Here is a 230,686-nt window from a genome sequence, read left to right as displayed (position 1 = left end):
GGCTTGGCCGTGTCCGGTTCTGTCATCCCGGAATGACCCGATTGACCGCCGTTTCCCCCGCCATCATTGGTCACCCCGCCTTCCTCGGTGCCGGGGTTATTAGTGCTGCCGCTGCTGCCACTGCAGCCTGCAGTTACCGCCGTTAATGCGATCAGGGCGACAATAAGCAAATGAATGCTCCTGCTTTTTTTCCTGCTGTATGATTTCGTGTCCATAGTTAGGAACACCTCCTGCTATCTTCTAACGTATGTATACCCTGCCAGGTTTCCATTCAATCGCCTGAGGAATGCAGCGCCTGAACGAGTGAAAGTCGTCGATGCGTTGACCACCAACAATATAGCGAGAGCCGCCTATCCGGCGGCTCATTATTTATTAAGCAGATGTTTATAAGGGGTATAGTCGATGCCCTGCTTCTCCAGAAAGGAAACCAGGCTGCGGTAATCCCGCTTGGGTGTTGCCCGAATATATCCTTCGATGCAGTGGCTTCGCGAAACTTCGGTCGAGCCGCTTTCAACGGCAACCTGTGCGATTTTTGCGGCAATGGAATGCTTGGCGATATCGCGAAAAGCCCCGGGCACCGGCGAAACGAGCTGATCGAGGAACGTTTTGGAGTCTTCCGGCCACATACCGCGGCTTCGGTCGACCCAATAGTTTTGCCAGTCCAGCTTGGATTTCCCGTCACGCATCGGCAGCACTTTAAGAAATTTACGAAACATGAAGTAGCCGCCTATCGACATAAATCCGAGCATGACAAACGCCCAGAATACAATAAAGAACATAAACCAATTCGGAGTGCCGCCCATATCCGTCATTCACCTCTTACTACGAATTATAACCTATTCTTTATGCACATGACCATGGCAGAGGAATGTTCACCATTTCGGCAACAAAATTGCTTTTATTATAATCTAAGCCGGCTGCGGCCCGCAAGAACGAGCGTGACCCGGGCCTTTCTTGAATCTAGATTTATTTACGCATTCCCTGTAAAATAAACAGGACAAGCTTTTTCCGGAAATACCTTTTAATAAATGTTCACAGGCTGATCAATGAAGGGAGCGAAACTATTTTATGATTAAAATCGGATCCCATGTTTCATTTTCCGATAAGGGGCTTTTGAATGCCGCCAATGAAGCCGTTTCTTACGGCTCGAGCTCTTTTATGATTTATACCGGTGCTCCGCAGAACACCCGGCGGAAGCCGATTGAGGATTTATACATCGAAGAAGGCAAGGCGGTAATGAAAGAGGCGGGTATCGATGAGATTGTCGTACATGCGCCGTACATCATAAATCTGGGTTCTTATAAAGAAGATACCTTCGAGCTTGCGGTACGTTTTCTTCAGGAGGAAATTCGCCGGACCAGCCAAATCGGCGTTGGGAATATCGTGCTTCATCCAGGGGCATATACGGACAAGGATGCGGACTACGGTATCGAGCGTATCGCGGAAGGGCTGAATGAGGTGCTGGAAGGCACCAAAGAATCGAACGTCAATATTGCGCTGGAAACAATGGCGGGCAAAGGGACGGAAATCGGACGCAGCTTTGAGGAAATCGCGCGTATCATCGATAAGGTCCGCGACAATGAAAGGCTGACTGTTTGCATGGACACCTGCCATATGCATGATGCAGGCTATGATCTGATCGACGATCTTGACGGCGTGCTTGCCGATTTCGATCGTATTGTAGGACTGGACCGCGTTGCAGTGGTCCATATCAATGACAGCAAGAACCCGCGCGGCGCGGGTAAGGACCGCCATGCGCCGGTAGGAGCGGGCTGGCTTGGTTACGAGGCGATACGCAGCATCGTTCATCATGAAGGACTCAAAGGCCGTCCTTTTATACTTGAAACGCCTTGGATCGGGCAGGAAGATAAAACGCAGCGCCCAATGTATGAAGCGGAAATCGCTTTGTTGCGCGGCGATGCGGCGAACCGGTTCGGCAGCCAATTCCTGGACGATGTCGAACGGCTGCATCATTTCTTCACAAAGCAGGATATTGACCACCGCGCATTTGTCCTGGCCACCTGGGATGTGCTCAAGAACGACGCCAAAGCGAAAAAAGCCGACCCTCGCGAACCGATGGACCGTCTTTACGATCTTGTCGCCGAAAACCGTATTCTATCGGAGCTTTCGGAAGAAGCGGTCAATCAGCGTATCACCGGCTGGTTTGCGGGGAAATCGCTGCTTGTGAACGCATAGCTTGAGGAAATAACGACAGCATGACCAATCGTTGATGGAAGGAAGTTTGTAAGCTTATGCCTAACACGTATCAACCCCGGCAGCTTTCGCAGCTGCCTGATAAGCGGAATCGCGCAAGAATGCTGATATCCTGTCCGGACCGTCCGGGCATTGTCGCGGCCGTATCGCAATTTCTTTATGAACATGGAGCGAACATCGTACAATCGGATCAGTATTCAATGGATCCGGGCGGCGGCATGTTTTTTATCCGCTTTGAATTTGATTTGAACGATATGGAGCGCGAGCTCCCTGTACTGCAGGAGGATTTTGCCCGAGTGGCCGACCGCTTCGAGATGAAGTGGCATACGTTCCGTGCTAGCCGCAAGAAGCGCCTTGCCGTGTTTGTCTCCAAAGAGGATCACTGCTTATTGGAGCTGCTCTGGCAGTGGCAGGCAGGGGACCTTGAAGCCGATATCGCAATGGTTATCAGCAATCACCCTGACATGGGTCAGCTGGTGGAATCATTTGGGATACCGTATCATTACATTCCGGTAACTGCCGATACGAAAGCGGAAGCGGAGAAACGGCAGATGGAAGCTGTAAAAGGTAAAGCGGACCTGATCGTGCTGGCGAGGTACATGCAGATTATTTCGCCCAAGTTCATTGAGCAGTTTCCGAACCGTATTATTAACATTCATCATTCGTTCCTTCCTGCTTTCGTTGGTGGAAAACCGTATACCCAGGCTTATCAGCGCGGCGTCAAAATCATCGGCGCTACCGCGCATTATGTAACAGAGGAGCTTGACGGCGGTCCTATAATCGAACAGGATGTCCAGCGTGTCAGCCATCGTGACGATGTCGACAACTTGAAGCGGATTGGCCGGACCATTGAGCGTGTTGTTCTTGCCAGAGCGGTGAAGTGGCACATCGAGGACCGGATTTTGGTGCATCAGAACAAGACGGTTGCTTTCAATTAATCTCCAATAATAGCGCAAAATAACGTGCAGATGGCTCAACGGCCGGCCTGCACGTTATTTTTATTGCTCGTCTCCACTCTTATGTTATTGAGTTTTAAAACTCGGTTGCTCCACAGAGACAATGTCATTCTGTTATTTTTTCGGTACTGATCACATGAAATTATCACATTGACAACAAAACGATAACGTTATACTGTTAAAGTGACAATTTATTATCGAAACGATAAGTATAAGGACCGATTCAATCCATATTCAGGGAGGTGAACAGCATTTCACATCTGAATTCAATGAGAACGGAACTCTTTGTTCAAAAATAGCTTTGGATGATTTGGTATATAAGTGTGGACAAGACAGGCGGGGGTGCCGATAACTTTTGACCGCTTTACCTCATTAAGGATGGAAATGGCTGAAATGTAATGGTACAATATTTCAAAGCCAGTGCGCATTAAACTGCGCAATAGACAGAAAGAATTCTAAAATCGGTAAATAGGAAATGGGAGGAATTTACGCAATGACAGTCACTCAAAAGTCCATTGACCAGCTTTCTATCGACACGATCCGCACGCTCTCGATCGATGCCGTTGAGAAAGCGAATTCCGGTCACCCGGGTATGCCAATGGGTGCGGCTCCGATGGGTTACCAATTGTTTGCAAAGAACATGAAACATAATCCGTCCAATCCGAGCTGGATTAACCGCGATCGCTTTGTTCTATCGGCGGGCCACGGCTCGATGCTGCTGTACAGTCTGTTACATTTGTCGGGCTACGACCTGCCGCTTGAAGAACTTAAAAGCTTCCGCCAATGGGGCTCCAAAACTCCGGGTCATCCGGAATTCGGCCACACGGCGGGTGTTGACGCGACAACCGGACCGCTTGGTCAAGGCGTCGCAATGGCAGTCGGTATGGCGATGGCCGAAGCCCATCTCGGTGCAACATATAATAAAGAAGGCTTTAACGTAATCGATCACTACACGTATGCGATTTGCGGCGATGGCGATCTGATGGAAGGCGTAGCAAGCGAAGCGGCTTCGCTCGCAGCCCATCTGAAGCTTGGCAAATTGGTCGTTCTTTATGATTCGAACGATATTTCCCTTGACGGCGAACTGAATCTGTCGTTCTCAGAAAACGTCCAAGGGCGCTTCGAAGCATACGGCTGGCAGGTGCTGCGCGTCGAAGACGGCAACGACCTGGATGCGCTGGCGAAAGCAGTCGCGTCCGCCCAAGCGGAAAGCGGCAGACCGACGCTGATCGAAGTGAAGACGGTAATCGGCTTCGGCAGTCCGAACAAGGGCGGCAAAGGCGGTCATGCCGGCCCGCACGGTTCCCCGCTCGGCGCGGAGGAAACTAAGCTTACGAAAGAAGTCTACGGCTGGGAGAATGAACCGTTCTTCGTACCGGATCAAGTACGTTCGCACTTTGCGGAAGTAAAAGCAAACGGCGAGAAAGCAAACGCGGAGTGGAATGCTCTGTTCGCTTCCTACAAGGAGGCCCATGCCGATCTGGCTGCGCAATTCGAAACTGCGACCAGCGGTAAGCTGCCTTCAGGCTGGGATAAGGATTTGCCGGTCTATTCCACTGCGGACAAGCCGGTATCGACTCGTGTCGCTTCCGGAAACGCATTAAACGGATTAGCAAAGAACGTACCTAATCTCGCAGGCGGATCCGCTGACCTTGAAAGCTCGACCATGACTCATCTCAAAGGCTTGCCTGTATTTAAACCGGGCAGCTACGACGGCCGCAACATCTACTACGGCGTTCGTGAATTCGCAATGGCCGGCGCTATGAACGGGATTTCCCTCCATGGCGGGTTGAAAATATATGGCGGAACTTTCTTCGTATTTACCGACTACCTCCGTCCGGCAGTACGTCTGGCGGCGATCATGAAGCTGCCTGTGGTGTACGTATTGACTCATGACAGCATCGCGGTTGGTGAAGACGGCCCGACGCATGAGCCGATCGAGCAGCTTGCCTCGCTGCGCATCATTCCCGATCTCACTGTTATCCGTCCTGCAGACGCGAATGAGACTTCGGCGGCGTGGGCTTATGCGCTGGAGAACAACAGCAGTCCGGTCGCGCTCGTATTGACGCGCCAGAACCTGCCTATCCTTGAAGGCACGAATACGAATGCCCGCGAAGGCATTGCGAAAGGTGCTTATGTCGTATCCGATGCGGCTGACGGAAATCCGAAAGCGCAAATTATTGCCACCGGCTCCGAAGTTCAGCTAGCCGTTGCCGCGCAGCAGGCGCTTGCCGCTGAAGGTATTCAGGTCCGCGTTATCAGCATGCCGAGCTGGAATCTGTTCGAGCAGCAGCCGCAAGCTTACAAAGACTCCGTATTGCTTCCGGACGTCAAAGCGCGTCTGGCTGTCGAAATGGCATCACCGTTCGGCTGGGAGCGTTATGTGGGCGACAAAGGCGCAATTCTCGGGATTAACACATTCGGCGCATCGGCACCGGGCAACCGCGTGATCGAAGAATACGGCTTTACGGTTGCGAATGTCGTCAGTAAAGTAAAAGCGCTTCTGTAGTCCTGGCGCGTTTACCGCACATCTACATTGCGGGGCTGGACGCTTGCACAGCGGTTCAAGCCCCGTTTTATTATACTTAAAGGAGAACTGCGCAACCTATGTCCCAATTTGAGAATGTCACGATCGTAAAAAAAGCAAACATCTATTTCGATGGTAAAGTAACGAGCCGCACCGTGCTGTTTCCGGACGGCACGAAGAAGACATTAGGTATCATGATGCCGGGCGAGTACGAATTTGGTACGGAAGAGAAAGAAATCATGGAGATTCTTGGAGGGGACCTGAAGGTTCTTCTACCCGGAGATGCGGAGTGGATCTCGATTTCCGGCGAAGGCGAGTTTACCGTTCCGGCGAATTCCAAATTCAAGCTGCAGGTGGCATCGGCTGCCGATTATTGCTGCTCTTATATTAAAGAATAACGAAGTGTGAAACGTCCTAAGGCTCCGCACGAACCATTTTGCGCAGGTGCCTTTCTCGCTTGGTTAAGTACTTCAAAGCGTAATGGCGTAATATTGAAAAAAAGCTGCACCCTTTCCGTTTGTTGAACGGGAGGAACAGCTTTTTTTATAGAACATTGCCGTATGCCCTGAGCTCCGACGCGCGGATTCAAGCCGATTATGGCCTGTTATTACCGGAATCGGTAACTTGTCTATCGGCTTCGGAAGCGGCTGCAAGTTCGCGCTCTGTTTGATCGGCCGGTCCATTACCGGTGATTGGCTTGTTGATCCACTGCTCGTAGCAGTTAACAAGCACAGAGAGATCCAAATCGCCGAGACCCATGGAATCCCCGATCTGGAACAGACCCTTAACCGTCTCGAGAACCGGAGTCGGCGTTTTCAACTGATCCGAGAGCACCGAGGAGAGACGGAGATCCTTCAGCATGAGAGCGAGTGAGAATTGAACGCTGAAATCGCGGTCCAGCAGCTTCGGTCCTTTCAATTCAGCTATTTTGCTCGCGGCTCCGCCGGATTGAACCAGCTCAAGAAAAGAGGAAGCGTCGATACCGCCGCTTGCGGCTATAGCCATTCCTTCAACCAATGCGGCAGCGTTTATGCCGACGATCGTATTGTGCGCCAGCTTCGCCGTAGCGCCGCTGCCGCTTGGTCCCATAGGTATTACTTTGCGGCCCATGGCAAGCAGCACGTCCGAAGCCCGTTCCAGTATGTCTGATTCGCCGCCGACCATAAATACAAGCGAGCCGCCTTCGGCCGCCGGCTTGCTGCCCGTAACCGGAGCATCGAGGAAATCGGCCGACTTCGCCGCCGCATCCGCGGCCAGCTGCCGAGCCAAGGAAGGGGAAATGGTGCTGCTGTCTACTACGATCGTGTCAGGCATGAGTCCGCTTAGCAGCCCGTCTTGTCCGTAATAAACTTCCTGAATCGCGTCGTCATTGCTGATCATCGTGATGACCAGCTCCGATGCGCGGGCGACTGCCGCCGGGGTCTGAGCTTCGGCCGCGCCTAGCTCCAGGAGCTTGTCCGCTTTGCCCGGCGTACGGTTGTAAACTGTCACATTGTACCCTTTGCGAAGCAAATTTGCCGCCATTGGTGCACCCATTACACCCAATCCGATAAACCCGATTTTCTGCATTTCTACCATCTCCCTGTAGCCGATTTTATGATTTACCCATTTTATCACAAATCGGGACGGAGAAGAATCTGGCCCTTGATTACCTTGTGTTTGCATATAAAATCCATTATTCTTATGCTAGCGCAAGAGGGACAGGCACGAGCATATCGGGAAGCATCGCAAAAAACTAAGTGTATGCTTCCGAAGCGAGTTTTTTGCTCGACGAGTAGAATACTCAGGAAGCATCGCAAAAAACTAAGCGTAAGCTTCCGAAGCGAGTTTTTTGCTCGACGAGTAGAATACTCGGGAAGCATCGCAAAAAACTAAGTGTATGCTTCCGAAGCGAGTTTTTTGCTCGACGAGTAGAATACTCAGGAAGCATCGCAAAAAACTAAGTGTATGCTTCCGAAGCGAGTTTTTTGCTCGGCCGAGTAGAATACTCGGGAAGCATCGCAAAAAACTAAGTGTATGCTTCCGAAGCGGGTTTTTTGCTCGGCCGAGTAGAATACTCGGGAAGCATCGCAAAAAACTTTTAGGAGGTTTCATATTCCATGAGTAAAGCCGTAAAATTTGACTACAGCAAAGCGTTGACCTTTATCGGTCAGCACGAAATCGACAATTTATCCGAGCAGGTACGGGCTGCCCACGAACAGCTGCATAAGGGAACCGGCGCGGGAGCGGATTATCTCGGTTGGATCGATCTTCCGAACAATTATGACAAAGAAGAGTTTTCGCGAATACAGAAGGCCGCAGCAAAAATCAAATCCGACTCCGAGGTGTTGATTGTTATCGGCATCGGCGGCTCTTATCTCGGGGCTCGTGCAGCGATTGAAATGCTGTCGCACTCTTTCTATAATCTGCTGCCGCAGGAGCAGCGCAAGACGCCGCAGGTGCTTTTCGCGGGCAACAATATCAGCTCTACATATGTAACTCATTTGCTGCAACTGCTCGAAGGCCGTGACTGGTCGATCAACGTCATCTCCAAATCGGGTACGACTACCGAACCGGCGATCGCGTTCCGCGTCTTCCGCGAAGCGCTCGAGTCCAAATACGGCAAAGCCGAAGCTCGCAAGCGTATCTATGCAACGACAGACCGCGCCAAAGGAGCATTGAAGAAGCTTGCTTCCGAAGAAGGCTATGAGTCGTTCGTTATTCCCGACGACGTAGGCGGACGCTATTCCGTACTGACGGCTGTCGGCTTGCTTCCGATCGCAGCAGCCGGCATCGACATCGAAGCGATGATGAAGGGCGCGGCCGATGCCTCGCAGGAATACGGCAACCCAAGCCTTGCCGAGAACGAGGCTTATCAATATGCGGCAGCGCGCAACGCTTTGTACCGCAAAGGCAAAACGACGGAAATTCTTGTGAACTACGAGCCGGCGCTGCATTTTGTTTCGGAATGGTGGAAACAGCTGTACGGTGAGAGCGAAGGTAAGGATTATAAAGGCATCTATCCGGCTTCCGTCGATTTCTCCACCGATCTTCACTCCATGGGGCAGTTCATCCAGGAGGGCAGCCGGAATATCTTTGAAACCGTTATTCAGGTTGAGAACGTACAGGAGCATATCTCGATCGGACATGACGCGGACGATCTGGACGGGCTTAATTTCTTAACCGGCAAAACGATGGATTTCGTCAACAAGAAAGCGTTCGAAGGAACTCTTCTTGCCCATACGGACGGACAAGTGCCAAACTTTATCGTTAATATTGCAGATATGTCACCATATACGTTTGGCTACCTGGTCTACTTCTTCGAGAAAGCATGCGGCATCAGCGGCTACCTGCTCGGAGTGAATCCGTTCGACCAACCAGGCGTGGAAGCATACAAGAAGAACATGTTCGCCCTGCTCGGCAAACCCGGCTACGAGAAAGAGAAAGCCGAGCTTGAAGCGCGATTGTAGAACCATAAGCCATGGAGCATGCGGCTGACATGCTAAGCAGCTACAAGACCCTTCGGCAGCAGGCCAGTAAGGAAATTGTGATCAGGAAGTCGCGCTTCATCGGATACGGTAAACCGGTGCACAACGAAGCGGAAGCCGCCGCTTTCATTGAGGAGATTAAGAAACTCCACTGGAATGCCACACACAACTGCTCCGCTTATGTAATAGGCGAACGGGATGAATGCCAGAAGCAGTCCGATGACGGGGAGCCGAGCGGGACAGCAGGGAAACCGATTCTCGAGGTGATTAAGCATCAGGCTCTGAAAAATGTCGTAATTGTCGTGACGCGCTACTTTGGCGGTATTATGCTCGGAGCGGGCGGATTGATTCGTGCTTATACGGACGGAGCGGTAGCGGCAATTGAAGCGGCCGGGCCGATCGTCAAGGTGCTGCATCAGGAAATATTCGTCGATGTCGATTACACGTGGTACGGCAAGCTGGAGAATGAGCTTCATGCCGGCGGCTGGAAGGTTGGCGGGACCGAATTTACAGACAGGGTAGTCATCACCTGCCTGCCCGAAGCACAGGACGCCGGGCGCTTTACCGCCTGGATGACGGATGTGACGCAAGGACAAGCGATTATCACGAGTGGTGAAACCAGATATTATGTCGAAGGAGACTGATCTCCTTGTACTTACTAAACTCCCCGGGGAACCGAACGGGGAGTTTAGTTTTTTTCATGGAGTTGATCATTTTTTCTTATATTCAGGATTGACTGGACAAGCTGCTGTCTGCTACATTATTAATACCGAGTAAATTAATAGGAATTAGCGCGATTCTATAAGGAAAGCGCCGGGGGGTAAGTCAGCTTGAATTTCATGATGCGCAGCCGCTGGTGGAGTTTTGGGTTTCGCAGCACCATCATGCTCTATTTTGTCGTTCTTATTGTTTTGCCGATTTTAGGGATTTATTCGCAAGCGTTCACGCTGGGCTGGGAGCCCTTCTGGGAAAGCATCACCGACCCGTTGGCCTGGAAAGCGGTTCTTCTGACGCTCAAGCTTTCGGTCATCGCTACGGTCATCAACGTTTTTCTAGGCACGATGATCGGTTGGGTGCTCATCCGCTACCGGTTTCCGGGACGTCGATTATTGAACAGTCTTGTCGATTTGCCCTTTGCGCTGCCAACAGCAGTCGGAGGCCTGATGATATTGCTGCTGCTCGGACCAAACAGCTTTGTCGGCGGATTGGCTGGCAAGCTGGGATTCGATATTGTGTTCCATGAGCCGGCTATCATTATAGCGATGATTTTCGTCACTTTTCCTTTTGTCATCCGGGCGGTTCAGCCGCTGCTGGAAGAACTGGACAAAACGGAGGAGGAAGCGTCCTATACGCTGGGCGCATCGAGAGCGAGAACGTTTTTTCAAGTGGTATTCCCTTCGATGCTGCCCGGTATCTTAAGCGGCGCAATGCTTGCGTTCTCCAGAGCCTTGGCGGAATTCGGAGCGGTAGTGCTTGTGGCGGGCAATATCCCGGGCAAGACGCTGATTGCTGCGGTTTATATTTTCGGCGAAATCGAGAGCGATAATACAATGGGCGCTGCCGCGGCCTCAGTGCTGCTGCTTACGCTGTCGTTCATTATTCTATGGGCCGTCAACCTCGTCCAATCGAGGAGGCTCGGCAAATGAAAAAGCTGTGGATCTCCTTAACATATGCCGTATTTCTCATTCTGCTGATTGCCCCGATCGTGAAAATTTTTACGGGGTCATGGGCGGAAGGCTGGAGCGGCTTCGCAGAAGCGCTCACGCGGAAGCAATCTCTTCACGCACTTATGATGACAGGAATTATCGTCGCAGTCGTGACAGTCATTAATACGATTTTCGGCATTATGCTGGCGCTTTATCTCGTCCGGGCCACCTGGCTGGGGCAGCGGCTAAAACAGCTTCTTAACAGCATAGTCGACCTGCCGTTTGCAGTATCGCCGGTTATCGGCGGACTGATGATTGTACTTATTCTGGGTCCGCATTCAGTTATTGGGGCATTCTTTGAAGATATCGGGTTTAAGGTGGTATACGCCCTGCCGGGCATGATACTTGCCACGCTGTTCGTCACCTTCCCGCTGATGGTGCGCGAGGTTATGCCGGTGCTGCAGGAAATCGGAGTGCAGCAGGAAGAAGCGGCTTCAACGCTCGGTTCCTACTCGTGGTACACGTTCTGGCATGTTACCTGGCCTTCGATCCGCTGGGGCGTCATCTATGGCGTGGTGCTGACCGTGGCACGCTCGCTGGGCGAATTCGGAGCGGTACTTGTAGTCTCGGGCAACATCATGAACAAGACACAGACGGCGACAACATTGGTGTATCAGGATGTCGAGAATTTCAATGTAACGGCAGCGAGCAGCTTGGCACTGGTGCTGGCCGCCTTCTCGGTCGGTTTACTGCTGCTTATGGAATGGGCCAAAAAGCGAAAGGAAGTGCATTAGGCGATGCATATCGAGGTGCGCGGATTAAATAAGGAGTTCGGTGATTTTAAAGCCGTTCGAGACGTCAGCTTTGAAATTGAAAAAGGCCATCTCATTGGCCTGCTCGGACCGAGCGGCGGCGGCAAAACGTCGATTTTACGCATGCTGGCGGGACTTGAGATGCCTTCGTCGGGGGATATCATTTTCCACGGTAAACGGGTGAACGACCTGCCGCCGCAGGAACGCGGCATTGGATTTGTATTTCAAAACTATGCTCTCTTCAAGCATATGACCGTCTATGATAACATTGCATTCGGACTTAAGGTGAAGAGGCAGTCGAAGGATGCGATTCGCGAACGCGTCATGTCCTTGGTGGAGTTAACCGGTCTTAAAGGTTTCGAGCACCGCTATCCGCATCAGCTCTCGGGAGGGCAGCGCCAACGCGTCGCTTTCGCGCGTGCTCTTGCGCCGGAGCCGCAGCTGCTCCTGCTCGACGAGCCTTTCGCGGCGATCGATGCGAAAATCCGCACCGAGCTTCGTACATGGCTGAAGGACATGATCGAGCGTGTCGGTATCACCTCGATTTTCGTTACCCATGACCAAGATGAGGCCATAGAGGTTGCCGATGAGATTATGATCATCAATAAAGGCCGGCTCGAGCAGAAAGGGTCGCCGTGGGATATTTACAAAAATCCGCAAACTCAATTCGTCGCCAGCTTCATCGGCGAATCGACGATCGTAGAGCAAGTGGAGAGACTTAAAGGCTTTGAAGATGCCTCCAGCTGGCCGGGTACGCAAGCTCTCATCCGTCCTGAATATATTGAAATCGGAAAACGCAGTGAGTTCCGCATCCCATCCGCTACTGCACTCGGCACAGTAAAGCATTTGCACTTCCGCGGCAGCGAGTGGATGGTTGAGGTAGAGGTGGGCGATATCAAGCTGATTACTTACCGCTCCCTGGAGAAGGATGTGCTGAAGCCGGGCGATGAAGTGAGCGTACTTATTCACCGCGCTTATTTGTTCAATGACAGCGATACCTGGATCATGGAAAACAAGCTGAAGGAAGACCCAATGCCGGTTCATATTTAACTACTTTTCTTTATAGAAAGCGTTGTGTACACGATGAGACCTGCCCTTACAAAAGGATGGCGGATAGCTGCCGCGGCATTCGCAGCGCTCTCCCTGCTGCTTGCTGCAGCATGCGGCGGAAACGAGCAGAATCCGGACGGCAGCACGGTAGAAACTTCAGGTAAGAAGGGCGATGTGACGCTGGTCATCGGCGCCTATTCCGTTGCGAAGGATGCATTTGAGGTATTGCTGCCGAAATTTCAAGCCGAGTGGAAAGCCAAGACCGGCCAGAATGTCGTATTCCAGGAATCATACGAAGCGTCGGGAACGCAGGCAAGAGCGATAGCCGGCGGATTCGAGGCGGATGTGGCCGTGCTCGCCATGGAAGGCGATATTGATAAAATCAAGAAAGCCGGATTGATCACGCACGATTGGAAGAAATCCGAGCCGCACGATGGGATGATTACGCGCTCAATCGCTGTAATGGGAACCAGAAAGGGCAATCCAAAAGGAATTCATGACTGGGAGGATTTGACCAAGGACGGCGTCAAGGTTCTGTATCCGAACCCGCAGACGTCCGGAGGCGCCCAGTGGGACATTAATGCGATGTACGGCGCGGGGCTGAAGAAGTCCGAAGAGGAAACCGGCAAGAAGGATCCGGCTTACGCAAAGGCGTTTCTGGAGCGGATCCACAGGAATGTGGAATCGCTCGACAAGAGCGGCCGCGCTTCCATGGCCGCGTTCGAATATGGCGTAGGCGATGTGATTGTAACCTACGAGAACGAGCTGCTTGCACGAATCAAGCAGGGAGTCCCGTATGAGGTCATCGTACCAAAGTCCACGATTCTGATTGAAAATCCAGCCGCCCTCGTCGATGTTAATGTCGATAAACACGGTACGCGGAAGGTGGCGGAAGCGTTTCTCGATTATCTGTACAGCGATGAAGCGCAGCGGATATTTGCCGATTTCGGCTTCCGTCCGGTAGACGATAAAGTCATGTCCGAGGTGGCAAGCCAGTTTAAGAATCCGCCCGATTTGTTCGATATCAGTTATTTGGGCGGATGGGATTACGTACGCAAAACGCTGTATTCACCGAAAGGCGTCTGGTATCAGGTGCTGGCTGGAATATAATGTTTCCATAGGCAGATCCGCACGCACCCTGTCCGAAGAATACCTTCGGACAGGGTGTTTTTCATTGCTGACTGAGCTAAGGAGCGTTCACTATTTCTTTATTAATAATTTAAGGGAAAATTAGGTTTTGGTAGGATGTGGTATGTTACAATAAGAAGAATTTGGAAGTTAATTTACTTATTTGGAAATGGAGTGGATGAATTGAAGAGCTTTAGCTACAAACGCATCGGTCTGATTACTGTCCTAAGTATGTCAGCAGTCCTCTCAGGCTGTAATCTGATCGGAGGCGGCGCGCAGAAGAGCGAGGAAAAATCGGCGCTAAAGGTGATGTATTACGATGAAAGATCCTTTTACAGTCAGCTTGGTATGGTATATTCCGCACTTCACCCTGAAGTGGATATCACTGTCGTTACCAATCAACAATCGGGTCCCTACGATCCACAGAAAGATATGAAAGCCGAATTTGATAAATTTATCGATGAGAAGCAGCCGGATGTGCTCATGCTCACTCCGGAGCAGCTTACCGAATACGCCGAGGATGGCAAGCTCCTTGAGTTGGATACGATGACGGAAGAAAAAACTTATAATAAAGAAACGCTCATTCCGGGTCTCCTGGATTATATGAAGGAGCTGGGCGGAGGGAAAATCTACGGCCTCTCCAGCAGTTTTTACAGCCAGGCTATTTTCTATAATAAAGATCTGTTCAATAAATATGGTATCCCTTTGCCGGAAGATCGGATGAGCTGGGACAAGCTGTTTGAGCTGGCGCAGCGGTTCCCGACAGACGGTGCGAAGGACAAGCGGGTCTACGGACTCAGTCTTGGTTATAACGGCGAGCTTTATCAATTAGGCAGTATGATCGGTGCCTCGCAGAATCTGAGCATGGTGAATGCCGCGAGCAAGCAGGTGACTATTAATTCTCCTGCCTGGAAGAATGTATTTCAGACGGCGATGAACGGACTGAAATCCGGCGCTCTATATACCGAAGACCCGAATGGTATGAACACCTCTTCCCAAACTTATGAGGATTACCTCCTGCGTGACCCATTCATTGCGGGGAAGGTGGCGATGAAGCTCGAAGGCGCATATTTTATTGGCCAGATTAAGGAGTCGCAGACTAGAGTAAAGGATAAAGCGATCAAAAGCTGGGACATAGTTACTGTACCTGTCGATCCGCAAAGTCCGGATTCGAGCCCGAATATGTCATTCAATCAAATTTTCGCGGTTAACGCAAAGTCCGTCAATACAGAAGCAGCCAAAGAATTCATACGCTATGTGACAAGCGACGAATATGCGAGGGTCACTTCAAAGCTTCAAGACGGCAGTTTCCCGGTTCGAACCAATTATATAAAGGACGACGACAATCACAATATGAAGGCATTCTACAGCTTGAAGCCGGCGAAATCATCCATTTATAAAGATTACGACAAGCTGCCGCAAAATTTCTTTATGCAGTTTATGAATATCGCTCAGGAAGAGCTGAAGAGCGCATTCGCCGGTAAGAAGTCGCTTGACGATGCGCTTGCAACGGCGCAAACCAAGGGCCAGCAAATAATGGTTCAAGAACAGGCCAAACAGAAGGATAAACCGGCCGAGGCGGCAGTAACGGAGAAGACGGCGAGTGGTACAAATTAAATAAGGACAAAACCGGCTGTATGACCGAATGAATTGACGCCTATCATATTGTATATTAAGCAAAAGTCCTTGTCCGTCTGCATCAAGCGAAGGACAAGGACCTTTGTCGGCAATGATAGCGGAGGGCACCTGAAACCGCGGGATTAGAACCACGGATCTGTAACCGAACGGCCCTCGATCGCGCCGTCTTCACCCAAAAAGTAATGCCGGAGCGGCTTCAAATCGTCGGTTAATTCGTAGACGAGCGGCGTTCCCGTCGGTATATTGAGCCTGGCAATACCGTCTCCCGGTATGTCATCAAGATATTTCACAAGAGCCCTTATCGTATTTCCATGCGCAGCTATGAGGATCCTCCGGCCGGAGCTGAGTGCCGGTTCGATAGCTTCGCGCCAATAAAGCAATGCCCTTGCTTCGGTATCGGCCAAACTTTCCGTTAAAGGGACCTTATCTTCTATCCCGCGGTATTTTGGCTCGGAGGCTTCGTACCGCGGGTCTGTTTTCTCAAGGGCAGGGGGCCTCACATCAACCGATCTTCGCCATATATGCACCTGATCGTCTCCGTATTTCAAGGCGGTGTCCGCTTTGTTCAACCCCTGAAGCGCGCCGTAGTGCCTCTCATTTAAATGCCACGATTTATTGACCGGAATCCACATGAGATTCATCTCATCGAGAATAATCCATAGCGTTCTAATGGCTCTCTTCAGCACGGAGGTGTGAGCGGCGTCAAAGAGGTATCCGTGCTTTCGCAAAATATGTCCCGCTCTTCTGGCTTCCTCAAGGCCGGTGGCGGAGAGATCGACATCCGTCCAACCCGTAAACCGGTTTTCCAAATTCCATACGCTTTGACCGTGACGAATGAATACGAGTTTAATCATCCCTTTTTCTCTTTTTTCTGAAGAAATTCACATAATTTTATTATATAAGCAACCTGTGGAAATCCACTAATTTCAGCGGGAAGCCTCTTTAATAAATAACCGCAGCTTAGTAACCACTGGTTTACTGCTGCTCATGCCGCTTATCACGGATACTCACTGAGTAAGATAGAGATGATTTGTATCGTCCTAGAAGTGGTACAAACATTTTTTTGTCTTGAGGATACCCCCACAAAATACCATCCCATGACGAATCCTCTTGGTAATGAAGTATTTACCAAATGTCCAATTAGAGGAGTGGTCGGGTCATGAAGAAGTGGTTGTCGTTAATCGTCGTATGTTCAATGTTTCTTTTCAGCAGCAGTGTATTGGCTCACGGCAGCACAAGTAATCATAAGAACGGCAAGGGACCGGAGAAGAATGTCAAGGAATGCGGTCAGATTCCGCCGGGCTTGCTTAATGCGCTCAAGAAAGTAAAGAATAAACAAGCAATAGAGGCAATAAAGGAAAACATCGAAAAGCAGCGGGAGAAATGCGAAAAGGATAAGGGTGACGGCAGCCAAGCTTTAACCGATGCTGCGCGTGTTTCTGCGGATAAGGCAGCTCTGCAAATCCGCTTCGGCAGCGGCGACCGTACAGATTGGGTAACGACTGCGGTCGGACTGCCGGCAAGAGGGAATAAAGGCTCAGCCATTACTTGGAGCTCCAATAAACCGAATGTTGTTTCCAGTGACGGACGGACCGTTAAGCGGCCGCTGTCTGCGGATGAAACCGTCGTAATGACTGCTACCCTTCGCTACAATCAGGCAACGGCAACCAAAACTTTCACTTTGATCGTGAAAGCGGCCCCTGTATCTCTGACGGATGCGCAAAAGGTGTCGGCCGACTTGGCCGCGCTGCAAATTGCATTCAACGGCACGGATAACGCGGACAGCGTCACCCAGCCGTTAAAGATGCTTCCGGCCACAGGCAAGAACGGCTCGACAATAACCTGGTACTCCGGTTCTCCGACGGTAATTTCCAATGATGGAAAGACGGTCAATCGACCGGTTTCGGGCAGTGGCGACACAGTCGTCGTAATGACTGCTATTATCGTTAACAACACGGCCTCCGAGGCGAAGACGTTTCGTTTGACCGTTAAACAGCAGTTAACGGATGCAGAAAAGGTCGCGGCTGACAAAGCTGCCCTTGATATTGATTACGGCGGTTCGGATACAATTAGCCGGGTTACCCGGCCATTGGACCTTCTGCCTGCGGCAGGGCTGAACGGCTCGGTCATAACTTGGACCTCCAGCGCGCCTAATATATTATCCGCCGACGGGAAAACAATCCAACGTCCCGCTCTTGGATCCGGTGATATGCCCGTGGCACTTACCGCAGTTCTGACAAGCAATGGCTTCACGGATGTGAAAGTGTTCTTCCTGACGGTGAAACAGGAATTTACGAACGCCGAGAAGGTTGCTGCCGATAAAGCGGACCTGAATATTACTTTCGCAGACCAGGATTCCGCGGTTTCCGTCACGAAACCGATCGGACTTCCGGTGAGCGGCTACTACGGCAGCACGATCATCTGGTATTCCACGAACCCCTCCGTCATTTCCGATAACGGAACGGTTGTAAACCGGCCTGCCAAGGGAAGCGGAGATATCAACGTAACGATGATGGGATACATCAGCAATAATGGAGTCGGCGATGTTAAGATGTTCAAGCTTACCGTGAAGCAGCTTCCATAACAAGTCGAAAGGCCTGCCCTTCCGCCGCTGAGGCGGCGAGGAGCAGGCCTTTTTTTGGAGCAAACAGCCCCGTTCCGCAAACATGCAGGGTTGCAGAGAAGAAGGACTGAGCCTGAAGCGATAATTCACTTCGGACTCAGTCCTTCTTAATTATTGTGCTACGCTTTATTAAGAATAAACTTCTCAATGACGTGGCGAACGCCTTCTTCGTTATTGGATTTGGTCACGAATTGAGCGATTTCCTTAAGCTTCGGAAGGGCATTCTCCATGGCGACACCCAGGCCCGCAGCTTCGATCATCTCGTGATCGTTCCAGGAATCTCCGATGGCGATTACTTCATCCATCGTACAACCGATATGCTCGGCCATAAATGCAATCGCGTGGCCTTTGGTGCCTTCCTTATGCGTAAATTCAAGGTAATGAGGTTTGGATTTGGTAATGTGTACACGATCGCCGATTAGAGGCGCGAGCTGCTCTGCAATCTCATCCAGGTAAGCGGGCTCGTCTATAATAAGCATTTTCGTGGAAGGCTTGTCGGTCAGCTTGTTGAAGTCGGGCTCGACAACGAATGGAATTTTCGATAACGCTGCGTAACCCCGTGCTTTCTCCGTGTCCTGCTGTACATAAAGAACATCGTTTACGTACATTTGAACATGAAGCCCGCGTTCTTTGCAAAAATCAAACAACTGCTTTGCCGCATCCTTCGGAACGCTCCGTTCATACAGCACCTGCTCGTCCAGCAGAGTCTTTACAAGCGAGCCTTGGTACGTAATGATCGGCACATTCAATTCAACCTGCTTGGCGATCTTCTTGGCGGATGGAAACATCCGTCCAGTCGCAAGCGTAACGAATACACCCTGTGCAATCGCTTCGGCAAGCGCCTCTTTCGTACCTGGTGTTACTGTAAGTTCGTCGGTCAATAAAGTGTCGTCAATGTCGATGGCAATCAATTTGTACATATCGGTTTCTCCCGCTCCTTCTATCTCTTATGTTTGCATTGATTGTAGCGGAAATCGGAAGAGCGGACAAGCGTTATTTGCCATGCATTCCGGTCCGGCAGCGAAAGGCATGTAATTACGTACCTCCCGGTCATGAGCGGTTTGCTGCGAGTGAACCGTTGATGATCGGACAAGAATTAAGGCCGCCTGCGCAGGCTTGCGGCATATGCCGGAATAAGATAAAGTGAGTAAAAGATTCATTGCGGCAGAGAACGGAGAGATGGACATGAGTATGTATGGCCAAAATGCGGTAAAACAGCGGCGTAGAGTTACCTTTGTCGTAGTAGTGGTCGCGGTGTGCGTAATCGGATTTGTCGGGGGCAGGGTATCGATGATTTTGCAATATCCGATTATGAAAGAGCCTGCGTTCGGTAATTTATCATACGCTTATAATGAAATTATGGATAACTATTTGAACGGAGCTGAGTCGAAGTCGCTTGTTAACGGAGCGACTGAAGGAATGGTCGCATCGCTTGACGATCCTTACTCGGTCTACTTATCCGGCGCTGCCGGCGAGCAGTACGTACAATCGTACGACGATCATTTTGTCGGAATTGGTGTTAATATTCGCGAGCAGGACGGGGAATTTATCATTGAGAGCACGATTAAAGGCGCTCCCGCGGAAAAAGCGGGCCTGCGGTCCGGAGATGTTTTTATGGCGGTTGACGGGAAATCGGCAAAGGGCATAACGTTAACCGAGCTGAAGCAGCTGGTGCAGGGTAAGACGGGGACGATCGTTAAGCTGTCCATCCGCCGCCAAGGGTCGGGCGAGCCGCTCGAAATTCCCGTCACCCGCGGAGATGTGCCGATTACGACGGTCACTTTCGGTATGAAGGAAGGGAAGGTCGGCGAAATTGTCGTTACGCGCTTTGCGGACAAAACGGCGGAGGAATTTAACCGCGCCGTCGATACGCTGCTGGGGGAGGGCATGAAGGCGCTGCTGATTGATCTGCGCGGCAATCCGGGCGGGCTGCTCGAGCCGACCATCGAAATCGCAAACCGGTTTGTACCTAAAGGGGATACCATCGTTCAAGTCGTCTACAAAGGCGAGAGCAAAGTGATTACGAACAAATCGGAGCAGAAGACGCCTTGGAAGCTGCCGATCGCCATCCTCGTGGATGATCATACGGCCAGCTCTGCCGAAGTGCTTACCGCTGCGCTCAAGACGACTGCCAAAGCGGTTGTCGTGGGACAGAAGACGTTCGGCAAAGGGATCGTACAGAACTTCAGGCAGATGAACGACGGTTCAGTGCTCAAGCTGACGGAAGCGCAGTGGCGCTCTCCCGACGGTCAATGGATCCACAAGAAAGGCATTAAGCCGACAGTGCCTGTCGCTACCCCGGCATATGCGCTGCTGCCAAGGCTTCCGGCTGGCCTGCAGCTGAAGACGGGCGATTATGGCGACAAGGTTCAGACCGCGCAGCAAATGCTGCAGGCGCTCGGTTACAGCATCCGCGATGAAGCAGGCATCTACGATGAGCAAACGACGGACGCCGTCAAAGCATTCCAGCGCGGCGAAGCGCTTCCGGTTACCGGTATAATGAACGATAAGACGGCTTACCGGATTACGCTGCGATTGAGCGAGAAGTTTGGCAAGGAAGACCCGCAGCGGAATAAAGCGCTGGAGCTGCTTGAAGCGGCAGAGGCGGGCAGTAAGTAAGACGAATCGGTAGTTCCGGCAGCAAGAAGACGAACCAATAGTTGACCGGTCGTAAAACCGACCAAGTGACCGTCAGCGAGTAAAAACGAAGCCGGTGACCGTCAGCAAGTAAAAATGCAGCCAGTGACCTTCAGTAAGAAAAATGAAGCGAATAGTGAACGAAAGCAGGGCTGTCCTTAAGTCATTCAATGTGACTTGGGGGCAGCTCTTTCTATTAATGCGCGGGCTGCCGGTGCTGCAGCCTGCACGGAAATGGATTTAAGGGTCGGTAAGCGGGAACACGACGACAATATTTGCACATAATAAATAGCGATGAAGAAGGTACACGGTAAGTGGCGGGAGCGAGAGGCTGGATCCGGGGAGACGGAGGCAGGGACCAGTAATGAACATTCAAACAACCGTTTGACTGTTTTTGAGTAAATGCATATAATATATTCAAATGGATATTTGAATGATATCGTTCTATATAGGGTGGAGATGATAAGGATGACGCGGCTGAAGGAATTGGCGGAGACGGATACGTCCTGTGAAATCGTTTGTATTGACGAGGAGAAGGTTGGGCGTGCCAGATTGGCTGTCGACAGCCGGGAGCTGTCCGCTGCGGCAGCTATTTTCAAGGCGCTGTCTGATGAGACGAGGCTCAAGATCGCATATTCTCTATGCGTCGAGGATCAGTTGTGCGTTTGTGACGCTGCAGCGATTATCGGCTCAAGCACCGCGACGGCTTCGCATCATTTAAGGCTGCTCAAGCAGCTTGGCCTGGCCAAATCACGAAAGGAAGGCAAGCTTGTTTTCTACTCGCTCGACGATGACCACGTGAAGCAGCTTATTATGACGGCGCTTATTCACAGCGAGGAGGCCTGGGACCATGACCAATGAGACCGTCAGGAATGTGTACCGTGTGCAGGGGATGACATGCGCGGGGTGCGCCGGTTCATTCGAGAAGAAGGTGAAGGAGCTGCCCGGCGTTCTCGATGCAAAGGTTAATTTTGGCGCGGCCAAAATAACGGTATACGGGGAAACTGCATTTGCAGAACTGGAAAAAGCGGGCGAGTTCGATGGGCTGCGGCTGATTCCCGAGAATGCCGAGCTTCCCTCCGGAGGGAAAGAAAAGGGGGATTCCCTCCTCTCATCAATAAGCCGGGAGACGCTGCTGGCGGTTGCATCGGCACTGCTGATCGCGGCAGGCGTCGCGCTTGGGTTTACAGCGCCCGGACAGCCGCTTGCGGCAAATGCGGTTTATGCGGCTGCCGCCCTTGTCGGCGGATACCCGCTGTTCCGCAAAGGGCTGGCCAATTTGATTGTATTGCGCTTTGAGATGAACACGCTGATGACAATCGCCATTATCGGCGCTGCCGTGATCGGCCAATGGGGGGAGGCGGCGACGGTCGTGCTTCTCTTCGCGATAAGCGAAGCGCTTGAATCGCATGCGATGGAGCGGGCGCGCAAATCGATTTCATCCCTGATGGATCTCAAGCCCAAGACGGCTGTAGTCCGGGGGGCGGATGGAAGAACATTTACGGCTGCCGTCGCGGATCTTGCGCCGGGCGATACGGTTATTGTAAAGCCGGGGCAGAGCGTACCGATCGACGGAGTTGTGCTTGCAGGGGTGTCGGGGGTCGTGCAGGCCGCTATTACCGGGGAATCGATGCCGGTAGAGAAAAGTCCCGGGAGCGATGTTTTCGCCGGAACGCTGAACGGGGAGGGACTGCTGGAGGTTCGCACCACAAGGAAAGCGAATGATACGACGCTGGCGCGTATTATTCATCTGGTTGAAGATGCACAGGAGGAGCGCGCGCCCTCGCAGCAGCTTGTCGACCGTTTCGCGCGGTGGTACACGCCGGGAATTATGGTGTTTGCTTTCGGCCTAGCGGTAATTCCGCCGCTTTTCCTCGGGGCGGAATGGCTGGCTTCAGTTTACAGCGCGCTTGCGGTGCTGGTAGTGGGTTGTCCGTGCGCCTTGGTCATTTCAACGCCGGTTGCGATTGTGACGGCGATCGGAAAAGCCGCAAGAAATGGCGTCTTGATCAAAGGAGGCGCGTATGTGGAAGCGGCTGCCAAGCTGTCCGTAATTGCCTTCGACAAGACCGGAACGCTGACCGAAGGCAAGCCGTGCGTCACGGATATCTTGACGCTCGGGGACCGCGGCGAAGCGGAAAGTCTGACCATTGCTGCGGCAATGGAATCAGGCTCTGCACACCCGCTTGGTCACGCGCTGGTGCAGGCAGCTTCAGCGCGGGAGCTGGCTTTGCCGGAGACTGCCGGCATTGTCTCGGCGACGGGATATGGTCTGCAGGCGACAGTCAACGGTGCCGGATACCGGATAGGCAAGCCTGCTTGGGCAATGGAGAAGCTGCCGGACCATAAGGCGAAGCCTGTGCTTGAAGCGGCCGAGCGGCTTCAGCGCGAAGGCAAGACCGTGGTCGCGCTCGCCAGCGATACCGCCGCCGTGGCATTGTTCGGCATCTCCGACACGGTGCGTGCGAGCAGCGCGGAAACTGTGCGGCAGCTGGCCGGGCTCGGTATCTTGCATACAGCGATGCTGACCGGCGACCACGCCGCAACGGCGCAGGTGATCGCCGCTCAGGCGGGCATCTCCGACGTGCGCGCCGCGCTGCTGCCGGAGCAGAAGCTGGCCGCCGTGCGGAGCTGGCGGCAGGAAGGACACTCCGTCGCTATGATCGGCGACGGCGTCAACGATGCGCCGGCCTTGGCTGCAGCCGATATCGGCATCGCCATCGGGGGCGCAGGCTCGGATGCGGCAATGGAGACAGCCGACATCGTGCTGATGGGCGGCAGTCTGACGAAGCTGCCGTTCCTGATCCGGCTCAGCCGGCGCACGCTGCGCGTAATCCGCGAAAATATCGGCATCGCATTCGGACTCAAAGCGGCGGCGCTGCTGCTCGCCGTCCCCGGCTGGCTCACGCTCTGGATGGCGATTTTCGCCGATATGGGGGCAACGCTTATCGTAACGTTGAATGCGCTGCGTCTGCTCGGAAGAAAAGACGGCTGAGACGGCCTAACCAAATTAAACGACAGAGAACGCGCCACCGCCAAGGCGCGTTCTCTGTCGTGCAGGGTAAATTATCGCCAATCGCGAAGAGCCTGCCGCTAATGGTTAGTGAGCAGGGCAGCCTTGCTCCGCCGCCCGCCGTATCGACCGGTTACGCAAGAGTCTCCCATTTCTCCCACATCTTCCGCGGGTTCCGCTCATAGACATCGTTCTCCCTATATAGATAAGCGTGCATAATAAATTCGCGCCGAATCGTAGCGAAATCGGGGTGGTATTGCTTGATGAACTCGTTCAGCTCTTTTTCCGTGTACTTCCTGCCTTCCTCCAATTTTTCAGCGATGCTTTCAAGCACGATCCGCTTCTTCTTAAGCTGCGCCGGAATGTGTTTCAATTTGCCTTCCGCGGTGAAGAAGTTTCGAATCACCGACTGACTTAGCTGCTCGTTTTTTCCTTCCTTCGTAGAATCCTCCCCGGGTTCGGCTTCCGGCCGCGAAATCAATTCCTGCAGCGCGGATGCATATTGCTTCATAAAATAACGGTCCAGCGAGAAATAAATAGCGTTCTTGTCCCGCCTCTCATTGATCAGGCTGACCGCCCTTAGCTTGGCAGTATGATGCGTAATCGTGGCCGCCGACAGGCACAGCTTCTCCGCCAGTGTTTGGCCGGTCATCTCTCCTTCGGCAAGCAAAATAACGATCCGGACACGCGTTGGATCCGCCAGCGCTTTGTGATAATTTACAATTTTGTCAAGCTGCATCAAAGCAATCACACCTCTGTGAAAATTGAATTAGATATTATTCTAATTAGATAATAATCTTAAATAATCCAAAGATCAATTGAAATTATTTTTTCGCAAAGGACTTTCGATTGATTTGATATTTTATAAAAATAGGTTAAACTTGAAAATGGTAGAGAAAACCTTAGGAGGGAAACCGATGAAATTCTTTTTGGATACGGCAAATGTAGAGGAAATTAAACGCATCGTCAAGCTGGGTCTGGTCGACGGTGTAACGACGAACCCGTCGCTGATCGCGAAGGAAGGCCGCGACTTCAAACAGGTCGTGCAAGAGATTTGTACGATTGTCAGCGGCCCGGTTAGCGCCGAGGTTATCGGCACCAAGGCCGAGGATATGCTGAGGGAAGCGGAAGATATCGCAACGTGGGCGCCAAATGTAGTTATCAAGCTGCCGATGACCGAAGACGGCTTGTATGCAACGCATGCCTTATCGCAAAGAGGAATCAAAACCAACGTTACGCTCATATTCTCGGTTGCGCAGGGGTTAATGGCGGCTAAGGCCGGAGCGACATTCATCAGTCCATTCGTAGGCCGCCTGGATGATATCGGGACCGACGGAATGGAGCTTATCCGTGAACTTCGTACCGTCATTACGAATTACAATTTCCCGACTGAGATCATCGTGGCCAGCGTACGCAATATCGGCCATGTCGAACAGGCTGCCATTGCCGGAGGCCATATCGCCACAATACCGGGATCGCTCCTTCCATCGCTATGGAAGCACCCTTTGACCGATATCGGCATTGAGAAATTTCTAAGCGATTGGAATAAGATGCAAGCTTAGACCGATCTTCGTTTCCTACGGAACAGGCTGTCGCCCGGAGCATGCGGGTCGGCCTGTTCTTATTCGTTAGAGGCTTGAATTTATACCTGCAAATCTTTAGACACGTAAATAGAGATTCCGCTTGTCTGTGACAACCAGAATCTCTATCCTTTCAGTTTACTCGTATTCAATTGTTGCCTGCACACTCCATTCTAACAACTTCCGTTGCAGATTGATAAAGATTTAATGCTTATTTTCATCGTAAGATGGAAATCTACAACCGGTTTCCCCACATGTCCCGAAAGCAAGTATTCCGCCTGCTTACTCCTTTCCATGATTAATCATGGGGACATGCTTCGCTTACCTTCTCCATTGGACTATCCCCTTTCGGAGCGATTGATATCATTCATTCATTTATCGTATGAATGATATGGCTTTATTGTACAAGCAGAATGTTAATTTTGTAAATATTCAGAATAATCAAAATAAACCGATATAATAAGTGTTCCAGCCCAAAATCTCCCTCATGCTCTTCGTTATTTACAATTTCGCCATATTTCATAAATGCCTGAAAAGTCGAGGGTGTTATAGACTCTTTGATGCCTGCCAGACCATTACCCCGAATACCTCAAAGCGGGGTGCTTAACGCGTCCCCTCATAATTTTTACAAATTATGCAAGAGAGACGTATTGACATCCAACTTACGGCCTGCTATATTATTACCAACGGTTAGTAACCAATGGTTATTAAATAGAACGGAGATGGAATTGTGAAAATTGAGCGTATATCAGAGCATATTTGGAGCTTGAAAAAATGGTTCATTATCCCAATCCATGTATGGATTGTAGTTGAAAAAGACGGTGTAGTTCTTGTGGATGCCGGAATCGGGGGGATGGCGAAGGGGATCATGTCCTTTATCGACAAGCTTGGAGCAGGGCCGTTGAAGGCCATCGTACTGACACACGGGCATTCCGATCATGTAGGCGCGGTCAAGCAAATCGTGGAACAGCGGCCAGTACCGGTTTACGCTCACCGTATCGAACTGCCTTATATGGAAGGCAAGCTGCCGTATCCGCGCCGTAAGAAAGCGGCTCAGACGATTGCGGCGGGTATAGCCAAGGAGCTGGAAGAGCATGACGGAGGAGAACTGCCAGTGTTTGGAGGCTTGAAGCCGTATTTGACGCCCGGCCATTCGCCTGGACACGTTGTATATTATCACGAGCAGGACCAAGTGCTGCTGGCGGGGGACCTGTTTACATCGAAAAAAGGCCGGCTGCGCCAGCCGATGGCGATGTTCACAGCCAACATGCAGGAGGCAATTGAAAGCAGCGCGATTGTACGGAAGCTGAAGCCAAAGCCAAAGCGGTTGGAAGTGTGCCACGGCACACCGGTCATGCAGCCTGCCGAACAAATGGATGGATATTTGACTAAATATTCGGCCGCCGGCGGTAAAGCTTTCACCAACTAGAACCGCTAACCACCCTGTAAGATCCGGCAAGCCTGGTTAGACCCGATCAGCATTCAGTGCCCAAATAACGCGGGTCAGGTTGTTCTCAATCAGATAAAGGAAAACACCGCCCATAATAATGAGCGGTGTTTGGTATACCTGTATGATGCCGATTAAAATTTGTTCAATGTTTCCGTTAATACAGGCACGATTTGCGATTTGCGGGAAACGACGCCCTTCAGTACCGCTTTGTTGTCGACAAGCGTCACGTTATAGGCTTGCTCAACGGCTTTCGTAACGCGTCCAAGCGTCAGAGCGATGGAATCGTTGTTAAGGATGTCGGTTACGACGAATACAAACAGATCGAGACCTTTTTCGGAAATAATGCCCGAAAGCGCGTCTTCCAGCTCAGCTTGGCGGGCAAGAACATCGTTCGTATCCACCGCATTAACCTGTGCGATTTCAACCTTGTAGCTGCCCATTTGAAATTCCTTGGCATCAAGTGAAATCAGCTGCGCGATCGTTTTATCGCTCAAATCGGCGCCGGCTTTCAGCATTTCGAGACCGTAGCTTTGCGCATCCACTTCGGCGATAGCTGCCAGCTCGCGAGCTGCGGCCACATCTTCCTCCGTGCATGTCGGCGATTTGAACAGCAGCGAATCGGAGATAATCGCGGACAGCATGAGGCCGGCGATTTCCTTGCGGACGGCGACTCCGTTTTCTTTGTACATTTTATTAAGAATCGTTGCTGTGCAGCCTACCGGCTCGGCGCGGTAATATAACGGATGGCTTGTCTCGAAATTAGCGATGCGATGGTGATCGATAACTTCAACGACACGAACCTGATCGATGTCGCCCGCACTTTGTTGGCGCTCATTATGGTCGACCAGGATGACGTTCTTCGCTTCGCCGGCTACTGTATCAACCTGGCGCGGAGCTTGTACCTTAAAGTAGTCTAATGCATATTGAGTTTCCCCATTAACGCTGCCAAGACGGACAGGCTCGACCTGAACACCGAGCTCGGTTTTCAAAGCGGCGTAAGCGATAGCTGAACAAATAGAATCCGTGTCCGGGTTTTTGTGCCCGAAAATAAGTGTTTTTTCCATTCTTCTACTCCTTATTTGTTATTTTGGCGGGGTTAACGCCTGCAGTTAATAATTCTCAATCCACATTATAACGTTTAATTCCCCTTTTTCCTATTCCATTATTGACAATTTTCCTGCAGACGCTGGCCTGGCTGCGATTATTTCGGAGCGCTTTCCTTGAAGGGGTTCAGAAACGCCTTTGGGATGTCCGTTTCGAACCGCAGGAGGTCGCCCGTTGCAGGATGCGTAAATGAGAGGACGCGCGCATGAAGTCCGAGGCGGTTTAGCGCTTTGGATTTAGAACCGTATTTCTTATCGCTGACGACGGGATGCCCGATATCCTGCATATGGACGCGGATTTGATTTTTCCGCCCCGTTTCAAGCTCTACCTCCAGCAGGGAGAAGCTCTTATTGGACTCAAGAACCTTATAATGGGTGACGGCATATTGACCGTCGTTCGGATAAGGACTCGAATACATTTTGAGCGTCTTGCTCTCCTTCAGCCACGATTTGATCGTGCCTTCCTCTTTCTTGACCTTGCCTTCCACCAGCGCAACATAGGTGCGCTCCTTCACGATATCCTGCCAAGAATCCTGTAAGGCCTGTTGAATCTTCTCGCTCTTCGCGAACATCATCACACCCGAGGTGTCACGGTCCAGCCGGTGCACCACGAATATCCGGCCGCCCGGATTGTCCGAACGGACATGCGCCGTTAGCTGCCGGTAAGCCGTCAGCTCCGTCTCCTGCGGCGAGGCGATCGACAGCAGCCCGGCATCCTTGCGGATGACGACGATATCATCATCCTCGTGCAGAATCGCAAGCCCGATCAGCGGAGGCTTCTCCACAATCCGTTCCTTGCGGATGGACACCTGATCCCCCTGCTGAAGGGGGTGATTATAGGCGGTGACGGAACGCTCATTTACCCATACTTGCCCGCGGCTGAGCAGTGATTTTATCGAATTCCGGCCTTGATTCGTTATTGTTTGAAGTAAGAAGGACAGCAGCTCGGCCGGCTCCTTTACGGTATAGGGTCTGCTTTCCGCCGCGGCTCCTTTGGCGCTGCCTCCAGTCCGGCTTTCGCCTGCGGGTTTTCCCGCGGCTCTGCCTGCGGGCCTGGTGCTGCCAGGGGCCTTTTTATGTAAGATATTTCGCCTTGAGTCTGGTTTTCGTTTATCCATTTGAATCGCTCACACCGATCTGTTTAAGTTACCCCCAATATATCACGAACAGCCTTCCTAACGCTATTAAGGCCACTCCTTCATGGCTCGGTACACGATGCTATTAATATTGGAAGTTAATTCCTTTGCCTTAAAATACCGGATATAATAAACCCAGCGATCTACGTTGGAGACAGAGTTATCCGTATACGGTAAGGAGGACAAATTGATGAAGGTGCAGACAGAAACGAAGGACAATATTCGAAGCAATCCCGCAAGCATTATTGAAGTTGCGGGACTTGTAAAGCGATACGGTGCGTTCACGGCCGTAAACGGCATTCATTTTGAGGTGAGGAGAGGGGAGATATTCGGCCTGCTTGGTCCGAATGGTGCCGGTAAGACAACGACTTTGGAAATGATTGAGGGACTGCGCCGGCCCGACGAGGGAATAGCCCGGGTCGCCGGATTCGATACGCGGACTCAGCTTCATAAGGTGAAGGAAGTCATCGGCGTACAACTGCAATCCACTTCGTTATTCGATCTGCTGAACGTAGAAGAAATTACGCGAATGTACGCGAGCTTCTACAATGTTCCGACCGTTCCGGTCGTTCCGCTTCTGGAGAGCGTTCTTCTGGCCGATAAGCTGAACGACCGGGTCAAGAATCTCTCCGGGGGACAGAAGCAGAGACTTGCCATTGCGCTCGCTCTTGTCAACGACCCGCAGGTCGTCTTTCTGGACGAGCCGACAACCGGTCTTGATCCGCAAGCGCGGCGCACTCTATGGGACATCATTTTGCGCCTGCGGGACGAAGGCAAAACGATTGTCATCAGTACGCATTATATGGATGAGGCGCAGCTGCTCAGCGACCGTATCTGTCTCATGGACCGCGGTCAAGTGGTGGCTCTGGACACGCCGCGCAATCTGATCCGCAGCCTTGAATCCGAGAGTGCCATCGAGTTTCGAGTTCCGGAGCTCGAGGAGATGAAGGAAGAACGTAAAACAACGCTGCTCGAGAGCATGCAGTCGATTGAAGGCGTAAGGCATGCACAGAGTACCGCAAGGATAGCTATGTGCTGCATACAGACCATCTGCAGTCCGCATTGACCGGACTGGTTGGACTGACCGATAGACTCGGTCTGCAGTTTACCGACCTTCTCACGAGAACCGCGACGCTTGAGGACGTGTTCATTCAAATGACGGGAAGGAGCCTTAGAGAATAATGAAAGCTTATATGGAATTGACGCTGGCGCAGCTCCGGCTGTTCGCGCGCAATCGGCAGGTTCTGTTCTGGACGCTGGCGTTTCCGGTCTTCTTTATGCTTATGCTCGGCTCCCTCGCAGGAGGAGGCGGGAGCGGGGCCGCCGACGGATATTATTATGATGAAGACGGCACCGCAGCATCGAGCGCGATGATCACAGCGCTTCAAGAGCAGAAGGATGTTCTGCATCTGGATGCGGCAGCTGACCGGGACCAAGCAATGACAAGCCTCAAGGAAGGCGAGAAGCAGGTACTAATTGTCATCCCTAAGGGATACGGAAACGTACTGTCGGAATCGTCCTCTGCGGCCGGAGAGCAGGCAAAGCTTGCGGTTTACTTCGATCAGACGCAAGTTGTCAAGTCGCAAACTGCACTTAATGCAATAACACAAGCGGCGGATGGCGTAAGCAAGTCGCTCGTTCATTATAAACCGCTTGTAATAATGGAACCGATCGGAGTTCAGTCGCTGCAGCTGGGTTACACCGACTTCCTCGTTCCCGGTATCGTCGCCATGATGATCATGTCGAATAATTTGAACGGAGTGGCCGGACAAATCGCTTCCTGGCGAGAGCGCGGCGTACTGCGCCGGATGCAGAGCACGCCGCTTCGGCCGTCTTCGTTCATCGCCGCACAAATAACGGCGCGTCTGCTGCTGGGCGGCATACAGGCGGTTATCGTGCTGCTCATCGCATCGCTCGTATTCGGCACGCAGGTGAACGGCTCGTGGATGCTGCTGCTCGGCTTTGTAATCCTCGGCACGCTTACGTTCATGTCGCTTGGATTCATCATCGCGGGACTTGCCAAAACGCCCGAAAGCGCTGGGCCAATAGCCGGGTTCATTTCGTTCCCGATGATGTTTCTTGGGGGCGTATTCTTCCCGATCAGCAGTATGCCGTCCTACATGTAGCCGGTCGTGAAGCTGCTGCCGATCTCGCATCTGAGCACGGCATTGCGGCAAATCATGAATGTTGGCGCGGGGCTGACAACATTGTGGAGCGAAGCGCTGCTTCTGGGCTGCTGGCTTATCGCCGCATTCGCAGTGGCAAGCTTCACGTTCAAGTGGGAATAGAGCAGCCTGGAAAGCGGGGCCGGGAACAGCGGGAACGGCGGGCCCGGGCTTCTTTTCGTCCCCTTCCGGCTATGACTCTAGCATGTTGATTTTGATAGACAAAAGAGACGGCGGGGTGATACGATAGCGACGTTGGGAAATAGGGAGATTATTGGAGGAACGCCTGCGTGAAATCGAAGTTCAAGCTGAAGCAACAATTGCTCTTATCCGTATTAACTGCCGGGCTCTTATTCGCTCCGCTGTCAGGGCTTGAAGGCGATACCGTCTCAGCTGCGGCAGCTGTAAAAACAAAAACGAAGGTCACAACGACCATGGCCCAATCGTCCGTCTTATCGGTATTCGTAGACGGCAAGAAGCTCGTGTTATCCCCGTTGCCGGTTGTGCTCAAAGGGACGACCATTGTGCCGATGCGTACGATTTTCAATGCGCTTAAAGCCAGTGTCACATGGGAGCCGACGACCAAGACGATTATAGCGGTGAAAGACCGTACCACCATAACGCTGCAGCTCGGTTCAAAGAATGCCGTTAAGAACGGGAAAAGCGTACCGCTTGCAGTGCCGCCGCAGCAAATAAAAGGCGCCACTATGGTGCCACTTCGCTTCATAGCCGAAGCGCTTGGCGCGGATGTCCGGGTGGACGCCGCAACTCGCGCTATCCGGATCTCATCCTATGAAGAGCAGATGAGGAAGAAGGAAGAACAAGCGGCGGAAGAAGATCAACTGGAACAAGATGCACCGACGCTGACAACGGAGCAGATCGTTGAGCAGAACGATGATAAAGTCGTTATGATTACGACCGATGTCGCCCAGGGAAGCGGCGTAGTGATCGGCGAGAACCGGATACTAACCAATCTGCATGTTATCCAGGATGCGACAAAAGCGAATGTTACGCTGCTTGACGGCTCAACGTTCGAGGTCGAAGGCGTTGTTGGCTATGACGAGGATGCCGACCTCGCGGTCATTCAGACAAAGAAGCCGCTCGGCGTAGAGCCTGTTAGTGTAGGGTACCACATCCGTAAAGGAGATCATGTCGTTGCCATCGGCAGCCCGCTCGGCCTGCAAAATACGGTTTCCGATGGTATTGTAAGCAATATTCAATATGATGGCGGCACCCAGATCTATCAGATCAGCGTCCCGATCGATCATGGCAGCTCAGGCGGCGGGTTGTTCGATGATTACGGTGATTTGGTCGGCATAACATCATCGGGCGTCGACGCTACGCATGCGGATTTGAATTTTGCCGTTTCCTCGATGAACGTTATTCAGCTAATGGGGGATATCGAGTCGCAGGGTCCAGAAGCGAAAATCACATTCCTGCCGAAGACCCTCCCGAGTTCGCTCGCAGGGGCATCGACTGATGAGATACGCGAGCTCATGGATAAGCAGTTCGCCAATATCCAGACCTCGCAAGGGACTACTGAGTTGAAGCGCTTTGAAGTGACGCGCGATGCCCAGGGCTGGCTTGTTATTACCGCTGTGATCGACCCGGCCTTCTATATGCAGTATGGACATATGGCGAGCGACGATTTGCGTTTCTGGGCGATCGATACGGGCTACAAGCTGCATCAGATGCTGCCTCAAGACACAATTCAGCTTGCCGTATACTATGAGCAGGTATTCAGCTTCGAGCCGCGCGGATTTGCGCCCGGCGAAGTGACGGCGGTGGGCGACGGCACATGGCGCGTTCGTTTTCCGGTCGTGCAAATGCAGGGCAAAGAGAAAATGATCGTTCAGGTCCGCTCATAATCTCGGATCTTGGCGCGGGGGCGGCCCCTGCGTGCGGCATCAAGCTGCACGTGGGGGCCGCCCTTCTTTTTTTGCTTCAAATTCGGTACAATAGAGGTTGCTTCCAAAGCCGTAAATAAAATGAGGGAACCTGAAAATATGACCCAAGTCGTACTGGCGACGCTGAATGCCAAATATATACACACCTCGCTCGCGCTTCGCTGTCTGAAAGCCTACAGCGGGCATGAGTTTGACATCGATATAGCTGAATATACAATTAAAGATCCGGCGATGAATATCGTAGCGGACCTTTTCGCGCGCAATCCGGACGTAGTCGGCTTCTCGTGTTATATATGGAACATCGAAGAGACGATAACGGTCATTGATATGCTGCGCAAGATCAAACCGTCGCTGCGGATTGTACTTGGCGGTCCGGAAGTGAGCTACGACACCGAATTCTGGATGCAGCGTCTGCCGCAGGTGGATTTCATCGTAGTCGGCGAAGGCGAAGAAACGTTCCACCATATGCTGACCGAGCTGCGGGATACGCAGAAATTCCATATGGTGTTCGGGCTTGCCTACCGCAAGCGGCGGCCTGACGGCACCGTGGAGGTTGTCGTCAATCCCCCGCGGCCGAAGCTCGATCTGGCGACGCTTCCTTCCCCGCATCGATTTGCCGAAGATGTGCCGCGCCTGGCAAGCCGCGTCGTTTATTTCGAGACGAGCCGGGGTTGCCCGTTCAGCTGTCAGTTCTGTCTGTCCAGCATCGAGGTAGGCGTTCGTTACTTTGACATGGAGCGTACAAAGTCGGATATAACGTATTTGATCGATTCCGGGGCGAAGCTGATTAAATTCGTGGACCGGACGTTCAATATAAAGCGCGACTATGCGCTGGAAATTTTTCATTTTCTGATCGAAAATCACCGGGGCTGCGTATTCCAGTTCGAGATAACGGCAGACATCATGCGCCCTGAGGTTCTGGATTATTTGGCGGAGCACGCACCGCCCGGGATATTCCGGTTCGAGATCGGCGTTCAGTCGACGAACGATCCGACTAATGAAGAGGTGCAGCGCCGCCAGAATTTCGCCAAGCTGACAAGAACCGTGACAAAGGTAAAGGAAAGCGGCAAAATCGATCAGCATCTGGATCTGATCGCCGGCCTGCCGCTTGAGAATTATGACACGTTCCGCAAAACCTTCAACGACGTATTTGAGCTGCGTCCCGAGGAGCTGCAGCTGGGGTTCTTGAAGATGCTGCGCGGCACCGGAATGAGGCGCGATGCCGATAAGCACGGCTACATCTATATGGACCGAGCGCCTTATGAAATTCTCGGCAACGATATACTGCCGTTCTCGGATATTGTGAGAATCAAACGGGTCGAGGATGTGCTGGAGAAGTACTGGAATGCGCACCGGATGGATCATGCGCTGCTTTATTTGGTGGAGAAAGCGTTTCCGTCCGCATTTGATTTCTTCCAGCAGTTCGGCGACTTTTGGGAAAGCCGCGGCTGGCAGAAGATCGGCCACCAGCTGGAGGATTTATTCTCGCGTCTGTGGGCGTTTCTCTCTGAGGTACACACGGTCCGGGCGGCGGAAGCGGGTCTGGGCTGGGAGCCCGATCTGGCGCTTGGCCTGATGAAGCTGGATTATTTCCTTGGCCACAACTACAAGCCGCGCAAAGTATGGTGGGACTTCACGATGGACAAGCAGGCCTGGAACGGCTGGATGCAGCGGCTCGCGGAGCGTCCGGACGAGGTCTCGGATGTGTTCGCCGCGCTCGGACTCAGCGAGAAGGAGCTGCACAAGCACGCGGTCATCGAACGGCTGCCTTTCGACCTGAAGGGGTACTTGAAGAACGGGGTCCTGTCACGCGAATCGGAAACGCTGCTTATTGTCGTCTACGGGGGCGGCAGAGATGAAGGCGCATCGGCGAAGCCGTTTATGCTCAAGTTGACTCCGGTAGATGCGGGGCTGCCCTCCTAAACAGCCGCCCGGGCGGCCTTACAGAACTTTCCTTGAGTGCCGCGCGGCGGTGATGTAAGATGGGAGTGGCATTTATTCTTTCTAAACCAGGACGAAGAAGGAGCGATAACGTGGTATATTCGGCGAATAACGAGCGGTATGGGTCGATGACGTACAACCGTACCGGACGGTCCGGCCTTAAGCTGCCGGCCATTTCACTCGGTCTTTGGCACAACTTCGGAGGCGTTGACACCTTTGAGAACGGACGCGCCATGCTCCGCAGAGCGTTCGATCTGGGAATAACCCATTTTGACCTGGCAAACAACTACGGACCGCCTGCCGGATCCGCGGAAGAAATGTTCGGCCGCATAATGGCCGGCGATTTCAAGCCGTACCGCGATGAGATGATTATTTCTTCCAAAGCGGGTTACTACATGTGGCCGGGACCTTACGGCGAATGGGGTTCGCGCAAATATCTGATCGCGTCGCTGGATCAAAGCTTGAAGCGCATGGGGCTTGATTATGTCGATATTTTCTACTCTCACCGTCCGGATCCGGAAACGCCGCTTGAAGAAACGATGGGCGCCCTTGATTCTATCGTCCGTTCCGGCAAAGCGCTTTATGTAGGCATTTCCAGCTACAGCGCCGAACAATCGGCCGAGGCGATCGCCATTATGAAGCGGCTCGGTACGCCGCTCGTCATTCATCAGCCAAGTTATAACATGTTTGACCGCTGGATTGAGAACGGACTGCAGGACGTGCTTGAGGAGAACGGAGTCGGAAGCATTGCCTTCTGCCCGCTCGCACAAGGACTCCTGACCAACAAATATTTGGGCGGCATTCCTGCCGACTCGCGCGCGGCAAGCCGGACCGGTTTCCTGCAGGAAAGTGCGGTAACGCCGGAGCGCGTAGCCAAGCTGCAGAAGCTGAATGAAATCGCGGCCGAACGCGGCCAATCGCTTGCTCAGATGTCCCTGGCCTGGGTTCTGCGCGGCGGTCGCGTCACCTCTGCGCTGATCGGCGCAAGCCGGGTCAGCCAGATCGAGGACAACGTGGCGGCGCTTAACAATTTAGCCTTCTCGAGCGAAGAACTGCAGCGGATTGAAGCTATTTTGCGCTAACGCCATTGGTCCGCGAGGTAAATCGGCAGGTTCGTTCGACTGCAATACTGTTTTTGATTTCGGAGCCTTCGAAACGATGAAATTATCATCGGCTCGAAGGTTTTTTATATATGGAAAGCCGAACGTTTGTTTGTTACAATGGAAGCGAATGGAAAGCTAAAATAAGAGTCTAAGGAGGATTACAATGACGAGTCCTGTTAAAAACAAAATTGGAAGCGTTTTTATCCCTGTAAAGGATATTGAGAAAGCCCGAAGCTGGTACTGCAGACTGCTGGGGCTTCCGCCGGATTGTGAGATTATGAACGGTCACTTATGTCCCCTGCCGATGGAAGGCGCCGGGGTTATATTGGACACGATGCCGGGGTGGGGAGGCAAAGAACCGGGCGGAGCGCCGCCGATTACAACCCCGGCGTTCATGTTTCTGACCGGCGATCTCCAGGCGTCGTTTGATTTTGCCAAGGATATCGGAGTGGAGCTGGTTACGGAGATTGAGTCCAACCACTGGTTTGTCGTCAAAGATCCTGACGGTAATCTGATCATGATTTGTCGAGAATAACGATTATATGTTAGGTAAAGTAACATATTCACTTATAATTTCATTGTAGGTGATATATATGTTATGTTTGTTGACATTTAAACAATCTCTGTAGTACGATAAAACAAATCATTTTCAAAGTAGAGGACTATGTTCGTGATGGAGATTTGGAATCACGTAACGCAGTATTTAACGGATAGCGATATACAATATCTTCAGCGGTTTGCGCAGTATTTGCCTTACATCGCCGACATCTGTCAGGCGGATGTATTTATTGATTGCGCCGCATCAGCCGATCTGGAGACAGCCTTGGTCGTCGCAGAAGCTTTTCCGTCGACCGCACGCTCATTATACCGGAAATCTGTGGTCGGCGAACTGGCTTATGCAGTGAACGAGCCGGGGGTAATAGCATGTTTGAAGGCGGGACATCCCGTCTTGGGTTCAAGAGGAATTTCTCAAGAGTTTGTCGAGATGGAGCAGAATGTAACCCCGATCAAAAACCAATCGGGAAGTACGATCGGCGCCCTTATTGTTGAAAGGGACATATCGGCAAATGTCAGGCAGGAGAAACACGTAGAACTGCTGAGGGAGACCACGGAGCAACTGGGCTCCGCATTGATGCAGTCCGCTCTTTCCGAGGCGCAGCTCCCATCCTTGATACAGGAAGGGATGCTTCTGTTCGATGCCGGCGGAACTATCAGTTATGCCAATGAATTGGCCGCTCGGATGCTCGAGGGGAGCGGTATAAACGGCAGCATTGTAGGCTTGCCCGCGAATGAGTTTTATTTTGCAGCGTTAATGTCGGAAGTGCTGGGGCATGGGGGCATACGGACTGAAAAGTGGGACTCGGGGCAAATTTGCATCCAGCTCAAGGCTGTAGCTCTCATGAAGGAAGGAAGAACGGCAGGCGGGATGCTGCTCATGAGGGATATCTCTGAGCTGAAGCAGAAGGAGAAGAAGCTGCTTCTTCAGTCGGCCGTCATTAAAGAGATTCATCACCGGGTTAAAAATAATTTGCAAATGATATCCAGCCTGTTGAACCTCCAATCGAGAAGACTCGAGCAGCCTGAAATGAAAGCAGTGTTCCGCGAAAGCATCAGCCGCATCGGCAGTATATCTTTGGTGCATGAAATGTTGGCCCGGGAAGGTCTGGATGAGATGGACGCAGCGGAGATGCTGGAACGGATGGCGTCGCTATTCATCTCAAGCATGTCCAGACCCGGGCAAAACATAGCCGTTTCCGTGCGCGCCGATTCGCTGACGCTTAAATCCGACCAAGCTACGCACCTTTCGCTAATTGTCAACGAGCTGATTCAGAACAGCTTCAATCATGCCTTTGCCCATTGCAGCGAGGGTGCTGTTGAAATCAGTCTGAGAGCCAGCCGCAATGAGGCCGTACTATTGTTCAGGGATACCGGCCGCGGTTTACATACCGAGGATGTTAACCGGAATAACGGACAATTGGGAATGCAAATTTTGCGTACGCTCGTGGAAGAAGGGCTGCAGGGCATTGTCCGTTTCTCGGACGAAGAGAATAAAGGCTTTCAAACGAGAATCGTTTTTCCGCTTGGGTCGGGAGGAGAGGCGGATGCATCCCTGTAAAGTTGTCATTGTGGACGATGAGCCGATTACCCGTTTAGATGTGAAGGAGATGCTGCTTCACGAAGGCTTCCAAGTGGTTGGCGAAGGCAGGAACGGAGAAGAAGCCATTCAACTGGTTCATATGTGGCAGCCCGACCTTGTCGTCATGGATATCAAGATGCCGCATATGGATGGGATTAAGGCGGCGCGCATATTGCGCAATTATGCCTCATGCGCGGTGCTGCTTCTCACGGCATTCAGCCAGAAAGATCTGGTCGATCAAGCGATTGACGCCGGCGTGATCGCTTATCTGGTTAAGCCCGTTACGGAAGAAAACTTTATACCCGCCGTTCGCGTGGCCCTTCAGCAGCACCGCAGGTACCGCTCGCTGCAATCGGATCTGACAGCCGAAACAAGGAAATTGGAAGACAGAAAGGTGATCGAAACCGCCAAAGGCAACGTTATGGAGCGATTGAACTGCAGCGAGCGCGAAGCGTATAAATGGCTGCAGCGCCAAAGCATGGCTCAAGGAATACCGATTGCGGAGTTAGCCAAACAATACTTGCCTAATACAAGTAAATAGCATTTTTCGCACAGCAATGACGCTTGCATCGAACCGTCCGACGTAATCAGACGGGTCGTTTGCGGCGTTTTTTTATTAGAGCACCGCTGTCGCTTCTTCTTTGAAAGGTGGATGTAAATGAACACTGAGTGGATAACCAGCGCGGGAATTGATGTTGGAACAAGCACCACAAAAGTCATATTAAGCAGGCTGAAAGTAAGTGAACAAGGCAATTCTTTTTCGGTATCGCACTTTGAAATCGTTGAGAGGGAGCTGATTTATGAAAGCCCCGTTTATTTCACTCCGCTGCTAAGTGAGAATATGATCGATCACCCGGCCCTCGCTGCGCTGCTGGAGAAGTCTCTGTTCGAGGCCGGGGTTGACCGCGAAGAGATTAGAAGCGGCGCCGTCATTATTACAGGTGAGACCGCCAATAAATCAAATGCCGAACAGATTGTTCATATGCTGGCTGAACAAGCGGGGGATTTCGTAGTAGCTGCCGCCGGGGCGGCTTTGGAAGGTATATTGGCCGGTAAAGGCGCCGGGGCGGACCGGAGATCGAAAGAGGCTGCACATACGGTGGCCAATATCGATATCGGAGGAGGAACGGCGAATGCCGCTTTGTTTCAGGGCGGCGCACCTGTGGCTACAGTGACCTTTCACGTCGGAGGCAGGCTCATTCGGCTGAGCCCGGACGGTACCGTCCTCTATGTATCACCGGCGCTGCAGCGATGGTTGGTCAAGAAAGACTGGAAGCTCGAAGAGGGAATGACCGCCGATTATTCTCTCCTTGAAGCTGTAACGGCAGGAATGTCGAGGGCGATGATTCGTTATCTGGCCGGAACAGATAACGGTGAAGCGGAATGGCTCAGTCTTGGTCCGCTCCCTTCTAAGCTGCCTATAATCGGTGAAATCACGGTATCGGGCGGAGTGGCGGCATTGATGAAAGAGCGGCGGCCGCTCACGTTGGGGGAGACGGCGACTTACGGCGATGTCGGACCCCTGCTGGCCCATGCGGTGTCTGACGAATGCCGGGCGTACCCGTGGATCGTGGCCGATGCCGAGCAAACGGTCAGGGCAACGGTCATCGGTGCGGGTATGCAGAGCACGGAACTTAGCGGTTCGACGATCCATGCCGATGACGAAACTCTGCCGGTGAGAAATGTGCCGATGCTTAAGCTGCATCTTCAGGCGGAGGAGGAGTGGGATGCGAACCTGGATGATTTGTTTGAACGGGGGCGCGGATTATACAGCCTGGAAGAACGTGCCCCGTTCGGGCTTGCTTTTACGACGGAAGCTTCGTTCACCTATAAGCAGCTGCGCCGGCTGGCGGATTCCGTCGAGAAGCGGATAGGGACTGTTTTCTCTCACCGGCACGTTGCGGTAATTGCATGCGACCGGGACATGGCGAAGGCGCTGGGTCAGCTTCTTTCTTTGAAATGCCGCGGCAAGCCGCGCGTTGTATGTATCGACGATGTCCGTCTCGATTACGGGGACTATATTGATATCGGAGAAATGATCGCCGGGCGCGCGGTGCCGGTGATGGTCAAAACGCTGCTCTTCTCCGGCAGCCAAACGGGGGTGGAATCATGAAGCTGAAGACGGCAATGACGGGCGTAACGTATCAATTTAAAGATTTGGCCGAGGTGTTGGGCAAAGCCAGCGAGGAGCGTTCGGGCGATCAATTGGCCGGGGTCGCCGCGAAGGACCTGAAGGAAAGAATTGCGGCCAAGATGGTGCTCTCCGATCTGCTGCTCTCCGATATTCGGGACTCGCCTATCCTTCCTGCCGAACAAGATGAGGTATCCAGAATGATCGAAGAAGGCGTCGAGGAATCGGTGTACGGAGGCGTGAAGAATTGGTCTGTAGCGGAGCTGAGGGAATATATCCTCCGGACGGAGACGAAGGGCGCCGATATTCTGCATGTTTCCCGGGGGCTTACGAGTGAAATGATCGCTGCGGCCGCCAAATTGATGAGCAATCTGGACCTGATTCAAGCGGCGGGCAAAATCGAGGTGCTCAGCCGGTGCAATACGGAAATCGGCCACAAGGGGACGCTTGCGAGCCGCGCGCAGCCTAACCATCCGACAGACTCGCCCGAAGGGATGAAAGCATCGCTCTATGAAGCATTAAGCTATGGAATCGGCGACGCGGTAATCGGCATTAATCCGGTGACCGACAACCCGCATAATACGAAAGAACTCCTTGAGGCGACGAAGGAAGTCATGGAGGAGTGGAGCATTCCGACGCAAAATTGCGTGCTTGCCCATATTACCACACAAATGCAGGCGATCAGGCAGGGAGCGCCGGCTGACCTTATTTTTCAAAGCATAGCAGGTACGGAACGGGGAAACCGGGCGTTCGGCATCAGCAAGTCGATGCTGGACGAAGCGGACGCCCTGGTTGCCGGACAGGGAAGCGCCCTGGGTCCGAATCGCTGGTATTTCGAAACCGGCCAAGGCTCCGAGCTTTCTTCTGAAGCGCACCATGGAATCGACCAGTTGACCTTGGAAGCGAGATGCTACGGTCTGGCGCGGCTTTACAAGCCATTTCTGGTGAACACGGTCGTGGGCTTCATCGGCCCGGAGTACTTGTACGACAGTAAGCAGGTCATCAGGGCGGGCCTCGAGGATCATTTTATGGGGAAAATGCACGGCCTTCCGATGGGCGTTGATGTCTGCTACACGAATCATATGCAGGCGGACCAGAACGATATGGATAATTTGTCCGTGCTGCTTGCGTCGGCCGGCGTGAATTTTGTCATCGGGGTGCCGATGGCTGATGACTGCATGTTGAATTATCAATCCCTGAGCTACCACGATATTGCAACGTTAAGGGAGATACTGCGGCTCTCTCCGGCTCCCGAATTTGCCCGTTGGATGGAGCGATTGGGCATTGCCGAGGGAGGAACGCTCGGCAAGCTTGCCGGAGATCCGACACTGTTCGCAAGGGGGAGATCGAAGCATGAATCTGCTTAACAAGCTGCAAAGCTCTACACCTGCACGCATCGGCGTTTCCAGGTGCGGCACCCGCCCTCTGACGGGCGAGATGCTGAAGCTTCGCCTGGACCATGCGAGTGCCGTCGATTCGGTGTATGGGGAAGTGAGCGGGGAGACGCTTGATGAAATGGGCTGGTTTAGCGTGGATACATGCGCCGAACACAAAGACATGTATCTGAAGCGGCCGGACTTAGGCCGGAGACTAAGGCCCGAGAGCGAAAAGGAGCTGCTTGCGCGCTGCCGGCGGTCGCCTCAAGTGCAAATCGTCGTGTCCGACGGCTTGAGCGCAAACAGCATCGAGGCCAATATCCGCGATATTTATCCTGCGCTGCTCGATTCGCTTCGCCTGCGCAATATCGAATGGGGCACGACATTTTTCCTGCGCGGAGGAAGAGTGGGCTGTATGGACCATATCGGTGAGCTGCTTGAGCCGGAATGTCTGGTCATGCTGATCGGAGAGCGGCCGGGCTTGGTGACCGACCAATCGTTAAGCGCCTATATGTGCTATAAGCCGATGAAGGGCAAAACCGACTCCGACAGGATGGTCGTCTCCAATATTCATAAAGGAGGCACCCCTCCGATGGAGGCGGGAGCACATATTGGAGCGATGATTCAAAGCATGCTGAGGCAGCGGTCCAGCGGCATTCATTTCGTGATGTAGAGAATAGACATTTGGGGAGGCTTGTCTTATGTGGATAGGAGTAACGCTGCTGGTTGTCGTTTGTGCGGTGATGATAGGTTTAGGAGTGAAGGCGAATGGAGGTGTCGCGGCTTACCGCCGGCTAGGCACCAAAGGAGATGATCTCGCCGCTTTCGGCTATAAGCAGGAGCTGCTGCGCGATATGGGGGGATTCTCCAACTTTGCCGTTTCATTCTCGATTATATCCATTCTTACGGGAGCGGCCACACTGTTCGGCTTCGGGTTCAATCAGGGAGGACCGGCTGTGATGGGAATCGGATGGCCGCTTGTAACGCTGTTCGTACTGTTTGTAGCGGCAGGAATGGCTGAGCTGACCTCGGCGATTCCGACATCAGGCGCCATTTATCACTGGTCATCCATTCTTGGAGGAAAGGGCTGGGGATGGTTTTCCGCTTGGCTCAATATGGTCGGACAGGTTACCGTAGTAGCCGGCATCGACTACGGCTGCGCGGGATTCGCCTCATCCTTATTGTTTGGCGAACCGACCAAAGGCCAACTATTGACGGTGTATGGGGTTATTTTGTTAAGTCATGCTCTGCTCAATCACGTCGGTATTAAAATCGTAGCCAAATTGAACGATATCTCCGCAGTGTACCACATGCTCGGAGTCGGAATTATTATCGGCGCGCTGGCCTATTTCGGACCTTCGCATGACGTCAGCTACCTGTTCGATACCGGCTTTTCCGGAGTGGCAAATGCGAATACCTCCTATTGGTTCGCTTTTCTCGTCGGCCTTCTCCAAGCACAGTGGACGTACACCGGGTACGATGCATCCGCCCATACAAGCGAAGAAACCGTCGATGCCAAAGTGCGCTCCCCTTGGGGTGTGTACTTATCCGTTGCGTTATCCGGCGTATTCGGCTTTCTGATGCTTGCCATGGTCACTTTGTCGATTAAAGACCCGGCCGCGGTTGCTGGAGCGGGAGGCAGCGGATTTATCGTTGCGATCGAACAGGCGATGGGCGGTGTGTTCGGCAAAGCGATTCTATGGATGGTCACCGCTGCGATGTGGTTCTGCGGACTCTCGTCGGTCACCTCGATCTCCCGTATGATCTACGCATTCTCCCGCGATAAAGGTCTGCCCTTCTCGGGAGTGTGGAGTAAAGTGTCCGCGAAATTTCGGACGCCGGCCAACGCGATCTGGGTCAGCTGCTGCATCGCCTTTCTGTGCGGAATCATGGATAATGTCTATGCTGTCGTTACCTCGTTAAGCGTCATAAGCATATACTGCTCGTACGGAATACCTATTTTCCTGAAAGCTGCCGCACAAGCCAGAGGGCTCTGGCGGACTGAGGATAACGGACCCTGGTCGCTTGGCAAATGGAGCTTCCCGGTCAATATGGTGGCACTGCTGTGGATCTTTTTTGTCACCATATTATTCGTCGTCGCGCCGAGCGATGTCAGCATTACGGCGAATATGACGCTTCATTATGCAACAGGCAAGGTGTTCGGAGCGGTGCTTGTCCTGCTCGTCATCTTATATATCGTTTACGTCCGGAAGCATTTTAACGGGCCTCATTTGGGGGCGTATTCGGAGCTGAGAAGCCGGGTTTCCAGTCCGGCAGCTCCCTCCGCTTCGCTGAAGAAGGAAACGGTATAAGACGGGAGAAGAAGCCGGAATAGTGGAATAAGGAAGGACCTCCTGTCACCGGTGTTCAGGCGGGAGGTTCTTTCCGCTGTTATTATAATGGTATCCATGCTGCAGCCGAAGCATGATACACCAGGAGTTCATGCTTAGGTTGAGCGTTTCTGCGGCTAGGCGCAATCACGCTTCTACACGATCCGCCTGAACAATAGGCAGGACCGCTCTTTTTCGCCTCGAACGATTTGTCCCGATTACCCCCGCCACAATCATGGCCGAGCCCACCAGATGGTACACCGTAACTTCCTCCCCGAGAACCAATGCCCCGGCTGCGATGGAGACAACGGTTGACAGATTGGTGAATGCAGACATTTTCGAAGCCTCTATCTTCGATAGGACATAGTTGGCGGTAAGTGCCGTCACGAGTGACGACAGGATACCAAGAAAGAGGACCGACAGGATAAAGGTGCTGCTGGCGAGCGGTGCGAGAAAGAGCCCGAGCGTCCCGGCGGCCGCATGATTCGTGACCGATACCGTTAGAAAAGAAGCGCATCCGGCGGCGAGCATGAAAAAACTGATTTCCGCCGGGCGGAAATGCTTGGAAAGCGAACGGGCCAACACCGCGTAACCGGCAAAAGCGACGCTTGAGAGCAGCAGCAGGGAAATTCCGGTGATATGCGCGAAATCGAAGGCTTGCCCGTTCATGAGAAAGATGAACACGACGCCGAACGTCGAAAGAAATATCGACTGCTTCTGCAGGAGAGTTGTCGATTCCTTCAGAAACAGCGAAGCGAGCGTGGTCGTGACGACCGGTGTGAACGCGCACAATATCCCGCCTTCCGCAGAGGAGGCATACTGCAAGCCGAACGCTTGAAGCGTAAAAAAACCAAGCGGATACATGGCTGCCAGCAGCAGCACTTTAAAGAGAGGCTTGCGCCGGTAATCAAACTTCAGCCAGCCGAATGCGACCGGTATCAACATGACCGCAAACGAAATTGCAAACCGGTAGGTGAGTGTGTCGAGCGGCGGGGCATAGTCGAGCGCGATCTTGGCAAATAGAAACGAAAAACCGATGATCACAGCATTTAGTACCGCTAGCAGATAAGCAAGCTTTAGACCTGTTTGGCGCATCATTAAGCACGTTCCTCTCCTGGTCAGCCGGGATTTATCTTCGCTAAGGTCTCTCCGGTAAGTCAAAGGTATGACAAAATGTGGATTCCGACAATATCCTTTTATGCTATCTGTATCGGTACAGATGGCTCGCGGCTGTGAATAATGCCGCAAAGAAGAAGGTGTGTCCGCAAGATTGCCCGCAGCTATCGCGGAACTGAAAGCAAGGTTAGCGGAGGGAGGGAATAAGCAGGGGAGGAGTACGGTCTATGGAGTAAAAAAAGAGCAGAACAGCTGCCAAAAGGCAGCCATTCTGCTCTGTATTGCACAAATGCGGGTGGCGTTCAACTGCTATGCCGAAGGTAAAGAAGTAAGCCGCGCGTTCTATTCCGCTTTGAGCCGGCGGCTTACTCCCGCGGCTGTCGGCGTGCCACGCCGCTTTCAAGAGCGGCCTGCACCACGCGGCGGCGAACTTCTTCAACGACGCGCTGATTGAACACGCTCGGAATAATATACAGCGGGCTGAGCTCGTCGGAGCTGATTACCGATGCGATCGCCTCCGCAGCAGCCAGCTTCATCTGCTCATTGATGGAGCTGGCCCGGCAATCCAAGGCGCCGCGGAAGATACCGGGGAAGCAGAGGACATTGTTGATCTGATTCGGGTAATCCGAGCGTCCCGTAGCGAATACGGCGACGATATCTTCCGCTTGCTCGGGCCGTATTTCCGGTTCCGGATTGGCCATCGCGAATACGATCGGGTCTTTGGCCATTGTTTCCACCATTTCCCTCTTCAAAATGCCTCCGGCCGACAATCCGATAAACACGTCCGCGCCCTTCAGCGCTTCGGGGAGTCCGCCGCTCATGCGATCGTCGTTCGTGTGCTCCGCATACCATTGCCACATCCCGTTCGGGTAATGCCGGTCACGGGTAAGTATTCCTTCCCGGTCAACGCCGACAACATGGCGCGCCCCTCCTGCCAGCAGCATTTTCGTGCAGGCCGTTCCGGCGGCTCCGATCCCGCAAACGACAATGCGGGCTGTTTCGATGCTGCGTCCGGTCAGCTTGAGCGCATTGAGCAGACCGGCATACAGGACGACTGCCGTTCCGTGCTGGTCATCGTGAAAAACGGGAATATCGAGCTCCTCACGAAGCCGCTGTTCGATCTCGAAGCAGCGCGGCGAGGAGATATCCTCCAAATTAATGCCGCCAAAGCCTGGCGCGATTGCTTTTACGGCAGCAATAATGGCTTCCGTGTCCAGGGTATCCAAGCAGATCGGAAAGGCGTCTACATCCGCGAACTGCTTAAACAGCATCGCTTTGCCTTCCATGACCGGCATCGCGGCATAAGGGCCGATATTGCCAAGGCCCAGCACGGCGCTGCCGTCGGAAACGACGGCGACGGTGTTGCGCTTGATGGTCAGCGTAAACGCTTTGTTAACATCCTCATGGATTGCTGTGCAGACGCGGGCTACTTCCGGCGTATAGACACGTGAGAGGTCATCCCGGTTCTGTATCGGCGTCTTGGGATGTACCGAGATTTTACCTCCGAGATGAAGCAGGAACGTCCGGTCCGAGATGTTCACGAGACGAATGCCGGGCAGCGCTTCAAGCGCCTTGGAGATTCGCTCGGTAGTAGCAGTTTCGCCGACCTTAACGGTTAAATCCCGAACCGTCCGGTCCCGTCCCGTCTGGATGACGTCGATGGCGATAATGTCGCCGCCGGCGCCTTCGATTGCTGTCGCGGCTCCGCCAAAGTAAGTTTGCTTCGTGTCGAGCTCGATCCGAATAATGATCGTTTTGCCATCCAGCGGTTGGTTTCTCATAGTATAAAGCCCTCCTTGGCGAATATGGAATAATACCGTAAGTCTGCATATCGTTTGTTTACCCCTGTAATAGACCGGATATTCAGCAACCGGCGCACTTTGGTTCGATTTTGACTGCCGGGGGGACACCGGGAAGAAAAAACCGTCACTGCATTAACTGCAGGACGGCGCGGGAACATTGCATCGGGTTATATTGTTGATTGCGCTTCGACAGTAGATTCCGTCTGTATTGGACCGATGCGTAAGGCTCCTGGATCAGCTCGAACCAACGGTCGATCGTTTCGGTGGAAACCAGCATTTCTCCAAAGCCGCTTTCAACGAAATATTCACAGTTCACTTCTTCCTGGCCTGGAATCGGCTCATAGAACAGCATTGGAATTCCCTTGCTGAGTCCTTCGGTGCAGGTCATGCCGCCCGGTTTCGTAATCAGCAGATCGGAGAGGTCCATCAGCTTGTTAATATCGCGGGTAAAGCCGAGAACCTTAATGTTCGGGTGCTGGAAATGAGGATCGGCAAGCATTTTCTCACGCGATTTGTCGTTGCTGCCGACGCAATAAATGAGCTGGACCCGGTCCCGCCAGCGGGTCATGTACTCGAGCAGATTATCGCTGTACATAATGCCCCAGCCGCCGCCCATAATAAGCACTGTCGGCATCGGCTTCAAATCGAATTGCGTCTGAAGCTCGATTTTGTCGTGTGTCTGCCAGAAATTGGGGTGCACAGGAATTCCGGTAACCTCAATACGGCTGGAAGGAATGCCCCGGTCCATGAGCTTTTTCCTCACCGATGCTGTTGAAACCAGATATTTATTGACCTCGGAGCTGGTCCACGTTCCATGTGCGTCATAATCGGTAATAAGCGTGTATAAGGGTACATTGAGTCCAAGCCGCTTCAGACGCGAGACGACCGCGTTCGGAACGGGATGCGTACAAACGATCAAGTCCGGCTTCAATTGTGAAATCACTTGTGATGTGTGCGTATAAAAGATACGGTGAAGCGCAAGCTGAGCGAACCGGTTTAACGATTTCTTATATTGTCTGCGATATACGATGCCGACGAGCTTCGGCTGTTTGCTGACTGTTTTGCGGTATGCGGATACGATCAAAGGTCCAATCACGGGGTTCAAAAACTTACCAAGCTCGATTACACGAGTCGATATGCCTGGATTAAGCGCGCGAAGCCCGACTGCGAGCGCATATGCGGCTTGGGTATGTCCGGAACCGAACCCCTCAGAGAGCAGAAGCACTCTTTTCTTACGCATCTTCTCACCCTTTTCTGACCACATGGACAATCTATACCGGGCTGTCTTCCGGGAGGCTGCAAAACAACCTGCGCCGAGCCCTGAGTCTTTATAAAAATTCTCTCTTTACCATATTACGACGCAACCCCGATCAAAACAAGATTGCAATTCGGACTTGCGGTCATTGCCTCCTTAATTTATGCTAAAAAATAGGTAAAAGACAATTCGGGTCAGCAGGCTTATACATCTCGCGATATGGATAAATTGGAGCGTGAAAATGATGCAGGTTCGTGAAACTTTTGTACCGGAAACAGGTACTCTCGTAGCCATGCGCTACAAAACCGGCGAGTATGTAGGCGAAGTAATGGAAGCCTCGGGTCCTCGCGCACTGGTGAAGGTATTATCCGTTCTCAAGCACCCCGAGCAAGGAGATTTGCACAACCCGTATAACCCCGATGTGCCTATGTTTCATGAACGAAGGGCGCTGAGCTACACTGAGAAAGCCAATATTCCGCTCGGCGATATGGAGCCTTACCGGGGTGAAGTGAAACCGTACAAAGAGTCTCTCCAGGAGGCGTTGGCCGCCGAGATGGAAGCACTGGACCGTTTGAAAAGATGGGCCGAGCGAGGGTTGTCGCAGCTGGAGCAGCTGGAGCGCGAATATAAGTAAACCACGGCATGTTGAGAGGGAGGCGGCGGATTATGGAACGTGAAATATTGGCAAAGGAAATTTATGCGGTTTCACATATGACAGGTACGTTTACGCTGCGTTCCGGACAAGTGTCACATGAATATTTCGATAAATACAGGTTTGAATCGGACCCCCGGCTGCTGGGCGCGATCGCATGGGAGCTTTCCACTCGCATACCGGTTGGCACGGAGGTGCTTGCCGGCCTTGAAATGGGCGCCATTCCGCTCGCCGCTGCATTATCCATGGAGACGAACATTCCTTCGGCGTTCGTGCGCAAGAAAGCGAAGGAATACGGTACTTGCAAGCTGGCGGAAGGAGCCGACATCGCGGGGAAGCGGGTATGCGTGATCGAGGATGTAGTCACGTCCGGAGGTCAAATCATTATGAGCGTCAGTGAATTGCGCGAGGCGGGAGCGATAGTGGAAGACGTGATCTGCGTTATCCTTAGAAGCCCGGAAGGACGCAAGCGATTGGAGGAAATCGGTCTGCGGCTGCATGCTTTGTATACGATGGAGGAGCTTACCGAGCTGGGGCGGCAGTCCTAGCCGCCAATCTCTTCCTGTCCGATGCGGAAAGAAACCTGCAGCGCAGTAGCTGGCGCGGCAGGTTTCTTTTTTTTCGAAATATGATAAGCAAGTATAAGTTTTCACTGCATAGATCCAAGCACGAAGTGCGCGATAAGCCTAAGAGTTGATAAAGACGGTCTGAATCGGTTTCCGGTAAACCACTTGATAGCCGAGCCCTTTGGACAAGGCCGCAAGCGGCAAATAGGTCACGGAGGAACCGCCGGATTTCTCCAGGTACGCCGGCGTATCCAGGGGAACGTCCTCGCCGTTCACTTTCATTGATTTGGCTCCGATGGTGAAGGAGACTTGCTTGCCGTTCGCCCGGATTGTTGCGGTTTGCGTCTTTCCGTCCCATGAAAGTCCGGCGTTCAAGGCATTAGCGATATCGCGCATCGGCAAATAGGTCGTGTTGTTTTTGAGCACGGGCTTGTTCGTGCCGCTCACTTGTTTGCCGTTTACAATGACGCGGAGCGGAACGCCTTGCGAAAGCGCCGCCGGCTCACGGTGCTCGCCCCAGATGCCAAGGGCGAACGCCTTGCCGATCTGCTCGTAGCCCGCCTGCTTCGGGTGAATATCTCCCTGCAGGATGGTGGTATAGGCAAGCTCCTTGCCCGCGAATGGCTCCGATACATCGACCGCTTTAACGGTAAACCCTTGTCCGCGGAACTCGGCAGCGACCGATTCATTCAAATCGCGAAGCTGTTTTATCGCCGCCTGAAGCACTGCATACTGTTCTTCCGTCACCGCTTTATTCAGCTTCGAAGGCTTTGGAACCGGAAGGTATTGGTCGGCAAATACGATTTGAGTCTTCGAATTTATAGCCGCTATAGCGCGTACCGAAGCTTCCAACGAAGATTTGTACGTAACCATCATCGAATCGATCCATGTCTTGATCTCGCCCGGCGACATTGAACGGCCCTTCAACTCATCGAATAAGGTCAAAAAATCGTTCCCGCCTATTGTCATCACGACGAGACCCGCCTGCTCCAGAGCCGTGCGCAGATCGGCTGATTTGGCAATCGTATCCTCGGCAAGCGGGTATTTCGATAGATTGGGCTGCACCCCATCGGCAGTCACGCTAGTCCCTCTCTCCGCCGCATCCAGCCAATTCTGAAGTCCGCCCGATTTCAAGCCGAGCACCCCGTAGTTCTCCATCTCCGCGCGCCCGTGGTAAAGCGCCTGCTCATATACGCGTTCAGCGTACCCGTACGGGACCGATTGCGCGCTCATTCCGTTCTCATAGCCAACTGTGAGTGAATCGCCGACCGCAACGATATGCAGTGTTTTGCTTGTGTCCTCAGCCTGCGTCGAATAAGCCGGGAGAACCGGCTGAAGCAGATTATATGCGGATGGACCGGTCATTTTCGTTCCGCCGTGGGCATCCGAGGCAGCCGCTGCGGAATTCATGCTCCCGCCAAGCAGGGCCGCAGCCAGTATACCGGCCGCAAATCGCGATTTCCTTATGTTGCTATACAACGCTTTCACATCCTTTTGATAAACTGTAGGAAAGTACCCGTCTGCCGTTAAAGATCTCTTATCGCGATCATAAAAATATTAAATTGATATCATTATGGGGTGATGTTAAAATAATATAATAACGAAAATCGGTATTCTTGGCTGTTTTACCGAATGATGCTGAAGATTCCGGCATGAGACCAGCCGTTTCCAGTGTCTTTTCTCTTGTTCATTTTTCGCCGGTTTGTTATGCTGTATTCTTACGCATTATTTACCATTCTAAGCGATAACAGGGGAAAAATGAAGTCGAACTTCTTAACGTAAGCTACTCACAAATTTCTCATAGAAAGGTTGCACGAAATGAAAGAGAATCGTTTTGGGTTGCCGCCGAAGCAAGGCCTGTATGACCCGCAGTTCGAGAAGGATGCCTGCGGCATGGGCTTTGTGGCTAACATCAAGGGGAGAAAATCGCATACCATTATTCAACAGGCGCTTAAGGTGCTTGAGAATATGGAACACCGCGGCGGCCAAGGCAGCGAGCCTAACACGGGTGACGGAGCGGGAATTATGCTGCAGCTTCCGCACGCCTTTTTCGCCCGTGAGCTTAAGGGGCTCGGAATTGAACTGCCGGCAAGCGGAGAGTATGCGGTAGGCATGCTGTTCTTGTCGCAGGATGAAACGGTTCGCGGCAGGCATGAGTCCGAGCTGGAAGCCGTCATTCGCGAGGAAGGCCAGACGTTGATCGGCTGGCGCACGGTTCCGACCAATGATGAGAAGCTTGGCGATTCCGCCAAATCGGTGAAGCCGTTCGTGCGTCAAGTGTTTATCGGCAAGAATGCCGGACTTAAGGACGAACTGGCCTTCGAACGCAAGCTGTATGTAATCCGCAAACGTGCGGAGCATGCGATACGCTACTCCGGACTGGAAGGTGCGGACAGCTTTTATTTCTCCAGCATGTCCAGCAAGAAGATCGTATACAAAGGAATGCTGACGACGGAACAGGTCCGTTCGTTCTATCTCGATCTGAGCGATGAGGCGGTCGATACCGCGATTGCGCTCGTACACTCGCGTTTTTCGACGAACACGTTCCCGAGCTGGGAGCGCGCGCACCCTTACCGTTATTTGATCCATAACGGCGAGATCAATACGCTGCGCGGCAACGTCAACTGGATGCATGCGCGGCAAACGCTGTGCGAGAGCGAATTATTCGGCGAAGATATGGAGAAAATTAAACCAATCATCAATCCGGACGGTTCCGATACGGCGATGTTCGACAATACGCTTGAATTCCTGTTCCTCTCCGGCCGCTCGCTGCCTCATGCGGCCATGATGATGGTTCCGGAGCCGTGGTCCAACCACGAAGGAATGAGTGACGAGAAGAAAGCGTTCTACGAATACCACAGTACATTAATGGAGCCGTGGGACGGACCTGCCGCAATGGCGTTCACCGATGGGACGCAGATCGGCGCAATCCTTGACCGGAACGGACTTCGACCGGCACGTTATTATGTAACGAAGGACGATGTGATCATTCTCGGCTCGGAAGCCGGTACGGTTCCTGTCGAGCCTGAAAATATTTTATACAAAGACCGTCTCCGTCCTGGCCGGATGCTGCTTGTCGACACCAAAGAAGGCCGCATCATATCGGACGAAGAAGTGAAAGCGCAAATCGCTGCAGAGCATCCGTACCGCGAATGGCTCGATGAGCATCTTGTCGGTCTTGACGATTTGCCGGACGCGCCGGAATTGCCTGAACCGGATCATGCAACGGTTCAACAGCGTCAGCAAGCTTTCGGCTATACATTCGAGGACTTGCGCAAAGTGCTTGAGCCGATGGCGGGCAGCGGCGTAGAGCCGATCGCTTCGATGGGCTACGACGCTCCGCTCGCGGTTCTGTCCGAACGTCCGCAGCGTCTGTACAGCTACTTTAAGCAGATGTTCGCTCAAGTTACGAACCCGCCGATCGACGCGATTCGCGAGGAAATTATCACGGCGACCGGCACGACGCTCGGACCTGAGCGCAATTTGCTCAATCCGGAGCCGGAGAGCTGCCGACACATCAAGCTGGCATCGCCGGTACTGTCGAACGAAGAATTCGCGAAGCTGCGGCATGTGCGCCGTCCCGGCTTCAAAGCCATTACGCTGCCGATCTTGTTCCACGCGGCCGAAGGCGAAGCGGGAATGCGTGCGGCGATTAACCAAATGTGTGAAGCGGCCGACCGCGTTATCGCCAAAGGCCATAATATATTAATCCTGTCCGACCGGGGAATCGATCGCGAGAATGCTGCGATTCCGGCGCTGCTGGCAATTTCAGCCCTGCATCACCATCTGATACGCGAAGGCTCACGCACTAAGGTAAGCCTGCTTCTGGAATCCGGCGAACCGCGCGAAGTGCATCATTTTGCACTGCTGCTCGGTTATGGCGTGAGTGCGGTGAACCCGTATCTGGCATTCGAAACGCTGGACGATATGATCCGCCAAGGCATGCTGAGAGGCATTACACATGAGAAAGCGGTTAAAAACTTCATTAAAGCTGCAACTAAAGGCATCGTCAAAATTCTATCCAAAATGGGTATTTCAACGATTCAATCATACCGGGGCGCACAAATTTTCGAAGCGGTCGGTCTCAAGGAAGAGCTCGTGGACGAGTACTTCACGTGGACGCCGTCCCGTATCGGCGGCATCGGCCTTGATGTTATTGCGCAGGAGAATCTTGCACATCATAACCGGGCATTTGCGGAGCAGGAAGGCGCCGAGAAGGAGCTTGACTCCGGCGGTGAATATCAATGGCGTAAAGACGGAGAAGACCATTTATTCAGCCCTCAGACGATTCATACGCTGCAAATGGCTTCTCGTTCGAACGATTACAAGCTTTACAAGAAGTTTTCCGAACTGGTCCAGGGTGAGGATAAGAAGCATCTGACGCTTCGATCGCTCCTTGACTTCAAATTCAGCGCCGAACCGGTGCCTCTTGAAGAAGTCGAGTCGGTGGAATCTATCGTCAAACGGTTCAAAACCGGCGCGATGTCCTTCGGTTCGATCAGCAAAGAAGCACATGAATCGCTCGCTATCGCGATGAACCGCATTGGCGGCAAATCGAATACCGGCGAAGGCGGAGAAGATCCGGCGCGCTTCATCCCGGACAGCAACGGCGATTCCCGCCGCAGCGCCATCAAACAGGTCGCTTCCGGACGTTTCGGCGTTACGAGCAACTACCTTGTTAACGCGGATGAAATTCAAATCAAAATGGCGCAGGGCGCAAAGCCCGGCGAAGGCGGACAGCTGCCGGGACGCAAAGTGTATCCTTGGGTCGCCGAGGTACGCGGCTCAACGCCTGGTGTCGGTCTCATCTCGCCGCCGCCGCACCATGATATATACTCGATCGAGGACTTGGCGGAGCTTATCCATGATCTGAAGAACGCGAATCCTCGCGCGCGGATTAATGTGAAGCTGGTTTCCGAAGTGGGTGTCGGAACGATTGCCGCAGGCGTGGCCAAAGGCCGTGCCGATGTAATCCTTATAAGCGGCTACGACGGCGGAACCGGGGCCTCGCCGCTGGCATCCATCCGTCACGCGGGTATGCCGTGGGAGCTGGGCCTTGCGGAAACGCATCAAACACTTATGCTCAACAATCTTCGCGACCGTGTCGTTGTTGAAACGGACGGCAAAATAATGAACGGACGCGACCTTGCAATCGCCGCTTTGCTGGGCGCTGAAGAATTCGGATTTTCGACGGCTCCGCTTGTTGTTCTCGGATGCGTCATGATGCGTGTCTGCCAGCTCGACACATGTCCGGTGGGAGTGGCGACGCAAAATCCCGACCTGCGCAAGAAGTTCATGGGCGATCCGGGCCATGTGGTGAATTACATGCTGTTCGTGGCACAAGAGCTGCGTGAAATTATGGCTCAGCTCGGTTTCCGTACCATTACGGAAATGGTCGGGCGAGTCGATCGTCTTCACACGAAGACGCTGGTCGAGCATTACAAGCTCAAAGGGATCGACCTTACCGGACTGCTTCACCAAGCGGAGCTTCCTCAGGACGCTGTCCGGTACTGCGTTCAGGAGCAGGATCACAAGCTCGAGGAATCGCTTGATATGCAGAAGCTGCTTCCGCTTGCCAGACCGGCGCTTGAGAGCGGAGAGCAGGTACGGGCGACACTTCCAATCCACAATATCAACCGCGTAGTCGGTACGATTGTGGGTAGTGAAGTGACCCGCTGTTATGGGGCAAAAGGTCTACCGGAGGATACGATTTCCTTCCACTTTGTCGGCTCGGCGGGGCAAAGCTTCGGCGCGTTCGTGCCAAAGGGGATTACCCTATCGCTCGAAGGCGACTCGAACGACTATGTAGGCAAGGGACTATCCGGCGGTAAAATCATTGTGGCTCCTTCGCCGAAATCAACCTTCAAAGCCGAAGAGAACGTTATTATCGGCAACACGGCGTTCTACGGGGCAACAAACGGCGAAGCATACATTCGCGGTATTGCCGGCGAACGTTTCGCCGTACGGAATTCCGGCGTGAAAGTCGTAGTCGAAGGTGTCGGCGATCATGGCTGCGAGTACATGACAGGCGGTCGCGTCGTCATTCTCGGCTCTACAGGGCGTAACTTCGCAGCGGGAATGTCGGGTGGTGTCGCATACGTACTCGATGAGTCGGGCGACTTCTACAAGCACTGTAATCTCGAAATGGTACTGCTGGAACGTGTGGAGACTGCGGGCGAAACGGCCGAATTGCGCGGTATGATCGAGCGCCACGTACAAAATACGGGAAGTGCGGTCGGAGACAGGGTATTATCCGATTGGGAATCGTCCCTCTCCAAATTCGTGAAGGTTATTCCGAAGGACTATAAACGGATGCTCGAGCAAATTGAGAAAATGGAGCAGTCCGGTCTTGCCGGAGATGATGCGCTGCTTGCAGCGTTTGAAGCGAATATGAAGGAGCTGGCCCGTGTAGGCGGGAACTAAAATAAAAACACATCGAAAGCCCGAAAGTCCATACAGGATTTTCGGGTTATTTTTTTAAATAAAATAGTTCTACGGATATAAATATGCAAAAGTCTGCAATTTTCAAAAACCGACAAAAAAACAAAAAGATTGTGTCCTCCGGCCCGCAACCTTCGACATACTTTGCGGTTTGAATTCGCTATAATAGCAACAGTTGCCCAGAGAGATAAAAATTAGGGAGTGGAGCCAATGAAGGAAGCATCCGAGAAGATCATTATGAATTTGACACGATCAAAGCCAAAAGAAATTGACGTTAAATTATTATTGGAACAAATGGGGATCGATCAATCGAAATGGCAGTACGAGGAAATGCCTTCTGTGAAGAGAATGAATCTTGTTTTGAGTTATTCTTAAGAATAGACTTATAAACTGCAAATAGCTGGTTTCCTCTCCTTTTCTTTTACTCATTTATTCCCTTAATAAGTCTAATTAGGAAATTAATACATAAAATAAGCGGCCGGCTCCACTTGGTGATACGGACACGGATAGAAACTTTGCAGAGATTTCTTTCCGTCCATGGCCATAATCGGGGGGGGGGGGCTACGAATCATATAAATAAGGTGTGCTAAGTTGTAGGTCGTCATGTTTCCGGCAAATCGGTCGAGGAATGTTTTTCGCGGGTAGCGGTTTTATACCGTCTTGGAAAAAACAAGAGAGATTAGGAGTCGGAGAATATGAAAACAAATGAGCAGCATTCGGAAGAAGAGCTGGAAGAGCGCAAGTCGCAGGAGCTTGATATATTTACGATACTGGAACAACTTGGTATTAATCGTTCAAGGTGGCCTTACGATTTATTCCCTCCAAGCAAATCATAAATAGCCCCAAAATTAGACAAAACCATAGCCGGCAATTTGCCGCACTATGGTTTTGTTTCGGAGTGTAGCACTAATTCATCATTCTCTCCGCACGTACGAAAGCAATGAAACGTCGCGCTTCGTCTGCGGATAATTTCCGGCCATCTATTGTTAAATCGAATTTTTTTAACAATTCCTCGTCGGCTAGCTCCAATTGATCGACAAATTCCCTAATCGGTTCATCCAAGGTTACCTGAGGAGAATTGGTTCGACCGACCAGGTAGTCGACAGAGACATGGAACAGGTCGGCAAACTTCGAAAGTGTATCCGTGTCCGGTTCTCTACGGTTTTTCTCATAATGGGATAGGGCAGCGCGAGAAATTCCGAGTGATGCTGCTGTCTGTTCTTGAGTCCACCCCCGATCCTCCCTCAATTTTGCAATGCGGCTACCAATGTTCATAATACGCCTCCTAAACTAACCATAACAACATATTAATACGAAACGCTTACAATTGCATGCTATGCAACAAAACGTCGCAATCTTGTAAAAACTATGAAAAAGGCCTTGACATGTTACGTTCTGTATCGTAAAGTAAAAACTGAAATTGATACATATCGTATCATACACATTATTCATCTTAACCACAAATTGTACTATATATTCATGCTTGTCTACAGTGCTTGACAAAATGTTGGATTAAGGTGACAGCGATGATTGAAATTCATTGTCATATTCTCCCACTAGTCGATGATGGTGCAAGAACTAAGGCTGAGGCGTTGGAGATGGCTCGCATCGCCGTCATGCAGGGTATCGACACAATCATAGCTACGCCGCATCATGCTAACGGCGCATATGAAAACCCGTCAAACTCAATACGACAAGCCGTTCTAGCCTTCAACGACAGTTTGATTGAGGAGGGAATACCCCTTACGGTTCACACGGGGCAGGAGATTCGAGTTTACCAAGAACTGATCGAAGAATGGGAACGAGGAAACTTATGCACACTTGCCGGCAGCCGCTATATTTTGCTAGAGCTTCCGTCGTCACATATCCCCCGGTACCTGGGTGACATTATACACGAATTTATTATTCGCGGATTGGTGCCGGTTATCGCTCATCCCGAGCGGAATGCTGAAATCATTACATCCCCGCACTTGCTCATTCCATACATTCATCAAGGGGCGCTCTGTCAGCTTACTGCTCAGTCAGTAGCAGGATTGTTTGGAAGGCAAATCAGAAAACAGTCCTTGAAGCTTTGCCGCAGCAAGATGATACATTTCATTGCTTCTGATGCCCATAATTGTTTCCGCAGGACGTTTTTCTTACAAGAGGCCTATCAAAACATAAGCGCAGCATTAGGAGAAGAATACGTGCAGATGTATCAAAGCAACGCCGGTCACATACTTAGGAACAATGAGATTATCTGTTACGAGCCGATTCCACCTAGAAAAAAATTGTTATTTTGGTAATCCAAATAGACATAAATGGAGGCAAACCAAGTGGAACTGAAACAATATTTAAAAATCATTCGAAAAAGGTTTTTGTTAATTGCTGCAATTGTCATTATCGCCTGTGTTCTTACCGGTATAAAGAGCTTTATGTTCACGAGTCCGGTGTATAGCGCCTCCGCGAAGCTGATCGTAAATAAATCTATACAAGTTGATGGAAAGCAGCAGATGGATCTTGGCAGTGTGGAAACCAATATAATGCTCATAAATTCTTATATAGAGATTATTAATTCGTCGGCTATATTGGATAAGGTTTCTGCCAAATACCCGGATATCAAGGCTTCCCCGGAACGTATCGGCAGCATGCTGTCTGTAAGCTCCGCCAAAGGGTCCCAGGTGATGGATATATCGGCTACGGATACTTCATACGACAGGGCTGCTGAGGTTGTAAATGCAGTAGCAACTGTTTTCAAGAATGAAATTCCAAGCATAATGAATGTCAATAACGTCACGATTCTATCGGAAGCGAAGCTCAATGCTGAACCCGGCCCTATAAACGGAAATCCTATCATTAATATACTGCTCAGCTTTATCGTATCTTTGATGCTGGCGATCGGGCTTGTATTCCTGCTGGATTATCTCGATGACTCGATCAAGACGGAGCAAGACGTTGAACAGATGCTTGAGCTTCCAGTGCTGGCCCAAATCGCGAAACTGAATAAAACAGAGCTGCAACCAGGCAGATCGCGTGTATCCGATAAACAGGTAGGTGAGGGCACATATGTCTCGGCAAAATAAAACGAACAATTTGATTACGATTGTTAATCCCAAGTCACCGGTTTCAGAGGCTTATCGATCGCTTCGAACAAATATTCAGTTTTCCTGCCTTGATGAGCAAATGAAAGTATTAATGGTAGCATCCGCTTGTTCGGGCGAAGGGAAAACGACAACGGTCTCGAACTTGGCCGTTGCTTATGCGCAAGAAGGAAAAGCGGTCCTGCTAATAGATGCGGATCTTCGTAATCCTTCTTTACACTACGCTTTCCAGCAGTCGAATCGGGTTGGACTTACAAGCGTGCTGCTCAATCAGCATCATATATCGGAAGTCATTCGCGATGTAAGTGTGAATAATCTGTCTATTATGACATCCGGTCCAATACCGCCTAACCCGTCAGAAATACTTGGATCAAATAAGATGCAACAAATAATGGAAGAATTGAAAAGTATGTATGACATTATCTTGTTTGACACACCGCCGATCCTGCCTGTAACCGACGGCCTTGTCGTGTCCTCGATGTGTGACGGCGTCATTCTGGTCGTTCACGCGGGAAAAGTGAAGAAGGACCTGGTTAAGAAAGCAAAAGCAAGCTTGGAACATGTGAAAGCTAGAGTTCTGGGTGTTGTTCTGAACAACAAGGTGAACTCCAAGGCTGAAGGTAAGCATTATATTTACAGCAGTAATGAATAAACCACAGCCACCGGCTGTAGGTGATGTCTACTGAACCTTTATCACATGTAGGCACTCGGTCACGCTGTGGGCTATTATTAGCCTTAGACGTTAATCGTCAAGGGTGTGATGTGAGGAGGGGTTTGATGCCCTATCATTTTAAAAAAACGAGCTATGCTTTTTAGTTGAATGAAAAGCATAGCTCGTTTTTTTACACAGCGATTAAGACAGATGTAGAGAATAAACAGGATAGGGTGTGTGAGTGATGAAGAAAGTAAGAAAAGCGATTATCCCGGCGGCTGGATTAGGAACAAGATTTCTCCCCGCAACAAAAGCAATGCCCAAGGAAATGCTGCCCATCGTAGACAAGCCGACTATTCAATACATCGTGGAAGAAGCGATTGAATCAGGCATCGAAGATATCATTATCGTAACCGGTAAAGGGAAGAGAGCCATCGAGGATCACTTTGATATCGCATTTGAACTTGAACACAGCTTGCTCGAAAAAGGAAAGATGGAGCTGCTCGGCGAGGTGCAAAAGTCATCAAATGTGGATATTCATTATATCAGGCAGAAGGAACCAAAGGGACTTGGCCACGCCGTCTGGTGTGCCCGCAAATTTATTGGAGATGAACCGTTCGCAGTGCTTCTCGGGGACGATATTGTTGTTGCCGAAGTACCGTGTACGAGACAGCTGATGGAGCAATATGAGCAGGTTCAGCGCTCAGTGATAGGCGTCCAAGCCGTGTCGATTGAGCAAACCGAGCGTTACGGTATTGTCGATCCGGTAGAATCGATCGGAAAGCTGTATCAGGTCAGACAATTTATTGAGAAGCCGAAACTAGGAAGCTCCCCTTCAAATTTGGCGATTATGGGAAGATATGTGCTGACCCCGGAGATTTTTGAGTTTTTAGAGATGCAGGAAGAAGGAGCCGGCGGGGAGATCCAGCTCACGGATGCCATTCAAAGATTAAATGAACAGCAGGGCGTTTACGCATACGATTTCGACGGTAAACGTTACGATGTCGGGGAAAAGCTGGGCTTCATCACAACAATGCTTGATTTTGCGCTGCTGAACAATGAATTGAGGATGCCTTTACTAACGGCATTAGAGGAAATTCTGGAAAATGAGCAGTTGAAGAAATACCATTCTTAATTTTGACGATAGGGGTGAGTGAGATGAGTTTGTCTCCGCAAAGGAACGAAGGCGAGTTATTGCTGGATGGAAACTTTATATCTTCAACCTACGACATGAAGAAACCCAAAAGGTTCGTATTGTACTTGATGGCGAAACGGGCGACCGATATTATCGGTGCCGCTGCGGGAATCGCGCTTCTGCTTCCGCTCTTTATTCTTATTGCAATTCTGATAAAAATCGAAGATCCGAAGGGACCGATCTTCTTTTATCAGAAGAGAGTAGGGAAGAATGAGAAAGAATTCAAAATGTATAAATTTCGTTCTATGGTAACAAATGCCGAGGAGCTGCTCAAAGAGCTCTTGGACAAGAACGAAATAAGCGGTGCTATGTTTAAGATGAAAGAGGATCCGAGAATAACCCGAATCGGCAGGTTTATCCGGAAAACAAGCATTGACGAGCTACCTCAGCTGTGGAACGTGCTTAAGGGCGATATGAGCCTGGTCGGTCCGAGACCGCCGCTTCCACGCGAGGTTGAGGAATATACGAAATATGATAAGAAGCGTTTGTTGGTTAAACCAGGCTGCACGGGCTTATGGCAAGTAAGCGGACGTAACAACCTCAGCTTCAAGCAAATGGTTGAACTCGACATCAGGTACATACAGGAACGAAGCTTTGTATTTGATATGAAGATTATACTGAAGACGGTAAAGGTATTGTTCGGCACGAACGATGCATTCTAGATAACTGGCTTTGAAAAGGAGAACGAAGTATGAGGTTAGGGGTAGACGTACATGTACTCGCAGGGAAATTTCAGGGGAGCCGTACGTACTTATTAAATCTTTACCGTGAATTGGTCGCCCGGAAAAGTAACGAAAAGTATTATTTCTTTGGACATTGGGCTTCCGATTATCCATATGGCGAAGATGTTGAGTACGTTAATTTCAAATCGGCTTCGAAATGGAAAAGACTGACTTATGAGACGAACCCTTTGCTTAAAGAGTTCCAGATTGACTTGTACCATACTACTTATATTACTCCCCTGAAAGTCTCATGCGACACGATTGTAACCATCCATGATGTTTTATTCGAAACCCATCCGGAGTATTTCACACGGCAAGAAGTGATACGAAACAAAATATTGGTAAGACGCTCGGCTCATCAAGCAAAGCAAATACACACGGTGTCGAAGTATTCCAAAGACCAATTGGTCAGGTTGTATGGGGTGCCGGAAGAGAAAATACGAATTGTGCCCAACGGAGTGGATTTAAGTAAATTCACGATCGATGATAAAGACTATTCCAGGCATTTAATTCAGGATAAGTACGGAATCAAGGACTTCATATTAACCGTTGGAAGAATTGAACCGCGGAAAAATCATATTCAATTATTGAAAGCTTATAAGCGCCTAAAGGAAAGGATGAATGATGTCGGCACTCTCGTAATTATCGGGAAACCGGATTTCGGGTTCAAGGAATTTTTTAATAAGATCAACGAGCTGGGGCTTCAAAATTGCGTCAAAATCATCGATTCTATCGATGATGAATATTTACCTCACGTTTATCGTGCGGCGAGGCTGTTTGTATATCCGACATTTGCCGAAGGATTCGGCATTCCGCCGCTTGAGGCGATGGCGACCGGTGTACCCGTCATTACTTCTAACACCACAGCAATACCGGAAATTGTCGGCAATGCCGGCCTGTTGATCAGCCCGGACAGTGAAGAGCAAATTGCGGATCAAATGGAAAACGTCTTAAATAACCCGGAGCTGGAATTAAAAATGCAGCAGCTTGGTCTTTTACAATCTAAAAAATGGTCTTGGAGCCGTGCAGCCGACTCGTATATCGAGGCAATTGAAGATATTAAAGTAAAAGAGGGTTCTTTATGAATGATCATGTAAAGTCTGTTGCATTCTGCGGGACTCGGGGTCTTCCAGCCAATTACGGCGGTTTTGAAACGGCAGTGGATCAAATAACGAAAGAGCTCGTTGACAACAATATCGATTGTCATGTCTTTTGCAGAGACAACAATAAAAACGAAGCGAACCCGCAGACTCACGAAGGAAGAAAACTTGTATATATACAAGGAAGCAGCTCAAGAAAGCTGGATACATTCGTTTCGTCCTACAATACCGGCATTCATCTACTTCGGAATCGGAAAAAGTATGATTTCGTGTTCTGGTTTAACAATGCAAACCTTCCCGGCATACTGCTGACACTAATCGCGGGAATTCCGATGGCGGTGAATACCGACGGGCTTGAGTGGAGAAGAGGCAAATGGTCCTGGCCGTTTAAGCTGTACTACTTCCTCTCTTCCCTGATCATCAGCTTATTCTGCAGGACGCTTGTTTCGGATTCGATTTCGATTCAGCAATATTATAAAAAGGTCTTCATGAAGAAAACGCATTTTATTCCGTACGGGGCTCCGGAGCCAAGAAATATACCGCCGGAGAAGAAAGACCGCATATTGCAGCAATTTGGAGTCGAGCCGAATAAATATTTCCTGCAAATCACGCGCTTTGAACCTGATAATTTGCCCTATGAGATTGCGGTGTCTTTCGGGCAATCGGAGCTGTGGAAGAAAGGCTACAAATTGGTCATCATCGGGTTTAAGGATGAGACTCCTTATGCGATGCAAATCAAATCGTTATCGGGCTCCAGCGGGGTAGAAATTTTTCCGGCAAATTACGATCAGGATGTTCTGGCTGCACTTAGGGAAGGCGCCTACTGTTACATGCACGGAAATTCCGTCGGAGGGACTAACCCGGCGCTGCTGGAAGCGATGCAGACGTGCAAACGGATCTTTGCGATTGAAGGACCGTTCAGCAGCGAGGTGTTGGGCGATTACGGGAAACAATTTACCATTGATAAGCTTGCCGCGCAATTTCATGAAAGCATAAGTTTGGAAAATCAGAGTGACGGCATGAAACAACGGTTAAAGGCCAGGTATAACTGGGATGCTGTAGCGGCCTCCTATTATAATCTGGTCTACAGCAGGCCCGCCGATTATCGCGGCACAATAGAGGGTGAAGCTGAAGCGAAGGCTAACGCAGAGCCGCTGGTCGGGGTTATTCTTGTGAATTTTAACGGCGCCGACGATACGATCGAATGCATTACTTCATTGATGAAGATGAACTACTTTAACATGAACCTGTATGTCGTTGATAACTGCTCTTACAATGATTCCGGACTGCAGCTGAAGCAGTTCATCGACAAACAGGATTCTTCTTCCATCAAGTTCATCCAGCTGGAGCGCAATGTCGGGTTCTCCGGCGGGAATAACGTGGCGATCAGGCAGGCTATGGCGGATGGCGCGGAGCTGTTATGGCTAATCAACAATGATACTATAGTGGACCGTGACGCACTGAGCTATTTGGTCGAAACGATGAAAGAAAACCCGGGCACCGGCATTGTCGGCTCGAAAATTTATTTCTACGGCACGAAGAGAATCTGGTTCGCCGGAGGCGCCATTAACAAGCTGGGGATGTCCTCGCACAGCGGCTATAACAAGGAAGATCTTCAAGGCGAGCTGTACTCGGAGGTTAAAGAAGTCGGTTATATTACCGGATGCAGCCTGCTTGCCAACAAGAAAATGATTGAACAGATCGGAGTGCTGGACGAAGACTTCTTCCTCTACTATGAAGATACGGAATTCTGCCGAAGAGCGATAAGATACGGCTGGAAGGTATTCTACGAACCGAGATCGATCGTATGGCATAAGGTCAGTGCTTCGACGAAAAGCTCGTTTAACGATCACTCGCCCGCACTCGACTACTACGATATCCGGAACAGTATCTTCTTCATCAGAAAATGCTATTCGCCGGTAAACAGACTCATCCCTTATGTGGGGGTCTGCATCAAATTTCTCAAGAAGCATGTGAGACTGGTTGTCAGGCCTGAAAGCAAAAAGCTGGAGAAGCTCAAAATCATCTATCGAGGGCTGAATGATGCGATCGTTAACAAGCATGGTTCTCTTTAATTGTTAGCCAAAAGAAGGGAATAATGTTATGAAGAATAATCTGTATATTATTCATGAGAACGGGGCGCCAAGACATTTCGAAGCATTATATTACTTGAATGACAAAGAGGAGCTTTACGAAGATATCGTCTCCGTCGAGTTCACTTTTGTCAGGCAATTTGTCAAGGGCATCGTCAGGAGAGACTTCTCTGTTGTTAAACGGTCCCTGCGCAACCTGTTCTTGCTGATCTATCTCTTATTCACTAAAAATAAACGTATCATAATAGGCGCAGCGCCTTATGATATGTTTATTTTTCTTCTGTATCTGCTCAGAACCAGGCACAATACGGTGTATTATTCCTCCTGGCCGTACTGGGATTTCTCCAAATATCCGAAGAAGCTGCGGATGAATCTGCAGCGGAGGCTGTGGGAGAAGTTCTTGACGAATATCCAGGTGGTCGGGGTAACGAAGCCGGTTGTTCAAGGATTGTCGCGCTACTCGGAAAGAGCAACCGTCATTCCTCATTGTATTAATGAGGATATATTCTTCTCCCAGCCGAAGAAATCGGATGAAAAATTCGTTATTGTTTACGTTGGCCGGTTGATCCCTGAGAAGGGAATCAGCTTGATAACGGATTTAATCGCCGATCTGCATGGTGAGAACAATATCGAATGGCGGTTTGTAGGAGACGGCCCGCTTAAAGAAGAGATTAAGAATCTCGCTTCTCTCAGCGATAATGTCAAGTACTACGGCCAAATCAAAAACCCTAAAGAACTGGCAGCCATATATAATGAGTCCAATCTGCTGCTTCTCCCTTCCTTTAAGAATCACAACTGGGAAGAGCTGTTCGGGATCGTTCTTATCGAGGCGATGGCATGCGGCGCCGTACCGGTAACGACTGAATCGATCGGCCCCAAAACGATCATATCCCATGAGCAGGACGGCTTCCTACTGAATGAAGAGGGTATATTTGAAGAAATCAAAAGCATTATATTGAAGCTGAAGAAGGATAAGCTGTTGTTCGAGCAGATGTCAAGGAATGCAATCGATAACGCGACCGCGCATTATACGGTCAAGAGAACTTCTTCATTATGGAGAAGTGTACTGGTCAAAGAAAGAGAATTGCTCCCAAGCTTCGCAACATCAATGAATGGTTTGGCAAGCTCAAGCGAGAACGATTTGATCAGTTGAATTGCGAATTTGTTTCAGTGGAGATGGTTATGAGGTGAGCGAATATAAGGTATATATGCTGCCGAAGTATATGAATGGAAACAAGTACATTGAGCTGCTGGTTGACTCATTGGAGGCTAAAGGCGTTCAAGTTGAGCATTTCAGCAAGAAGAAGATCGGTACGATTAAAAAAGGCGACGTATTGCATTTTCATTGGCCAAGTTTTCATTATAGAGGCAGCAATATATTTAAAACCGGTATAAAGACGGCAGCGTTTCTGCTCTCTTTATTTTTTTTGAGGATGAAGGGTATTAAAGTCGTTTGGACCGTTCATAATTTGTGGCCGCATTCAACGGGCAAGAACAAGTTCGATAAAATAGTGCGGACGCTGCTTTCATCTTTATGCACGAAGCAAATCGTAATGGGGAATGCGGTAAAATCGGAATTAGTTAATCTGTTTAACGCAAATGAACAAAAGGTAGTGCTTATTCCCCACGGCCATTATAAGGATGTGTATAAGAGCAAAGGTATCAATGTCAGAGAAAAGTTCGGCATTCCCGAGGATGCGTATATTTATGCTTTCTTCGGTCAGATTTCGCCGTACAAAGGAATCGACAGACTGCTGAAAAGCTTCGCGGAGGTGAGTGACAAACAATCGCATCTGCTAATTGCCGGCAGGAATTCGGCTGACTTTGACGTCTCTGTTTTTGATCACCTGACTGATAATGTGCATGTGTCCTTAGGTTATATCGAGGACAATGAACTGGTCGATTATATCAATATCGTCGATTCGATCATTCTTCCTTATAAGGACATCACGACCTCGGGGACCGCAATACTCGCGCTTTCGTATTCAAAGCCGGTCGTGGCCCCCGATATAGGGCTGTTAAGAGAATATTTGGGTCCGGGCTGCGCTGTTTTATACGATGCCGGGGATGAGGACGGCCTGCGGAAAGCGATGCTTGAGGTCAGAGAAAAACGGGAAAAATTCCGTGACAGCAATGCGTTTAACGAGAAGCTAAAGGAACTCGACTGGTCGAGAATTTCCGATTTGACACTTCGTGCATATAAAAGCGCCTACTAGGGTCTGGGCTAAAAGGTGGTCAGTATGGAGCCTAATGTTTATATCGTGCTTGTTAATTACAACGGTGCCAATGACACAAAAGAATGTGTAGACTCACTATTAAAGCTGAACTACCGCAATTTCAAAATACTGGTGGTCGATAATGGGTCTACCGAAGCTTCCGACCTGAATCATCAAATCAATCATCCTCTCGTTACTCTGATCAAGAGTAAAGAGAATCTGGGGTTTGCAGGCGCCAACAATCTGGGAATAAGGATCGCGCTGGGTGCCGGAGCCGATGCGGTCTGGATGCTTAATAACGACACGATTGTTACGGATGATTGCTTGAAGGAAATGGTGGAAGTGCTGTACAGGGAACCGGATACCGGAATTGTCTGCCCGAAGATTCTCTATTACAGCCAGCCGGACACGATCTGGTTCGCCGGAGGAAAGCTGAACTGGCTGAAAGGCAATACGCATCATATAGGCCAGCACAGAAATAAAGACATGAAGCAGGAAACGGAAATGGATGTGAACTTTGCGACAGGCTGCAGTCTGCTCATAAAACGCGAAGTGTTTCATTCCGTCGGCGTTCTTCGGGAGGATTATTTTCTCTACTATGAAGATACCGAGTTCTGCTGCAGAGTAACCAAAAGAAGTTATGCTATCAAGTACAGGAGCGACATTATTATTTACCATAAAGTGTCCGCTTCGACTTCCGCTAACGGCCTGAAGATTTATTACATGACAAGGAACAACCTCATGTTTATGTGGAGAAATGTAAACAAGCTTGTGTTTTTGCTGTTTATGCTCTTCTTTGTGAAAAAAAATCTGACGTACATTAAAGGATTGTTCATGAAGGTACCCGAGCCCCACAAGAACAACTCCAGGATGTTTCTTCTCGGATGCAAGCATTTTATACAGGGTAAAAAAGGGAAATATAAAGCGCCAATAGAGAGTCCCAAAGAAACGGGACAAAAAAGTGGAGAAAAGGCTGCGTTATGAAAAAAAACCTCTTTTCAATGGCTTCGGCCGAGCTGGCCGCAAGAATTTTGGCGTTTGTGCTGACGATCGTCATCGCAAGGAACTTCGGTGCGAGTGCCTTCGGTGAACTTTCTGTAGCACAAATTATCGGTACGTATATTTCGATCCTGGTCGTCTTTGGTCTGAATACGATCGGGATCCGGGAGCTGGCGAAGAATGAATTCGCGGAATCAATCGTTACCAATATTCACAAGATTAAATTAGCCTTCTTCCTGGTAACAAATGTGATTTCCGTCGTTATTTATCTAATGGCCAGTTATGATCCGCACACCAAGCTGCTTGTACTGCTTTATATCTTTTCCTCTTCGCTGCTGGCGGTTATGGATTTAAGCTGGGTGTTTAACGGATTCTCGATGATGAAATATACATCGCTCGTAAGGATATTCCAGCAGTTTCTGTTTGTGCTATTAGCTGCGGCACTGCTCTACTTTACACCGCTGGGAGTACTCGCTCTGCCGATTTCACTGGCAATCAGCGCATTGGTGACGGGCGTTTACGCGATCTACCTGCTTAAGCGATCCAAGCTAATCAGCAGCATGAACTTTAAAGAGATGTTTAATTTCACCCGTTTTTCACTGGATGAGATAAAGCTGTTTACAAACAGCGGAAAAATATTTCTCTCGGCAATTCTTGTTCAGGTGTATACAAGCTCCGGCGCATTAATCGTCAGTCACTATCACAGCGCTGCAGTGGTCGGACTATACAATGCCAACTTGAAAATAACCATCCTTTTAGTCGCGATTCCAAGTATTATCGTCACGGTTCTATTCCCCCTCCTGTCGGGAGCAAACGACGGGAGAAGGAAGGAATTGTTTAATTCCTCGTTGAAGACGATGTGCGTCATCGCTCTTCCGATCTCGATCGGGGGAGTCATAACGTCCTATCATCTCATCGGCTTGCTCTACGGGGCGGAGTACCTGGGTGCTAGTGCCAGCTTTAAAATATTGATAATAGGGATATTCTTCAGCTTCATCAACTATGTGCTGGGTTATCTGTTAATCTCCCATAACTCGGAGAAAATGTTTCTCCGAATGGTCATCATCTCATCTGTGGTTAACATGTCGCTTAACTTTCTGCTCATACCGCGTTTTGGGATTATTGCTGCATCTGCAACATCGGTCCTTGCGGAGCTAATCATCACGATTGGTTATTCGTATAAGATTCACCGGCTGCAGTTTTTTAGTATAGAGATCGGATGGGTCGGCCGAATGGCTTTCGTCAGCTTACTGTTTGCTGCGCTTGTCATGACGTTCAATTATTTCACGCCGATTATCGTTACATTAGCGATGAGCTGCATCTCGTATGCCCTTCTCGTGTACTTCTTCAGATTAATGCCCTTTATCGCCAGACCTAAAAAGGTGCTCCAAGCTAATGCTTTATAATAAAATTCAAAAAATTAGGAGTGAAGAGAGATGAAAGGAATTATTCTTGCAGGCGGAACAGGTTCGAGGTTATATCCATTAACGAAGGTGACCAACAAGCATTTGCTGCCGGTTGGCAAATATCCGATGATCTATCATTCTATACACAAATTGATCGCTGCCGGTATTGACGACATCCTGATTGTCACAGGACGAGACCATATGGGCGACGTCGTTAACCTGCTCGGAAGCGGTCATGAATTCGGCGCGAGTTTCTCCTACAAAGTGCAGGACCAGGCCGGCGGTATCGCGCAGGCTCTTGGTTTGGCGCAAAGCTTTGTGAAGGATGAGCCAATGCTTGTTATTCTCGGCGACAACGTATTCTCGGATGATCTCACACCATACGTCGAGAACTTCAAACGGCAGGGTACGGGAGCAAAAATCTTGCTCCAAGAGGTGCACGATCCCGAGCGTTACGGAGTTGCGGAGCTTCAGGGCAACCTTATCGTCGGCATTGAAGAGAAGCCGAAAGAGCCGAAAAGCGCTTATGCGGTAACGGGTATTTACATGTACGACGCCAATGTTTTCAATTTTATCAAGACATTGAAGCCGTCCGGTCGCGGCGAGCTTGAAATAACTGATGTTAATAATGCATATATTCAATCGGGAAATCTGACCTACGATATTCTCTCAGGCTGGTGGACGGATGCCGGAACACACGAATCTTGGGCGCATGCTAACGAGCTGGTGCGCAACCAGCACTTCGACCTGTCGTTCGGCAAACAGCCTGCGGCTGTGAAATAAGATCAGATAAGGAGCCATAACGTGAAGATTATTCGAACCAAGCTGGATGGCGTTCTCATTATAGAAACAGACGTATTCGGAGACCATCGGGGCTTCTTTACGGAAAGCTATAATAAATCCCGGTTTCATGAAGCAGGCATAACGCACGATTTTATTCAAGATAACCATTCTTACTCGGCGGAGGCCGGTACGCTGCGCGGCTTGCATTATCAGCTGAGTCCCAAGGCTCAAACGAAAATGGTTCGAGCCATTGCCGGTGCAATTTATGATGTTGTCGTCGACATCCGCAGAGATTCGCCGACATTTGGAGAATGGGTGGGTGTAATTATAAGCGAGAGCAACAAACGGCAGATTCTGGTGCCCAAAGGTTTCGCGCACGGTTTCTGTACTTTAGTCCCTCATACGCAGGTGCTTTATAAAGTAGATGAGCTGTATTCGAAGGATCATGACCGCGGAATTCTGTGGTCGGACCCTGATTTGGCAATCGATTGGCCGATGGGTAACGTCGTGTTGTCCGAGAAAGATAAAGTGCATCCGCTGCTGAGGGATGCCGAAAACAACTATACGGTATAGGAGCAAACTAATATGAATATATTGGTAACTGGTGGAGCGGGCTTTATTGGAAGTAATTTTATTCAATATATGTTGAACAAATATCCCAATTATCAAATTGTTAACTTCGACAAGCTAACTTACGCGGGTAATTTGGAAAATTTGACTTCTGTAGAACGCAATGGCAATTACCATTTTATAAAGGGAGATATTTGCAACAAGCAGCTGGTGGACGATACGGTCAAGCAGTTTAATGTTGACATCATCGTCAATTTTGCCGCAGAGTCTCATGTTGACCGGAGCATAACAGAGCCGGATATCTTCATAAAAACAAACGTACTTGGTACGCAGGTGCTGCTCGATGCGGCGAAGGATAACCAGCTTAAGAAGTATGTGCAGATCTCGACCGATGAAGTTTACGGTTCCCTTGGCGAAACGGGGTACTTCACGGAAGACACGCCGCTTGCGCCGAACAGCCCATATTCCGCAAGCAAAGCGGGAGGCGATCTTCTCGCAAGAGCGTATTTCGAGACGTTCGGGATGAACGTTAATATTACGCGGTGCTCGAATAACTACGGACCGTTTCATTTTCCGGAGAAATTGATTCCTCTGATGGTGACGAACGCGCTTGAGGGCAAGCAGCTGCCGGTTTATGGGGACGGCCTTAATGTCAGGGATTGGCTTCATGTGATGGACCACGCTTCCGCTATCGATCTTGTGATTCATGACGGGAAGCCTGGAGAAGTCTACAACATCGGCGGACATAACGAACGCCGCAACATTGATATCGTAAAGCTCATACTTGGACTGCTTGGCAAATCCGAGGATCTGATCCGTTATGTCGAGGACCGCAAAGGTCATGACCGCCGTTATGCGATTGATCCGACGAAGCTGACAAACGAGCTGGGCTGGCAGCCGAAATATACGTTTGAAACGGGCATTAAGGAAACCGTTCAGTGGTATCTCGATAACGAGGACTGGTGGACACGAATCAAGAACGGCGCATATACCAACTATTATGAGCGGCAGTACGGTGAGAAGCTCTATGGCTAAACTAAGGGCGGTCGTCACCGGCGCACATGGGCAGCTCGGCAGAGACATGGTCGACTGCCTGGCTTCCCAAGGGTATGAAGTGAAAGGGTATGGCAGAACGGAGCTGGATATTACCCGGCTCGATCAGACCAAAGAGCTGTTAACGGCTTTTAGTCCTGATGTTATCGTACATGCAGCTGCTTATACAAAGGTGGACTTGGCGGAGACCGAGCCCGACGATGCGTATGTGGTTAACGGCTACGGCTCCAGGAATCTGGCTGTTGTAGCCGATTCTCTGGGTGCCAAGCTCGTTTACGTGAGCACGGACTATGTATTCAATGGCCAGGGCACAGAGCCGTATGATGAGTTTCAGCCGACAATGCCCATTAACGTGTACGGAAAATCGAAGCTGGCCGGTGAACAGTTCGTCGAACGGTTTCATTCCCGGTATTTTATTGTTCGCACCTCGTGGGTGTATGGAAAGCACGGTAATAACTTTGTGAAGACCATGCTGAAGCTTGCGGAAGAACGCGACTCACTATCGGTTGTGAGTGATCAGGTCGGCTGCCCGACATATACGAAGGATCTGGCGGAATGTATCGCCGAGCTGATCAAGACCGAGCAATACGGCACTTATCATGTATCGAATTCGGGCAGCTGCTCATGGTTCGAGTTCGCACAAGCGATCTTCGAATTATCGGGCCGCAGCGTTGAAGTGAAGCCTGTATCAACGGACCAGTTTCCTCGTCCTGCCAGCCGGCCGTCGTATTCGGTATTTCTGCATAAAGCGCTTGAGCTTGGCGGCTTTAGTCCGATGAGACCCTGGAAGGACGCACTCGCGGATTTTATTGAAGAGATTTCTTATGTAAATAAAACTTAAAGTTAAACATAGAAATACAAGGAGTGATGAGAGTGAAACTAGTACTTCTTTCCGGCGGTTCCGGGAAAAGGTTATGGCCGTTATCGAATGACTCCAGATCCAAACAATTCCTTAAGGTGCTGGAGGCTCCGGACGGAAATCCGGAATCGATGGTTCAGCGCGTGTGGCGGCAAATCCAAAGCACCGGTATGGATCACGATACTTATATTGCCACCAGCAAGCCTCAAGTGGAAATTCTGCAAAGTCAATTAGGCCACCATATTCCCGTTATTGTCGAGCCTGAACGAAGAGACACGTTTCCGGCAATCGCCCTTGCAGCCACTTATTTATATTCCGTGCAGGGTGTCGGCCTGAATGAGGCCATAGCCGTCCTGCCGGTTGACCCGTTCGTGGAAGAGTCGTTCTTCCACAAAGTGAAACAGCTTGAAGCTGTGCTCGAGAATTCAGAAGCGGATTTGGCGTTAATCGGCGTCAAGCCGACCTATCCGTCGGAAAAGTACGGATACATCATTCCAACGGAAACATCATCGATCGACTATGAATCGACTGTTTTCTTAAACGTCAGCCGATTCCAGGAGAAACCCCGTGAGGAAGAAGCGGCAGCAATGATCCGTGAAGCTGCCCTTTGGAACTGCGGGGTTTTCGGATTTAAGCTCGATTATTTGATTAATCTGCTTATCTCGATGGAGCTTCCGATCCAATACGATGAGATGCTCAAACAATATAACAAGCTGCCGAAGATCAGCTTCGACTACAAAGTGGTCGAGAAGGCCAACCATATCGTTGCCGCACCTTATGACGGCGAGTGGCGGGACCTTGGGACATGGAACACACTGACTGAAGAGATGGATCAAAAGGTGCTGGGAAGAGGCATTGTTTCCGAAGATTCATTAAATACCCACCTCATCAACGAACTGGATATTCCGGTCACTGTACTTGGCTTATCCAACGTTGTTGTGGCGACAAGCCCGGACGGCATTCTTGTCAGTGATAAGTCCGCAAGTCCGAGAATCAAGGAGATATTAAACGGCATCGATAACCGGCCAATGTTCGAGGAACGGCGCTGGGGGCATTACCGGGTTGTGGATTATATCAAGTACGCAGAAGGTAATGAAGTGCTCACCAAACGAATCTGCATCAAGGAAGGCCGGAACCTAAGCTACCAGTTCCACGAGAAGCGGGATGAAGTGTGGACAATCATTGCAGGTGAAGGTGAGCTTATCCTCAATGAGAAGATGAGCCAGCTTGCAGCCGGCGACGTTGTGAAGATTCCCCAAGGAAGCCGGCACAGCGTCAAAGCGATTTCGGATTTGGAAATCATTGAGGTTCAAAGCGGCTCCGAGCTTATCGAAGAAGATATCATTCGGCTTAATATGGCTTGGACCGAGATTCTAGAGAAATGTGTCTAGACGGGAGCGGAGAGAAATGAAAATTGCTGTTATTGGTACAGGGTATGTCGGGTTAGTTTCGGGGGTATGTTTCTCGGAACTCGGAAACCAGGTCATTTGTGTCGATAAAATGGAACATAAAATCGAAATGCTTCGTAACGGCGAAGTGCCTATATATGAGCCGGGACTGCAGGACCTTCTGGTCAAGAACGCATCAGAAGGACGGCTCTCCTTCACAACGGACTTGCTTGATGCCGTACAGCAATCGGACATTATCATCATTGCGGTGGGAACACCGTCGCTTCCGAACGGGGAAGCTAATCTGAGCTTTATCGAGCAGGTTGCTCATGATATCGCTCAATCGATGAACGGGTATAAAATTGTCGTCACGAAAAGCACGGTGCCTGTCGGAACGAATCATCGGATCAAGCAGCTGATTTCCAAGCTGACGAATCATCCGTTCGATATTGTCTCAGTCCCGGAATTCCTGCGGGAAGGTTCGGCAATTAAGGATACGTTCAACCCGGACCGGGTCGTGATCGGTACGGAATGTGAAGCGGCAGCGGAGCGAATTGCCGAACTTCATAGGCCGCTGTCCGATAAGATCGTTGTAACGGATATTCGCAGCGCGGAAATGATCAAATATGCTTCGAATGCTTTCCTCGCCACCAAAATATCATTTATTAATGAAATAGCGAACATTTGTGAGAAAGTAGGCGCAGATGTGACGAATGTGGCGGAAGGCATGGGCTTCGACCATCGAATCGGACATTCGTTTCTTAAGGCGGGTATCGGATACGGCGGGTCATGTTTCCCGAAAGACACGCAGGCGCTTATCCAAATCGCCGGTAATGTTGATTACGAGTTCAAGCTGTTGAAGTCGGTTGTGGATGTTAACCGCGATCAGCGCTTCAGCATTATCAGCAAGCTGGAAACGATATTTGGTTCCTTCTCAAATCGGACGATTGCAATCTGGGGGCTTGCCTTCAAACCGAACACGGATGATGTCCGGGATGCTCCAGCGATTGAAATTATTCATGAGCTCGTGCAGCGAGGCGCTAAAATTCGCGCGTATGACCCGATTGCAACGGCGAATTTCCGGCAGTGGGTCGATCACGCCTCCATTACATGGTGTGAAGATGCCCTTCAAGCGGCATCCGGCGCCGATGCGCTTTGCCTCTTAACGGAGTGGCCGGAGTTTGAACAGGTGGAGTTGTCTTTACTCCAGAGCATCATGAATCAGCCGGTTCTGATCGATGGCAGAAATGTGTTTACCGAGGAGAAGCTGGCATCTACAGACTTCATTTACAGCTCGATCGGTCGGCCGAATATGAACCGCGGGGAAATTCTTCGCACGGCGCTGCCCCTTTAGGTTTATATAGCAGGCACTAGGACCAAGGCACTTCTTTTGAAAAAAGTAGTAAAAAAGTAGCTTTTTTTCTGAAAAAATAGTTACAAACTGTATACTTAATGATATAATTGATACAGATAGTAGCAGTTGAGTGAAATCGGATCAGAACATCATTGATCGCCGTGGAGGAAAAAATGAGTGCTATAGCCGGTATCATTCAATTTGACGGAGAACCCGTACCCATCGAAGACGGCCAATATATTATGGACGCCTTAATGAAATATCCAGCCGACTGCACAGACACGTGGCAGGAGAGGAACGCTTTCCTTGGATGCCATGCAGGATGGATTACACCTGAGTCGGTTCATGAGCGGTTGCCTTATTACGATGAGGAAACAATGCTGGCGATAACGGCAGATGCGATCATCGATAACCGAAATGAGCTGTTCGATCGGCTGGAGGTAGAGGTTAACCGAAGAAAACAGATGACGGATAGTGCGCTTATACTGCTTGCTTATCGGAAATGGGGGCAAGATGCTCCAAAGTATTTAATCGGTGACTTTGCGTTCATGATTTGGGATGCGGGTAAACAGCTGCTCTTCGGAGCGCGAGACCTGCTGGGAAGCCGGAGCTTATATTATCATTATGACAGACATAGATTTGTATTTTGTTCAGCAATCTCGCCTATGTTCGATTTGCCGGACGTAAGCAAGGAGCTTCATGAAGCGTGGTTTTCAGAATTCCTGGCTATCCCTCATATGATTGAGACAACTGATGTTTTCTCAACCGCGTATCGCAACATCATGCAAGTTCCTCCGGCTCATTCCGTGTTAGTGGCGGGCGGAAGGGTATCAGTTTCCCAGTATGGGACATTGGTGCACACCGATAAGCTTCAGTTGAAGTCAAGCGGAGAGTATCTCGAGGCTTTTCGCGAAGTGTTCAAGGAGGCGGTAGCATCACGGCTTCGATCGCATCGGCAGGTTGGCGCTACACTAAGCGGCGGACTTGATTCAAGTGCAGTCGTTAGTATCGCGGCGAAGGAACTGCTGAAGGATGGGAAAACATTACATACATATAGTTCGATTCCCGTGCATGATTTTGTAGATTGGACAGATCGAGGTTCGATAGCTGACGAGAGGCCGTTCATTCAAGCAACTGTCGAGCATGTGGGGAACATTAAGGACAATTACCTCGATCTTGCAGGCAGGAGCCCGCTTTCGGAAATCGACGATTTACTCGATCTTCTGGAGGCTCCTTATAAAAACTTTGAAAATTCGTTTTGGATAAAGGGTATTTATGAGGAAGCGGCGCGGCATCAAGTGAAGGTGCTGCTGACGGGAGCGAGAGGCAATTACACGGTTTCATGGGGCTCGGCGATTGATTATTACGCTATATTATTCAAAAAACTGCGCTGGATTCAGTTCTACCGTGAGCTCAAGCTCTTCAGCAGACAGACGGGAATCGGGAGGTCGCGCTTGCTGCCTATCATCGGCAAATATGCTTTTCCCTTTATTCAAGCTCCCGTTACTAACGAACCCGATGTCCAGCCGTTAATTCATCCTGATTTCGCAAGGAGAACGGGCGTATTTGAAAAGCTGCAGAACCAAGATGTAGGACTCACTCCTTCTTCGGTTAATGTGCTCGAGGAGAGGCAAAATTACTTTCGGAACCTGGCAGCCTTGAATCTGCAGGGGACTGCGGGAGCGAAAATGTCGCTGCGCTATGGATTGACGGAGCGGGATCCGACGTGTGATCCGAGATTGGTCCGATTCTGTTTATCCGTTCCCTTTGAACAATATACGCACAATGGCATCGGCCGGTCGCTGGTCCGCAGATCGACCGAGAATGATTTGCCTGACAAAGTAAGGCTGAATCAACGCACACGGGGGATTCAAGGGGCAGACTGGCTGCATCGATTGCAGCCTGCCTGGCGCATGTTCACGGACGAGATAAAACAGCTTTGTAATGATCCTGCTGCATCCGGGATGTTGAATGTAAGCCGGATAAGGACTTCCCTCGCCAGTGTCGGGGAATCGCCAAGGCCGGATCAGGCTTTCGACCCGGATACAAGGTTTCTGATGCGCAGTTTAATCGCATTCCGGTTTATTAAGAAGCTGCAATAACCAAACCTATTGAAGGGAGGTGAGAACTATGGAAAACAAAAAAGTATGGGAAACACCTGAGTTGGAAGTACTTAACGTAAGCGAAACAATGGCTGGCTGGGGCTTGACAAAGGTTGACTACACGTACGTAAACGGTAAGCTTGCTGACGCTGATATCTACTCGTAAGTTGACTTATTGGTTATTTAGCAGGATGAAGAGCCCTTATACAATACGTTTTTGTATAAGGGCTCCTCTAATTAAAGGGAAATGATTCTATTAATATAAGGGTGAGAGAGATTATACCTACTGTGAAGAAAACGATTTATACTGCCTTCGGCTTGCGGCTCACAAGCGATATCCCGCTTCCGGAATTGTCTATCGCGAGAGATGATGATATTCACGCGGATATCGAAATTATGATCGCGGATTTACCGAAATTCTGGAATGATGAAGTGTCAGAGGCGAATCATTTAAGCTATGCAGTACGGGATCATCAAATTTTCTTTCATATCCCCAAGGCGGCAGCCTTCTGTATCCAGGAAGGGAAAAGGATAATCGTTTCACCTATGATGGGCTCGGACATGAACAAGGTGCGTCTATTTTTACTTGGAAGCTGTATGGGAGCGTTATTGATGCAGCGGAGAATACTGCCTTTGCACGGCAGCGCAGTCGTTATCGACGGGAAGGCTTACGCATTCGTAGGTGAATCGGGAGCCGGAAAATCAACGCTCGCGGCAGCATTTCTTAGCAAGGGTTTTCCACTGTTAAGCGACGACGTCATTCCCATATCTTTATCCGCTGACGGGGCATCCCCGGTTGTATCGCCGGCTTATCCGCAGCAGAAGCTGTGGCAGGAAAGTCTGGTGAACCTGGATATGGACACCAATCTTTACAGCCCGTTGACACACGAAGTCGAGAAATTCGCGGTACCGGTGTCTTCCCAATTTTATGCCGAATCCGTACCGCTCGCCGGCGTTTTTGAAGTCTTAAAGCTGGAAAACGGAGAAACGGAAATTCGCCGTATTCAGAAGCTTGAGCGGTTTCGTATTTTCAATTGCCATACTTACCGTAATTTCCTCATTCCGCTGCTTGAACTGGAAGAATGGCACTTTACATTTTGTTTGAATCTTATCAATCATGCTGCTGTGTATCAATTACGGCGGCTGGATTCCGGATTTACCGCACATGATTTGGCAGCTCAAATCTTAGACACAATTTCGGAAGGAGCATAAAGCTGATGCAAACACAAACATTTTCCCCCGAACAGGTCGTTTTACAGGCTAAAGGCAATCTTGTCAGCAATATGGATGGCGAAAAAGTGATGATGAGCATTAACAATGGAAAGTATTATAATCTTGGTCAAGTAGGAGGAAGAATCTGGGAGATTATTGAATCGCCGGTCTCGGTTGAACAGATAACTTCCGTGCTTCTCTCTGAATACGATATCGACCGGGAAGCATGCTCCGAGCAGGTTGTAAACTTCCTGCAGCTACTGCACAAAGAAGGATTAATACAAACCGAGTCGCGGGAAGAGGGCTAAAAGACATTGTGGCGGAGAGCGAAGAAGTTTCTATCGATGCGCAGGGCCATGAGGATGTTAATTCTGGAGGCCTTCCTGTACCTCGGTTGGGCACGTATTCTTAAAGCACTGCCTTTCTCAAAGGTAGCACCGTCACTCGGAATTCTGATGGAAGAGACGCCTTTAACGCATAATCAATCGGATGAAGTGACATTGCAGAATGTTTCGCGTGTAATTCGTACGATTAGCCGCCATACCTGGTGGGAGAGCATGTGCCTGGTTAAAGCGATCGCGGCAATGAAGATGCTTGAAAGACGGCGGATTGAGAGCACGCTGTATCTTGGTACGGCAAGAGATTCTTCCGGTAAGATGATTGCGCATGCCTGGCTCAGAAGCGGCCCGTTCTATATAACGGGAGCGGAAGAGATGGATGCGTTTACTGTAGTCAGCAAATTCGGGAAAGTATTAAGGCTCGAGGAGAAGCAAAGGAGCATAATGAATGGATAACAGATTCTGTCTTGATTTAAGTTCATTCTCGAAAGAATTGAAGCTGCTGGTTTCTTTGATCGGGATGAAGGATGCTCCGGAGGTACCGGATCATATCAAGAATTATCTTACTGAAGAAGACATGGACTGGAATCAATTCGTCCAACTGGCCAGACATCATCGTGTCTATCCGACGGTCTATTCAAAGCTGAGCAAATTCGGCAATGATCTTATTCCTGCCGAGGTGGTCCGTGCCCTATACATGGATTACAACAAGAATACCTTTCAAATGATGCATATAACGGCTGAAATGGATAAAATATGCAAACAATTCGATGAACATAATATTCGTTCGCTGATGCTGAAAGGCCCCGTCCTCGCACAAGCTCTTTATGGAGACATCTCTCTTCGCACGTCTAAAGACCTGGACATTCTGATCCCAGTTGATGATGTTGATAGAGCGGAGAAGATTCTACTCTCATCCGGATATACGATAACGGATGAAAGACCCCGCATTTTGGACGACTGGAAAGTAAAGAAGCATCACATTTCCTATTATAACCCCCAAACGAAGGTTCAAATCGAAGTCCATTGGAGACTGAATCCGGAAACGGGCAAAGAACCCGCTTTCGAAGAGCTGTGGGAACGGAGAAGCACGAGCTCGCTTACCAGCTATCCGGTTTATTTTCCGGGAAATGAAGATTTGTTTCTCTATCTTGTTTCACATGGCGCCCGTCATGCCTGGTTTCGGCTTCGCTGGCTGATTGATATTGATCGCATGGTGCGAAACAAACTGGATTGGGGGAAGCTCATTCCTCTGTTGAAAGAATACCACTGCAGCGATTTGGCCGGACAGGCGCTCATATTAGCCTCCGAGTTAATAGAAACGCCCCTCAGCCAAGAGATGAAAACCTTGACTGCGGATAAACGTCCTTACCGTTTAGCCCAAAGCTCGATTGATTTTATAAAAGAAATTATGCGTTTAAGCCCGACTAAGCATTACAAAAGGTATTTACTGTCAATAAAATCCAATCATCAAAAATGGAATTATATGGTCGGCCTCATGTATCCGAGCTCGTGGGATGCACAGACATTGCCCTTGCCAAAGCAGCTGCATTTCCTGTATGTACCCTTACGGCCGATATTGTGGATTTGGCGGCGCATGAAACAACAAGTAACACCATAGGAGAGGGTATCATGCCTCATATTGTTTATTACCTCAAAAAATTACACGTATTCGCCGGACTCAAGCTCTATTCCAACCTTCTCGGTATGGTGTTGATTAGTTTTTTTGAAGGAGTCGGAATCTATCTGATAGTTCCGATGCTTAGCTTTATCGGTGTTTTTAATGTAAGTACCGGGGGAATCCCCTACCTCTCTTCAATCATCGAAAAACTGAATACCGTTCCGAGCGCATATAAACTGCCGCTTGTCCTTGCTGCTTACATTGTACTCATTATAGGCCAAGCATGGCTGCAGCGGAATCAAACCAATATGAGCATGGCCATTCAACAAGGCTTTATGGGTTACCTAAGAACGAAAATTTATCAGGCTCTTATGAAGGCGAAATGGTCTTTCTTTCTTAAGAAAAGGAAGTCTGATTTTAATCATATTATGACGAACGAGTTAGCCCGTGTCAGCCAAGGGATTTACTTGTTCATGACTTTATTCACCTCGCTTGTTTTCACCGTGATCCAGATCGGCTTTGCGTTCTGGCTGTCGTTTGAATTGACCGCGTTCGTGCTTGTATGCGGGTTCGTGCTTGCTTTGTTTTCCCGGAAATTCATCAAAAATGCGAAGAGACTGGGAAGGAATACGACCGAGCTCTCACAGAGCTATATGGGCGGGATTACCGAACATTTCAACGGTATTAAGGATATTAAGAGCAATAGGCTGGAAGAGCTGCATCTTACATGGTTTCAAGCGTTAAATGACCGAATGAAGGTTAATATGATCCAGTTTGCCAGATTGCAATCGAACTCGCAGTTTTTCTATAAAGTAGCGGCTGCCCTTCTCATTACGTTGTTCGTTTATTCATCGAACACAATTTTTCATATTAAAGGCGAACAGCTTATTGTTATTATTATTATATTTTCCCGGTTATGGCCCCGGTTTGCAGGCATACAGTCAAGCTGGGAACAGGTAGTCTCGACGATTCCCGCCTTTAAGAGTTTAAGGGAACTGGAGAGGGAATGCGAGGAAGCGCAGGAATCAAGGTTTTTTGATGAAAGCATTAAACCTATCCGGATCGAAGAGGGCATTGAATGCCGTCATATCCACTTCCGGTACGACCTGGATAATGTACCTTATGCTCTTGAAGATATTAATCTGAAGATTCCGGCCAACACCATGACCGCGATCGTTGGAAAATCCGGAGCCGGGAAGAGCACTCTGATCGATATCCTTATCGGACTCCTGCAGCCGGAGGAGGGCCAGGTTATTATAGACGGCGTTCCGCTGAGTACGGAGAATGTGTATTCCTTAAGACGTTCTGTCAGCTACGTTTCGCAGGATCCCTTCCTATTCAATGCAAGCATCAGAGAAAATCTGATGCAGGTTGAGCCGAATGCGAGCGAAGAACAGCTCTGGGAAGCATTAGCCTTTTCCGCTTCGGATGAGTTTGTCAGGAAGCTCCCTCAAGGCCTTGATACAATCATTGGTGATCGGGGTGTCCGTCTTTCGGGCGGAGAAAGGCAGCGTATTGTACTAGCCAGGGCGATACTAAGAAAACCGGCTATTCTCGTATTGGATGAAGCAACAAGTGCTCTTGACACCGAGAACGAAGCGAAGATCAAGCAATCGCTCGATCGTCTGAAGGGGTCGATGACCATTATTGTTATAGCTCACCGGCTATCCACCATTCGGAATGCCGATCAAGTGCTTGTTCTGGAGCAGGGCAGAATTATTCAGCAGGGAGGCTTTCAACAGCTTTCCAAAGAAAGCAAAGGCACATTCAGTCAATTACTCGCTTATCAAGCAGAAGCGAATCAGTAGATTACGGCGCGGCATCCCCTTTCACTTTACCATCCTGGTGAGGTGAAAGGGGATTTTTCATTTGGGTTGTAATAAAAGATGTCTTCTCACTGAATGAAAGAGTCTGCATAATCCATAAGCCAGCAGAATACCGAAAGAGTCTATGAACATATCCGCGATTCTGCCGTCCCTTAGAAAAAACAGCTGCAATATTTCGGTAAATATTCCGTAACTGATGGATACGTAGATTCCCGGTTTGTACCGTCCAAAGTTCGAGAGGATCAGTGCGAGGATAAAGAAACCGGAAAAATGTCCTATTTTCTGAATTAAGTAGATGTTGTCACGGAAATCGCTGAAATGAAAAATGAGCAGCTCCCGCCAATTAGGATGGGGAGTAAATACGAAATAAATGAAATGATTTCGAAGCAGCAGAGTAAAGCTGACCGTACATGTGCAGACGAAAATCACGATTCCCCATAGAATTCCCAGAAATATCCTCAAATTATCACTACCTTATTCCCAGTGTAATATAAAATCGCATAGATTTTCTTGAGACAAATTGTAACACGAAAGCTGATGACAAGACAAATAAGAGCATAATTGCTTCAATAAATAATAAAATTTTTATAATTATTAATAGTAAATGGATATTTTATGATATAATCGATACATATAGTAGCAAAATGCTGCCGAAACATTCGCATGCCCGGAAGCAGGGGGGACCGTAATTGATCGACAGAAACGGCAATAATCTCATCTTCTTGCTATGTGCTCCCCGGAGCGGGAGCTCGCTTGCAACCGTGATGCTTCAAAATCACAGCAAAATATTCGCTACCCAGGAAATGTGGTTCTTGATGAGCCTCTACGATATGAAACTAACCCCTCATCGCGCTTACGGTGGCACCGGCATCCTTAATCAATTCTTTAATGGCGTACTCCCCGGCGAAACGTATGAGCAAGCCTGCCGTGCATTCGCCCTTCAAGTATATAACGGCCTGCTGCAGAGCAGCGGCGCCGATATGGTTGTGGACAAATCGCCAAGGTATTATTATTTGCTGGAATTTCTGGATGCGCTCTTCCCGCACTCGCGGCGGATCTGGCTCATTCGAAATCCGCTCTCCGTAATTGCATCTTACAAGAAGGTTTACCAAGACACCAACGACAGGTTCAACCTGAAGGAAGATTTGCTCAATCCAAAATTCGATATTAAGATGATCGATATTACCGTCGGATTGCTCAGGTACATGGATTACTTCTCCGGGGGGAGCTCTTATGCTTACCGGCTGAGTTATGAGAGCATGGTTGCACGTCCCGAAGAAGAGCTTCGGATGCTGTGCAGGTTCCTGGGACTTACCTATGAAGAGGGCCTGGATAAGTACGGCGACTTTATGAATACAGCCAAGGCCGATTTGTATTACAGCATGGGTGTCGGGGATCCGTTCGTCGCTCAGCATACACAGCCGCATCTTGGGTCCGTTGACAGCTGGAAGGAAGTGTTGGATAAACGGGAAATCGAGATGTACTGCCGCGTTCTTGGCGCCGAAGTCTTCCACAAACTTGGATACAGCCGCCAGTTAGCGGAAGCTGAAAGCTTGACAGGCGCGAGCTTCGAGATGAAACCGGACATGGAACTGATTCAAATGCGCACGAGACAGCTGGCTGGCGCAACTGGCTGCAGGTGGGAAGAGAACTATCGAATGAAGACCGACGCACCGGCAGAAGGCCGGCTATTCCAGGCTGAACCGGGCGATATGCGGACGATGATTAATCCGCAGGTGCTGCAATTGCAAATAACGCTGCGCTCGCTCGAGAAAAGGTTGGAGAAAAGCTATGCGACTCAGAAGCATCTGGCTGCCCAGCTGGACGCGGTGAAGAAAAAGATCAACCGGCTAAAGTCGATGATCCCATTTGGTCGTCATCTTTCTCAATGGGCATCCAATTACCTGATTCATAGCGGGAGGAAGAAATGAGCGCCATCGCGGGTATTCTTTGCTTTAACGATGAAGACCCGGCACTTGAGGAGAACGGCCGGTTAATGATGGAAGATCTGCAGCGTTACCGCGCCGACTATGCGGGTATCTGGCAGAACGGGCCGCTCTTCCTCGGGTGCCGCGCCCAATGGACTACTCCCGAATCCCGTAATGAAAGATTGCCCTGTTACGATTCCTCGAGCAGGCTTGCGATCACGGCGGATGCGATTATTGATAACCGGGAGGAGCTCTTTGCCCGGCTGCAGGTCGAGCAAGCCCGCCGCGAAGCGATGACGGACAGTGAGCTTATCCTTCTCGCCTATCGCAAATGGGGACGGAATGCTCCGAATTATCTGATCGGTGATTTCGCCTTCGTCATATGGGACGAACGCGAGAAGCTCCTGTTCGGAGCGCGGGATATGTTCGGGAATCGAACATTGTATTATTACCGCGACTCAAGCCGGCTTGCGTTCTGCACGACGATTTCACCGCTGTTTACTTTACCCGGCGTAAAGAAGGAGCTTCATGAGCTCTGGCTGGCGGAGTTCATGACTATACCCGTTATGCTCGAATCACCGGATACCGCGTCAACGGTGTACAACAATATTAGCCAAATACCCCCTGCGCATACACTAACGGTTAAAGACGGGAATGTAACAAGCTCCAGGTACGGCGGCACGCTGGCGCCTGACAACAAGCTTGTGCTGAAATCCAACGAGGAGTATGACGAAGCTTTCCGCGACGTATTCCAAACGGCGATCAGATCAAGCCTTCGGACATACAAACCGGTAGGCGCCACGTTAAGCGGGGGCCTGGACTCGGGTGCAGTGGCCAGCTTTGCCGCGAAGGAATTGCGCGAAGAACGGAAGAGGCTGCATACATACAGCTACGTACCCGCTGACGATTTTCAGGATTGGACCGGCAAGGGACGAATTGCGGACGAAAGTCCATTCATCCAGGCTACCGTTCAGCATGTGGGGAACATTCAGGAGAACTATTTGGACTTTGCAGACCGCAGCCCGCTATCCGAAGTTGATGAGTGGCTCGAGCTTCTGGAAATGCCGTATAAGTTTTTTGAAAATTCATTTTGGATCAAGGGGATATTCGAGAAAGCACAGGAGCAAGGGGTCGGTGTCCTGCTAACCGGGGCGAGAGGCAACCTCACAATCTCATGGGGGCCGGCGATCCATTATTACGCGATCCTTGCAAGAAAGCTCAAATGGATTCAATTGTACCGCGAGCTGCACCTGTTCAGCAGACGAAAAGGGATACGGAGGGCGCGGTTATTGCCGATGATAGGGAAGCAGGCAATGCCCTTCTCCCCTCAGATCTCCTTGCTGGGCAGCGAGCCGGATGTTCCGCGGTTAATCCACCCGGACTTCGCCCATAAAACAAATGTAATGGCGAAGCTTCAGGAGAGGGATAACGATTTAAGCGGCTTCTTAAGAACAGATGCCTTAGAGGCAAGAAGCAACCACCTTCACAATTTGGCCATTGCCAATTTAAGAGGCACTAAGGGTACGAAGCTGTCGCTTAAATATTCGATATGGGAACGGGATCCGACCTGCGATCCGAGAGTCGTCCGGTTCTGCTTATCCGTACCGTTTGAACAATATGTGCAAAATGGTTACGACCGTGCGCTTATACGGAGAGCGACGGCGGGTTATTTGCCCGATAAGGTCAGATTAAACCAGCGCATCCGCGGCGTGCAGGGGGCAGATTGGGTTCACAGGATGATTCCGCAATGGCGGCCTTTCACGGAGGAGGTCGGAGCGCTTTGCAACGACCCCATTGCATCACACTATATGAACGTGAATCAGATCCGAGCGGCGCTTTCCAAGGTCGGTAGCTCCCCGCGGACCGAGGACGCCTTCAGCCCGGAAATCAGATACCTGATGCGAAGCGTCATTGTTTACAGGTTTCTAACTAAATTCTATAATCCGTGAGCTGAAAGGAGGTGATAACCATGGAAACCAACAAAAAAGCTTGGGAGAAGCCGCAATTGGAAACTCTTAATGTAAGCTCCACCATGCTGGGCATCGGTACGAAATATATCGATTTTGTTAGCCCGAGCGACCTTGACATTACAGATACGCCTCCAGTCTCCTAATATTTATACAGATTGAGCAATGATACTTAGGCCTTTATACAAGCGACTTTGTATAAGGGCCATACTCAAGCAAGCCTTTAATGTCACATAACCGGGGCTTCTTTAAAAAGCCGTGAAGGATAGGGTGAAAGAATATGATTCCAACCGTCAAAAAGATGAAGTATAAAGCCTTCGGACTTCAGATAGTAAGTGAAATCGTCCTGCCGGAGCTGATGGGACCGGATCTGCCGGAGAATGAGCCGGATGTGGAAATCGTCGTGGCCGATCTGTCCAAAGCCTGGCAGGACGTACCGGTCTACCAAAAGTTCTACGGGACAGCTGACGGCCAAATCTTTCTTCATGTACCGGAGACCGCGTTATTCTCCATTGCTGAAGGAAGCAGGATAACCGTCTCTCCCATGGCCGGAGCGGACGAGAACAAGATCCGTCTCTATTTGCTTGGAACATGCATGGGCGCGCTGCTGATGCAGCGGAGAATACTGCCTTTGCACGGCAGCGCAGTCGTCATAAACGGGAAAGCTTATGCATTCGTCGGCGAATCCGGTGCCGGAAAATCAACGCTTGCCGCCGCTTTCCGAAACAGCGGCTATCAGCTTCTGAGCGACGATGTCATCGCCGTATCGCTGTCGCCGGATAATCCGCCTGACATTATACCGTCTTATCCGCAGCAGAAGCTGTGGGAGAACAGCATCACTCATTTGGGGATGGAAACGAACCGCTACAATCCGTTATATCAGGAAGTGAACAAGTACGCCGTACCTGTCGCTTCAACATTCTGTAAGGAACCGGTCCCTTTTGCTGGCGTATTCGAGCTTGTTAAAGCGGAAGGAATGGAAGCTGAAATTCATCCCGTTCAAAGTCTCGAACGTTTCCCGCTCTTATTGAACCATACTTACCGCAATCTGTTGATTCCGCTTCTGGAGCAGGAACAGTGGCACTTCTCGGCCTCAGCGCATATTGCCGGGAACATCGATGTTTATCGGTTATCCAGACCGGCCGAAGGCTTTACGGCATATGAGCTGGTAGACCGCATAATCGATACCGTAATCAAGGGTGGACGAACTTCGGATCAGTCCAAATCCAGGGAAGATGTGAAAGTCAATTCCTGAGCAGAGAGGTCTTGGGCGAGACTTATGAGAAAAATCAAGAGATTTTTGGCCATGCCGCCTCATATGAGGAAATTGCTGGTTGAAGCGTTTATGTATCTGGGCTGGGCTCGAATACTGAAGAGCATGCCCTTCTCAAAGGTCGCGCCTTCTTTGGGCAACCGGATGGAGGAGAGTCCATACCGCCGCGATCGGACAAACGAGAGCGAGCTGCTGCAAATAGCACGGGCGATTCATATCGCAAGTCGAAATACCTGGTGGGAGAGCAAGTGTCTGGTTATGGCAATTGCCGGGATGAAGATGCTGGAGCGGCGCCGGATCGGCAGTACGCTTTATTTGGGAACAGGTAGGAATGAAGCAGGTGAGATGGTCGCTCATGCCTGGCTGAGGAGCGGTCCCCTGTATCTGACCGGAGCGGACGAGATCGACAAATTTGCGGTCGTCGGCGTTTTCGGCAATTACTCCAGGTTCAACGAAAGTTCCGGGGAAGAACAATTGATGTGTAGCGCGCGAAAATAATGCCTTATTGAAAGCAGATATTTCATAAGGCTTAATCGATAGTTGACGTTGGATACCTGCGGCAAAACCTTCTTACCGATAAGGGGTTGATAATTTATGTTCAGGCTTGGAGCTTTTGACAAAACAAAAATGCTAACGTGGGCGCTTGCGGCGGGAGCTGTGGCCATCACACTGATGCTCAGCAAATTCAGCTCACTTGCCATGATCGGAGCCCTTGCAGTTGCGGCAATTGTATTTCTATGTTTCTATTCGCTTGGTTTTTGTTTTGGACTTTTCCTGCTGTCCTGTACGATGAATCAGCTGGGATTCGGCGTTGGCAGTTTCCATGGCAGACCGGATAACTTCATCATGATTATCGCATTTGCCGCTCTGTTCTTTCATATTATAGTCCGGCAGCCAAAGCCGGCGTTCAAATTTATCCTTACCAAGGAAACCTGGCTAATAATCATCTATCTGTGCTACACGCTTGTCGTATCCAGGATCAATAGCCCGGTATGGCACTTTTCGGTTTCGGGGATCCTCCAGCTTGCAATGTCGACGTTAAGTCTGGTTCTGATTACCCAGCTGTATAACATGAAGAATGACATCTATAAATACATTAATTGGTATGTGGCGCTCGGCCTTATCCAGACCGTGTACGGGCTGATTTGTTATGCTTATTATACAGCCACAAGCAGATACTTGTTCGAGGACACGTTGAACGGTCTGATGACAGGTCAGCTTGGAACGTCGGTAAGCGTCAGAGGAACCTTCTTCGAGGCCAACTTATTCTCTTCTTTTATCGGATGTACGTTTTTATTGATTATCTCGGTAATGACACTGAAGGGCAGTAAGAGCAAGCTGCTGTACAATGTCGGCAACATTATACTCTTATTGGCCGGCATAACCTTGGGATGGACCCGTTCCGTATGGCTGGGCCTGGTTGTATGCTTGCTGATTCTGTTCATGTATTTCGGCAAAAAGTTTATGAAGCCGAAGACGATCTTTAGCGTAGTCGGCATTGTCGTCTGCTTTATTCCCGTTTATTACATCATTCAGTCGAGCTTTAACCAAACGTCGGGAGTGGAGAACTTATTCGCCAGCAAAATCAATAACTTTTTTCAAACGGATGGCGGCTCCAACGCTTTCCGGGTAGACAATGCGGTGACCACCTTGAATGACTGGAAGCTCGCGCCGGTCCTGGGAAGAGGCTACTTCTCAATGAAGTTTATGGGCGACGGTGCCTGGATCATCAGCTCGCCTCTTGCCATCCTCCACGATACGGGAATTATTGGTTCCATCATCATGCTTTCTCTGGTATTGGTCGTTATCTTCGATTCCATACGCTCGATTGCGAGAAGCCGCGATGTGAGACACCGAACGTATCTTATTGGAATGTTCAGCGGCTTTATATTGAATCTGATCGCGACATGCTTTACGACGGCGCATACCTTGTCGATGTTTTGGGTGCATATGGGACTGCTGATCGTGCTAAATCGGCTTACAGATAAACGATTGGAGAACAAAGAGATAGCGGGCACAAAACCGGCGGACGCAGCCTCTTTGCAACCGAATATATCATAAGCCAAACTCGCGTACATGCTCCGGTTCAGTGGAATGTACGCGAGCTTTTTGAAAAACTTTCAAGCATTACTGAAGTGAAAATCCGGTAATCCCCGCTTTTTTCTCTCGCATTCCTCTTACGGACACTTCTATATTTCTCCCTGAAATGATAAGGCTGAAAACAAGCTTCGAACCAATGCTTATTTATTTATACCGAATATGATACAAAATGTATCATAAAATACATATAACAATCGCACATTCAGGATAAGGGGAATTGCTGCATGAAGCTTACATGGAAAAAAATAATTTTGCGGTCGGGGATCGCTGCAATTGCTATTCTTTTATGCGTACTCGGTTATGTTTGGTACTTATATAATTCGGTGCAGCAGGTATCATCCAAAATGTATCAGGCGATCGACAAACCGGTTTACGCCGGAGTTGATCCGGAGGTTGCCGCAAAGCCCGTTGTTTTTAAAAACCGTGATCCCTTTACGGTGCTTGTACTTGGCGTCGATCAGCGGAATAATGATCGCGGCCGTTCCGATACGATGATTCTGCTGACCGTTAACCCGGCCAAAAAATCCATTCTCATGTTTAATATCCCCAGAGATACGAGAACTGAGATCGTGGGACACGGCACAATGGACAAGATCAACCATGCCTATGCTTTCGGTGATGCGGAGATGTCGATCCGAACCGTGGAACGGTTTCTGGACTACCCGATCGACTATTACATCAAGGTTAACATGGAGGGTTTTGCGCGGCTGATTGATTCAGTGGGAGGAGTGGAGGTAGATAACCCGTTTGCCTTCAATTATGAGGGACATCAGTTTGATAAAGGTCATTTGACTTTGAGCGGCTCGGAGGCTCTTCTATATTCACGCATGCGGTACGACGATCCGAGAGGCGATCTCGGACGCAATGCCCGGCAGCGCGACATTCTCCAGGGCATTATGCGCAACTCGATGACTTTAACCAATCTTACTCGTATAAGGAGTTTGCTGAATGAAGTCGGGGACAGCGTGAAGACCGATTTCACATTTAGTGACTTGAAGACATTAATAACCGATTACCGCCCTGACATCGACAAGATCAGTACGATTGAGATCAAGGGTAAAGGACAGACTATCGGCGGTATCTGGTATTACATTGTGGATGATGCCGAGCGCAGCCGGATTCATCAATTAATTAAGGAACATATCCAGCAGTGAAACGGAATGCGGCGGAAAGGCGTCATGTATAAACCCGGAACCTGTCTCATAAAGTGAAATAGGACAGGGGGACTTGGAATGGGTCGTAAGCATAGCAGCGGCGGACCGCTCTTGTTTAAGCTGGCGCTTGGTATTCTTGTCATTATGGTGGGATGGCTGACATGGCACAACATTTCAAGGCTGTTCTCTTCAGGCGATGAAGGGGGACCGCTCGCAATGGTGGAGCAATTTTATAAGTATGAGCAGGCAGGCGACTTTGGAAGCGCGTGGGAATTATTCGACCCGCTCATGCAGCAGCGATTCAGCAAGCCGGTTTATATACAGAATCGCGCTCACATTATTATGCAGGATTTTGGGGTTAAAACATTCCAATTTCATGCGGAGAAGCCGAAGCTGTTGACCGGATGGAAGATGAGCAGCGATGCGGATGAGATCGCGGAGGTCTATCAAATTGATGTCACCCAGTTCTTTCACACCCCCTACGGCAACTTTAAAATCGTGCAGTCCTGCTTTGCGTCCGAGGCTTCCGGAGAATGGCGGCTGCTGTGGTCTTACCAAGACGATGAGAAAGCGTAAAACGGACAATAACAGCTTGACATGATACGAATTGTATCATACATTTAAAGGATAGAAGATGAAAAATAGGTTGATATAGCAGGAGAATGGGTGATTTTTGACAGGAGTCAAGGATCGCTTAATGGTTGGCGTTAACGGTTGGTGATACATAATGTACCTCGCTATCATACCAAATGTATTCTGTTAACAGGACGGATGTCGAGATGGGGATTATAAAAAGAGAAGGTGACCGGAAGCGGGATGATGTCCGCATCCGGATTCGCGAGGGAATCCGCGCCAGTTTATCCATCACCGGCGTGAACGGGAATGATGTTGAAACACGGCACATACCGGTAATATTAAAGGATATCAGCCCCTCCGGAATGCAGTTTCTGACACACCTGCGGTTTCCCGTCAGCCCGGATTATACGGTAGGCGTGATGATTGTTCTCGGCGAGTGGCAATTTCGCTTGGCCGGCAATATCGTCTGGAGGCGGATGGAAGAAAACCAATATGTCTACGGCTGCTTTTTTCAACCGGACCGGCATATGCGTGCGGCCCTTCTCAGGGCGATCTCCTGGAAACTTGCAGACGACAATCCGAGGCAAGAGTGGATTCATGAGCTTTACCACCGTTTGCAGGAGAAACCGGAAAATATCGGCATACGTATGGATTTAAGAAGCTAAACCGTATTCCACGATACAATAATGTAACAGTTCGCCGTTCCGGGCTCGTGTATAATGAGTCTATATCACTATTCCGGGAGGCATCAGCAATGGAAATCGCGGTAATCGGATCAGGCTACGTCGGATTGGTGAGCGGCGTCTGTTTCGCTCGGATGGGGCATCGCGTAGTTTGTATCGATCGCGACGAGTACAAAATAGACATGCTGTCCGCCGGCCGTCTAATGATATATGAGCCGGGGCTTTCCGAACAACTGCAGCGTCAGCTCGAGGAGCATCGTCTCTTCTTTACGACCTCCATGACAGCCGTGGCATCCGCGGATATTGTCGTTCTAGCGGTAGGCACGCCGCAGAGCGCTGATGGAGAAAGCGACTTGTCCGATTTGGAAGAGGCTGTCCGCTCGATGGCCGTTTATTTGTCGGGTCACACATATGTGATGACCAAAAGCACAGTTCCGGTAGGAACGAATGAGCGTATCGAGGGCTGGATCGGGGAGATTACGGATGAGAAGGTCGACGTACTGTCCGTACCTGAATTTATGCGTGAAGGTTCCGCACTTGAGGATACGATGAACCCTGAGCGAATTGTTATCGGTTCACGCAATCCTCTTGCCTCGGAAGTCATCGCCGCTTTGTACCGTCCGCTAACAGGCGAGTTCGTCATCACCGACTTGCGTACGGCCGAGATGATTAAATACGCTTCAAATGCTTTTCTGGCCACAAAAATATCTTTTATAAACGAAATGGCGAATCTGTGCGACAAAGTCGGTGCGGACGTGGTGACCGTTGCCGAAGGCATGGGCAAGGACAGCCGCATTGGGCCGTCGTTCCTCAAAGCGGGAATCGGTTACGGCGGTTCTTGCTTTCCAAAGGATACGAATGCGCTGCTTCAAATCGCCGGCCGTGTCGATTATGATTTTAAGCTGCTCAAAGCCGTCATTGAAGTGAATAGAAACCAGCGGATGACGATATGTAATTTATTAAGCGAAGAGCTGGGGCCGCTTCGAGGCAAAATAATTGCCGTCTGGGGAGCATCCTTCAAGCCCCATACCGACGATGTGCGCTTCTCGCCCGCGGTTGAAACCGTGCGGCATTTGCTGCGGGAGGGGGCCGTTATTCGGATGAGCGATCCGGCTGCGGAGCACAATTTCCGCAGGGAATGCGAGGATAATCTGATTAGCTGGCATATCGATCCGCTTGATGCGGCGATCGGTGCAGAGGCGGTCTGTTTACTTACGGAATGGCCGCAATTTACGACAATCGATTTGAATGAATTAACTCGGAGGATGAAGAGTCCTCTGCTGATCGACGGGCGCAATGTGTTTACACGCGACCGGATGGAAGGGTCCGGCATTCGTTACATTGGTATAGGGAGACCGGAAATGCGCGGCTCAATGTAAAGCGGAGAGCCGCAAGCTGAGAAGGCGTTCTCCGTAAGGAATAGTTTGTAAGCGCATACATGACAAAATGCCCAAATATTTGCCACTCACTATTGACAATAAGCGGATTTTGTCATAATCTAGAAGTAATTTGATACGTTATGTAACATAAATGGCGAAAGTGATACATATAGTAGAAAAAAAGGGTCTAAAAGGAGAGGGAAGTTATGCAAGATAGGGATCGGTTTTGTTGTATCGGCTGTGAGAACTTGCTTACGCAGGAAGAAGCCCATACAGTCTTTCGGACTGGATTTTTTCGAACCATACATCCTTTGGGCTACTGCAAGAACTGTTACGAGACTGCTGCAAATGCAGCGTCAGCGAAGCTTGAGCCCCCAAAGCCGACCCGGAATGAGGATATCGGCGCAAGCATTCTGCACATCCCGGACAATGCCGGAAAACCCCGGTATGAGGATACAGTCGATTCACCTCCTGGTTCCTATTCCATGGTAGTTTCCTTGTAAAATTAATGCCTGCTTTGTCGAAGCGACCCTCGCTCGAAAAAAGCAGGCATTAGTTTTGCTCATAGAAACTACCATTCGTTTCCTGTGTCCAGTATAATAAGTAAGATGCGAAGCGGTAAGCCGAAACTTGGTTTCAACAGGAGGTAAGCGATGGAGTTCCCAACACCCGACAACCCGGTTGTTCAATTGAAAAATATTACGAAAAAAATCGGAAGTAGAACGATTATCGACAATTTATCGCTTGAATTGAATGCAGCTGAAGTATTCGGATTCCTTGGCCCCAACGGCGCCGGTAAAACGACGACGATTCGGATGATGGTAGGTCTTATGTCCATTTCCCATGGCGACGTTATAATACGCGGGCACAGTGTCCGCTCCGATTATGAGAAGGCCATCCGGCATGTTGGCGCGATTGTTGAAAATCCCGAAATGTACAAGTATTTGTCGGGCTATCAGAACTTGCTTCACTTCTCCCGCATGGTCCCCGGCATAACCCGGCAGCGAATTGACGAGGTGGTGGAGCTGGTCGGCCTCGGTGCCCGTATTCACGAGAAAGTGAAGACTTACTCGCTCGGGATGCGGCAGCGGCTCGGCGTAGCTCAGGCAATCATGCATAAGCCTTCGCTGCTCATACTGGACGAGCCTACGAACGGTCTGGATCCGGCGGGTATCCGCGAGCTTCGCGATTATTTGCGAATGTTGTCCAAAGAAGAAGGGATAACCGTCTTCGTGTCCAGCCATCTGCTGAGCGAGATGGAGCTGATGTGCGACCGCGTCGCTATTATCCAGGCCGGCAAATTGATCGATGTGCGGAGCATCCGGCAGGAGGCGCCGCTTGTCAGCGATTCGAACCGGGTGTTGTTTGATGTCGACCGCCCCGACGAAGCTGTCGCGCTGCTGTCCGGATTCGGAGCTGCGCGCGAGCAGCAAGCTGCGCTTGTGAATGCGAACAGGGAACAGATCGCAGCAATCAACGCCTCGCTTGTGGAGGCTGGAATCAAGGTGTACGGTATCCGCGTCCTGAACAAGTCGCTGGAAGAGCAGTTCCTTGAAATGACGGGAGGCGAAAGCGTTGTTTAATTTTTTGCAGCTTGTACGCAACGAGAATATGAAGATATACCGGCGGCCCCGGACCTGGGTCATGTACGGCATCATCGTGCTGCTGCTGCTCGGAATATCCGTTATCGCTAAATTCGTCGGCACCGGCGACCCGAACAACTGGTCCATGATGCAGCTGGAATCGTCGATTTTGTTGTCCATTATCACGATTTTTACTGTCGTCGCTTCCGCCGACAGCGTAGCCGGAGAGTTCTCAAGCGGTACCATTAAGCTTCTGCTCATTCGTCCCTGGAGCCGCTCCAAGATTTTGCTCTCCAAGTATGTCAGTCTGCTGCTGTTTGCCCTCCTGATGACAATTGTTCTGTTCTTGCTATCGCTGTTCGTAAATATATTTCTGTTCGGTTATGACGGAAGCAGTGATGCAGTAAGCAGGGTTCTGGGAGTCAATCGCGACCTTCCGCCGCTTGCATATATGCTGTTGTATTATGTATATCAATCCGTGGCGCTCGTTATTACGGTAACCCTATCATTCATGCTGTCCACGATCTTCCGCAGCGGAGGGCTGGCCATCGGGCTTTCCTTATTCGTCCTGCTCGCCGGCGGGACGATCACGGGCTTGCTCAGCATGCTCGATTACAGCTGGATCAAGTACATTTTATTCATCAATATGAATTTGACGCAATATCTAAACCAGACCCCAACGATCCAGGGGATGACGCTCGGCTTCTCGCTGTCGGTGCTCGCCGTATATTACGCCGTTTTCATTGCATTGACATGGCTCATCTTCAACAAGCGGGATGTTGCCGCATAAAGAAAGAGCGGGACAAAAAAAGGACAGAGAGCAGATGCCGGTCTGCCGCTCTATCCTTTTTTTGCTTCCAGTTATACGGCTTGCTTTGCTTTCTCCTTTATGTCCGCTTCTTTCGCTTGCTGCTGCGCCTGTTCGCCGTCTGCAGCCGGGCGGGCTTTAGCCTCTTGAGCGCGTTCCATCCGGCAGCTGCCGTTGAACGTCCCGCCGTCCTGGATGAGAAGCGTATGCGCAGTAACGTTGCCGTGAAGCTGCCCGGAAGCCGTAATCGTAAGCCGCCCCTTCGTAACGATCTCTCCGAATACTTTACCTGCGATGATTATATCTCTTGCCTTGATATTCGATTTTGCAATTCCGCATTCGCCGATGATGACGTCACCGCTGCACTCGATATCTCCCCTGTATTCGCCCTCGATGCGAATCCCGGCTTCGCTGGTCAACTTACCTTCAATCTGTGTTCCTTGTCCGATCAGGGTGTCGGTCGCAGTCAACCTCTTGTTCTCTTTAAACATCGGTCTTCAGTCCTCCTTCACCAATCTCAGATATTTGAATGGATTGACGGGTTCGTCCTCCTGCATGATTTGAAAATGCAGGTGAGGCCCGGTGCTTCTGCCGGTGGATCCGACCAATCCGATTTTCTCGCCGCGGAGCACGTAGTCGTTTCGCTTTACATCAATCCGTTTTAAATGATAGTAGACCGTTTTCAGCTTGCCCCGGTGAGCGATAACGATAAAGTTGCCTTTGGCCGAGTCGAAACCGGTTTCGATAACGGTGCCGTTCGCGGCGGCAAACACGGGATCGCCTGATTTGCCGCCTATATCGATGCCTGCGTGAAACATCGAACGCCCGGTGAACGGATCGGTACGGTAGCCGAATCCTGAAGTGAGCGTATGCGAGACTGTCGGCCAGCCCGAAGGCAGAGCGGCAAGCTTGGCACGTCGCTCCTGTTCCTTGCGAAGCGATTCGGCCATCAATTTCTCCATCGAATCAACCATGCTTGATATAGCGCGAAAATCGAGATCGGATTCGCTTGCCAGCTTGACCATACTGCTTGTTTTCTTATCGACGGAGTAGCTTTCCGCCCTATACCGTTCCTTCGGTATGTCCGTCGATCCCCCGCTCCCAACCATTCCGCCGTAAGCTTCCGTAAATTGCTTCAGCTTCTCCTCAAGCTCCTGAAGATCTGCGAGCTTCATTTTCATATCGGATGATTGCTTTTTCAGACGGTCGATTTCCTTTTGCAGCCCAGCGATGCTTTTTTCTTTCGCTTCGACGGTTTGCGAGAAGGCTGCCGATTGACGGACCATTGCATCCTCCGCCTGATCGATTTGATATGAGGAACGGAACTGCAGCCCGGCGATACAGCCCGATACCGCCAGTAAGGCGGCGGCGGGCGCAGCGACAACGGATCGTTTCGACATGCGGAACTGCTTCACATTCTGGTCGGCGCCACGCATGATGAGAAGCGACCACTTGTTTCCCCGAGCTCGTTTTAACATTCGTTCTCCTTCCGGCCGGCAATGAGTTTAGAACGTTCTTATAGCTATTTATTCTTGGAAGGTTTAAAACATACCAACAAAACAGCGTATACAGCTAGGAGAGCCGGTCAAAGCTATAGACATTTAGATGAGCAAAGGGGAGAATGATATGGTTTGGGCAGTGCTTGCACTCCTTATATTTATTTTCCAAATTGCGACGATTCTCATCCTGGAATTCCGAAGGCCCTCCAAGATGGTTGCATGGCTTCTTATTTCGTTTATTTTGCCGATTATCGGTTTCGTCCTGTATTATTTTCTCGCGCAAGAATACCAGCGGCGGCGCACCGTGCGCAAGAGCAGAGTTATTGCGGAGGCAATGCGGCTGCAGGCGCTGATGCGCTGCACGCTTGTTCACCGTGCGGGCGATATGAGCAATAAACAGTTCGTGCACCAGGAACGGTTGTTCCGCCTGCTGCAAAGCATGACGTTATCGCCGATAACAGGCTGTAACAAAACGAGGGTTTTGACGAACGGCCACGATACATACGAAGCAATATTGGAAGCGATAGAGAAGGCGAAGCACCACATTCACCTTGATTATTATACAATCCGCAGCGATAACATAGGAGGACGGTTCAAGGACGCTCTCATTCGGAAAGCGGAAGAGGGAATCGAGGTTCGGATTATTTACGACGGGGTCGGCAGCCTAGAGCTGGACGGCCGTTTTTTATCGGAAATAGAGAAGGCGGGCATTCAGACCGAGTGCTTTCTGACGCCGCGCCTAGCCTTCTTCGACAAGAGGATCAATTACCGCAACCATCGAAAAATCGTCATCGTGGACGGGCTTACCGGTTTCATCGGCGGGATCAATATCGGAGACGAATATTTGGGCGGCAACCCGAAACTCGGATACTGGCGCGATACCCATATCCAAATTACAGGGGATGCCGTTTATTTCCTGCAGGATGTGTTCATGCGGGATTGGTGGTATACCGCGAAGGAGAGGCTCAGCGGAGAGCAGTATTTGCCGAAGCACGGCTGCCTCGGAACAGAGCAGGTACAGATCGTCTCAAGCGGTCCGAACAGCACCGTTGATGCGATTCTTGAATGTGTATTCTCAGCGATAGCGGTTGCCAAGTCGCGAATTTATATTTCTACCCCGTATTTCATACCCGATCCTAGTGTGCTCATGGGGCTTCGGATCGCAGCGCTGAGCGGGGTGGACGTTCGCCTTATTATTCCGTATGTGGCGGATTCACGGCTCGTATTGGCCGCAACGCTCTCCTATGTCGAGGATTTGCTCGATGCAGGGGTAAGAGTCTACCGGTATAAGAAAGGATTCATTCACGCCAAGGTGCTCCTGGTTGACGATCTATTAGCCCTTGTCGGCTCGGCCAATTTTGATATGCGCAGCTTCTTCAGCAATTTTGAGCTTAACGCATTGTTGTTTGATGACAAGGCGATTAAACGGCTGGACGATGATTTCCTGCAGGATTTGAAGGACAGCGAAGAGTTGAACCTCTCCCGGTTCAAGCGGCGGCCCCGCTGGCAGAAGGCCGGCGAGGCCATTGCGCGGATGCTATCTCCGCTGCTGTAATTCACGACTGTATCTTTTGCAGTGATGGCCGGTCCAGCCTGACAATTTGAGCGATCGGATGGTCAGATCCGCATATTAGGTCATGGAGCAGCGTGGAGGCCATCAAGCTGTATGTAGTGCCGTTACCGCCGTATCCAAGGCAGTAGTAGACGCCGGGACGGTTCGGATCTTCGCCGATGAACGGCAAATTGTCCCTCGATTCCCCGAATATTCCGGTCCATTCGAATTCGGCCGGAGCCTGAAATCCCGGGAAATGCTCTTGTATTCGTGCGAGCAGCTTGTCAGAGCGTTTGCGCATCGCTTCATCGTCCTGCAAAGGCCTCGGAGCCTCTTCGTCGAGGCCGCCGGCAATGACGCGGCCCTCCGGCGTGGTGCGCATATAGAAATTAGGCCGCGAAGTCTCCCAGATCAGGCTCCGTCCGTACCAAGCGGCAAGCTCATGCTGAGGCCCGGTCGCGATCGCGTAAGTCCGGTTTAAGTCAGCTTTGATGAGCCGCCCTTTAAGCTCCTCCGGTTCATAGCCGATCGCATAAATGACGTGATCCGCATCGACTGCTGCACCCGAGGATGTCTTCAACCTATGGACCCCGTTCACCAGCGTCTCGTGCGCCACGACCTCGGTCCGCTCGTAAATAGCTTGTCCCATGCTGCAGGAGCCTTCTGCAACCGCGTATACGAATTGGAGCGGATTAATTTCCGCATCGCCGCCGCAAGTCCAGATTGCGCCCGGCTTATGAAAAGGATATCGCTCGCCGATTGTGCGAGGGCCCCAGTACTCGACTTCAAACCCGCAGCTTCTAAGCTTCTCGTATTCACTCCTCAGCTTCGGCTCGTCCTCTTCGGCACTGGCATAGTATAAGCTGCTTCGGGTCGTGTACCCGACATCGGTTTTAAGTTCCGCCACGATCGCAGCGAGCTGTTCGAGCGCCTGCCTGCTGGCTTTATAAAAGCTTACCGCGTCCTTTTCGCCGATTTGCCGGATGAGATCAACCAGCATTATATCGCTGGAAAATTGCAAAAGTCCCGAATTTGCGGACGTACTGCCTCCTGCCACCTCGCCTCGTTCAAGTATGCAGGCATCAATGCCGCTCTTGGCCAGAACATAGGCGCATACCGCGCCCGATATGCCGCCGCCGATTATAGCGACCGTTACTTGCTTATCCGAGTCGAGCGGGGGGTAGGAGAAGTGTTCCTTCACCAATTCCGGCCAGTATAAACGGCCATAATATAATTCCCGCATTCAAGCATACCTCCCCCCGTCAGTATGCCCAAATCCTACTAATTCTATTGTTGAAGCCCGCCTAACGGGAACTACCTGGCGAGCAGTTGGAGCTCCTTGCTAGGGAACGCCTGAGCTTCCCGGGTTTCTTCAACCGGAAGGTCTTTTATCCGTTTAGCCGGAATGCCTGCATACAGCCCGTTGGGCTCGCAGTCCTTGTTCACAAGCGACCCTGCGGCAATAATGCAGCCCTCTCCCACCGTTACGCCCTGCAAAATAATGCTTCTTGCTCCAATCCAGCTGCCGTCGCCTATTATAATGGGCTTTCCATTATTCTTACCGGCTCTCTTATGCTTCGTTCCCGGATCATGAGAGGAGGTGCAGAACAGGACATCCATTCCGATTGAACAGTAATTCCCGATTTCAATTGGGGCATAAGCGTCAAAGAAGCAGCTGCAGTTTACAAATTCCCCTGGCCGATGCTCACATGCTTACTGCCGATAAAACACCGCGGAGCAATCGAATTGGAATGAACCCCGATGCCCCACAATCTGTAAATAAGCGAGCGGATAAGCCGAGGCGTGATGATCGAAGATGCCAATACATTTACCGGAAAATTGAATAATGCAGCCTTTGCGTCCTTTGCGAATTGCTTGATCTCGGCTTTAACCATTTCTTAATCACCTTTCCATTTCCTAAAGCCTTTGGTTATGAAGTGCCGGTATAGGACCGGATTAGCGGCCATGTTTTGTTTAGTTTTAGTGCAGTCTTCTCGAGTATATGCCAGAGAACGCAGACATGTGAGACAGGCATTCTGCTCAAACACGCCAGGCAACGAATACACATTAAACTAAGAGTGATATTCTTGAACTGCGAATGATATCATGAATATGATACAAATTGTATCATAGTTCTTTTTCTCCGACAATGCATTTTCCGAAGTGCGGACAAGTCTAAAGAACCATTTAAGATTGGGTATAATTAGAAGGAAAGGACCGAACGACCCAGGCAAAAAGTCAAAATAATTCACCATCGAAAGTAAAAAAAAGGGATCAATTAGTTACAGCGGCTTCTATACAATGAAAGTGTAGCAGACAAAGTAAGCGCATTAAAATCATGGGAGGGTCACAATATGAAGAAACTTTACAGCGTGTTAGCGATCATCGCAGCGATGTCCGTTCTGCTTTTGGGATGCGGCAGCGGCACTACTGGTAGCAAGGAAAACGCAGCCGGCCCGGCTTCAAACGAGGGAACAAGCAGTGAAACCACGCCGGAAAAGTCCGCCGAGAAGCCGGACGAAAACATCGCGCTGCGATACGCGACATGGAACTATTCGGACACGAAAGATGCGACTGATGCATTTATTAAAAATGTGAAAGAAAAACTGGGTATTACGATCCAGCTGGAAAACTATCCGACGGATCAGTACGAAAGCGCGATTAAAGCGAAAATTGCCTCGGGTGATGCGCCGGATTTGATCATGGCGCACAGCGCAACAGCTTCATACGGTGCCCAGCTTGTTAAACAAGGAGAATTCGCGGACATATCCGGACTAAGCGTACTTGATCAATATATCGATTCGGCAAAAGATGCGAATAAGGTCGACGGGAAGTTATACGCCGTGACCATCTCCACCAATGTGCTCGGCGTTATGTACAACAAGAAGATTTTCAATGATCTTGGCATCTCGGTACCAACCAATATTGATGAGTTCACCAAAGCGGTCGAGAAGATTAAAGCGGCGAACATTGTCCCGATCGCAGGCGGGTTCAAAGACAGCTGGACCGCCCAAATCATCCCGTTTATCGCCATCGCGCAGTCGCTCCAGACACCCGATCATGAGGTCGTAAAGGAACTTAGCGAAGGCAAAGTGAAATATGAACAGCCGGCCATGATTCAAGCGTTTGGTCTTCAAGTCGACTGGACAAAGAAAGGCTATTTCCAGGATAACTTCCTCGGAACCGACATTAATGTAGCAAGCGCAATGGTCGGCACGGGCAAAGCGGCAATGCTCATTAACGGTACGTGGCAGCTGAAGTCAGTACAGGATTCGAATCCTCAAGCAGAAATCGGATTTTTCCCGCTGCCACTTAACAAAGAAGGCGAGCCTATTACGATTCCTACGACATTGTCCGGCGGATTGTTCGTAAACGCCAAGGGTAAAAATATCGAATCGGCGAAAAAGGTGTTGGAATATTATCTCGGAACCGAAAACCAGACTGCCTTCATTGAGAACATGAAGGGGATCACGACGAATAAAACGGTGAAGGTGGAGGATCCATTCCTGACGGAGGTCAATCAAGCGCTTAGTTCAGCCGGGTATGTAACGAATCATTTCCATGGAAAATACCAAAGCGCAGCGATGGCGACACTTCTTGAGAAAGGCTGGCAAAACATGCTTGCCGGAGGGACGACCGCCGAAAAATTAGCGCAAGACGCCGATAAGCAGGTGCAGAAAGAACTGGCTAAAGCAAAATAAACCAATGCTTGTGTACGAGAAGACACAACTCGATTGGACCGGCTTAAGCTAAGCCGGTCCTCACATCCAATCTCATATGTAAGCGTTACCAATCCATCATGGGGGAGATTAAGGATGACTTTAATAAGTCAGTTAGGAAAGGTCTTTATGGTAGCCGCTCTGCTCATTTTTCTAATCCAGTTCTATTCGGCTTCCGCTGCACATGCCGCTGACGAGTACGATGTGCTCCGCGGACGGTGGAAGACACTTTTGGGCGGAGGGAAAGATTATTCGGTTAACGACCCGGATATCGTGGCACGGATTGCTTCCATTACGACTGAAGCTCAGACCTATTGGAATAGCATGAATAAGGCTGCGGGGCGGACCTATTTGTGGAGCGATCTCGCAAGCACCAGCGATTCGAGCCATATTACGGGATCCTATAACCGGTTGAGATCGATGGTCCTTGCCTACTCCACCTTCGGTTCGCAGCTGCACGACGATGCAGCTTTGCAGGCGGATATTGCCGGGGCTTTGGATTGGATGTATACGAATCGTTACAATACGAGCAAAACCGTATCAGGGAACTGGTGGGATTGGGAAATCGGAGCTCCGCTTGCCTTAAACGATATCATGGTAATGTTTTACGAACAATTAAGTCCAACTCAGATCACGAATTATACGAGCGCAATAGATAAATTCCAGTCCACTATCACACAAACGGGAGCAAACCGGGTGTGGGAAAGCATGATTATCGCCGTTCGCGGCATAGTCGGCAAGAATAGCGCCAAAATCGCAGCCGGCCGCGACGGTCTAAGTCCGGTATTTGATGTGGTGACGGCAGGAGACGGCTTTTATCCGGACGGATCATTCATACAGCATACCGTTTACCCTTATACAGGCGGTTATGGGAAAGAGCTGCTTTCAGATATTTCCAGAATGATGTACGTTCTTGATCAATCGACTTGGGCCATAACGGACCCGGATAAACAGAATGTGTTCGGTTGGATATATAATTCGTTCGAGCCTTTGGTTTACAGAGGGGCTATGATGGATATGGTCCGGGGACGCGATATGTCCCGGATGAACAGCGATCACTACGTGGGGCAAAGTGTCATCCGCTCCGTCACTCTCCTTTCGCAGGTTGCTTCTCCATCCGATGCAGCCAGATACAAGAGCATGGTGAAATACTGGATTCAAACGAATACCTATGAAAACTTTTATGCAACAGCACCTATAAACATGATCGTGCTTGCAAAAAACATCATAAATGACGCTTCTATTCCATCCCGAGGCGAACTAGTCAAGCAAGTTCAATATTCCAGTATGGACCGCGCGGTTCAGCTTCAGCCCGGGTATGGATTTGGCATAAGCATGTCTTCTAAACGCATAGCCAACTACGAATCCATTAATAACGAGAATTATAAAGCCTGGTATACTGCGGACGGAATGACTTACTTGTATAATTCGGACTTGTCCCAATTTAGCGACGGTTTCTGGCCGACGATCAACCCCTACAGGATGCCGGGTACGACAGTTGATACCCAAACAAGGGCGGACGGCTCCGGAAAGCAATACATCAGCCCGAGCAGTTGGGCAGGAGGAACCTCCATTCTTGGAACATACGGAATTTCCGGTATGGATCTGGATGCGTGGGGGAGCTCGCTGACTGCGAAGAAGTCATGGTTCATGTTTGACGATGAGATCATCGCACTGGGTGCGGGAATCACGAGTTCGGATTCGAGAAAGATTGAAACGGTAATCGAGAACCGGAAACTGAATGGACCGGGCAATAACGCACTCACGGTGAACGGCACCGCGAAACCGGCATCGACCGGCTGGTCGGAAACGATGACTGACGTGAACTGGGCGCATCTTGCCGGAACTGTACCCGGCTCGGATATCGGCTATTATTTCCCGGAAGGAGCCTCGGTAAAGGGACTGCGCGAAGCGAGAACAGGCTCTTGGAAGGGCATCAATATCGGAGGTTCGACGACTCCAATAACCCGGAACTATTTGAATTTGTGGTTCGATCATGGGGTTAATCCCAGCGGTGCAACTTACGCCTATGTCCTTCTTCCGAATCGAAGCGCTGCGGAAACAAGCGATTATGCAAGCGCACCTGAGTTTACCATCCTGGAAAACTCCGCCGACGCACAGGCGGTGCGCGAGAATACGATCGGAGTAACCGGCGTAAACTTCTGGAAAGACATGGTCAAAACGGCCGGTGACATCACAAGCGACAAGAAGGCGTCCGTCATGACAGCTGTGACGGCTGGTGTGCTGGAAGTAAGCGTATCGGATCCGACACAATTGAATACGGGAACGATAAATATCGAAATTAATAAAAGTGCAGCAGGACTCGCAGCCGCGGATAGCCGAATTACGGTGACGCAGTTAAGTCCGACTATAAAAATGACGGTGAATGTGAGCGGTACCCGCGGTGCAGGACTGAAGGCGACGTTCAGCTTGAACGAACCCGTACCGGCTAATCTCGCGCTTCAGAAGGCGGTAACGGCAAGCAGCACTTTCAGCAACAAGGACTGGAATATTCTCCATGCTGTCGACGGCGGGCGGAGCTCGGTTGACGGGAAGAAAGGCTGGACCAGCAATAACAGCCTTACAACCAATCATTCCGAGTGGTTCCAGGTCGACCTGGGAAGCGTGATGCCTGTCTCCAAAGTCGATTTGTATCCGCGCAACGATGGGATTACAACCGGGCAGGGGTTTCCAGTGGACTTCATGATCATGGTATCGGATAATGGAAGTGTATGGAATGCCGTTGTAACGCAAACCGGATATCCGCTGCCGGGCAATGAGGTACAAAGCTTCTCCTTTTCTCCGATGCAAGTGCGGTATGTGAGGATTTCAGGAACGAACCTGTCGCCGAATCCTTACGACCACCAGTATTATCGGATGCAGTTTGCGGAGGTTGAGGTCTATTAGGGCGTATAAGGCGAGGAGCGGCTCCCGCTCCTCCGCTTCACTTATAAGTCGGCAGGATGAGCCCGGGGATGGTGTGGTGGGTTATGTTCGAACGGATGCGTAGAGCAGCCAATAAGCTCAACCTGTTCTACAAAATCTTTTACGGCACGCTGGCAATTCTGTTCCTCGTACTCGCACTATCGAGTGCGGCTTCCTATTTGTATTCCCAGCGTCTGTTGGAAGAGAAAATAAGCGAGAAATCGATCGGCTTGGTCAAGAACATTAATCTCAGCATACAGGATAATATCGTTCAAGTGGACAGCCTGATACAATTGACCTTTGCCGATCAGGACGTGCTCTCCGCGCTGTCAAGCAACACGGACGGCAGCTTGCTCGAGATGTACAACAACCAACTGAAGATGCAGAAGTTTTTCCAGCAATTTATTTATCTTAGACATGATCTGAGCAGCATATATATCTACCTATCGAAGACCAAGACATTCTCTTACTATCGCGACGGTTCGCTGAAACTCGACTATGATCCGACCGGGGAAGCGTGGTTCAAAGCCACTGAAGCGTCCCAGGGCAAGACCGTCATTACGCCGCCCCATCTCCCTTTTCAGCTGGACCGGTCCGGTCCAGTCATTTCCTTTTCCAGGCAGCTGACCAATTACGCCGGGGAGAAGGAAGGCGTTATCCTGATGGATTTTGCAGCCGATACACTGAATACGATCATTAACAGAGCGAACCTGGACCCGTCTTCCCTGGTTCTGTTTACGGATCGCGATGGGACAATTATTTACCGGAGTTTTGCCGGCGAAGAGCGGGCGATCGATGAGCGGTACCGGTCGAAAATAACGTTGCAGGATACCGGGCAATTTACCGCCGATCTATTCGGCAGCCGCTACCTGGTCACCTTCCATACTTCTCAGCTGACAGGTTGGAAGCTGCTTACGCTGACTCCATACAAATTAATCGCAATGGAAGGAAACCGGCTGCTTGTCATCAACGCTTTAATCGCATTCGGAGGACTTCTGCTGGCAATTCTGCTGGCGTACTATTTCTCCAAAGTCGTCACTACGCCGATTCGGAAGCTGAATAAAGGCATGACGACGGTTAAGCGAGGCGACTTCGACATCCAACTGGAAGTGCCGGCGAACGACGAGGTAGGGCAGCTGGTCCAAAACTTCAACTCAATGACCGCTACGATCAAGAAGTTAATTGTCGAGAAATATGAAGAAACACTTGAACGTAAAGAAGCCGAATACAAGTATCTGCAGTCACAAATCAACCCTCACTTTATCAATAATACGCTGCAGACAATCAGCAGTATAGCCGCCGTCTACGGGATCAAGGAAATAACCCAAATGTCCAAGCAGCTGGGGGATATGCTGCGCTACGGCATTAATATGAGCCAGAAAATGGTCCCGTTCTTTAAAGAAGTGCAGAATGTAATCAACTACCTGGAAATTCAAAAGGTGCGGTTTAAAGATTTTCTGGAATATTCCATCGACGTTGAGGAAGAAGTGAACATGGTTGGCGTCACGAAGCTGATATTGCAGCCGATCGTGGAAAATGCGATTATCCATGGCATACAGGGTAAAGGTAAAGAAGGGATGATATGGATACGCGCATTTGTACGGGATGACAGGATTGTGGTGGAGGTTGAAGATAACGGCCTTGGAATCGCTCCGGATCAGCTGCGCATCCTTAAGGAGGAGCTCGACATGCAGAATGGGCATACCGGCGGCGATAAGGAAAGAATCGGACTAAAAAATATTCATCAGCGGATGAAATACGTATACGGCCCGGATTATGGCTTGCAGGTGGAGAGCGAGCATGGCGTCCGGACCAAGGTTACGTTTCATATCCCGCGGAAGATGGGGACATAGGTATTGATATGAAAGCGATAATTATTGATGATGAAATATGGATACGTGAAGGACTAAAAGTTCAGATCCCTTGGGACGCGCTTGATATCACGCTGGCCGGGGAAGCCTCCAACGGAGTGGAAGGGCTGCAGTTGATCGAGGAGGTTAAGCCGGATATCGTGCTGACGGATATCGCGATGCCGCTCATGAACGGACTTGAACTAATGGAGACGATTCGAACCCGTTATCCGAACATGACGGTGATCGTAATCAGCGGTTACGCCGAATTCGAATATGCCCGGAAGGCTTTGATCTATGATGCCTCGGACTATATTCTTAAGCCCTTCGATGAAGAGGCATTAATCGAGAGCATGCGCAAGGCGAAACGAAAGGTACTCGCGACCAACTCGGACCCGGTTGAACCGGGGGCAGTGTACAGAAGGCTCTCCGAAATGCTCCACCACGGCTGCGAGGAGAAAGATATGAAGGCTGTACTGGATTCGGCGGGAATCCGCATAACTCTTCCCGCACGTGTTACCGTGGTGCAGCTGACGGGTGAGGAGAGGGAGAATGCCCGCCGGTTTGTGGATGATATGGAGCGCAAAATCAGCATCGACCTGAAACATCCGGTCGTATTTCAGGACCCTTATGAGCCGCAGCGGGTCATCATGTGCACACCCGTGCTGCCGCTTTCGGCAGCGGAGCAATGGTTTGAGGGTTACGAGGAGATCAAGATCGGTGCGGGCGGGATCGCCGATTCATTATCGCAGCTTAAGATATCTTACGAGCAGGCATGCCAGGGGATGAAATATTCGGGATGGCTGCCCGGCCGGAAGATCGTTGCATATGAAGCGATTCAGGAGCGCAAGAAGAATTTGGTTCTGCCTGACGAGATCGTGAATGATTTCATCAAGCGTCTGGAGACCGGAGAGAGAGACCGTCTGCTGCCATGGTATTTCACTTGGCTGGAACAGCAGGCTGCTGTGCCGGATATCGCGCTTGAATCAATCCAGAAGTCGGTACTTGAGCTTATGCTGGCTGTCGCCAAATCGAACCGCAAGAACGAGGTTGACCTCAGCAATCTGTTCGACCGCCATGAAACACTGGCTATTGCGCTTGAATCCGATACGTATACAAAGTTCAAGCACCGCTTCTCGGCGTTCATCGAAGAAGTTCTGCGGACCGTACAATCGCACGCCACGGGCGGTACGAAGCGGACGATCGAGGAAATTAAAGCTTATATCGACGAGCATTATACCGAGGAAATAAGCCTTAATTGGGTTGCCGAGCATTTCTTTATTAACCCGGCGTATTTGTCGCGGACATTCAAGCGGGAATACGGCCAGAACTTCAACGAATATATCATGCAGCTGCGAATGAGCAAGGCATCCCGGCTGCTTGCGGACGGCAGCCTCAAATTGGAGCTCATTTCGCAAATGTGCGGGTTCGAGAATCCGAAATACTTTTTCAAACGGTTTAAGCTGTTTTTCGGCTGCACCCCTTCCGAATACCGGAAACGGCGGCTCCCTTCGTCTTCTCAGGCGAATGATTAACACGCGGTTCGTTCCACAGTTGAAACACACTATAGGCCGGTATCTGTTCATACAGATGCCGGCTTCTTTTAATTGTGCGGTTATCGCTTCCAACCAGCGGTAAAAAGGTAAAAAAAGTAGACCTTTTTTGTAAGAAATAAGGATAAATACGAACATTGCAATTGTTTAAGATAAAGATAGAAAAGAGGCTGCGAAGGGGTGTAAGGATGCGTAAAGCGATGGCATGGTCTTTCCTGGAGTTGAAATGGTTGTTATTTGTCGTTCCCTCGTTGTTGTTTTATTTATTCTTCTTTATTGTTCCCTCCATCAGCGCTACGTTTTACAGTTTGACCGATTGGGACGGGATCACCTACAGCTTTATCGGTTTGCAGAATTACAGGGATATGCTGGATGATGACAACATTAAGACGGCTTTTATTAATACTCTGATTTACGCATTGTCCATAACGGTGGTGCAGAATACGCTTGGCTTGTTTCTTGCAGTGCTGCTGGACCGCAAGATGCGAATGGTAAACATGATGCGAACCGTATTCTTTATGCCGGCCATCTTCAGCTCGCTTGTAATCGGTTATGTTTGGGGTTATATGCTGGAGCCCAATATCGGTGTTGTGAATCATGTGCTTTCAGTCTTGAATTTGGACGCATTGAAGCAGGATTGGCTCGGAAATCCTCACTACGGCATCGCTATGATCATACTGGTCACGGTATGGCAATTCTGCGGATATTCGATGGTGATCTTCCTGGCGGGCCTTCAGGGAATCCCCAAAGATATGTATGAGTCGGCATCCATAGAAGGAGCCGGTGCCGTCGATAAATTCAAGTATATCACCTTTCCGCTGCTTGCCCCATCCTTTACGATAAACATTTTGCTCACGACGATTGGCTGCCTCAAGCTGTTCGACCAAATTTATGCGATGACCAGAGGCGGGCCGGGCTACAGCACGCAATCGGTTGCCACGATGATTTACACGGTCGGATTTGGCTCGGGCGGGCAGTGGGGGTACGGCACGGCGATTTCGATCGTTCTGTTTGCTTTCATACTTGTGTTCAGTTCAATTCAAGTGACCTTATTGCGCCGAAGAGAGGTGGATATGTAATGGAAACATCGAAGAGCAAAGCCTCGGTTCAGTTCGATTCAAGTCATCTTATTGTGCGGAAGGGAGAAAGTGCTGAGGAAACGCGGAAGGGGAGAATTGCATACTTCATAACCCAGGCCGCGCTTTGGATACTTGCCGCAGTTTATATCTATCCGGTCGCGCTTGTCATGCTGTCCGCTCTGAAAACGAAGGCGGAATTGGCCGTCAACCCGTTCGGTCTCCCAACCCTGATTACCTTTGAGCATTTTACAACTGCTTTTCAGACGATGCATTTTTTCAAAAGCATGTTCAATTCGCTGGTGATCACAAGTATCTCCGTATTTATTATGATCTTTATCGCTTCCGCTGCCGCATATGCGATCATCCGCAGAAACAACAGGTTTTATAACGGATTATACCTGTTCTTCCTGGCCGGGCTGATCGTGCCCTTTCAGATGACGATGATTCCGCTGTATAAATTAATGGTGAACCTGGAGTTTATCAATACCTACCACGGCATTATTTTTGTCTATCTTGCTTTGACAGCACCTTTCTCGATTTTTATTTTATCCGGCTTCGTGCGCGGTGTTCCAAAAGAGCTTGAAGAAGCGGCCAAAATGGACGGCTGCGGCTTGTACAGGACGTTCTTCTCAATCGTCATGCCGCTCATGAAGCCGGCGCTGGTGACCGTGGCTATCCTGAACACGTTTCACATATGGAATGATTTTCTGATGCCGATGCTGTTTCTACCCAGTTCGGGTATGAAGACGTTGACCGTCCAGCTGTTCTCTTTCGTCGGGCAATACTTCAACGATTGGTCACCGATATTCGCGGGAATTTTCCTGATTGTGTACCCGCTTATCATTGTTTACGTCTTTGCTCAACGGTTCATCATTAAAGGGATTACGGCGGGAGCCGTGAAAGGTTAACTGGTTCTTACCATCAATAAAATAAAGGGTTTCATATCTTGAGAGTCAGACCAAGATATGAAACCCTTTATTTGTTTGTTTATTATTGAAGAGGTCTTGATAATAATTCCCCGTTCTTATGATTATTTCTTACTCCTGAAGGGGGTCCGGCACCAGCCCGTCTTCAAGCAGCTGGCTGTTGGTTTTCATCCCTTTCATGTCATTGCCAAGGCGTCTCATATCCTGTTCATCCTGCACCATTGAGCCATTCCGTGCGCTGTCAAGCGGTTCGGATTTACGTCCTGCTTGACCCGACGACGTCTTGCGGTCAGGGCTGCGACCGTTCATGTGAAGCTCCATTCGTTCCGGTTGACGATACATTAGAGTTCACTCCTTCTTCGGCACGTTTCATAGATTGAAACACATTGGCGGTTTGCTCCGCCGCAGAAGCCACTTTGTTCGCCGCGGTTCTTCCGATTTCGTTGACCATCACGCCGACGTCCCCGGCTTTTTCCTTCGCCTGATCCGCCAAGGTCGCTGCCCGCTCACGGGCGGCGGTTGATAGTTCCGTCGATTTGCGCCGGATCGTCTCGCGCATTTCCTTACCGGATTTCGGGGTCATCAGGACTGCTGCGGCAGCTCCGATCGCACCGCCTATAAGAACTCCTTTCATCATATTACTGCTGCGGGCTTGTTGATTATTCTCGTTTTCCATTGTTCTCACTCCTTTATTTCAATGAAAGAGAAGATGTTTTGAAGCGGTGTGGTTTCCGCTTTCTTGCTTCTTAATACCCGGCAAGACAATAATTTGAAACATTAGCCCCATGTCCCGAATCGGTTTCGGCGGCACGAGGAAAAGTAGTTGATAGAGAAATTCGGTGCGGTAAGAAGGGGGAAATGGCGGTGATTGGAAGTGACGGAAATATTGAATGCGGGAGCGGCAGAAGAGCGGGGCAAGCATATTCATGCCGGAAGTTTCTTCAATGCTGCCGGTGAACGCCCTGAAACGGCTGAACATGCTCTCGGAGTGCCGCTTGTCATATCCACGCGGGGCCAATGGGCCGAGAATATCCATAGCGGTCACGTAGTTGCCGTATCCGAGGTTGGCGATATAATCGCGCATGCAGGCTCTGCGGATGTTTGGACCTTTGCCAGGTCGACCGCCAAACCGGTTCAGGCCATGTCCTCCGTACTCGGCGCGGTTCTTGAGGCCTATGGCCTCGATAATGAGGAGCTTGCGCTGATGACCGCTTCGCATCAGGGCGAAGAGATGCATATGGAGGTGCTGGAGCGGATGCTGACGCGGACCGGTGTTAAGGAAGCGGAGCTCGCTTTCGGTCCGGCGCTGCCGTCCGGTTCAGAGGCGCGGGGCAAGCTGCTGCGCAGCGAGCTGTTGTCGCGGCGCTGGAGCAGCTTCGCGCCGGCGGGGGCCTCGCCGAGCGCATCCGTAACCATTTTCCGCCGGAAATCGTAAATGATACCGGCGAAACCGTCGGACACCGCGAACCATGCCTGCGGCTCCGGTTTCATTAAATGTATCCGCTATTTGACCGCCGGCTTGCCGGCCTTATCGCGCCATTATCCCTGCTCACGAAGCCGCCCGCACCGACCGCGCGGGCGGCTTTTTTTATGGGCATTTCCCGGGCGTATACCCACAAAACCAGCGGCAGAATCACATTTTTACCCGGTTTCAGGCCTGCATGGATTGGTTTATATGCAAGGTAGGAAGACGTAACAACTACTCCAAAAAGAAATGAGGGTGAGTGTCAATGTTAGGATGGGCTGTACTATTCTTTATTGTCGCCATAGTTGCCGGCATTCTTGGCTTTTTTACGCTTGCCGCAGCTGCGGCGAGTATTGCCAAAGTATTGTTCGTCGTATTCCTTATCTTGTTTGTCGTTTCGCTTGTCTTCGGACGCAGACGAGTCTAACTCGTCACTTGGAAGCCAGTTTTGCTGGCGCAAAACTCAAGCTAATGCTTACGAAGCAAGTTTTGCTGACGCAAAACTCAAGCTAATGCTTACGAAGCCAGTTTTGCTGGCGCAAAACTCAAGCTTATGCTTACGAAGCCGTTTTGCTGACGCAAAACTCAAGCTAATGCGTACGAAGCAAGTTTTGCTGACGCAAAACTCTTAGGAGGTTATATCAATGAACATAAAAGTCACGAACGTCCACACAGTGGATAACATTAGTGAAGCAATGGAGCAGTTGAGCCGCTATAAGTCGCTTGGCTATGATAAAGACCATCTTTACGTGCTTGCACACGATAAAGATCGGACCAAGCGAATCGCTGAAACGGCGGATGCGGAGAGAATCGGCATATATGAAGAAGGACTTGATACGGCTATCGCCAACATTTTCCGGTCGCGCGGAGACGAACTTCGGGCGAAGCTGAAATCAATGGGCGTCAGCCCGGAGGAAGCCGAGCGGCTGGAGATGGAAATGGACAAGGACAAGATTGTAATCATTGCCTGGGGCGGTAGCGAATATGATGATAATGATTATGATCCGAACATTGTATATTATCCGCCGCTTCTCGTCTGAGCCGCAGCATAATAATACGGGTAGACCGTTCGTCAGCGAACGGTCTACTTTTGTATGAGTTAGAGTGAAGGGAGGGGACAAATTGCTGCAAAGCCGTTTTTTTCGTTTCTGTATCGGCACGGTGTTTCTGTTATTAATCATCTATTTAATTGAAAAAGACAGCTTTATCTTCGTGCCAGTGATCAAAATGTTCAATATTTTAATTGTCCCTTTCATGCTCGCAGGCTTCTTCTATTATCTGCTGCGCCCCATCGTTCATCTCCTCACGGAATGGCGGGTGAACAAGATCGCCTCTATTTTGCTTGTTTACTTGGCGCTCACCGCTATCTTCGTTTTGTTCGCCGTCGTCGTTTGGCCCACGCTCACTCTTCAATTCAATACTTTCGTGGCGAGCGCGCCAAAGCTCATGGATGGATTTAATCAGCAGATTATCAATATGCAGCACAATCGGATTTTCTCGGTACTCACGAACAGCGAATACAATCTGACCGCGAAATTGTCCGAGTATCTGACACAGGCGATCACCGCCGCTTCCAATTATGTGTCTGAAGCAATCTCATTCATCACCAATTTTCTTGTGGTCGTCGCCACCGCTCCGATTATTTTGTACTATTTGCTGAAGGAAGATAAATCGGTTCCAAAGGCGCTTCTTCATTTAATACCAGGCAAATATACGAAGGACGGCAAGGAAGTGCTGGAGGAGATCGATTCGGCATTGAGCGGGTTTATTGTGGGCCGCATCATTATAACCTTCTTGCTGGGAGTCATGATGTATATCGGCTTTCTGCTTATCGGCCTGCCGTATTCGTTATTGATTGCGATCATTGCCACGGTATTGAACATTATTCCATACATAGGTCCGGTGCTGGGCGCGATACCGTGCATCCTGGTCGCATTTATCGACTCGCCGACGATGGTGCTGTGGGTGCTGATCGTTGTCGTAATCGCCCAGCAGGTTGAGAGCAGTCTGCTGTCGCCGCATATTTACGGCAAACGGATGGATATGCATCCGCTCACGACGATTATAATCCTGCTCGTCGCGGTGGAGGTTTCCGGCATTGTGGGCATCATTTTATCTCTACCGATCTATATGGTTGTCAAAATCATTGTCGTGCGCATTTACCGTCTGTTCTTCGCGGATAGGGTGGAGGAGCTCGTCGATTAACTTGCTTTCCTTTTTTTTCCTATACGCAGTAGTTCAACCTTTATTCGGTTCATTTGGCGACTCTCGTTCAAGTCACCGTTTGAACAGATTGATTGTCTGTGGCATCAGTTTAAATCTTCCGGTTAGAACGGTTCAAACAGCGGTCTCTCCCTATTCTAGCGAGCCGCCTGAGCATATAACCGGAGAAGATCCGACTGTAAGACCTCTATACCGAGCTCATTTCCTCCCGGTAAGCCGAAGGCGGCAAGCCATAGAAGCGGCGGAACTGCTTCGAGAAATAAAGCGGGTCCTGGAGACCGACGGAGGCGGCAATCTGTTCGATCGTAAGCTCCGGCCGCTCGCGAAGGAGGAGCCTCGCTTTGTCAATGCGCAGCTTGAGCAGGAACGTTACCGGGGTAAGTCCGGTGCGCTGCTTGAACAGCCTGGACAAATAAGCACGGTTATAGCCAAGGGAATCCGCCATTCGCTCGATCGTAACCGGCTCCGCATATTGCGTCGACAAATAGCGGATAATCTGCCTGATGAGTGCTTCACCATCGTTCCCGGTCCGCTGCGCGCTGCCGTCCTGCGGCTGCAGGGTTGAGCTGAATTCGCCGAACAGCAGATGAAGATAACCGACCGAACGCAAATGTGCGGCTGCCCCGCCATGGCGAAAGGTTCGCTCTATACTGTGAAACAAAACGCCGATTCGTTTATTTTTCTCCGTATCGATCACAGGCTGATGATCGGACAAGCCGACAGAAGCGGCGAGTCCGGCCGCCATGCGGCCCTCGAACGCTATCCAACGGTACCGCCAAGGGTCCGACTCGCTCGAAGCATAGCTGATTAACTGCTCCGGTGGTATTAGAAAAGTTTGTCCCTGCTGCAGCTCATACTGCTTATCCGCGCATGTGAAAGTGCCTGAACCGGACAACACGTGATGCATGAGATAGAAATCGTAAACCTTCGGCCCGATGAGGTGGCCGGGCTTCGTTTGGCTCTCCCCGGAAAATAAGACATATAAATCACCATGCTCATTCGGTATTGGATTGGATACTACCGTATAACTGAACGGCCTCGCCATATAAGGCACCTCCTTTATTTACAATCAAATTACATTACGCACATTGTAACATAAGAATGCGATTCTAACAGTATGAAGTCACATTAATCCATGTTAATTTCACATCCAGCCATTTTGCTCCCGTCCAAATTCCGCTATACTTAACGTAAAGCAAGCCGCAAACAAACCAAAATAAAAAGAAAGTGGTGTGACAAATGGCTAACATCCATGAACTGACACAACGATTTCTGCAGGTATACGGCGAATCCTCGGAAGGCATCAGCGTATTTCACGCGCCGGGAAGGGTCAATTTGATCGGGGAGCATACCGACTACAACGGCGGGTATGTCTTTCCCGCGGCTCTGACCTTCGGCACGACGCTGCTTATCCGTAAGCGCAGCGACGATCTTCTCGGTCTGGCATCGACCAATTTCAGCGAGCATAAGCACCTGCCTATCCAGCCGATTGTATATGATGAAGCGGACGACTGGATGAACTATCCGAAGGGCATTGTAAACGAGCTTCAGCAGCGTGGCCGCAAGTTTGAGAGCGGATTTGACCTGCTCTTCCACGGCGAAATTCCAAACGGCTCGGGACTCTCGTCCTCGGCATCGATCGAAGTCGTCACCGCCTACGCGCTTCTCACAATGGCGGGTTATGAGACCGATACGGTGGATATCGCGCTTCTGTCCCAGAAATCCGAAAACGAATTCAACGGCGTTCAATGCGGCATCATGGATCAGTTCGCCGTTGCAAACGGCAAGAAGGACCATGCGATCCTGCTCATGTGCGATACGCTTGAATATGAACTGATCCCGTTTGATTCCGGCAGCTATAAGCTCGTTATCGGCAATACGAACAAGCGCCGGGGGCTCGTCGATTCCAAATATAACGAGCGCCGCAGCCAATGCGAGCAGGCGGTGCAAGATTTGAAGGCGGCATTCCCGGATGTTGCACTGCTGGGCCAAATCTCTCTAGAAGATTTCAATGCCAATCAACACCTGATCAAAGATGAGACGGTACGCAAGCGCGCGCAGCACGTCGTTGAAGAGATAGACCGCGTCGTTCGCTCTATCGCGGTGCTGAGAGCAAACGACCTTGCGGCCTTCGGCGAGCTGATGAACGGGTCGCACGATTCGCTGCGCGACCTGTACGAAGTAACCGGAGAAGAGCTTGACGCGATGGTTGATGCGGCGCGCGCAGTCCCTGGCGTACTCGGCTCTCGGATGACCGGAGCGGGCTTCGGCGGATGTACGGTATCGCTTGTCCATGAAGACAGCATAGAACGTTTCAAAGAAGAAGTAGGACGCAAATATAAGGAAGCCACAGGTCTAACCGCCGACTTCTATGTTTGCAAAATCGGCAACGGAGTCGAGCAATTATCTTAAGCACTTGGAAAGGGGAGAATTACAATGGCAGTATTAGTAACGGGAGGCGCGGGCTATATCGGCTCGCACACAGTGGCGGCGCTGCTTGAGCGCGGCGAGGAAATCGTGATCGTCGACAATCTGCAGCAAGGACATAAGGAAGCGGTGCTGGGCGGCAAGCTGTACAGCGGCGACCTGCGCGACGCCGATTTTCTGGGTACCGTATTCCAGGAGAACGATATCGATGCGGTGATTCATTTTGCCGCAAGCTCGCTTGTCGGGGAAAGCATGAAGGACCCGGGCAAATATTATCACAACAACGTATACGGCACCTTGTGCCTGCTTGAAAAAATGAACCAATACGGAGTCAAAAAGATCGTCTTCTCCTCGACTGCCGCAACTTACGGCGAGCCGGAGAACGTGCCGGTCGATGAATTGGACCGCACACTTCCGACCAATGCATACGGGGAAACGAAGCTCGCTATGGAGAAAATGATGAAATGGTTCGACGTCGCCCACGGCATCAAATTCGTCTCGCTGCGCTACTTCAACGCTGCGGGGGCTCATGAGAGCGGCAAGATCGGCGAAGACCACAATCCGGAAACGCACCTTGTGCCGGTCGTTCTGCAGGTTGCATTAGGGCAGCGCCCGCACATATCCGTGTTCGGCGAAGACTATCCGACGGATGACGGCACCTGCGTACGCGACTACATTCATGTCAGCGACCTTGCGGATGCGCACGTACTGGCGGTGGAGAAGCTGCGGAAAGGCGGCGGCAGCGCGATCTATAATCTCGGCAACGGCACGGGCTTCTCCGTCAAACAGGTGATCGACATTGCGGTTGAAGTCACAGGCCGGGAAATACCGGCGGTGTTCGAAGCAAGACGTGCAGGTGATCCGGCCGTTCTCGTCGCATCGTCTGCCCGCGCGCGGCAGGAGCTTGGCTGGAGTCCTTCGCGCAGCAAGCTCGAAGACATCATCGGAAGCGCGTGGGCTTGGCATCAGGCCAACCCGTCGGGCTATAACAAGTAACGAGGCTTGCACACCCGGTTATCCGGGTGAGCAGTGCAAAGGAGCATTAACATGACAGAACACAATCAGATACCGACGCCGGGTGCAGGCGAAGCTCGTATCCTCATTGAACGATTAGTGCAATTCGCGCTTCAGCGCGGCATGATTGAACCGCTGGACGCCTATTATTCGCGGAATGCGCTGCTGGATTTGTTCGGCTTTGCCGGAGCTTATGAAGGGGACGTTCCGGATGAGCGGCTGGAGAGCGCCGTCCCGCTGCTGGAGCCATTGCTGGATTACGGGGCTTCAATAGGCCTGATTCAAGACAATACGACCACGTTTCGCGATCTGCTGGATGCACGCATTATGGGGCTGCTCATGCCGCGGCCTTCGGAAGTGGCCCGGCGGTTCAGCCGCATGTCGGCCGACCAGGGCGTCGCTGCAGCGACGGACGCTTTTTACCGTCTAAGCATCGATTCCAATTATATCCGGATGGACCGTATTCGCCGAAATCAATATTGGGAGCAGCCGACCGAATACGGCCGGCTTGAAATTACCGTCAACCTGTCTAAGCCGGAGAAGGACCCGAAGGAAATAGCCCTGCTCAGGACTATGGCGCCCGGCAACTATCCGAAATGCCTGCTTTGCACCGAAAACATCGGCTACGCGGGACGGGCGGACCACCCGGCGCGGCAGAACCTTCGCGTCGTTCCACTCGAGCTGCTCGGCGAATCATGGTATTTCCAATATTCGCCTTATGTCTACTATAACGAGCACAGCATTGTTTTTAACAGCAAGCATGTGCCGATGAGAATTTCCTCCGACACGTTCGCGCGTCTGCTTGATTTCGTCGATGCTTTTCCGCATTACTTTATCGGTTCCAATGCGGACCTGCCGATCGTAGGCGGTTCAATTCTGAATCATGATCATTTCCAGGCGGGACGTCATGTGTTTCCGATGGAGACAGCGGATGTGGAAGCCGAATTCGCCGATCCTTCGGCGCCGGGTCTCCGCTTTGGCATCGTCGCTTGGCCGATGTCGGTGCTGCGTGTGAACGGGACGGATAAGGCAGCCGTACTCAAGGCGGCCGGCCGGATTCTGGGTGCTTGGAGAGCATACAGCGATCCGTCGGCGGAAGTGCTTGCCTTCTCGGATAAGAGCGGGGAGCAGGTACCGCATAATACGATTACACCGATTGCGCGGCTGCGCGATAACGGAGAATATGAGCTTGATCTTGTGCTTCGCAACAACCGGACGAGCGACGAGCATCCGGATGGCATTTTTCATCCGCACGAGCATCTGCACCATATCAAGAAAGAGAACATCGGTCTCATCGAGGTAATGGGGCTTGCCGTACTTCCCGGACGGCTTAAGACCGAACTCGAAGAGATTGCGGAGCTGCTCACAGGAACTGCCGCATACGACCAAACGGCGCTGCAAGGCGGATCGCTCGGCAAGCATGGCGACTGGATTCAATCGATGGTCGAGGCCCATGGCACCGGCTTATCCGCGGGGCAAGCGGCGGAAGTGCTTCGTGACGAAGTCGGCCGCAAGTTCCTTGATGTGCTTAAAGACGCAGGCGTATACAAACGTACCCCGGAAGGTATGAACGCGTTCAGGCGGTTCCTGCACTCACTAGGTTTGTCGCAGCGGTAATCTCTTCGCTCAGACAGCCCGCGCGCTGAGATTGCCTCGTAAGTAACCGCCCGGTGCAAGCTTTAAATCCGAATAATACATCAAGAAGCCCGCAGTTGTTTTCCGACTGCGGGCTTCTTGACGCTTACAGTACGAAGAAACTGAGACCTTCGCCTACGGCATAGAACCATGCGCGAAGAGCACCCATGCCAATGTGTTCGTTCGGTGGAGCGGCGCTAGTGAATGATACCTCTTGTATCTTCCTAATATTTGCCTTTATAATTAATCATAATAAAATAATGGGATTCTTTTATATATTAAAAGGAGAAGCTGCATATCCTGGCGAAAATATAAATGATTAGTAAACTTAGCTGCGGAGGGATCGATTATGCCATTACCAATAATACCGCTCGACGATTTTCTGGCCTTGACGACTGACGAACAGGTAGAAAAGCTGAAACAATGGAAGATGGATTATACGCTGAAGGATATCCGTGAAGCGTGGGGGTTCAAGCATTCCGCCCAATATTACATGCTCCTCAAAAAGCTTCGCATTTATGAACGGGTGGTCAATAAATCGGACAAGTTCTCGCCTGAGCAGCTGCTCGTTTCACGCAACGGAGCCGATGCGTACGCGTCCCCGGTTTATGCCGCAAGCGAACGAACGGCGCCGGCAGACCAATTCGCCTACGAGCTCAACGTTACTTTAAACGGTCCGGAACTGGCGGACAAGCTCGAACGGCTCGCCCACTTCATGAAAGGCGAACATAAGGCCGTGACAATAAAATTGTCATTGACAGCCGCAACCAAAGACGCCGATGATCAAACGGCTGGAGGCGGTTCCGCAGATTATTCCTGACCTCATGCAAGAAACCGGAGTATATAGCTCCGGTTTTTTCTCAAAAATAAATTGTCGATTAATGTATGAAATTGTAACAAAATGCTAAATAACCGCTTATTTGTTTCGAAGCTGCCCCAGCTCAGAGACGAGCGCTTCCACTTCGCTTATACTGAATTTATCTTTGCCTGCTACAATATCGTACAAATCTTTAATATCTTCGTATTTGTCCATATTGAAATTAGATGCCTGCATAGCCGCTGCAGTTGCCATACGCAGCTTCGTTTTAATCGTGTCTATCATGAATTCCACATTCTCATGTGTCGGTTCATTCAAGTTTCTCATTAGTTTTGCTCCTCCCTATCGCTGGCTGTACGTATTGTATCATGCCCGAGAATCGTCCGCCACCGTTTGAAGACCGGGCGGGATTTAGATACAATTAGACTGACAGCCAAACCGCAGAACAGGAGCGTCCTTCGGCGGCAGTGGTTACTTATATCTGGAGGAACTGCAATCATGAATAATCGCGCGAAACTGCGCAAAGAGGCGTGCAGGGAGCAGCAATTGCCGCGGGAGCGAGTAGACGGCGGCGGTCTCGCGGACTTCTTCGCTAAAGTGGCCGCCCTCTATCCTAGCCGGACTCAGCTGATCTTTGTTTGCATCGGTACGGATCGTTCAACGGGCGATTCCTTCGGACCATGGGTTGGCACGATGCTCCGGGAGCAGGGCTGGACTCACATCATTGGCACTCTCGATACCCCTTGCGACGCCGATCTTTATGAATCGGTTGTGTCCGGGATTCCGGAATCGCAAATCGTTATCGCAATCGATGCATGTCTCGGAAGGACGGATACCTCCTGCCGTTATTTAATTGCCGATGGACCCCTGTTTCCCGGAAGGGCTACCGGCCGAAATCTATCTCCAGTCGGACATTATAGCGTTGCCGGAATTGTCGGGCCGCTCAGCGTGAAACCGTATTGGAGTCTGCAGCGGGCGTCCCTTTACGAGGTGATGGGGATGGCAAGGACCGTTGCGGGCGCAATCAATGCGGCATGGCCCGCGATTCAGTAACCGTCTCACAGGTGAATGTTCATTATATACAGGGGAAGGGTGAAGCTCATATGTCAATTTTGTCGTTAGCCAATAATTCTGTTACCTTAATGGAAGGGCTGCAGACCGCCTATTACGATTCTGGCGAGTCCGGCAGTCATCTGCCCGCTGATTGTGCGATCGTTCTGCTGCATGGTTTTTGCGGCAGCTCGGCCTATTGGGAAAATGTCGTACCCAAGCTTGAGGGGCTTGGCCGCGTGATCGTTCCCGATCTCCGAGGGCATGGCGGAAGCTCGGCACCTAGCGGCGAAGTCTATTTAATGGAATCGTTTGCCGAAGACTTATCCATGCTTATAAGCCAGCTTCAGATCGAGCACATATGCCTCTTCGGACATTCACTGGGCGGTTATGTATCACTCGCATTCGCGGAGCGTTACGCCCACCGGCTGAAATCGCTCAGCCTGATCCATTCCACTGCTCTGCCCGATGGGGAAACAGCCAGAAGCAACCGGGATAAAGCGGTGCAATCCATAAGGGAGAACGGTATTCGTCCGTTTGTAGAGGGGCTTGTGCCCAAGCTCTTTGCGCCAGAGCATCGCGAATCGATGGCAGACCGTGTGCAGCGGATGATCGAGGTTGGCTCGGGTACGTCCCCTGAAGGCGCATCGGCCACGGCGCTTGGGATGAAGGTGCGTACGGACACGAGAGCGGTTTTGGCCGGTCTGACTGTTCCCAGGCTGCTCATTGCCGGCGCTGAAGACGGCGTAATTCCGACGGAGAACACCTTTACGACAGAAGGGCCTAACGTCTCCCAGGTGCTGCTGAGCGAAGTCGGCCACATGGGGATGATTGAGAAGCCGGATATTGTGGGAGAACGAATTTCCGCCTTTATCCGTTTTCTTTCAACATTATAAAGTATTCTTTTGGATTACCGTTTGATAAGAGGGAGAGGTAGCCAGTGTTCCAAAGGGATTATTTTATGCGAATGATCGAACAGATGTCGCAAGTCGTCGGGCAGGTCATGGGCCTCCGTCAAGAGCGTAAGCAGGATGAGGCGCTGGTGATCATTGATGAGCTGCTGGACAAGCATTTCCGGTTGAACGGAAAACTTATACGCTCGTTATCCGATGCCGACCTCGTTCGAATGATGACGACAAGCGGCATGATCGAGACGGCTAATATCCATGCCATTGCGCTGCTGATGAAGGAAGAAGCTGATATTTTCGACGATCAGGAGCGTCCGGAGCTAAGCTATCCGGTTCGTCTTAAATCGTTTCATTTATTTATGCGCCTTGCCCTTATCGATGCGCCGCCCATGCTTCGCACACCGTCGGAGGAAGCTGCCGAGCTTTCCCGTAAGCTTAGCATCTATGAGCTGCCGCCGGAGACAAAGCTGCTGATGTTCGAATGGCATGAAGGGGACGGGCGATACGATCAAGCTGAAAATATGCTCTATGAATTGCTTGAGGACGGCGTCCTGCCGGCGGAAGAAGCCACTGAGTTTTACCGGCGGCTGTTGCTGCTTCCGGATGAATCGCTTGCCGCAGGCGGACTGTCGCGGGAAGAGGTTTTGCTGGGCCAGAAGCAAGTTCCGATTGAAAAGTCAGTATAGGAGATGAATTGCAGGCGTGGAGAAATGGCAGGAACAGTTAAGGCAATGGGTGGACAACGGACAGCTGCGGCAGGCGACCTTCAGCCAGCTTCGGCGCAAGGACGGAAGCATTCCGCCGAAAACAACCGTCCGCCCTATTCAGCTAAAGGGCAGTCTCCATTATCAATTCGAGTATCATTTTGCAACTAAAGTGACGCACGACAACGTCCCGCAAGCCGATGCCGCCCTTCGGATGGCCGGGTGGCTTGAGGAGCATTACCGCCAGGCTCTGTTCAAAACGGACACAGCAGATGTACAGGTGTTATTCAATAAGAAGGGAAAGGCCGCTGTACTGGGCAAGCCGGCCACGGCTAAGGGCGAACAGGACCAGCTGTCTCACAACCGTCAGAAGGAGCGTGTCATCCAGGAGGGAGAAGCGGCCCCATTCATGGTTGAGCTCGGCATCATGACCAAGGACGGCCGGGTCGCCTCCAAGAAACAAGACAAGTTCAGGCAAATAAACCGGTTTCTTGAGATGGTGACGGATGTTCTCCCGTACCTGCCGGAAGGCAGAGAAATCAAAATCGTCGATTTTGGCTGCGGCAAATCGTATTTGACCTTTGCGCTGTATTATTTGCTCGCCATTCAGCAGAAACGGCAGATTTCAGTCATCGGACTTGATTTGAAAGAGGATGTTATAGCCTTCTGCTCGGAGCTGGCCCGCAAGCTGGGTTATGACCGGCTTCATTTTCAGGTGGGCGATATCGCGCAATATAATGAGCAAACGAATATTGATATGGTTGTAACCCTGCACGCTTGCGATACGGCCACCGACGCCGCGCTTGTGAAAGCGGTTGAGTGGGGAGCGGCGGTAATACTTTCCGTGCCTTGCTGCCAACATGAATTGTTCCGGCAAATATCGAACGATTCACTTAGACCTTTATTGGCTCACGGATTGCTGAAGGAACGATTCGCGGCACTAGCCACTGATGCCGTGCGTGCGCAGCTTCTCGAAGTGCTTGGATATAAAGTACAGCTGCTGGAATTTATCGATCCGGAACATACGCCCAAGAACATGCTGATTCGCGCCGCACTAGGCCGTAAGGACGATACGGAGCGAAAGTGGCGGGAATATGAGGCGTTTCGCGATGTTTTGCAACTTTCGCCCTACTTGGAGAGGGAGTTGTCAAGTCGTCTTCCGCAGGCCGGTTTGCCGTAACGGCGTGCTTATCTTAAATAAGACAACAATGGACATTGTCGAATAAATGCGGATTGTGATAGAATGGGAGAGTGTGGCTGGTCCCAGGTCGTTTTACATATTAACTCTTGATTGGGTGAATCATATTGGGACTGATGACATGGCTTGACCTACTTTTATTTCTCATTCTATTTATGGTTTTCGTTTATGTTTTTGCGACGAACGTTATAACACAGATCCATAAAGTCTATTTGCTTTTTCACTTCTTTATGATGCTCTGGCCGTTTGGCCAAGTCGCAGTCCATACGACCGACAACCCTAATTTACAGCTCGTTTATGTCAACATTTCGTTTATCGGCATGTCCATGCTCGGATTCGGATGGCTGCTATTTACTAAATTTTTAACCAATCGCGCATACGTGCCTGGCCGAAAATCAATCGTTTACGCGCTTCTTCCGTCGATGCTTGTATTGATCGGCATTTTGTGGAACCCGGAACATCTCTTTATGTCAGCGGTCGACAATCACTATGAGCAGCGAGTTTACGGTCCGATTTTTTGGGTTTTGATCCTTGTTCTGCTTTCGTATTATGTTTACTCGACGCGTTTGCTGTGGCGGGCGTATTGTTCGGAATCGCAGGTACAGGATCGGCCGCAGATCGCCAATGCGTTAACCGGGATCTTTGTCATCGTAGGCTTTGCTACGCTGGACCTTCTCCTCAATGTCGTATTTGACAAGTGGCTGCCGGTCATTCCGGGGCTGACATCTACAGGCATTGTAATATCGAATTTGTACTTCGTATTTTCCATTCGCAAACACCGTATGTTCGATATTATTAAAATCGCCCAGCAGGATGTCGCCGATACGATGTCGGCCGGCGTAATCGTGATGGACGAGCAGGATTACGTTATCGAAATGAACCGGGCGGTAAATCCCGAGCTCCGTATTGCACTTGGACATCTGTTCGATATGGAAGCGCTTCTTGAAGCCTGTGCGCTTAGCGATCTTGAAGAAGAATTCCTGCAAACCTATCGTCTTCATCCCGAGAGAAGGATTCAAGCCGACATCGCGGTCCGGCAGCCGGACGACAGTTTCGTCTATTTATCGATGCATGTCGCCCCGATTATGATCCAGCAAAAAATGATGGGAAGAGTTATTACGTTTCAGGACGATACCGAGCTCAGGAGACTGATCGAGGAATCCTACGCTCAGTATGAAGCGCTTCAAGAAAGAAACCGTGCTCTGCTCTATATGCAGGATGAGTTGTTTCAAGCGAATCAGAAGCTTGAGCAGATGGCTGTCACCGATAGCTTGACCGGTTGTTTCAACCGCAGATATTTGATGCTGCAGCTTGAACATGAAGTGATGACGAATTTGCGTTACCGTATACCGTTCGCTATTTTTTTATTCGATATCGATTTGTTCAAAACGGTCAATGATACTTACGGCCATCTGGTCGGTGATGAAGTGATACGCCGAACAGCCGAGATCGTCCGGGGAGCCTTAAGGCGAACGGATATACTGGCAAGGTACGGCGGTGAAGAGTTTGCCGTTTATTTGCCTCATACTAACCGCGATCAAGCTGAAGTCTTGGCGCAGCGGATCCGTGTGGCGGTGGAAGACAATGAAATAGCGGCCGGCAAGGAAAAAAACAGTGTCTCGATCACAATCAGTATCGGCGTCCTCGCTGTCGAAGCGCAGCATGCCGAGGAGGTCGATGACGCGAAAATATATTTGCGCGAATTGTTTGCGAAAGCGGACGCAGCCCTTTATGAAGCCAAGAGGGGCGGACGCAACCGGATTGTCAATGTCAGTTGATGGGGGGAGCGGTATGTATTTCGCGGGACGTATTACTGCAGCAGCGGTTACAATCGGGACCATTACGTATATGGCCGGACTCGGTTATTGGATGAAAGATACCTCCGCCATGGCTGCATCTTATGCCTTCGCCGGTGTTTATGCCGCCGCCGCCCTTCCGATTGCGTGGCTGCTGGGGCGCAAATACGATTTGCTTAAGTCAAACTCAACCATCGACTGTATGACGGGTCTGTACAATCGCGGCTTCATAGAGGCAAACTTCCCTAAGCTTGTTAATCAGGCGCAGCGCAAACGCAAGAAATTAACGGTGCTGATCTTGGACGTAAACGATTTCAAAGAGGTCAATGACCGGTTTGGTCACGAGCAAGGGGATCAGGCGCTTAGGCTTGTTTCCGAAACGCTCCAAATCTGTGCCCAGCGGGGGGAGATTTCGGGTAGATGGGGCGGCGACGAATTCATCATGATTTGTCCTTATGCGGACGACAGATTGCTTGAGAAATTACTGCAGCAGCTGCAGGAAAAGCTTCTTAGGCTTTCGGTCATTACCGGATTTGGCCTTTCGGTATCTGTTGGAAGCGCATCCTTTCCGGAGCAGGGCAATCAGTTAAGCGAGCTTGCTCATACGGCGGATAAACGGATGTACGCGGACAAAAAATCACGGAAAATGAAGCATGCCGAACCTGGGATGATGCAGGCGCAATAAATAGAGAGCAAGCCACTAAAGGCGGGAGCTGCAGATGCGAAAATTAAATATCCTTTCCGCAAGGCCGGGAGACAAATTGGCTAGCCCTATCTTGCAGGAAAACGGAAATATACTGCTCGGAGCCGGCGTGGAGCTTAATGAACGGTTCATCAAGCGCCTTAAATCGCTCGGAATCGATATGCTGTATCTCGATGATCCCATGACGGAGGATATCGAACCGACGTCGGCTATTCGCGACGATACGTGTAAGCTTGCCACAGCTGCGGTATTCAAAACGATGAATACTCTAATGGAACAGCCGGCCGCTAAGGGCAGAGCCATTGCTCCCGAGATGGGAAGAACTTTCCGGCATGTTTTCGGTGATATCATGCAGGACCTAATCGCCAGGGAAGACGTTCTGGTAAGCCTGACCAACATTCAAGTTGCCGACGGTTATTTGTTCCAGCATTCGGTAAATGTGGCTATATTGGCCGGTATTATGGGACTTGCCAAAGGGTATAACCGGACTCAGATGGAAGAACTGGGAATGGGTGCGCTGCTGTTCGATATTGGTATGACGCGATTGCCCAAAGAGCTGATAAATAAAATATCGCCACTTACCGCTGCAGAACGGGCCACGATGGAGAAGCATACGGAGGAAGGATTCAATATTCTCAGGGCTCAGCATGATATATCTCTTCTGTCCGCGCACTGCGCCTTGCAGCATCATGAGCGGTATGACGGCTCTGGATATCCGCGAAAGCTGAGTAAGGATGCCATTCATGAATATGCGCAAATCATCTCGCTGGCCGATGTATACGACGCACTAACTTCACCCCGTCCCCATAGACGACGATACACGCCGACAGAAGCGATCGAATATTTGTTTGCGGCAGGAAACACATTTTTTGATCTCGAGCTGATCCGGACATTTTGCAAGCATATATCGATCTACCCGGTTGCAACGACAGTACTTCTCAGCTCAGGCCAGATTGCCGTCGTGGCACTGAACAATCCGCTTGCGCTTCATCGGCCAAAGGTAAGGGTGCTTCGTGAAGCTGACGGAAGTCCGCCGCCAGCCCCGTACGAGATTGATCTCAAGGACCAGAACTGCCTGATGATTATTAAAGAAATGTAGGTAAACTCCACAACTGCATACATCGACAATAGCAAACTTGCTGAAAGGCAAGGACGCAAAGCTAAAGGGTCTAAGGTTCAATTTTGAACGAATGATAGCCTGGCTGCCGAAATGACCCGCCCATTCTGGGTGACAAAAGCGGCTCCGTGGAAGCAGCTTTTTTTATTTTAAAAAACAGCTTTACGAAGCTGCGTTTTGCCCACGCAAAACCCCAAGTGTATGCTTACGAAGCTGCGTTTTGCCACGCAAAACGCTTAGGAGGTCCCGAAGTGATACTGAATGCGCGGAATAAGCAGAGATACGGGGTAGAGAAGGCCACCTTCACCGAGAAGGCGCTTATACTCAGTCGGACGGTCGTCGAGAAAGACGGCTATGTTTCAACCGGGGTTCTGTCTCATATCGAAGGTGAAATGATGGAGATCGAGATGACGGAGTTCAAGTCGTTCGATCTGGGTAACCCAGTCGACTTGACAATCTATTCACCGGTAGGTATTCACCGGCTGCAATCGACTGTCATCGGCAGGGCTGAAGGCTCCATCGCCGTTCTTTTTCCGTCGCGGGCACTTGTCGGGCTCGAAGAGAAACGCGAAGCACCTCGCTTGGAGATCGGGCATAACGGAACGTTGAAGCGAACCATTTCTGAAACAAGAGAGCTTAAAGACGGGCCGGAGACGTTTGAATTTACCGAATCGATCAGTTTATATGCAAGAAATATCAGCTGCTCCGGTATCGGATTTATCGTTTCCGAAGGACCGAAAATACTTGTCAGCGAAGTCGTCGAGGCAACAATAATGCTCGGCTCGGAATTTCATTGCTCGCTCGAAATCATGCGCAGCGAATTCGACGGGGGGCAATCGTTTTATGGAGCCCGCTTCTGCGAACTGGACGCTCACCGGCAGCGGGCGCTGAGAGCGTTTATACTGCGTGAACAGGTAGCCTCCTACTATCGCAGGAAAGAGGAGAAACCAGGGAAAGAGCGCAGTTAGCATTTCAACCGATTTTCGAAATGCTTCGGAATGATTCGATTAATATACAGGCGCCCGAAGGTCATCGTACCCGGGCGCCTGTCTCTGTTTAATCTTTGGTTATCGATTCACGTTTCCTTATGATACAATCGGTAATAAGAAGGTAGAATCTGGGATATTTCACATCGCCGTAGAAGGGGATATCAGATGCCGGCAATAGTTGTGGCTATCGCTTCATTGTTATTCGCGTTCATGCTTGCCCATTCGGCTTACAGATACGGTATGTTTTTTGATGTGAATTTCTATAAGTGGGAATGGGTCATGATGTCAGTTGCGGTTGGATGGGCGGTTGCCGCAGAGACGGCAGGACGCATCCGGATTCGGCGGCAGACGAAAAGCCCGACTCTTGGATTATCGCCAGGCAGTTCAGCGCGTGCTTCCGTTCTCCCAGGCTGGTCATCCGTTCCGGCAGAAGCCTACGGCCCGGTCGCTATTTCGCTGCTTTACGGGTTATCTTTGTTGAATGAGCCCGCTTCCGTGCTGGGCACTATCGAACAAGCAATAAGATGGTCGGCATATGCCGCCTTCCTTATGACCGGGTATATGTGGTTCGGATCCGGACGCCATCCCTTCTTATTGGGGGCGGCGCTGCAGGCGGCAGGCCTTTTCGTTATCGGAGGAGCCTTGGCGGGGTGGATGGGGTGGATTTCGTTTCCAGAAATGATCATGTTCACGGGTGATAATCAATTATCCTCCGTCGGCGCCCGGCTTGCCGGATTTATGCAATATCCGAACCTGCTCGGGACGGTCGCTGGAGCTTATTTGATTTGGCAGTGGCTGCTGCTTGCCCGTGCCGGATCGCGTGCTGCGTTTATATCCGCGGCGGTGCTGGTCATACCGGCCGCGCTTACGCTTCTGCTGACGGAGTCGCGGGGCGCTTGGCTCTCGGCTGCGGCCGGCTGGCTTGCCGGTTTGCTGCTGGTTACGCGGCCTGAGCGGGTCAAGTGGCTTATCTATTCAGCCTGGACAGTGATAGGCGCAGGTGCGGCTTACCGTTTCGCCTTGGAGGCGGGGCTGCGGAGCGGAGGGGCTGCGGGTGCGGCGGGTATGTCAGCAACGGTTCTGCTGCTGGCCGTTCTGTTAACAGGTGCCGCAGGATTTGCCGTTATTCGGGCGGCTGTCTCCCGCCGGTCCGGACGACGGCTTGAAATTGCCGCATGGGGAGGCTGGTCCGGCGCGATCGCGGCCTTGGCGCTGATCCTTCCGTCTGTTATCCACGGGCGGCTCAGCGGTCATTTTCAAACAGCGGGCGCCAGGTCGATGTTCTACCGGGATGCATGGCTGTTATTTAGGGAGGCGCCGCTGCTGGGACGGGGAGGCGATACGTGGCGGATGCTGTTTACAAGAATCCAAACATATCCGTATATCGGAAACGAGGTACACAGCGGTTATTTGGACATGCTGCTGAATCTCGGACTTATCGGCTTGATCGTTTTCATTATCGGTCTTGGACTCCTTCTTCGCCGGGTATGGATGCGCGACCGGACAGGCGTTGTTCCAATCGGCCTGCTGCTGATTCATGCGGCAGTCGATTTCGACATGTCCTTCGGTTATTATTGGCTGCTGCTGTTCAGCTGGATTATTTATTACTCCGCCGGTCCGCTTCCCGGCGGCGATCAAGTAGCGGTGAAGCCGCTTTGGCGAACCGGGGGCAATAGGGCGTATACGGCCCAAATCGCCGTTGCATTGACGGCCGTCGCCCTATTCACCGCTGCCGCTGCCTATGGCTGGCGGTTTGACCGTGCGGTGCAGCACCGGGCGGAGGCCGTCGCGCTCACCGGCGAAGCGCAGGCGGCTTCGCTGCGCTCTGCGCTCAGTGCGAATCCGTATTGGAGCCGGATTCGCATCGAGCTCGCCCAGCTGGCGCCGCCGCAGGAGAGAGCGGCGCTGCTGGCCGCCGGACTGCGCTACGAGCCGCAGTCCGTGCCGCTCTTGCGGGCGCTCGGCCGCAGCTATGCCGAGCGGGGCGACGCCGGGCAGGCCGCGGCATACCTGCGCCTGGCGCTGCGTTACGATCATTACGACCGCGACAATCAGACCACCGCGATCGTAACGATGAATGAGCTCGCCCAAAATATGCGAGCTGCCGAAAGACCGGCTGACGCCCGCTACGCCGCCGAGACGGCGCTGGCGTTCTTCGCTGCTTTTCAATCGCAAGGCGAAGCGGCGAAACGGGGCGGACGCGATTTCGACGTCACGCCGGAATCCAAAGCGGCAGCTGCCGCAAGCCGCCGGCTCCTTAATGAGCTCGCTCCCGCCTAGTGGCAGTGAACCATGTTGGTGCCGGGAAAGTAGAGAAGTCATGTACCAACGGCGCCTGCAGGATTTGGAGAAGAAGGGGATTAAGTAAGGCATCCAATCTCAATGAACCAATCGGGACGGCCTGAATCTTCAGTCGGCCCCGGGTGGAACGGTTAAACTCCGAAGCGGTCCATGGGGTTTTCCCCTTTAAGGATTGACCACGGACAAATAGGCACATATTATATGAGGTTTGTCCATGCCATTAAAGACGCCGCTGCATAAGCTGTATGATAGCCGCTCCATCTGTTCGCAAGCAGCGATGGCAGCAACCTTTGCGCTTATGCGGTTCCTACCGAGCATATCCCTCATACACGAAAACAGCAGCACGGCTCCCCGATGGAGCAGTGCTGCTGTTAATTGTTTGATACCGGAAATCCGTCATATGTCTGCTTCTGATCACCCGGAAAGGCAATTTTATTATGCCCGCTTATGCCCCGAAAGCGTCCCGAAAGGCGCTCCGAAGCTTATTTGGCTCGACTTCCCACAGTTCGGCTATTTCCCCGCTAACGTTCTCGTCCCACCAATCGGCGAGGAGCTTGCGGTTGCTGCCGTTCTCATGGATCCAGGGCAAATTTAGCGCTACTTTCTCGAAATACAGCTTTTCCGCTTGAGCCATCCGCTCTTTGGGAACCCAAATACCGAGCCGCTTGACAGTGCGGTACAGCTCGTTTTCGCAGGCGCGTCTGATTTTCCGGGCGGTTGGGTAGCCCGTTTGATGTTTTGGGGGTGAAGGTTTCATCGTAAACGACTCCTCTCACCCCTATATATGCGCCCGGACTGTGTCCGGTCACTGCAGTGCTTCTATTGAACGACGATATAGCCGACCATAGGCCCGCCCTGGTCCATTGTGGTGTGTGTGAGACAGACGATCGGGTAAGTGCCTTTCGTTTCGGCCGAGAAGCGGACGGATGTCGTTTTGCCTTTGGTTACCTCGCCCTTGACCCCGAGCCCCTCAATTACGAATGGATGCGACGCCCCGTTTATTCCGGTTATCCGCAGCTCCACCTGCTCGCCTGCATTTACGATAAGCGTTCCCGGATCCCATCGGTAAACCTCGATTTCTTTGCCGTCCGCCGTCTTCGATTGAAACTCGCCGGTGACGAGATGGAAAACACGCTCCTGGGGCGGAATGGCCATCGCCGTTCTGGTCTGGTTCCATTTTAGGCAGGCGGCTGCAATAAACAGCACAAGAATGAGGATGGCAAACAAGCGGATTTGCTTTTTGCTGACTACAAAGATTTTGGCCATATGGAACATTCACCTTCTTTTCTCGTATGATTACAGCTAGTCTATGCCTGGGCTTGTCAGCGCATGACTCATATTGGAGGCCTGTCTGGAAGTATGCTAGAATACCGATAGAGAGATATTTTTGACATAAAAAAATATTGGGATGATGGGAGACGGAGAATGAGCTGGATTCATGATCTGATTAACAATCTGCTGCAGTGGGTGGAAAGCTTAGGGTATTTTGGTATCTTTATCGGACTTGCGATTGAAGTCATTCCAAGCGAAATCGTACTCGGTTTCGGCGGTTATCTGGTGCATCAGGGCGAAATCACCTTTCTTGGCGCAGTCGTGTTCGGCACGCTCGGCGCGGTGGCGCAGCAGTGGATTTTGTATGCGATCGGCCGTTATGGCGGTCGGCCATTCTTTGAGAAATACGGCAAATACATAAAGATTAAACCTAAGCATCTGGATATTGCCGATCGCTGGTTTAAACAGTACGGCGCCGGGATCGTCTTTACAGCCCGATTCGTACCGGTTATGAGGCAGGTTATTTCAATACCCGCAGGTATCGCGAAAATGCCGTTCGGCCTTTTTACGCTGCTGACTGCGCTGGCTTCGATTCCGTGGTCGATTCTGTTCGTTTATTTAGGCTGGAAGCTTGGCGACCAATGGGAGACGATCGATGAGAAGGCGGCGCCTTATGTACAGCCGGCCATATTGGCCGCATTGGCAATTCTGATCATTTATGTTGTTATCAAAGTGCTCAGAAAACGCGGCAAAACCGTTTAACGTGCTGTCGAATAGTTTGTGGAGCGGAAGCGGCGTTTGGTACAATCAGATTTATAACGGAACTGTGGAAAATAATTTCAGGAGGCTTATCATATGAGCAAAAGCGTAGCAGGCAAGTTGAACAAAGGGATCAGCCCGCAGAAGTTTATCGATTCGATGGAGAAGAATAAAGAAGCCTTCCTGGGTTGGGGAAACCGTTTTGAATGGGCAAGCGACGACGACCGGGAGTTCTTCGAGTCGATGAACAACCGCGACGATCTGCGCTGTCTTATTCTAATGGCCGATTGGTGCGGCGATGTTGTGCGCAATGTGCCGGTCGTATTCAAGACACTCGAAATAACGGGAATTCCAACCGAGGTGCTCGTTATGGAGCAGCATCTCGACACGATGGATGAATTTCTGACGATGGGCGGACGGGCGATTCCGATCGTTATTTTCGCCGATACCGGCGGTCATGTGCTCGGGCAATGGGGACCTCGTCCGGCGCATGTGCAGGAAGCGATGACCGCCTTCAAGCTGGCTAATCCCGACCGCGAAGCGGCGGATTACCAGGAGAAGCTCGGTCTTGCCCGGCAGGAAATGGGCAGGCGCTACGGCGAAGGGACAGAGTACCAGCAAACAATCGTACAAGAGCTGCGCAAGCTGCTCTCATCGTTCTAAGATGCTGAATATTGAAACTTTCACTCTTGGTCCCCTGCAAACGAATGCGTACCTCATTACAGACGAAACGGGTAAACGCGGCTTTGTGATCGATCCCGGAATGCAGCCGAAGCGGCTGCTGGAACGTATTCGTGGTCTCGAAATTGAAGCAATCGTGCTGACGCACGCGCACTTTGACCATATGGGCGGCGTAGACGAACTGCGCAAAGCGGCCGGATGCCCGGTTTATATCCATGATCTGGAGGCGGACTGGCTGACCGACGCGAAGAAGAACGGTTCCGCGAGATGGTCGGATGTGACGCCCCCGCTTACAACGGGTCCGGCTGAATTTGCGCTATCGGAAGGACAGAAGCTCGAACTGATCGGCCATACGTTCCGGGTAATGCACACGCCCGGTCATTCTCCAGGCAGCATCAGCTTGCTGTGCGGCGAGCATCTGATCAGCGGCGATGTACTGTTTCGAATGTCCGTCGGACGAACGGACCTTCCTGGCGGCCGTGAGCGGGATTTATACGATTCCATTCGCGGCAAGCTGTACAAGGTGGATCCGAATGTGCGCGTCTACCCGGGTCATGGACCCCAGACGACAATAGGTTTTGAAATGGCGAACAACCCTTACGTACCGGCATAGGCTGTACGTAGGGGTTATATCCCGTTTATGGATGGAGGAAGCTTGAATTGGCTGAAACAACGAAGCAGCGTTTAAAGGAAGAAGATACAGAAGCCGGATCCGGGGGCAAAATCGAGCTAACGCCCGAGGAGCAAGCGGCAGAACAGGAGAGGATCACAAAGCGGATATCCGCTGAGCTGGGATTGCCTGTCACGAAGGTGAAATCAGCGGTAGGGTTGCTGGACGAAGGCAATACGATTCCCTTTATCGCACGTTACCGTAAGGAAATGACCGGCGAATTGGACGAGAACGAGCTCAGGTCGATCGAGGAGAAGCTGCAGTATATGCGAAACCTCGAGAACCGCAAACGCGAGGTTATCAGACTTATCGGCGAGCAGGGCAAGCTGACGGAGGAACTCCGCCAATCCATTATAGCGTCCATCAAGCTCCAGGAAGTTGAGGATCTGTACAGGCCCTACCGGCAAAAGCGGAAGACGCGCGCAAGTGTGGCGAAGGAACGGGGCCTCGAACCGCTCGCCAATTGGCTGCTCTCTCAGCCTCGTCTGGGCGAGCCTCTGCGCGAAGCGGTGCGCTATGTCGATGCGGGTAAAGGCGTCGCGACTGCGGAGGAAGCACTTCAGGGGGCGATGGATATTATCGCCGAGCAGCTCGCCGACGACGCGAAGATCCGCGCATGGGTACGCAGGTATACGTTCGATAATGGCGTGATGCGTACGGAGGCGAAGGATGCTTCGCAGGAAACGGTTTATGAGATGTATTATGCCTATCAGGAGCCTGTCAAGCGGCTTCCGCCTCATCGTACGCTTGCGATCAACCGCGGCGAGCGGGAAGACGTGCTGCGAGTGTCTCTTGATATCGCCTCTGAGCGGATACGCGACTATATGGACCGACAGACTATTCGCGGCGGCACGGCGCCCGCCATCCGTGAGATGCTGCTGCAGACGATAGAGGATGCTTATAAGCGGCTTATCGCGCCTTCCATTGAGCGTGAAGTGCGCGGCGAGCTGACCGAAAAGGCTGAGGAGCATGCGATCCAAATTTTCTCGGCGAACTTGCGCAACCTGCTGCTGCAGCCGCCGGTGCGCGGAAACGTTGTACTCGGGGTCGATCCGGCCTTTCGTACAGGCTGCAAGCTCGCAGTCATCGATGAGACCGGCAAGCTTCTTGAGGTGGCGGTGTCGTATCCGACGCCGCCTAACAACAAAGTAGCCGAAGCGGAGAAGCTGATCGGCGGCCTGATCGACAAATACAAGGTCGAGCTGATTGTCATAGGCAATGGCACCGCTTCACGCGAGACCGAGCAGTTTATCGCGGACCTGATCGCCAAACGGAAGAGTGCCGGGTCCGATAAGGCTCGTGAGCTGAAATATATAATAGTCAACGAAGCGGGAGCGAGCGTCTATTCCGCTTCCAAGCTGGCTCAGGAGGAATTCCCGTCGCTGGATGTTGCTGAGCGCAGCGCCGTCTCGATAGCAAGACGCCTTCAGGACCCGCTCGCGGAGCTTGTGAAGATCGAGCCCAAAGCGATCGGCGTAGGCCAATACCAGCATGATGTCAGCCAGAAGAGGCTGGAAGAAACGCTGGGGGGAGTCGTGGAATCGGCGGTTAACCACGTCGGCGTAGACGTGAACACCGCCTCTCCATCACTGTTGTCCTATGTGGCGGGCATCAATGCTACCACGGCGAGGAACATTGTCAAATACCGCGAGGAGAAAGGCAAATTCAACGACCGGAAAACGCTGCAAAGCGTTCCGAGGCTCGGCGCCAAAACCTACGAGCAGTGCATCGGTTTTATCCGTGTGCCTGAGAGTCCGAACCTGCTTGACCGCACTCCGATACACCCGGAATCGTACGGCGTCGTCGACAAGCTTTGCAAGGAGCTAGGATTGAAGCTCGAACAGCTTGGCACAGACACGTTCAAAGCCTCTCTTGCGGCTTTGGACACCGGTGAGGTCGCCGCGAAGCTCGGCGTCGGCATTCCGACGCTGCGCGATATTGTCGACAGCCTGCTGCGTCCCGGGAGGGATCCGCGGGAGGAGCTGCCGGCCCCGATTTTTCACACCGATGTTCTGAGCATCGAGGATTTGCAGCCGGGTATGGAGCTGCACGGCACCGTGCGCAATGTGATCGATTTCGGGGCATTCGTCGACATCGGAATCAAGAACGACGGCCTCGTCCATATTTCCCAGCTCAGCAATAAATTCGTGAAGCATCCGATGGACGTCGTATCGGTCGGCGATACGGTGACGGTCTGGGTATTGAACGTCGACCTGAAAAAAGGCCGCGTCGGCTTAACGATGCGCAAGCCTGATTAATAGTATCCGGGAAGCGATAAACAAGCTGGATTTTTCTGCGGCAAAGCTTCAAGGAATGCTTTCTGATTTGCCTTCCAAAAGCTTCCCGCTTGTCGGGCAAAATAAAGAAAGGGTGTTATCTACAAGCAGCCACTTACGCGAAGTCACTGCTCAAAGGTAACACCCTTATCCTTTATGGGCATTCGAGACAAAAGGCTTTTCCTTCAAAACCTGTCGTCGGTTGCAAGCTCGTTTGCCGAGTCGTCATCCGGCCGTTGTTTCGTACGGTAGAAATACCAGCAATCGTTCAGCAGACGAATTTGCCGGCGGTCCTTCTTCATGAAAGCACGCATTAATTGATTGCACAGCCATTGCGGCACACTCTTCGCCCTCCTTCCAGCCGTCACTCGTTGTAGTAACTAGCATATGGGGATGGGCGATTGTCCGTGCAGGTCCATCCTGGCTCCGGACTGATTTTTAAGCCATTTTACATATCCGCTTCTTCTTCGTACCACTGTTCAAGCTGAGCCTGCAGCGCGCGAATTTCAGTGAGCAGCGAGATAAGCGGATACGATTTCTCCTCAATCGACGAGAAATCGCGTTCCAGTTGGTTTAAATAATCAAGACCCGTATGAACGGCAGCAGATTTATCGTGCAGCTCGAGATCGGCGCACTCCGCCACGGCATAAGGCAGCGCCGGCACGTTGGCTGCGGTTAGCTTGTCAATTTCTTTGTGCAGGCGCAAATTGAGCGCGCTCAGCTGGTATGCATGCGATTCGGGCATTTCTACGAAAGAAACGTCTTGCCCGTTATTCATTATTATATAGCGCATCAATGTCATCTTGTATGCTCTCCCCTCGAATCCAGCAGGTGAATACTACTTGACAGTGTAGCGTATTCGTCCTTTAAAATTCAAGTATTAATGTGTAATAATTTGAAGGAGAACAGAAGATGCAGGATCATATACTTCAGGCATGGGTGGAACGGGTCTCGCTTCATTATTTTCAGCTCCCGTTCCGTCATAAAGCGACATTCAACAGGCGCCTCACTTCGACAGGCGGCCGGTATTTCACGAAAACCCACAACATTGAAATCAGCCCCCACCAGCTGGAGAACTACGGCGTGGAGGAGACCGAGAAAATCATAAAGCATGAGCTGTGTCATTATCATTTGCATTTATTGAAGCGGGGATACAGACATCGGGACGCGGATTTCAAAAATCTGCTCGCGAAAGTCGGCGGAACGCGTTTTTGCAAATCGCTGCCGGGACGGGAAAACAGGAAGGTCGAGCCGCACAGGTACAAGCTTGTTTGCCGAAGCTGCGGCACGGAATATTTCCGCAAGAGGAAGGTCGATCCTCGCCGGTTCGCCTGCGGAAAGTGCCGCGGAAACTTGAACATTTTTATGCTTGACTTCAAAATTGAATCATGATACATTATTTCTTGTCACTAAAATACATTCCCTGATAGCTCAGTTGGTAGAGCACTCGACTGTTAATCGAGTTGTCACAGGTTCGAGTCCTGTTCGGGGAGCCATTTCTTTTGGAGAGATACCCAAGTGGCTCAAGGGGACCCTCTGCTAAGGGGTTAGACTGCGCAAGTGGTGCGAGGGTTCGAATCCCTCTCTCTCCGCCATAATGTTTAGACAAGCATGGGCCGGTAAGCAGGTCCTTTTTGTTTGCCTCAATCGATGTTTGCTGAGCTTACAGTTCGGGTAAAACTCGACAGGAAACAAAAAAATGCTTGCAGCGAACGTCGAAATTCGTTATACTAATTCTTGTCGTCTGAAAGAGTCGACACTGAGCACAACATCGTGGCCCGTTGGTCAAGGGGTTAAGACACCTCCCTTTCACGGAGGTAACAGGGGTTCGAATCCCCTACGGGTCACCACTTTGAGCCATTAGCTCAGTTGGTAGAGCACCTGACTTTTAATCAGGGTGTCGAAGGTTCGAGTCCTTCATGGCTCACCATTTTTAAACTGATATGTCAATTGCATATCACTCCGCGGTCGTGGTGGAACGGCAGACACACCATCTTGAGGGGGTGGCGCCCATTGGGTGTGCGGGTTCAAATCCCGCCGACCGCACCAACCTTACCTACAACAAATCCTTGATAATCAAGGGTTTTTTTATTTATATGACACGAATAAGGCGAGTAAAGGCGGGACAACAAGTCCACGCCTTTTACTCGCCATATTCGCGTTACAGCTTTAGGAAGCTTCTACAATCATGACGCCGCGCCCTTCAACCTGAGTATCGCCGGAGACAGCCCTGTCCGTGAGAAGGTCGGTCCCATAGTCTTCGCCGAAAGTAACGGTTACCGCATTGGCATTATGATTCATGACAAACAAGTATGACCGCCCGTCCTTAACGCGGCAGGTTACTTCCACGCCCGGCTGTTTGCCCGGAAGCAGCTGTATGCCGCGCTCGGCGCAGAGAGCGCTCAGGAGGCCCTGCAGAAACTCCGCATCAGGGCTGGAGGCAACGTACCATGCCTCGCCGGCGCCGAAGCGGTTTCGAGTCACCACAGGCGATCCCGCATAGAAGTCGTCGCCGTATTCTGCGATTACGTCTGCGCCTTCGGAATGTATGATATCGCAGAGCAACGAGCATTTGAACTCGCCCTTCAGCGCTCCCAGCGAATCCTTCATGACGATCCGGTTGGAATCACCGGGGAATAGCGCGTCGATCTCCTCGGCCCATATGCCGAGCAGGCTGCGAAGCTCTCCCGGATAACCGCCCAGCGTGACGATGTCGTTCTCGTTCACGATGCCGCTGAAGAAGGTGGTCAGGAATGTGCCGCCTTTCTTGACGAAAGCTTCGATCCTCTCCGTCATACCGGGTTTGACCATATACATGACCGGCGCAAGCACGATATCGTACGGGCTCAAATCGTCATCGAAAGCGACGATGTCCACTTGAATGCCAAGCTGGTAGAGCGCATCGTAATACTTATGGATTTCGTCCACATATTTCAGCGCGATGCTTGGTCCGCTGGAATATTCGATCGCCCAGCGGTTTTCCCAGTCGTACATGATGGCCACCTTGCTTGGTAGCCTTGAGCCGAGCAGCTTGTCTCCGAGCTTCTGCAGCTCGCCCCCAAGCTCTGCGCATTCGCGGAATACCCGCGTATGCTCGTGCCCGACATGCTCAATGAGCGCGCCGTGATATTTCTCGCAAGCGCCGACTGAACGGCGAAGCTGGAAGAACATGATGCTGTCCGCGCCGTGCGCTACCGCTTGATAGCTCCACAGCCGCATAACGCCGGGACGCTTCAGCGAATTATAGGCCTGCCAGTTCTGCTGGCTTGGCGTCTGCTCCATTAGCAGGAACGGCGCGCCGCCTTTGAGTGCGCGCATAAGGTCATGGGTCATTGCGGTGTAGCTGACCGGAGTGTCGGCTGCCGGATAATTGTCCCAGGACACGATATCCATATGCTTGGCCCATTTGAAATAATCGAGTGTCTTGTAGGTTCCCATCAGATTCGTGGTAACCGGAATATCCGGGGTATGCCGCTTAATTGCTTCGTACTCGAGCTTGTAGCAGTCAAGCATGCCGTCCGAGTTGAACCTCGCGTAATCGAGTGAAATTCCCTGGAAATTGGTACGATCGCCGGTCCACTGCTCGGAGAGGGCGTTCGGAGGAACGATTTCCTCCCAATCGTAGAAGGTATGGCCCCAGAAGCGGGTATTCCACTGCTCGTTCAACTTGTCCAGCGTACCGTATTTCCGTCGAAGCCAAACGCGGAAAGCGGCCGCGCAGTTATCGCAATAGCAATCTCCGCCGTATTCGTTCGAGACATGCCACAGCAGCAGTGCAGGATGATCTTTATAACGCTCGGCGATTTTGGAGGCAAGAAGAGTTGAATAATTGCGGTAGTTCGGACTGTTCGGACAAGAGTTGTGGCGTCCGCCGAATTTGCGTTTTCGGCCGTCAAAGTCGGTGCGCAGCACGTCCGGATATTTGCGTGCCATCCAGGCGGGATGAGCCCCTGTTGCTGTGGCCAGGCATGCGAAAATGCCATTCTTGTGAAGCATGTCCATGATGTCGTCAAGCGTTTCAAAATTATAGGTGGTTTCATCCGGCTGAAGCATAGCCCAGGAAAAAACGTTAACGGTGGCGATATCCATGCCTGCCAGACGAAGCATTCGCATATCCTCAGGCCACACGCTGCGGTCCCATTGCTCGGGGTTATAATCGCCGCCATATAACATTTTGGGCAGTTTTGATGTGTTCAAGATATCAGCTCCTAATGATGTTTGTAGCTTCATTTTATGATATGATTCTCGTAAACGATATATAATATTTCGATAGGCAGGATATGATAATATGGAACAGATTGTCCGGCGTAAGGATTGGGTTGTAGAGGATCACCTGCGGCGTTTTATGTTTGTGCTGGGGGAGAACGATTTACCGCTGTTTGTAGAGAGCATCGGCTTTAATCCCCTTCAGGAATCGGTATCGAGACGTAAAGGCTATCCCTGCTTCCATTGGCTCCAGACACTGGAAGGCGAGGGCGAGTTTGAACTCAGCGGAAGCAGATTTTTTCTGCCGCAAGGCAACGGTGCGCTTCTTTTCCCAGGGGTGCCGCACGCCTATGCACCGAAAGGGAAGAAATGGTCCACCCTGTATGTGACCTTCGGAGGCTCGCTTGCCGAATCGCTGCTCGCATCGCTGGGTATCCGGCATACTGAGTGGCTTCACTGGAATGATGATGCGCCGATTACGGCGCAATTGATGGATATGATCGAACAAACGCAGCATGACGAGGACCGCACGGGACTGAATGCATCAGCCCAGCTCTACAGGTTCTTGACGATGATCAAAATATACGGGCAGACGGGAGGCCGGTCTTCGCTATTTCAGCATTTGGAGAAGCTGGACCCGCTTCTGCAGTGGCTCGATCAAATATACGGCGATCCCGAGATCGGCCTTACGGATATGGCTGAGCGGCTTGGCATAAGCCCGCGTTATTTGAATGCGCTTTTTCGCCAAGCCTTCGGCATTACGGCGTATGCCTATTTGATTCGGCTGCGTATACGCAAAGCGAAGGAACTGATGAGCCACAGCGACCGGAGATCGATTAAAGAAATCGCCCAGCTGTCGGGATACCGCGATCCCAGTCACTTTATCTCCGCCTTCGGCAAGACGGAAGGAATGACTCCCGAGCAGTTTCGCAAACTGCAGGGACTTACAACTTAGCACGAATAAGACGCAGGGCCTATTGCAGATGAACGGAGCGAAGGATAATAATGAATGTGAAAAAATGCGCGGTTTGCGGCAGGGAGAAGCCGCTTTCCGCTTATACCAAACGGTCCGGGAGCACAGGCCGGCGTGGAACGTGCCGATCCTGCACGCGCAAGCGGCAGCGAGAAGCGGCGCGCGGAGAAGCGGTTCCCGTGGCCCCTTTAAGCGGGGAGGAAGCGATGCAGGCCGCCAAGCCGGGAAGTGAAGCCAAACCGAAGCGTAAAGCCTTGCTGATGGGAGTTTCTCCGGTTTCGGACGCTGCCGCTGACGCTAATAATGAAGCTAGTGCGGATGCAGATGCGCAAGAAGCTGGGACGATGCCTGCAATGCAGCGGCTTGATGATGGGAAGAAGCCGCAGAGAAAGCGCAAGAGACGCCGCCGCGGCAGGAGCAGGTCGGTTAAAAACCGGCATGGGGACAACGAGGCGAACCACAAAGAAGGACCGGCCGCGTCGGGCAGGGACGAGCAGAATCCAGTCCTCACCACCCAGGCCGATACTCAAGCCGGGTTCGCGGCTACCGGGGAGTCACGTTTGCAAACGGTGCCGGAGACCGAAGGCCATCCTTCGGCCGGCTCACAAACGGTATCTTCGATGGACTTGATTAGACCGGTGCATCCTGACAATGGAACAGACATTCCAAGGCCCAAGCGTAAGCGCAAACGCCGCCGGCGGAAACAGCATAAAGACAGAGCGAAAGCGCACACAACTTCTGTGCAGCACCCGCCGGGCGAGGGAGTACGGAAACGGCCTGCGGATAAACGGATCATGCCGTTTAAAGGACCGTTCACCTATGATGCCTCTGTCTTGAACGACAGGGGGAGCGGCATGATCAGGCTCCGCGGCCGCAGAGACACAAGCAGACGCTGGTCAACGGAAATTCCGCTGGAAATGGCGGTTCGCATGGTTAATGAAGGAGCCGCGGGCATCATTAATCCCGGTCTTATTCATAAACTTTATTCGAAGAGCGACTTTCGACTGCTTGTTCTTCAACGGGACAACTATATCTGCCGGTATTGCGGTCGTTTTGGGGACACGATCGATCATGTGATGCCCAAATCCAAGGGCGGGTTGTCCTCCCCCGACAACTGCGTGTGCGCATGTGCCGACTGTAATTTGAAGAAAGCCGACAGCCTGGATTTCACTTACGACGATTTTCTGTAGCTATCCATTTCGAAGGGATGAAAAACATGAAAATTAAATCGATGGAGCTGTTTAAAGTGGCGCCACGGTGGCTGTTTCTGAAAATCACGACGGATGACGGGTTGGTTGGCTGGGGAGAACCGATTGTTGAAGGCAAGGCGGACACGGTAATGGCCGCCGTCAACGAGATGAGCGATTATCTGATCGGCAGGAATGCCGGGAATATCGAGGATTTGTGGCAGGTGCTGTACCGGGGAGGCTTTTACCGGGGCGGACCGATTCTGACCAGCGCGATTTCGGGCATCGAGCAAGCATTATGGGACATTAAAGGTAAACGGCTTGGCGTTCCTGTTTATGAGCTGCTTGGCGGACCGGTGCGCGACAAAATGCGAGTCTATGCCTGGATCGGGGGAGACAAGCCCTCGGAGGTTGCGGCTTCCGCGACAGCCCAGGTTGCGGCAGGGTATACGGCGCTCAAGATGAACGGAACGGCGGAGTTCGAATGGATCGACTCAGCGCTCAAGGTGGAGCAAGCCGTGGAAAATCTGGCAAGAGTTCGCGAAGCCGTCGGCTACGGTATCGGAATCGGCATCGATTTTCACGGACGCGTCCACAAAGCGATGGCTAAAGCGCTGATCAAGGAGATGGAACCGTTCAAGCCGATGTTCATCGAAGAGCCGGTACTGCCGGAAAATAACGAGGCGCTCCGCGAAATCGCACGCATAACGGCGGTTCCTATTGCAACTGGCGAGCGGATGTACACGAGGTGGGGCTTCAAGCAGCTGCTGTCAGAAGGCTGGGCCGACATTATTCAGCCGGATCTCAGTCACGCAGGGGGGATATGGGAAGTGCGCAAAATAGCGGCGATGGCCGAAGCCTATGACGTTGCCGTCGCGCCGCACTGTCCGCTGGGGCCAATTGCTCTGGCGGCGTCGCTGCAGTTGGATTTTTGCACGCCGAATGCATTCATACAGGAGCAAAGCCTTGGCATTCATTATAATGTAGGCTCCGATCTGCTCGACTACTTGACGGACGGGACTGTATTTCACTATAAAGACGGCTTCGTCGAGCGGCTGTCCGCTCCGGGGCTTGGGATAGATATTAATGAGGAGCATGTCAGGAAGCTCTCGGAGGCAGGTCATCGCTGGCGGAATCCTGTGTGGCGCAATAACGACGGCTCAGTGACGGAATGGTAATGCGCGGCAGGGAACATTATGGCGTCATAGAGGCTGCTGAACAGGGCTGATTCATCGGTCGAATCCACTGGATTTCGCATATATTAATAGCAGCTTGATGCGGATGGGAGTGATGGACATGCCGATTCAGCGCAAGTCGTTTGACAGATATACTCTAGAGCAGTATGTGGAGTTGCTTGGGACATTTACCGGTCTCGTTAACTTCTCCCAGGTTCATGTGCATGCCACATGGAAGCCGACAATTGCCGATTATCGCACGGCTACCGACAAAGAACGCATCATTCAAATCATGTGGCGCTTTCATGTCATGGAAATGGGCTGGAGTGATATCGCACAACATGCGACGGTTGACCCTGACGGATATATCTGGACGGGTCGTTCCTTGCTGCAGCCCCCGGCATCTTCAACCGGCTTCAACGATGCAGATAATGACGGTGTCCATCCTTTCATGTTCGAGATGATCGGCAACTTTGATATCGGCGGAGAAAAGCTTGAGGCGCCTCAGCTTGACACTGCTGCCCGCTTGACTCGGGCGATACTCGATTTATGGAACCTGCTGCCTTCGGACATCCGGTTTCATCGCGAAATGCAGCCCGGTAAATCCTGTCCGGGGAGCACGATCGGGAAGTCCTGGTTTGTCAATCTTGTCGAGTCGAAGGAGGCGATCAAGGTGAAGCCGGAGGATGCGAACAAGATTATTTCGACCTGGCTGCAGCCTGCGTATGCGGCGGCAAAATCAGCGGATGAACGCAGGGAAATTCATCGTCTCGCCAACGAACTGCGCAAAGCGAGCGGACAGCGGCCCACATAGATTCCATATTTTGAGGCATGAATTATGAATTCCCCTATGTTAACATGGGTGGCGTCAGGGAAACCGGCAATCCACCAACCGTTAAGGGGGAATTTTTTTCATGAAGATGCAGCCAATTCGAGTAGGAATCGCTAGTGTACTCGCAGCAGGATTGATCGTACTGGGCGGAGGAGCAGCCATGCAAAAGGCGGATGCAGCCTCCATGAATACCACCTACGCTACTTACAAGGTAGCCTATCACGACACGATGTATAAAATTGCGCAGCGCTACGGCATTAGCCTCAGCAAACTGCTCGCGGCAAATCCTTCCCTATATAATCCGAACATTATCTGGCCCGGCATGACCGTTCGTGTTCCGCTTCAGAGCGGCACCGGAACCGCTGCAGGCGGCGGGGCAGGCACGGTAACTCAAAGCAATTTTGCAGCACAGGTTGTAACGCTTGTTAACCAGGAGCGCGCCAAAGCAGGACTCTCGGCGCTGAAATCCGACGCGCTGCTTACGAAAGTAGCATTGGATAAAGCAAAAGATATGTACAATAAAAATTATTTCGATCATAATTCGCCCACCTACGGCTCGCCATTTGATATGATGCGTGCCTACGGAGTTCAATATTCGTATGCTGGCGAAAACATTGCCAAAGGGCAGCGCACACCGCAAGAAGTTATGACGGCCTGGATGAACAGCCCCGGTCACCGTGCCAACATCCTGAGCCCTAATTTCAATAAAATCGGCGTTGCTTACTACAACGGCGAATGGGTGCAAGAATTTACGTCCTAATACCCCGTACGAAAGCAGCCGACATGGCTGCTTTTTTTGCGTTCTCTAGGGAAGCGGAGGTTTGACATCAGTATAACCAATGTTAAAATATAACCAACGGTTATACTCTTGGGAAGGTTGTGTAATGAATGACAACAAGGCGAAAGCAGTTGACGGAAGAGATGAAGGCGGGCATTCGCAGTGCTGCCGCTGCACTTTTCGCAGACAAGGGATTCGCTGCCGTAACGATGCGCGAGATAGCTAAAGCGGCGGGCTGTTCGCACACAGCCATCTATTTGTATTTCAAGAACAAGGAAGATCTGCTGCAGCAAATCGCGATACCGCCGTTAAAGGAAATGGAAGCCGCGATGCTCGGGAGGATGGCGGATCCTTCAGCTTCGCAAATTGATAGGCTGCTTGCCGTCTGCCGTGAGTTTGCTGTATTTTGCCTTACGAAAGGGAGCTTTTATCACGTCCTGATTACACCCGGAGCCGTCAGGATCGATGAGAAGGAGCCTGTTCTTGAAGTGAACCAAATCCGCAACAGATTGTTCGGTCATCTTAATGATGCGCTGAGTGACGCCGTCGGCGACGGTGCAGCCCGAGTCGATCCGGCTAAAGCTCTTAATCATGGAAGAATGCTTTTTTACTACATGCAGGGGTATGTGAACACTTATATCGGCAGTGAAGAGCCGACCGCCGCTTTACTGGAACGGACGCTGCCGATCTATTATGACGGTATACGGATATTTGTTGCCGGTATACAGCAAAGCATCCGGTAAACGGTTCCCAACGGTTTGTGGATGAAGGTTTGTAGGTGAAAGATGTTGAAACTTGTCTTTTACACAAAGGTTATTGGCAAAACATATCGAATTTATAGTTAATGCATTTTCCAACCGGGGGATGAGTACTGACGATGAACCAAGACTACAAATCGATATTTGCCGAATATTTTCACTGTATTGCAGAGGAGTCGCGAATTGGATTTTTTCTTATAGAGGAAGGCCGATTCATATTTGTCAACAAGTATATTGCAGACACCTTGGGATACACCGAGGAAGAACTGCTTCATATGGATCCGAAGGATATCATTTATTACCGCGATTTTTCGTTTTTTGAGGAAACAATTAAAAAGAGGTTGAATAACGAAAAAATAACAATCAACAAATGGTTAAGAGTTGTCAAAAAAGATAATTCGATTGTGTTCTGCGAGGCGAAGGCTTTCCCTGTTACACATAAAGAAAAGTCAATACTAATGGGAACCTTCCTCGATGTAACAGCTTCAATATTGGCCGATCAGATGCTTCGCGAGAATGATCTACGCTATCAGCGCTTGATAAGATATTTGCCTGAGCCTATCGTCGTCCACGACGGCGAGAAAATTTTATATGTTAATCTTGCGGGTTTAAAGCTTTTTGGCGTCTCGAACAAGGAGCAGCTTTTCTCCCGGCCTTATATGAGTCTTATTCACCCCGATTATCGGGAAATCACCAAGGAACGCTTCAGCAGAGTATACGTATCGGATGAACCGCTCGATTTTACCGAAAGCAAGCTTCTTGGATTGGATGGCCGCGTGATCGATGTTGAGGTTTCGAGTATACGGATCCATGATTTTCAGGGAAGACCCTTTGTGATCCAAAGCGTCTACCACGATTTGACTCAAAGAAAGAAGGAAGAGGAAGCGTTGATCCGCTCGGAAAAGCTGTCCGTCGTCGGTCAAATGGCGGCGGGTATAGCTCATGAAATCCGTAATCCGCTTACTTCGCTTAAAGGCTTTACGCAATTTCTGAAATCCAAAGTGAATCACAATCACGAGTATTTCGATATTATGCTGACGGAGCTCGACAGGATCAATACGATTGTCCAGGAATTTATGGCGCTTGCGAAGCCGCAGGCGAAACAGTACGCGGTACATGATTTGGCCAAAATTTTCGACAGCGTTACGACTCTCCTGGAGCCGCAGGCCATCATGAATAACGTGAGAATGACAACAAACTTCGATTCTGATGTTCCTTCGGTTTATTGCGACGAACACCAATTGAAACAAGTATTTATAAACCTGATGAAAAATGCTATCGAAGCGATGCCGGACGGCGGTAATCTGACGGTTTTTTTAATGCGCAACACCGAGGATTCCGTATTGATTCGGATTGAAGATCAAGGCGTCGGTATACCAAAAGAGCAGCTTGATCTGTTAGGCGGTCCTTTTTACTCTACAAAAAGCACCGGCACGGGACTTGGTCTAATGATTTGCTTTCGTATTATCGAGGCCCACCATGGTACGATTCGTTTTGCAAGTGAACCGGGACGTGGAACAACTGCAACGGTCGAGCTTCCGATCTGTGTTTCCTCGTGAGAGACAGCTTACTTTAACCACATTCTCAGCCGGAATTCTTCTGTTTTCGGGCACACAAGCAGACCGGAAGGCGTCGATACGATAATAAGGTCATGCACACCTATTATCAGTGCATGCTTATCGGCAATAAAGACCGTATTACCGCTTGCTTCCGTGAGCGTTACGCTGCCTTTACTCACATTCCCATTGGCATCCGGCGTCCAGTGGCGGCCGAGCACCGCCCACGAACCAATATCGTCCCAGCCGCATTGTACCGGTATACAGTACATCGATTCGGCCCGTTCCATGACGGCAAAATCAATGGAAAGCCGCGGCATAAGGGCATAGGCCGCCGATACATCGAGCGGGTGCTCAATAAGGCTGTTCCATATCGCCGGCTGGAATTGCTCCATTCGGCGGGCAAGAGTTGAGGGTTTGCAAACAAAAATACCGCTGTTCCAGTAAGTGCCGGGTTCGCGAATGAGCTTCTCGGCACGCTCTGCTGTCGGCTTCTCCATGAAGCGAAGAACAGGGAGAACGCTATCGGGCAGGTCTTCACCGGCTGCGGGCTCCTTTGTCTTCATATAACCGAATCCGGTTTCCGGGCGGGTAGGCTCGATCCCGAGCGTTACGATCGCACCGGGCCTCTTCGCCATTTCCGCGGCACGTCTCACGGCTGCAAGGAACGGCTCCTCCTCCGCTATATACTGATCCGAAGGCACGAATATCGCCGGCTCGTCGTCTCCCCTTTGCTGGAACCGAAACGCGGCAAGAGCAATGCAGGCTGCCGTATCCTTTTGCTCCGGCTCCAATATAAGCTGGTCCTGCGTGAATTCCGGAAGCTGTTCTTCCAGGAGCGGCAGATAGCGGGCGGGTGCTATTATATACAACCGGGAGCTCGAGACAATTTTGCGAAAGCGGCTAACCGTCTCCTGAATCAAAGTCCGTTCGGAGTGAAAGGGCAAAAATTGCTTTGGCATTGAGTCGACGCTTCGCGGCCAGAATCTGGTACCCTTGCCGCCTGCCATAATAACCACATTCATGGTTTGAACCACCTCCCGAATAACGAAAAACATAGTACGCTCATATTTTAGTGACATTATATTCGCCCCGAAAACGGCATTTGTACGTTGTAAATAAGTGGGCTGGTCGTATTTACCGGTTTCAATACAGGGCATGATGTGATATTCTCTTACGCGAGCCGAAACTAATCGTACGGGGGACTTTCAGGAAGTACAAGCGAGTATTTCCTGCGGAAGATCATTCAATGGGATGATCTCACGCTCGGGGTGAATCGCTGCGCGGCCAATCCGCAAGGCGTAGGGTTGATCTCCTCAATCCGAATCCGACAACTAACCTCGTAGGCCGCATGCATAAACGGGCGTCATCAACCGCAATTTTTTCATATCGAAGCGGTAGTTCGTTTGGCGATGACGGAGCCTGCTCCTGCCAAAAATGGTCACACCGGCAGAGCGGGGGTCCGTAAATAAAAAGGAGGAAGAAACGTTGTTTAAAAATTGGAAAAAGGGCGCAGCAGCAGCCGCGCTTAGCATTGCTATTCTCATTAACGCCAGTCCGGCACATGCCGCCGCGGCGTATAAAGCGTCCGACAACGACACGTTCTGGAAATTATCCAAACGCTTCGGCGTCCAGCTTGAACGATTGATGAAAGCCAACCCGAAGGTGGATCCGCTCAATATTTACAAAGGCCTCTCCATCGTTATACCGGGCGCTCCTATTAAGGCAAAGAATGATTCCGGCCAGTCGGCAGTTAAGATCAAGAAATCAGCGGGCGGTAAAGCCGAGGGCAACGATATCGTGCAGGTGAAGGGGCGTTCGTACAGCTATTCGGACGTCATTCAAGCCAAAGCGAGCGCTTATACCGCAGCGGCCTCAGAGAATGGCTGGGGACCGGTCGATTATTTCGGGAACCCATTAAAGCTTGGCACGATCGCGGTTGACCCCAAGCGGATACCGATGGGCAGCAAAGTTTATATTACCGGGTATAACCATGACGGGTTACCGGTTGGAGGCATGATAGCGGTCGCAACCGATATGGGGAGCGCGATTAAAGGCGACAGGATTGATATATTCTTGCCGCAATCGCAGAAAAAGGCGCGTCAGTTCGGATACCAATATGTCAAAGTGTTTGTTTTAAACAAATAAATGGACATAGGCATGTAAGTGAAAGCCGGCAGCACAAACGGCGTCCCCTCGGGGACGCCGTTTGTGCTTTTAACCTTTGCTGTTGCGCGAAGCCGGCTTGCTTAGAAGATCGGGCAGCGTGACGATCTGGTACCCTTTGCTTCGAAGCAGCTTGATAAGCTTGGGTAAGGCTTTTACCGTGCCTGATAAATCCTGGCCGACTCCCCCGCCGGCATGCTGCAGAATAATGGATCCCGGCTGCAATGTCTTCTTGATGTTTACAAGGATATGGCTGCTATCGGTACCGCGCCAGTCGACTGAGTCAACGTCCCAATTTACTACGATGTACCCGTTTTGCTTTAACCATTCAATCTGGCTGGGCATGATTTCACCATAGGGAGGCCGGACTAGTTTCGGACTGTAGCCGACAAGGGGACGCAGAATCGCATCCGTCCGAACAATTTGACGTTTAAAGGAGCCCAGCGGGATGCGTGAAAAAACCGCGTGATTGAGGGAGTGATTACCGATAATGTGGCCTTCCCGGCGCATCCGCCGAACTATCGACGGATAAGCGGCAGCGCGTGAGCCGACGACAAAGAAGGTGGCTCTCACTTTATATCGGGCCAGTATGTCCAGCACCTGCGGCGTATAGCGCGGATCGGGCACATCATCGAAGGTCAGCGCTACTTTTCGGGCACTCCGCGGGCCGCCTATGATGAAAGTTCCGGGGTATCGTTTTTGAAGCGATACCCATGACATCGCCTGGACGCGGCGGCGTTTTTTATGATGCTTCCGCTTTCGAGATAACTGGAAGGATGCCGAGGATTCCCTGGCCTCCTTCTCACGCGCAAGATCCTGCTGTGATGATGGCTGTGCCATGCTTGCCGCCTGTTTGGTGGTATTACGTGTGGGGGAAGGGCCAGGACTATACCAAGCATCCGATTCTATCGAAGGGCAAAGCGCCGTTAATGCCGCAAGCAGCAATATACCGGCCTTTTGCATGCGGCGGTTCGATTGCATACCGGACTCCCTCCCGCTAACTCCACCTCCACGGAAGGCACAGACCCAAGCGGGAAGAGCACCTGTTCTGTTGGTTCGTGCAGAGCGTTAGCCGCTTCTTCATGAGTAACATGGTATTGTTGGTTGAATTATTATTCCCTTCCTGATTTCCTTCATGCATGGCGCGGGGATTACATCGAATTGGGCGGGGAGAAATAATGAAATTTCTTTACACTCTAACAGGTAAACCATTAACATGTAATTGAATATAAGAACAAAGGAGCTGCCTCATGCCGACAATAGATATGCCGCTTACTCAACTGCAAGCGTATACAGGAATTAATCCGTGTCCCGCCGATTTTGACCAATACTGGGCGAGAGCACTTGAAGAGATGCGTGAAACCGATCCGCAAGTAGAGTTAGTGCCCAGCGCTTTTCAGACGCCGGCAGCGGAATGCTTCGACCTGTACTTCACCGGCGTGCGGGGAGCCCGTATCCATGTAAAGTATGCCCGTCCACGCCATGCGGATAAGCCGCATCCTGCAGTCGTTCAGTTTCATGGTTACTCGGGCAATGCAGGCGATTGGAGCGACCGGCTTGCATTCGTTTCTCTGGGGTTTTCGGTGTTCGCCATGGATTGCAGAGGTCAAGGGGGGCCGTCGCAGGACATCGGAGGCGTACTTGGCAGTACCCATCACGGCCATATCATACGCGGACTTGACGGCGAACCGGACAATCTATTATTCCGACATATATTTCTTGATACAGCACAGCTCGCTTCCATCGTTATGAGTATGCCCGAGGTCGATCCCGGCCAGGTATTTGCAACCGGGTGGTCCCAGGGGGGGGCATTAACAATAGCATGCGCCGCACTTGAGCCTCGGATACGCAAGCTGGCGCCTGTCTATCCGTTCTTAAGCGATTACCGCCGCGTATGGGAAATGGATTTGGCCAAGGATGCTTACGCAGAGCTGCGCACTTATTTCCGTCATTTTGACCCGCAGCATGTAAGGGAGAATGCGATCTTCACAAAGCTCGGCTACATCGATATCCAGCATTTGGCCGATCGTGTCCGAGGCGACGTGCTGCTGGGGGTCGGACTGATGGATACCGTCTGTCCTCCATCCACGCAATTTGCCGCATATAATAAAATCACGGCGCCCAAAAGGCTCGAAATATTTCCGGATTTCGGCCATGAAGGACTTCCGGGGCTGCATGATAAGATCATTCAATTTTTTCTCGGGAATTATTAAGGGCCCTAAAAAAGCAAGCACCCTCATGGAGCCTCGACAACCGGCGCTTGAAGGTGCTTGTCATTTGTTAATCCCAGTTTTCGAGTACGATTTTTCCAATCGTTGCGCCTTCTTCTATCTTTGCATGAGCCAGGCGCAGGTTGGCTGCATTAATCGGAGCAAGCCTTTCGGTCATTGTAGTTTCGATGTCGCCGGAGTCGACAAGCTCCGCAATACGGTTCAGAATATGATGCTGCTCAATCATGTCGGCAGTTTTATACATCGCTTTTGTAAACATGAACTCCCATACGAATGAGGCGCTTTTGCTTTTTAAAACATTCAGGTTAAGCGGGTCCTTCGCATCCACTATAGAGCATATTTTCCCCTGTGGGGAAATAACCTCCGCCATATGTGTCCAATGCTGCTCCGTGGCATTCAAGCAGAGGATATACTGAACGGAATCAAGACCGAATTGCATTAATTGCGGCATAAACGGCTGGTAATGATTGATGAGATAAGTGGAACCGTGCCGCCTGGACCATTCGGCGGTCTCAGAACGAGAAGCTGTCCCGATAACAGTCAGTCCGGCTTGACTGGCCAGCTGAGTGGCAATCGAGCCTACCCCTCCGGCCGCCCCGATAATAAGAATGGCTTTGCCCTCGTTTGCATCCTGCTCAGTAGGAATCCCCAGCCGTTCATGCAGCGCTTCCCAGGCAGTAATTCCAGTAAGCGGGAGAGCGGCTGCTTCGGCATAATCCAAAGCTTTAGGTTTATGCCCGACAATCCGCTCGTCTACGACGTGGTATTGGCTGTTACCGCCGGGACGATTGATCGTACCTGCGTAATAAACTTCATCTCCGGATTTGAATAGTGTACAGTCCTCGCCCGCCTGTTCCACAATGCCGCAAACATCCCAGCCCAGTATTCGAGGGACCTGTTCCGTCTGGTCTTTCGGAGCACGGACCTTGGTATCGATCGGGTTGACCGAGATTGCTTGTACTTTTACCAGAATATCGCGGCCGGCTGCAGCAGGCTTGTCCACATTAATATCTACCAGACTTTCCGGATGCCCGATAGGCAGGTAACGGGTTAATCCAACGGCTTTCATGGTATTCTGCTCTGTCATAATGCAACTTCCTCTCATCATTCATGTATTGATTATATAAACGAATCGGCTTGCGTGGAAGCATATTGTAATTTCCCGTTTGCTGGTACAAGCCTCACGCAAAGAACCCCCCAGCCTGTAGGCTTAGGGGGTGCGCCATTTAAACGTTACACTTTAAAAATCGAAATAGTCCGCTGAAGCTGCGAGACGACCTGCTGCATTTTCTCCGTCTCCTCGACGACTGCCTGCACTGACCCGATATGCTCATTCATCGAAGCAGATACCTGCCCGGTGCCCGCGGCGGACTCCTCAGTAATTGCCGAGATGTTTTGGATGGCTGCAGAGATTTTACGGCTGCTCTCGAGCATCTGGTTACTTTCGTTTGAGAACTGGTAAATCTGTTTCGTAATAAAATTAACGCTTGCTACAAGCTCGGAGAAAATGTGCTCCGATTCGCGAAGGAGCTGGTTTTGCAGCTGAACAACCTCTTCATTGATCTTGATGTTATCTATAGCTTCATTAACTCCGCTGACGATGCCGCGAACCAAAGTAAATACCTCTTTGGTCGAAGAGGTCGATTCCTCGGCAAGCTTGCGCACTTCCTGGGCGACTACGGCAAACCCTTTACCGTGATCGCCGGCCCGCGCCGCTTCAATTGAAGCGTTCAGTGACAGCAGGTTAGTCTGCTCGGCCAAATCCGAGATCGTTCGCGTAATCACAGAGATTCCCTCGGCCTTACGCGCCAAATCCTCAATTGTAGCGGCCACATTCGAGGTGGCCTCCACATTTCGCTGCATGCCGGCGGACTGGCTTTCAACCGATTGCCGGCCTTTCTCCACGAGTCCAAGCGTTTGCTCCGACAGTTGGTTCATCTCTGTAGTCGAACGGGCATAAGCCTCAACTTTATCTTCGATTTCCCGAATTGACTCGGCCATTTCGCCGACATCTTCAGAGATCTGATTGGCGCCGGTTGCCAGCTCTCCTGCCGAGAGGGCTGCTTGCTCCATGACCAATTTCAAATTATTGTTTTTTTCAAAAATGCTTCTGCTTGTATCGTTCACGATGCGGGCGATATTCGACGTTTCCTTCAAAATATCGCGAAGCTTGTCAACCATACTGTTAAAGGAGTATCCCAGCTCACCGAGCGATGCGGAAGATGAAATATCCACCTTCTGGGTGAAATCGCCCTTTGCGATACTGAAAGCGATCGAACTCATCTCGTCAATTGAAGATGTAAGCGCTCTCTCAATTACGCGAACAAGAGGAAAGGTTATCGCAGCCGCAATTGCGATGATGATGAAACCGAGAAGCATGCTGCCGCCGGTGGCAATCAAGCCAAGGAGAAGTGCGATCGAGAAAATACCGACAATGGCATAGCAGCCGAGCAGAAGCTTATTGCGTATCGATAAGGAATTAAACCATTGCATCGTGGTAAGCTCCCCTTTTATTGGAATAATCTTATTATAGCACCGCTGGAACTTTTGTCTATATTCGTCTATTACTATCGTATCAAGTCGAAAGAAGGAGTTGATTAACGTAATAGAAGTCGAAAGTGCTACTTTACTGTAAGGTTTTTGTAAAAAAATATGTTGAATGAACTACAAGGCTGTCATATAATGGGCCTGAAGCATCAGTTGGAAACTTCAAGAAAAAATGTGTGGCAGGAGGCGGGGTTAAAATGAATTTGGAGACGATGTCATTGGCACGGCAAGTGGATTTTGTTTTTAGGCAGCTGGAAGAGGAGCTTGTTCACGCTGTAGCGGGTACCGTCATTATACATATTCGTAACAATGCAGTCGGTAAATACGGGGTTCGGCACAATCCCATTGAAAGCAAAAATGGGGAGATCGGTCAATCGGAACAGGGGATGACCGTCTCTCAGGTACAGGCCTTTCGCCAAATGGCGATCGATTCGCTTAAGCTCAAACGCAATTGGACGCATGGAGAAATATTATATGATTTTTCCGTACGTTCAAGCTCAGGCGCCTGGTCGGCCAGCATACTCTTCGAATCCAATTATAATTTGGCTAACGGGATGTTCCGCTACCAGCCCAAGTATTCGCAGCAGGCCTTGAGGGATAGCCTCTAACGCGATAACCGTCCATTGACAAAAGAAAAATGCTGCCCGTTCGCGCGGCAGCATTTTTTGTATTTCATATTAGCGGGTGAATCGGCCTGCTAGCTGCTGCTCCGCTATTTGAACGAGCTTACGGGTAATATAGCCCCCAAGTGCGCCTGCATCGCGAGTTGCCATGTTGCCGTAGTAACCGTCTTGAGGAATTTGAATGCCTAACTCTTGTGCTACTTCGAACTTCATTTGCTCAAGAGCCGCGCTTGCCTGAGGTACGACCAGCTGATTGCTGTTGCGGGATTGTCCTGCCATCGTATTTCACCCCCTTACATTTGTCTTGGCCCTTATTATTGTTCCTGTTGGAACCTTTTATACAATATGGAATTCATAAGAAGTCCTGAAATAATTTCCAGTTTTATTTTTACGAGCCAAAATTGTAATCGGGGTAAACGTAGGGAGTGTCCGGCATTTCAATGACTTGAATTTGCCGTGCTTTAAGCAGGATAATCGGGTTGCCGTCGAACGTGCTTTCCGTAACCGTTCCCCGTACTTTAAGCCAGACATCGTTCTTATAAAGAGGCGCGCGCGGGTAGTCGACCATAAGGCCGTATGGTACGGAATCCGCCGAGCAGCAGTTCATCGCGAAGCGGCTTACGGCAAACTCGCTTTTCTTCATCCCGTTCTGTCTGTACACAAACCCGCTGATCTCAACCGTTTTACCGACAAAATTACGGCGGTACAAGTCAAGCGTCGTCAACGTCTCAATATACCGCTCATCCGGCACTTCGATAGTATCCTGCTTATACAACTGCTTGCCAAGCTTCGCATGCGCCGCCGTATATTCATCCGCAGGGAACAATTCGTCAAGGTTCTTCCGGCTATCCGCAGCGGGCTCGCTCTGCCCACTTATTCCCGTTCCGGCGGCCGCGGCCGGCACCGTCTTTCCCGAGCCGGAGAAGCTCACCCCTTTCTTCGCTGCAAGCGAGCTCCCGAGTGTGCTTTCCGGCAGGAGGAAACCGAGGGCCAATGGAAGCACGAACAGCCCGTAAATAAGCGTGTTTTTGGCTAGTGATGGTGAGGGCTCATGGTTGCAATCGCATTCTGCGGCCTCATAGCCCATCCATACCCTGAATGCGGCATAGACTTGATAAATCGCGGTCGCATAGAGCCCGATGGCAGAAAGCTTCACATATAATTCCATGCGCGGAGCGATATAAAGCGATAAGCTGTCGGTACGAACGAGGTAGACAATATAAACGGCGAATCCGCTCATCACGGCAGCGCGCAGCAGATGATGGATCAGCCTTCTCCGGTCGTCGGTTGACATCAGCACGATTCCTTTCATGAAGAAGTGTAGCCTTTATCCGGCATTATGAGCTAAAGAGGAGCTTATCCGCAATCATCGATCCAATGAGGATCGCTGCAAATAAGAATGCAATGACGGCAACGACCACTTTAACTCTGAACGAGGAAAGCAGCATAAGCGTGCTTTTCAGATCGACCATCGGTCCGAATACGAGAAAAGCAAGAAGTGGGCCAGAGCCGAAAATCCCGTTAAATGAAGAGGCGACGAACGCATCCGAGGTGGAACAAAGCGAAATCGCGAAAGCAAAGCCCATCATGAAAATGTTGGCTGTCAAAGGCTGATCGCTGAGCGATGTCAGCAAGCTTCGGTCCAGCACCGTTTGGACGAGAGCCGTAAGAAGCGAGCCGATAATCAAATATTTACCGATATCGAAAAATTCATCCGAAGCGTGGGCCAGCGTAGCCCGGACACGTCCGCGCCAGCTGCTCGAGCTGCGATTGTCGCCATGGCTGTGCCTGGCAGCATGTATACTCGGACCGGACGCCGCCGAAGGTGTTTCCAGCTTCAAGGGGCTCTTTTTCATGAAGCGGTAGAGCAGCAAGCCAAGCATAATGCAGACAGCCAAGGCGAGTCCCATTCTGGCGTAAGCCATCATCGGCTGCGATCTGAATGCGGTGTAGGTAGATGCGAATACGACTGGATTGACAATGGGTCCGGCGAAGATGAAGACAATCCCGATGTAGGCCGGCATTCCTTTGCGGATCAACCGGCGTACGACCGGAATCATTCCGCATTCGCACAGCGGCAGCAGCAGTCCGAGCAAACTTCCGAACAGAACGCCCACGACCGGATTTTTCGGTGTAAGCCTCGCGATGACAGTATCGGAGACGAATACTTGCAGCAGGGCGGAAACAAGCACGCCGAGAAGAATAAAGGGAAATGCCTCTAATATGATGCTGATAAAAAGTATTTTGAAGGATTGAAGGGACGGGCTGGCCAGAATAAGATCGGTAAAGCCGCCAGCGGTTAAAATACGGGCCAACATAACAAGACACCCTACGGCGAGCAGCGGTGTTCCCAGACGGTAAACGATATTCAACCGTATAAACTCCTCTCTACTAGCATCTAAATTAGTATAGGTTATGCTCATTGATGCGTCTACAGGACAACCATTGGCGACAATTTTTATTGAGTCCTCCTAAAGTCCCCTGAGGCAGCTTGGCCCGAGCGAAGGCCGAGCGTGCAAATAGTATCACTGGTGCTACTGCATCGGCCAGAGAGGCTGTCTGTGGCGCCAACGTTATTCAAGTCCCGCAAGGGACACCAGGGCGAACGGGTGGGCCAAATTGTCAAGCGTGTCCCGTGAGGGACGAAAGCGGATCCGCGAACGCGCTCACGCAGGGGCTGTCTCTGTACATCCCACGTGTTACTTTCCGGGTGTCCAGAGGGCCGGGGCCTTAGGGGTCCCCCTCCGGGGGAATTAGGGGGGAAGCAAAAGTAAAAGTGGAAGTGGAAGGAGAGATGGTCAACGGGAGGGTAATGGGAGCTTCAAGGGGGGCGTATACCCCTACTTGACAATTCCCCCCCGAGAGGTATAATCTTCATAACTGCAATGAAGGGAACAAGTAAGCGCGGATGTACGCTTTCAGAGAGCCGGTGGTTGGTGCGAACCGGAGCAAGTGTCCGATGCCGAATGGGTCCTGGAGCCGAGATGAGGAAAGCGAGCGTACGATCGTCCGTATGCATCTCCGTTTCGTTCCGCGTTATGGAACATGAAGGCTTGTCGAACGCGCTTATTCAGTGCAGTTAGGCGGGCAAATTAGGGTGGCACCACGGTCCTTCGTCCCTTTCGGCGAAGGGCCTTTTTGCGTTCGAAAATAACGATAAAAGCGAGTAAGGGAGGATATAACTATGCCGCGAGTTCTTTCGGGCATTCAACCGAGCGGGCAGCTGACGCTCGGTAACTACATCGGAGCAATGCAAAACTTCGTAAAGCTGCAGGAAACCCACGAATGCTTCTTCATGGTCGTCGATCTGCACGCCATTACGGTGCCGCAGGAGCCGGCAGCACTGCGCGAGCAGACGGAATCGGTGGCATCGCTGTTTGTCGCTGCCGGCATCGATCCGACAAAAGCGAGCATTTTCGCGCAATCCCACGTTTCCGCTCATGCCGAGCTGGGATGGTTGCTGACGACGCTCACTTATATCGGAGAGCTGGAGCGAATGACGCAGTTTAAAGACAAATCGGCGGGTAAAGATTCGGTCGGTGCCGGATTGTTTGTCTATCCTGCGTTAATGGCAGCCGACATATTACTTTATAACGCGGATCTGATACCGGTCGGAGACGACCAGAAGCAGCATTTGGAGCTGACACGCGATCTTGCGCAGCGGTTTAATTCCCGCTACGGCGATTATTTTACGATTCCCGATCCTTATATCCCGAAGGTCGGAGCGCGAATCATGTCGCTTGATGACGCATCGAAAAAAATGAGCAAAAGCAATCCGAATCCAGGCAGCTATATCGCACTGCTTGATCCGCCGGATGTGATTCGCAAAAAACTCAGCAGAGCGACAACGGATTCAGGCCGTGAAGTGAAATACAATCCGGCGGAGAAGCCGGAGGTGAGCAATTTGATGAGTATATATGCTCACTGTGCGGGCGTCACGCTGAGCGAAATTGAAACGCGTTACGAAGGGCAGGGCTATGGAGCGTTTAAGAAGGATCTTGCGGAGCATGTCGTAGCGACTCTGGAGCCTTTGCAGCACAAATATGCGGAGATTCGAAGCTCGGGAGCGATTCACGATATCTTGAAGCAAGGCGCTGATGAGGTATCGGAGAAAGCGAACAGAACGCTGCGCGATGTGAAGGAACGGATGGGATTTCTTCTTCCGGGTTGAACGGAAAGTGGAGAGATAACTGAATACCTGCAACAATAACGCCGCGGATAGGGGAATTACCCCTGTCTGCGGCGTCTCATTTTGGCGCTTACTATAAATCCGGAGCCGATGCAGCCGATTGTCAGTATAAAGAACAAGGCGGCGATCCATCCATTATAGCTGATGGAAACAGCGGTAGCACTCATTAACAGCATAGATACAACGGCGAAGAGAAGAGCCATTGGCTTACTCATAATCGATTTGCTCCTTTTCTTTTGAAATTCATTAAAGTTGAAAGCATATTCTTTTCACAAACGTATCATAATAAGCTTGCAAGCTTGCAACACACAATCGTGAAGAGGATGAAAGGAGAAATTCCACATGCCAGGACAAAACCGTAACAGCAATCAGCTGGTCGTACCTCAAGCAAGTGCAGCTTTGGACCAAATGAAATTCGAGGTAGCGCAAGAGCTAGGAATCCAAATTCCTCAAGACGGTTACTACGGCAACATGGCGACTCGTGACGCAGGCTCGCTCGGGGGATACATCACCCGTAAGCTTGTTCAAATCGCCGAACAACAACTGTCCGGACAATCGCAGTTCCGCTAAGTCGATCCAAGGCAAAGCAGATCTTTGATTTACAAGGCAATGGCTCAAGGGAAACCTTGAGCTTTTCCTTTTTCCCGGCGATTGCTTACTTAAGCGCACACAGGGCCCCTTCTATTGTGCAAGAAGGGGCCCTGCTCCGTCAATACGTATTCATTCGCAGACGTTTTTGCAATCGGTCGTCGCTCAGCCAACCGACATAAGAGCCGAGTGTCTTATAATCACTATCCATCAGCAGTACGCCGACGAACGGATACTGCTTTCGGTGGCGGTAGCGGACGTCCGACCATCGAACCTCGAAGCCCCACGAATGCTCCTGCACTTCGGCGCAGGCGAATGAGGTGAAATACAGAAATGATTGTATCGAGGGATCGTTCTTTGACTGTTCAACGGCCGGGTGCTCGGAGCACCTGGCGCGGTCGACCCACCGAAGCTTGCCGCGCCGGAAGTCGCCGATTATAAAGCTGCCGTCGTCACGCTGCTTGACGACATTCCAGTCGTAGAGCGATACCGTTGGAATAAGCACGTACCGGTCGCTCTCCCGGCTGTCAGTGTCCAACGTTCTCAGCTTCCTGGCCAGTGTACGATGCGCAGCGGTCCGCCAGATATAGTAAACGATTAGCAGCGAGTAAAGAATCGGGAAAATAAACCTGGGATCTGCCACCGCAAGCGCCCACAACAGGATGGCTACAAGATGCGAAGTGAATATTACGGGATCGAAGATGTGAATGATGTTCCACGATATCCACTTCTCCGAGAACGGCCGCGCTGCTTGCGTCCCGTAGGTGTTGAACAAATCGGTGAAGACATGAATGACGACGGCCAGAAGCACCCATCCCCCGAGGTGAAGCCATGGTATCGAGAACCCGAAGAACGCCTGCAGCATTAATGTAATGGCGATCGTCCAGATCGCAATCGCGGGAATTGAGTGCGAAACTCCGCGGTGATTTTTTATATAAGCGGCATTGCTTTTCAATCTGAGAACTCCGTCGAAATCCGGAGCCTGGGATCCGACTACCGTACCGATCAGTACGGCGGCGTAAACGGTTTGGTCGGAAGCGATAACAGGGTCGATTGAAGCGAGCCCGGCGAGTCCGAGTCCCATGACCAAATGCGTCCCACTGTCCATGAATAAGTTCCTCCTTAAGTTATCAAAGCTGTCATTGTACCCTAAGCTTAAAGTTCTTTGTCGAATCCGTAAACCCTTCTTGAATGCGGAAAACGTAGTTTTTCCAAGCATTCGCCTTCGAAGTGCTATACTTCTATATGTACGCTTAAGTATTTTCTGAATCGTGGGTGTTTATAACGGGGGGACGATTTTTATGCACATTTGTTTTATTGAATATCGTATTGACGCCATTTATGAAGAAAGGTATCGGAACTGGATAGCGGAAAAGCTTGCTGAAAAGAACGAGTTCAGGCTCTACGAAGGTACCGACCAGCCGTTATTGTTCGTTGAAATATGGGAGTCAGAGGACGAGCCTGGCGCCGAAGCCGTGAAAAAAGAACGCTGCAGCGAGCGTTCTTCTTGGCGGATCATGGCGGATTGGGTGCCCGGAGGCACCGCGAAAATTCATGCCTGGACGTTTCGGCCGATTACCGGCCCATCGTAACTTGACCACCGACGCCCCCGCCGGCAGTCGATGTGATCGGCGTCATGTTCGTAATCGTCTGTCCCTGGAATGTGTATGAATAGTTAATCGGCCCGTCAAATGTGACGTAATCAAGATTCAGCGTAAGCAGCAAATAACGCATTCCGGTGGACGGATCGCTGAGTATGATATGGTCGCGCCCTGCGGCTTCAATCAGTCCGCGGAAAACCTTGGCGTTCCACTCGCGGTTGTTCTCGTATGTCATGTAAAAAGTAGCCATCTTGCCGCGGTTCATTCGCAAAATATTCTCAACATAGGATTCTTCGGCAGCCGGTGCTGCGACTACGTTTCCACCCGCCGGCGTGACGAACGAACCGCTCGGTATGCTGGGCGGCATCATTCCGGCTCCTGCCGTCATCGGCATCTGCATCTGCATCGGCATCTGCATAGGCATCTGCATCTGCATAGGCATTGCAGCAGCCGAAGGGAACTGCTGAGGTGAAGGGTAAGGATAATTGTATTCATAATCGTCATATTCCGGATAGCCGCCCATGCCAGCCGTACTCACCGTGCTTTGATACCCGTAACCGTTCGACATGTTTCCATTTCCTCGCTTTCTTTGCTGACAACCGGGATCCATTTAAGCCTGATCGCGGCTGCCGTCAGTGTGACCAAACATAACCAATTAACGTGTGCTTATTTAGTATACGCCGGGGCAATCCGCTCTCGTCGGGACATAGAAGCAATGCGCCTTATACTTTCCGATAAGCCGCTGATTCCACCACTCGGCAGGACATCCGCCCGTAGGCCGGAAATACCACAGCGAGTTCGTAGCGGGATGCCGGCGTTCGCCGTTCACGACTCGACGCGCCAATGTTATCTCGCTTTCGCGGGCTTTCTGATAGAAGTAACCTTTTTGCGTGGCTTCAAATCCGCCCGGGCTTTGAAAAACCATTTGCGGAATACTGCGGATATTTTTGAAATCAATACAGTTGCTCCGAACACGGTTAACGCCGACATTGCCGACCATCAGCATGCCCTGTTCGCCTTCGCCTTCCGCTTCCGCGCGCAATAGACGGGCGAGGAGCTTGATGTCTTCGGATTTTGCTTTAACAACCGCCATATATGGACTATCTCACTTCCTTTCGTTCAACTGGGCCTTTGACCACAATGATAGTGTATTGACGGATAAGCAAAATGGTTCCATATCAAGATCGGACGCTCTGTTTTTGGCTGCGTTACACTTTCGGGCCGCGGAGATTCGCTCAGTTTCGCCAAGCGGTGTCAAATTGATGAACACGGGGCGCGAACATTGTCAACAGCTTGTTTTTTCGGTATGATTAGAGCGGTTTAAAAACAAATATGATGGGCGTATCTCGCCCATGTGGGATCGGAACGGGGAGGCTGGCTGTGCTTAAAGATTATGTGGCCCTGACAAAACCGCGCATCATACGGCTTAATGCGATTGCGGCGTTCGGCGGGTTCTGGGTCGCTTCCAAATGGGATCATATCAATTGGTGGCTGCTGCTTTATATGCTGCTCGGTTCGGCACTTACGATGGCATCGGCTTGTGTAATTAATAATTACTGGGACCGTGAACTCGATAAGAAGATGGAACGGACAAAGAACCGCGCTTTGCCGATGGAGCGGCTGAATCCTGCCGGTGTGCTTATCTATGGAATCGCGCTTGGCGTCATCGGGATCGGAGTGCTGTTTACGCTGGTTAATCCTCTTACCGGATGGCTGGGACTGCTCGGATTCTTCGTCTATGTCTTTATCTATACGATGTGGCTGAAGCGCACGTCTACATGGAGCACTTCCATCGGGGGAATCTCCGGTGCGATGCCTCCGGTGATCGGCTACTGCGCAGTGACGGGCTACATTGACGCAGGCGCATGGATATTGTTCGCGCTGCTCTTCCTGTGGCAGCCTGCGCACTTCTGGTCGCTGGCGATCAGACGCGTTGAAGAATACCGTGCGGCGGGATTTCCGCTGCTTCCGGTATTGAAAGGCATCCGCCGCACGAAGCTGCAGATGATTCCCTATACACTTCTGCTAATCCCGACGGGCGTGTTTATGTATACGTACGGATACGTCGGTTATTTCTTTCTGATAGTGTCCATAATCGGCGGGCTGTTTTGGGCGGCTCATACGATAATGGGACTCAGTGCCCGGGACGATATGAAATGGGCCAAGACGAATTTCTTTATTTCGATTAGTTATTTGATGCTTGTCTTCTTTGTAATGATTGCGGATACGAACGGCGTGATGTAAACCGTACGCAGTGTATCCGGGCCGGGAGGGACCGCAGGAATGAGTTTTGCACGGAAGCATGCTTTTAAAATTGCTGTGCTGGCATTATGCGCGGCAATGGGGATTTATTTGTATTTGTCTTCCACGAAGGAAGCCGCTCCGAATCTGGACCAGAATTATAAGGCGCCGGGCTTTGAGCTTACGGATCTGGACGGCAATAAGGTTTCGCTTGAGAATACAAACGGTAAGGTGCGCGTCATTTATTTCTTCTATGCCAATTGTCCGGATGTATGTCCACCGACGACTTTTCTGATGTCGCAAGCCCAGAATAAGCTCAAAGAACAGGGAACCTTCGGGAAAGATGTCGAGTTTCTCTCGATCACCTTTGATCCGGTGCGCGATACGCCGGAAGCGATGAGGAAGTTCGCCGGCAAGTTCGATATCGATTCCAACGGTTGGAAGTTCCTGCGTGAGGACAGCGAGGAACAGACCAAGGAACTGATGAAGGGCTTCGGACTCGGTCTTATCAAGGATAATAACGGTTATTTCACACATGCCGACGCCATCACGTTCGTAGACCGCCAAGGCTCGGTACGCAAGGCGATGATCGGCGCGAAAGACGAGACGCAGAATGCGGACAATATCGTCAAAGTAGTTAATGCGCTGGTGGATCAGTAGGGGAATGACATGACGGTCCTCTGGTCGATATTATGGAACAATGTGCTCCCGCTTTCGGTTATGATCGCCTTCGGCGTCACACTGCAGCGGGCGTTTTCTTTAGACATTAAAACGCTGTCCAAGCTGAATTTTTATTTGTTTTCCCCGGCAATTATTTTTAAATTATTGTACACGACGGATATATCGCTTCAGGTTGTGGGAGAGGTGCTGCTGTTTTTCACGGTCTTCATGGGGCTGATGTTCGGCGCCGCCCAAGCCGTTGTCGCTCTGAGAGGTCACAAGGGCGGGATGGTGGGCGCGATGCGGAACAGCGTCCTGTTCTATAACAGCGCCAACTACGGCATTCCGCTTAATCAGCTTGTTTTTGCGGGGAATCCCTTTACGCTTTCGGTGCAGGTCCTGATCATGATGATGCAGTCTCTTGTGCCTAATACGTACGGAATTTACAGCGTTAATGCACACCGGAGCAGCGGCCCGCTCGTCTTGAGGACGATTGCACGTCAGCCGGTTATATATGCGATCCCGCTGGCGTTTCTGATGCGGGGATACAGCATACCGCTGCCCGGCTTTATGTCGACGCCGCTTGATTATTTGGCCGATGCATTTATCGGTACGGCATTGATCACGCTTGGCGTTCAGCTTGGGAGCATGAAGTGGTCCTGGCGGAGCCTGATGCTCAGAGATGTGCTGCTGTCGAGCGGCCTGCGGCTTATCCTCGGCCCTCTGCTCGCCGCGTTGATCGTATGGGCGATCGGTATTGACGGGTTAATGGCGAAAGCGTTAATCGTCTCTTCCGCCGTGCCGACTTCCCTCTCGAGCGTCCTGCTTGCCGTCGAGTTCGATAACGAGCCGGAGTTCGCCTCGCAATCCGTACTTGTATCGACGGTGCTTAGTATCCTGACGGTAACGTTCGTGATCTATGTGCTGAATATTTGAATAAAGTGAAGCGTTTAAAACAAATCTTCTTTACTCCACGGAGCGGGATCCGGGGGCGGGTACACGATGTACGCCTCCAGGCCCGCTTTTTCCAATTGTTCGATGAGATAAGGTTCCGGTGTACTTTCTACGCCCGGGTAGCCTTTGCGGGTATAGATATGGTCGGCGTCGGGAAAGGCATCCCTCAGCATGCCGCGGATCCGCTTGCCTGAAGCGTCGTTATCGGTAAACAAGTATGCCTGCTTGTCACCCACCTGGCGGCGGAGCTTGTCAATTTGACCCGCGCCTGGTATACCGTATGTGCAGAAGATCGGAACCTCTTCTGTCAGTACTCGGCGAAGTCGGGTGCGGTCGTTTTTTCCTTCTACAATAATGGCGATATCCAAATATCTTCACCTCTAAGGCTATTGTAACCGAATAATTGCGGCAGCGAAAAGACGGCTTGCCGAGGAGCAAGCCGCCGGGAGACGGAGGGGTGAAAACAGTCAGGCTGGAAACTCAGACAGTCCGGCAGGACGATAGCGGGGATAATGACGCCCTCTGCCGCTAACCGGTTCGGGTGAAATGGGCGTTTGCGCTGCCCGGGCGAAAGTTATGAAACGGCAGTAACGACACTGCGATCATAAGAGCCACGAATGCAATGTAATACGGCGAAATATAATTCCGCAGCTGTCCGGCAAGCATCGGCCCGATGAACGCACCGACGGAGAAGGCGATCGAGAGTATGGAGAAGGTCCGCCCATAACGAACACCGCCGCTCAGTTCGATGAGCAGGGATGACAGCGCCGGGAATATAACCCCTTTGGCCATGCCGAGCAGCAGGAGCAGCATATAAAAAGGAAGCGGGGCGCCCGCTGCGATCGCAAAATAGGTCAGAGCAAGCATAAACGCCCCCCAGAGCGAACGCATAAATGGCGACAAACGGTTCAGGAACAGCATGCTTAGCGTAATAAGCGCTCCGAGGCTGACTACGGAGAAGAGCAGGCCGGTCGTCATCATTGCCTCCTGTGTTGTAGCCATAAGTGGAAGCTCGAACGATAGAATGCCCTGGGCACAGCTCATTGCAACAGGCAGCGTGTAAACGAGCCATGGTATCGACCGGAAGGGATGGCTGCCGTTTTCCTCGGACCCGGTCTCGTTATCGGCCGTACCGTCTTCCCCCTGAACGGATTCTTCGGCTCGTTCGGCTGCGGAAGCTTCGCGAATAAAGAACAATGCGCACGACGCAGTTCCGATAAGTATCCAGCCGAGTAAATAAAATGCCGTAGTGAAGCCGATCTGCGCTACCAGATAGGCGCCTGCCGCCGGAGAAACGACGGAAGCGATTGTATGTACAAGCCCGTTGCCGGCCATCAGTTTCCCCTGTTTGACGCGGTCTGTCGTTATTCGGGCAAGCAGCGACATACAAGCGGGAGAGAGGAAAGCAAGGACAAAGCCGCTGATGGAACGGAGGACCAGCAGCTGCCACGGATCGGTGACCTTCGATTGGAGAAGCAGAATGACTCCCGCAGCCATAAGGCTGAAGACGATGAAGAGCCGGCTGCCGAACCGGTCAACGCCATATCCGGCTATGATGTTCCCGGGTAAATGAGTGATCGAATAGAGTCCCATCATAAGGCCGATAAACGAAGGAGCTGCGCCGAGCGATACGGCGAACGGCGTAAGGATCGGATACTGGGCATGCAGATCGAAGAATGCGACGAACAGAAACAAATAAAGCCAAATTGCGGTTTTCAAAATAACATCTCTCCTTCAAGCGAGCGTTCGAACACTATGTTACTACTTGTACGCATGGATAAGCCTTCTTATGTCTTGATATATTCAGAGTGCTGATCGGTGCGAAGGCTGCTCCGGTTTACGCGTAAATAGGCTTGGGGTATAATGTTTTTGTGTTCGGACTTTTCAGGGAGTATAATGGAGGAGACGGCTGATGAGCTTTGATTTTAGTAATTATGACATGGAAACCTGGTTTCAGTTTTTGAAAGATAACTGGCTTGTTCTTCTAATTGCTCTAGCAGTGCTGTTTATCATTATCCGCATTGTCAAAACGGTCGTAAAATGGCTGATTGTCGCGGTAATTGTTGTCGGTATAGTACTCTACAGCGGTTACTCTCTTGAGGATTTAAAGTCTTTGGGCACGAAGGTAACGGATACCGTGAAGCAAGAAGCGATTAACGCCATGGCGGGAGAGGCGCAGGATGCAACGTATACCTCTAACGGCGATGGAACTTTTACGATTAAAACAAAAAATTTGGAGCTCGTAGGCAAGCCCGGAGATAATGAAGTCAAGGTGTCATTCCGCGGGGCGCCGCTTGGAACCTGGAAGATCGACAGTGCGATCGAAGCCTTAATCGAACAAGCCAAGAAAAACGTATAGCCGAAATTTTCTCCGAAAACGCCATAGTTAATGCTTACGAAGATGCATTTTCTCCGAAAACGCCATAGTTAATGCTTACGAAGATGCATTTTCTCCGAAAACGCCATAGTTAATGCTTACGAAGATGCATTTTCTCCGAAAACGCCATAGTTAATGCTTACGAAGATGCATTTTCTCCGAAAACGCCATAGTTAATGCTTACGAAGATGCATTTTCTCCGAAAACGCCATAGTTAATGCTTACGAAGATGCATTTTCTCCGAAAACGCCGTAGTTAATGCTTACGAAGATGCATTTTCTCTGAAAACGCCGTAGTTAATGCTTACGAAAATTTGTTTTCTCGAAAACGCCTGAGGAGGCTCAGACCATGAACACGTGGGTTCACGCGTTATTAAAGCCGGAACCGGTGGCGCTTATGGTGCTGCTCGTCTTGTTCGGTTCTCTTATTAAAGGCATGGTAAGAGGTGCATCGGGTTCAGCGAGGCACCTTTTCTTTTTTATTTGGCAGGCGGTCACCGTAGTCGTCTCGCTGGTGCTGGCGGGCCGGACAGCCACCTGGATGTCCCCGATCCTGCGCGAGTGGCTGAATGCGCGCAATATTCAAGTCCCGCAGGAGCAGTTGACTACATTTAAGCAGCTTTGGTACACGATCGTCACAAGCCTTCGCGATTTTGAACTGCTGAGGTTCGGTGTCCTCTTTCTGCTTGCTTATTCTTTGTTCCGTTATGTACTCGGCTGGCTGTACCCGTTATATGGACTAATGTTCGATTCCTTGATTCGCAGCGGCGGCGACCGTAGGGCGGGAAGCGAAAGGATATTCTCCAGAGCGGCAAGCCGCACGACCGGAGCTGCAATTGGAACTCTGCTCGGTGCGGGGAGAGCATTGATAATGATTGCGGTGTTATTCGTATATGTATCTCTGATGCCCGGGGGGCCACTGACCGATTCGATCCGTGCTTCCGCCCTTTATAATAAAACGGCGGACGAACTCCTGAATCCTGTAGCCGGCGATGTGCTCAAGCGCGGTCCGGTATTCACGCAGGCTGTTGAGTCGGAGTTCCGCAGGGTTCTGGAGCGGAAATATGAAGTTATCGATTCCGCCGTTCCCAAGAACATCGAGCAGGCGGCCGCATCCGTTACGGCGCATTCCAAGACGGATAAAGAGAAAGCGCGCGCACTTTATGACTGGATTGGGACGCGGATCAGCTATGATTGGGATAAGGCGAATAATTATGAGCAACACGGCATATGGAAGGAACAGACACCCGAGGATACCTTCAAAACCCGCAAGGGCGTATGTATCGATGTAGCCAGGCTTTACGCCGTTATGGCGCGCTCCGTCGGTCTTGAAGTACACGTCGTAACCGGACTCGGCGCCACCGGCAACGGCGGTTACGGTCCTCACGCCTGGAATGAAGTGCGTCTTGCCGACCAAGGCGGAGCCTGGATTCCGCTTGATGCGACATGGGCTTCATCGGGCGATTGGTTTGACCCGCGCGGCTTTTCCAATACGCATATACGCGAAACATAAGAAGGTTTGAAAGGAGATATAAACCGTGCCCGTGCAGGACGATCCGCAAAAGCGGGAAATCGCCAACCGGCGGAATTTCTCGTTCCGGTTGAACTTATTCTTTTTTGCTACATTTTTCTTATTCAGCGTGCTTATCGTTCGTTTGGCGATTTTACAATTTGTCGACGGTCCTTCGCTGAAAGAGGTGGAATCGAAAAACGGCACAATCCCGGTGCTGATCCCGCCGATCCGGGGCAACATTTATGATTCCGGAGGCACGCCGATCGCGTATTCCACATCGACTCAGTCATTGTATTACACCATCGAGCCGGGAAAACAGAAGGATGTAGAAGCCAACGCTACTGCGCTTGCCAAGAAGCTGCTGGCTGTATTTCAGAAATACGGCAGTCCAAATGAAGCAATGACGCTCGACGAGATAATTAAAAGCATGGACCTTCAGTATAAGAAAAACACCGTATCGGTACCCCGCCGTATCAAGACCGGACTGACGACGCGCGAGATCGCCGTCTTATTGGAAAACCGCGATCAATACCCCGGCACCGACATCGTGGAGGAGAGCATCAGGCACTATGATAAAAATCCGAGTCCGTTTGCGGTGCAGCTCGTAGGTTATTTGAAAAAATTCGGCGGAGGAGCCGAGAACAATCTGTATAAGGACCGGGCGAAAACCGATGACCCGCGTCTCAAGTATTTGCAGACGGAGGATGTCGGATATGACGGGCTCGAATATATGTATCAGGATATCCTGCGCGGTAAGAACGGCCTGAAGACGTATCCCGTTAATGCCGCGGGCCGCATCATCGGTCCGCCGACCATCACGAAGCCTGAAAAGGGCGATAATCTGTATTTGACAATCAACCGGGAAGTGCAGTTGAAGACGCAACAAGCCATCATGGACCAATTGCATCATTTGCAGACCTCGAGACTCAGTGATCGCGCCGTAAACGCCAAAACCGGCTATGCGGTTGCGATGGAGGTGAAGACCGGGAAAATTATCGCGATGGCTAGCATGCCCGATTACGATCCGAACATCTGGGAAGGCGGCAGAATCGGGACCGATGACTACGACAAGATCAGTCCGGTCTTGTTAAACGGAGCGATTTATCCTGTTATAGGACCTTACAAGGATAAGAAAGAGCAGAATAAGCATCCTTCCTCGGTCGTCTTTCTCGGTTCAACACAGAAGCCGCTTTCGGTTCTGATCGGCCTGAACGAAAAGCTGTTTACCACGTCGAGTACCTGGAATGATACCGGAGCGTTTTTTTACGGGAAAGAGGGCGCCAGTACACGTAGACGGATCGGAAACGCAAAAGGCCACGCATATGGATTACTGGACCCCGCTCAGGCGATCGCTCATTCATCCAATCCATGGATGTCGAAAATGGTCGGAGACGCGCTGTACCGCAAAGACGGCGATAAAGGCGTCGATATATGGGATAAATACGTGAAGCAGTTCGGGCTTGGCGTCTCGACTGGCAGCGGTCTGCCAAACGAAAGCAACGGCGTCATCGGTTATTTTCACGAACGGGAGGCAGCGAGTGCTCAGTCTGCGTTGATTTATGCGTCATTCGGACAGATGGGGCGGTACACGACGCTGCAGCTTGCACAGTATGCTGCGACGCTGGCGAGCCACGGCAAAAGAATGAAGCCCCAGTTCGTGAATGAAATTCAGGACTCGGAAGGGCACATAGTAAGCAAATTCAAACCGGAGGTACTCAATACGATCACTTTCCCGAAAGCGTACTGGGACGAGATTGAAAGGGGTATGGCAAACGTTAGTGTACCTGTATTCAATGATGCGCCATATAAGGTGCTGCGAAAGACGGGTACCTCGGAGCAGCAGGTAAGCACAGGGATCGTCGATAATGCGGTATTCATCGCCTATGCCCCGGCGGAGGACCCGGTTCTCGCGGTAGCTGTCGTAGTGCCTGAAGGCGGCTTCGGAGCAAGCGGCGCCGCGCCGATCGCCCGCAAGATTTTCGATGCGTACGATCAGGCCGTCGGACTGCACGGTGTGCCGCAGAAGCCGGCATCCGCTGCGGCAAGTGCTGCGGGTGGAATACCGGCAGGCACCGGCACGCAAGTCAACGCTTCGCATTAAACAACGAAAGTTGTTCCTGCAAAGGGCTCCCGGTAAAACCGGGGGTTTTTTTTTTAAGATTTTGAAAGGACTGGCCTGTTTATTATTTTCTGAAACTCTCAACGCATTAATAAAAGTTGCACAAGGGAAAGATATTTGCATATGATAAAACATGACTCGCGATAATGGTAAGTAAAACGCTTGCGAATAGACGTAATGAGGAGGGGATCCTTTATGCGTTCGAACACATATCCTGCCATTCGACGATTCTTTTGGACCTTATTATTTCTGACAGCAGTCACTATCGCCGTTTCGCTTTGCGGCGCTGTTTAGAAGGTTCCGATTTTTAATATCGCTTTGATCAGTTTGGGGGAATCTGCCTTTATTTCCCCTCTTTTTTGCGCCCAACGGCTAACAAGTTTATTTTTAATAGATATGACCTATTAATCTCGCGGATTTGGAATCCAACCCGGATGTGCTAAAATTGCTGTATGCACCTGTGACGGATTTTTGGCACGGGTATGTTATCAGAAACAGTGAGGTACGGGGAGGAAGCAATGGGAAAAATCAAACTTATCGCACTCGATATGGACGGGACGCTGCTTAATGAGATGCAGGAAATCAGCGGTGAAAATGAAACGTGGATCCGCAGGGCACTGGATGAGGGAATATTGGTCTGTTTTGCAACCGGACGCGGATTTCAAAGTGCGCTCGCTTATGCGGAGCAGCTGAAGCTTGACACTCCGATGATCACCGTCAACGGCGGTGAAATCTGGCGCAGGCCGCATGTGCTGCACAAACGTTACCTGATGCCGCCAAGCACGGTCAGAAGGCTTCACGAAGTGGCACTGCGTAACGAAGAATGCTGGTATTGGGCTTATTCGGTCGAGGGAATTTACAATAAGGAGAAGTGGATTGAGCCCTCCGGCGACTACGAGGGGCACCACTGGCTTAAATTCGGTTATTATACGGAAGACGCCGCAATGCTGGCCCGTATCTATGAGGAGACATCCGCCTGGGGGGGAATGGAGATCACCAATTCTTCTCCGCTGAACTGGGAGATGAACCCGGAGGGCGTGTCCAAAGCAAGTGCGCTCCGCGAGCTGTGCGGCCTGCTGGGCATTGAAATGTCGCAGGTGGCTGCGATGGGCGACAGCTTGAACGATATCGCAATGATTCGTGAAGCCGGCCTCGGAGTAGCGGTGGGCAATGCCCAGGATGCGGTTAAAGCGGTGGCGGATGCGGTCACCGTCACGAACAACGAGCATGCGGTCGCGCATCTCATCCGCGACCTTGTTCTGAAAGGGTGAGTGTACTGTGGAAATCGCGGGTTGGATTATTGTCGTCATCTTATTCGCTGTCGGGATGGCTGGCGCTATTTTTCCGATTTTGCCGGGGGCGCTTGCGATTTATGCCGCATTTTTCGTTTACGGCTTTTTCATTTCCTTCAAGCCGTTCGGGTTCTGGTTTTGGACAATCCAGACGCTCATTGTCGCCGTGCTGTTCCTGGCGGATTATGCTGTTAATGCCTGGGGGGTGAAACGCTTCGGCGGCTCGCGAGCGTCGGTCATCGGCAGTACGATCGGCGTCATTGCCGGCCCGTTCGTCATTCCCGCGTTCGGACTTGTTCTTGGTCCGCTGATTGGCGCAGTTATCGGCGAACTTATCGTCGGCTCAGACTTCAACAAGTCGCTGAAGGTCGGTTTCGGCTCGGTCGTAGGGCTGTTTTCCAGCATGGTTGTAAAAATTATTCTGCAGGTCATCATGATTGTTCTTTTTTTCATCTGGATTTAAAATTAGGAGGCGGCTGCAGTGGTCAAAGTAACGGTTTGGAACGAATTTCTACATGAGAACCTTCATGAGGAAGTACGGCGCGTTTACCCGGACGGAATACATAAGGCGCTTGCCGACGGAATCGGCACGGACGGCTTTGAGGTCCGCACCGCTACGCTCGATCAGCCGGAGCACGGATTAACCGATGAATTTCTGGCGAATACGGATGTTCTAATCTGGTGGGGACATATGGGCCACGATAAGGTTGAGGATTATATCGTCGATCGTGTGCATGCGCGCGTAATGAACGGAATGGGGCTTATTGTGCTGCACTCGGGTCATTTCTCGAAAATATTCAAGAAGCTGATGGGCACGGGCTGCGATCTGAAATGGCGCGAAGCGGACGAGAAGGAGCGCATTTGGGTGATCAATCCCGCGCATCCGATTGCCGCCGGTATTCCGGAGCAATTCGTGCTTGATAAGGAAGAAATGTACGGCGAGCATTTTGATATTCCTGTACCGGACGAGCTGGTTCTTGTCAGCTGGTTCGAGGGCGGCGAAGTATTTCGGACCGGGTGCACGTTCTTTCGCGGGCAAGGGAAGGTCTTCTATTTCCGCCCCGGGCATGAGACATATCCGACATACTATAACGCGAATGTACTGCAGGTCATCAAGAACGGTATTCGCTGGGCGGCACCGTCGGGAGCGGCGGCGCCGATTCGCGGCAATCACCAGCCTCTAGAGGAAATCAAACCGAAATAATGGTGCAGGTTAGGAGACATAAAGCAGCTCATGGTTAAAAAGGACTCCTTGATCAAAGGTACGATCATACTTGCGGCGGCGGCGCTGGTAGCCAGGTTTTTGGGCATTTTCCAGCGTGTTCCGCTGGAACACATGCTGAGTAAAGACAGCGGCGATTATTTCGTTGTCGCCAATAATGTTTATATGATGCTGCTCATTATAGCTACGGGAGGTATCCCAAGCGCGATCAGCAAAATGATTTCCGAACGGTATGCCCTCGGCCGACCGTTCGAAGCACAGCGAATCTATCGTGCCGCTCTGTGGTTCGGAGCGGTAACAGGCGTTATTATTGCTCTGCTAATGTATGGACTTGCACCGGTGTATGCCACCAAGATAACAGAACACCCCGGTGCGGACGCTTCTGTAAGAGCGATTGCTCCGGCACTTCTGCTCTTTCCGGTCATTGCGATGATGAGAGGTTATTTTCAGGGCAGACAGATGATGGTGGCAGGCGGCTTGTCTCAAATCATTGAACAAGTGATGCGTGTCCTTACTTCAGTGGGACTTGCGCTTCTTGTAATTTCATGGGGATGGGGCGACCGCTGGATTGCGGCTGCCGCTACCTTCGGAAGTGTATTCGGAAGCATCGGCGCATTTGCCGTTATGCTGTATTACGCGAGGAAGCTGAAGAAACAAGACACGCTGGATGCTGCCGCTTCATCACAAGCGGCTTCAAGCGGCGTGCGCAAGTTGTCATACTCATCTATCTATAAAGAGATGTTCAACATGTCTGTCCCGATTGTGGTGGCAGCAATGACGGTGCAATTTATGTACACCTTCGATTCGTCATTATTTAATAAGCTCACGGGCGCCTATTACGATCACGAGACAGCCAAACAGGTTCTGAATTGGCTCGGGATGAAAGCGCAGGCGATCGCGGGTATACCGCCGATTCTGGCGATCGCTCTCAGCACCTCGATTATACCTGTTTTATCCTCAGCCTATTCGGTATGCAACATGAATGAAGTACAGCGGCAAACATCGCTTGTGATGAGGATCGTCGTATTTACCGGTGTGCCTGCGGCGCTTATTCTGACCGTCGCTGCAGTTTCGGTAACCGGGGCGCTCTTCTCCGACTCGGGCGGAAGCGGGATGGTAGCGGCTCTGACAGCCGGTACTATCTTTCAAATCACCATGATGACAAGCAACTCTATTTTATTCGGACTGGGGAAGGCCCGCATTCCGATGCGGCATACGATTATCGGCCTGCTCGTTAAAGTCGTGGCGAGCCTGGTGCTTGCTCCCCTTATAGGTGTATATGGACTGATACTTTCATCCACCCTTTGCTTTACAGTCATAGCCTCGCTGAACCTGCGGGTGATTCGCAGCGAGGTGAACCTTTCCGTTCTTGGTACCCGTTGGTATGGCTACATGGCAACGATCGCCGTCTCTGCTGCGGCAGGGTGGATCACAGACATGGCTTGCCGAGGGCTGCTGAAAGGCTTGCCGCACAAGCTGATGTACTTTATATCCGCATCCGCGACCGGCATCGTATCGCTCGGATTATATATCGTCCTATTAGTGCTTCTCCGTGTCGTCACGGCCGATGACGCCCGTCAGCTTCCGGGACCTCTGCGTAAGGTGCTGACCCCGCTGATCCGTGTAACGGCGCGCGTCAAGGCGGATTCTCGTTAATCTCTTAATCTTCCACTTTTCCCCTTTGCATGGTAGAATAGACATTAGTCTTTTTGACCATAGAGAGGGGATTTTTCGTTGAAAACGTGGAGATGGAGTAAGAAAACGATTGGGATTGTACTACTTGCGCTTGTCCTTGTGGTGGTTGCCGGCTGTCAGGCAGTAGGAGGCGTCGACTTCAACCAAATGTTGAAGCAGTCCATCCAGGTAAGTTCTTTTGAAGGTAAAGAAACGGTGGAATTCAAGCTGCTGCTTAAAGATGATGCGCTGAAGGATATACCGGCGGAGGAAGCGGAGCTGCTCCAGCTTTTCTCGTCAATTAAATTGCAGCTGGATAGTGTAAAATTATCAGATTCGACTCATATGTCCATAGCCGGTAAGCTGGAATTGGGAGATAAAAGCATCGGATTTTCGATGAAGATGAACGAAGAGCTTGTGGAAATTGCTATAGAAGGCGCCAAGAAACCGATCGTGCTTCATTTGAATGAAGGCATGTTTGCGGAGGATCAGCCTTCGGTCGAAAATGCGCCGGATCAGTCGTCGGCTGCGGAAGCCGGCAAACAAATCATTGATATTGTCAGCGGCTATGCGATCAATAATTTGCCTAACCCGACTAACCTGTCCGTCAACGCGGGAGAAGAAACCGTGAACGGCGAAACCGTGAACGGCATGCATATTAAAACCGAGCTGAACGGCAAAGAAATATGGAATTGGATAGGAACGTATGTAGACGCACTCATTAATGATAAAGAAGGACTTAAGACGATGCTCTCCGCGCTGCTGGATGCGCTGGAGAGCCAGAACGGTTCGCTTCAAGCGGCAGCTGGAGAAAGCATCTTCGGTTCGCTTCCGGAGGCGGACGAGAAGGCGGACGCCGTTCAGAAAGCGGCAGATAACATAGTCGAAATGCTGACACAATTCAAGGATGAAATGAAACAAGCGGAGAAGGATGACCCGGAATCGATCAATCAAGTGTTCAACGAGCAAACATATATTAAGGCAGATATGTTTATTGACAATAAGCTTGATATCCGCAAATCGACCATTGAAGCGGCCGTAAAACCGGAATCGGACGAAACCGGAGAAGATTTCGCAGGTATGCCGATCGAGGGAATCTGGCTAAAAATTTCCGGTGAATCCTGGAACGTGAACGGTACTGTAACGCCGGATGCTCCGGTCCAATCCGAGAATTCCCTCGATGCCGCGGATTTGTTAACGATGGAAGGTTATCAAATTCTTCGACAATTTAACAGCGACTCGGTAATATATGGATTGCTGCGGAATCAATTGCATATTACGAAGCAGACGGTGATGCTGCATCCGGAATACAGCAGCAGCAGGCCTATAAAGACGCCTGCCGGCATAACGCTCATTCCCCTGCGCGATACGGCATCCGGATTCGGCGCGACTTTGACTAAAGATTCGGCGGCTGGTACGATTAACGTGTATGACGAAGCGACCAACACGACGATAAAGGTGAAGGTTGGAAGCAACCAGGCAAGTATTAACGGAAAGAAAGTGAAGTGGGCATTCCCGACGACACTGATTAAAGGCGTGACTTATGTTCCCGCCAGGGACTTTACGAAGGCGCTAGGCGGTACGGTCAGTTGGCAGGATCAGTACGGCGACCAAATGTTGGTTATTGTCCGGGAGCCTTAATAAGTATCTTAAGCAATCGGAAGGAGTGACTGTACATCATGGATATGATTCAAACCGATGAAGCTTTCCGTCATGCAGTCGGTTCCGAGCAATTGACCGTTGCAGTATTCAAGACGACCTGGTGCAAGGATTGTCACTTTATTGAACCGTTTATGCCGGAGCTTGAAGAAAAGTACGACGGCCGCATCCGATTCGTCCAGGTGGACCGCGATGATTTGCCGGACCTATGCAGCGAGTTGAATATTCTTGGCATACCAAGCTTCATCGCATTTCGAAACAACCGGGAGCTGATCAGGTTTGTCAGCAAGCTGCGGAAGTCGCGCGAGGAAATCGAAGAGTTTCTGGACCGCGCGCTGCAGGTGGCTGAGGCGCTGAAGAGCTGAAGAGCCAACCGATAAGGACGGGAAGCGTCCGCAAGCAGACCGGCAGCATCCGGATGCTTGCGGACGCTTTTTAATGCATGATGTGCCTTCGTTCACATTTTCAACATGGTATTTGTCGAATGGTTTCGATATAATTGTGAGGTTGATTCTTCACGGAAGTAAGGTGATCGCTTTGATTTCAAATCGTTACCGCGCGCTCGCCATGGCGACGTGCATCGGAATGTTTCTAGTGCTGGTCGCCGGTTCGCTTGTCACGAACACCGATTCCGGCCGCGGCTGCGGAGATGATTGGCCGCTTTGCCACGGTAAATTTATTCCGGCTCATACATTGGAATCTTTAATTGAATACTCTCACCGTTTGATTACCGGCTTTGTCGGACTGCTGGTGCTCGCTGTTTTTATAGCGACTCTTATGTTCTACCGGCGGTATACGGAAGCAGTTGTTTATGTCAGCGCTGCAGGATTCTTCACGTTGCTGCAGGCTGTGCTTGGAGCGATCGCCGTCGTTTGGCCGCAATCGGCTGCGGTCTTGGCTCTGCATTTCGGATTTTCCATATTGGCCTTTGTCAGTACCTTGCTGCTGCTTATGTGGGCCAACCGGATGAGGCGAGGCCATGGAATAGACAAGCCTGCGGCGGCTGTGCCGCGATCAGTGTTTCGGCTCGTCCTGGCATCGCTGATATATAGTTACGTGGTAGTATATATTGGTGCATTTGTGCGCCATACCGATTCCGCTGGCGGCTGTTTGGGATGGCCGCTCTGCAACGGTAAATTTATTCCCGTTTGGGAAGGCGCGACGCGAATAGTATTTACTCACCGGGTGGCGGCCATGATTCTGCTGCTGTTTATCGGCTGGGTCTGGTTGTATGTAAGGCGCGTTTGCACAGATAATCTGGAGCTTAAGAAATCGGCGAACATCGCATTCATCCTTATTTGCGCTCAAGTGCTTAGCGGCGCGCTGCTAACCGTAACCATCACGGATGAAGATTGGTTCGTGTTTACGAGTATACTCCATAATGTTATTATTTCCATCTTGTTCGGCATTCTTACCGACTTGATGATTCGAGCTTGGAAATGGCGGGAAGGACGGGGTAGAGAATGAGTTTTACGGATTTGCGCGGATTGATTGAAACGCTGAGGCGCGAGGGAGATTTGGCTGTCATCGATGCGCCGGTCGATCCGTATTTGGAAATAGCCGAAATCCACCGCCGTGTAATTGACGAGGGCGGTCCGGCGCTGCTTTTCACGAATGTGAAGGGCAGCGCTTTTCCCGTTGTTACGAATTTGTTCGGCACAATCCGGCGTGTAGATCTCGCTTTCGGCCCGCGGCCGGAAGCATTCATGAAACAGGCGGTCGGTGCAATGGACCGCATACTTCCCCCCACGCCCAAAGCGATCTGGGGCGAACGCTCCTTAATTTGGGATGCGATGAAGGTTGGTCTCAAGCAAGTACAGCCTTCCTCAGCGCCCGTGCTTGAGGCTTGCAAACGCGAACGGCCGCTCGCCGGACTTCCGGCGCTGACAAGCTGGCAGCTCGACGGCGGCCCATTCGTCACACTCCCGCTTGTTTATACAGAGCATCCGGAGCATCGCAAGCAGCATAATCTCGGCATGTACCGGATGCAAATATTCGATGAGTCAACGACTGGAATGCACTGGCAAATTCATAAAGGCGGCGGCTTCCACTACCACGAGGCTGAGAAGCGGGGCGAAGCGCTTCCCGTCTCGGTGTTTCTAGGCGGTCCGCCGGCGCTTATCGCTTCGGCCATTGCTCCGGTTCCCGAGCATTTGCCTGAGCTTCTGCTCGCCTCGCTCATTACCGGAGGCAAGCTGCCGGTCGTGCAGGACCCGCATGGCAGCCACCGGATCCCGGCTCATGCGGAATTCGTCATCAGCGGCAGCGTGCCGCCGCATGTCAGGCGTCCGGAAGGTCCGTTCGGCGACCATTACGGCTATTATTCGTGGACGCACGATTTTCCCGTTTTCCAGGTGAGCCATATGTGGCACCGCAAGGATGCGATCTATCCGGCCACGATCGTCGGCAAGCCGCGCCAGGAAGATTATTATCTCGGCGATTTTCTGCAGCGGCTGCTCTCGCCGGCATTCCCGCTCGCCATGCCGGGCGTCAAAGATTTGTGGACTTATGCGGAGACCGGATTTCATGCGCTTGCCGCGGCCGTCGTGCGCGAGAGCTACTCCCGGGAGGCGCTCACCACAGCGTTCCGCATTCTGGGGGAAGGTCAGCTTACGCTGACGAAGTTTCTAATGCTGACCGATCAGCCGCTTGACCTTGCGAAGTTTGACCGTCTTATGGAGACGGTCCTGGAGAGGTTCAGGCCGGAGACGGATCTGTACGTGTTCGACAAGACCTCGCATGATACGCTCGATTATACGGGGGGCAAGCTCAATCACGGCAGTAAGGCGGTTATGCTGGGTGTAGGAGAACCGGTACGCGAGCTTCCGGGAGTGTACGATGAAGGGCCAATCGATGAAATAAACAGCATAGAAGCTTACTGCCGCGGGTGTCTCGTCGTCTCAGGCGCGTCCTATGTCGATGAACCGGAGCTCGCCGCAAGAGTCCTTGCGCGTCTCCTGGAGCGGGGCACACGCTGGCCGCTCATCGTTCTAGCCGACGATGCCGCGATCGCCGCAGCACAAACGCCGTTCCTTTGGACAGTGTTTACCCGTTTCAACCCGGCTGACGATATTTATGCCGGAACAACGGTCAGAAGGCATCATGTCGGCTATGAACTGCCGCTCGTAATCGACGCCCGGATGAAGCCGGGATATCCCGATGAGCTGATTGCGCGCAAGGATATCGTGGAGCTGGTCGACAGCAGATGGAGCGAGTATTTCCGGACTTAGCTTTCCGTACTATTTTCTAGAAAATATGCTTGAGCGGACGCCAGTTGGGGCAACCTTTAGGCATACTTGGATTCGCTCACCTTACCGTTGTCTATAGTTCAGGAGGGTCTGAAATGCTGCGTATGCTGTTTGGGGAGCCTCCGCGACAGTCGGGGGGCGAGCTTCTCCGTACAATTCAGGCGATGGAACAGTTCGCTTCCATGCTGCACAAACAAATCGCTCAGAGAGGCGATACCGACCACCGGCTCAAAAAATACAGAATATGGACCATGGGGCTGCTTGCGGCCCTCGACGAGCTGGAACAAAGCCAATATGCCGCACTTAAATTCGCCGAAAAAGTAAAGTCCGAGTGTGTTGAAGATATGTCGGCTGAAGAGCTGCTCCACTATCATCGGCATGTCTATTTTGACAAAAACGCTTTTATCCGTCTGTTCGCGGTGCTTGATAAGCTTGGCACCCTGATGAATGAATTTCTGGGGCTGGAAACGGAACGGCTGAAGACTCATTTCTCCTATTTTACCGTCCTGCGTGTCATGAAGCAGCGTAATTTATATCCTGAGCTCTCATCTGCGCTGAGCGAGCTGAAGGAGAAGTACAAGGACCCGCTTGCCCGGCTGCGTAAGCGTCGAAATACGGAAATCCATTATATGAACTCGGAAATGCAGGACGATCTGCTGCAGAGCCATCAAGTCAACGGCGGCCGGTACCGGCTTGAAAATCTTAACGAGCGGCTGGGCGATCTGGAGCAGGCGATGGAAATCGTTTATAAGACGCTGCAGCTGACATTCAACCATGCTTGCGCACAGATGAGGAAAAGACGGTAATGTGCTATACTTCTCATGGGAGGGATGCCCATGGAGCTGACAGGCAGGACGGCGTTAATTACAGGCAGTGCCAAAGGTCTCGGTAAAATGACTGCGCTTACGTTGGCGCGAATGGGCTGCGACATCGTTCTGAATTATGTGTCGAGCGAGCAGGAAGCGAAACGGCTGGCAGAGGATATTGAGCTTCTGGGGGTAAAGGCGACGGCCATCCGCGCGGATATAGCAGAGAGCTCGGATGTGGAACGGCTTGCCTCCGAAGCGCTGTCGTGGTCTCCAAACGGAGGCGTCGACATCCTTGTTAATAATGCTGGTCCTTTCATCCGCGAAAGACGGCTGTTCGCCGACTATGACACGGACGATATTATCGGCCTTGTGAACGGCAATTTGCTCGGTGTCATTCTGCTTGACCATAAGCTGCTGCCCGGCATGCGGCTCAGACAATGGGGACGCATCATTCACTTCGGTTTCGGTCATGCCGGCGAAGGACGCGCTTGGCCCCATAGGGCCGTGTATGCTACAGCTAAGACGGGACTTGTTTCATTCACCAAGACGCTGGCGGTCGAGGAGGCGGGCAACGGCATTACCGTTCATATGATCTGCCCCGGAGATATTAAGGGACTCAACAAGGAACGGTCAATCGAGGAGGTCGCCCGCGAGCGTGATGAGGAATCGCCAAGGGGACGTCCCGGAAGCGGGGAGGACATCGCCCGCGTCATCGCTTTTCTCTGTTTGCCGCAATCGGACTATTTGACGGGCAATATTGTGGATGTAACCGGGGGCTTCGACCCGATCAAGAACAACACCAAACGTACATAATATAAGAAAAAGAGTCTTACCGGCGCTTCGCATGCCACCTGGGCTGCGCATTCCGGCAAGACTCTTTATTGTAAAAATCATGCTATGCGGCTTCGTTTAGAATACCTGCATAACCTCTTGTACGCCTTCGACTTCCTCAAGCAGTGCACGCTCGATGCCTGCTTTGAGCGTGATCGTCGAACTTGGGCAGCTGCCGCATGCGCCCATCAGGCGCAGCTTGACGATACCGTCTTCCACGTCAACGAGTTCAACGTCGCCGCCGTCGCGCTGCAGGAACGGACGAAGCTTATCGAGAACGTCCAACACTTCATCATACATCGTGCTCTGTGCATTTTCGCTCATTGCAATCAACTCCTTTCTACCCTATTATAGTACAAAGCAGAGCAATTGAAAATGGATATCAACGTAAGGCCAGGTGAATCAGTCGTGTTAAAACCGATTATCGAGTTTTGTGCAAGCAATATGCATCATGGAACCGACCGCATCATGAAGAAGCTGGAGGACAATCCGGAAGTGGAAGTCATTGAGTACGGATGCCTCGGCAATTGCGGTGAATGCTATCTGTTTCCGTTCGCCATGGTGAACGGCGAGATCGTGGCGGCAGAGAAGGCGGAAGACCTCCTTGACCGGATTATGGAGTCCATAAAAGAGCAGCAAGCCGAGCGGGAAGCACTCGACCGGCTTATCGACGATATGTAGCTCCGCCCTGACCGGACGGCAGGCTACCGACCGCTTATCCCAGATGATGCCTGGACATCCATAGTACGCCGCTTTTGAGAACCCGCGGCACACGGCCCAGAATCGGGGTGCGGCCCATCAGGCCGAAGCCCGATTTCTTGCCCAGCGAGCCAAGCACGCCCTTAAGCTTGATCTTTGACAGGCGGGGCTTCTCATCCTGCCACAAAGCCTGCATCACTTCCGCTACCTGCTTGCCCTGCGCTTCCGCAGCTTGCGCGCTTGGCGCAAACGGAATCGAGGAGCAATCCCCGACGACAAAAACTTCATTATATTCGGGCAGTTGGTGATATTCATTAACAATCAGTCTGCCCTGATCGTCCTTAGGCAGATCCATCTTCTGGACGAGAGATACAGGCTGGATGCCCGCCGTCCAAACCGTGACATCGGTAAGGATGGGACTCGTGTCGTTCTGATCATACAGCACGCCGCCCTCCAGCTTGTGAAGCGAGACATGTCCGCGCATCTCCACATCATGCTCGGTAAACCACGACGAGACATATTCCTGGAGCTTACCGGGAAAAGCGGACAGAATGCTTGGTCCGCGGTCTACAATCCGGATATTGACATCAGGGCGGCCTTCGCGCAGCTCGGAAGCCACTTCGACGCCGCTTAATCCGCCTCCGACAATCGTTACTTGACCGTACGGCTTCACATCATTGAGCGCTTGATAAGTTTTACGCGCCGCTGAGAATGTCTGGATGCTGTTGGAATAAAGCTCGGCACCTTCAATGCCGTGATATCTGTCGGTACAGCCTAGCGCAATAACGAGCCATTCGTAGTCGAGCGGATCCTGTCCGGCAATTCCGACTTGTTTGGCGTCCACGTCGACGGAAGTCACTTCTCCGTATAAGATGAGTAGACGCGGGTCGGAAGGGAAGTCCACGCGTAAGTCGACATCAGCTGCCGTACCGGCAACCAGCGAGTAATATTCGGTCTTGAGTCCCTGATAAGGCATTCGGTCAATCAGCACGACAACCGTGTCGTCAGGCAGCTCGCCTTCAAGCAGTTCATGGGCAACGGTTAAGCCGCCGTAGCCGCCGCCAAGAATCACAAATCGTTTCATTGCGCTCCCAACCTTCTTCGTTTGCATTATAAATAATGGTGGTTATCCATAGTATGCTCGGGTTGCGTTCTTCCTTACTCGTAAATTTTCACTTCATTATAAAATGTGTCGCGCTCAACCGGAATGCGTCCCGCCCCTTTGACCAGCCAAATCAAGTCTTCACGGGTAATGCCTTCCGGTGTCAGAGCGCCGGCAGCATGACTGATCCGCTCTTTGACGATTGTACCGTGAACGTCGGATGCCCCCATTGTAAGCGACACCTGCGTGAGCTGTGTTCCGATATTTATGAAATAAGCCTTGATATGCTGAAAATTATCAAGCATAAGACGGCTGATCGCAATCGTCTTCAAATCTTCGAAGGCGGAGTTACGTCTGCGAATGCCGGCTTTAGGACTGATCGGCTGCATGGACAGCGGAATAAACACGAGAAATCCGTTGGTTTCATCCTGCAGCTCCCGAATTTGCAGCATATGGTTAATGCGGTCTTCGTGCTTCTCGACCGATCCGTAAAGCATTGTCGTATGCGTGCGAAGGCCCAGATTGTGCGCTGTACGGTGCACATCAAGATATTGCGACACGTCCGCTTTGTCGACGCGCATCTTCTTGCGGTACTCATCGGAGAGAATTTCCGCGCCCCCTCCGGTTAAGCTCTTCAGGCCGGCTTTCATCAGCTCGGAGAGCACATCGCGGTAGCTAAGTCCGCTAATGCGGGAGAAGAAATCGATTTCCGCCGCCGTATAAGCCTTAAGCGTCACTTCAGGGAATCGCTCATGTAATGATTTTAACGAATCTATATAATATTGAAACGGCACATTCGGATTATGACCTCCGACGATATGAAATTCGCGTACGCCAGGATGAAAATGCTGCTCCACATAAGCAATCATCTCGGCCCCGGAAAGGGTGTACGAGCCTTCTTCGCCTTCGTCCTTCCGGAAGTTGCAGAACGCGCAGTGCGCTTCACAGACATTCGTGAAGTAAAGGCTCATATTTTCGATAAAATAAACCTTGCGTCCATTCTTCTTCATATTGGCTTCATTGGCCATTTGTCCAATGGTCAGCAGGTCGTCGGAACGGTATAGAAACTCACCGTCCTCCCGGGATAAACGCTCGCCGGAACGAACTTTCTCAAAGATCTGCTGCATTTGTTTACTCTCTGTCGGTATTGCGACATTCATGACGGCTTCCTCCTAGTCCGCCGGGCGCTGTCTAATAGGTCCGGATGATATTGTATAAAGTATCGCGTTCAGTCGGTATACGACCCGCTTCGCGAATCATATTAATAAACGTATCCTTCGGCGTCATATGCGACGATTCATTGCCGGCTGCGTGAAGAATTTGCTCCTCCATTACCGTGCCGTCGAGATCGTCGACACCGAAGCTGAGAGACACCTGCGCAAGCTTGAGTCCGATCATCATCCAGAAAGCCCGGATGTGAGGGAAGTTGTCCAGCATGAGCCGGGCTACCGCCATCATTTTCAAATCGTACATGCCAGTCGTCTCACCGCTGAGCTTTAATTCCTCGGCAAGCTTCGTATTCGCCGGATGATAGGCAAAACCGAAAAACGCCTGGAACCCGTTCGTCTCATCCTGAAGCTCGCGCAAGCGGACGAAATGATCGATAACATGTTCCGGCTGCTCGATATGACCGTATAATATGGAGGCATTGGACTTCACGCCGAGGCTGTGGAGCTTGCGATGGATTAGAAACCAGCGTTCCGCATCGGTCTTATGACCGGATATAACCTCCCGGATTTCCGGATCGAAGATCTCCGCGCCGCCCCCAAGAATCGAGCCGAGCCCGGCTTCTCTGAGCTTCTCGATCGTCTCTTCCACGGTCATCTTGGATACGCGGGCGATATAGTCAACCTCCACGGCGGTAAAAGCCTGTACGTGTACGCCGGGCAGGTGCTTCCTGGCGATCCGCATCATTTCCTCATAGTAGGAAAACGGCAGCTTCGCGTTTACTCCTCCGACAATGTGCAGCTCGGTGAACCCTTTGCCGGCCATTCCTTTTATCTTCTCTTCAATCTGCTCCAAAGAGAGTGTATAGGAGCGGGGATCGCCCGGTTTCAAGCCGAAAGCGCACATTTTGCAATCGAGATAACAAACGTTCGTATAATTGAGATGTGTGTTAACAATAAAATATACGCTGTCGCCGTTCTTTCTTTTTCGGACCAAATCCGCCATGCGGCCGATCGCGAGCAGGTCGGGCGATTTTATTAGACGGACGCCGTCATCAAACGACAATCGTTCGCCGCGCTCCACCTTCTCTTCAATGTCCCGCAGTGAGCTCTGTGTCAAGACAAAACTCAATGTTCCCACCACCTTCATTGTGCTGTCATCCCAGTAGGACGGCGCGTGCTGTTCTATTCAGTACTTTGTGAAAAAAATAACTTAGGGGTTCTGTAGCCAACCGTACAAAGAGCAAGAACTGTCCCTATTATAAACCTCCTCATCAAGAGCGGCAACTATAAACTCCAAGCCGGTTGCGGCAGCATTGTGAACCTGCGGGGGAGACGGATTTCCGTGTCGGGTGCAAATGGGGTACAATACAAGTAAGCGGCGCATTCTGCTGCGAATACAAGGCAAGAGAGGTGCTTCAATGGCGAACACGCATATTTATACGCGCAGGGAAGAAGTGGCCAACGCGGTCACGCACGGTTTCGGCGCAGCGCTGAGCACAGCCGCACTCGTGCTGCTTATCGTTTTTGCTTCGCTGAAGGGAGATGCTTCGTATGTAGTCACCTTCACGATTTACGGTTCTATGATGCTGCTGCTCTATATCTGCTCTACGCTTGTTCACAGCTTCCCGGAAGGCAAAGCGAAGAATGTGTTCGAAATTCTAGACCATTCCTCCATTTACTTGTATATCGCCGGCACCTACACGCCGATTGTCCTGCATATGGTGAAGGGAACGGAAGGCTGGACGCTGCTTGGCATCGTTTGGGGCATGGCCGTATGCGGCGTCGTTTTCAAGGCCTTTTTTGCATCGAAGTTTCTGTTTACATCGACGTTTCTATACATTGCGATGGGTTGGATGATCGTATTTGCCTGGGGGCCGATGAAAGCGAACTTTGCTCCGGCGGGACTCGAGCTGCTCTTGATCGGAGGGCTCCTGTATACGGTCGGAACCGTGTTTTATATGTGGCGCAGCTTTCCTTACCATCACGCCGTTTGGCATCTTTTTGTGCTCGGCGGGTCGATCCTGCATTTCTTTGCAATCCTGCTCTATGTGCTGCCACATTAATCGTGCCTTTGCGTATTGAGCGCTGCGGGGAAGTGGAGTATACTTAAGTAAGTATCTTAGAAAAACTAAACGAATGCTTCCGAAGCGGGCTTTACTTGCGTGGGAGGTTTTCGGAAACTGAAGAAATAACTTTCAGGAGGGAAGAGCCATGATTAACATTAGCGAAATCGCGAATGAGAAAATAAAAGAAATGCTGGCGGCGGAGGAAACGCCGAACCTATTCCTGCGCATCGGCGTGAAAGAAGGCGGCTGCAGCGGATTCTCTTACGGCATGGGGTTTGACGACGAGCAGCACGAGGACGATAAAGTAATCGAGTACAGCGGGCTGAAAGTGGTCGTCGATTCCGACAGCCTTAAATATCTTAACGGCCTTGAGATCGACTTTAAAGAATCGGCGATGGGCGGCGGATTTACTATCAATAACCCAAACGCATCCGCGACATGCGGCTGCGGGTCAAGCTTCCGAACGGCGACCGAAGCGGGCAATCCAGCTGCGGATCCTTGCTAATTAGGCGTTTTGAGTGTTCATTCATTGTTCGGGAAGATGGACTGCGATATCGTGAAAGCTTGTTAATTGCATAGGAATATCAGAAATCCACAATCATCACTCAAGGTAAACACAACCCTGAAAATGAGCGATTATGGATTGAAGATTAACCTTCTGAGTTTGTGTATGACGTCCATACACTTGTTCAGAAGGTTTTGTTTTGCTTAAAAAGAGGGAACGAAGAACAGCAATTAACGGGAGGCATATACGAAATACTCATTGGATGCTATGCACCGTGGCCGATGCCCCTTCCGTAAGGTGGGTCACAATCTATTCTACTTTTTCTCTAGTACTCTTTCGCTTCTCTTGAATACTATATTCATAGAGTAAGCTGGCCAGCGACCTCAATAAAAAATGTAAGGTGGTTGAATATGGCAATAATTAAGACGGTATTGAATTATAATCGTGCTATTCAAACAAATTTTTCAGACTTTATTAGTATTCCACTTTCCACTGATGTTGAAACTTTATTGTTGGAATGGGGACACACTATTCCTGAAGGCGTTGAATTTGTTGAAGTCAATGCGTGTGTTGGATGGGAAGGCGCCGAAGCGGCAAGCGAATTAGAACTTTTACTCTATATGAACGGGGTTCTTGTTGCAACTGTGGAAGACCAAGCAGATGATTTTGATCCAACAGTCGATACTACGACGAACTTTAAAGCCATCCTTAATCCACCCCCGGACGCCCCTGGTACTCAAACCGTTTTTCAATTGAGAGCTATAAACCGTGGTGGTGAAGGTGCTGTAGAAATAGAGGGACCCCTTAACGCGTCTTCCATCTCTTACGGAAGAGTATAATAAAAACTGTATTGTATCACCTTTGCAACTTAATTAAACGTAGACCAACTTCTATACGTAAGCATTCTACACGAAATTCAAGGAAACCCGGGCCGGAGCTCCGCATGACTTCTTATCCGGTTTTAACGAATATCTGCATGTAGATGTGTATTCCGGCTATAACAAAGTTTCCGGAGTCCCCTTGGTTGGATAACTGGGTTCATGCTTCCCACAAGTTTGATGAAGCGCTGAAGGCGTTGCCATCCTTGCAACCCGAACGCATCCGCGACGTGCAGCTGAAGCGGGCAAGCCTGGGGACTGCTGACCGGGTCAAGCTTAAAATTCTGTTCGACCTTCCTAACGGATGTTTAAACCGTTAACAATGCGGTTATATTCGTTAGGGAGGTTTTTTGCGTATATGAAATTAATGTTAAAATGAAACTTATATCTGAAATTTCTTTAATGTTACACATTTCTCCAAGTCGCTTCGGTATAATCTACTATATAAAATAATAAGAGTGAGGAGGAGATTTCTTATGTCTATCGAATTGCCTATTGGCCTAGACATACGGGAAATTAGTCAATCCCTCGGACTTGACGGGGAACGCCTACTCGAATTTATTTCAACTATGGAAACATCGACTGCACCGAACAATCAAACGGTCAGGCTGAATAACACACCACGCGAACTCTCGTCCTACCCTTCTTTAAGCCCCCGGTCCGAGCGCTTTCGTCTAAGCCGTCTAACCCGCCATCCAGGTACCAGAGGATTGCAGCATAGTTTTCGCGGCCATATGTAAACGGACGGAAGATATATGCGGGCCGATTCCGGTATATATCTGACGCTTCGTACATATCGGTTAAAGTTCGAATCATGTGAAGAAAGCCCCGGTTTTCACTCTACGCAGTGAAAGCCGGGGCTTTCTTGAATTTAGCGAGGGATAATTTGTCACCATCAGACTTAAGAAATTTTTTGAACAAGAACAGAACACTGACATAAAGGTGTCAGTGATGACTGCTTATGATAGCAATAGAAATCGAAAATAATGAGCTTTAGGAGGAGAACAATATGAGCGAGAACCAAACATTACGGGGATTTGCGACCATTAATTACTGGGCGGATGACATGGAGGCGGCTATTGCGTGGTACTCTAGGCTGCTTGGCGCTGCGCCTTACTTCGAACGTTCAGGACCGGACGGTCGGCTTGCCTATGCCGAGTTTCGCATTGGAGACTACCAACACGAGCTGGGGCTGATCGATAGGCGTTTCGCTTCCGCCAGTGCAACGGCTGGCCCCGGTGGTGCCGTCATGTACTGGCATGTTGATGATATAGAAGCTGCATTTAAGAAATTGAAGTCTATGGGTGCGGAAGAGTACGAACCGGTCAAACATCGTGGAGAGGGATTCATCACGGCTTCCGTCACGGATCCGTTTGGCAACGTGCTCGGTATTATGTACAATAAGCACTATCTGGAAATATTGAATTCGATAATTAAAGGGTGACCACAGCGAAGATTATAGAAAAAACCGTGCAACCTCACACTTGGCAAGAATGGCGAAGCTGGCTGAGAGTGTCAGAGTCAAAATCGATCATATCCAGACGGTGCAGAAGGATACGCGGAGGGACATTGGAATGGCGATGGCCGTCTTTTAGAGTAATGCATAACCGTCAGAGTGGTCCCTGACGGTTTTTGTTTCATTACTATATCGCAGGCATAACAGTGCCGCCGGATACCGGAATGTAAGCGCCGGTAATGAAGCTTGCTAGGTCCGAAGCGAGGAATGCGACGACATTCGCGATTTCCTGGTCCGTTCCGCGCCGTTTCAACGGGACGGTTTTCTCATAGGCTTCATTGCGCTCGGTCTGGTTTGCCCGATCCCTGCCGCTGATCGTCCAGCCCGGTGCCACCTGATTGACAGTGATTTGATGTTCCCCGATTTCCTTGGCGAGCACCCTGTACACGCCATCCATCCCTCGCTTGCCGGCAACATAAGCGGATTGGGTCGGATAATTCTGCATCGAACATTCCGTATTAATCGCAATCACTCGACCGCTTTGCCGCTCTACCATACCTGGCACGAAAGCTTTGGCCAGGTTGACCGCCTGAAGGACGGATGAATTGAACTGGTCGACATAATCGTCGACACTTTGGTCCAATACGCTCGTCCAGCTGTATTGCGATACAGCATTGGCAACAACGATGTCCGGCGATTTGAATCGGCTCAATACGGCTTCCTTCATTCGCATAACGGATTCTGTATCGGAAACGTTTGCCTGTACGGTGATTGATTTGCGGCCCAGCGATTCGATTTCCTGCTGAAGCCGCTGCGCCATGGCTTCATTTTTAAAATAGTGAATGATGATGTCGGCTCCGCTCCCGGCCAAGGTTCTTGCAATGACAGGACCGAGTTCGCCGGTTGCTCCTGTTACGAGAGCGGTCTTATTATTCAAATCGATCTTCATGTATACGAGCACCTTTCGATGGGCTGTATTAAGGGGCTATTCCGCGGCTATGGCCCGGATTTCCGACAGGGTCGCATCATCCAGCACAACGTCCGCTGCGGAAAGAACTCCCAGAATGTGGCTTGGTTTGCGCACACCGACAATGGCGCTGGTAATCGCCGGGTGGGCAAGATCGTAAGCGACGGCAAGCTGCGGCATCGTGATGTCATAGCGGGCTGCGATGGCCTTCAGCTTGTCGACCTTGTCCACGTTTTTGCGGAGGCCTTCTCCTGTATGAGCCGCATTGCGCGAGCGCCAATCGTCTTCCGAGAATGTCGTGTCATAGGTATAGTTGCCCGAGAGCAAGCCGGAAGTAAGCGGGCTGTAAGCTACAACGCCGATCCCGTTCTCGAGGCAGAAAGGCAGCAGCTCCTTCTCTGCTGCCGGCCTCAATATCGAATATGGCGGCTGCAGCGAGTCGACGTGGCGGACGGAAAGAGATTTCTGAAGCAGCGGCACATCGTAGTTGCTGACTCCGGCATATCGGATTTTGCCGTCCTGAATGAGCTTGTCCATCGCCCGCATCGTTTCTTCCGCCGGGGTCTCGGTATCAGGCCAATGCATTTGGTACAAATCGATATAGTCGGTACCAAGCCGCCGAAGTGAAGCTTCCGCCTCGCGAATGACGGAATCATATGCACCGCTTCGGCTGATCGTCTGATTCTCATCCCAGACCAATCCGCATTTTGTCGCGACAACCACTTTGTGGCGATCGCCTTTCAAAGCTCTGCCAAGCACTTCCTCAGAATGTCCCAGGCCGTAGATGGCGGCTGTATCGTAAAATGTTATTCCAGCATCCAGCGCCGCGCGGATGCTCTCGATCGATAATTGGTCGTCCTGGCTTCCCCAGGCACTGGCCCAGCCTCCGCCGCCTATAGCCCATGAACCGAAACCGATGACGGAAATTTCAGGGCCGTTCTTGCCCAAGTGGCGAACCTTCACGATGCGATCACTCCTTCAATTTTTAGTGGTAAGGAACCGATCACGGATACGTTGGTCTCTATGTAATCCGGTACCCTTATTATAGTTAAACCAAAACGTCAGGTGAAGAAATAAAAATTTTTTTATTTTCATCAACCGCTTAGCGGCTTCCATCTGGACGATCGTCGCCGTAAGCGTGTGGCCTACTGTATCGTGAATCGTATATGCGATTCTCTGCCTTTCTTCCATGACTAAAGCCGCTGTCATCGCTTCCGCCGAGTCCCTCAGCGACTCGGTGAGCTGCAGATGAGCTTCCTGGAGCTCGGTTGTCCGGCGGCCAACCATCTCCTCCATCAACACCAGGTCCGGCTGATGGACACCGACCAGCTCATATGCCTCCGCTCCGTTCTCGGCCGTTGCGGCAACTGTCATGTCGTCTTCCAGCTGGACGATCGTTTGCAGTCCGTCCCGCATTAACGTTTGGTCGTCCGCGATAATGATTTTGATCGTCATAGGTTTGCTCTTAACTGTCTTTTCGGTCTCTTTGCTGCTCGTGCCTCTATTATACTGAAAAGCCGCTGTTCGGCCAGTCATCATTTTTCGGTCCATAGCATGACAACATTCATGACGGCAATCACTGGTCATATGACAATTGCGGCCATTAGGATAAGTGCAATGAATCGGGAAAAGAAGGATGGGGACAAGCACCGAATGGAGCAGGCCTAGCTCGGTCAAAATGACTGGTACGAGACGCTGACAAGCGGGCCGGAAGGGATTAAATCACCCCCGCCTCTATCAGGTCTATTAAATAAGGCTAGTCGACCCGTTCAAACATCCAAGAGATATATATCTTTGATGCATATTCTGTTAGAAGATTGCTGCAGAAAGGGGAAGACTTTGATGGGTGAACACCAGGGAAGACAACTTGCCAGCAAATGGGCCAAGACTGCTGTGCTGTTATCACATCCGCAAATCGCGCCGCATATTCCGCCGACGCGGATGTTCTCCTCCGATAACTTGCGGAGTATGCTGAATGTGCACGGTATGGTCGTCATTAAGCCTGTTCGCGGAGCGGGCGGCCACGGCGTAATTAAAGTGTCGAAGGGAGGAGGAGGCTACCAATATACCTATTATGCGAAGGCAAGACATTTTGCAGGCTTCGGCGGACTCTACCGATCTCTCAATGCGCTGCGTAAAGGACGCCGGTATTTGATCCAGAAAGGAATACGGCTGGCCACAATCGGGGGAAGGCCGATTGATTACCGGGTGAAGCATGTGAAGCAAGCGGATGGATCATGGGCTATCACGGCTATTGTAGGCAGGCTTGCGCGTCCGGGTTTGTTTGTCACCAACCTGTGCCGCGGCGGGCAGCAATTAACCGGCTCGCAGGGCATAAGCCGATCGATTTCCGCAGGCGCCGTTGCCCGAAAAAAGCGGGAGATGCGGAATTTAACCCGGTTATCCACACATCTGCTCGAAAGCCGGTTTCCGGGAATCGGACAGCTTGGCTATGATTTCGGCATCGACAAGTATGGGAAGATGTGGATTTTTGAAGTGAATACACGGCCGCAATAGCGCTTTAAGAGAGCAATCATATGTTTGTTAACGTGATTTAATATATTTGCTTGATAGGTTTATAGAGTGCCATCAAACTTTTTTATTGAAACTGTAAAGAACACAGCTGTGTATAACCGTATCCACATTATCCTCGTTGCTATTCCTGTTTTTTCGACGATTACCCACAACTTACACACATGCTGTCCACACAGGGTTGTGGATAATCGGAACGCTTGTTCTGCATATAGGGACATGCTAAGATGAACAAGGAAGAAATAGGAAAGGAGTGTGGAAGATGGAGATGCTGTCTGATGATCTTCTTGTAGACGCTTATTATTCGGCGGTCCAGTTTGATCTGGAGCCCGAATTCATCAAACTGCTCGCCGCGGAGATGATACGAAGAAAGTTGAACCCGGATACCTATCGTATCACCGCTTGATCAACTAAGACGAACCTGCCCCGATGCTCACCATTTTGTTATTGCCGCCTCGAACGTTTTCTCACACTCAGGACAATAAATGACATGCAAACAGCTGAACTCATAATCCAAGCTAACCGTCTCATTATATATGGAATCCGTGTCCGGATCGGGCTGATAAGGCGCATAAGGACCGGCAAAATCGGACAGCCGTCCACAGTCGTCCGCATTTCTTGAACACGCCGGGCATTGAGCTGCAAGCTGCTCCAGACCATTGCAAACGGGACATAACATAAAGGGTATCCTCCTTTGCCGTCGGCGTTTAGTCATGAAGCGCCGACGGTTAAAGAATAGGATACCCTTATTTTCTTTGAATACATGGGTTTAGGTCTTATAATTTCATATTGCTGCTGTGGCCCGGGGAGAGCTTGGCGTCCGGATCGACGTAAACCTTCGCGTTGTTGACGGCAGTAGGCGCCTCGCCGAATCCTACGGCGATTAGCTTCAGTTTGCCCGGGTAAGTGGTAATATCGCCGGCGGCGAATATCCCGGGAATACTCGTCTCCATCCGTGAGTCGACAACGATCGATCCGTTGTCAATTTGAAGACCCCACTCGGAAATCGGTCCCAGCGAGGATATAAAGCCAAAGTTGACGATAACCGAATCGACATTCAATTCTTTCATCTCTTTGGATTTGACATCCTGCAGAATGACCTTCTCGATACGGTCCGAGCCGCTGAGCGAAGTGATTTCGTAAGGCGTAAGTACGTTTACCTTTGAGTTCATCAGGTTCTCTACGCTGTGTTCATGCGCCCGGAATTTATCTCGTCTGTGAATGAGCGTCACACTCGCCGCAATAGGCTCAAGCATAAGCGACCAGTCGACAGCGGAGTCGCCGCCGCCGCTGACGAGAACGTGATGTCCTTTGAATTGGTTTAAATCGCTGATAAAGTAATGCAGATTGGTTTTCTCATATTGCGCCGCTTCCGGTAGATCCAACCGGCGCGGCTCGAACGCGCCCACTCCTGCCGTGACGATCACCGCCTTGGCATAGTGAACCGTTTTATCGGTAACGATTTCAAACAAGCGTTCATCTCGTTTGATGACCTGGCGTACTTTCTCCTCCAGACGAACGTCGGGGTTAAAATGGCTCATTTGCCTTTTTAACTGCTCCACGAGCTCCCCCGCCGTCACCTTCGGAAATCCGGCCACATCATATATATATTTTTCAGGGTAAAGCGCGGCGAGCTGGCCGCCGAGCTGTGGCATGCTTTCGACAATCTTTACCGAAGCTTGACGCATGCCGCCGTAGAAAGCGGCAAACATCCCTGCGGGGCCACCGCCGATAATGGCAATATCGACGATATTTTCTGTAGCTGCTGAGTTGGACACAGATGGCACCTCCATAAGATCAATCACTTGAATATTATATCCGTTCGGCGCGCGGGAGGGAAATAAAAATATTGTATGTTGTTCTAAAGTTTTTCGTATAATTTTCCCTTGAACTTTTGCTGAAAAGTTTGTATCATGTGAGGTATTAATAAACCGTTGTCGAATCGGCGTACCTGCTTGTGATAAAAGCGTTAATCGGTTCACAAACTAGAGACAAGAGAATTTTAATTTTTGACTGGGATTGTGTAATTTTTCACAAAGTAAAGTAAAAAGAAATAGGAATGGATGGGATTCTGCGATGAGCAACATACCTAAGATTGTAATCCTTGGGGCCGGATACGGCGGTGTGTTAACCGCGCTCCGTCTCCAGAAGGAACTGAACTACAATGAAGCGGACGTTACGCTGGTCAACAAGCACGACTATCACTACATTACGACGCACCTGCATATGCCTGCAGCCGGCACGGACAAGACGGAGAATGCCCGCGTAAGTATCTCCAAACTTATAGACGAGTTCAAGATCGATTTCGTTAAATCGACCGTCGTCCAGATCCGCACACAGGACAAGAAGGTTATTCTTGAAGACGGGACGCTTTCTTATGATTATCTTGTCATTGGACTCGGCGGCGAGCCGGAGACGTTCGGCATTCCGGGCATGCTGGAGCACGCAATGAACATTCGAAGCATTAACTCGGTTCGTCTAATCCGTGAACATATCGAATACCAATTCGCCCGTTACAAAAGGGAGCCTCACCGCACGGACTACCTGACGTTCGTCGTTGGCGGCGCGGGCTTTACCGGGATCGAGTTTGTCGGGGAGCTTGCCGACCGGATTCCGGAGCTTTGCAAACAATTCGACGTCGATCCGTCGCTCGTTAAATTATATAACATTGAAGCGGCACCGACCGCCCTGCCTGGATTCGATCCCGAGCTGGTCGAATATGCGATGCAGGTACTTACAAAGAAAGGCGTCACGTTCCGGATCGGAACTGCCATCAAGGAATGTACGGCGGACGGAGTCATCGTCGGCGACAACGAAGAGATTCGTGCGGCTACGGTTATTTGGGCGGCGGGCGTAAGAGGGAACCGGTTAATCGAGGAAGCGGGCATCGAAACGATGCGCGGACGCGTGAAAGTGGATGATACCCTGCGTGTACCCGGACATGAGAATATATATGTAGTCGGAGACAACTCTCTGATGTTCAATGCGGAAGGCCGTCCGTACCCGCCGACTGCGCAGATAGCGATGCAGCAGGGCGTTACGTGTGCGCACAACCTGGTTGCCTCGATCCGGAACCAACCGCTTAAGCAATTCGATTTCAAGAACAAAGGTACGGTTGCATCGCTCGGTAAAGGCGAAGCGGTCGGTATTGCGTTCGGCAAGAAATATAAAGGCGCTGTTGCGGCACTTCTCAAGAAAGCGATCGATATTCGCTACTTATACATCATTGGCGGGATTCCACTCGTCCTTCGTAAAGGAAAATTCCTGTAATGCGCCACTGCAGCGTGCAAGTCCGGGGTCTTTTAACGAGGGAAGAGCTTGACCGGTACAACGCTTTGATGGAAGTCGGCTCGTATCTGGAGTCGCAGACCCGCCATGACCTGGCTTATACGGTGCAGAAGGAAGTGGACATCCTTATTCTTCCGGCGATAGAGAGGCTGAAGGAGAAGGGGCGGGAACGCGACCGCCAGACCGAGGCTTATCTCGAGGCGAAGCGTTTAATGGAAGAAGATGACGACGAGGATTAAATAAAGTTTGAGTAAGTACAGCGGAAAATCTTCTTATGTTCTAAAAATAATGGCCGATGTGCTTATGCACATCGGCCGTTTTCTCCTGTTACAGGCTCAGGAACTGTTGGAGCTTTTCTTCGGGCAACCGGTTGCCGACGTAGAAATCACCAAAGTCCCCGAAGCGTGCGCTCACCTCGTCAAAGCGCATTTCATAGACAAGCTTCTTGAACTGCAGCGCATCTTCCGCGAACAGCGTCACGCCCCACTCCCAATTGTCGAAACCGACGGAGCCCGTTATGATTTGTTTCACTTTTCCCGCGTATTGCCTGCCGATCATCCCATGACTGCGCATCATTGCCCTGCGCTCGTCCATGCTCAGCATGTACCAGTTGTCGCTGCCCTGTCTGCGTTTGTTCATCGGGTAGAAGCAGATATGATTCCACTTCGGCAGAGCCGGCTTGAGCCGTGCAATGATATCGGGGTTTTGCATCGGATCGGAGCCGGGCGGCGCCATATAGTTGCTCAGCTCAACAACGCTGACATAAGAATGCGCCGGCGAGGTAAACTGCGCGAAGGCGGATTTGTTGAATGCCGTTTCAAGGGCGTTCAGCTCCTCGAGCGTTTCACGTAAATGCATAAGGACAAAATCGGCTTTCTGGCCAACAATAGAGTAAAAAGCGGTGCTGCCTGCCTTAGCGTCCTCGACAGCCTGCCATTCGCTAAGAAATGACTGAAGCTCACCCAGCGCGGCATTCCGCAGGCTTGCGTCAGCCTGCTTCCAGGCTTGCCAATCGATCGTACGAAAATCGTGCAGTGCATACCAGCCTTCCAGTGTTTGTGCCGCTTCACTCATAAGTACCCAGCTCCCTAGTTACTGCAGCCGCGGGCGCTTTCTTGTCCTTCACAGCTGCAAGTAGTCGTTAATAGTCGCTTACATTGTATCGTAATGGAATAAAGGAGCGCAAATGGCGGACTTGTGACAAGATGGCAAATGAAATTGACTTCCTAACTGCCATCTACTACACTATTCGTAGCGAAAGGGGAAGACGAATCGTTATGAATACGGATGTTGATATTCTGCAGCTCATCATTGCGACGGTATTGTTTTTCGTGATGATGTTCGGAATCGGCTTCATTTTAAATATGCTGCTCAAAACGACATGGTTTCCGATTTACCTGTTCATTATTGTACTTCTGCCGCTCTTTATCTGGCAGACTTGGGATAATACGAAGACATTTGCGGGTAATTTTACTGCATTTACCTTTGTCGATATTATGCCTGCTATCGGGGCATTGATTGGCGCTTATGTGAGCGGGGCGACCATAAGGGCGCTGCGGCGCGGCGGTTACAAAATGTTCTAAACATGAAAAGTGAAACGGTTCGGCCATACTAAGGTCAAACCCTGCGACTGCCGCCCAAGGGGCGCATTTGCAGAGGAATCCGAGGTGATCAGGCTGTGCCGTTTTTTCATAATGGAGATGTAGCGATTCATTTTCATGAGCAGGGGGATCGCGGTGTACCGATCGTTTGCATACATCCGCCCTGTCTCAGCAGCAGATTGTTCACGTACCTGCGGACGGAGCTTGTGGACAAGCATCGTATTATTACTTGCGATATCCGCGGTCACGGATACAGCGAGCCAGGTGCGGCCAAGCTCACCCTTCCGCTCGTTGCCGAAGATTTGAGGCGGTTGCTTGACGCTTGCGGCGTGAAGAAATCATATTTGTGCTCATACGGCGCAGGCTCGTTCCCGCTGCTTACTGCACTGCTGGCCTATCCGGACCGCTTCTGCGGCGGAATTATTATTTCCGGTGCCGCAGCTTATACCGATATAATAAGCCGCTCCAAGCTGCAGGCCGCTTATATGACGAGTGCGCTTAAGGCGAAGGATATAATCGCTTTCAGTTCCGCTTTACGGGAGGCGGACAACAGAACGGCATTTCAAGCGCTAAACTCGGATGCGAAGCAGGGGGACCCGGCAAAATGGAGAGATTATGTCGGCGCCTGCCTGGATGAGACGTTCGAGCGGCAGCTTCCGCGTATTAGCCTGCCCATGCTGCTGGTTTATGGTACTGCGGATCGCGCGGGCAGGGTAAATGCGGAGGCGATGCACCACCTGCTTCCCGATAGCGAGCTGTACGGAGTTCTCAAAGCCAAGCATCAGCTGCTGATGAAAGAGCCGGTAAAAGCCGGGCTCGTTATCGGCCAGTGGATAGAGAGGCATGAGGAGCCCTCGATTGCGGACACGCTGGAGGAGCGGAGCGAGCTGCTGCAAGTACTTGCGGAACACGGCGTGGAAGGCAGAAACGAGGGAGAAGCCGGATCGAGAGTTTAAACATCGTATGAACCAAAGAAAATTCCCTCTGACAGGGGGATTTTCTTTTTTCGCACGTCAAAAGGCGTCTTCTTTTATGATAAAATAATAGAAACTATGAAAGTCGGATGGAGTCGAAAGCAGATGCGGATAGGCAACTTGCATCAATTTACGGAGCATCATCGTTATTACATCTTTCGCGATTTCTCGCTGAGCGCGGTAGACCGCAAAATGATCGGCCTTATCTATCAGCCGATGATCGGCGCGTTTGCAGCAGGCCTATACGCGCAGCTGTACCAGCAGGTGGCGGATGACCGGGTGGGCTATTCCACTCTCGAGCCGCAGAGAAAGCTCTTTCTTGGGCTGGGACTCGAAATGAATGAGCGGGGCCGCCAGGACCTGGTCGTTCACTCATCGCGTCTGGAGGCGGTTGGGCTGCTTCAGACGTCTCGTCTGGGCGTTCCGGATAATGACGACGTCGTTTATGAATATGAACTGATCAAGCCGCTGACGCCGGATGAATTCTTCGGCAGCCCGCATTTAACGATGCTGCTGCGCGATAAGGTCGGCAAGCATTCGGTTATCGAGCTTAGGGAATCGTTCTATGCCAAGGAAGCGGACGAGCTGGCAGGCGCCGAGCTTCTGAAGGAAAATATTACGGTGCCGTTCTATGAAATCTTTCGTTTAAATACGCAGGGAATCGATCTGGAGCTGGAACAGGCGCTCACCGAGGTCGCGCCTGCCAGACAAGCGCAGTCAAGGCCCCAACTGGAGACAGCGGGTATTCAGTACGGTGAAATCATAATGCGGTTTCCGCGTAATTCATCGAACCGGAGCTTCGTGGAACGGCTCCGCGGTGATGAGGAGAAAATGGCGCAGCTTAACTATATCGCCTATAAGTACGGTTTAACCGTAGTCGATCTGTGCAGGCTGCTCGATGAGGACGATGTATTCGGCGTCAGAGGGGAGCTTAAGATCGACGAGCTGCAGCTTCGGGCCAGTCAGATGTACAGGCAGGACCGCAAACGCATTGACGAAAGGCAGCGTATATTCGGCCGCACGAATGCAGCAGGTGCGGATACTGCGGCAGAAGAAGGCGATCACTCTGACTCCGATAGCGGCGACATGCCTGACGAAGTGGGAGTACAGGCCGAATTCTATATGGAAGTGCCCGCACAGCTTGAAGGGCGCTGCGATATTCATCAATATAATATGCTGATGCGTAATGAGCCGCATACGAGGTTTATTGCGAGATTTTTCCCAGGCGCAGTGCCTGAGTGGATAATCCGTGTGTTTGAAGTGATCGATCTCAATTATAAGCTTCACGGTTCCGTTATTAATGTGCTCATACACTATGTATTAGGGATGAACGACGCTCAGCGGGTGACGAAGACGTACATAGACGCCGTTGCGTCCAACATGCTTGTCAAGAGAGTCGATTCGTTCGAGAAAGCGGTCCGCTATGTAAGAGAACAGATTCGGCTGGAATCCGATAAGGAGCGGCGGCGCGAAGCGGGCGGGGGCGCAGCGGCTTCCCCTTCCAGGGGGGGCGCAACTTCAGGCGGAGGCCGCGGACGTCGCAAGCCGGCGATCTCAATTATGCAGAACACCCCGGGCGGAGCCGCGCTCACACCTGAGGAACTGGAGGAAATGCGGCGGTTAGCCCGTAAATTGGACGGAAAAACGTGAGTAAGAGGTGAATGACAGATGGCGATGGAATCGCTAGGCGAGCTGCTTAAACAATGGCCGAGCGGCAATGCCGCCCTTCAGCAGGCTGACCGGATAATGGCCGAGCTGCTTGAAGACCCGCTTATTGAACGGCTGCGCAGCAAACATCCGGAGCTAAGCCAAGAGACGCTTCGGCTCCATTTGAACCGGCTGTATCAATATGTCAAGGAATACCGCAACTGTTCCAATTGTCCCGGCTTGGACCGCTGTCCCAACGATTTCGAAGGCCATTATACGCTGCTCTCATGTGAAACGATCGGAGATCTGGTCCAGTTGACCGACCGCAAGGTGACATGCAAGAAGCTGCTGACCAGACAAAGCGAAGAGCAAATCCGGAGCCGGGTCCGCAGCTTTTACGTGGATGAAACGGCTTTGTCCCGGGGCTATTCGGCCGATGAAATACTGACAAACGATCTGGAGCGGATGAAAGCCGTCGGGCAGCTGCTGAAGTATATCGACAGAACGAAGGAACAGGGACTGCAGAAGGAAGGGCTGTATCTGGCGGGTATGTTCGGCACGGGAAAAACATTTCTTATGTGCTACATGCTTCATGAGCTGGCGAAGGCGGGCTTCACCGGAGCGATCGTCTATATGCCGGAATTCGTCGAGGATTTGAAATCGCTTATGCTTGAGCCGGGCAAGCTCAAGGAAACCGTCGATATGATGAAGGAGACGGATTTGCTCATCTTTGACGACATCGGTGCGGAAAACTTGAATCCTTGGGTCCGTGATCATGTGATGGGCTCCATTCTAAACTACCGGATGAACCGGAAGCCGACCTTCTATACCTCCAATTACAATCTGGACGCGCTCGAGCAGCATTTCAGCTTCACGAACAAGGACGGAGATGAGCTCCATAAGGGGCAGCGTATCATGGACCGTATTCGGCCATACGTAGAAATTGTTCATGTAACCGGTCATAACAAACGGGGAAAGTAAGACGGCAGGCCATCATTTATTCAATAGCGTTTAAAGTCGGGAGCATAAAGCTTCCGGCTTTTTTGATTGTGGAAAGCATAATTGTCCATATTTACTGATGGCGAGTGGGTATATTAATATAAGCATTTCTTATTACATACATAAAAAAATAAAAATATCGATTGACAAGAAAGGTTATCCATTGCTATTATTCATTCCATAACCAACTAAACAGGTAGGAATAATCAGTTTCTGACCGGACCAACCGGAGTAAACGATTTTTTTCATTTATCTGTCACAAGATGATGAGGAGTGCTTTTACATGACAATCATGAAAAAGAAAAATCGTTTTCCGCTGCAGGCTTTGATTGTTTTCATAGTTGCGGGAGTCGCGCTGGCAGGGTGCGGAAGCGGTCCGAACAATACAGGCAGCTCAGACGGACAGAAGAATGCTGCGAGCGGGTCCGGTACATCATCCGGCTCTGTCAATACCTCGGCGGAGCCCAAGAAGCCGGTGGAACTGCTTAACGTATCTTATGATCCGACCCGGGAGCTGTACGAAAGCTACAATAAGCTGTTTGCGGCCTATTGGAAGAAAGAGAACAACCAGGATGTAACCGTTAAGCAGTCCCATGGCGGTTCAGGCGCGCAATCGCGTGCCGTCGTCGAAGGTCTGAAGGCGGATGTCGTTACGCTTGCGCTTGGCTACGACATAGATGCCATTGCGGCTAAAGGGCTGATTGCCCCCGATTGGCAGAATAAGTTGGCTGACAGCAGCTCTCCGTACACCTCTACAATCGTATTTCTCGTTCGTAAGGGAAACCCGAAAGGGATTACAGATTGGAACGATCTTATTAAACCCGGTGTTCAAGTTATTACGCCAAACCCGAAGACAAGCGGCGGAGCCCGTTGGAATTACCTTGCTGCCTGGGGCTATGCGCTGAGGCAAAACGGCGGGAACGAGGAGAAAGCGAAAGCGTTTGTCACCAAGCTGTATAAAAACGTTCCCGTTCTCGACACTGGCGCCCGCGGCTCGACGACAACCTTCGTAGAGAAAGGCATCGGGGATGTCCTTATTGCTTGGGAGAACGAGGCGCTGCTATCCGTGAACGAGCTCGGCAAGGACAAATTCCAAATTGTTTACCCATCTATAAGCATATTGGCGGAGCCGCCGGTAGCCGTTGTCGATAAAGTTGTCGATAAAGACGGAAACAGGAATGTGTCGGAGGCCTATTTAAAATACCTGTATTCGGAGCCGGCGCAGAAGCTGATTGCGGAGAACTATTACCGCCCGCAGCTCGCTTCCGTGGCCGAACAGTTTAAAGCACAATTTCCACCGCTGAAAATGATCACAATTGGCGACTTCGGTGGTTGGGCCGAAGTACAAAAGAAACATTTTGCAGACGGCGGCGTATTCGATCAAATTTATGCGCCGGGGTCATAAACCGCCGGACAGGAGCTGACTTCACATGAAAGGTTCCAAATCTGCATCCACAGCCAAAAACAAGCAGAGGAGCGTTCTGCCCGGATTCAGGCTGTCGCTCGGATTCACGGTCTTTTATTTGAGCATCATTGTGCTGATTCCATTGGCCAGCGTGTTTATGAAGGCTTCCGGCCTCGGCTGGGACCAATTTTGGCACACGGTAACTAACGCGCGGGTTGTTGCGTCGTATCGGGTCAGCTTCCTCACCTCGTTCTTTGCAGCCCTTGTGAATCTGGTATTCGGACTTCTTGTTGCCTGGGTACTTGTGAGATATCAATTTCCGGGTAAGAAGCTGGTCGACAGTCTGGTGGATCTTCCCTTTGCGCTTCCGACGGCAGTAGCCGGTATCGCGCTGACAACGATATATGCGCCGAACGGATGGATCGGCTCGCTGCTCGAGCCGCTTGGCATCAAGGTCGCTTTCACGCCGCTCGGTATTACTGTAGCGCTCATTTTTATCGGGCTGCCATTTGTGGTCCGTACCGTGCAGCCTGTACTGCAGGATCTTGACAACGAGACGGAGGAAGCGGCAGTCATGCTGGGCGCTTACCGATGGAGCACGTTTCGCAGGATTATACTGCCTGAGCTGCTGCCGCCGTTGCTGACCGGATTTGCGCTGGCATTTGCCAGAGGAATCGGGGAGTACGGTTCGGTCGTATTCATCTCCGGCAATATGCCGATGAAGACGGAAATCGCACCGCTGCTCATCATGACGAAGCTTGAACAGTTCGACTACCAGGGAGCTACCGCAATCGCGGTCGTCATGCTGGTCGCCTCGTTCCTGATGCTGCTGCTCATTAACTACCTGCAATGGCGGAGCAACCGCCGGCTTATATCGGAATAGGAGGCAATGGAATATGGCAGGAGTCATTACCGCACACTTGTCCGACAAGGCTGCACGCCGTCCGAAGCATATTACCGAATCTGCCGCCGTCCGCCGGATGCTGATCGGTATCGTGCTGTTGTTTCTGGCGCTGATCGTTTTGCTGCCGATGATATCGGTCTTTATAGAAGCGTTTAAGAAAGGCGCTGAGGTATACTTCGCCTCAATTACCGATCCTGATGCGTTATCAGCACTTAAGCTGACGCTGCTTACGGCTGCTATCGCCGTCCCGCTCAACACCGTATTCGGAGTCGCTGCAGCCTGGGCGATCAGCAAGTTCCGGTTTCGCGGCAAAAATATTCTGATTACACTTATCGACCTGCCGTTCGCGATATCGCCGGTGATTTCGGGTATGGTCTTCGTGCTTCTATTCGGGGCGCAGGGCTGGTTCGGTCCGTGGCTGCAGAACCATGACATTCAAATTATTTTCGCGCTGCCGGGAATCGTACTGGCTACCACCTTCGTCACATTTCCCTTCGTGGCAAGAGAACTGGTACCGCTTATGCAGGCGCAGGGAGTGCAGGAGGAAGAAGCGGCGGCGAGTCTCGGCGCGAGCGGATGGCAGATCCTCTGGCGAGTCACGCTTCCCAACATCAAATGGGGGCTCCTGTATGGCATTATTCTCTGTAATGCGAGAGCGATGGGCGAGTTCGGCGCCGTCTCGGTCGTCTCGGGCCACATTCGCGGAGAGACAAACACGCTGCCGCTGCATATAGAGATATTGTACAACGAGTATTCATTTTCTGCTTCCTTCGCAGTAGCATCGCTGCTCGTTCTGCTTGCGCTGGCTACGCTTATCGTTAAGAGCTTCATCGAGTGGAAGACGGCTCAAATGAACCCGGAGGGGGGCGGTGAAGATGCACATTGAGGTACGAAATGTATCCAAATCGTTCGGCGGAAACAAGGCTGTATCGGATGTCAGCTTCTCCATTAACCGGGGGCGGCTGATCGGGCTGCTCGGTCCGAGCGGGGGAGGAAAGTCAACACTCCTGCGTGTTCTGGCTGGTCTTGAAACACCGGATTCCGGCGATGTTCTCATAAATGGGATACGGATGAATGATTTGGCCCCACAGCATCGCGGTATCGGATTTGTCTTCCAGAACTATGCATTATTCAAGCATATGAATGTGTTCGAAAATATCGCATTTGGTCTGAAGATCAAGAAGGCCAAAAAATCCGAGATACAGAAGAGAGTTAACGAGCTTCTTGATTTGACGGGCTTGCGGGGCTTTGAGCATCGTTATCCCCATCAGCTCTCGGGCGGACAGAAGCAGCGCGTCGCCTTTGCAAGGGCGCTTGCTCCGCGTCCGGAACTGCTTCTGCTTGACGAACCGTTCGCCGCAATTGACGCAAAAGTGCGAAAAGAGCTTCGCACCTGGTTAAAACGGCTGATCGGCACTTTAGACATTACTTCCATCTTCGTCACGCACGATCAGGATGAAGCAGTAGAGGTGGCGGATGAGATGTTGATTTTTCAGCAGGGACGATTGGAGCAGCAGGGTACGCCGATGTCCATATATACGGAGCCGCAAACGGCTTTTGTGGCAGGATTTATCGGGCATTCAAGCGTTGTTGAGCAGCCCAACCTGCTGCGCGGCTTCGAACGGACGCCGATTATGGATGGCGCAAGGGCTCTTATCAGGCCCGAATTCGTTGAGGCCGGCCGAGAGCGGGATATCGTCTTTCCATCCGCTGCCGTGATGGGCAGGATTCGACACATATCGTTCCGGGGCGCTCATCTCGAGCTTGACATACAGGTTGGCGACAACCGATTCTCGGCGCATCGTTCACTGGACCAAGAGCCGCTGCGGCCGGGGGAGGAAATATTCGTACTTATTCATCGTTTGTATGTCGTGTCCGAGAAATCCGCCGTAATGGTGGAAAACTCGCTTAAAGGCGATCCGATGACGTTCTATATTTAATATAAGCTACTGGAGGGATAATGATGGCAAAGCCTATCGTGCTTGATGAGGAGTGGCTTGAACGCATTGGGGCGCAGGTCAACGGTCTGGAATACGGTTCGGTACTTATTACGGTCCATGACGGCCGCGTCGTGCAGATCGACCGGACCGAACGCAAACGGTTTGACGCCGCCAACAGCAGCGGTAAACAGCAAGCGGAACAGGGACAAACACATACCCGGAACGGCACCGAAAGCCTGAAAGCTGCTAACGGTTAGCTCCGGCAGCCGGATTTCGGCTTCCGGAGAAAGCAAACGCATAAGCGCCCTGTATACCGCCGGGGAAGGCGGGTGGCAGGGCGCTTTATGAGCAGCGTTTGAATACTTTAATCCTCGAGATTGCCCCGTTTGTTGCGGCCGGACTGAAAAGCCATCCGTTTATCCGCGTTTTTCTTCAGACGCTGGCTTACGGTTTGCTCCTTCCGGGCCATATGAGCGAGCTCGCGGCCCGTTTTCTTATAGCTTGCGAACCGCCGCGGGTCAAGCGTACCGTTGTCCAGCGCCATCCTCACGGCGCAGCCGTTCTCCGATTGATGGCGGCAATCTCTGAACCTGCAGCCTTCCGCCAATAATTCAATATCAGCGAATGCTTCCTGCCAGCCCTCATCGGCGTCCCACAGCTGCAGCTCCCGCATGCCCGGCGTATCCAACATGACTGCGCCGCATGGAAGCGGGAACAGCTCGCGGTGAGTCGTGGTGTGACGGCCTCTCGCATCGCTCTCTCTGATGTCCTGCACGCGCTGCAGCTCCCCGCCTGCCAGCCAGTTAAGCAGCGTCGACTTTCCAACACCGGACGAGCCGGTCAATGCGGCGGTGCTGCCCGGAAGCAGGTAAGGTGCCAGCGCTTCCTTTCCTATGTCCAGAACGGCGCTCACCGCATGGACGGATACGCCGGGAGCAATCGCCTCGACCTCTGCAATTCGGCCAGGCGTATTCTCGCATAAGTCCGCTTTGGTCAAGAGGACGACGGGAGTCGCACCGCTCTCCCAAGCGGCGATCAAATAGCGTTCGATTTTGCGGACATTGAAATCGTCGTTAAGCGCGTTAACGATAAGCAGTGTGTCAATATTCGCGCCGATCACCTGCTCTACGGGGACGCTGCCCGCCGCTTTACGTACCATGACCGAGTTCCTTGGCAGCACCGCATGGATAATAGCACGATGTTCTCCCGGCAGCGGCTGCACTGCAACCCAATCGCCGACTCCCGGAAAGTCGCTTCGCGCCGACGCTTCGAATTGAAATTTGCCGCTTACTTCTGCAGACAGCTCTCCCTGCTCCGACACGATCCGGTATTGATTCGCAAATTGGGCTATAACGCGCGCAGGCATCAGGCCATTGAAACGTTCTTCCTTCATTAGATTCCGCCAGCGTTCATTCCAGCCGAATTTGGCTAATTCATTATCATTTACATTTAGACCTACATTTGCATTTACATTCAAGGTTGGTATCTCCCTTTGTTTTATAATGGAACACAAAAAAACCGCAGAAATGATTTCTGCGGATTGTCAATCGCCCGGTTCACCTCGAACTAGAGATCCGGCGAAAAAGACATGAAAAAGCCGCAAGAAACCTGCGCGGTCTCCTACGGCTAGACTGGTAATGTTACTGGCATCGCATTACAAACGCTTGGAAGCTAATCCAGGTGCTTGAATAGCGAAACCTTAATGGGGCCGGTCCACTGAGACTGCGCATATGCTATTGTGGGTTGGGTAACTCGTCTGTACGGTGTACATATCACATCAGCCTCCTTCAATAAATCTGTAATTGTCATTGTATGCCTGTAATGGTGTTCTGTCAAGCATTTCCAAAGCGTATTAGAAAAAAGCTTCATGCGGCTAATTTCGCCTGCATGAAGCCTGTTTGTTACGAAATGATAAATTTAATAATTACCGCAACGGCAAAAATGACGGTCATAAAGCCGAAGAAACCGGCAAAGCCCATTGCGACATCCCCGAAGTCGTCACGCGGTTCCTCGTTAATATGCTCCCGCGGATCTCTAACATTTTCCATAGTTTAACTTCCTCCTCGAAACGACGAATGCTCCTCCTAGTATACCCAAATTCCAGAATAATTGTAAAGCTGTCGTTCGTGACAATTGTGAGGCGGCTTCACTGAAGCGCTGCCGATATGAAAGGAATACTGACGCTCGGCTGTGCGGCTATGCTACAATAGAAGTTGAACAAATGGCCGGGAGGAGTACCGATGGAAGAGGAACCAAGAGTCGTTGAAGGGGCTGAGCAGCGTCTGGCGGCGGAGAGAATCCGCAGCAAATTGGCGCTTTTGCCGGACCAGTCGGGCTGCTATTTAATGAAAAACGGCGACGGCACGATTATTTACGTCGGCAAAGCGAAGGTGTTGAAAAACCGCGTCCGCTCCTATTTTAACGGCAGCCACGACGGCAAGACCCAGAAGCTCGTCTCGGAAATACGCGATTTTGAATATATCGTCACTTCCAGCAATATGGAAGCTCTTATTCTGGAATGCAATCTCATCAAGCAGCATCATCCGCGTTATAATGTGCTGTTGAAGGACGATAAATCATTTCCTTATATTAAAATTACAAACGAGAAGCACCCGAAGCTGGAGGTAACCCGCCGTATCGTGAAGGATAAAGGGAAATATTTCGGTCCTTATCCGAACGCATATGCCGCCCAGCAAACAAAGAAACTGCTCGACCGTTTGTACCCGCTGCGCAAATGCAACACGCTGCCGGATAAAGTATGCCTGTATTACCACCTCGGTCAATGCGTGGCACCCTGCGAATATGAGATAGCCCCGGGGACATACGAGGCGATGGTACAGGAAATAACCCGATTCCTGAACGGCGGCCACGATGAGGTGAAAAAGACGCTGCAGGGAAAAATGGCCGCAGCGGCGGAAGGACTGGAGTTTGAGCGCGCTAAAGAATTCCGCGATCAGATCATGGCCATAGACGCCATTATGGAGAAGCAGAAAATTACGCTCTCCGACGAGATGGACCGTGACGTATTCGGATTTGCGACGGACAAAGGCTGGATGTGCGTACAAATTATGTACATGCGCCAAGGCAAATTAATCGAACGGCACGCTACCACCTTTCCGTTCTATGGAGACGAGTATGACGATTTCATGACCTTTGTTACGCAATATTACAGTGATAACCCGGCGCTCCCGAAGGAAATACTGCTGCCCGCGCCGGTGCAAGAGGAATCGGACGCCGCTGCAGCCGACGGCGTGCCGCATACGGATGAAGTCGCAGCCGGCTCTGCCGCCGATGAGGTTCGGGTGTCATTGCAGAAGTGGCTGAAGGTGAAAGTGTTCATGCCGCAGCGCGGCCGCAAGCGCGACGTGGTCGCTATGGCCGTTAACAACGCCAAGGTCACGCTAAGTGAGAAATTCCAGCTCATTGAGCGCGATGAGGTCCGGACCGTCAAAGCGTCGGAAGGTCTCGCCGAGGCGCTTGGTCTGCCGGAGATCCGCCGCATAGAGGCGTTTGATAACTCGAACATTCAAGGCACCGACCCTGTCTCGGCGATGATTGTTTTTACTGACGGCAAGCCGGATAAGAAAGAGTACCGGAAATACAAGGTTCGGACTGTGAAGGGGCCGGATGATTACGAAACGATGCGGGAGGTCGTCCGGCGCCGTTACGAAAGAGTGCTTAAGGAAGGGCTGCAGCTGCCGGATCTGATTGTGGTCGACGGGGGTAAAGGTCAAATATCCGCAGCGCTCGACGTATTGGAGAATGAGCTCGGCTTATTCGTACCGGTATGCGGCCTGGTGAAGGATGCCAAGCATAAGACAGCGCAGTTAATGATTGGGGATCCCCCTGAAATCGTACCGTTAACACGGGACAGCCAGGAATTTTATCTGCTGCAGCGGATCCAGGATGAAGTTCACCGATTTGCTATTTCTTTCCACCGCGAACAGCGCGGCAAATCCATGGTTGCCTCGCGGCTGGATGCCATTCCGGGCATAGGGGAGAAACGCCGAAAGCTGCTTCTGAAGCATTTTGGCTCCATTAAGAAAATCAAAGAGGCCGGAATTGAAGATTTCCGGCCCCTGTCGATCGGCGAGAAGCTCGCCTCGCAAATTATCGAAGCGTTGAGGGAGGAACCGTGAGAAGCGGTTTCTCCCTTTTGTATTTTAGATGTTTGGCCGAGTTGATATTGTGCGAAGCGCTTTGCTCCGCAATGCTTCACAGTACCACTCAGCTTCGCAGAGTTAGTGCCCGTTTGGGGGTTCTCTTATCAAACCACCGAATCGACCATGCGATCGGAATGGGAAGAATGATATATATAATTCCTGTCAGTATATTGACGGCGGTGCCCATGAACATAAGCGAGATCGCCATCATGATGCTGTCGAAGACCGCATGGGCGAACAGGACTGTTATAAAACCGTAACGGACGAACATGAAACTGAAGGCAAGACCGATAATCGTCAGTTCGAATAAGCGGGTCGTAGACGGGAAGATCGGGTAAGTGACGTGGCCGAGTGCCCATATGATCGTCGGAATGAGCGCTGCGACGAACGTATTTTTAAACCACTTCTTAAGCAGTCCGATTCCGAACAACCGGTATACGGCTTCTTCCGAAATCGCGGCACACCAGGCCATCATCGGAAATATCCAGGGTGCGGCCAGATTATAGGGGGACTGGGTGACATCCGTCGTCGACCAGGCGCCTGTTACATTGAGCAGAACGATGAAAATTACCGTTTGCAGGCCAAGCAATATTAAGGCGAATAAGTAACCGAGCCACATGCTGCGCCATACATATTCCCCGTAGCCGGCTTCGCCAAATCGCGGCCATAAACGGCGGCCCATCGAATTCCACAATGCGTCTCCGCCGACAAGGGAGAAGTATGCCGCAGCTGCCATTACTACCGTTACGATGCTGGTAATGGCTACAGTTACTACAGCATAAGAAACAGCGTTCGGATTCTCACCCGCTGCAGCCAGAATTCCGTCCGTCATGCTAATGTTGTTGGCGAGGTATACGAACAGAAAAACCAAACTCAGCACGATTCCGCGTTTGAATGACGAGTGCTTCCTGTACAACGATGCATAAATGATGGCGAGCACGAAGAGAACGAACGACAAGAGCAAGCTTCCGAGCAGCGAGAGAAATGATGCCAGCTTTGTTTGCTGCTCCACATAAGTGGAGTAGCCTGAAGGGACGATAAATTTCGGTTCATATTTGGCAATTATTAGGCCTCCGCCCGGAAGCTTCTCGCTCCGCACCTCCAGAACAAGCCGCGCGTCTGCGATCATATGATCCGCTACATCGAGGCGGACCTCACCGGTACTCGGGTTTGTGTTCGAGATTTTCAGAGAGCGGGCTTGAAATCCCTGCGACACCGCGAATTTTAACGCTGCATCATCCTGCTCCGTTGGACCCGGAACAGACGAATCTGACGCATTATACCGATTCCAGCCGACGACCGTACCCTTCTGCATATGAACATAAATGAAAATCAGACTTCCGTCGGGCATTTTCGTATTCACCTGAAAGGTGTCGGTGGGGAAAGCGGCGTCCCACTCTTTATCATATTCGTTAAGAAGCTTTTCTTTGGACAAATAACCGTAAAGCAGGCTGTCAGATTGATGGACCGCATGCGCTTCGACCGGCTTTTGCTTGAACTGGCGCTCTGCAAAATCCGCTGCCGCGCGCTCGGCTTCGCTTTTCGCGATTACTTTCTCGCTGCCGGTTCCGAAGAATGCCTCGGAGGTGGACGGGAGAACCTGAACAAGTAAATATAAAATAATTCCTGCAAGTGCTAGCCACGAAAAAATTTTCCAATTGGGCTGTATCTGATATTGGTTCATCGGTGCACCTCTGCAAATGGTATTGAGCAAATAAACCGCATACATCTACCATATCATAGTTCTCCCGAAATTATCCATGCGATTCCGTTCATTTTCGTTTTACGGACGAGGTAATGGGACAAGAAAGCCAGTAACCGGCCGATTTCAACGGAACTGGCGTTATTTTTGCCGGAATTCGGTTTGTTTTCTGCAAAACCGTCGTTTGGTGTTTCCCTGCTTTAGTTTTATAATGTGAATCAATTGAATAAAAAGCCGAATTTCTAAAAGAAAACGGGGGAACCATATCGTTGTCGGAGCGACTGGCATTTTGCAGTTTCGTAAACCCGGCAGCACGGGGTGAATTTCAACGGGCAACGCGCGCTTTGGTGCCGCTGCCCTAAGAATAGGGCCGCCTGTCCGGGCCCGAATCCGTCAGCTAACCTCGTAGGCTTAGTGGAACAGGACTCATCGCAATAGCATTGGGGATCCAGTGCTTTTTTTTGTGCGCTGAGACTGCATGGAGGGGTGGATTAGGTTTACATGAAATCGCTGTTTAACATTTCCAAATGGTCGCCGCCCCGCATTCTCGTCACCGGCTTTGCGCTTATCATCCTGACCGGCGCTTTGCTGCTCTCGATGCCGTTCGCGTCGCAAACAGGAACGAGGCTTCGATTTGTCGATGCGTTGTTTACGGCGACATCGGCAACCTGTGTCACAGGGCTGGTCGTTGTAGATACGGGAAGCTACTTTTCGATCGCCGGCCAACTGATTATTATGACACTTATTCAAATCGGCGGACTCGGGTTCATGACCATGGCGACATTATTTGCGATTGTGATCCGCAAGCGGATCTCGCTGCGGGAAAGACTCATTCTTCAGGAAGCTATGAATCAGACAAGCATGGAAGGTATAGTCCGGCTGATTCGAAAGGTTATTTTCTATTCTCTCGCCATCGAATTGATCGGCGCGACGCTATTCTCGATCAGGTGGTCTTTTGATATGCCGCTCGGCCAGGCGATTTATTTCGGCGTTTTTCACGCCGTGTCATTATTCAACAACGCCGGCTTCGATTTGTTCGGTCGATTCGGTGTTCCGTTTGTCAGTCTCACGGGATACGTCAGCGATCCCGTCATCAATATTACAGCTATGCTGCTAATCATCCTGGGCGGACTCGGGTTCATCGTCATGTCGGATTTAATGGAATTCCGTAAAAATAAACGGTTATCGCTGCATTCCAAAGTGGTGCTTTCCATGACTGCGGCTCTCATTGCGGTCGGCACCATCGTGATTTTCATATTTGAATTTTCCAACAAGGATACGCTTGGTCAGTTGAATCTTGGCGGTAAGGTGCTCGCTGCTTTCTTCCAATCCGTCACGCCGCGCACGGCCGGCGCCAATACGCTTGACATTCCATCGCTGAGACAAGCAACCCAATTTTTCACTATTATCCTCATGTTCATCGGCGCATCCCCCGGATCGACAGGAGGCGGAATTAAAACAACGACGTTTACAACGCTTATCGGGGCGGTTATAGCCATGATAAGAGGAAAAGAGGATATCGTCCTGTTCAATTTCCGGCTGGCGCGGGAACGCATTTTCAAAGCGCTGACGATTACGCTGCTTTCACTTGCGCTTGTCGTTCTCGTTACCATGGTCCTGTCAACGACCGAAGATAAAGCATTTATCAAAATTTTGTTCGAAACCACCTCAGCTTTCGGCACCGTCGGACTAACGCTCGGCATTACGCCGGAGCTGTCGGCAATCGGCAAAATCATTATCAGTCTTACGATGTTCTGCGGACGGCTTGGACCGCTGACGCTTGCGTATGCGCTTGGACCGCGCGCGGAGAAAGAATTGTACAGGCACCCGGAAGGCAAAATAATTATCGGATAGGGGAAAGTGAAGCAGGATGAAGAGGAGTCAATTCGTCATTATCGGGCTTGGACGATTCGGTTCGAGCTTGGCAAGAGAGTTAATTCAGCTTGATTACGAGGTGCTCGGCATCGATAAAGACGAGGAAGCCGTTCAAGATATGAGCCAGGTGCTGACTCACGCCGTCGTTGCGGAATCAACAGACGAGGAAGTGCTTCGTTCGCTCGGAGTCCGCAATTTCGATTGCGGTGTCGTTGCTATTGGCGACGATATTCAAGCGAGCATATTGACTGCGATTATTTTGAAGGATCTCGGCGTGAAGAAGGTCGTGGCCAAAGCGATGAGCGAGCTTCACGGGCGCGTGCTGGAGAAAATCGGAGTCGATCGTGTCGTCTACCCGGAACGGGATATGGGTATCCGGGTGGCGCATCAGCTCGTTTCGCCGAACCTTCTCGATTATATCGAGCTGTCGAAGGAGTATACGATCGCGGAGCTGGCGGTGCCGAAATGCCTGAACGGCGTCTCGCTGCAGGATTTGAATCCGCGTGCCCGGTTCGGCTGCAGCATCGTGGCGATCAATAAGCCCAAAGGAATCATAATCGCTCCTTCGGCAACCGACGTGCTGGCTGAGAAGGACGTTATGGTCGTCATCGGGACGAATAATCAAATCGAACAATTCGAGGAGTCGGTCACCCGCTAAGTTCGCGGAGACCGGCTTTTTCTGGGAAACGGGCGTGACTAGCGGATGGAAACACCTACCACAGAGCTGATACAGCATTTGTTTTTATTGCTGCTGGTAATCGTCGCGGCCGGAATGGTCGCGGGGATGATCGCCTCGCGGCTGAAGCTGCCGGATGTGGCGCTGTTTATTATTGCCGGTATGGTTATCGGCCAGGGACTTCACTGGATTAATGTGGCCAGCAGTTCGCTGACGAACCAGTTGATACTGGTGGCGGGATCTTCGATCATTCTGTTTGACGGAGGGCGCAACATCCGGCTCCGCGGACTGAAGCAGGTCGGATGGACGGTTGGGCTGCTGAGCGTCCCGGGGGTTCTGATTACGGTCGGTATTGTAGGCGCTGCAGTCCACTGGTTGTTCGGGATAGGTTTGTTGTATGCGCTCCTTGCGGCGGCGGTCATCGCTTCGACGGATCCGGCGTCCATTATTCCGGTATTCAGGCAGGTCACCATACGCGAGCGTGTGCGGGAGACCGTCGAGAGCGAATCGGCTTTTAATGATGCCACGGGCTCAATAATAACGTTCGCGCTCCTTGCAGCAGCGACAGGCAAATCGTCGATTGATGCGGGCGCGGTTACGCTGGACTTTTTGATAACGGCATTTGGGGGAATCGGGGTCGGCCTTATCGTTGGATTTGCCGTCGTTTATCTGGTTGCGCACACCCGGATCGGTGTGCTTCGCGACTATACGACCATCGCCATGATCGGCACTGCCTTGGGTGCTTACCTGGTCGGCGATATGCTGCATGTCAGCGGATTTATGGCCACGTTCGTAGCCGGCTTGATTTGGGGGAATTCGCAAAATTTCGGCCTTCATATGGTTGGCAAAAATGATGAAATGACGCATTTCTCCGATAATATAACCGTCATTATGCGTATGCTTATCTTCATACTCCTCGGGAGTCAGGTCAACTTCGTGCTTCTGGCCGACTATTGGTGGCAGAGCTTGATCGCGGTTATCGTACTGATGGCGATTGCCCGGCCCGCGACGGTATTTGCTTCCGCGCTGCCGGACCTTAAATCCCGGTGGTCGCTCAAGGAGATGACATTTATGATCTGGGTCCGCGAAACCGGCGTCATTCCGGCGGCATTGTCGGGGATGCTGGCCGGAATGGGAGTGAAGCATGCCGACATCATTGCTTCGGTAACGTTTATGGCGATAATGCTGACGATTCTCCTGCAAGCAAGCACCACGGCCTGGATGGCCCGCAAACTCGGGATGGATTTAGAAGCGGATAATGGCAAACAATAAGGACAGGCGCACATTAAGGCGGCTGTCCTGTGCTCGTTTGAAAGGGCTTCAGTAAAAGCAGTTCACACCAAATTTATACCCGCTTGTACAGGGCGGCGATTTCGTCGATCCAAAGACGGACGGCCGGGCTCAGACTCTCCGCTTCGGCATGAATAAGCGATGTCGTCCGCTTCGTCTCGTCAAGCTCGCGAATGGGAACCACGATGAGATCATTGTCGTCGAGCAGCTGCGGGCGCAGGTACGATTTTGGCAGTAACGTACCGGCCCGGCACGTATGGAGCAGCCGTAAAATCGCTTCGAACGAATCGATTTCCATTCGTACATCGGGAAGAAGGCGGTATTTTTCAAACAGCTCGTCAGTCAGTATCCGGTACCAGGTTCCTTTGGAGAACAAGATCATCGGCAGACCGTTCAAATCGCCGATGACAGGGGCTCCTTTATCCATAACAAAATGGTTCCGGGGCAATACGAGGACGAGATGATCGCCAAACAACGGCACGCAGTGCAGCGAAGGGTCGTCGATAAGAGAAGCGACGATGCCGAGATCGGCCTTACGTTCCCGTACGAGCGTTACGATCTCATGAGTTTTGCCGGTTATCGCTTTAATATCCAAATCCGGACTGCGTTCCGTCAGCGCTTGAATCAGATCCGGAAGCGTCGTCTGCAGAGTGGTCAGACTCGCTCCGATCGTAAGCGTGGACCGGCCGGCCGTCTTGTATTCGGCTACCATCTTCAAATATCGCAAATGCTGCTGTCTCACCTCGACGGCGTAATCGTAGGTAAGCTGGCCGATTCGCGTCAATTCCAGACGTTTTCCGATGCGGCGGAACAGCTCCACTCCCAGATCCTGCTCAAGTTTCGCTATTTTTCGCGATAAAGCCGGCTGTGACAAATTTAAAGCGACGGAGGCCTTATTCATGCTTGACTGCTCTACAACAATGGCGAATACGTTCAACTCTTCGAGCATTTTTTGTTTAACCTCCGATTACATATGCAAATTTGTTATAACTATTAATGAATAATAAGCAATTCCATTATAAGCGGAAAAGGAGTATCATGTGAAGTGTGGCCAAAGTGTGTCATGCTTATGTTGACGCGTGATAGGGCCAGCGTTACAATGGAGAATGATTTTGGCGAAATTTGACGAAGCAATCCCACAGTTTTGAAAGGAGAACGCACAAGTTATGAAAGGAAATTCCTATTTATCGCGTAAGATCCACTCCCTGCTCGGAGTGATTCCGCTCAGCTTGTTCATCGTTGAGCATGGTCTCACAAACTACTCAGCATACGAGGGTGGTCCTCAGGGGTTCAAGGATAGCGTCCAATTTTTGAACAGTCTTCCGCTCGTCTTTTTCCTGGAGCTGTTCGGCATTTGGCTGCCGCTGCTGTTTCATGGCGTATACGGCCTTTATATCGCGTACCAATCCAACTCGAATACAGGGCGATTCCAATACGGCCGCAACTGGGCGTTCACACTTCAGCGGATTTCGGGTGTCATTACCTTTATCTTCGTCTTCTGGCATCTATACCAGACTCGCTTTCAGGTTATGATCGGACACGTAACGCATGAAGAGCTTGGCGGGGTAATGAACGGGATCGCCAACAACGGGTTATTCTTCGTTCTTTATGTAATCGGTGTTATTGCAGCGGTGTTCCACTTCAGCAACGGCATGTGGTCGTTTCTTGTCAGCTGGGGCATTACAGTCGGCCCGCGTGCGCAGCGTATCTCCTCCTATATTTGGATGGTAGTATTCGTGATCGTAACGGCGCTGTTCCTGATGTCGCTTGTGGCGTTCCGCGGCGATGAGTTTAGAGAAGCGGCATCGGCTGCAGTGCAAGCGGCAAATCTCGTATAAGCTTTAGGACAAGGAGCGAATCGATAATGGCTAAAAATAAAGTAATTGTTGTCGGCGGCGGCCTTGCCGGGCTGATGGCTACAATTAAAGCGGCGGAAGCGGGCGTTCACGTCGATCTGTTCTCGCTTGTGCCGGTCAAACGGTCCCACTCCGTGTGCGCCCAGGGCGGCATCAACGGAGCTGTAAATACGAAGGGCGAAGGGGACTCCACTTGGGAGCACTTTGACGATACGGTATACGGCGGCGACTTCCTCGCGAACCAACCGCCGGTTAAGGCGATGTGCGATGCCGCGCCGGGAATCATTCACTTGATGGACCGGATGGGTGTTATGTTTAACAGAACTCCGGAAGGTCTGCTTGATTTCCGGCGTTTCGGGGGTACACAGTATCACCGTACCGCTTTCGCGGGTGCAACGACGGGGCAGCAGCTGCTGTACGCCCTGGACGAGCAGGTACGGCGCTGGGAGACGGCGGGCCTTGTCACGAAGTATGAGCATTGGGAGTTTCTTGGAGCGGTACTTGACGACGACGGCGCGTGCCGCGGTGTTTCCGCTCAGGACCTTCGCACGATGGAAGTTCATACCGTCTCGGCAGACGCGGTAATTCTGGCGTCCGGCGGTCCGGGAATTATTTTCGGCAAAACGACGAACTCCGTCATTAATACAGGTACGGCTGCAAGCGCGGTTTATCAACAAGGCGTTCATTATGCCAACGGCGAGTTTATCCAAATCCATCCGACGGCGATTCCAGGCGACGACAAGCTTCGCCTCATGTCGGAATCGGCGCGCGGAGAAGGCGGTCGAATCTGGACCTACAAGGATGGTAAGCCTTGGTATTTCCTTGAAGAGAAATATCCGGCATACGGAAACCTGGTTCCTCGTGACATTGCGACCCGTGAGATTTTCCATGTCTGCGTAGATGAGAAGCTCGGAATCAACGGCGAGAATATGGTCTATCTCGACCTGTCGCATAAAGATCCGAAGGAGCTCGACGTCAAGCTGGGCGGAATCATCGAGATTTACGAGAAATTCATGGGCGACGATCCGCGTAAAATTCCGATGAAAATCTTCCCTGCCGTGCACTATTCGATGGGCGGCATGTGGGTCGATTTCAACCAAATGACCAATATTCCCGGCTTGTTCGCTTGCGGGGAGTGCGAATATCAATATCACGGCGCGAACCGTTTGGGAGCGAATTCCCTGCTGTCCGCTATTTACGGCGGCATGATTACAGGGCCGAAAGCGGTCGAATATATCAAGGGCTTGAAGAAATCGGCCGAAGACATTTCCTCGTCCGTTTTCGAACGGGAGCAGAAACGCCAAACCGACAAATACGAAAGCATCCTCAAGATGAATGGTACCGAGAATGCTTATGTGCTTCATAAAGAGCTTGGCGAGTGGATGACCAATAACATGACGGTCGTACGCTTCAATAAGAAGCTGGAAGAGACGATCGCGAAGATAAAGGAACTGAAGCAGCGTTACCGCAGCATTAATATTAACGATACGGCACGCTGGAACAATGCGGGCGTTGCGTTTACCCGCCAGCTGTGGAACATGCTTGAACTGTCCGAAGCGATGACGCTGGGGGCGCTTCTGCGCAACGAAAGCCGCGGCGCACATTATAAGCCGGAATTTCCGGAACGTAACGATGACGCTTTCCTCAAGACGACGAAGGCTGCATGGACCCCGGAAGGCCCTCAGATTTCGTACGAGGCTGTTGATGTATCTCTGATTAAACCGCGTAAACGCGACTACTCGAAGGAAAAATAGAAAGGAGATTAACGATGGCGGAAACGGCAGTGGCAGCAAAAACGGTAAAACTGATCATTACGCGTCAAGACTCGCCCGAAACGCGTCCATACACGGAAGAGTTCGAAATCCCGTATCGGCCGAACATGAACGTAATCGGCGCGCTGATGGAAATTCAGCGTAACCCGAAGAAGCAGGACGGTCAGGGAACGGCTCCGGTATGTTGGGAATCCAACTGCCTTGAAGAGGTGTGCGGCGCTTGTTCGATGGTCATTAACGGCAAGCCGCGTCAGGCATGCAGCGCTCTCATCGACAAGCTGGAACAGCCGATCCGGCTGGCGCCGATGAGCACCTTCCCGGTTGTGCGTGATCTGGTCATTGACCGCGAGCGTATGTTCCACGCGCTTAAGCGTGTCAAAGCCTGGATACCGATCGACGGAACGTATGATTTGGGTCCTGGGCCAAGGATGGCCGAAACAAAGCGCCAATGGGCATACGAGCTGTCCAAGTGCATGACCTGCGGCGTCTGTCTGGAAGCTTGTCCGAATGTAAACGACCGTACCAGCTTTATCGGTCCCGCGGCGATCTCGCAAGTCCGTCTGTTCAATGCTCACCCGACGGGCGAGATGAACAAGGAAGAACGTCTGGAGACATTAATGGACGACGGCGGCATCGAGGGCTGCGGCAACTCGCAGAACTGTGTTCGCTCTTGTCCGAAAGGGATCCCTCTTACGACCTCCATTGCAGCGATCAACAAGGATACAACCAAACAATTGTTCAAGAAATGGCTCGGCATGTAACTGCCGGTCTTTACCTGGAAAAACACGCGACGGCTTCGGCCTGCGCGTGTTTTTTCGTATTTGCCGATTTGCTATTCTTCTCAGACGAACAAAGGATGTAATTTTTACCGTCGATGGGGGATTGTCCTTTTGTCACATTATTTGAAAAGATGTTGCTGCAGTGGGTTTTCGATAAAATTAATTTATATAGTCAATATAAATAATAATCTTTTATTTATCAAAAATCACTGATATGCTGATGGAAAGAAAATCACGGCAGAATGGGGGATTTGGTATGAGAAAGGCAAGCGTTACCGGCCTGGAGGGTGTCGTAGCAGCCGAGACTGAGCTGGGATATGTAAACGGCATCGACGGAGACTTAGTATATCGCGGTTTTCGAGCCAGAGAATTGGCCGTCAACTATTCATTTGAAGAAGCGGCATATTTGCTTTGGCGGGGGTATTTACCCGATGAAAAGCAATTGACGGAATTTACAAACTCGCTGGCCGAACAGAGGCGGCTGACCCCGGATCTGAAACGTCTGCTGGATTCGATGCCGAGTCAGACACCGCTGATGAGTGTCGCGATGTCGGCAGTTGCCGCATATTCGGGTGTAGAGAGCGTGCTCGCATGGCCTCCTTCAATTGAGCAGGCAATACAGGTTACTGCACTCCTGCCAATCATTATTTCCTATCGATATCATCAAACAAAAGGATCGGAATGGCCGGCTCAGAATAATGAAACTGGCCATGCAGCCTATTATCTGTATTCGCTGTTTGGACGAGAGGCATCGCCGGCGCATATCAGGGCGATGAATGCTTATATGATTCTGGCCATGGAACATGGACTGAATGCATCTACTTTTGCTGCCCGCGTTGTCTCCTCAACAGAGTCCGATCTATATTCTGCAGTGGCCGCCGCAATAGGTGCCATGAAAGGGCCTCTTCACGGCGGTGCGCCGTCAGGCGTTATCAAGCTGCTGGAAGATATCGGATCGAAAGAACAGGCGGAAGCGGTGATGAGAAGAATACTGGATCGTGGTGAACGGCTAATGGGATTTGGCCACCGGGTTTATAAAACGCAGGATCCGAGGGCGGAGGCATTGCGTGAAGTAACTGGAGCTTTGGCAGGGGACGATCCATGGCTGGATTTGGCGCAGTACGTAGAGCAAACGGCAACCAGGCTGTTAGCCGAGTATAAGCCGGGCCGCAGGCTGTTCACAAACGTTGAATTTTACGCTGCAGCGGTTATGCGCGCCGTGCAAATGCCTCCTGTTCTCTTCACCCCAACGTTCACAGCCGCAAGAGTAGTCGGCTGGACAGCTCATGTACTCGAGCAATCGCAAAATAACCGAATATTTCGCCCCCAATCCACCTACATCGGTCCGATGCCTTCCGATTAAAAAACAGAAGCGCTGGAGCTTATTAAAGTAATCGAAAGTTATAAACGAGGTGCACCTGGAACACGATGCTCCTCTCACTGAAAAACAAAAAAGGCGCTGGACGAAAATATCCGTCCAACGCCTTTTTTGTTTTCCTTACACTCCTCAAGCAAAGCGCGAAAGCCGAAAACTCCGAAGTTAACCGCGGCTTGGCAGCACAAAGCTGCCGACTTTTCTCCGGCAGCTTAGCACCAATCCTCGCTCCATTCTTGAATCGATTGAATAACGGGTTCTAAACCTCTACCCTTCTCGGTTAACTCATATTCAATCCGGACAGGCATTTCCGGGTAAACGTTGCGTTTAATGATTTGAAAATGTTCAAGCTCTTTCATCCGGTCTGTCAGCATTTTATCGCTCATTTCCGGAATTTGCTCCTTCATTTCCTTAAAACGTTTAGGTCCGCCAAGCAGGACGCGTACGATTAATCCGGTCCACTTTTTGCCGAGCAGCTCTGTAGCACATTCGTATTTCGGGCACATTTTGGAATAATCCACCGTTATCACCCCTCTTTCTCTCATTCTATTGTAGCATATGGTGTTTGAAAAAAGGAGTATGTTTCGACAGGAATTGCAATATGCTATATAATGAATATATACTATAATTTAGTTAGTCTAATTGTAACACAAAACATGACCTAAAACCATCGAAACAAAATTGTTACCACTGCGTATAAAAATATGGTTAATTCAAGAACTAAAAAGTTATAATGGGTAGGACAGTATGATTATATTTCCTACTTCACTACACTATTATTTACCGAGGTGCTCTATGGCAGACAACTGGGGATTTTATGAGCGCCGATCGGTATCGGAGCAGATGCGTGTCTTGGTCAATATTGGCTACAAGAACACAGCACCGTTAACTGAGTATGGCGATTTATTATCCATTACCGTGAATTTGTATCCGGTCAGAGAACATAACCGTTCGAAAAGCGAATTTATAAGGCAGCTGGAGCAGTTCGAAGGAAAGCTGGAGAACTGGCTGAATAGCGCTGCAGAAGCCATCTATATCGGAAGAATAAATTCAGCCACCAGGGTCGAGTTCTATTACTATGCGAAATCAGGCCGGATCAGCGACACAATGATTAGGCAATGGATGGATGAACACTGGCAATATCGAGTGCAGCATTATATTAAGCCGGACCCGGAGTGGACTTTTTATTTGTACATGCTTCCGGATCAATTAGAGGAACTATTCGTACACAATGCGCAAATGATATACGCGCTCATCCATAAAGGGGATGATATCAAACAGCCCCGAAATGTTTATCATTGGCTGCTGTTTCGTGAAGACGAGAACAGACGTGAAATGGAGTCGATGCTTGAGGAGCTCGGTTACCGTATCGAGAAGGAGAAGGAAGGAGATCCCGATAGCGTATACCCGTTTCCGCTCGTGATCAGCAGGTTCGACAATGTTTGCCTGGATACGGTGAATGAGCGGGTGAGAGAGCTTCATCGGCTGATGTCGGGTAACGGAGGGCGCTACGATGGATGGGGCTCGGTAATGAAGCTTACCTCGACGAACCGCTTGCGATCGAACTTTCGCAGGCTCATCGACTCGGTCGAGGAAGTAATACGCAAAACATGTCAATCCCGTCGATCGTAAGCGGCTGACATTATAAGCGTATGAGGATTAGTCCGGCAAACATGAGGATGAAAGCAATCCATTGCAAAGTAGTCAATTTCTCTTTGTATAACACAATCGATCCCACAGCAACCACGAGACTGTTGGAAGCAAATATAGGACCGGCTATATTTGCTTGTCCGGTCTGCAGGGATACCGCATAAAGCTGCAAACCGCCGTAGGAAAACAACCCGGCGATAATCCCCCAGCGCATGCCGATACGCGCCGAAGCTGCGGATTGACGCATCATCCTGCCAGCAGCTTCGGCAGTATAGAACGCGCCGAGCGGCTGGAGCGCATTTTGTTCCCGAAGCACGGTCCCGGTAAACCACACAATTGATAATAAATAGGCGACAAACAGGACCGGGGCACCTTCAAGCCCCATTTCTCCCGTTACCTTGAGACCTCCGTTACGCACCGCAAACAGTACGATACTAACGCCCACATAGAAATACCAATTCTTCCGGCTAATCGTCAGTTTCTCTTTCCCGCGTATGGATACAAAGACAACGGCCATGAGCAGCAGTGTAACACCGGCCAGCTCGGAGCCTGTGAACGGTTCGTCATAAGCGAATGTGCCGAGCGCAATTACAAGCACGATATTCATATTGGTAAGCGGAGAAGTCAAGCTGGCCGGCCCGCATGCGAGCGCCTTCATAAACAGTGCATTGCCGAGGGCCGAGCCTGCGCCGATCAGCAGCCCGGCTGCCCAAACTCTTGAATCCGCTAGTGAAGAGGCGAGTGTATGCTCAGCAGCTGCATGAACGCCGAACCCGAGTGTCCCGGAAATATACAGGCCAAGAAGCAGAAAGGCGGAAGAGCCGTTCTGCATCTGGGACACTTTCATCCACCAGCCTGCGAGGCCGAACAATAGCGCACTGCCTAGCGCAGCTGCAAACCACATAATAACGACGACCTTCCTTCAGTTACATGACGAAACCGATTCGCATGCTTTGGGTCTAATGGGCCTCGGCTGCCCGTTCCTCTCGCTGCTTCAGAAATTGTCTGCCGTATTCGCCGTGAGCGTGAATAGTGGCATGTTCTGTCTGAATCGTAGAATGCGCAATGCCGTATTTGTCGCGAAGCAGTTCATTGATCGCCAGAATAACGCAGAACGGCTGCATATTTTCTGGAATAAACACGTGAGCGGTCAACGAATAATGATCCGTCGAGATCGCCCACAAATGCATTTCATGAACGTCTTCGACGCCTTCAACCTCAAGCAGGCTGCGGCGCATTTCGTCAAGATCATACTTCAAAGGCACCGATTCCATAAGGATGAAATACGATTCGCGGATGATTCGATAACCGCCTGTGAATATGATGCCGCCGATGACGATACTGATAAGCGGATCAGCAGCCAGCCAGTTCGTGTAATAAATAATAATACCCGAGACTATGACTCCGAAGGAGCTAAGCAAGTCGCCGAAAAAATGCCACAGCGCACTCTGAACGTTCAAATTGTCTTCTTTCTTCATGCTTCGGCTTAGCACGATGGTAAGCGTAAGGTTGACGATGAAACCGATCGTAGCTATGGTCAGCATAAGCTTGAAGTCGATCGATACCGGATTGATAAACCGGCGCACCCCTTCAATGAAGATTCCGATCGAAATAACGCAAAGAGCAAGTCCGTTTAAAAAAGAAGCAATAATTTCGAATCTTAAATAACCGAATGTGAAACGCGAATTGGGCGGCCGCCTCGACAAATAAATGGCGATCATGCTTAGTCCAAGCGCAATGACGTCCGATATCATATGAGCCGAATCGGACAGAAGCGCCAGCGAGTGACTGAGAATGCCGCCGACAATTTCGACGATTGTAAAGAAAAGCGTCAGGAACAACGTTATCCAAAGCGTCCGCTTCGATGTTTCCTGTTCTTTGACATGCTTTAGGTGATGATAATCGTCCACCCGCATTCACCTCCTAATTCATTTGTTACACAAATGAAATGCTTTTGTTATCGTCCTTTCACATTGCCGGGCTATTATAATAAACAAGACCCCCTTTTTACTATATATGTTTTGGGACCTGCCGACGGGCAGGTCCACTTTTTTTGCAAAGACTTTTATAAAGGTACGGCAATCGGCTTCTTTTGCTTGTAATACACCCATTGCTCGAAGCCGATTTCCCGAAGACGTGCCCGCACAAGCTCCCATTCGTCGCCGACGCGGCTTGGTATATGGGCATCCGAACCGAAGGTTACCTGAACCCCATAGTGGAGGGCACGCTCCAGAATCGAGTCCGACGGATACCAACCGCCGACGTCCTTTGTTTTACCGGATGTATTGATCTCAATGGCAACCGAGCTGCCGGCTATCAGCTCAAGTGCCGAGTCGATGGCATCATCCGCCACGATATCGGAGAAAGCCGGGTAATAGCCCTTCATCGCATCGATATGCCCCAGCACTTGAAAAACGCCGGTGCGAGCCGAGTGCCCGATTAATTCGTAATAATGACGTTTTTCGTCGATTTTTGTGCTCTCTGATAGCTTCTTCCACCGATTTCTATTGAAAATACTCACTCCCCGTGTTTGATGAACGGAGCCGATAATATAATCGAATGGATACATTTCATACATGCTTCTATACAGCTCTATGTATTCCGGATAAAAGTCCGATTCCATGCCAAGAAGTACGTCGATCTTGCCTTCATATTTCGCTTTCAGCCGCAGCACTTCATCCACGTAGTTGGTAAAATCGCTCTTGGCCATCGCAATGCCGGGCTGGGGCTGATCCAGCTCGCTGCCAAAATAAGGGGAATGATCGGAAATGCCGATGACCTGAAGCCCTTCCTTTATACCCGCCTGAATATATGATTCAATATCGCCGTCAGCATGACCGCACCGAAAATGATGTGTATGCAAATCAAACTTCATCGGAAACATCCTCCTATTCGCTGCTTATGAATTGATCTTCGGGCATACCCTTCAAGTCACTTAGAAATTGCTGCATTGCGGAGTTCAAATAACGCCCCGATTTGTAGACAACCCCTACGGGATGACTCATGTCGAGTTCATTGACCTTGATCCGCTTAAGCGTCCCGAGTCTCACTTCATTCGCAATCGAGAGCTTCGAAACGACCGCGGCGCCGAGGTTGATCTCGACCATTCGCTTCACTTCTTCACTGCTTGATAGCTCCATTACAATGTTCGGTGAGATATTGAATTTACGGAATATCCGGTCGAGGAAACGTCTTCCGAGCGTATCGGGCGACAGCATGATCATCGGGATATCCTTAAGCGATTCGACAGTAGTATGCTTGAGTGCGCTCATCGGATGCTCCGGGGCGACGACAAGTTCGTACGTATCGTAATACAAGACAGAAGTTTCCACGTTTGGATTCCGCTCAGACAAATAAGTAATGCCCAGATCGACCGTTCCGTTCTCGACGCTTGTCATCACCTGAGTGGAAGGCATCGAATGAATCGTTGTTTTAATCATCGGAAACTGGTCTTGAAAATACGATAGAACGCGGGGCAATATTTGAATCGCGATCGAAGCTGTTGTACCGAGCACGATGTGGCCTTGCGGCGTCAGGCTGAGATCGGAGAGCTTCTGCTTCAATTCTTCGACTATGGCTAGTATTCGCTCGGCATGGTCCAAAAAAACTTGTCCCCGATCGGTCAACGTAACGGGCTGATTTCGGTCGATCAGCACGGTCTTGAACTCGTCCTCCAAGCTTTTGATTTGCGCTGAAACGGCCGGCTGCGTCAAATTAAGTAGTTCGCCCGCTTTGCGGAAGCTCATCGTCTTGGAGATTGTCAATAACGTTTCAAGCTGACTGATGTTCACGGAAACCCTCCCTTGATTAAAGTTTTTTATCACCTGTTCCTCTTATTATAAAGGAAAAGCACAGCGACAGTAAAGAAACAGGGCTAACTGCCGCGAGCGATTTGACCGCAGAAATTACTTTGTAAAACTTTAAGAAGGAATAGGGTAAACTTTGTCGAAGGATTTCCGGGTAGATAGCGATAGGCAATCAAGGGGCTAGAGCAGGACGATAAGGGGGCGAAGAGAATGGATCGTAAGGCTGTTCGCGGGTGGTTGATGTACGATTGGGCGAATTCCGCATTCGCTACAACGATTATGGCCGCTGTCATGCCGATATTCTACAAGGAAGTGGCAGGGGGAGATTTGCCCGGCAATACGGCAGAAAATTACTGGGGCTTTACACAGACGATAGCGATGCTGTTTGTAGCGCTCTTGTCTCCGATAATGGGGGCCATCGCTGATTATTCCGGCGTTAAAGTCCGGTTCCTCACATACTTTGCGGTAATGGGTGCTTTATCCTGCGGAGTTATGGCCTTTATCGGGGAGGGGGACTGGCTGCTAGCATCCGTCCTGGTCATTATCGGCACAGTCGGTTTCTCTGCCGGAAATACGTTTTATGACGGGCTGTTGATTGATATAGCGCCGCCGGAACAAAGGGACAGAATCAGCTCAAAGGGCTACGCTGCCGGATACCTTGGAGGAGGAGTACTGCTTCTCATTAATATTATCATGATTCTGGGCTGGAAAACGCTTGGTTTCCCGGACAAAACTGCGGCTACGCAAACGGTTTTCGCAACCGTCGGCATCTGGTGGCTTATTTTCGCCATTCCTCTCATGAGGAACGTGAAAGAGAAAGCGAAGGGCGTATCGTCAAGCTTTGGTGAAGCTGTCAGGAGCGGCCTGACTCGAATCGGTCATACAATGAAGACCGCTGCACGTTACCCGGAGCTGCTCAAATATATGGCCGCGTTCTGGTTCTTCAACGATGGAATTAATACGGTAATCGTAATGGCCACTATCTACGGAAGCGGTATCGGTATCGATACGAATTCTTTGATCGTGGCGCTGCTCATAACCCAGTTCATCGGTTACCCCAGTACGCTCCTTTTTATTAAATTCGCATCGCGGTTCGGTACCAAGAGATCGCTGAGCGGTTCATTGATTATTTATGTCCTCATAGTGGTGCTAGGCTACTTTATGACAAGCGCAGTGCATTTCTATGCCCTGGCATTTATGGTCGGGCTCGTGCAGGGAGGCAGCCAGGCGCTCGCAAGATCGACGTATGCCAATTTGGTGCCTCCATCCCGGACGGCTGAATTTTTTGGATTCCTGAGTTTGTCGAGCAAATTTTCCTCCATCGCCGGGCCGCTCGTGTTTTCCGTCGTCGGCACCATTACCGGTTCCAGCCGGCTTGCGATCTTGTCCCTGGTTGCGTTCTTCATTATTGGAATCGCTCTGCTTGCCGCCGTAAATCTGGAAAAGGGCCGCCGGGAAGCGTTAGCCGGAGAATGAACCGGCCTTACTCGCAGTAACCAGCGCAAAAAAGCTCTTCTCATCCGCTAAGGACGAGAAGAGCTTGGTACAAGCTCGATTGACGCAATAGGCTATAACCATTCTTTTTTGCGGAAAATGTAGAGCATGCCTGCTCCAAGCAGAAGCATAATTATCAGTAGAATATGGGCGCCGAATCGCATATGCAGCCCGGGAATGTCCTCGAAATTCATTCCGTAAACGCCGGTAAGAAACGTAAGAGGCATGAATATCGTCGTCAGCGCAGTGAACACACGCATGATATCATTCGCGCGGCTCGCAAGACTGGACTGATACGCCTCGCGCAAGTTGCCCATCAAATCGCGGTATGTTTCGAAAGTCTCAGCGATTTTGACCGCATTCTCATAAATATCGCTGAAATATTTCTGCAATTGCGCATCAATCAGCTTCAAATCTTTCCTGTTTAGCGTGAAAATAACGTCTCGCTGCGGGCCGAGCACCTTCTTCAGCCACAATATCTCGCTTCGCAGACCGATGATTTCGTTGAGATGCGATTTCTTCGTATGCATCAAAATATCTTCTTCAAGTCTTTCGATGCGCGTTTCGATGCGGTCGCCGACAAGGAAATAATTATCCACGACAATATCGACGAGATAATATAAAAACCGGTCCGGACGATTTACTTCCTCTTCCCATAAAATCGGCTTTAACGCGCGCAGCTCATTGATTTTCTGTTTCGTCACCGTAATTATGAAATGACGTCCGAGAAAAATGTTCAAAGCCCGCAGAAAAATTTCCTCATCGTCGAAACGGATACTGTTGATAACGATAAAATAATGGCCTTCGTGCACTTCGATTTTCGGCCGCTGTTCTTCCTCGTTCAGGCAATCCTCGACCTCCAGGTCATGAAGCCCGAAGATCGCTTGAAGGACACCCAGATCGTCAATATCGGCGTCGATCCAATAGAAGCCTTCCGCCGGCGGAATCAGCGTTGACTTGATATCCTCTATTACAGTAAATACGCCTTGGTTCACCAGACGGATTTTCATCCGCGCCCTCTCCTCTCATCCTTGATGCAAATTTCCCGGATGCCGGCACAGCGGAAGAGAGCGGAGGC

216 protein-coding genes, 5 tRNA genes, 2 pseudogenes, 3 riboswitches and 1 other annotated feature (1 of these 227 only partly in view) are annotated in these 230,686 nt (G+C 51.0%); of the genes and pseudogenes, 162 read left to right on the top strand and 61 right to left on the bottom strand.

What is annotated here, in order from left to right; genetic code table 11:
* Together KZ483_RS23220 and KZ483_RS23215 are read right to left on the bottom strand one after the other, a co-directional pair.
* Positions 1–215 carry the start of a hypothetical protein gene (locus tag KZ483_RS23220; RefSeq protein WP_220349958.1) on the bottom strand. 289 nt of this gene lie to the left of the window's left edge, so the window shows 215 of its 504 coding nt (coding positions 1–215); its start codon is at positions 213–215; its stop codon lies beyond the left edge, outside the window.
* A 150-nt stretch (positions 216–365) separates the two neighbouring features.
* Positions 366–803: a DUF2621 family protein gene (locus KZ483_RS23215; RefSeq protein WP_220349957.1), complete on the bottom strand. Its 438-nt coding sequence runs from the start codon at positions 801–803 to the stop codon at positions 366–368.
* Between the two features lie 265 nt (positions 804–1,068).
* Between KZ483_RS23215 and KZ483_RS23210 the strand changes: the two genes are divergently transcribed.
* From KZ483_RS23210 to KZ483_RS23195, 4 genes are all read left to right on the top strand, one after another.
* A complete protein-coding gene (locus tag KZ483_RS23210) occupies positions 1,069–2,196 on the top strand; it encodes a deoxyribonuclease IV (RefSeq protein ID WP_220349956.1) in 1,128 nt (375 codons plus the stop codon).
* Positions 2,197–2,252: 56 nt separating this feature from the next.
* Positions 2,253–3,152 carry a formyltetrahydrofolate deformylase gene (purU, locus tag KZ483_RS23205; RefSeq protein WP_220349955.1) on the top strand — a complete coding sequence of 300 codons (900 nt, stop codon included), beginning with the start codon at positions 2,253–2,255 and terminating at the stop codon, positions 3,150–3,152.
* Between the two features lie 511 nt (positions 3,153–3,663).
* Complete coding sequence (gene tkt, locus KZ483_RS23200) at positions 3,664–5,679, top strand: transketolase (protein ID WP_220349954.1); 2,016 nt, start codon at positions 3,664–3,666, stop codon at positions 5,677–5,679.
* A gap of 98 nt (positions 5,680–5,777) precedes the next feature.
* Complete coding sequence (locus tag KZ483_RS23195) at positions 5,778–6,095, top strand: pyrimidine/purine nucleoside phosphorylase (protein WP_220349953.1); 318 nt, start codon at positions 5,778–5,780, stop codon at positions 6,093–6,095.
* Positions 6,096–6,291: 196 nt separating this feature from the next.
* On the opposite strand, the gene KZ483_RS23190 is transcribed toward KZ483_RS23195, so the two are convergent.
* A complete protein-coding gene (locus KZ483_RS23190; protein WP_220353633.1) occupies positions 6,292–7,266 on the bottom strand; it encodes an NAD(P)-dependent oxidoreductase in 975 nt (324 codons plus the stop codon).
* Positions 7,267–7,796: 530 nt separating this feature from the next.
* Here KZ483_RS23190 and KZ483_RS23185 point away from each other — a divergent pair.
* From KZ483_RS23185 to KZ483_RS23155, 7 genes are all read left to right on the top strand, one after another.
* A complete protein-coding gene (locus KZ483_RS23185; RefSeq protein WP_220349952.1) occupies positions 7,797–9,146 on the top strand; it encodes a glucose-6-phosphate isomerase in 1,350 nt (449 codons plus the stop codon).
* A 29-nt stretch (positions 9,147–9,175) separates the two neighbouring features.
* Positions 9,176–9,808: a YigZ family protein gene (locus KZ483_RS23180; RefSeq protein ID WP_220353632.1), complete on the top strand. Its 633-nt coding sequence runs from the start codon at positions 9,176–9,178 to the stop codon at positions 9,806–9,808.
* 195 nt (positions 9,809–10,003) lie between these two features.
* Positions 10,004–10,810, top strand: a complete 807-nt coding sequence (gene cysT / locus KZ483_RS23175; RefSeq protein WP_397376226.1) for a sulfate ABC transporter permease subunit CysT — start codon at positions 10,004–10,006, stop codon at positions 10,808–10,810.
* A complete protein-coding gene (locus tag KZ483_RS23170) occupies positions 10,807–11,604 on the top strand; it encodes a sulfate ABC transporter permease subunit (protein WP_220349950.1) in 798 nt (265 codons plus the stop codon). The genes cysT (KZ483_RS23175) and KZ483_RS23170 overlap by 4 nt, the downstream gene beginning before the upstream one ends.
* A 3-nt stretch (positions 11,605–11,607) precedes the next feature.
* A complete protein-coding gene (locus tag KZ483_RS23165) occupies positions 11,608–12,672 on the top strand; it encodes a sulfate/molybdate ABC transporter ATP-binding protein (protein WP_220349949.1) in 1,065 nt (354 codons plus the stop codon).
* 33 nt (positions 12,673–12,705) lie between these two features.
* A complete protein-coding gene (locus KZ483_RS23160; RefSeq protein ID WP_220349948.1) occupies positions 12,706–13,782 on the top strand; it encodes a sulfate ABC transporter substrate-binding protein in 1,077 nt (358 codons plus the stop codon).
* Between the two features lie 192 nt (positions 13,783–13,974).
* Complete coding sequence (locus KZ483_RS23155; protein WP_220349947.1) at positions 13,975–15,417, top strand: ABC transporter substrate-binding protein; 1,443 nt, start codon at positions 13,975–13,977, stop codon at positions 15,415–15,417.
* 143 nt (positions 15,418–15,560) lie between these two features.
* Here KZ483_RS23155 and gpmA read toward each other — a convergent pair whose 3' ends face one another.
* Positions 15,561–16,292 (bottom strand): 2,3-diphosphoglycerate-dependent phosphoglycerate mutase, encoded by a 732-nt coding sequence (gene gpmA / locus KZ483_RS23150; protein ID WP_220349946.1) that lies wholly within the window; start codon positions 16,290–16,292, stop codon positions 15,561–15,563.
* A 305-nt stretch (positions 16,293–16,597) separates the two neighbouring features.
* Here gpmA and KZ483_RS23145 point away from each other — a divergent pair, with 305 nt between their 5' ends.
* Positions 16,598–18,022 (top strand): immunoglobulin-like domain-containing protein, encoded by a 1,425-nt coding sequence (locus KZ483_RS23145; protein WP_220349945.1) that lies wholly within the window; start codon positions 16,598–16,600, stop codon positions 18,020–18,022.
* Between the two features lie 158 nt (positions 18,023–18,180).
* Here the strand turns inward: KZ483_RS23145 and KZ483_RS23140 are convergent, their stop codons facing one another.
* The gene (locus tag KZ483_RS23140; protein ID WP_220349944.1) at positions 18,181–18,981 is read right to left on the bottom strand and encodes a Cof-type HAD-IIB family hydrolase; all 801 of its coding nucleotides are present in this window, start codon (positions 18,979–18,981) and stop codon (positions 18,181–18,183) included.
* Positions 18,982–19,204: 223 nt separating this feature from the next.
* On the opposite strand from KZ483_RS23140, the gene KZ483_RS23135 reads away from it, so the two are divergent.
* The 3 genes from KZ483_RS23135 (at position 19,205) to KZ483_RS23125 (ending at position 23,693) form a co-directional block, all read left to right on the top strand.
* Complete coding sequence (locus tag KZ483_RS23135) at positions 19,205–20,680, top strand: S41 family peptidase (protein ID WP_258881389.1); 1,476 nt, start codon at positions 19,205–19,207, stop codon at positions 20,678–20,680.
* A gap of 486 nt (positions 20,681–21,166) precedes the next feature.
* Positions 21,167–21,559, top strand: coding sequence for an ArsR/SmtB family transcription factor (locus tag KZ483_RS23130; protein WP_309568607.1), 393 nt, complete (start codon positions 21,167–21,169; stop codon positions 21,557–21,559).
* A complete protein-coding gene (locus KZ483_RS23125; RefSeq protein WP_220349943.1) occupies positions 21,549–23,693 on the top strand; it encodes a heavy metal translocating P-type ATPase in 2,145 nt (714 codons plus the stop codon). Before KZ483_RS23130 ends, KZ483_RS23125 begins: the two co-directional genes overlap by 11 nt.
* A gap of 151 nt (positions 23,694–23,844) precedes the next feature.
* On the opposite strand, the gene KZ483_RS23120 is transcribed toward KZ483_RS23125, so the two are convergent.
* Entirely contained in the window at positions 23,845–24,450 is a 606-nt protein-coding gene (locus tag KZ483_RS23120; RefSeq protein ID WP_220349942.1) for a DUF2087 domain-containing protein, read from the bottom strand.
* A 178-nt stretch (positions 24,451–24,628) separates the two neighbouring features.
* Here KZ483_RS23120 and fsa point away from each other — a divergent pair, with 178 nt between their 5' ends.
* Together fsa and KZ483_RS23110 are read left to right on the top strand one after the other, a co-directional pair.
* Positions 24,629–25,273: a fructose-6-phosphate aldolase gene (gene fsa, locus KZ483_RS23115; protein WP_220349936.1), complete on the top strand. Its 645-nt coding sequence runs from the start codon at positions 24,629–24,631 to the stop codon at positions 25,271–25,273.
* A gap of 748 nt (positions 25,274–26,021) precedes the next feature.
* Positions 26,022–26,720, top strand: a complete 699-nt coding sequence (locus KZ483_RS23110; RefSeq protein WP_220349934.1) for an MBL fold metallo-hydrolase — start codon at positions 26,022–26,024, stop codon at positions 26,718–26,720.
* A 152-nt stretch (positions 26,721–26,872) separates the two neighbouring features.
* On the opposite strand, the gene KZ483_RS23105 is transcribed toward KZ483_RS23110, so the two are convergent.
* Entirely contained in the window at positions 26,873–27,805 is a 933-nt protein-coding gene (locus KZ483_RS23105) for a manganese-dependent inorganic pyrophosphatase (protein ID WP_220349928.1), read from the bottom strand.
* Positions 27,806–27,942: 137 nt separating this feature from the next.
* Complete coding sequence (locus KZ483_RS23100; protein ID WP_220349927.1) at positions 27,943–28,962, bottom strand: RluA family pseudouridine synthase; 1,020 nt, start codon at positions 28,960–28,962, stop codon at positions 27,943–27,945.
* 208 nt (positions 28,963–29,170) lie between these two features.
* Between KZ483_RS23100 and KZ483_RS23095 the strand changes: the two genes are divergently transcribed.
* The 13 genes and pseudogenes from KZ483_RS23095 (at position 29,171) to KZ483_RS23040 (ending at position 44,052) form a co-directional block, all read left to right on the top strand.
* Positions 29,171–30,046: an ABC transporter ATP-binding protein gene (locus KZ483_RS23095; RefSeq protein WP_397376129.1), complete on the top strand. Its 876-nt coding sequence runs from the start codon at positions 29,171–29,173 to the stop codon at positions 30,044–30,046.
* Positions 30,013–30,162 carry a hypothetical protein gene (locus tag KZ483_RS29210; protein ID WP_397376236.1) on the top strand — a complete coding sequence of 50 codons (150 nt, stop codon included), beginning with the start codon at positions 30,013–30,015 and terminating at the stop codon, positions 30,160–30,162. Before KZ483_RS23095 ends, KZ483_RS29210 begins: the two co-directional genes overlap by 34 nt.
* Positions 30,162–31,268: pseudogene (locus KZ483_RS23090) on the top strand (ABC transporter permease). The gene KZ483_RS29210 and the pseudogene KZ483_RS23090 overlap by 1 nt, the downstream one beginning before the upstream one ends.
* 167 nt (positions 31,269–31,435) lie before the next feature.
* Positions 31,436–33,013 carry a stalk domain-containing protein gene (locus tag KZ483_RS23085; RefSeq protein ID WP_220349925.1) on the top strand — a complete coding sequence of 526 codons (1,578 nt, stop codon included), beginning with the start codon at positions 31,436–31,438 and terminating at the stop codon, positions 33,011–33,013.
* A 120-nt stretch (positions 33,014–33,133) separates the two neighbouring features.
* Positions 33,134–34,975, top strand: coding sequence for a B12-binding domain-containing radical SAM protein (locus tag KZ483_RS23080; RefSeq protein ID WP_258881388.1), 1,842 nt, complete (start codon positions 33,134–33,136; stop codon positions 34,973–34,975).
* Between the two features lie 110 nt (positions 34,976–35,085).
* Entirely contained in the window at positions 35,086–36,075 is a 990-nt protein-coding gene (gene mgrA / locus KZ483_RS23075) for an L-glyceraldehyde 3-phosphate reductase (RefSeq protein WP_220349924.1), read from the top strand.
* A 184-nt stretch (positions 36,076–36,259) separates the two neighbouring features.
* The gene (locus KZ483_RS23070; RefSeq protein WP_220349922.1) at positions 36,260–36,631 is read left to right on the top strand and encodes a VOC family protein; all 372 of its coding nucleotides are present in this window, start codon (positions 36,260–36,262) and stop codon (positions 36,629–36,631) included.
* A gap of 138 nt (positions 36,632–36,769) precedes the next feature.
* Positions 36,770–38,212 (top strand): sensor histidine kinase, encoded by a 1,443-nt coding sequence (locus tag KZ483_RS23065; RefSeq protein WP_258881774.1) that lies wholly within the window; start codon positions 36,770–36,772, stop codon positions 38,210–38,212.
* The gene (locus KZ483_RS23060) at positions 38,199–38,774 is read left to right on the top strand and encodes an ANTAR domain-containing response regulator (protein ID WP_220349920.1); all 576 of its coding nucleotides are present in this window, start codon (positions 38,199–38,201) and stop codon (positions 38,772–38,774) included. The genes KZ483_RS23065 and KZ483_RS23060 overlap by 14 nt, the downstream gene beginning before the upstream one ends.
* A 117-nt stretch (positions 38,775–38,891) precedes the next feature.
* Positions 38,892–40,346 carry an ethanolamine ammonia-lyase reactivating factor EutA gene (locus KZ483_RS23055; protein ID WP_220349918.1) on the top strand — a complete coding sequence of 485 codons (1,455 nt, stop codon included), beginning with the start codon at positions 38,892–38,894 and terminating at the stop codon, positions 40,344–40,346.
* Entirely contained in the window at positions 40,343–41,731 is a 1,389-nt protein-coding gene (locus tag KZ483_RS23050) for an ethanolamine ammonia-lyase subunit EutB (protein WP_220349916.1), read from the top strand. The genes KZ483_RS23055 and KZ483_RS23050 overlap by 4 nt, the downstream gene beginning before the upstream one ends.
* Positions 41,718–42,413, top strand: a complete 696-nt coding sequence (eutC, locus tag KZ483_RS23045; protein ID WP_220349911.1) for an ethanolamine ammonia-lyase subunit EutC — start codon at positions 41,718–41,720, stop codon at positions 42,411–42,413. Before KZ483_RS23050 ends, eutC begins: the two co-directional genes overlap by 14 nt.
* Positions 42,414–42,441: 28 nt before the next feature.
* Positions 42,442–44,052, top strand: a complete 1,611-nt coding sequence (locus KZ483_RS23040; protein ID WP_220349909.1) for an amino acid permease — start codon at positions 42,442–42,444, stop codon at positions 44,050–44,052.
* 165 nt (positions 44,053–44,217) lie between these two features.
* Here KZ483_RS23040 and KZ483_RS23035 read toward each other — a convergent pair whose 3' ends face one another.
* From KZ483_RS23035 to KZ483_RS23025, 3 genes are all read right to left on the bottom strand, one after another.
* The gene (locus KZ483_RS23035) at positions 44,218–45,165 is read right to left on the bottom strand and encodes a DMT family transporter (RefSeq protein WP_220353628.1); all 948 of its coding nucleotides are present in this window, start codon (positions 45,163–45,165) and stop codon (positions 44,218–44,220) included.
* Positions 45,166–45,551: 386 nt separating this feature from the next.
* Entirely contained in the window at positions 45,552–46,967 is a 1,416-nt protein-coding gene (locus KZ483_RS23030; RefSeq protein WP_220349907.1) for an NAD-dependent malic enzyme, read from the bottom strand.
* A gap of 145 nt (positions 46,968–47,112) precedes the next feature.
* Positions 47,113–48,228, bottom strand: coding sequence for an MGDG synthase family glycosyltransferase (locus tag KZ483_RS23025; protein WP_220349905.1), 1,116 nt, complete (start codon positions 48,226–48,228; stop codon positions 47,113–47,115).
* A 256-nt stretch (positions 48,229–48,484) separates the two neighbouring features.
* Here KZ483_RS23025 and KZ483_RS23020 point away from each other — a divergent pair, with 256 nt between their 5' ends.
* Positions 48,485–48,877 carry a kinase-associated lipoprotein KapB gene (locus KZ483_RS23020; protein WP_220353627.1) on the top strand — a complete coding sequence of 131 codons (393 nt, stop codon included), beginning with the start codon at positions 48,485–48,487 and terminating at the stop codon, positions 48,875–48,877.
* A 32-nt stretch (positions 48,878–48,909) separates the two neighbouring features.
* Entirely contained in the window at positions 48,910–49,443 is a 534-nt protein-coding gene (gene pyrE, locus KZ483_RS23015) for an orotate phosphoribosyltransferase (RefSeq protein WP_220349904.1), read from the top strand.
* 138 nt (positions 49,444–49,581) lie between these two features.
* Here the strand turns inward: pyrE and KZ483_RS23010 are convergent, their stop codons facing one another.
* Positions 49,582–50,940 carry an SGNH/GDSL hydrolase family protein gene (locus KZ483_RS23010; protein ID WP_220349903.1) on the bottom strand — a complete coding sequence of 453 codons (1,359 nt, stop codon included), beginning with the start codon at positions 50,938–50,940 and terminating at the stop codon, positions 49,582–49,584.
* A gap of 339 nt (positions 50,941–51,279) precedes the next feature.
* Between KZ483_RS23010 and gltB the strand changes: the two genes are divergently transcribed.
* The gene (gene gltB / locus KZ483_RS23005) at positions 51,280–55,884 is read left to right on the top strand and encodes a glutamate synthase large subunit (protein ID WP_220349902.1); all 4,605 of its coding nucleotides are present in this window, start codon (positions 51,280–51,282) and stop codon (positions 55,882–55,884) included.
* A gap of 713 nt (positions 55,885–56,597) precedes the next feature.
* On the top strand, positions 56,598–56,738 hold the full coding sequence (locus KZ483_RS23000) for a hypothetical protein (RefSeq protein ID WP_220349901.1): 141 nt from the start codon (positions 56,598–56,600) through the stop codon (positions 56,736–56,738).
* A gap of 70 nt (positions 56,739–56,808) precedes the next feature.
* Here the strand turns inward: KZ483_RS23000 and KZ483_RS22995 are convergent, their stop codons facing one another.
* A complete protein-coding gene (locus KZ483_RS22995; RefSeq protein WP_220349900.1) occupies positions 56,809–57,177 on the bottom strand; it encodes a helix-turn-helix domain-containing protein in 369 nt (122 codons plus the stop codon).
* A 251-nt stretch (positions 57,178–57,428) separates the two neighbouring features.
* On the opposite strand from KZ483_RS22995, the gene KZ483_RS22990 reads away from it, so the two are divergent.
* The 24 genes from KZ483_RS22990 to KZ483_RS22875 all read left to right on the top strand — a co-directional run bounded on the left by KZ483_RS22990 (position 57,429) and on the right by KZ483_RS22875 (position 82,453).
* Positions 57,429–58,187: a tyrosine-protein phosphatase gene (locus tag KZ483_RS22990; protein WP_220349899.1), complete on the top strand. Its 759-nt coding sequence runs from the start codon at positions 57,429–57,431 to the stop codon at positions 58,185–58,187.
* Between the two features lie 30 nt (positions 58,188–58,217).
* On the top strand, positions 58,218–58,964 hold the full coding sequence (locus tag KZ483_RS22985; protein ID WP_220349898.1) for a YveK family protein: 747 nt from the start codon (positions 58,218–58,220) through the stop codon (positions 58,962–58,964).
* On the top strand, positions 58,948–59,634 hold the full coding sequence (locus KZ483_RS22980) for a CpsD/CapB family tyrosine-protein kinase (RefSeq protein WP_220349897.1): 687 nt from the start codon (positions 58,948–58,950) through the stop codon (positions 59,632–59,634). Before KZ483_RS22985 ends, KZ483_RS22980 begins: the two co-directional genes overlap by 17 nt.
* Before the next feature lie 244 nt (positions 59,635–59,878).
* Positions 59,879–60,769, top strand: a complete 891-nt coding sequence (galU, locus tag KZ483_RS22975; protein WP_220349896.1) for a UTP--glucose-1-phosphate uridylyltransferase GalU — start codon at positions 59,879–59,881, stop codon at positions 60,767–60,769.
* Between the two features lie 23 nt (positions 60,770–60,792).
* Positions 60,793–61,491: a sugar transferase gene (locus KZ483_RS22970; protein WP_220349895.1), complete on the top strand. Its 699-nt coding sequence runs from the start codon at positions 60,793–60,795 to the stop codon at positions 61,489–61,491.
* A gap of 29 nt (positions 61,492–61,520) precedes the next feature.
* Positions 61,521–62,636 carry a glycosyltransferase family 4 protein gene (locus tag KZ483_RS22965; protein ID WP_220349893.1) on the top strand — a complete coding sequence of 372 codons (1,116 nt, stop codon included), beginning with the start codon at positions 61,521–61,523 and terminating at the stop codon, positions 62,634–62,636.
* Complete coding sequence (locus tag KZ483_RS22960) at positions 62,633–64,726, top strand: DUF1972 domain-containing protein (RefSeq protein WP_220349892.1); 2,094 nt, start codon at positions 62,633–62,635, stop codon at positions 64,724–64,726. The genes KZ483_RS22965 and KZ483_RS22960 overlap by 4 nt, the downstream gene beginning before the upstream one ends.
* Before the next feature lie 28 nt (positions 64,727–64,754).
* Positions 64,755–65,897, top strand: coding sequence for a glycosyltransferase family 4 protein (locus KZ483_RS22955; protein WP_220349886.1), 1,143 nt, complete (start codon positions 64,755–64,757; stop codon positions 65,895–65,897).
* 34 nt (positions 65,898–65,931) lie between these two features.
* Positions 65,932–66,960, top strand: coding sequence for a glycosyltransferase (locus tag KZ483_RS22950; protein WP_220349885.1), 1,029 nt, complete (start codon positions 65,932–65,934; stop codon positions 66,958–66,960).
* A gap of 24 nt (positions 66,961–66,984) precedes the next feature.
* Positions 66,985–67,944, top strand: a complete 960-nt coding sequence (locus tag KZ483_RS22945) for a glycosyltransferase family 2 protein (protein ID WP_220349882.1) — start codon at positions 66,985–66,987, stop codon at positions 67,942–67,944.
* Complete coding sequence (locus tag KZ483_RS22940; protein ID WP_220349881.1) at positions 67,941–69,365, top strand: flippase; 1,425 nt, start codon at positions 67,941–67,943, stop codon at positions 69,363–69,365. Before KZ483_RS22945 ends, KZ483_RS22940 begins: the two co-directional genes overlap by 4 nt.
* Positions 69,366–69,395: 30 nt before the next feature.
* Positions 69,396–70,148, top strand: a complete 753-nt coding sequence (locus KZ483_RS22935) for a sugar phosphate nucleotidyltransferase (RefSeq protein ID WP_220349880.1) — start codon at positions 69,396–69,398, stop codon at positions 70,146–70,148.
* A 21-nt stretch (positions 70,149–70,169) separates the two neighbouring features.
* On the top strand, positions 70,170–70,721 hold the full coding sequence (gene rfbC / locus KZ483_RS22930; protein ID WP_220349879.1) for a dTDP-4-dehydrorhamnose 3,5-epimerase: 552 nt from the start codon (positions 70,170–70,172) through the stop codon (positions 70,719–70,721).
* A 12-nt stretch (positions 70,722–70,733) separates the two neighbouring features.
* Complete coding sequence (gene rfbB, locus KZ483_RS22925) at positions 70,734–71,753, top strand: dTDP-glucose 4,6-dehydratase (protein ID WP_220349878.1); 1,020 nt, start codon at positions 70,734–70,736, stop codon at positions 71,751–71,753.
* Positions 71,719–72,612 (top strand): dTDP-4-dehydrorhamnose reductase, encoded by an 894-nt coding sequence (rfbD, locus tag KZ483_RS22920; protein ID WP_258881387.1) that lies wholly within the window; start codon positions 71,719–71,721, stop codon positions 72,610–72,612. The genes rfbB and rfbD overlap by 35 nt, the downstream gene beginning before the upstream one ends.
* A 32-nt stretch (positions 72,613–72,644) precedes the next feature.
* Complete coding sequence (locus KZ483_RS22915) at positions 72,645–74,021, top strand: sugar phosphate nucleotidyltransferase (protein WP_220349877.1); 1,377 nt, start codon at positions 72,645–72,647, stop codon at positions 74,019–74,021.
* 16 nt (positions 74,022–74,037) lie between these two features.
* A complete protein-coding gene (locus KZ483_RS22910) occupies positions 74,038–75,372 on the top strand; it encodes a UDP-glucose dehydrogenase family protein (RefSeq protein ID WP_220349874.1) in 1,335 nt (444 codons plus the stop codon).
* A 173-nt stretch (positions 75,373–75,545) separates the two neighbouring features.
* Positions 75,546–77,474 (top strand): asparagine synthase-related protein, encoded by a 1,929-nt coding sequence (locus KZ483_RS22905; protein ID WP_220349869.1) that lies wholly within the window; start codon positions 75,546–75,548, stop codon positions 77,472–77,474.
* A gap of 28 nt (positions 77,475–77,502) precedes the next feature.
* Entirely contained in the window at positions 77,503–77,640 is a 138-nt protein-coding gene (locus KZ483_RS22900) for a paeninodin family lasso peptide (RefSeq protein WP_220349868.1), read from the top strand.
* A 110-nt stretch (positions 77,641–77,750) separates the two neighbouring features.
* Positions 77,751–78,686, top strand: a complete 936-nt coding sequence (locus tag KZ483_RS22895; protein WP_220353625.1) for a phosphoenolpyruvate carboxykinase (ATP) — start codon at positions 77,751–77,753, stop codon at positions 78,684–78,686.
* 5 nt (positions 78,687–78,691) lie between these two features.
* A complete protein-coding gene (locus KZ483_RS22890; RefSeq protein WP_220349863.1) occupies positions 78,692–78,994 on the top strand; it encodes a lasso peptide biosynthesis PqqD family chaperone in 303 nt (100 codons plus the stop codon).
* 48 nt (positions 78,995–79,042) lie between these two features.
* Positions 79,043–79,480 (top strand): lasso peptide biosynthesis B2 protein, encoded by a 438-nt coding sequence (locus tag KZ483_RS22885; RefSeq protein ID WP_258881386.1) that lies wholly within the window; start codon positions 79,043–79,045, stop codon positions 79,478–79,480.
* On the top strand, positions 79,473–80,645 hold the full coding sequence (locus KZ483_RS22880; protein WP_220349861.1) for a nucleotidyltransferase domain-containing protein: 1,173 nt from the start codon (positions 79,473–79,475) through the stop codon (positions 80,643–80,645). The genes KZ483_RS22885 and KZ483_RS22880 overlap by 8 nt, the downstream gene beginning before the upstream one ends.
* A gap of 11 nt (positions 80,646–80,656) precedes the next feature.
* Positions 80,657–82,453: an ABC transporter ATP-binding protein gene (locus KZ483_RS22875; RefSeq protein ID WP_220349860.1), complete on the top strand. Its 1,797-nt coding sequence runs from the start codon at positions 80,657–80,659 to the stop codon at positions 82,451–82,453.
* A gap of 57 nt (positions 82,454–82,510) precedes the next feature.
* Here the strand turns inward: KZ483_RS22875 and KZ483_RS29205 are convergent, their stop codons facing one another.
* On the bottom strand, positions 82,511–82,900 hold the full coding sequence (locus tag KZ483_RS29205) for a VanZ family protein (RefSeq protein ID WP_397376225.1): 390 nt from the start codon (positions 82,898–82,900) through the stop codon (positions 82,511–82,513).
* 260 nt (positions 82,901–83,160) lie between these two features.
* Here KZ483_RS29205 and KZ483_RS22865 point away from each other — a divergent pair, with 260 nt between their 5' ends.
* From KZ483_RS22865 to KZ483_RS22810, 12 genes are all read left to right on the top strand, one after another.
* Positions 83,161–84,402, top strand: a complete 1,242-nt coding sequence (locus tag KZ483_RS22865; RefSeq protein ID WP_220349858.1) for a sulfotransferase family protein — start codon at positions 83,161–83,163, stop codon at positions 84,400–84,402.
* On the top strand, positions 84,399–86,348 hold the full coding sequence (locus KZ483_RS22860) for an asparagine synthase-related protein (protein WP_220349856.1): 1,950 nt from the start codon (positions 84,399–84,401) through the stop codon (positions 86,346–86,348). Before KZ483_RS22865 ends, KZ483_RS22860 begins: the two co-directional genes overlap by 4 nt.
* A gap of 20 nt (positions 86,349–86,368) precedes the next feature.
* Positions 86,369–86,512: a paeninodin family lasso peptide gene (locus KZ483_RS22855; RefSeq protein ID WP_220349852.1), complete on the top strand. Its 144-nt coding sequence runs from the start codon at positions 86,369–86,371 to the stop codon at positions 86,510–86,512.
* Positions 86,513–86,646: 134 nt separating this feature from the next.
* Entirely contained in the window at positions 86,647–87,621 is a 975-nt protein-coding gene (locus tag KZ483_RS22850; protein WP_220349847.1) for a phosphoenolpyruvate carboxykinase (ATP), read from the top strand.
* A gap of 63 nt (positions 87,622–87,684) precedes the next feature.
* Positions 87,685–88,137 carry a lasso peptide biosynthesis B2 protein gene (locus KZ483_RS22845; protein WP_258881385.1) on the top strand — a complete coding sequence of 151 codons (453 nt, stop codon included), beginning with the start codon at positions 87,685–87,687 and terminating at the stop codon, positions 88,135–88,137.
* A 96-nt stretch (positions 88,138–88,233) separates the two neighbouring features.
* The gene (locus tag KZ483_RS22840) at positions 88,234–89,700 is read left to right on the top strand and encodes an O-antigen ligase family protein (RefSeq protein ID WP_220349839.1); all 1,467 of its coding nucleotides are present in this window, start codon (positions 88,234–88,236) and stop codon (positions 89,698–89,700) included.
* Positions 89,701–89,963: 263 nt separating this feature from the next.
* Entirely contained in the window at positions 89,964–90,893 is a 930-nt protein-coding gene (locus KZ483_RS22835; protein WP_220349838.1) for an LCP family glycopolymer transferase, read from the top strand.
* Between the two features lie 78 nt (positions 90,894–90,971).
* Complete coding sequence (locus KZ483_RS22830; protein WP_220349834.1) at positions 90,972–91,469, top strand: hypothetical protein; 498 nt, start codon at positions 90,972–90,974, stop codon at positions 91,467–91,469.
* A 203-nt stretch (positions 91,470–91,672) separates the two neighbouring features.
* Positions 91,673–92,134: a PilZ domain-containing protein gene (locus KZ483_RS22825; RefSeq protein ID WP_220349832.1), complete on the top strand. Its 462-nt coding sequence runs from the start codon at positions 91,673–91,675 to the stop codon at positions 92,132–92,134.
* Positions 92,135–92,223: 89 nt separating this feature from the next.
* A complete protein-coding gene (locus tag KZ483_RS22820; protein WP_220349831.1) occupies positions 92,224–93,531 on the top strand; it encodes a UDP-glucose dehydrogenase family protein in 1,308 nt (435 codons plus the stop codon).
* Between the two features lie 653 nt (positions 93,532–94,184).
* Positions 94,185–95,114, top strand: coding sequence for an ABC transporter ATP-binding protein (locus tag KZ483_RS22815; RefSeq protein ID WP_220349829.1), 930 nt, complete (start codon positions 94,185–94,187; stop codon positions 95,112–95,114).
* Positions 95,107–95,904, top strand: a complete 798-nt coding sequence (locus KZ483_RS22810) for an ABC transporter permease (RefSeq protein WP_220349828.1) — start codon at positions 95,107–95,109, stop codon at positions 95,902–95,904. Before KZ483_RS22815 ends, KZ483_RS22810 begins: the two co-directional genes overlap by 8 nt.
* Before the next feature lie 71 nt (positions 95,905–95,975).
* Here the strand turns inward: KZ483_RS22810 and KZ483_RS22805 are convergent, their stop codons facing one another.
* Together KZ483_RS22805 and KZ483_RS22800 are read right to left on the bottom strand one after the other, a co-directional pair.
* The gene (locus KZ483_RS22805; protein WP_220349826.1) at positions 95,976–96,413 is read right to left on the bottom strand and encodes a bactofilin family protein; all 438 of its coding nucleotides are present in this window, start codon (positions 96,411–96,413) and stop codon (positions 95,976–95,978) included.
* A gap of 6 nt (positions 96,414–96,419) precedes the next feature.
* Complete coding sequence (locus tag KZ483_RS22800) at positions 96,420–97,400, bottom strand: M23 family metallopeptidase (RefSeq protein WP_220349824.1); 981 nt, start codon at positions 97,398–97,400, stop codon at positions 96,420–96,422.
* Between the two features lie 148 nt (positions 97,401–97,548).
* On the opposite strand from KZ483_RS22800, the gene cls reads away from it, so the two are divergent.
* On the top strand, positions 97,549–98,976 hold the full coding sequence (cls, locus tag KZ483_RS22795; protein WP_220353623.1) for a cardiolipin synthase: 1,428 nt from the start codon (positions 97,549–97,551) through the stop codon (positions 98,974–98,976).
* A 1-nt stretch (position 98,977) separates the two neighbouring features.
* On the opposite strand, the gene KZ483_RS22790 is transcribed toward cls, so the two are convergent.
* From KZ483_RS22790 to KZ483_RS22780, 3 genes are all read right to left on the bottom strand, one after another.
* Positions 98,978–100,216, bottom strand: coding sequence for an NAD(P)/FAD-dependent oxidoreductase (locus tag KZ483_RS22790; protein ID WP_220349822.1), 1,239 nt, complete (start codon positions 100,214–100,216; stop codon positions 98,978–98,980).
* A gap of 71 nt (positions 100,217–100,287) precedes the next feature.
* Positions 100,288–100,593, bottom strand: a complete 306-nt coding sequence (locus tag KZ483_RS22785) for an acyltransferase (RefSeq protein ID WP_220349820.1) — start codon at positions 100,591–100,593, stop codon at positions 100,288–100,290.
* Positions 100,594–100,655: 62 nt separating this feature from the next.
* Positions 100,656–100,868 (bottom strand): hypothetical protein, encoded by a 213-nt coding sequence (locus tag KZ483_RS22780; protein ID WP_220349818.1) that lies wholly within the window; start codon positions 100,866–100,868, stop codon positions 100,656–100,658.
* Positions 100,869–101,327: 459 nt separating this feature from the next.
* Between KZ483_RS22780 and KZ483_RS22775 the strand changes: the two genes are divergently transcribed.
* The 6 genes from KZ483_RS22775 to KZ483_RS22750 all read left to right on the top strand — a co-directional run bounded on the left by KZ483_RS22775 (position 101,328) and on the right by KZ483_RS22750 (position 111,007).
* Positions 101,328–102,674 carry an ABC transporter substrate-binding protein gene (locus KZ483_RS22775; RefSeq protein ID WP_220349816.1) on the top strand — a complete coding sequence of 449 codons (1,347 nt, stop codon included), beginning with the start codon at positions 101,328–101,330 and terminating at the stop codon, positions 102,672–102,674.
* Positions 102,675–102,788: 114 nt separating this feature from the next.
* Positions 102,789–105,599, top strand: coding sequence for a polysaccharide lyase family 8 super-sandwich domain-containing protein (locus tag KZ483_RS22770; protein ID WP_220349813.1), 2,811 nt, complete (start codon positions 102,789–102,791; stop codon positions 105,597–105,599).
* Between the two features lie 68 nt (positions 105,600–105,667).
* A complete protein-coding gene (locus KZ483_RS22765) occupies positions 105,668–107,470 on the top strand; it encodes a cache domain-containing sensor histidine kinase (protein WP_220349812.1) in 1,803 nt (600 codons plus the stop codon).
* 8 nt (positions 107,471–107,478) lie between these two features.
* Positions 107,479–109,002, top strand: coding sequence for a response regulator (locus KZ483_RS22760; RefSeq protein WP_220349811.1), 1,524 nt, complete (start codon positions 107,479–107,481; stop codon positions 109,000–109,002).
* 218 nt (positions 109,003–109,220) lie between these two features.
* Complete coding sequence (locus KZ483_RS22755; protein WP_220349810.1) at positions 109,221–110,099, top strand: carbohydrate ABC transporter permease; 879 nt, start codon at positions 109,221–109,223, stop codon at positions 110,097–110,099.
* Positions 110,099–111,007 (top strand): carbohydrate ABC transporter permease, encoded by a 909-nt coding sequence (locus KZ483_RS22750; protein ID WP_220349808.1) that lies wholly within the window; start codon positions 110,099–110,101, stop codon positions 111,005–111,007. The genes KZ483_RS22755 and KZ483_RS22750 overlap by 1 nt, the downstream gene beginning before the upstream one ends.
* Before the next feature lie 129 nt (positions 111,008–111,136).
* Here KZ483_RS22750 and KZ483_RS22745 read toward each other — a convergent pair whose 3' ends face one another.
* Complete coding sequence (locus KZ483_RS22745; protein ID WP_220349806.1) at positions 111,137–111,334, bottom strand: hypothetical protein; 198 nt, start codon at positions 111,332–111,334, stop codon at positions 111,137–111,139.
* Complete coding sequence (locus KZ483_RS22740) at positions 111,315–111,701, bottom strand: YtxH domain-containing protein (protein WP_220349805.1); 387 nt, start codon at positions 111,699–111,701, stop codon at positions 111,315–111,317. The genes KZ483_RS22745 and KZ483_RS22740 overlap by 20 nt, the downstream gene beginning before the upstream one ends.
* Before the next feature lie 198 nt (positions 111,702–111,899).
* Between KZ483_RS22740 and KZ483_RS22735 the strand changes: the two genes are divergently transcribed.
* The 4 genes from KZ483_RS22735 (at position 111,900) to KZ483_RS22720 (ending at position 114,695) form a co-directional block, all read left to right on the top strand.
* A complete protein-coding gene (locus tag KZ483_RS22735; RefSeq protein ID WP_258881772.1) occupies positions 111,900–112,460 on the top strand; it encodes an asparaginase in 561 nt (186 codons plus the stop codon).
* 295 nt (positions 112,461–112,755) lie between these two features.
* Entirely contained in the window at positions 112,756–112,917 is a 162-nt protein-coding gene (locus KZ483_RS22730) for a DUF1328 domain-containing protein (RefSeq protein WP_220349802.1), read from the top strand.
* 217 nt (positions 112,918–113,134) lie between these two features.
* Positions 113,135–113,530, top strand: coding sequence for a YflT domain-containing protein (locus tag KZ483_RS22725; RefSeq protein ID WP_220349801.1), 396 nt, complete (start codon positions 113,135–113,137; stop codon positions 113,528–113,530).
* A gap of 82 nt (positions 113,531–113,612) precedes the next feature.
* Complete coding sequence (locus KZ483_RS22720; RefSeq protein ID WP_220349800.1) at positions 113,613–114,695, top strand: AI-2E family transporter; 1,083 nt, start codon at positions 113,613–113,615, stop codon at positions 114,693–114,695.
* A 205-nt stretch (positions 114,696–114,900) separates the two neighbouring features.
* Here KZ483_RS22720 and KZ483_RS22715 read toward each other — a convergent pair whose 3' ends face one another.
* Positions 114,901–115,758, bottom strand: coding sequence for an AraC family transcriptional regulator (locus tag KZ483_RS22715; protein WP_220349798.1), 858 nt, complete (start codon positions 115,756–115,758; stop codon positions 114,901–114,903).
* A gap of 194 nt (positions 115,759–115,952) precedes the next feature.
* On the opposite strand from KZ483_RS22715, the gene KZ483_RS22710 reads away from it, so the two are divergent.
* From KZ483_RS22710 to KZ483_RS22695, 4 genes are all read left to right on the top strand, one after another.
* Complete coding sequence (locus KZ483_RS22710; RefSeq protein WP_220349794.1) at positions 115,953–117,125, top strand: galactokinase; 1,173 nt, start codon at positions 115,953–115,955, stop codon at positions 117,123–117,125.
* 24 nt (positions 117,126–117,149) lie between these two features.
* Complete coding sequence (gene galE, locus KZ483_RS22705; protein ID WP_220349792.1) at positions 117,150–118,136, top strand: UDP-glucose 4-epimerase GalE; 987 nt, start codon at positions 117,150–117,152, stop codon at positions 118,134–118,136.
* Positions 118,137–118,187: 51 nt separating this feature from the next.
* Positions 118,188–119,771: a UDP-glucose--hexose-1-phosphate uridylyltransferase gene (locus KZ483_RS22700; RefSeq protein ID WP_220349791.1), complete on the top strand. Its 1,584-nt coding sequence runs from the start codon at positions 118,188–118,190 to the stop codon at positions 119,769–119,771.
* A gap of 367 nt (positions 119,772–120,138) precedes the next feature.
* On the top strand, positions 120,139–120,609 hold the full coding sequence (locus tag KZ483_RS22695) for a hypothetical protein (RefSeq protein ID WP_220349789.1): 471 nt from the start codon (positions 120,139–120,141) through the stop codon (positions 120,607–120,609).
* 96 nt (positions 120,610–120,705) lie between these two features.
* Here KZ483_RS22695 and KZ483_RS22690 read toward each other — a convergent pair whose 3' ends face one another.
* Positions 120,706–120,933 carry a DUF1128 domain-containing protein gene (locus KZ483_RS22690; protein ID WP_220349788.1) on the bottom strand — a complete coding sequence of 76 codons (228 nt, stop codon included), beginning with the start codon at positions 120,931–120,933 and terminating at the stop codon, positions 120,706–120,708.
* A gap of 171 nt (positions 120,934–121,104) precedes the next feature.
* On the opposite strand from KZ483_RS22690, the gene yyaC reads away from it, so the two are divergent.
* From yyaC to KZ483_RS22645, 9 genes are all read left to right on the top strand, one after another.
* Complete coding sequence (gene yyaC / locus KZ483_RS22685; RefSeq protein WP_220349786.1) at positions 121,105–121,659, top strand: spore protease YyaC; 555 nt, start codon at positions 121,105–121,107, stop codon at positions 121,657–121,659.
* A 50-nt stretch (positions 121,660–121,709) separates the two neighbouring features.
* Entirely contained in the window at positions 121,710–122,552 is an 843-nt protein-coding gene (locus KZ483_RS22680; RefSeq protein WP_220349784.1) for an alpha/beta fold hydrolase, read from the top strand.
* Positions 122,553–122,596: 44 nt separating this feature from the next.
* Entirely contained in the window at positions 122,597–123,250 is a 654-nt protein-coding gene (locus KZ483_RS22675) for a DUF6483 family protein (RefSeq protein ID WP_220349783.1), read from the top strand.
* A 7-nt stretch (positions 123,251–123,257) separates the two neighbouring features.
* Complete coding sequence (locus tag KZ483_RS22670; RefSeq protein WP_220353622.1) at positions 123,258–124,448, top strand: class I SAM-dependent methyltransferase; 1,191 nt, start codon at positions 123,258–123,260, stop codon at positions 124,446–124,448.
* 134 nt (positions 124,449–124,582) lie between these two features.
* Positions 124,583–126,244, top strand: a complete 1,662-nt coding sequence (locus tag KZ483_RS22665; RefSeq protein WP_220353621.1) for a histidine kinase N-terminal 7TM domain-containing diguanylate cyclase — start codon at positions 124,583–124,585, stop codon at positions 126,242–126,244.
* Complete coding sequence (locus KZ483_RS22660; RefSeq protein ID WP_220349782.1) at positions 126,234–126,947, top strand: GGDEF domain-containing protein; 714 nt, start codon at positions 126,234–126,236, stop codon at positions 126,945–126,947. Before KZ483_RS22665 ends, KZ483_RS22660 begins: the two co-directional genes overlap by 11 nt.
* Before the next feature lie 34 nt (positions 126,948–126,981).
* Positions 126,982–128,064: an HD-GYP domain-containing protein gene (locus KZ483_RS22655; protein WP_220349780.1), complete on the top strand. Its 1,083-nt coding sequence runs from the start codon at positions 126,982–126,984 to the stop codon at positions 128,062–128,064.
* Between the two features lie 20 nt (positions 128,065–128,084).
* A riboswitch (cyclic di-GMP riboswitch) is annotated at positions 128,085–128,175 on the top strand.
* A gap of 158 nt (positions 128,176–128,333) precedes the next feature.
* Positions 128,334–129,050 (top strand): PilZ domain-containing protein, encoded by a 717-nt coding sequence (locus KZ483_RS22650; protein WP_220349779.1) that lies wholly within the window; start codon positions 128,334–128,336, stop codon positions 129,048–129,050.
* A gap of 186 nt (positions 129,051–129,236) precedes the next feature.
* A complete protein-coding gene (locus KZ483_RS22645) occupies positions 129,237–131,351 on the top strand; it encodes an O-antigen ligase family protein (RefSeq protein WP_220349777.1) in 2,115 nt (704 codons plus the stop codon).
* Positions 131,352–131,817: 466 nt separating this feature from the next.
* Here the strand turns inward: KZ483_RS22645 and KZ483_RS22640 are convergent, their stop codons facing one another.
* Positions 131,818–132,129, bottom strand: a complete 312-nt coding sequence (locus tag KZ483_RS22640; protein ID WP_220349774.1) for a dehydrogenase — start codon at positions 132,127–132,129, stop codon at positions 131,818–131,820.
* A gap of 62 nt (positions 132,130–132,191) precedes the next feature.
* Positions 132,192–132,638, bottom strand: a complete 447-nt coding sequence (locus KZ483_RS22635; protein WP_220349773.1) for a cupredoxin domain-containing protein — start codon at positions 132,636–132,638, stop codon at positions 132,192–132,194.
* A gap of 159 nt (positions 132,639–132,797) precedes the next feature.
* Between KZ483_RS22635 and KZ483_RS22630 the strand changes: the two genes are divergently transcribed.
* The 4 genes from KZ483_RS22630 (at position 132,798) to KZ483_RS22615 (ending at position 137,012) form a co-directional block, all read left to right on the top strand.
* Entirely contained in the window at positions 132,798–133,406 is a 609-nt protein-coding gene (locus KZ483_RS22630; protein ID WP_220349772.1) for an undecaprenyl phosphate transporter UptA, read from the top strand.
* Between the two features lie 93 nt (positions 133,407–133,499).
* Positions 133,500–134,066 carry a thioredoxin family protein gene (locus tag KZ483_RS22625; protein WP_220349770.1) on the top strand — a complete coding sequence of 189 codons (567 nt, stop codon included), beginning with the start codon at positions 133,500–133,502 and terminating at the stop codon, positions 134,064–134,066.
* A 1-nt stretch (position 134,067) separates the two neighbouring features.
* The gene (locus tag KZ483_RS22620) at positions 134,068–134,697 is read left to right on the top strand and encodes an MBL fold metallo-hydrolase (RefSeq protein WP_220349768.1); all 630 of its coding nucleotides are present in this window, start codon (positions 134,068–134,070) and stop codon (positions 134,695–134,697) included.
* 110 nt (positions 134,698–134,807) lie between these two features.
* On the top strand, positions 134,808–137,012 hold the full coding sequence (locus KZ483_RS22615) for a Tex family protein (RefSeq protein ID WP_258881771.1): 2,205 nt from the start codon (positions 134,808–134,810) through the stop codon (positions 137,010–137,012).
* 203 nt (positions 137,013–137,215) lie between these two features.
* Here KZ483_RS22615 and cmpA read toward each other — a convergent pair whose 3' ends face one another.
* Entirely contained in the window at positions 137,216–137,371 is a 156-nt protein-coding gene (gene cmpA, locus KZ483_RS22610; RefSeq protein WP_220349765.1) for a cortex morphogenetic protein CmpA, read from the bottom strand.
* A 107-nt stretch (positions 137,372–137,478) separates the two neighbouring features.
* Positions 137,479–137,832, bottom strand: a complete 354-nt coding sequence (locus KZ483_RS22605) for a hydrolase/acyltransferase (protein ID WP_220349762.1) — start codon at positions 137,830–137,832, stop codon at positions 137,479–137,481.
* A gap of 110 nt (positions 137,833–137,942) precedes the next feature.
* Between KZ483_RS22605 and KZ483_RS22600 the strand changes: the two genes are divergently transcribed.
* The 6 genes from KZ483_RS22600 (at position 137,943) to KZ483_RS22575 (ending at position 139,079) form a co-directional block, all read left to right on the top strand.
* The gene (locus tag KZ483_RS22600) at positions 137,943–138,422 is read left to right on the top strand and encodes a SprT family protein (RefSeq protein ID WP_220349761.1); all 480 of its coding nucleotides are present in this window, start codon (positions 137,943–137,945) and stop codon (positions 138,420–138,422) included.
* Positions 138,423–138,450: 28 nt separating this feature from the next.
* Positions 138,451–138,526: transfer RNA gene (locus KZ483_RS22595), tRNA-Asn, on the top strand.
* An 8-nt stretch (positions 138,527–138,534) separates the two neighbouring features.
* Positions 138,535–138,625 (top strand) — tRNA-Ser (locus KZ483_RS22590).
* Positions 138,626–138,805: 180 nt separating this feature from the next.
* A tRNA-Glu gene (locus KZ483_RS22585) sits at positions 138,806–138,880 on the top strand.
* Between the two features lie 4 nt (positions 138,881–138,884).
* Positions 138,885–138,960: transfer RNA gene (locus tag KZ483_RS22580), tRNA-Lys, on the top strand.
* Between the two features lie 34 nt (positions 138,961–138,994).
* Positions 138,995–139,079 (top strand) — tRNA-Leu (locus KZ483_RS22575).
* Positions 139,080–139,199: 120 nt separating this feature from the next.
* Here the strand turns inward: KZ483_RS22575 and KZ483_RS22570 are convergent.
* Positions 139,200–141,227, bottom strand: coding sequence for a beta-galactosidase (locus tag KZ483_RS22570; protein WP_220349759.1), 2,028 nt, complete (start codon positions 141,225–141,227; stop codon positions 139,200–139,202).
* A gap of 91 nt (positions 141,228–141,318) precedes the next feature.
* Between KZ483_RS22570 and KZ483_RS22565 the strand changes: the two genes are divergently transcribed.
* The 7 genes from KZ483_RS22565 (at position 141,319) to KZ483_RS22535 (ending at position 148,498) form a co-directional block, all read left to right on the top strand.
* Positions 141,319–142,191: an AraC family transcriptional regulator gene (locus KZ483_RS22565; protein ID WP_220349758.1), complete on the top strand. Its 873-nt coding sequence runs from the start codon at positions 141,319–141,321 to the stop codon at positions 142,189–142,191.
* Between the two features lie 50 nt (positions 142,192–142,241).
* Complete coding sequence (locus KZ483_RS22560; RefSeq protein ID WP_220349757.1) at positions 142,242–143,399, top strand: HNH endonuclease; 1,158 nt, start codon at positions 142,242–142,244, stop codon at positions 143,397–143,399.
* 26 nt (positions 143,400–143,425) lie between these two features.
* The gene (gene dgoD, locus KZ483_RS22555) at positions 143,426–144,574 is read left to right on the top strand and encodes a galactonate dehydratase (protein ID WP_220349756.1); all 1,149 of its coding nucleotides are present in this window, start codon (positions 143,426–143,428) and stop codon (positions 144,572–144,574) included.
* 118 nt (positions 144,575–144,692) lie between these two features.
* Positions 144,693–145,385 (top strand): peptidoglycan recognition protein family protein, encoded by a 693-nt coding sequence (locus tag KZ483_RS22550; protein WP_220349755.1) that lies wholly within the window; start codon positions 144,693–144,695, stop codon positions 145,383–145,385.
* A gap of 100 nt (positions 145,386–145,485) precedes the next feature.
* A complete protein-coding gene (locus KZ483_RS22545; RefSeq protein ID WP_220349754.1) occupies positions 145,486–146,163 on the top strand; it encodes a CAP domain-containing protein in 678 nt (225 codons plus the stop codon).
* A 128-nt stretch (positions 146,164–146,291) separates the two neighbouring features.
* On the top strand, positions 146,292–146,924 hold the full coding sequence (locus KZ483_RS22540) for a TetR/AcrR family transcriptional regulator (RefSeq protein ID WP_220349753.1): 633 nt from the start codon (positions 146,292–146,294) through the stop codon (positions 146,922–146,924).
* A gap of 134 nt (positions 146,925–147,058) precedes the next feature.
* On the top strand, positions 147,059–148,498 hold the full coding sequence (locus tag KZ483_RS22535; RefSeq protein ID WP_220349752.1) for a PAS domain-containing sensor histidine kinase: 1,440 nt from the start codon (positions 147,059–147,061) through the stop codon (positions 148,496–148,498).
* A gap of 8 nt (positions 148,499–148,506) precedes the next feature.
* Here the strand turns inward: KZ483_RS22535 and KZ483_RS22530 are convergent, their stop codons facing one another.
* The gene (locus tag KZ483_RS22530; RefSeq protein WP_220349751.1) at positions 148,507–149,520 is read right to left on the bottom strand and encodes a mannose-1-phosphate guanylyltransferase; all 1,014 of its coding nucleotides are present in this window, start codon (positions 149,518–149,520) and stop codon (positions 148,507–148,509) included.
* Between the two features lie 146 nt (positions 149,521–149,666).
* Positions 149,667–149,859, top strand: a riboswitch (cyclic di-AMP (ydaO/yuaA leader).
* Positions 149,860–149,983: 124 nt separating this feature from the next.
* Between KZ483_RS22530 and KZ483_RS22525 the strand changes: the two genes are divergently transcribed.
* Entirely contained in the window at positions 149,984–150,643 is a 660-nt protein-coding gene (locus KZ483_RS22525) for a 3D domain-containing protein (RefSeq protein ID WP_258881383.1), read from the top strand.
* A 69-nt stretch (positions 150,644–150,712) separates the two neighbouring features.
* On the opposite strand, the gene KZ483_RS22520 is transcribed toward KZ483_RS22525, so the two are convergent.
* Positions 150,713–151,642: a polysaccharide deacetylase family protein gene (locus tag KZ483_RS22520; RefSeq protein WP_258881382.1), complete on the bottom strand. Its 930-nt coding sequence runs from the start codon at positions 151,640–151,642 to the stop codon at positions 150,713–150,715.
* A gap of 269 nt (positions 151,643–151,911) precedes the next feature.
* Here KZ483_RS22520 and KZ483_RS22515 point away from each other — a divergent pair, with 269 nt between their 5' ends.
* Positions 151,912–152,874 carry an alpha/beta fold hydrolase gene (locus tag KZ483_RS22515; protein WP_220349749.1) on the top strand — a complete coding sequence of 321 codons (963 nt, stop codon included), beginning with the start codon at positions 151,912–151,914 and terminating at the stop codon, positions 152,872–152,874.
* Positions 152,875–152,941: 67 nt separating this feature from the next.
* On the opposite strand, the gene KZ483_RS22510 is transcribed toward KZ483_RS22515, so the two are convergent.
* Positions 152,942–153,979, bottom strand: coding sequence for a zinc-binding alcohol dehydrogenase family protein (locus tag KZ483_RS22510; protein ID WP_220349748.1), 1,038 nt, complete (start codon positions 153,977–153,979; stop codon positions 152,942–152,944).
* 146 nt (positions 153,980–154,125) lie between these two features.
* Complete coding sequence (locus KZ483_RS22505; RefSeq protein WP_220349747.1) at positions 154,126–155,385, bottom strand: methyl-accepting chemotaxis protein; 1,260 nt, start codon at positions 155,383–155,385, stop codon at positions 154,126–154,128.
* A gap of 251 nt (positions 155,386–155,636) precedes the next feature.
* Here KZ483_RS22505 and KZ483_RS22500 point away from each other — a divergent pair, with 251 nt between their 5' ends.
* A complete protein-coding gene (locus KZ483_RS22500; protein WP_220349746.1) occupies positions 155,637–156,047 on the top strand; it encodes an O-methyltransferase in 411 nt (136 codons plus the stop codon).
* A gap of 69 nt (positions 156,048–156,116) precedes the next feature.
* Here the strand turns inward: KZ483_RS22500 and KZ483_RS22495 are convergent, their stop codons facing one another.
* The 3 genes from KZ483_RS22495 to KZ483_RS22485 form a co-directional block, all read right to left on the bottom strand.
* Positions 156,117–156,341: an alpha/beta-type small acid-soluble spore protein gene (locus KZ483_RS22495; protein WP_220349745.1), complete on the bottom strand. Its 225-nt coding sequence runs from the start codon at positions 156,339–156,341 to the stop codon at positions 156,117–156,119.
* Positions 156,342–156,450: 109 nt separating this feature from the next.
* Positions 156,451–157,374: a TIGR03943 family putative permease subunit gene (locus tag KZ483_RS22490; RefSeq protein WP_220349744.1), complete on the bottom strand. Its 924-nt coding sequence runs from the start codon at positions 157,372–157,374 to the stop codon at positions 156,451–156,453.
* Positions 157,375–157,399: 25 nt separating this feature from the next.
* Complete coding sequence (locus KZ483_RS22485; RefSeq protein ID WP_258881381.1) at positions 157,400–158,434, bottom strand: permease; 1,035 nt, start codon at positions 158,432–158,434, stop codon at positions 157,400–157,402.
* A 504-nt stretch (positions 158,435–158,938) separates the two neighbouring features.
* Positions 158,939–159,186: a binding site (T-box leader), on the top strand.
* A gap of 60 nt (positions 159,187–159,246) precedes the next feature.
* On the opposite strand from KZ483_RS22485, the gene trpS reads away from it, so the two are divergent.
* Positions 159,247–160,233: a tryptophan--tRNA ligase gene (trpS, locus tag KZ483_RS22480; protein WP_220349742.1), complete on the top strand. Its 987-nt coding sequence runs from the start codon at positions 159,247–159,249 to the stop codon at positions 160,231–160,233.
* A gap of 56 nt (positions 160,234–160,289) precedes the next feature.
* Here trpS and KZ483_RS22475 read toward each other — a convergent pair whose 3' ends face one another.
* The gene (locus tag KZ483_RS22475) at positions 160,290–160,466 is read right to left on the bottom strand and encodes a hypothetical protein (RefSeq protein WP_220349741.1); all 177 of its coding nucleotides are present in this window, start codon (positions 160,464–160,466) and stop codon (positions 160,290–160,292) included.
* Positions 160,467–160,593: 127 nt separating this feature from the next.
* On the opposite strand from KZ483_RS22475, the gene KZ483_RS22470 reads away from it, so the two are divergent.
* Positions 160,594–160,821 carry an alpha/beta-type small acid-soluble spore protein gene (locus tag KZ483_RS22470; RefSeq protein WP_220349740.1) on the top strand — a complete coding sequence of 76 codons (228 nt, stop codon included), beginning with the start codon at positions 160,594–160,596 and terminating at the stop codon, positions 160,819–160,821.
* A 139-nt stretch (positions 160,822–160,960) separates the two neighbouring features.
* On the opposite strand, the gene KZ483_RS22465 is transcribed toward KZ483_RS22470, so the two are convergent.
* On the bottom strand, positions 160,961–161,947 hold the full coding sequence (locus KZ483_RS22465) for a metal-dependent hydrolase (protein WP_220349739.1): 987 nt from the start codon (positions 161,945–161,947) through the stop codon (positions 160,961–160,963).
* A 193-nt stretch (positions 161,948–162,140) separates the two neighbouring features.
* On the opposite strand from KZ483_RS22465, the gene KZ483_RS22460 reads away from it, so the two are divergent.
* A complete protein-coding gene (locus KZ483_RS22460) occupies positions 162,141–162,431 on the top strand; it encodes a hypothetical protein (protein WP_220349738.1) in 291 nt (96 codons plus the stop codon).
* On the opposite strand, the gene gerQ is transcribed toward KZ483_RS22460, so the two are convergent.
* Positions 162,415–163,008, bottom strand: a complete 594-nt coding sequence (gene gerQ, locus KZ483_RS22455; RefSeq protein ID WP_220349737.1) for a spore coat protein GerQ — start codon at positions 163,006–163,008, stop codon at positions 162,415–162,417. The two genes, KZ483_RS22460 and gerQ, sit on opposite strands and share 17 nt — an antisense overlap.
* 102 nt (positions 163,009–163,110) lie before the next feature.
* Complete coding sequence (locus KZ483_RS22450; RefSeq protein WP_220349736.1) at positions 163,111–163,533, bottom strand: cell wall hydrolase; 423 nt, start codon at positions 163,531–163,533, stop codon at positions 163,111–163,113.
* 287 nt (positions 163,534–163,820) lie between these two features.
* Between KZ483_RS22450 and cyoE the strand changes: the two genes are divergently transcribed.
* Genes cyoE through KZ483_RS22435 form a run of 3 tightly spaced genes read left to right on the top strand, consistent with a single transcriptional unit; the run spans position 163,821 to position 166,277 of the window.
* Positions 163,821–164,684: a heme o synthase gene (cyoE, locus tag KZ483_RS22445; protein ID WP_220349735.1), complete on the top strand. Its 864-nt coding sequence runs from the start codon at positions 163,821–163,823 to the stop codon at positions 164,682–164,684.
* A 39-nt stretch (positions 164,685–164,723) separates the two neighbouring features.
* A complete protein-coding gene (locus KZ483_RS22440) occupies positions 164,724–165,341 on the top strand; it encodes an SCO family protein (protein WP_220349734.1) in 618 nt (205 codons plus the stop codon).
* Positions 165,342–165,350: 9 nt separating this feature from the next.
* Positions 165,351–166,277: an AEC family transporter gene (locus KZ483_RS22435; protein ID WP_220349733.1), complete on the top strand. Its 927-nt coding sequence runs from the start codon at positions 165,351–165,353 to the stop codon at positions 166,275–166,277.
* A 14-nt stretch (positions 166,278–166,291) separates the two neighbouring features.
* On the opposite strand, the gene KZ483_RS22430 is transcribed toward KZ483_RS22435, so the two are convergent.
* Positions 166,292–166,663, bottom strand: a complete 372-nt coding sequence (locus KZ483_RS22430; protein WP_220349732.1) for a DNA primase — start codon at positions 166,661–166,663, stop codon at positions 166,292–166,294.
* A 160-nt stretch (positions 166,664–166,823) separates the two neighbouring features.
* Positions 166,824–168,014 (bottom strand): MFS transporter, encoded by a 1,191-nt coding sequence (locus KZ483_RS22425; protein WP_220349731.1) that lies wholly within the window; start codon positions 168,012–168,014, stop codon positions 166,824–166,826.
* 220 nt (positions 168,015–168,234) lie between these two features.
* Here KZ483_RS22425 and KZ483_RS22420 point away from each other — a divergent pair, with 220 nt between their 5' ends.
* The 13 genes from KZ483_RS22420 to KZ483_RS22360 all read left to right on the top strand — a co-directional run bounded on the left by KZ483_RS22420 (position 168,235) and on the right by KZ483_RS22360 (position 183,020).
* On the top strand, positions 168,235–168,654 hold the full coding sequence (locus KZ483_RS22420; protein ID WP_258881380.1) for a hypothetical protein: 420 nt from the start codon (positions 168,235–168,237) through the stop codon (positions 168,652–168,654).
* Between the two features lie 366 nt (positions 168,655–169,020).
* Positions 169,021–170,184 (top strand): transglutaminase domain-containing protein, encoded by a 1,164-nt coding sequence (locus KZ483_RS22415; protein ID WP_220349729.1) that lies wholly within the window; start codon positions 169,021–169,023, stop codon positions 170,182–170,184.
* Between the two features lie 25 nt (positions 170,185–170,209).
* Positions 170,210–172,285 carry a peptidoglycan D,D-transpeptidase FtsI family protein gene (locus KZ483_RS22410; RefSeq protein ID WP_397376128.1) on the top strand — a complete coding sequence of 692 codons (2,076 nt, stop codon included), beginning with the start codon at positions 170,210–170,212 and terminating at the stop codon, positions 172,283–172,285.
* A 536-nt stretch (positions 172,286–172,821) separates the two neighbouring features.
* Positions 172,822–173,574, top strand: a complete 753-nt coding sequence (locus tag KZ483_RS22405; protein WP_220349728.1) for a Cof-type HAD-IIB family hydrolase — start codon at positions 172,822–172,824, stop codon at positions 173,572–173,574.
* 7 nt (positions 173,575–173,581) lie between these two features.
* Complete coding sequence (locus tag KZ483_RS22400) at positions 173,582–174,058, top strand: DUF456 domain-containing protein (protein WP_220349727.1); 477 nt, start codon at positions 173,582–173,584, stop codon at positions 174,056–174,058.
* A gap of 18 nt (positions 174,059–174,076) precedes the next feature.
* The gene (locus KZ483_RS22395; RefSeq protein WP_220349726.1) at positions 174,077–174,799 is read left to right on the top strand and encodes a ThuA domain-containing protein; all 723 of its coding nucleotides are present in this window, start codon (positions 174,077–174,079) and stop codon (positions 174,797–174,799) included.
* Positions 174,800–174,829: 30 nt separating this feature from the next.
* Complete coding sequence (locus KZ483_RS22390; RefSeq protein ID WP_220349725.1) at positions 174,830–176,473, top strand: putative polysaccharide biosynthesis protein; 1,644 nt, start codon at positions 174,830–174,832, stop codon at positions 176,471–176,473.
* Between the two features lie 78 nt (positions 176,474–176,551).
* Complete coding sequence (locus KZ483_RS22385) at positions 176,552–178,132, top strand: copper amine oxidase N-terminal domain-containing protein (protein WP_220349724.1); 1,581 nt, start codon at positions 176,552–176,554, stop codon at positions 178,130–178,132.
* Positions 178,133–178,170: 38 nt separating this feature from the next.
* Positions 178,171–178,515: a thioredoxin family protein gene (locus tag KZ483_RS22380; protein ID WP_220349723.1), complete on the top strand. Its 345-nt coding sequence runs from the start codon at positions 178,171–178,173 to the stop codon at positions 178,513–178,515.
* A gap of 73 nt (positions 178,516–178,588) precedes the next feature.
* On the top strand, positions 178,589–179,617 hold the full coding sequence (locus KZ483_RS22375) for a COX15/CtaA family protein (RefSeq protein ID WP_258881379.1): 1,029 nt from the start codon (positions 178,589–178,591) through the stop codon (positions 179,615–179,617).
* On the top strand, positions 179,614–181,380 hold the full coding sequence (locus KZ483_RS22370) for a UbiD family decarboxylase (protein WP_220349722.1): 1,767 nt from the start codon (positions 179,614–179,616) through the stop codon (positions 181,378–181,380). Before KZ483_RS22375 ends, KZ483_RS22370 begins: the two co-directional genes overlap by 4 nt.
* Positions 181,381–181,493: 113 nt before the next feature.
* Positions 181,494–182,204, top strand: a complete 711-nt coding sequence (locus tag KZ483_RS22365) for a Cthe_2314 family HEPN domain-containing protein (RefSeq protein WP_220349721.1) — start codon at positions 181,494–181,496, stop codon at positions 182,202–182,204.
* 30 nt (positions 182,205–182,234) lie between these two features.
* On the top strand, positions 182,235–183,020 hold the full coding sequence (locus KZ483_RS22360; RefSeq protein ID WP_397376127.1) for an SDR family oxidoreductase: 786 nt from the start codon (positions 182,235–182,237) through the stop codon (positions 183,018–183,020).
* Between the two features lie 96 nt (positions 183,021–183,116).
* Here KZ483_RS22360 and KZ483_RS22355 read toward each other — a convergent pair whose 3' ends face one another.
* Positions 183,117–183,362, bottom strand: a complete 246-nt coding sequence (locus KZ483_RS22355; RefSeq protein ID WP_048744982.1) for a NifU family protein — start codon at positions 183,360–183,362, stop codon at positions 183,117–183,119.
* An 84-nt stretch (positions 183,363–183,446) separates the two neighbouring features.
* Here KZ483_RS22355 and KZ483_RS22350 point away from each other — a divergent pair, with 84 nt between their 5' ends.
* The gene (locus tag KZ483_RS22350; protein WP_397376126.1) at positions 183,447–183,719 is read left to right on the top strand and encodes a YuzB family protein; all 273 of its coding nucleotides are present in this window, start codon (positions 183,447–183,449) and stop codon (positions 183,717–183,719) included.
* 34 nt (positions 183,720–183,753) lie between these two features.
* Here the strand turns inward: KZ483_RS22350 and KZ483_RS22345 are convergent, their stop codons facing one another.
* From KZ483_RS22345 to mqnE (KZ483_RS22335), 3 genes are all read right to left on the bottom strand, one after another.
* Positions 183,754–184,821 (bottom strand): NAD(P)/FAD-dependent oxidoreductase, encoded by a 1,068-nt coding sequence (locus KZ483_RS22345; RefSeq protein WP_220349719.1) that lies wholly within the window; start codon positions 184,819–184,821, stop codon positions 183,754–183,756.
* Between the two features lie 74 nt (positions 184,822–184,895).
* Entirely contained in the window at positions 184,896–185,999 is a 1,104-nt protein-coding gene (gene mqnE / locus KZ483_RS22340; protein WP_220349718.1) for an aminofutalosine synthase MqnE, read from the bottom strand.
* Between the two features lie 31 nt (positions 186,000–186,030).
* The gene (gene mqnE, locus KZ483_RS22335; protein ID WP_258881378.1) at positions 186,031–187,137 is read right to left on the bottom strand and encodes an aminofutalosine synthase MqnE; all 1,107 of its coding nucleotides are present in this window, start codon (positions 187,135–187,137) and stop codon (positions 186,031–186,033) included.
* Positions 187,138–187,426: 289 nt separating this feature from the next.
* On the opposite strand from mqnE (KZ483_RS22335), the gene KZ483_RS22330 reads away from it, so the two are divergent.
* From KZ483_RS22330 to KZ483_RS22310, 5 genes and pseudogenes are all read left to right on the top strand, one after another.
* Positions 187,427–188,071, top strand: coding sequence for a PAQR family membrane homeostasis protein TrhA (locus KZ483_RS22330; protein ID WP_220353616.1), 645 nt, complete (start codon positions 187,427–187,429; stop codon positions 188,069–188,071).
* A gap of 148 nt (positions 188,072–188,219) precedes the next feature.
* A complete protein-coding gene (gene erpA, locus KZ483_RS22325; protein WP_220349716.1) occupies positions 188,220–188,579 on the top strand; it encodes an iron-sulfur cluster insertion protein ErpA in 360 nt (119 codons plus the stop codon).
* Between the two features lie 410 nt (positions 188,580–188,989).
* Positions 188,990–189,418, top strand: coding sequence for a hypothetical protein (locus tag KZ483_RS22320; RefSeq protein ID WP_220349715.1), 429 nt, complete (start codon positions 188,990–188,992; stop codon positions 189,416–189,418).
* Positions 189,419–189,494: 76 nt separating this feature from the next.
* A pseudogene (locus KZ483_RS28730) lies at positions 189,495–189,669 on the top strand (transposase); the annotation flags it as partial.
* A 797-nt stretch (positions 189,670–190,466) separates the two neighbouring features.
* Positions 190,467–190,901 (top strand): VOC family protein, encoded by a 435-nt coding sequence (locus tag KZ483_RS22310; protein WP_220349713.1) that lies wholly within the window; start codon positions 190,467–190,469, stop codon positions 190,899–190,901.
* A gap of 199 nt (positions 190,902–191,100) precedes the next feature.
* Here the strand turns inward: KZ483_RS22310 and KZ483_RS22305 are convergent, their stop codons facing one another.
* From KZ483_RS22305 to KZ483_RS22295, 3 genes are read right to left on the bottom strand one after another with little or no spacing between them, the layout of a single operon-like run.
* Complete coding sequence (locus tag KZ483_RS22305) at positions 191,101–191,862, bottom strand: SDR family NAD(P)-dependent oxidoreductase (protein WP_220349712.1); 762 nt, start codon at positions 191,860–191,862, stop codon at positions 191,101–191,103.
* Positions 191,863–191,898: 36 nt separating this feature from the next.
* The gene (locus KZ483_RS22300; protein WP_220349711.1) at positions 191,899–192,843 is read right to left on the bottom strand and encodes an aldo/keto reductase; all 945 of its coding nucleotides are present in this window, start codon (positions 192,841–192,843) and stop codon (positions 191,899–191,901) included.
* 15 nt (positions 192,844–192,858) lie between these two features.
* Complete coding sequence (locus KZ483_RS22295; protein WP_220349710.1) at positions 192,859–193,335, bottom strand: histidine kinase; 477 nt, start codon at positions 193,333–193,335, stop codon at positions 192,859–192,861.
* A gap of 387 nt (positions 193,336–193,722) precedes the next feature.
* Here KZ483_RS22295 and KZ483_RS22290 point away from each other — a divergent pair, with 387 nt between their 5' ends.
* Positions 193,723–194,397: a YheC/YheD family protein gene (locus KZ483_RS22290; RefSeq protein ID WP_220349709.1), complete on the top strand. Its 675-nt coding sequence runs from the start codon at positions 193,723–193,725 to the stop codon at positions 194,395–194,397.
* A 277-nt stretch (positions 194,398–194,674) separates the two neighbouring features.
* On the top strand, positions 194,675–194,818 hold the full coding sequence (locus KZ483_RS22285) for a sporulation histidine kinase inhibitor Sda (protein ID WP_220349708.1): 144 nt from the start codon (positions 194,675–194,677) through the stop codon (positions 194,816–194,818).
* A 27-nt stretch (positions 194,819–194,845) separates the two neighbouring features.
* On the opposite strand, the gene KZ483_RS22280 is transcribed toward KZ483_RS22285, so the two are convergent.
* Positions 194,846–195,091: a hypothetical protein gene (locus tag KZ483_RS22280; protein ID WP_220349707.1), complete on the bottom strand. Its 246-nt coding sequence runs from the start codon at positions 195,089–195,091 to the stop codon at positions 194,846–194,848.
* 97 nt (positions 195,092–195,188) lie between these two features.
* Positions 195,189–196,190 carry an NAD(P)/FAD-dependent oxidoreductase gene (locus KZ483_RS22275; RefSeq protein WP_258881377.1) on the bottom strand — a complete coding sequence of 334 codons (1,002 nt, stop codon included), beginning with the start codon at positions 196,188–196,190 and terminating at the stop codon, positions 195,189–195,191.
* Between the two features lie 298 nt (positions 196,191–196,488).
* Between KZ483_RS22275 and KZ483_RS22270 the strand changes: the two genes are divergently transcribed.
* Both KZ483_RS22270 and KZ483_RS22265 read left to right on the top strand, forming a co-directional pair.
* Entirely contained in the window at positions 196,489–197,682 is a 1,194-nt protein-coding gene (locus tag KZ483_RS22270; protein ID WP_220349705.1) for an NAD(P)/FAD-dependent oxidoreductase, read from the top strand.
* Complete coding sequence (locus KZ483_RS22265) at positions 197,682–197,939, top strand: hypothetical protein (protein WP_220349704.1); 258 nt, start codon at positions 197,682–197,684, stop codon at positions 197,937–197,939. Before KZ483_RS22270 ends, KZ483_RS22265 begins: the two co-directional genes overlap by 1 nt.
* A gap of 88 nt (positions 197,940–198,027) precedes the next feature.
* Here KZ483_RS22265 and hemQ read toward each other — a convergent pair whose 3' ends face one another.
* The gene (hemQ, locus tag KZ483_RS22260; protein WP_220349703.1) at positions 198,028–198,774 is read right to left on the bottom strand and encodes a hydrogen peroxide-dependent heme synthase; all 747 of its coding nucleotides are present in this window, start codon (positions 198,772–198,774) and stop codon (positions 198,028–198,030) included.
* A 203-nt stretch (positions 198,775–198,977) separates the two neighbouring features.
* Here hemQ and KZ483_RS22255 point away from each other — a divergent pair, with 203 nt between their 5' ends.
* The 9 genes from KZ483_RS22255 to KZ483_RS22215 all read left to right on the top strand — a co-directional run bounded on the left by KZ483_RS22255 (position 198,978) and on the right by KZ483_RS22215 (position 207,427).
* Positions 198,978–199,283, top strand: a complete 306-nt coding sequence (locus KZ483_RS22255) for a YuiB family protein (RefSeq protein WP_258881376.1) — start codon at positions 198,978–198,980, stop codon at positions 199,281–199,283.
* A gap of 95 nt (positions 199,284–199,378) precedes the next feature.
* Positions 199,379–200,257: an alpha/beta fold hydrolase gene (locus KZ483_RS22250; RefSeq protein WP_220349702.1), complete on the top strand. Its 879-nt coding sequence runs from the start codon at positions 199,379–199,381 to the stop codon at positions 200,255–200,257.
* A 123-nt stretch (positions 200,258–200,380) separates the two neighbouring features.
* On the top strand, positions 200,381–201,925 hold the full coding sequence (locus tag KZ483_RS22245; protein WP_220353614.1) for a replication initiation and membrane attachment family protein: 1,545 nt from the start codon (positions 200,381–200,383) through the stop codon (positions 201,923–201,925).
* A gap of 24 nt (positions 201,926–201,949) precedes the next feature.
* Positions 201,950–202,903: a primosomal protein DnaI gene (dnaI, locus tag KZ483_RS22240; protein ID WP_220353613.1), complete on the top strand. Its 954-nt coding sequence runs from the start codon at positions 201,950–201,952 to the stop codon at positions 202,901–202,903.
* 310 nt (positions 202,904–203,213) lie between these two features.
* The gene (locus KZ483_RS22235; RefSeq protein ID WP_220353612.1) at positions 203,214–204,326 is read left to right on the top strand and encodes a sulfate ABC transporter substrate-binding protein; all 1,113 of its coding nucleotides are present in this window, start codon (positions 203,214–203,216) and stop codon (positions 204,324–204,326) included.
* 25 nt (positions 204,327–204,351) lie between these two features.
* On the top strand, positions 204,352–205,209 hold the full coding sequence (gene cysT, locus KZ483_RS22230; protein ID WP_220349701.1) for a sulfate ABC transporter permease subunit CysT: 858 nt from the start codon (positions 204,352–204,354) through the stop codon (positions 205,207–205,209).
* A gap of 13 nt (positions 205,210–205,222) precedes the next feature.
* Positions 205,223–206,116, top strand: coding sequence for a sulfate ABC transporter permease subunit CysW (cysW, locus tag KZ483_RS22225; RefSeq protein WP_220349700.1), 894 nt, complete (start codon positions 205,223–205,225; stop codon positions 206,114–206,116).
* Positions 206,106–207,170, top strand: a complete 1,065-nt coding sequence (locus KZ483_RS22220; protein ID WP_220349699.1) for an ABC transporter ATP-binding protein — start codon at positions 206,106–206,108, stop codon at positions 207,168–207,170. The genes cysW and KZ483_RS22220 overlap by 11 nt, the downstream gene beginning before the upstream one ends.
* Before the next feature lie 23 nt (positions 207,171–207,193).
* The gene (locus KZ483_RS22215) at positions 207,194–207,427 is read left to right on the top strand and encodes a YezD family protein (protein WP_220353611.1); all 234 of its coding nucleotides are present in this window, start codon (positions 207,194–207,196) and stop codon (positions 207,425–207,427) included.
* A gap of 107 nt (positions 207,428–207,534) precedes the next feature.
* Here the strand turns inward: KZ483_RS22215 and rsgA are convergent, their stop codons facing one another.
* Both rsgA and KZ483_RS22205 read right to left on the bottom strand, forming a co-directional pair.
* Positions 207,535–208,563 (bottom strand): ribosome small subunit-dependent GTPase A, encoded by a 1,029-nt coding sequence (gene rsgA, locus KZ483_RS22210; protein ID WP_220353610.1) that lies wholly within the window; start codon positions 208,561–208,563, stop codon positions 207,535–207,537.
* A 508-nt stretch (positions 208,564–209,071) separates the two neighbouring features.
* Complete coding sequence (locus KZ483_RS22205) at positions 209,072–209,218, bottom strand: YqzM family protein (RefSeq protein WP_220349698.1); 147 nt, start codon at positions 209,216–209,218, stop codon at positions 209,072–209,074.
* Positions 209,219–209,410: 192 nt separating this feature from the next.
* Between KZ483_RS22205 and uvrC the strand changes: the two genes are divergently transcribed.
* Positions 209,411–211,309, top strand: a complete 1,899-nt coding sequence (gene uvrC, locus KZ483_RS22200) for an excinuclease ABC subunit UvrC (protein ID WP_220349697.1) — start codon at positions 209,411–209,413, stop codon at positions 211,307–211,309.
* Between the two features lie 88 nt (positions 211,310–211,397).
* Here uvrC and KZ483_RS22195 read toward each other — a convergent pair whose 3' ends face one another.
* Positions 211,398–213,017, bottom strand: coding sequence for a CPBP family intramembrane glutamic endopeptidase (locus tag KZ483_RS22195; RefSeq protein ID WP_220349696.1), 1,620 nt, complete (start codon positions 213,015–213,017; stop codon positions 211,398–211,400).
* Between the two features lie 240 nt (positions 213,018–213,257).
* A riboswitch (cyclic di-AMP (ydaO/yuaA leader) is annotated at positions 213,258–213,462 on the top strand.
* Positions 213,463–213,536: 74 nt separating this feature from the next.
* On the opposite strand from KZ483_RS22195, the gene KZ483_RS22190 reads away from it, so the two are divergent.
* From KZ483_RS22190 to KZ483_RS22180, 3 genes are read left to right on the top strand one after another with little or no spacing between them, the layout of a single operon-like run.
* The gene (locus tag KZ483_RS22190) at positions 213,537–214,889 is read left to right on the top strand and encodes a TrkH family potassium uptake protein (protein WP_220349695.1); all 1,353 of its coding nucleotides are present in this window, start codon (positions 213,537–213,539) and stop codon (positions 214,887–214,889) included.
* 16 nt (positions 214,890–214,905) lie between these two features.
* Positions 214,906–215,568: a potassium channel family protein gene (locus KZ483_RS22185; protein ID WP_220349694.1), complete on the top strand. Its 663-nt coding sequence runs from the start codon at positions 214,906–214,908 to the stop codon at positions 215,566–215,568.
* 45 nt (positions 215,569–215,613) lie between these two features.
* Positions 215,614–216,858, top strand: coding sequence for a cation:proton antiporter (locus KZ483_RS22180; RefSeq protein ID WP_220349693.1), 1,245 nt, complete (start codon positions 215,614–215,616; stop codon positions 216,856–216,858).
* Between the two features lie 73 nt (positions 216,859–216,931).
* Here the strand turns inward: KZ483_RS22180 and KZ483_RS22175 are convergent, their stop codons facing one another.
* A complete protein-coding gene (locus KZ483_RS22175) occupies positions 216,932–217,825 on the bottom strand; it encodes a LysR family transcriptional regulator (RefSeq protein ID WP_220349692.1) in 894 nt (297 codons plus the stop codon).
* A gap of 217 nt (positions 217,826–218,042) precedes the next feature.
* Here KZ483_RS22175 and KZ483_RS22170 point away from each other — a divergent pair, with 217 nt between their 5' ends.
* From KZ483_RS22170 to KZ483_RS22155, 4 genes are all read left to right on the top strand, one after another.
* A complete protein-coding gene (locus tag KZ483_RS22170; RefSeq protein ID WP_220349691.1) occupies positions 218,043–218,714 on the top strand; it encodes a succinate dehydrogenase cytochrome b558 subunit in 672 nt (223 codons plus the stop codon).
* A 26-nt stretch (positions 218,715–218,740) separates the two neighbouring features.
* Positions 218,741–220,486, top strand: coding sequence for a succinate dehydrogenase flavoprotein subunit (gene sdhA, locus KZ483_RS22165; RefSeq protein ID WP_220349690.1), 1,746 nt, complete (start codon positions 218,741–218,743; stop codon positions 220,484–220,486).
* 14 nt (positions 220,487–220,500) lie between these two features.
* Positions 220,501–221,265, top strand: coding sequence for a succinate dehydrogenase iron-sulfur subunit (gene sdhB / locus KZ483_RS22160; protein ID WP_220349689.1), 765 nt, complete (start codon positions 220,501–220,503; stop codon positions 221,263–221,265).
* A gap of 274 nt (positions 221,266–221,539) precedes the next feature.
* Positions 221,540–222,646, top strand: coding sequence for a citrate synthase/methylcitrate synthase (locus tag KZ483_RS22155; RefSeq protein WP_220349688.1), 1,107 nt, complete (start codon positions 221,540–221,542; stop codon positions 222,644–222,646).
* A gap of 224 nt (positions 222,647–222,870) precedes the next feature.
* Here KZ483_RS22155 and KZ483_RS22150 read toward each other — a convergent pair whose 3' ends face one another.
* A complete protein-coding gene (locus tag KZ483_RS22150; RefSeq protein ID WP_309568681.1) occupies positions 222,871–223,179 on the bottom strand; it encodes a winged helix-turn-helix transcriptional regulator in 309 nt (102 codons plus the stop codon).
* A gap of 274 nt (positions 223,180–223,453) precedes the next feature.
* Here KZ483_RS22150 and KZ483_RS22145 point away from each other — a divergent pair, with 274 nt between their 5' ends.
* Positions 223,454–224,290, top strand: a complete 837-nt coding sequence (locus KZ483_RS22145; RefSeq protein WP_220349687.1) for a DUF695 domain-containing protein — start codon at positions 223,454–223,456, stop codon at positions 224,288–224,290.
* 10 nt (positions 224,291–224,300) lie between these two features.
* On the opposite strand, the gene KZ483_RS22140 is transcribed toward KZ483_RS22145, so the two are convergent.
* From KZ483_RS22140 to KZ483_RS22125, 4 genes are all read right to left on the bottom strand, one after another.
* Complete coding sequence (locus tag KZ483_RS22140; RefSeq protein ID WP_220349686.1) at positions 224,301–225,212, bottom strand: EamA family transporter; 912 nt, start codon at positions 225,210–225,212, stop codon at positions 224,301–224,303.
* Between the two features lie 55 nt (positions 225,213–225,267).
* Entirely contained in the window at positions 225,268–226,224 is a 957-nt protein-coding gene (locus KZ483_RS22135; RefSeq protein ID WP_220349685.1) for a cation diffusion facilitator family transporter, read from the bottom strand.
* Between the two features lie 149 nt (positions 226,225–226,373).
* Positions 226,374–227,183, bottom strand: a complete 810-nt coding sequence (locus tag KZ483_RS22130) for a histidinol-phosphatase (protein ID WP_220349684.1) — start codon at positions 227,181–227,183, stop codon at positions 226,374–226,376.
* Positions 227,184–227,196: 13 nt separating this feature from the next.
* The gene (locus tag KZ483_RS22125; RefSeq protein ID WP_220349683.1) at positions 227,197–228,099 is read right to left on the bottom strand and encodes a LysR family transcriptional regulator; all 903 of its coding nucleotides are present in this window, start codon (positions 228,097–228,099) and stop codon (positions 227,197–227,199) included.
* Positions 228,100–228,324: 225 nt separating this feature from the next.
* On the opposite strand from KZ483_RS22125, the gene KZ483_RS22120 reads away from it, so the two are divergent.
* The gene (locus KZ483_RS22120) at positions 228,325–229,590 is read left to right on the top strand and encodes an MFS transporter (RefSeq protein ID WP_220349682.1); all 1,266 of its coding nucleotides are present in this window, start codon (positions 228,325–228,327) and stop codon (positions 229,588–229,590) included.
* A gap of 92 nt (positions 229,591–229,682) precedes the next feature.
* Here KZ483_RS22120 and corA read toward each other — a convergent pair whose 3' ends face one another.
* Positions 229,683–230,618 carry a magnesium/cobalt transporter CorA gene (corA, locus tag KZ483_RS22115; protein WP_220349681.1) on the bottom strand — a complete coding sequence of 312 codons (936 nt, stop codon included), beginning with the start codon at positions 230,616–230,618 and terminating at the stop codon, positions 229,683–229,685.
* Between the last annotated feature and the right edge of the window lie 68 nt (positions 230,619–230,686).

The organism is Paenibacillus sp. sptzw28 (assembly GCF_019550795.1).
Classification (GTDB): domain Bacteria; phylum Bacillota; class Bacilli; order Paenibacillales; family Paenibacillaceae; genus Paenibacillus_Z.
The sequence above is the reverse complement of the archived record's forward strand: the minus strand, read 5'-3'. Positions and strand labels throughout refer to the sequence as shown.

Coding starts and splice junctions, on each gene's coding strand:
- KZ483_RS22775 (WP_220349816.1), top strand. CDS start 101,328: ATGAAGAAACTTTACAGCGTGTTAGCGATCATCGCAGCGATGTCCGTT.
- KZ483_RS23130 (WP_309568607.1), top strand. CDS start 21,167: ATGACGCGGCTGAAGGAATTGGCGGAGACGGATACGTCCTGTGAAATC.
- KZ483_RS22655 (WP_220349780.1), top strand. CDS start 126,982: ATGCGAAAATTAAATATCCTTTCCGCAAGGCCGGGAGACAAATTGGCT.
- KZ483_RS22470 (WP_220349740.1), top strand. CDS start 160,594: ATGCCAGGACAAAACCGTAACAGCAATCAGCTGGTCGTACCTCAAGCA.
- KZ483_RS22620 (WP_220349768.1), top strand. CDS start 134,068: ATGCTGAATATTGAAACTTTCACTCTTGGTCCCCTGCAAACGAATGCG.
- KZ483_RS22440 (WP_220349734.1), top strand. CDS start 164,724: ATGAGTTTTGCACGGAAGCATGCTTTTAAAATTGCTGTGCTGGCATTA.
- KZ483_RS22980 (WP_220349897.1), top strand. CDS start 58,948: ATGTCTCGGCAAAATAAAACGAACAATTTGATTACGATTGTTAATCCC.
- KZ483_RS22785 (WP_220349820.1), bottom strand. CDS start 100,593: ATGGATGTCCTGTTCTGCACCTCCTCTCATGATCCGGGAACGAAGCAT.
- KZ483_RS23035 (WP_220353628.1), bottom strand. CDS start 45,165: ATGCGCCAAACAGGTCTAAAGCTTGCTTATCTGCTAGCGGTACTAAAT.
- KZ483_RS22680 (WP_220349784.1), top strand. CDS start 121,710: ATGTCAATTTTGTCGTTAGCCAATAATTCTGTTACCTTAATGGAAGGG.
- KZ483_RS22800 (WP_220349824.1), bottom strand. CDS start 97,400: ATGTTAAAACGAGCTCGGGGAAACAAGTGGTCGCTTCTCATCATGCGT.
- corA (WP_220349681.1), bottom strand. CDS start 230,618: ATGAAAATCCGTCTGGTGAACCAAGGCGTATTTACTGTAATAGAGGAT.
- KZ483_RS22330 (WP_220353616.1), top strand. CDS start 187,427: ATGGCGAACACGCATATTTATACGCGCAGGGAAGAAGTGGCCAACGCG.
- dgoD (WP_220349756.1), top strand. CDS start 143,426: ATGAAAATTAAATCGATGGAGCTGTTTAAAGTGGCGCCACGGTGGCTG.
- KZ483_RS22765 (WP_220349812.1), top strand. CDS start 105,668: ATGGTGTGGTGGGTTATGTTCGAACGGATGCGTAGAGCAGCCAATAAG.
- KZ483_RS22755 (WP_220349810.1), top strand. CDS start 109,221: ATGGCATGGTCTTTCCTGGAGTTGAAATGGTTGTTATTTGTCGTTCCC.
- sdhB (WP_220349689.1), top strand. CDS start 220,501: ATGGCGGAAACGGCAGTGGCAGCAAAAACGGTAAAACTGATCATTACG.
- KZ483_RS23185 (WP_220349952.1), top strand. CDS start 7,797: ATGAGTAAAGCCGTAAAATTTGACTACAGCAAAGCGTTGACCTTTATC.
- KZ483_RS22770 (WP_220349813.1), top strand. CDS start 102,789: ATGACTTTAATAAGTCAGTTAGGAAAGGTCTTTATGGTAGCCGCTCTG.
- KZ483_RS22780 (WP_220349818.1), bottom strand. CDS start 100,868: ATGGTTAAAGCCGAGATCAAGCAATTCGCAAAGGACGCAAAGGCTGCA.
- KZ483_RS22255 (WP_258881376.1), top strand. CDS start 198,978: ATGAATACGGATGTTGATATTCTGCAGCTCATCATTGCGACGGTATTG.
- KZ483_RS22290 (WP_220349709.1), top strand. CDS start 193,723: ATGGGTGAACACCAGGGAAGACAACTTGCCAGCAAATGGGCCAAGACT.
- KZ483_RS22520 (WP_258881382.1), bottom strand. CDS start 151,642: ATGCAATCGAACCGCCGCATGCAAAAGGCCGGTATATTGCTGCTTGCG.
- erpA (WP_220349716.1), top strand. CDS start 188,220: ATGATTAACATTAGCGAAATCGCGAATGAGAAAATAAAAGAAATGCTG.
- KZ483_RS22205 (WP_220349698.1), bottom strand. CDS start 209,218: ATGGAAAATGTTAGAGATCCGCGGGAGCATATTAACGAGGAACCGCGT.
- KZ483_RS22825 (WP_220349832.1), top strand. CDS start 91,673: ATGGGGATTATAAAAAGAGAAGGTGACCGGAAGCGGGATGATGTCCGC.
- KZ483_RS23165 (WP_220349949.1), top strand. CDS start 11,608: ATGCATATCGAGGTGCGCGGATTAAATAAGGAGTTCGGTGATTTTAAA.
- KZ483_RS22900 (WP_220349868.1), top strand. CDS start 77,503: ATGGAAAACAAAAAAGTATGGGAAACACCTGAGTTGGAAGTACTTAAC.
- KZ483_RS22190 (WP_220349695.1), top strand. CDS start 213,537: ATGAAATCGCTGTTTAACATTTCCAAATGGTCGCCGCCCCGCATTCTC.
- yyaC (WP_220349786.1), top strand. CDS start 121,105: ATGAATAATCGCGCGAAACTGCGCAAAGAGGCGTGCAGGGAGCAGCAA.
- purU (WP_220349955.1), top strand. CDS start 2,253: ATGCCTAACACGTATCAACCCCGGCAGCTTTCGCAGCTGCCTGATAAG.
- KZ483_RS22560 (WP_220349757.1), top strand. CDS start 142,242: ATGAATGTGAAAAAATGCGCGGTTTGCGGCAGGGAGAAGCCGCTTTCC.
- KZ483_RS22905 (WP_220349869.1), top strand. CDS start 75,546: ATGAGTGCTATAGCCGGTATCATTCAATTTGACGGAGAACCCGTACCC.
- KZ483_RS23195 (WP_220349953.1), top strand. CDS start 5,778: ATGTCCCAATTTGAGAATGTCACGATCGTAAAAAAAGCAAACATCTAT.
- KZ483_RS23100 (WP_220349927.1), bottom strand. CDS start 28,962: ATGGATAAACGAAAACCAGACTCAAGGCGAAATATCTTACATAAAAAG.
- KZ483_RS22840 (WP_220349839.1), top strand. CDS start 88,234: ATGTTCAGGCTTGGAGCTTTTGACAAAACAAAAATGCTAACGTGGGCG.
- gltB (WP_220349902.1), top strand. CDS start 51,280: ATGAAAGAGAATCGTTTTGGGTTGCCGCCGAAGCAAGGCCTGTATGAC.
- KZ483_RS22375 (WP_258881379.1), top strand. CDS start 178,589: ATGCATGATGTGCCTTCGTTCACATTTTCAACATGGTATTTGTCGAAT.
- KZ483_RS22435 (WP_220349733.1), top strand. CDS start 165,351: ATGACGGTCCTCTGGTCGATATTATGGAACAATGTGCTCCCGCTTTCG.
- KZ483_RS22530 (WP_220349751.1), bottom strand. CDS start 149,520: ATGAATGTGGTTATTATGGCAGGCGGCAAGGGTACCAGATTCTGGCCG.
- KZ483_RS22185 (WP_220349694.1), top strand. CDS start 214,906: ATGAAGAGGAGTCAATTCGTCATTATCGGGCTTGGACGATTCGGTTCG.
- KZ483_RS22545 (WP_220349754.1), top strand. CDS start 145,486: ATGAAGATGCAGCCAATTCGAGTAGGAATCGCTAGTGTACTCGCAGCA.
- KZ483_RS22305 (WP_220349712.1), bottom strand. CDS start 191,862: ATGAAGATCGATTTGAATAATAAGACCGCTCTCGTAACAGGAGCAACC.
- KZ483_RS22490 (WP_220349744.1), bottom strand. CDS start 157,374: ATGAAAGGAATCGTGCTGATGTCAACCGACGACCGGAGAAGGCTGATC.
- gpmA (WP_220349946.1), bottom strand. CDS start 16,292: ATGATTAAACTCGTATTCATTCGTCACGGTCAAAGCGTATGGAATTTG.
- KZ483_RS22265 (WP_220349704.1), top strand. CDS start 197,682: ATGCGCCACTGCAGCGTGCAAGTCCGGGGTCTTTTAACGAGGGAAGAG.
- KZ483_RS22380 (WP_220349723.1), top strand. CDS start 178,171: ATGGATATGATTCAAACCGATGAAGCTTTCCGTCATGCAGTCGGTTCC.
- KZ483_RS22365 (WP_220349721.1), top strand. CDS start 181,494: ATGCTGCGTATGCTGTTTGGGGAGCCTCCGCGACAGTCGGGGGGCGAG.
- KZ483_RS22625 (WP_220349770.1), top strand. CDS start 133,500: ATGAGCAAAAGCGTAGCAGGCAAGTTGAACAAAGGGATCAGCCCGCAG.
- KZ483_RS23210 (WP_220349956.1), top strand. CDS start 1,069: ATGATTAAAATCGGATCCCATGTTTCATTTTCCGATAAGGGGCTTTTG.
- KZ483_RS22605 (WP_220349762.1), bottom strand. CDS start 137,832: ATGACATTGATGCGCTATATAATAATGAATAACGGGCAAGACGTTTCT.
- KZ483_RS22885 (WP_258881386.1), top strand. CDS start 79,043: ATGAGGATGTTAATTCTGGAGGCCTTCCTGTACCTCGGTTGGGCACGT.
- KZ483_RS22965 (WP_220349893.1), top strand. CDS start 61,521: ATGAGGTTAGGGGTAGACGTACATGTACTCGCAGGGAAATTTCAGGGG.
- KZ483_RS22155 (WP_220349688.1), top strand. CDS start 221,540: ATGAGAAAGGCAAGCGTTACCGGCCTGGAGGGTGTCGTAGCAGCCGAG.
- KZ483_RS22960 (WP_220349892.1), top strand. CDS start 62,633: ATGAATGATCATGTAAAGTCTGTTGCATTCTGCGGGACTCGGGGTCTT.
- KZ483_RS23020 (WP_220353627.1), top strand. CDS start 48,485: ATGATGCAGGTTCGTGAAACTTTTGTACCGGAAACAGGTACTCTCGTA.
- cls (WP_220353623.1), top strand. CDS start 97,549: ATGGTTTGGGCAGTGCTTGCACTCCTTATATTTATTTTCCAAATTGCG.
- galE (WP_220349792.1), top strand. CDS start 117,150: ATGGCAGTATTAGTAACGGGAGGCGCGGGCTATATCGGCTCGCACACA.
- KZ483_RS23105 (WP_220349928.1), bottom strand. CDS start 27,805: ATGGAAAAAACACTTATTTTCGGGCACAAAAACCCGGACACGGATTCT.
- KZ483_RS22360 (WP_397376127.1), top strand. CDS start 182,235: ATGGAGCTGACAGGCAGGACGGCGTTAATTACAGGCAGTGCCAAAGGT.
- KZ483_RS23040 (WP_220349909.1), top strand. CDS start 42,442: ATGTGGATAGGAGTAACGCTGCTGGTTGTCGTTTGTGCGGTGATGATA.
- KZ483_RS22285 (WP_220349708.1), top strand. CDS start 194,675: ATGGAGATGCTGTCTGATGATCTTCTTGTAGACGCTTATTATTCGGCG.
- KZ483_RS22345 (WP_220349719.1), bottom strand. CDS start 184,821: ATGAAACGATTTGTGATTCTTGGCGGCGGCTACGGCGGCTTAACCGTT.
- KZ483_RS22310 (WP_220349713.1), top strand. CDS start 190,467: ATGAGCGAGAACCAAACATTACGGGGATTTGCGACCATTAATTACTGG.
- KZ483_RS22355 (WP_048744982.1), bottom strand. CDS start 183,362: ATGAGCGAAAATGCACAGAGCACGATGTATGATGAAGTGTTGGACGTT.
- KZ483_RS23050 (WP_220349916.1), top strand. CDS start 40,343: ATGAAGCTGAAGACGGCAATGACGGGCGTAACGTATCAATTTAAAGAT.
- KZ483_RS22660 (WP_220349782.1), top strand. CDS start 126,234: ATGTCAGTTGATGGGGGGAGCGGTATGTATTTCGCGGGACGTATTACT.
- rfbD (WP_258881387.1), top strand. CDS start 71,719: ATGAGCGGCAGTACGGTGAGAAGCTCTATGGCTAAACTAAGGGCGGTC.
- KZ483_RS22995 (WP_220349900.1), bottom strand. CDS start 57,177: ATGAACATTGGTAGCCGCATTGCAAAATTGAGGGAGGATCGGGGGTGG.
- KZ483_RS23215 (WP_220349957.1), bottom strand. CDS start 803: ATGGGCGGCACTCCGAATTGGTTTATGTTCTTTATTGTATTCTGGGCG.
- KZ483_RS22745 (WP_220349806.1), bottom strand. CDS start 111,334: ATGAACGGTCGCAGCCCTGACCGCAAGACGTCGTCGGGTCAAGCAGGA.
- KZ483_RS23140 (WP_220349944.1), bottom strand. CDS start 18,981: ATGTACAAATTGATTGCCATCGACATTGACGACACTTTATTGACCGAC.
- KZ483_RS23060 (WP_220349920.1), top strand. CDS start 38,199: ATGCATCCCTGTAAAGTTGTCATTGTGGACGATGAGCCGATTACCCGT.
- KZ483_RS22405 (WP_220349728.1), top strand. CDS start 172,822: ATGGGAAAAATCAAACTTATCGCACTCGATATGGACGGGACGCTGCTT.
- KZ483_RS22135 (WP_220349685.1), bottom strand. CDS start 226,224: ATGCGGGTGGACGATTATCATCACCTAAAGCATGTCAAAGAACAGGAA.
- KZ483_RS22280 (WP_220349707.1), bottom strand. CDS start 195,091: ATGTTATGTCCCGTTTGCAATGGTCTGGAGCAGCTTGCAGCTCAATGC.
- KZ483_RS22475 (WP_220349741.1), bottom strand. CDS start 160,466: ATGAGTAAGCCAATGGCTCTTCTCTTCGCCGTTGTATCTATGCTGTTA.
- KZ483_RS22730 (WP_220349802.1), top strand. CDS start 112,756: ATGTTAGGATGGGCTGTACTATTCTTTATTGTCGCCATAGTTGCCGGC.
- KZ483_RS22390 (WP_220349725.1), top strand. CDS start 174,830: ATGGTTAAAAAGGACTCCTTGATCAAAGGTACGATCATACTTGCGGCG.
- KZ483_RS22850 (WP_220349847.1), top strand. CDS start 86,647: ATGATTCCAACCGTCAAAAAGATGAAGTATAAAGCCTTCGGACTTCAG.
- fsa (WP_220349936.1), top strand. CDS start 24,629: ATGAAATTCTTTTTGGATACGGCAAATGTAGAGGAAATTAAACGCATC.
- KZ483_RS22945 (WP_220349882.1), top strand. CDS start 66,985: ATGGAGCCTAATGTTTATATCGTGCTTGTTAATTACAACGGTGCCAAT.
- KZ483_RS22510 (WP_220349748.1), bottom strand. CDS start 153,979: ATGACAGAGCAGAATACCATGAAAGCCGTTGGATTAACCCGTTACCTG.
- uvrC (WP_220349697.1), top strand. CDS start 209,411: ATGGAAGAGGAACCAAGAGTCGTTGAAGGGGCTGAGCAGCGTCTGGCG.
- KZ483_RS22645 (WP_220349777.1), top strand. CDS start 129,237: ATGCCGGCAATAGTTGTGGCTATCGCTTCATTGTTATTCGCGTTCATG.
- trpS (WP_220349742.1), top strand. CDS start 159,247: ATGCCGCGAGTTCTTTCGGGCATTCAACCGAGCGGGCAGCTGACGCTC.
- KZ483_RS22955 (WP_220349886.1), top strand. CDS start 64,755: ATGAAGAATAATCTGTATATTATTCATGAGAACGGGGCGCCAAGACAT.
- KZ483_RS23120 (WP_220349942.1), bottom strand. CDS start 24,450: ATGCAGCTTGACAAAATTGTAAATTATCACAAAGCGCTGGCGGATCCA.
- hemQ (WP_220349703.1), bottom strand. CDS start 198,774: ATGAGTGAAGCGGCACAAACACTGGAAGGCTGGTATGCACTGCACGAT.
- KZ483_RS22120 (WP_220349682.1), top strand. CDS start 228,325: ATGGATCGTAAGGCTGTTCGCGGGTGGTTGATGTACGATTGGGCGAAT.
- KZ483_RS22415 (WP_220349729.1), top strand. CDS start 169,021: ATGAACACGTGGGTTCACGCGTTATTAAAGCCGGAACCGGTGGCGCTT.
- KZ483_RS22830 (WP_220349834.1), top strand. CDS start 90,972: ATGGGTCGTAAGCATAGCAGCGGCGGACCGCTCTTGTTTAAGCTGGCG.
- KZ483_RS23025 (WP_220349905.1), bottom strand. CDS start 48,228: ATGCGTAAGAAAAGAGTGCTTCTGCTCTCTGAGGGGTTCGGTTCCGGA.
- KZ483_RS22320 (WP_220349715.1), top strand. CDS start 188,990: ATGGCAATAATTAAGACGGTATTGAATTATAATCGTGCTATTCAAACA.
- KZ483_RS22130 (WP_220349684.1), bottom strand. CDS start 227,183: ATGAAGTTTGATTTGCATACACATCATTTTCGGTGCGGTCATGCTGAC.
- KZ483_RS22500 (WP_220349746.1), top strand. CDS start 155,637: ATGAATTTGGAGACGATGTCATTGGCACGGCAAGTGGATTTTGTTTTT.
- KZ483_RS23145 (WP_220349945.1), top strand. CDS start 16,598: ATGAAGAAGTGGTTGTCGTTAATCGTCGTATGTTCAATGTTTCTTTTC.
- KZ483_RS23180 (WP_220353632.1), top strand. CDS start 9,176: ATGCTAAGCAGCTACAAGACCCTTCGGCAGCAGGCCAGTAAGGAAATT.
- sdhA (WP_220349690.1), top strand. CDS start 218,741: ATGGCTAAAAATAAAGTAATTGTTGTCGGCGGCGGCCTTGCCGGGCTG.
- KZ483_RS23055 (WP_220349918.1), top strand. CDS start 38,892: ATGAACACTGAGTGGATAACCAGCGCGGGAATTGATGTTGGAACAAGC.
- KZ483_RS22820 (WP_220349831.1), top strand. CDS start 92,224: ATGGAAATCGCGGTAATCGGATCAGGCTACGTCGGATTGGTGAGCGGC.
- KZ483_RS22740 (WP_220349805.1), bottom strand. CDS start 111,701: ATGGAAAACGAGAATAATCAACAAGCCCGCAGCAGTAATATGATGAAA.
- dnaI (WP_220353613.1), top strand. CDS start 201,950: ATGGAATCGCTAGGCGAGCTGCTTAAACAATGGCCGAGCGGCAATGCC.
- KZ483_RS22170 (WP_220349691.1), top strand. CDS start 218,043: ATGAAAGGAAATTCCTATTTATCGCGTAAGATCCACTCCCTGCTCGGA.
- cysT (WP_397376226.1), top strand. CDS start 10,004: ATGATGCGCAGCCGCTGGTGGAGTTTTGGGTTTCGCAGCACCATCATG.
- KZ483_RS23030 (WP_220349907.1), bottom strand. CDS start 46,967: ATGAGAAACCAACCGCTGGATGGCAAAACGATCATTATTCGGATCGAG.
- KZ483_RS22420 (WP_258881380.1), top strand. CDS start 168,235: ATGGAAACCTGGTTTCAGTTTTTGAAAGATAACTGGCTTGTTCTTCTA.
- eutC (WP_220349911.1), top strand. CDS start 41,718: ATGAATCTGCTTAACAAGCTGCAAAGCTCTACACCTGCACGCATCGGC.
- galU (WP_220349896.1), top strand. CDS start 59,879: ATGAAGAAAGTAAGAAAAGCGATTATCCCGGCGGCTGGATTAGGAACA.
- KZ483_RS23190 (WP_220353633.1), bottom strand. CDS start 7,266: ATGCAGAAAATCGGGTTTATCGGATTGGGTGTAATGGGTGCACCAATG.
- KZ483_RS22750 (WP_220349808.1), top strand. CDS start 110,099: ATGGAAACATCGAAGAGCAAAGCCTCGGTTCAGTTCGATTCAAGTCAT.
- pyrE (WP_220349904.1), top strand. CDS start 48,910: ATGGAACGTGAAATATTGGCAAAGGAAATTTATGCGGTTTCACATATG.
- KZ483_RS22215 (WP_220353611.1), top strand. CDS start 207,194: ATGGCAAAGCCTATCGTGCTTGATGAGGAGTGGCTTGAACGCATTGGG.
- KZ483_RS22690 (WP_220349788.1), bottom strand. CDS start 120,933: ATGAGAAACTTGAATGAACCGACACATGAGAATGTGGAATTCATGATA.
- KZ483_RS22175 (WP_220349692.1), bottom strand. CDS start 217,825: ATGCTCGAAGAGTTGAACGTATTCGCCATTGTTGTAGAGCAGTCAAGC.
- KZ483_RS23080 (WP_258881388.1), top strand. CDS start 33,134: ATGAGGGAACCTGAAAATATGACCCAAGTCGTACTGGCGACGCTGAAT.
- KZ483_RS22505 (WP_220349747.1), bottom strand. CDS start 155,385: ATGCAATGGTTTAATTCCTTATCGATACGCAATAAGCTTCTGCTCGGC.
- KZ483_RS22805 (WP_220349826.1), bottom strand. CDS start 96,413: ATGTTTAAAGAGAACAAGAGGTTGACTGCGACCGACACCCTGATCGGA.
- KZ483_RS23065 (WP_258881774.1), top strand. CDS start 36,770: ATGGAGATTTGGAATCACGTAACGCAGTATTTAACGGATAGCGATATA.
- KZ483_RS22495 (WP_220349745.1), bottom strand. CDS start 156,341: ATGGCAGGACAATCCCGCAACAGCAATCAGCTGGTCGTACCTCAGGCA.
- KZ483_RS22565 (WP_220349758.1), top strand. CDS start 141,319: ATGGAACAGATTGTCCGGCGTAAGGATTGGGTTGTAGAGGATCACCTG.
- mqnE (WP_220349718.1), bottom strand. CDS start 185,999: ATGAATGTCGCAATACCGACAGAGAGTAAACAAATGCAGCAGATCTTT.
- KZ483_RS22465 (WP_220349739.1), bottom strand. CDS start 161,947: ATGGACAGTGGGACGCATTTGGTCATGGGACTCGGACTCGCCGGGCTC.
- KZ483_RS22700 (WP_220349791.1), top strand. CDS start 118,188: ATGACAGAACACAATCAGATACCGACGCCGGGTGCAGGCGAAGCTCGT.
- KZ483_RS22540 (WP_220349753.1), top strand. CDS start 146,292: ATGACAACAAGGCGAAAGCAGTTGACGGAAGAGATGAAGGCGGGCATT.
- KZ483_RS22235 (WP_220353612.1), top strand. CDS start 203,214: ATGAAAAAGAAAAATCGTTTTCCGCTGCAGGCTTTGATTGTTTTCATA.
- KZ483_RS22910 (WP_220349874.1), top strand. CDS start 74,038: ATGAAAATTGCTGTTATTGGTACAGGGTATGTCGGGTTAGTTTCGGGG.
- cysT (WP_220349701.1), top strand. CDS start 204,352: ATGAAAGGTTCCAAATCTGCATCCACAGCCAAAAACAAGCAGAGGAGC.
- KZ483_RS23070 (WP_220349922.1), top strand. CDS start 36,260: ATGACGAGTCCTGTTAAAAACAAAATTGGAAGCGTTTTTATCCCTGTA.
- KZ483_RS22815 (WP_220349829.1), top strand. CDS start 94,185: ATGGAGTTCCCAACACCCGACAACCCGGTTGTTCAATTGAAAAATATT.
- KZ483_RS22450 (WP_220349736.1), bottom strand. CDS start 163,533: ATGGCGGTTGTTAAAGCAAAATCCGAAGACATCAAGCTCCTCGCCCGT.
- KZ483_RS22145 (WP_220349687.1), top strand. CDS start 223,454: ATGGCAGACAACTGGGGATTTTATGAGCGCCGATCGGTATCGGAGCAG.
- rsgA (WP_220353610.1), bottom strand. CDS start 208,563: ATGAAGGAAGAACGTTTCAATGGCCTGATGCCTGCGCGCGTTATAGCC.
- gerQ (WP_220349737.1), bottom strand. CDS start 163,008: ATGTCGAACGGTTACGGGTATCAAAGCACGGTGAGTACGGCTGGCATG.
- KZ483_RS22890 (WP_220349863.1), top strand. CDS start 78,692: ATGCAAACACAAACATTTTCCCCCGAACAGGTCGTTTTACAGGCTAAA.
- KZ483_RS22515 (WP_220349749.1), top strand. CDS start 151,912: ATGCCGACAATAGATATGCCGCTTACTCAACTGCAAGCGTATACAGGA.
- KZ483_RS22195 (WP_220349696.1), bottom strand. CDS start 213,017: ATGAACCAATATCAGATACAGCCCAATTGGAAAATTTTTTCGTGGCTA.
- KZ483_RS22640 (WP_220349774.1), bottom strand. CDS start 132,129: ATGAAACCTTCACCCCCAAAACATCAAACGGGCTACCCAACCGCCCGG.
- KZ483_RS22695 (WP_220349789.1), top strand. CDS start 120,139: ATGCCATTACCAATAATACCGCTCGACGATTTTCTGGCCTTGACGACT.
- KZ483_RS23170 (WP_220349950.1), top strand. CDS start 10,807: ATGAAAAAGCTGTGGATCTCCTTAACATATGCCGTATTTCTCATTCTG.
- KZ483_RS22535 (WP_220349752.1), top strand. CDS start 147,059: ATGAACCAAGACTACAAATCGATATTTGCCGAATATTTTCACTGTATT.
- KZ483_RS22140 (WP_220349686.1), bottom strand. CDS start 225,212: ATGTGGTTTGCAGCTGCGCTAGGCAGTGCGCTATTGTTCGGCCTCGCA.
- KZ483_RS22880 (WP_220349861.1), top strand. CDS start 79,473: ATGGATAACAGATTCTGTCTTGATTTAAGTTCATTCTCGAAAGAATTG.
- KZ483_RS22725 (WP_220349801.1), top strand. CDS start 113,135: ATGAACATAAAAGTCACGAACGTCCACACAGTGGATAACATTAGTGAA.
- KZ483_RS23095 (WP_397376129.1), top strand. CDS start 29,171: ATGAAGGTGCAGACAGAAACGAAGGACAATATTCGAAGCAATCCCGCA.
- KZ483_RS23125 (WP_220349943.1), top strand. CDS start 21,549: ATGACCAATGAGACCGTCAGGAATGTGTACCGTGTGCAGGGGATGACA.
- KZ483_RS23160 (WP_220349948.1), top strand. CDS start 12,706: ATGAGACCTGCCCTTACAAAAGGATGGCGGATAGCTGCCGCGGCATTC.
- KZ483_RS22710 (WP_220349794.1), top strand. CDS start 115,953: ATGGCTAACATCCATGAACTGACACAACGATTTCTGCAGGTATACGGC.
- KZ483_RS22600 (WP_220349761.1), top strand. CDS start 137,943: ATGCAGGATCATATACTTCAGGCATGGGTGGAACGGGTCTCGCTTCAT.
- KZ483_RS22270 (WP_220349705.1), top strand. CDS start 196,489: ATGAGCAACATACCTAAGATTGTAATCCTTGGGGCCGGATACGGCGGT.
- KZ483_RS22630 (WP_220349772.1), top strand. CDS start 132,798: ATGAGCTGGATTCATGATCTGATTAACAATCTGCTGCAGTGGGTGGAA.
- KZ483_RS22845 (WP_258881385.1), top strand. CDS start 87,685: ATGAGGAAATTGCTGGTTGAAGCGTTTATGTATCTGGGCTGGGCTCGA.
- KZ483_RS22970 (WP_220349895.1), top strand. CDS start 60,793: ATGAGTTTGTCTCCGCAAAGGAACGAAGGCGAGTTATTGCTGGATGGA.
- KZ483_RS22715 (WP_220349798.1), bottom strand. CDS start 115,758: ATGGCGAGGCCGTTCAGTTATACGGTAGTATCCAATCCAATACCGAAT.
- KZ483_RS22245 (WP_220353614.1), top strand. CDS start 200,381: ATGCGGATAGGCAACTTGCATCAATTTACGGAGCATCATCGTTATTAC.
- KZ483_RS22990 (WP_220349899.1), top strand. CDS start 57,429: ATGATTGAAATTCATTGTCATATTCTCCCACTAGTCGATGATGGTGCA.
- KZ483_RS22835 (WP_220349838.1), top strand. CDS start 89,964: ATGAAGCTTACATGGAAAAAAATAATTTTGCGGTCGGGGATCGCTGCA.
- KZ483_RS22220 (WP_220349699.1), top strand. CDS start 206,106: ATGCACATTGAGGTACGAAATGTATCCAAATCGTTCGGCGGAAACAAG.
- KZ483_RS22860 (WP_220349856.1), top strand. CDS start 84,399: ATGAGCGCCATCGCGGGTATTCTTTGCTTTAACGATGAAGACCCGGCA.
- KZ483_RS22935 (WP_220349880.1), top strand. CDS start 69,396: ATGAAAGGAATTATTCTTGCAGGCGGAACAGGTTCGAGGTTATATCCA.
- KZ483_RS22665 (WP_220353621.1), top strand. CDS start 124,583: ATGACATGGCTTGACCTACTTTTATTTCTCATTCTATTTATGGTTTTC.
- KZ483_RS22370 (WP_220349722.1), top strand. CDS start 179,614: ATGAGTTTTACGGATTTGCGCGGATTGATTGAAACGCTGAGGCGCGAG.
- cysW (WP_220349700.1), top strand. CDS start 205,223: ATGGCAGGAGTCATTACCGCACACTTGTCCGACAAGGCTGCACGCCGT.
- tkt (WP_220349954.1), top strand. CDS start 3,664: ATGACAGTCACTCAAAAGTCCATTGACCAGCTTTCTATCGACACGATC.
- KZ483_RS22550 (WP_220349755.1), top strand. CDS start 144,693: ATGCCGATTCAGCGCAAGTCGTTTGACAGATATACTCTAGAGCAGTAT.
- KZ483_RS22635 (WP_220349773.1), bottom strand. CDS start 132,638: ATGGCCAAAATCTTTGTAGTCAGCAAAAAGCAAATCCGCTTGTTTGCC.
- KZ483_RS22180 (WP_220349693.1), top strand. CDS start 215,614: ATGGAAACACCTACCACAGAGCTGATACAGCATTTGTTTTTATTGCTG.
- KZ483_RS22940 (WP_220349881.1), top strand. CDS start 67,941: ATGAAAAAAAACCTCTTTTCAATGGCTTCGGCCGAGCTGGCCGCAAGA.
- KZ483_RS22855 (WP_220349852.1), top strand. CDS start 86,369: ATGGAAACCAACAAAAAAGCTTGGGAGAAGCCGCAATTGGAAACTCTT.
- KZ483_RS22790 (WP_220349822.1), bottom strand. CDS start 100,216: ATGCGGGAATTATATTATGGCCGTTTATACTGGCCGGAATTGGTGAAG.
- KZ483_RS22460 (WP_220349738.1), top strand. CDS start 162,141: ATGCACATTTGTTTTATTGAATATCGTATTGACGCCATTTATGAAGAA.
- KZ483_RS22760 (WP_220349811.1), top strand. CDS start 107,479: ATGAAAGCGATAATTATTGATGATGAAATATGGATACGTGAAGGACTA.
- KZ483_RS22295 (WP_220349710.1), bottom strand. CDS start 193,335: ATGACGATCAAAATCATTATCGCGGACGACCAAACGTTAATGCGGGAC.
- KZ483_RS23000 (WP_220349901.1), top strand. CDS start 56,598: ATGAAAACAAATGAGCAGCATTCGGAAGAAGAGCTGGAAGAGCGCAAG.
- KZ483_RS22875 (WP_220349860.1), top strand. CDS start 80,657: ATGCCTCATATTGTTTATTACCTCAAAAAATTACACGTATTCGCCGGA.
- rfbB (WP_220349878.1), top strand. CDS start 70,734: ATGAATATATTGGTAACTGGTGGAGCGGGCTTTATTGGAAGTAATTTT.